Origin of the sequence: Pedococcus sp. 5OH_020, assembly GCF_027812955.1 — a bacterium.
Classification (GTDB): Bacteria; Actinomycetota; Actinomycetes; order Actinomycetales; family Dermatophilaceae; genus Pedococcus.
Window position 1 is genome coordinate 1 of the sequence record NZ_JAPYZV010000003.1, and the last position, 229,464, is coordinate 229,464.

General features: G+C 70.5%; 216 protein-coding genes, 2 tRNA genes and 1 pseudogene (1 of these 219 only partly in view). 157 read left to right on the forward strand and 62 right to left on the reverse strand.

Annotation, left to right across the window (positions count from 1 at the left end; translation table 11 throughout):
• Positions 1–273: 273 nt before the first annotated feature.
• The 4 genes and pseudogenes from PHA84_RS05640 to PHA84_RS20770 all read right to left on the reverse strand — a co-directional run.
• Complete coding sequence (locus PHA84_RS05640; RefSeq protein ID WP_270887126.1) at positions 274–1,011, reverse strand: FadR/GntR family transcriptional regulator; 738 nt, start codon at positions 1,009–1,011, stop codon at positions 274–276.
• A gap of 13 nt (positions 1,012–1,024) precedes the next feature.
• Positions 1,025–2,191 (reverse strand): glycerate kinase, encoded by a 1,167-nt coding sequence (locus tag PHA84_RS05645; protein ID WP_270887127.1) that lies wholly within the window; start codon positions 2,189–2,191, stop codon positions 1,025–1,027.
• A gap of 83 nt (positions 2,192–2,274) precedes the next feature.
• On the reverse strand, positions 2,275–3,102 hold the full coding sequence (locus tag PHA84_RS05650) for a LacI family DNA-binding transcriptional regulator (RefSeq protein ID WP_270887128.1): 828 nt from the start codon (positions 3,100–3,102) through the stop codon (positions 2,275–2,277).
• Positions 3,103–3,165: 63 nt separating this feature from the next.
• Positions 3,166–3,312, reverse strand: a pseudogene (locus PHA84_RS20770) (LacI family DNA-binding transcriptional regulator); the annotation flags it as partial.
• A gap of 51 nt (positions 3,313–3,363) precedes the next feature.
• Here PHA84_RS20770 and PHA84_RS05655 point away from each other — a divergent pair.
• The 14 genes from PHA84_RS05655 (at position 3,364) to PHA84_RS05720 (ending at position 17,631) form a co-directional block, all read left to right on the forward strand.
• The gene (locus PHA84_RS05655; RefSeq protein ID WP_270887129.1) at positions 3,364–4,377 is read left to right on the forward strand and encodes a nucleoside hydrolase; all 1,014 of its coding nucleotides are present in this window, start codon (positions 3,364–3,366) and stop codon (positions 4,375–4,377) included.
• Between the two features lie 230 nt (positions 4,378–4,607).
• Complete coding sequence (locus tag PHA84_RS05660) at positions 4,608–5,303, forward strand: FadR/GntR family transcriptional regulator (protein WP_270887130.1); 696 nt, start codon at positions 4,608–4,610, stop codon at positions 5,301–5,303.
• The gene (locus PHA84_RS05665) at positions 5,300–6,739 is read left to right on the forward strand and encodes an amidohydrolase family protein (RefSeq protein WP_270887131.1); all 1,440 of its coding nucleotides are present in this window, start codon (positions 5,300–5,302) and stop codon (positions 6,737–6,739) included. Before PHA84_RS05660 ends, PHA84_RS05665 begins: the two co-directional genes overlap by 4 nt.
• Positions 6,740–6,762: 23 nt before the next feature.
• On the forward strand, positions 6,763–7,746 hold the full coding sequence (locus tag PHA84_RS05670; RefSeq protein ID WP_270887132.1) for a nucleoside hydrolase: 984 nt from the start codon (positions 6,763–6,765) through the stop codon (positions 7,744–7,746).
• 57 nt (positions 7,747–7,803) lie between these two features.
• On the forward strand, positions 7,804–9,168 hold the full coding sequence (locus PHA84_RS05675; protein ID WP_270887133.1) for an extracellular solute-binding protein: 1,365 nt from the start codon (positions 7,804–7,806) through the stop codon (positions 9,166–9,168).
• A gap of 16 nt (positions 9,169–9,184) precedes the next feature.
• Positions 9,185–10,120, forward strand: coding sequence for a carbohydrate ABC transporter permease (locus tag PHA84_RS05680; RefSeq protein ID WP_270887134.1), 936 nt, complete (start codon positions 9,185–9,187; stop codon positions 10,118–10,120).
• 82 nt (positions 10,121–10,202) lie between these two features.
• Complete coding sequence (locus PHA84_RS05685; RefSeq protein WP_270887135.1) at positions 10,203–11,039, forward strand: carbohydrate ABC transporter permease; 837 nt, start codon at positions 10,203–10,205, stop codon at positions 11,037–11,039.
• A gap of 52 nt (positions 11,040–11,091) precedes the next feature.
• On the forward strand, positions 11,092–12,069 hold the full coding sequence (locus tag PHA84_RS05690; RefSeq protein ID WP_270887136.1) for a nucleoside hydrolase: 978 nt from the start codon (positions 11,092–11,094) through the stop codon (positions 12,067–12,069).
• Between the two features lie 45 nt (positions 12,070–12,114).
• Positions 12,115–12,900: an SDR family NAD(P)-dependent oxidoreductase gene (locus PHA84_RS05695; protein ID WP_270887137.1), complete on the forward strand. Its 786-nt coding sequence runs from the start codon at positions 12,115–12,117 to the stop codon at positions 12,898–12,900.
• Entirely contained in the window at positions 12,900–13,871 is a 972-nt protein-coding gene (locus tag PHA84_RS05700) for a polysaccharide deacetylase family protein (RefSeq protein ID WP_270887138.1), read from the forward strand. The genes PHA84_RS05695 and PHA84_RS05700 overlap by 1 nt, the downstream gene beginning before the upstream one ends.
• On the forward strand, positions 13,852–14,979 hold the full coding sequence (locus PHA84_RS05705; RefSeq protein WP_270887139.1) for a M24 family metallopeptidase: 1,128 nt from the start codon (positions 13,852–13,854) through the stop codon (positions 14,977–14,979). Before PHA84_RS05700 ends, PHA84_RS05705 begins: the two co-directional genes overlap by 20 nt.
• A gap of 24 nt (positions 14,980–15,003) precedes the next feature.
• Positions 15,004–15,771, forward strand: coding sequence for an SDR family NAD(P)-dependent oxidoreductase (locus PHA84_RS05710; RefSeq protein ID WP_333742225.1), 768 nt, complete (start codon positions 15,004–15,006; stop codon positions 15,769–15,771).
• Complete coding sequence (locus PHA84_RS05715; RefSeq protein ID WP_270887140.1) at positions 15,768–16,679, forward strand: ribokinase; 912 nt, start codon at positions 15,768–15,770, stop codon at positions 16,677–16,679. Before PHA84_RS05710 ends, PHA84_RS05715 begins: the two co-directional genes overlap by 4 nt.
• Positions 16,680–16,695: 16 nt before the next feature.
• Positions 16,696–17,631 carry a 2-hydroxyacid dehydrogenase gene (locus PHA84_RS05720; protein ID WP_270887141.1) on the forward strand — a complete coding sequence of 312 codons (936 nt, stop codon included), beginning with the start codon at positions 16,696–16,698 and terminating at the stop codon, positions 17,629–17,631.
• Positions 17,632–18,248: 617 nt separating this feature from the next.
• Here the strand turns inward: PHA84_RS05720 and PHA84_RS05725 are convergent.
• Positions 18,249–18,322: transfer RNA gene (locus PHA84_RS05725), tRNA-Pro, on the reverse strand.
• Between the two features lie 105 nt (positions 18,323–18,427).
• The gene (locus tag PHA84_RS05730; protein ID WP_270887142.1) at positions 18,428–19,351 is read right to left on the reverse strand and encodes a metallophosphoesterase; all 924 of its coding nucleotides are present in this window, start codon (positions 19,349–19,351) and stop codon (positions 18,428–18,430) included.
• 95 nt (positions 19,352–19,446) lie between these two features.
• On the opposite strand from PHA84_RS05730, the gene PHA84_RS05735 reads away from it, so the two are divergent.
• Positions 19,447–19,911, forward strand: coding sequence for a GatB/YqeY domain-containing protein (locus tag PHA84_RS05735; protein WP_270887143.1), 465 nt, complete (start codon positions 19,447–19,449; stop codon positions 19,909–19,911).
• 33 nt (positions 19,912–19,944) lie between these two features.
• On the opposite strand, the gene PHA84_RS05740 is transcribed toward PHA84_RS05735, so the two are convergent.
• Positions 19,945–22,341, reverse strand: coding sequence for a penicillin-binding protein (locus PHA84_RS05740; RefSeq protein ID WP_270887144.1), 2,397 nt, complete (start codon positions 22,339–22,341; stop codon positions 19,945–19,947).
• Between the two features lie 262 nt (positions 22,342–22,603).
• Here PHA84_RS05740 and PHA84_RS05745 point away from each other — a divergent pair, with 262 nt between their 5' ends.
• Positions 22,604–22,930 (forward strand): WhiB family transcriptional regulator, encoded by a 327-nt coding sequence (locus PHA84_RS05745; protein WP_270887145.1) that lies wholly within the window; start codon positions 22,604–22,606, stop codon positions 22,928–22,930.
• A gap of 71 nt (positions 22,931–23,001) precedes the next feature.
• On the opposite strand, the gene PHA84_RS05750 is transcribed toward PHA84_RS05745, so the two are convergent.
• From PHA84_RS05750 to PHA84_RS05760, 3 genes are read right to left on the reverse strand one after another with little or no spacing between them, the layout of a single operon-like run.
• Positions 23,002–24,186, reverse strand: coding sequence for an ArsA family ATPase (locus tag PHA84_RS05750; RefSeq protein ID WP_270887146.1), 1,185 nt, complete (start codon positions 24,184–24,186; stop codon positions 23,002–23,004).
• Positions 24,187–25,185 (reverse strand): ArsA-related P-loop ATPase, encoded by a 999-nt coding sequence (locus PHA84_RS05755; protein WP_270887147.1) that lies wholly within the window; start codon positions 25,183–25,185, stop codon positions 24,187–24,189.
• A 10-nt stretch (positions 25,186–25,195) separates the two neighbouring features.
• Complete coding sequence (locus PHA84_RS05760; RefSeq protein WP_270887148.1) at positions 25,196–25,957, reverse strand: alpha/beta hydrolase family protein; 762 nt, start codon at positions 25,955–25,957, stop codon at positions 25,196–25,198.
• 134 nt (positions 25,958–26,091) lie between these two features.
• Between PHA84_RS05760 and PHA84_RS05765 the strand changes: the two genes are divergently transcribed.
• From PHA84_RS05765 to PHA84_RS05780, 4 genes are read left to right on the forward strand one after another with little or no spacing between them, the layout of a single operon-like run.
• Entirely contained in the window at positions 26,092–26,247 is a 156-nt protein-coding gene (locus PHA84_RS05765; RefSeq protein ID WP_270887149.1) for a DUF4177 domain-containing protein, read from the forward strand.
• 2 nt (positions 26,248–26,249) lie between these two features.
• A complete protein-coding gene (locus PHA84_RS05770; protein WP_270887150.1) occupies positions 26,250–26,726 on the forward strand; it encodes a RidA family protein in 477 nt (158 codons plus the stop codon).
• Positions 26,723–27,652 carry an NUDIX hydrolase gene (locus PHA84_RS05775; RefSeq protein ID WP_270887151.1) on the forward strand — a complete coding sequence of 310 codons (930 nt, stop codon included), beginning with the start codon at positions 26,723–26,725 and terminating at the stop codon, positions 27,650–27,652. Before PHA84_RS05770 ends, PHA84_RS05775 begins: the two co-directional genes overlap by 4 nt.
• Positions 27,649–28,479 carry an MBL fold metallo-hydrolase gene (locus PHA84_RS05780; RefSeq protein WP_270887152.1) on the forward strand — a complete coding sequence of 277 codons (831 nt, stop codon included), beginning with the start codon at positions 27,649–27,651 and terminating at the stop codon, positions 28,477–28,479. The genes PHA84_RS05775 and PHA84_RS05780 overlap by 4 nt, the downstream gene beginning before the upstream one ends.
• A gap of 147 nt (positions 28,480–28,626) precedes the next feature.
• On the opposite strand, the gene PHA84_RS05785 is transcribed toward PHA84_RS05780, so the two are convergent.
• Complete coding sequence (locus tag PHA84_RS05785; RefSeq protein ID WP_270887153.1) at positions 28,627–29,304, reverse strand: Crp/Fnr family transcriptional regulator; 678 nt, start codon at positions 29,302–29,304, stop codon at positions 28,627–28,629.
• Between the two features lie 49 nt (positions 29,305–29,353).
• Here PHA84_RS05785 and nth point away from each other — a divergent pair, with 49 nt between their 5' ends.
• From nth to PHA84_RS05800, 3 genes are read left to right on the forward strand one after another with little or no spacing between them, the layout of a single operon-like run.
• Positions 29,354–30,136, forward strand: a complete 783-nt coding sequence (gene nth / locus PHA84_RS05790) for an endonuclease III (protein WP_270887154.1) — start codon at positions 29,354–29,356, stop codon at positions 30,134–30,136.
• Positions 30,133–30,825 carry an NUDIX hydrolase gene (locus tag PHA84_RS05795; protein ID WP_270887155.1) on the forward strand — a complete coding sequence of 231 codons (693 nt, stop codon included), beginning with the start codon at positions 30,133–30,135 and terminating at the stop codon, positions 30,823–30,825. The genes nth and PHA84_RS05795 overlap by 4 nt, the downstream gene beginning before the upstream one ends.
• Complete coding sequence (locus PHA84_RS05800) at positions 30,825–32,036, forward strand: MarP family serine protease (RefSeq protein ID WP_270887156.1); 1,212 nt, start codon at positions 30,825–30,827, stop codon at positions 32,034–32,036. Before PHA84_RS05795 ends, PHA84_RS05800 begins: the two co-directional genes overlap by 1 nt.
• Before the next feature lie 99 nt (positions 32,037–32,135).
• Here the strand turns inward: PHA84_RS05800 and PHA84_RS05805 are convergent, their stop codons facing one another.
• Together PHA84_RS05805 and PHA84_RS05810 are read right to left on the reverse strand one after the other, a co-directional pair.
• Complete coding sequence (locus tag PHA84_RS05805) at positions 32,136–33,056, reverse strand: alpha/beta fold hydrolase (protein ID WP_270887157.1); 921 nt, start codon at positions 33,054–33,056, stop codon at positions 32,136–32,138.
• A 63-nt stretch (positions 33,057–33,119) separates the two neighbouring features.
• Positions 33,120–33,527 (reverse strand): phage holin family protein, encoded by a 408-nt coding sequence (locus tag PHA84_RS05810; protein WP_270887158.1) that lies wholly within the window; start codon positions 33,525–33,527, stop codon positions 33,120–33,122.
• 575 nt (positions 33,528–34,102) lie between these two features.
• Here PHA84_RS05810 and PHA84_RS05815 point away from each other — a divergent pair.
• The 22 genes from PHA84_RS05815 (at position 34,103) to PHA84_RS05920 (ending at position 59,178) form a co-directional block, all read left to right on the forward strand.
• Positions 34,103–35,524 carry an NAD-dependent malic enzyme gene (locus PHA84_RS05815; RefSeq protein WP_270887159.1) on the forward strand — a complete coding sequence of 474 codons (1,422 nt, stop codon included), beginning with the start codon at positions 34,103–34,105 and terminating at the stop codon, positions 35,522–35,524.
• Positions 35,521–36,777: a DUF6986 family protein gene (locus tag PHA84_RS05820; RefSeq protein ID WP_270887160.1), complete on the forward strand. Its 1,257-nt coding sequence runs from the start codon at positions 35,521–35,523 to the stop codon at positions 36,775–36,777. The genes PHA84_RS05815 and PHA84_RS05820 overlap by 4 nt, the downstream gene beginning before the upstream one ends.
• 33 nt (positions 36,778–36,810) lie before the next feature.
• Positions 36,811–37,158, forward strand: a complete 348-nt coding sequence (locus PHA84_RS05825) for a thiamine-binding protein (protein ID WP_270887161.1) — start codon at positions 36,811–36,813, stop codon at positions 37,156–37,158.
• Positions 37,151–37,561, forward strand: a complete 411-nt coding sequence (locus PHA84_RS05830) for a helix-turn-helix domain-containing protein (protein WP_270887162.1) — start codon at positions 37,151–37,153, stop codon at positions 37,559–37,561. The genes PHA84_RS05825 and PHA84_RS05830 overlap by 8 nt, the downstream gene beginning before the upstream one ends.
• Before the next feature lie 250 nt (positions 37,562–37,811).
• On the forward strand, positions 37,812–38,720 hold the full coding sequence (gene pucL / locus PHA84_RS05835; protein WP_270887163.1) for a factor-independent urate hydroxylase: 909 nt from the start codon (positions 37,812–37,814) through the stop codon (positions 38,718–38,720).
• 17 nt (positions 38,721–38,737) lie between these two features.
• On the forward strand, positions 38,738–40,669 hold the full coding sequence (gene uraD, locus PHA84_RS05840; protein ID WP_270887164.1) for a 2-oxo-4-hydroxy-4-carboxy-5-ureidoimidazoline decarboxylase: 1,932 nt from the start codon (positions 38,738–38,740) through the stop codon (positions 40,667–40,669).
• A 1-nt stretch (position 40,670) separates the two neighbouring features.
• On the forward strand, positions 40,671–41,165 hold the full coding sequence (uraD, locus tag PHA84_RS05845; protein WP_270887165.1) for a 2-oxo-4-hydroxy-4-carboxy-5-ureidoimidazoline decarboxylase: 495 nt from the start codon (positions 40,671–40,673) through the stop codon (positions 41,163–41,165).
• Complete coding sequence (gene uraH / locus PHA84_RS05850) at positions 41,165–41,491, forward strand: hydroxyisourate hydrolase (protein ID WP_270887166.1); 327 nt, start codon at positions 41,165–41,167, stop codon at positions 41,489–41,491. Before uraD (PHA84_RS05845) ends, uraH begins: the two co-directional genes overlap by 1 nt.
• 182 nt (positions 41,492–41,673) lie before the next feature.
• Positions 41,674–42,486, forward strand: a complete 813-nt coding sequence (locus PHA84_RS05855; protein ID WP_270887524.1) for a hydroxypyruvate isomerase family protein — start codon at positions 41,674–41,676, stop codon at positions 42,484–42,486.
• Positions 42,392–43,402, forward strand: coding sequence for a 2-hydroxy-3-oxopropionate reductase (locus PHA84_RS05860; RefSeq protein WP_270887167.1), 1,011 nt, complete (start codon positions 42,392–42,394; stop codon positions 43,400–43,402). Before PHA84_RS05855 ends, PHA84_RS05860 begins: the two co-directional genes overlap by 95 nt.
• A 188-nt stretch (positions 43,403–43,590) precedes the next feature.
• Positions 43,591–45,360, forward strand: a complete 1,770-nt coding sequence (gene gcl / locus PHA84_RS05865; protein WP_442952850.1) for a glyoxylate carboligase — start codon at positions 43,591–43,593, stop codon at positions 45,358–45,360.
• Between the two features lie 9 nt (positions 45,361–45,369).
• Positions 45,370–46,500, forward strand: a complete 1,131-nt coding sequence (locus PHA84_RS05870; RefSeq protein ID WP_270887169.1) for a glycerate kinase — start codon at positions 45,370–45,372, stop codon at positions 46,498–46,500.
• Positions 46,497–47,423: a fumarylacetoacetate hydrolase family protein gene (locus PHA84_RS05875; RefSeq protein ID WP_270887170.1), complete on the forward strand. Its 927-nt coding sequence runs from the start codon at positions 46,497–46,499 to the stop codon at positions 47,421–47,423. The genes PHA84_RS05870 and PHA84_RS05875 overlap by 4 nt, the downstream gene beginning before the upstream one ends.
• A complete protein-coding gene (allB, locus tag PHA84_RS05880; RefSeq protein ID WP_270887171.1) occupies positions 47,420–48,757 on the forward strand; it encodes an allantoinase AllB in 1,338 nt (445 codons plus the stop codon). The genes PHA84_RS05875 and allB overlap by 4 nt, the downstream gene beginning before the upstream one ends.
• Positions 48,754–49,617 carry a bifunctional allantoicase/(S)-ureidoglycine aminohydrolase gene (locus tag PHA84_RS05885; protein WP_270887172.1) on the forward strand — a complete coding sequence of 288 codons (864 nt, stop codon included), beginning with the start codon at positions 48,754–48,756 and terminating at the stop codon, positions 49,615–49,617. Before allB ends, PHA84_RS05885 begins: the two co-directional genes overlap by 4 nt.
• 98 nt (positions 49,618–49,715) lie before the next feature.
• Positions 49,716–50,405 (forward strand): GntR family transcriptional regulator, encoded by a 690-nt coding sequence (locus PHA84_RS05890; RefSeq protein ID WP_270887173.1) that lies wholly within the window; start codon positions 49,716–49,718, stop codon positions 50,403–50,405.
• A 152-nt stretch (positions 50,406–50,557) separates the two neighbouring features.
• Positions 50,558–52,105: an NCS1 family nucleobase:cation symporter-1 gene (locus PHA84_RS05895; protein ID WP_270887174.1), complete on the forward strand. Its 1,548-nt coding sequence runs from the start codon at positions 50,558–50,560 to the stop codon at positions 52,103–52,105.
• Positions 52,102–52,833, forward strand: a complete 732-nt coding sequence (locus PHA84_RS05900; protein WP_270887175.1) for an aspartate/glutamate racemase family protein — start codon at positions 52,102–52,104, stop codon at positions 52,831–52,833. The genes PHA84_RS05895 and PHA84_RS05900 overlap by 4 nt, the downstream gene beginning before the upstream one ends.
• A gap of 238 nt (positions 52,834–53,071) precedes the next feature.
• Positions 53,072–54,613 carry a xanthine dehydrogenase small subunit gene (locus PHA84_RS05905; RefSeq protein ID WP_270887176.1) on the forward strand — a complete coding sequence of 514 codons (1,542 nt, stop codon included), beginning with the start codon at positions 53,072–53,074 and terminating at the stop codon, positions 54,611–54,613.
• Positions 54,610–57,057, forward strand: a complete 2,448-nt coding sequence (gene xdhB / locus PHA84_RS05910; RefSeq protein WP_270887177.1) for a xanthine dehydrogenase molybdopterin binding subunit — start codon at positions 54,610–54,612, stop codon at positions 57,055–57,057. The genes PHA84_RS05905 and xdhB overlap by 4 nt, the downstream gene beginning before the upstream one ends.
• A 1-nt stretch (position 57,058) precedes the next feature.
• Entirely contained in the window at positions 57,059–57,880 is an 822-nt protein-coding gene (gene xdhC, locus PHA84_RS05915) for a xanthine dehydrogenase accessory protein XdhC (protein ID WP_270887178.1), read from the forward strand.
• Complete coding sequence (locus tag PHA84_RS05920) at positions 57,877–59,178, forward strand: guanine deaminase (RefSeq protein ID WP_270887179.1); 1,302 nt, start codon at positions 57,877–57,879, stop codon at positions 59,176–59,178. The genes xdhC and PHA84_RS05920 overlap by 4 nt, the downstream gene beginning before the upstream one ends.
• Positions 59,179–59,330: 152 nt before the next feature.
• On the opposite strand, the gene aceB is transcribed toward PHA84_RS05920, so the two are convergent.
• Complete coding sequence (aceB, locus tag PHA84_RS05925) at positions 59,331–60,941, reverse strand: malate synthase A (protein ID WP_270887180.1); 1,611 nt, start codon at positions 60,939–60,941, stop codon at positions 59,331–59,333.
• A 115-nt stretch (positions 60,942–61,056) separates the two neighbouring features.
• Here aceB and PHA84_RS05930 point away from each other — a divergent pair, with 115 nt between their 5' ends.
• On the forward strand, positions 61,057–61,833 hold the full coding sequence (locus tag PHA84_RS05930) for an IclR family transcriptional regulator (RefSeq protein WP_270887181.1): 777 nt from the start codon (positions 61,057–61,059) through the stop codon (positions 61,831–61,833).
• 102 nt (positions 61,834–61,935) lie between these two features.
• Here PHA84_RS05930 and acs read toward each other — a convergent pair whose 3' ends face one another.
• Positions 61,936–63,984, reverse strand: coding sequence for an acetate--CoA ligase (gene acs / locus PHA84_RS05935; protein ID WP_442952837.1), 2,049 nt, complete (start codon positions 63,982–63,984; stop codon positions 61,936–61,938).
• 110 nt (positions 63,985–64,094) lie between these two features.
• Between acs and PHA84_RS05940 the strand changes: the two genes are divergently transcribed.
• Positions 64,095–64,955 (forward strand): hypothetical protein, encoded by an 861-nt coding sequence (locus PHA84_RS05940; RefSeq protein WP_270887182.1) that lies wholly within the window; start codon positions 64,095–64,097, stop codon positions 64,953–64,955.
• A gap of 3 nt (positions 64,956–64,958) precedes the next feature.
• On the opposite strand, the gene PHA84_RS05945 is transcribed toward PHA84_RS05940, so the two are convergent.
• The 7 genes from PHA84_RS05945 to PHA84_RS05975 all read right to left on the reverse strand — a co-directional run bounded on the left by PHA84_RS05945 (position 64,959) and on the right by PHA84_RS05975 (position 71,822).
• Positions 64,959–65,528 (reverse strand): AMIN-like domain-containing (lipo)protein, encoded by a 570-nt coding sequence (locus tag PHA84_RS05945; protein WP_270887183.1) that lies wholly within the window; start codon positions 65,526–65,528, stop codon positions 64,959–64,961.
• A 177-nt stretch (positions 65,529–65,705) separates the two neighbouring features.
• Positions 65,706–67,334: a solute symporter family protein gene (locus PHA84_RS05950; RefSeq protein WP_270887184.1), complete on the reverse strand. Its 1,629-nt coding sequence runs from the start codon at positions 67,332–67,334 to the stop codon at positions 65,706–65,708.
• Complete coding sequence (locus PHA84_RS05955; protein ID WP_270887185.1) at positions 67,331–67,663, reverse strand: DUF485 domain-containing protein; 333 nt, start codon at positions 67,661–67,663, stop codon at positions 67,331–67,333. Before PHA84_RS05955 ends, PHA84_RS05950 begins: the two co-directional genes overlap by 4 nt.
• Positions 67,664–67,843: 180 nt before the next feature.
• Complete coding sequence (locus tag PHA84_RS05960; protein WP_270887526.1) at positions 67,844–69,370, reverse strand: sodium/solute symporter; 1,527 nt, start codon at positions 69,368–69,370, stop codon at positions 67,844–67,846.
• A complete protein-coding gene (locus PHA84_RS05965) occupies positions 69,367–69,759 on the reverse strand; it encodes a hypothetical protein (protein ID WP_270887186.1) in 393 nt (130 codons plus the stop codon). Before PHA84_RS05965 ends, PHA84_RS05960 begins: the two co-directional genes overlap by 4 nt.
• Positions 69,756–70,610, reverse strand: a complete 855-nt coding sequence (locus PHA84_RS05970; RefSeq protein ID WP_270887187.1) for a LytR/AlgR family response regulator transcription factor — start codon at positions 70,608–70,610, stop codon at positions 69,756–69,758. The genes PHA84_RS05965 and PHA84_RS05970 overlap by 4 nt, the downstream gene beginning before the upstream one ends.
• 9 nt (positions 70,611–70,619) lie before the next feature.
• Positions 70,620–71,822, reverse strand: coding sequence for a histidine kinase (locus PHA84_RS05975; RefSeq protein ID WP_270887188.1), 1,203 nt, complete (start codon positions 71,820–71,822; stop codon positions 70,620–70,622).
• 23 nt (positions 71,823–71,845) lie between these two features.
• Between PHA84_RS05975 and PHA84_RS05980 the strand changes: the two genes are divergently transcribed.
• The 3 genes from PHA84_RS05980 (at position 71,846) to PHA84_RS05990 (ending at position 75,188) form a co-directional block, all read left to right on the forward strand.
• Positions 71,846–72,688 (forward strand): Fic family protein, encoded by an 843-nt coding sequence (locus PHA84_RS05980; protein WP_270887189.1) that lies wholly within the window; start codon positions 71,846–71,848, stop codon positions 72,686–72,688.
• Between the two features lie 581 nt (positions 72,689–73,269).
• The gene (locus tag PHA84_RS05985) at positions 73,270–73,986 is read left to right on the forward strand and encodes a hypothetical protein (protein ID WP_270887190.1); all 717 of its coding nucleotides are present in this window, start codon (positions 73,270–73,272) and stop codon (positions 73,984–73,986) included.
• Positions 73,983–75,188: a TadA family conjugal transfer-associated ATPase gene (locus tag PHA84_RS05990; protein WP_270887191.1), complete on the forward strand. Its 1,206-nt coding sequence runs from the start codon at positions 73,983–73,985 to the stop codon at positions 75,186–75,188. The genes PHA84_RS05985 and PHA84_RS05990 overlap by 4 nt, the downstream gene beginning before the upstream one ends.
• On the opposite strand, the gene PHA84_RS05995 is transcribed toward PHA84_RS05990, so the two are convergent.
• Positions 75,124–75,348 carry a hypothetical protein gene (locus tag PHA84_RS05995; protein ID WP_270887192.1) on the reverse strand — a complete coding sequence of 75 codons (225 nt, stop codon included), beginning with the start codon at positions 75,346–75,348 and terminating at the stop codon, positions 75,124–75,126. The genes PHA84_RS05990 and PHA84_RS05995 overlap by 65 nt on opposite strands.
• Positions 75,349–75,522: 174 nt before the next feature.
• Between PHA84_RS05995 and PHA84_RS06000 the strand changes: the two genes are divergently transcribed.
• The 4 genes from PHA84_RS06000 (at position 75,523) to PHA84_RS06015 (ending at position 77,385) form a co-directional block, all read left to right on the forward strand.
• Positions 75,523–76,047 carry a type II secretion system F family protein gene (locus PHA84_RS06000; RefSeq protein WP_270887193.1) on the forward strand — a complete coding sequence of 175 codons (525 nt, stop codon included), beginning with the start codon at positions 75,523–75,525 and terminating at the stop codon, positions 76,045–76,047.
• A complete protein-coding gene (locus PHA84_RS06005) occupies positions 76,044–76,682 on the forward strand; it encodes a type II secretion system F family protein (protein WP_270887194.1) in 639 nt (212 codons plus the stop codon). The genes PHA84_RS06000 and PHA84_RS06005 overlap by 4 nt, the downstream gene beginning before the upstream one ends.
• Before the next feature lie 161 nt (positions 76,683–76,843).
• Entirely contained in the window at positions 76,844–77,038 is a 195-nt protein-coding gene (locus PHA84_RS06010) for a DUF4244 domain-containing protein (protein ID WP_270887195.1), read from the forward strand.
• Between the two features lie 14 nt (positions 77,039–77,052).
• Positions 77,053–77,385: a TadE family type IV pilus minor pilin gene (locus PHA84_RS06015; protein ID WP_270887196.1), complete on the forward strand. Its 333-nt coding sequence runs from the start codon at positions 77,053–77,055 to the stop codon at positions 77,383–77,385.
• 377 nt (positions 77,386–77,762) lie between these two features.
• On the opposite strand, the gene PHA84_RS06020 is transcribed toward PHA84_RS06015, so the two are convergent.
• Both PHA84_RS06020 and PHA84_RS06025 read right to left on the reverse strand, forming a co-directional pair.
• Positions 77,763–78,668 carry a hypothetical protein gene (locus PHA84_RS06020; RefSeq protein ID WP_270887197.1) on the reverse strand — a complete coding sequence of 302 codons (906 nt, stop codon included), beginning with the start codon at positions 78,666–78,668 and terminating at the stop codon, positions 77,763–77,765.
• A 47-nt stretch (positions 78,669–78,715) separates the two neighbouring features.
• Positions 78,716–81,103 carry a DEAD/DEAH box helicase gene (locus PHA84_RS06025; protein ID WP_270887198.1) on the reverse strand — a complete coding sequence of 796 codons (2,388 nt, stop codon included), beginning with the start codon at positions 81,101–81,103 and terminating at the stop codon, positions 78,716–78,718.
• Positions 81,104–81,155: 52 nt separating this feature from the next.
• Here PHA84_RS06025 and PHA84_RS06030 point away from each other — a divergent pair, with 52 nt between their 5' ends.
• From PHA84_RS06030 to PHA84_RS06075, 10 genes are all read left to right on the forward strand, one after another.
• Positions 81,156–81,521 carry an anti-sigma factor antagonist gene (locus tag PHA84_RS06030; RefSeq protein ID WP_442952838.1) on the forward strand — a complete coding sequence of 122 codons (366 nt, stop codon included), beginning with the start codon at positions 81,156–81,158 and terminating at the stop codon, positions 81,519–81,521.
• Positions 81,522–81,709: 188 nt separating this feature from the next.
• Positions 81,710–84,178, forward strand: a complete 2,469-nt coding sequence (locus tag PHA84_RS06035; RefSeq protein ID WP_270887199.1) for a sodium-translocating pyrophosphatase — start codon at positions 81,710–81,712, stop codon at positions 84,176–84,178.
• A 103-nt stretch (positions 84,179–84,281) separates the two neighbouring features.
• Positions 84,282–84,995: an AIM24 family protein gene (locus tag PHA84_RS06040; protein WP_270887200.1), complete on the forward strand. Its 714-nt coding sequence runs from the start codon at positions 84,282–84,284 to the stop codon at positions 84,993–84,995.
• Positions 84,996–85,003: 8 nt separating this feature from the next.
• Positions 85,004–86,509 (forward strand): class I SAM-dependent methyltransferase, encoded by a 1,506-nt coding sequence (locus PHA84_RS06045; protein WP_270887201.1) that lies wholly within the window; start codon positions 85,004–85,006, stop codon positions 86,507–86,509.
• Between the two features lie 115 nt (positions 86,510–86,624).
• Positions 86,625–87,302 (forward strand): TetR/AcrR family transcriptional regulator, encoded by a 678-nt coding sequence (locus PHA84_RS06050; RefSeq protein WP_270887202.1) that lies wholly within the window; start codon positions 86,625–86,627, stop codon positions 87,300–87,302.
• Entirely contained in the window at positions 87,302–89,038 is a 1,737-nt protein-coding gene (locus PHA84_RS06055) for an ABC transporter ATP-binding protein (protein WP_270887203.1), read from the forward strand. Before PHA84_RS06050 ends, PHA84_RS06055 begins: the two co-directional genes overlap by 1 nt.
• A gap of 106 nt (positions 89,039–89,144) precedes the next feature.
• Positions 89,145–91,175 (forward strand): ABC transporter ATP-binding protein, encoded by a 2,031-nt coding sequence (locus PHA84_RS06060; RefSeq protein ID WP_270887204.1) that lies wholly within the window; start codon positions 89,145–89,147, stop codon positions 91,173–91,175.
• A 186-nt stretch (positions 91,176–91,361) separates the two neighbouring features.
• Complete coding sequence (locus tag PHA84_RS06065; RefSeq protein ID WP_270887205.1) at positions 91,362–93,122, forward strand: sodium:solute symporter family protein; 1,761 nt, start codon at positions 91,362–91,364, stop codon at positions 93,120–93,122.
• A 12-nt stretch (positions 93,123–93,134) separates the two neighbouring features.
• Positions 93,135–93,467: a hypothetical protein gene (locus tag PHA84_RS06070; RefSeq protein WP_270887206.1), complete on the forward strand. Its 333-nt coding sequence runs from the start codon at positions 93,135–93,137 to the stop codon at positions 93,465–93,467.
• 193 nt (positions 93,468–93,660) lie between these two features.
• Entirely contained in the window at positions 93,661–93,864 is a 204-nt protein-coding gene (locus PHA84_RS06075; protein WP_270887207.1) for an antitoxin, read from the forward strand.
• On the opposite strand, the gene PHA84_RS06080 is transcribed toward PHA84_RS06075, so the two are convergent.
• Together PHA84_RS06080 and PHA84_RS06085 are read right to left on the reverse strand one after the other, a co-directional pair.
• Positions 93,857–95,023, reverse strand: coding sequence for an MFS transporter (locus tag PHA84_RS06080; RefSeq protein WP_270887208.1), 1,167 nt, complete (start codon positions 95,021–95,023; stop codon positions 93,857–93,859). The genes PHA84_RS06075 and PHA84_RS06080 overlap by 8 nt on opposite strands.
• Before the next feature lie 54 nt (positions 95,024–95,077).
• Positions 95,078–95,881 carry a dioxygenase family protein gene (locus PHA84_RS06085; RefSeq protein WP_270887209.1) on the reverse strand — a complete coding sequence of 268 codons (804 nt, stop codon included), beginning with the start codon at positions 95,879–95,881 and terminating at the stop codon, positions 95,078–95,080.
• A 147-nt stretch (positions 95,882–96,028) separates the two neighbouring features.
• On the opposite strand from PHA84_RS06085, the gene topA reads away from it, so the two are divergent.
• The 13 genes from topA to PHA84_RS06150 all read left to right on the forward strand — a co-directional run bounded on the left by topA (position 96,029) and on the right by PHA84_RS06150 (position 112,393).
• Positions 96,029–98,929 carry a type I DNA topoisomerase gene (topA, locus tag PHA84_RS06090; protein WP_442952839.1) on the forward strand — a complete coding sequence of 967 codons (2,901 nt, stop codon included), beginning with the start codon at positions 96,029–96,031 and terminating at the stop codon, positions 98,927–98,929.
• Positions 98,930–98,933: 4 nt separating this feature from the next.
• Positions 98,934–100,298 carry a serine hydrolase domain-containing protein gene (locus PHA84_RS06095; RefSeq protein ID WP_270887211.1) on the forward strand — a complete coding sequence of 455 codons (1,365 nt, stop codon included), beginning with the start codon at positions 98,934–98,936 and terminating at the stop codon, positions 100,296–100,298.
• Positions 100,299–100,347: 49 nt separating this feature from the next.
• The gene (locus PHA84_RS06100; RefSeq protein ID WP_270887212.1) at positions 100,348–101,124 is read left to right on the forward strand and encodes a MerR family transcriptional regulator; all 777 of its coding nucleotides are present in this window, start codon (positions 100,348–100,350) and stop codon (positions 101,122–101,124) included.
• Positions 101,125–101,256: 132 nt separating this feature from the next.
• Positions 101,257–102,165, forward strand: a complete 909-nt coding sequence (locus PHA84_RS06105) for an LCP family protein (protein ID WP_270887213.1) — start codon at positions 101,257–101,259, stop codon at positions 102,163–102,165.
• Between the two features lie 98 nt (positions 102,166–102,263).
• Positions 102,264–103,115, forward strand: a complete 852-nt coding sequence (locus PHA84_RS06110; RefSeq protein WP_270887214.1) for an LPXTG cell wall anchor domain-containing protein — start codon at positions 102,264–102,266, stop codon at positions 103,113–103,115.
• Positions 103,116–103,222: 107 nt separating this feature from the next.
• Positions 103,223–103,837, forward strand: a complete 615-nt coding sequence (tmk, locus tag PHA84_RS06115) for a dTMP kinase (RefSeq protein ID WP_270887215.1) — start codon at positions 103,223–103,225, stop codon at positions 103,835–103,837.
• Between the two features lie 34 nt (positions 103,838–103,871).
• Entirely contained in the window at positions 103,872–105,011 is a 1,140-nt protein-coding gene (locus tag PHA84_RS06120) for a DNA polymerase III subunit delta' (protein ID WP_270887216.1), read from the forward strand.
• A 56-nt stretch (positions 105,012–105,067) separates the two neighbouring features.
• The gene (locus PHA84_RS06125) at positions 105,068–106,615 is read left to right on the forward strand and encodes an alpha/beta hydrolase (RefSeq protein ID WP_270887217.1); all 1,548 of its coding nucleotides are present in this window, start codon (positions 105,068–105,070) and stop codon (positions 106,613–106,615) included.
• A 97-nt stretch (positions 106,616–106,712) separates the two neighbouring features.
• A tRNA-Thr gene (locus PHA84_RS06130) sits at positions 106,713–106,786 on the forward strand.
• A gap of 412 nt (positions 106,787–107,198) precedes the next feature.
• Positions 107,199–111,047 (forward strand): ATP-binding protein, encoded by a 3,849-nt coding sequence (locus PHA84_RS06135; protein ID WP_270887218.1) that lies wholly within the window; start codon positions 107,199–107,201, stop codon positions 111,045–111,047.
• A complete protein-coding gene (locus tag PHA84_RS06140) occupies positions 111,034–111,453 on the forward strand; it encodes a roadblock/LC7 domain-containing protein (protein ID WP_270887219.1) in 420 nt (139 codons plus the stop codon). The genes PHA84_RS06135 and PHA84_RS06140 overlap by 14 nt, the downstream gene beginning before the upstream one ends.
• A 3-nt stretch (positions 111,454–111,456) precedes the next feature.
• Positions 111,457–111,828 (forward strand): DUF742 domain-containing protein, encoded by a 372-nt coding sequence (locus tag PHA84_RS06145; RefSeq protein WP_270887220.1) that lies wholly within the window; start codon positions 111,457–111,459, stop codon positions 111,826–111,828.
• The gene (locus PHA84_RS06150) at positions 111,809–112,393 is read left to right on the forward strand and encodes a GTP-binding protein (protein ID WP_270887221.1); all 585 of its coding nucleotides are present in this window, start codon (positions 111,809–111,811) and stop codon (positions 112,391–112,393) included. Before PHA84_RS06145 ends, PHA84_RS06150 begins: the two co-directional genes overlap by 20 nt.
• Before the next feature lie 83 nt (positions 112,394–112,476).
• Here the strand turns inward: PHA84_RS06150 and PHA84_RS06155 are convergent, their stop codons facing one another.
• Complete coding sequence (locus tag PHA84_RS06155; RefSeq protein WP_270887222.1) at positions 112,477–113,985, reverse strand: LLM class flavin-dependent oxidoreductase; 1,509 nt, start codon at positions 113,983–113,985, stop codon at positions 112,477–112,479.
• Positions 113,982–114,857, reverse strand: a complete 876-nt coding sequence (locus tag PHA84_RS06160; protein ID WP_270887223.1) for an alpha/beta fold hydrolase — start codon at positions 114,855–114,857, stop codon at positions 113,982–113,984. The genes PHA84_RS06155 and PHA84_RS06160 overlap by 4 nt, the downstream gene beginning before the upstream one ends.
• Before the next feature lie 61 nt (positions 114,858–114,918).
• Here PHA84_RS06160 and PHA84_RS06165 point away from each other — a divergent pair, with 61 nt between their 5' ends.
• The 3 genes from PHA84_RS06165 (at position 114,919) to PHA84_RS06175 (ending at position 118,626) form a co-directional block, all read left to right on the forward strand.
• A complete protein-coding gene (locus PHA84_RS06165) occupies positions 114,919–115,377 on the forward strand; it encodes an SRPBCC family protein (protein ID WP_270887224.1) in 459 nt (152 codons plus the stop codon).
• Between the two features lie 88 nt (positions 115,378–115,465).
• Positions 115,466–116,782, forward strand: coding sequence for an MFS transporter (locus PHA84_RS06170; RefSeq protein WP_270887225.1), 1,317 nt, complete (start codon positions 115,466–115,468; stop codon positions 116,780–116,782).
• Between the two features lie 380 nt (positions 116,783–117,162).
• Positions 117,163–118,626 (forward strand): C40 family peptidase, encoded by a 1,464-nt coding sequence (locus PHA84_RS06175; protein ID WP_270887226.1) that lies wholly within the window; start codon positions 117,163–117,165, stop codon positions 118,624–118,626.
• A gap of 33 nt (positions 118,627–118,659) precedes the next feature.
• Here PHA84_RS06175 and PHA84_RS06180 read toward each other — a convergent pair whose 3' ends face one another.
• A complete protein-coding gene (locus PHA84_RS06180) occupies positions 118,660–119,217 on the reverse strand; it encodes an inorganic diphosphatase (RefSeq protein ID WP_270887227.1) in 558 nt (185 codons plus the stop codon).
• 88 nt (positions 119,218–119,305) lie between these two features.
• On the opposite strand from PHA84_RS06180, the gene PHA84_RS06185 reads away from it, so the two are divergent.
• The 10 genes from PHA84_RS06185 to PHA84_RS06230 all read left to right on the forward strand — a co-directional run bounded on the left by PHA84_RS06185 (position 119,306) and on the right by PHA84_RS06230 (position 130,273).
• Positions 119,306–120,748 carry a D-alanyl-D-alanine carboxypeptidase/D-alanyl-D-alanine-endopeptidase gene (locus tag PHA84_RS06185; protein WP_270887228.1) on the forward strand — a complete coding sequence of 481 codons (1,443 nt, stop codon included), beginning with the start codon at positions 119,306–119,308 and terminating at the stop codon, positions 120,746–120,748.
• Positions 120,749–120,762: 14 nt separating this feature from the next.
• Positions 120,763–121,851, forward strand: a complete 1,089-nt coding sequence (locus PHA84_RS06190; RefSeq protein ID WP_270887229.1) for a zinc-dependent metalloprotease — start codon at positions 120,763–120,765, stop codon at positions 121,849–121,851.
• A gap of 26 nt (positions 121,852–121,877) precedes the next feature.
• On the forward strand, positions 121,878–122,858 hold the full coding sequence (gene tilS, locus PHA84_RS06195) for a tRNA lysidine(34) synthetase TilS (protein ID WP_270887230.1): 981 nt from the start codon (positions 121,878–121,880) through the stop codon (positions 122,856–122,858).
• A gap of 74 nt (positions 122,859–122,932) precedes the next feature.
• A complete protein-coding gene (gene hpt / locus PHA84_RS06200) occupies positions 122,933–123,484 on the forward strand; it encodes a hypoxanthine phosphoribosyltransferase (protein ID WP_270887231.1) in 552 nt (183 codons plus the stop codon).
• Between the two features lie 201 nt (positions 123,485–123,685).
• A complete protein-coding gene (ftsH, locus tag PHA84_RS06205) occupies positions 123,686–125,782 on the forward strand; it encodes an ATP-dependent zinc metalloprotease FtsH (protein WP_270887232.1) in 2,097 nt (698 codons plus the stop codon).
• A complete protein-coding gene (folE, locus tag PHA84_RS06210) occupies positions 125,772–126,362 on the forward strand; it encodes a GTP cyclohydrolase I FolE (RefSeq protein ID WP_270887233.1) in 591 nt (196 codons plus the stop codon). Before ftsH ends, folE begins: the two co-directional genes overlap by 11 nt.
• Positions 126,359–128,080 (forward strand): phosphatidylglycerol lysyltransferase domain-containing protein, encoded by a 1,722-nt coding sequence (locus tag PHA84_RS06215; RefSeq protein WP_270887234.1) that lies wholly within the window; start codon positions 126,359–126,361, stop codon positions 128,078–128,080. Before folE ends, PHA84_RS06215 begins: the two co-directional genes overlap by 4 nt.
• Positions 128,077–128,931 carry a dihydropteroate synthase gene (gene folP, locus PHA84_RS06220; RefSeq protein ID WP_270887235.1) on the forward strand — a complete coding sequence of 285 codons (855 nt, stop codon included), beginning with the start codon at positions 128,077–128,079 and terminating at the stop codon, positions 128,929–128,931. The genes PHA84_RS06215 and folP overlap by 4 nt, the downstream gene beginning before the upstream one ends.
• Positions 128,928–129,812: a 2-amino-4-hydroxy-6-hydroxymethyldihydropteridine diphosphokinase gene (gene folK / locus PHA84_RS06225; RefSeq protein WP_270887236.1), complete on the forward strand. Its 885-nt coding sequence runs from the start codon at positions 128,928–128,930 to the stop codon at positions 129,810–129,812. Before folP ends, folK begins: the two co-directional genes overlap by 4 nt.
• Positions 129,809–130,273: a DUF3180 domain-containing protein gene (locus PHA84_RS06230; RefSeq protein WP_270887237.1), complete on the forward strand. Its 465-nt coding sequence runs from the start codon at positions 129,809–129,811 to the stop codon at positions 130,271–130,273. The genes folK and PHA84_RS06230 overlap by 4 nt, the downstream gene beginning before the upstream one ends.
• An 82-nt stretch (positions 130,274–130,355) precedes the next feature.
• Here the strand turns inward: PHA84_RS06230 and PHA84_RS06235 are convergent, their stop codons facing one another.
• Together PHA84_RS06235 and PHA84_RS06240 are read right to left on the reverse strand one after the other, a co-directional pair.
• Entirely contained in the window at positions 130,356–131,489 is a 1,134-nt protein-coding gene (locus PHA84_RS06235) for an NADH-quinone oxidoreductase subunit D (protein WP_270887528.1), read from the reverse strand.
• 118 nt (positions 131,490–131,607) lie between these two features.
• Complete coding sequence (locus PHA84_RS06240; RefSeq protein ID WP_270887238.1) at positions 131,608–132,228, reverse strand: hypothetical protein; 621 nt, start codon at positions 132,226–132,228, stop codon at positions 131,608–131,610.
• Between the two features lie 94 nt (positions 132,229–132,322).
• Here PHA84_RS06240 and PHA84_RS06245 point away from each other — a divergent pair, with 94 nt between their 5' ends.
• Positions 132,323–133,600 carry a cytochrome P450 gene (locus PHA84_RS06245; RefSeq protein WP_270887239.1) on the forward strand — a complete coding sequence of 426 codons (1,278 nt, stop codon included), beginning with the start codon at positions 132,323–132,325 and terminating at the stop codon, positions 133,598–133,600.
• Here PHA84_RS06245 and PHA84_RS06250 read toward each other — a convergent pair.
• Positions 133,584–134,528 (reverse strand): SAM-dependent methyltransferase, encoded by a 945-nt coding sequence (locus PHA84_RS06250; protein WP_270887240.1) that lies wholly within the window; start codon positions 134,526–134,528, stop codon positions 133,584–133,586. The two genes, PHA84_RS06245 and PHA84_RS06250, sit on opposite strands and share 17 nt — an antisense overlap.
• A 36-nt stretch (positions 134,529–134,564) precedes the next feature.
• Between PHA84_RS06250 and PHA84_RS06255 the strand changes: the two genes are divergently transcribed.
• From PHA84_RS06255 to PHA84_RS06290, 8 genes are all read left to right on the forward strand, one after another.
• Positions 134,565–135,461, forward strand: coding sequence for a Rossmann-like and DUF2520 domain-containing protein (locus PHA84_RS06255; RefSeq protein WP_270887241.1), 897 nt, complete (start codon positions 134,565–134,567; stop codon positions 135,459–135,461).
• Complete coding sequence (gene panC, locus PHA84_RS06260; RefSeq protein WP_270887242.1) at positions 135,462–136,502, forward strand: pantoate--beta-alanine ligase; 1,041 nt, start codon at positions 135,462–135,464, stop codon at positions 136,500–136,502. It begins immediately after the preceding gene.
• Between the two features lie 32 nt (positions 136,503–136,534).
• Positions 136,535–136,960: an aspartate 1-decarboxylase gene (gene panD, locus PHA84_RS06265; protein WP_270887243.1), complete on the forward strand. Its 426-nt coding sequence runs from the start codon at positions 136,535–136,537 to the stop codon at positions 136,958–136,960.
• Positions 136,953–138,701: an L-aspartate oxidase gene (locus tag PHA84_RS06270; protein WP_270887244.1), complete on the forward strand. Its 1,749-nt coding sequence runs from the start codon at positions 136,953–136,955 to the stop codon at positions 138,699–138,701. The genes panD and PHA84_RS06270 overlap by 8 nt, the downstream gene beginning before the upstream one ends.
• 11 nt (positions 138,702–138,712) lie before the next feature.
• Complete coding sequence (nadC, locus tag PHA84_RS06275; RefSeq protein ID WP_270887245.1) at positions 138,713–139,684, forward strand: carboxylating nicotinate-nucleotide diphosphorylase; 972 nt, start codon at positions 138,713–138,715, stop codon at positions 139,682–139,684.
• A 7-nt stretch (positions 139,685–139,691) separates the two neighbouring features.
• A complete protein-coding gene (lysS, locus tag PHA84_RS06280; protein ID WP_442952840.1) occupies positions 139,692–141,215 on the forward strand; it encodes a lysine--tRNA ligase in 1,524 nt (507 codons plus the stop codon).
• Positions 141,216–141,485: 270 nt separating this feature from the next.
• On the forward strand, positions 141,486–141,815 hold the full coding sequence (locus PHA84_RS06285; protein WP_270887247.1) for a histone-like nucleoid-structuring protein Lsr2: 330 nt from the start codon (positions 141,486–141,488) through the stop codon (positions 141,813–141,815).
• A gap of 214 nt (positions 141,816–142,029) precedes the next feature.
• A complete protein-coding gene (locus PHA84_RS06290; RefSeq protein ID WP_270887248.1) occupies positions 142,030–142,479 on the forward strand; it encodes a (2Fe-2S)-binding protein in 450 nt (149 codons plus the stop codon).
• An 84-nt stretch (positions 142,480–142,563) separates the two neighbouring features.
• On the opposite strand, the gene ligD (PHA84_RS06295) is transcribed toward PHA84_RS06290, so the two are convergent.
• On the reverse strand, positions 142,564–143,439 hold the full coding sequence (gene ligD / locus PHA84_RS06295; protein WP_270887249.1) for a non-homologous end-joining DNA ligase: 876 nt from the start codon (positions 143,437–143,439) through the stop codon (positions 142,564–142,566).
• Positions 143,436–144,386, reverse strand: a complete 951-nt coding sequence (gene ligD, locus PHA84_RS06300; RefSeq protein WP_270887250.1) for a non-homologous end-joining DNA ligase — start codon at positions 144,384–144,386, stop codon at positions 143,436–143,438. Before ligD (PHA84_RS06300) ends, ligD (PHA84_RS06295) begins: the two co-directional genes overlap by 4 nt.
• A gap of 100 nt (positions 144,387–144,486) precedes the next feature.
• On the opposite strand from ligD (PHA84_RS06300), the gene ku reads away from it, so the two are divergent.
• Positions 144,487–145,389 carry a non-homologous end joining protein Ku gene (gene ku / locus PHA84_RS06305; RefSeq protein WP_270887251.1) on the forward strand — a complete coding sequence of 301 codons (903 nt, stop codon included), beginning with the start codon at positions 144,487–144,489 and terminating at the stop codon, positions 145,387–145,389.
• 71 nt (positions 145,390–145,460) lie between these two features.
• Here ku and PHA84_RS06310 read toward each other — a convergent pair whose 3' ends face one another.
• The 3 genes from PHA84_RS06310 to PHA84_RS06320 all read right to left on the reverse strand — a co-directional run bounded on the left by PHA84_RS06310 (position 145,461) and on the right by PHA84_RS06320 (position 148,001).
• A complete protein-coding gene (locus PHA84_RS06310) occupies positions 145,461–146,216 on the reverse strand; it encodes an ABC transporter permease (RefSeq protein WP_270887252.1) in 756 nt (251 codons plus the stop codon).
• Position 146,217: 1 nt separating this feature from the next.
• Complete coding sequence (locus PHA84_RS06315; RefSeq protein ID WP_270887253.1) at positions 146,218–147,231, reverse strand: ATP-binding cassette domain-containing protein; 1,014 nt, start codon at positions 147,229–147,231, stop codon at positions 146,218–146,220.
• Positions 147,232–147,356: 125 nt separating this feature from the next.
• Positions 147,357–148,001 carry a PadR family transcriptional regulator gene (locus tag PHA84_RS06320; protein WP_270887254.1) on the reverse strand — a complete coding sequence of 215 codons (645 nt, stop codon included), beginning with the start codon at positions 147,999–148,001 and terminating at the stop codon, positions 147,357–147,359.
• Between the two features lie 34 nt (positions 148,002–148,035).
• On the opposite strand from PHA84_RS06320, the gene PHA84_RS06325 reads away from it, so the two are divergent.
• Positions 148,036–148,863, forward strand: coding sequence for an Fpg/Nei family DNA glycosylase (locus PHA84_RS06325; protein WP_270887255.1), 828 nt, complete (start codon positions 148,036–148,038; stop codon positions 148,861–148,863).
• Between the two features lie 469 nt (positions 148,864–149,332).
• Positions 149,333–149,998 (forward strand): slipin family protein, encoded by a 666-nt coding sequence (locus tag PHA84_RS06330; RefSeq protein WP_270887256.1) that lies wholly within the window; start codon positions 149,333–149,335, stop codon positions 149,996–149,998.
• 78 nt (positions 149,999–150,076) lie between these two features.
• Here the strand turns inward: PHA84_RS06330 and PHA84_RS06335 are convergent, their stop codons facing one another.
• Genes PHA84_RS06335 through PHA84_RS06355 form a run of 5 tightly spaced genes read right to left on the reverse strand, consistent with a single transcriptional unit; the run spans position 150,077 to position 155,031 of the window.
• Complete coding sequence (locus PHA84_RS06335) at positions 150,077–151,177, reverse strand: vWA domain-containing protein (RefSeq protein ID WP_270887257.1); 1,101 nt, start codon at positions 151,175–151,177, stop codon at positions 150,077–150,079.
• A 2-nt stretch (positions 151,178–151,179) separates the two neighbouring features.
• A complete protein-coding gene (locus tag PHA84_RS06340) occupies positions 151,180–152,172 on the reverse strand; it encodes a vWA domain-containing protein (protein ID WP_270887258.1) in 993 nt (330 codons plus the stop codon).
• On the reverse strand, positions 152,169–153,083 hold the full coding sequence (locus PHA84_RS06345; protein ID WP_270887259.1) for a DUF58 domain-containing protein: 915 nt from the start codon (positions 153,081–153,083) through the stop codon (positions 152,169–152,171). The genes PHA84_RS06340 and PHA84_RS06345 overlap by 4 nt, the downstream gene beginning before the upstream one ends.
• Complete coding sequence (locus tag PHA84_RS06350; RefSeq protein WP_270887260.1) at positions 153,062–154,096, reverse strand: AAA family ATPase; 1,035 nt, start codon at positions 154,094–154,096, stop codon at positions 153,062–153,064. The genes PHA84_RS06345 and PHA84_RS06350 overlap by 22 nt, the downstream gene beginning before the upstream one ends.
• A gap of 41 nt (positions 154,097–154,137) precedes the next feature.
• Complete coding sequence (locus PHA84_RS06355; RefSeq protein ID WP_270887261.1) at positions 154,138–155,031, reverse strand: S1C family serine protease; 894 nt, start codon at positions 155,029–155,031, stop codon at positions 154,138–154,140.
• A gap of 101 nt (positions 155,032–155,132) precedes the next feature.
• Between PHA84_RS06355 and paaK the strand changes: the two genes are divergently transcribed.
• The 5 genes from paaK to PHA84_RS06380 all read left to right on the forward strand — a co-directional run bounded on the left by paaK (position 155,133) and on the right by PHA84_RS06380 (position 161,849).
• Positions 155,133–156,473 (forward strand): phenylacetate--CoA ligase PaaK, encoded by a 1,341-nt coding sequence (gene paaK / locus PHA84_RS06360; protein WP_270887262.1) that lies wholly within the window; start codon positions 155,133–155,135, stop codon positions 156,471–156,473.
• A gap of 78 nt (positions 156,474–156,551) precedes the next feature.
• Complete coding sequence (locus PHA84_RS06365; protein WP_270887263.1) at positions 156,552–157,064, forward strand: hypothetical protein; 513 nt, start codon at positions 156,552–156,554, stop codon at positions 157,062–157,064.
• 255 nt (positions 157,065–157,319) lie between these two features.
• Positions 157,320–159,833, forward strand: coding sequence for an ATP-dependent Clp protease ATP-binding subunit (locus PHA84_RS06370; protein WP_270887264.1), 2,514 nt, complete (start codon positions 157,320–157,322; stop codon positions 159,831–159,833).
• A 329-nt stretch (positions 159,834–160,162) separates the two neighbouring features.
• Positions 160,163–161,317: an LCP family protein gene (locus tag PHA84_RS06375; RefSeq protein ID WP_270887265.1), complete on the forward strand. Its 1,155-nt coding sequence runs from the start codon at positions 160,163–160,165 to the stop codon at positions 161,315–161,317.
• Positions 161,307–161,849: an amino-acid N-acetyltransferase gene (locus PHA84_RS06380; protein ID WP_270887266.1), complete on the forward strand. Its 543-nt coding sequence runs from the start codon at positions 161,307–161,309 to the stop codon at positions 161,847–161,849. Before PHA84_RS06375 ends, PHA84_RS06380 begins: the two co-directional genes overlap by 11 nt.
• On the opposite strand, the gene PHA84_RS06385 is transcribed toward PHA84_RS06380, so the two are convergent.
• The 7 genes from PHA84_RS06385 to PHA84_RS06415 form a co-directional block, all read right to left on the reverse strand.
• Positions 161,846–163,327 carry an MFS transporter gene (locus tag PHA84_RS06385; protein WP_270887267.1) on the reverse strand — a complete coding sequence of 494 codons (1,482 nt, stop codon included), beginning with the start codon at positions 163,325–163,327 and terminating at the stop codon, positions 161,846–161,848. The two genes, PHA84_RS06380 and PHA84_RS06385, sit on opposite strands and share 4 nt — an antisense overlap.
• Entirely contained in the window at positions 163,324–164,232 is a 909-nt protein-coding gene (locus PHA84_RS06390) for an A/G-specific adenine glycosylase (protein WP_270887268.1), read from the reverse strand. The genes PHA84_RS06385 and PHA84_RS06390 overlap by 4 nt, the downstream gene beginning before the upstream one ends.
• Positions 164,229–165,305, reverse strand: a complete 1,077-nt coding sequence (gene disA / locus PHA84_RS06395) for a DNA integrity scanning diadenylate cyclase DisA (RefSeq protein ID WP_270887269.1) — start codon at positions 165,303–165,305, stop codon at positions 164,229–164,231. Before disA ends, PHA84_RS06390 begins: the two co-directional genes overlap by 4 nt.
• Positions 165,306–165,349: 44 nt before the next feature.
• Positions 165,350–166,750, reverse strand: a complete 1,401-nt coding sequence (radA, locus tag PHA84_RS06400; RefSeq protein ID WP_270887270.1) for a DNA repair protein RadA — start codon at positions 166,748–166,750, stop codon at positions 165,350–165,352.
• Between the two features lie 101 nt (positions 166,751–166,851).
• On the reverse strand, positions 166,852–167,277 hold the full coding sequence (locus tag PHA84_RS06405) for an SRPBCC family protein (protein ID WP_270887271.1): 426 nt from the start codon (positions 167,275–167,277) through the stop codon (positions 166,852–166,854).
• An 82-nt stretch (positions 167,278–167,359) separates the two neighbouring features.
• Positions 167,360–168,049: a class I SAM-dependent methyltransferase gene (locus PHA84_RS06410; RefSeq protein ID WP_270887272.1), complete on the reverse strand. Its 690-nt coding sequence runs from the start codon at positions 168,047–168,049 to the stop codon at positions 167,360–167,362.
• Positions 168,046–168,855 (reverse strand): hypothetical protein, encoded by an 810-nt coding sequence (locus PHA84_RS06415; protein ID WP_270887273.1) that lies wholly within the window; start codon positions 168,853–168,855, stop codon positions 168,046–168,048. Before PHA84_RS06415 ends, PHA84_RS06410 begins: the two co-directional genes overlap by 4 nt.
• A 140-nt stretch (positions 168,856–168,995) precedes the next feature.
• On the opposite strand from PHA84_RS06415, the gene PHA84_RS06420 reads away from it, so the two are divergent.
• The 12 genes from PHA84_RS06420 (at position 168,996) to PHA84_RS06475 (ending at position 178,453) form a co-directional block, all read left to right on the forward strand.
• The gene (locus PHA84_RS06420; protein WP_270887274.1) at positions 168,996–169,922 is read left to right on the forward strand and encodes a Ppx/GppA phosphatase family protein; all 927 of its coding nucleotides are present in this window, start codon (positions 168,996–168,998) and stop codon (positions 169,920–169,922) included.
• A 42-nt stretch (positions 169,923–169,964) separates the two neighbouring features.
• Positions 169,965–170,783, forward strand: coding sequence for a sugar phosphate isomerase/epimerase family protein (locus PHA84_RS06425; protein ID WP_270887275.1), 819 nt, complete (start codon positions 169,965–169,967; stop codon positions 170,781–170,783).
• On the forward strand, positions 170,780–171,373 hold the full coding sequence (locus tag PHA84_RS06430) for a TetR/AcrR family transcriptional regulator (protein ID WP_270887276.1): 594 nt from the start codon (positions 170,780–170,782) through the stop codon (positions 171,371–171,373). The genes PHA84_RS06425 and PHA84_RS06430 overlap by 4 nt, the downstream gene beginning before the upstream one ends.
• A gap of 73 nt (positions 171,374–171,446) precedes the next feature.
• On the forward strand, positions 171,447–171,749 hold the full coding sequence (locus PHA84_RS06435) for an ArsR/SmtB family transcription factor (protein ID WP_270887277.1): 303 nt from the start codon (positions 171,447–171,449) through the stop codon (positions 171,747–171,749).
• A 128-nt stretch (positions 171,750–171,877) separates the two neighbouring features.
• Entirely contained in the window at positions 171,878–172,861 is a 984-nt protein-coding gene (locus PHA84_RS06440; protein ID WP_270887278.1) for a TIGR03086 family metal-binding protein, read from the forward strand.
• Between the two features lie 150 nt (positions 172,862–173,011).
• Complete coding sequence (locus PHA84_RS06445) at positions 173,012–173,800, forward strand: VOC family protein (RefSeq protein ID WP_270887279.1); 789 nt, start codon at positions 173,012–173,014, stop codon at positions 173,798–173,800.
• A gap of 122 nt (positions 173,801–173,922) precedes the next feature.
• The gene (locus tag PHA84_RS06450) at positions 173,923–174,648 is read left to right on the forward strand and encodes an ABC transporter ATP-binding protein (RefSeq protein WP_270887280.1); all 726 of its coding nucleotides are present in this window, start codon (positions 173,923–173,925) and stop codon (positions 174,646–174,648) included.
• Positions 174,645–175,379: an ABC transporter permease gene (locus tag PHA84_RS06455; RefSeq protein WP_270887281.1), complete on the forward strand. Its 735-nt coding sequence runs from the start codon at positions 174,645–174,647 to the stop codon at positions 175,377–175,379. Before PHA84_RS06450 ends, PHA84_RS06455 begins: the two co-directional genes overlap by 4 nt.
• Positions 175,380–175,552: 173 nt before the next feature.
• Positions 175,553–176,503 (forward strand): proline dehydrogenase family protein, encoded by a 951-nt coding sequence (locus PHA84_RS06460; protein WP_270887282.1) that lies wholly within the window; start codon positions 175,553–175,555, stop codon positions 176,501–176,503.
• 37 nt (positions 176,504–176,540) lie between these two features.
• Complete coding sequence (gene proC / locus PHA84_RS06465; RefSeq protein ID WP_270887283.1) at positions 176,541–177,344, forward strand: pyrroline-5-carboxylate reductase; 804 nt, start codon at positions 176,541–176,543, stop codon at positions 177,342–177,344.
• Positions 177,341–177,874 (forward strand): GNAT family N-acetyltransferase, encoded by a 534-nt coding sequence (locus PHA84_RS06470; protein ID WP_270887284.1) that lies wholly within the window; start codon positions 177,341–177,343, stop codon positions 177,872–177,874. Before proC ends, PHA84_RS06470 begins: the two co-directional genes overlap by 4 nt.
• 54 nt (positions 177,875–177,928) lie before the next feature.
• Positions 177,929–178,453: a GNAT family N-acetyltransferase gene (locus tag PHA84_RS06475; protein ID WP_270887285.1), complete on the forward strand. Its 525-nt coding sequence runs from the start codon at positions 177,929–177,931 to the stop codon at positions 178,451–178,453.
• Positions 178,454–178,520: 67 nt separating this feature from the next.
• Here the strand turns inward: PHA84_RS06475 and PHA84_RS06480 are convergent, their stop codons facing one another.
• Complete coding sequence (locus PHA84_RS06480) at positions 178,521–179,186, reverse strand: potassium channel family protein (protein ID WP_270887286.1); 666 nt, start codon at positions 179,184–179,186, stop codon at positions 178,521–178,523.
• Positions 179,187–179,291: 105 nt separating this feature from the next.
• Here PHA84_RS06480 and PHA84_RS06485 point away from each other — a divergent pair, with 105 nt between their 5' ends.
• The 5 genes from PHA84_RS06485 (at position 179,292) to PHA84_RS06505 (ending at position 183,977) form a co-directional block, all read left to right on the forward strand.
• Complete coding sequence (locus PHA84_RS06485; RefSeq protein WP_270887287.1) at positions 179,292–180,488, forward strand: acetoin utilization protein AcuC; 1,197 nt, start codon at positions 179,292–179,294, stop codon at positions 180,486–180,488.
• 196 nt (positions 180,489–180,684) lie between these two features.
• On the forward strand, positions 180,685–180,885 hold the full coding sequence (locus PHA84_RS06490; protein ID WP_154684594.1) for a helix-turn-helix domain-containing protein: 201 nt from the start codon (positions 180,685–180,687) through the stop codon (positions 180,883–180,885).
• 253 nt (positions 180,886–181,138) lie between these two features.
• Positions 181,139–181,237 (forward strand): 30S ribosomal protein bS22, encoded by a 99-nt coding sequence (locus PHA84_RS06495; RefSeq protein ID WP_003792170.1) that lies wholly within the window; start codon positions 181,139–181,141, stop codon positions 181,235–181,237.
• Between the two features lie 167 nt (positions 181,238–181,404).
• Complete coding sequence (locus tag PHA84_RS06500; protein WP_270887288.1) at positions 181,405–182,454, forward strand: NAD-dependent epimerase/dehydratase family protein; 1,050 nt, start codon at positions 181,405–181,407, stop codon at positions 182,452–182,454.
• Positions 182,454–183,977 (forward strand): 1-acyl-sn-glycerol-3-phosphate acyltransferase, encoded by a 1,524-nt coding sequence (locus tag PHA84_RS06505; RefSeq protein ID WP_270887289.1) that lies wholly within the window; start codon positions 182,454–182,456, stop codon positions 183,975–183,977. The genes PHA84_RS06500 and PHA84_RS06505 overlap by 1 nt, the downstream gene beginning before the upstream one ends.
• A 73-nt stretch (positions 183,978–184,050) precedes the next feature.
• On the opposite strand, the gene PHA84_RS06510 is transcribed toward PHA84_RS06505, so the two are convergent.
• Together PHA84_RS06510 and PHA84_RS06515 are read right to left on the reverse strand one after the other, a co-directional pair.
• Positions 184,051–185,286 (reverse strand): DUF5667 domain-containing protein, encoded by a 1,236-nt coding sequence (locus PHA84_RS06510; RefSeq protein ID WP_270887290.1) that lies wholly within the window; start codon positions 185,284–185,286, stop codon positions 184,051–184,053.
• 135 nt (positions 185,287–185,421) lie between these two features.
• Positions 185,422–186,240, reverse strand: coding sequence for a sigma-70 family RNA polymerase sigma factor (locus tag PHA84_RS06515; protein WP_270887291.1), 819 nt, complete (start codon positions 186,238–186,240; stop codon positions 185,422–185,424).
• Positions 186,241–186,380: 140 nt separating this feature from the next.
• Here PHA84_RS06515 and PHA84_RS06520 point away from each other — a divergent pair, with 140 nt between their 5' ends.
• From PHA84_RS06520 to hemB, 6 genes are all read left to right on the forward strand, one after another.
• Positions 186,381–186,638: a glutaredoxin family protein gene (locus PHA84_RS06520; protein WP_270887292.1), complete on the forward strand. Its 258-nt coding sequence runs from the start codon at positions 186,381–186,383 to the stop codon at positions 186,636–186,638.
• A gap of 236 nt (positions 186,639–186,874) precedes the next feature.
• A complete protein-coding gene (locus PHA84_RS06525) occupies positions 186,875–187,564 on the forward strand; it encodes a redox-sensing transcriptional repressor Rex (RefSeq protein WP_270887293.1) in 690 nt (229 codons plus the stop codon).
• On the forward strand, positions 187,561–188,871 hold the full coding sequence (locus PHA84_RS06530) for a glutamyl-tRNA reductase (protein WP_270887294.1): 1,311 nt from the start codon (positions 187,561–187,563) through the stop codon (positions 188,869–188,871). The genes PHA84_RS06525 and PHA84_RS06530 overlap by 4 nt, the downstream gene beginning before the upstream one ends.
• A complete protein-coding gene (gene hemC / locus PHA84_RS06535) occupies positions 188,868–189,974 on the forward strand; it encodes a hydroxymethylbilane synthase (RefSeq protein ID WP_270887295.1) in 1,107 nt (368 codons plus the stop codon). The genes PHA84_RS06530 and hemC overlap by 4 nt, the downstream gene beginning before the upstream one ends.
• The gene (locus PHA84_RS06540; RefSeq protein WP_270887296.1) at positions 189,971–191,608 is read left to right on the forward strand and encodes a bifunctional uroporphyrinogen-III C-methyltransferase/uroporphyrinogen-III synthase; all 1,638 of its coding nucleotides are present in this window, start codon (positions 189,971–189,973) and stop codon (positions 191,606–191,608) included. The genes hemC and PHA84_RS06540 overlap by 4 nt, the downstream gene beginning before the upstream one ends.
• Positions 191,609–191,610: 2 nt before the next feature.
• Positions 191,611–192,612 (forward strand): porphobilinogen synthase, encoded by a 1,002-nt coding sequence (hemB, locus tag PHA84_RS06545; protein WP_270887297.1) that lies wholly within the window; start codon positions 191,611–191,613, stop codon positions 192,610–192,612.
• 173 nt (positions 192,613–192,785) lie between these two features.
• Here the strand turns inward: hemB and PHA84_RS06550 are convergent, their stop codons facing one another.
• Positions 192,786–193,319, reverse strand: coding sequence for a YceI family protein (locus PHA84_RS06550; RefSeq protein ID WP_270887298.1), 534 nt, complete (start codon positions 193,317–193,319; stop codon positions 192,786–192,788).
• 119 nt (positions 193,320–193,438) lie between these two features.
• Here PHA84_RS06550 and PHA84_RS06555 point away from each other — a divergent pair, with 119 nt between their 5' ends.
• The 8 genes from PHA84_RS06555 (at position 193,439) to PHA84_RS06590 (ending at position 200,381) form a co-directional block, all read left to right on the forward strand.
• Positions 193,439–193,972: a MarR family winged helix-turn-helix transcriptional regulator gene (locus PHA84_RS06555; RefSeq protein ID WP_270887299.1), complete on the forward strand. Its 534-nt coding sequence runs from the start codon at positions 193,439–193,441 to the stop codon at positions 193,970–193,972.
• A gap of 87 nt (positions 193,973–194,059) precedes the next feature.
• Positions 194,060–195,394 (forward strand): glutamate-1-semialdehyde 2,1-aminomutase, encoded by a 1,335-nt coding sequence (hemL, locus tag PHA84_RS06560; RefSeq protein WP_270887300.1) that lies wholly within the window; start codon positions 194,060–194,062, stop codon positions 195,392–195,394.
• Positions 195,391–196,041 (forward strand): histidine phosphatase family protein, encoded by a 651-nt coding sequence (locus tag PHA84_RS06565; RefSeq protein ID WP_270887301.1) that lies wholly within the window; start codon positions 195,391–195,393, stop codon positions 196,039–196,041. Before hemL ends, PHA84_RS06565 begins: the two co-directional genes overlap by 4 nt.
• On the forward strand, positions 196,038–196,640 hold the full coding sequence (locus PHA84_RS06570; protein ID WP_270887302.1) for a TlpA family protein disulfide reductase: 603 nt from the start codon (positions 196,038–196,040) through the stop codon (positions 196,638–196,640). The genes PHA84_RS06565 and PHA84_RS06570 overlap by 4 nt, the downstream gene beginning before the upstream one ends.
• A 10-nt stretch (positions 196,641–196,650) precedes the next feature.
• Entirely contained in the window at positions 196,651–197,403 is a 753-nt protein-coding gene (locus tag PHA84_RS06575; RefSeq protein ID WP_270887303.1) for a cytochrome c biogenesis CcdA family protein, read from the forward strand.
• Entirely contained in the window at positions 197,404–199,026 is a 1,623-nt protein-coding gene (resB, locus tag PHA84_RS06580) for a cytochrome c biogenesis protein ResB (protein WP_270887304.1), read from the forward strand.
• Positions 199,023–199,994, forward strand: coding sequence for a c-type cytochrome biogenesis protein CcsB (gene ccsB / locus PHA84_RS06585; RefSeq protein ID WP_270887305.1), 972 nt, complete (start codon positions 199,023–199,025; stop codon positions 199,992–199,994). The genes resB and ccsB overlap by 4 nt, the downstream gene beginning before the upstream one ends.
• The gene (locus PHA84_RS06590) at positions 199,995–200,381 is read left to right on the forward strand and encodes a DUF4229 domain-containing protein (RefSeq protein ID WP_270887306.1); all 387 of its coding nucleotides are present in this window, start codon (positions 199,995–199,997) and stop codon (positions 200,379–200,381) included. It abuts the gene before it with no gap.
• 85 nt (positions 200,382–200,466) lie between these two features.
• Here the strand turns inward: PHA84_RS06590 and PHA84_RS06595 are convergent, their stop codons facing one another.
• The 3 genes from PHA84_RS06595 to menE form a co-directional block, all read right to left on the reverse strand.
• Positions 200,467–201,354 carry a 1,4-dihydroxy-2-naphthoate polyprenyltransferase gene (locus tag PHA84_RS06595; protein WP_270887307.1) on the reverse strand — a complete coding sequence of 296 codons (888 nt, stop codon included), beginning with the start codon at positions 201,352–201,354 and terminating at the stop codon, positions 200,467–200,469.
• Positions 201,355–201,422: 68 nt separating this feature from the next.
• The gene (locus PHA84_RS06600) at positions 201,423–201,686 is read right to left on the reverse strand and encodes a PLD nuclease N-terminal domain-containing protein (protein WP_270887308.1); all 264 of its coding nucleotides are present in this window, start codon (positions 201,684–201,686) and stop codon (positions 201,423–201,425) included.
• Between the two features lie 12 nt (positions 201,687–201,698).
• Complete coding sequence (menE, locus tag PHA84_RS06605; RefSeq protein ID WP_270887309.1) at positions 201,699–202,874, reverse strand: o-succinylbenzoate--CoA ligase; 1,176 nt, start codon at positions 202,872–202,874, stop codon at positions 201,699–201,701.
• Between the two features lie 79 nt (positions 202,875–202,953).
• Between menE and PHA84_RS06610 the strand changes: the two genes are divergently transcribed.
• Entirely contained in the window at positions 202,954–203,406 is a 453-nt protein-coding gene (locus tag PHA84_RS06610) for a hemerythrin domain-containing protein (RefSeq protein ID WP_270887310.1), read from the forward strand.
• 547 nt (positions 203,407–203,953) lie between these two features.
• Here the strand turns inward: PHA84_RS06610 and PHA84_RS06615 are convergent.
• Positions 203,954–204,196: a hypothetical protein gene (locus tag PHA84_RS06615; RefSeq protein ID WP_270887311.1), complete on the reverse strand. Its 243-nt coding sequence runs from the start codon at positions 204,194–204,196 to the stop codon at positions 203,954–203,956.
• On the opposite strand from PHA84_RS06615, the gene PHA84_RS06620 reads away from it, so the two are divergent.
• The 4 genes from PHA84_RS06620 to PHA84_RS06635 all read left to right on the forward strand — a co-directional run bounded on the left by PHA84_RS06620 (position 204,189) and on the right by PHA84_RS06635 (position 207,591).
• A complete protein-coding gene (locus PHA84_RS06620) occupies positions 204,189–204,842 on the forward strand; it encodes a serine hydrolase (protein ID WP_270887312.1) in 654 nt (217 codons plus the stop codon). The genes PHA84_RS06615 and PHA84_RS06620 overlap by 8 nt on opposite strands.
• A gap of 51 nt (positions 204,843–204,893) precedes the next feature.
• Positions 204,894–205,052, forward strand: coding sequence for a hypothetical protein (locus tag PHA84_RS06625; RefSeq protein WP_270887313.1), 159 nt, complete (start codon positions 204,894–204,896; stop codon positions 205,050–205,052).
• 15 nt (positions 205,053–205,067) lie between these two features.
• Positions 205,068–205,355: a hypothetical protein gene (locus tag PHA84_RS06630; protein WP_270887314.1), complete on the forward strand. Its 288-nt coding sequence runs from the start codon at positions 205,068–205,070 to the stop codon at positions 205,353–205,355.
• 160 nt (positions 205,356–205,515) lie between these two features.
• A complete protein-coding gene (locus PHA84_RS06635; protein WP_270887315.1) occupies positions 205,516–207,591 on the forward strand; it encodes a hypothetical protein in 2,076 nt (691 codons plus the stop codon).
• An 86-nt stretch (positions 207,592–207,677) separates the two neighbouring features.
• Here the strand turns inward: PHA84_RS06635 and PHA84_RS06640 are convergent, their stop codons facing one another.
• From PHA84_RS06640 to PHA84_RS06650, 3 genes are all read right to left on the reverse strand, one after another.
• Positions 207,678–209,846: a hypothetical protein gene (locus PHA84_RS06640; protein WP_270887316.1), complete on the reverse strand. Its 2,169-nt coding sequence runs from the start codon at positions 209,844–209,846 to the stop codon at positions 207,678–207,680.
• Positions 209,847–210,067: 221 nt separating this feature from the next.
• Positions 210,068–212,299 carry a glycoside hydrolase family 31 protein gene (locus PHA84_RS06645; protein WP_270887317.1) on the reverse strand — a complete coding sequence of 744 codons (2,232 nt, stop codon included), beginning with the start codon at positions 212,297–212,299 and terminating at the stop codon, positions 210,068–210,070.
• Between the two features lie 458 nt (positions 212,300–212,757).
• Positions 212,758–213,696 (reverse strand): 1,4-dihydroxy-2-naphthoyl-CoA synthase, encoded by a 939-nt coding sequence (locus tag PHA84_RS06650; RefSeq protein ID WP_270887318.1) that lies wholly within the window; start codon positions 213,694–213,696, stop codon positions 212,758–212,760.
• A gap of 171 nt (positions 213,697–213,867) precedes the next feature.
• On the opposite strand from PHA84_RS06650, the gene PHA84_RS06655 reads away from it, so the two are divergent.
• From PHA84_RS06655 to menD, 12 genes are all read left to right on the forward strand, one after another.
• On the forward strand, positions 213,868–214,740 hold the full coding sequence (locus PHA84_RS06655) for a hypothetical protein (protein ID WP_270887319.1): 873 nt from the start codon (positions 213,868–213,870) through the stop codon (positions 214,738–214,740).
• A gap of 123 nt (positions 214,741–214,863) precedes the next feature.
• Positions 214,864–215,268: a VOC family protein gene (locus tag PHA84_RS06660; protein ID WP_270887320.1), complete on the forward strand. Its 405-nt coding sequence runs from the start codon at positions 214,864–214,866 to the stop codon at positions 215,266–215,268.
• 47 nt (positions 215,269–215,315) lie between these two features.
• Positions 215,316–216,323, forward strand: coding sequence for an o-succinylbenzoate synthase (locus PHA84_RS06665; RefSeq protein ID WP_270887321.1), 1,008 nt, complete (start codon positions 215,316–215,318; stop codon positions 216,321–216,323).
• On the forward strand, positions 216,320–217,543 hold the full coding sequence (locus tag PHA84_RS06670; protein ID WP_270887322.1) for an ATP-grasp domain-containing protein: 1,224 nt from the start codon (positions 216,320–216,322) through the stop codon (positions 217,541–217,543). The genes PHA84_RS06665 and PHA84_RS06670 overlap by 4 nt, the downstream gene beginning before the upstream one ends.
• 15 nt (positions 217,544–217,558) lie before the next feature.
• Entirely contained in the window at positions 217,559–218,506 is a 948-nt protein-coding gene (locus PHA84_RS06675) for a hypothetical protein (protein WP_270887323.1), read from the forward strand.
• A complete protein-coding gene (locus PHA84_RS06680; protein WP_270887324.1) occupies positions 218,503–219,651 on the forward strand; it encodes an alpha/beta hydrolase-fold protein in 1,149 nt (382 codons plus the stop codon). The genes PHA84_RS06675 and PHA84_RS06680 overlap by 4 nt, the downstream gene beginning before the upstream one ends.
• Positions 219,652–219,678: 27 nt before the next feature.
• Complete coding sequence (locus PHA84_RS06685) at positions 219,679–220,404, forward strand: esterase family protein (RefSeq protein ID WP_270887325.1); 726 nt, start codon at positions 219,679–219,681, stop codon at positions 220,402–220,404.
• The gene (locus PHA84_RS06690; protein WP_270887326.1) at positions 220,401–221,771 is read left to right on the forward strand and encodes a dipeptidase; all 1,371 of its coding nucleotides are present in this window, start codon (positions 220,401–220,403) and stop codon (positions 221,769–221,771) included. Before PHA84_RS06685 ends, PHA84_RS06690 begins: the two co-directional genes overlap by 4 nt.
• On the forward strand, positions 221,768–222,556 hold the full coding sequence (locus PHA84_RS06695) for a VOC family protein (RefSeq protein WP_270887327.1): 789 nt from the start codon (positions 221,768–221,770) through the stop codon (positions 222,554–222,556). Before PHA84_RS06690 ends, PHA84_RS06695 begins: the two co-directional genes overlap by 4 nt.
• 99 nt (positions 222,557–222,655) lie before the next feature.
• Positions 222,656–223,012: a hypothetical protein gene (locus PHA84_RS06700; protein WP_270887328.1), complete on the forward strand. Its 357-nt coding sequence runs from the start codon at positions 222,656–222,658 to the stop codon at positions 223,010–223,012.
• Complete coding sequence (locus PHA84_RS06705; RefSeq protein ID WP_270887329.1) at positions 223,009–224,484, forward strand: PGAP1-like alpha/beta domain-containing protein; 1,476 nt, start codon at positions 223,009–223,011, stop codon at positions 224,482–224,484. The genes PHA84_RS06700 and PHA84_RS06705 overlap by 4 nt, the downstream gene beginning before the upstream one ends.
• A 16-nt stretch (positions 224,485–224,500) precedes the next feature.
• Complete coding sequence (menD, locus tag PHA84_RS06710) at positions 224,501–226,345, forward strand: 2-succinyl-5-enolpyruvyl-6-hydroxy-3-cyclohexene-1-carboxylic-acid synthase (RefSeq protein ID WP_270887330.1); 1,845 nt, start codon at positions 224,501–224,503, stop codon at positions 226,343–226,345.
• Between the two features lies 1 nt (position 226,346).
• Here menD and PHA84_RS06715 read toward each other — a convergent pair whose 3' ends face one another.
• Positions 226,347–227,642 carry an isochorismate synthase gene (locus PHA84_RS06715; RefSeq protein WP_270887331.1) on the reverse strand — a complete coding sequence of 432 codons (1,296 nt, stop codon included), beginning with the start codon at positions 227,640–227,642 and terminating at the stop codon, positions 226,347–226,349.
• A 74-nt stretch (positions 227,643–227,716) separates the two neighbouring features.
• Between PHA84_RS06715 and PHA84_RS06720 the strand changes: the two genes are divergently transcribed.
• Positions 227,717–228,412, forward strand: a complete 696-nt coding sequence (locus PHA84_RS06720) for a demethylmenaquinone methyltransferase (RefSeq protein ID WP_270887332.1) — start codon at positions 227,717–227,719, stop codon at positions 228,410–228,412.
• A 147-nt stretch (positions 228,413–228,559) separates the two neighbouring features.
• Positions 228,560–229,464: the 5' portion of a geranylgeranyl reductase family protein gene (locus PHA84_RS06725; RefSeq protein WP_270887333.1), read on the forward strand. The gene runs 427 nt beyond the window's last position; 905 of the gene's 1,332 nt are visible here — the first part of the coding sequence; the start codon lies at positions 228,560–228,562; its stop codon lies off the right edge, out of view.

A 229,464-nucleotide genomic window follows, 5' to 3' on the forward strand; every position in this document is an offset into this window, starting at 1 on the left:
GCCATCGCCGCCCTCCAAAGCGGCGAGTAGGCACCGAGGATCAGCCCTCAAAGCCCACCACCCCGCGGGGCACTGCCGGCGAGCATGTGACCCCGGGATCGGCATGCGGGTTGGAGGGCTGAGGACCCGCCAGGTCGTGGACCCGGAGAGCACGATGGGCCTGTGACCTCCGACAACCGTGCTGGCGGTCTGGCGGCTGCACGAGCCTGGAGTGATGCTCCGCGAGATTCTCCGTGAGGCCCACTACGCCGCGTTCGACGCCGGAAGAGTGCCTTACTGCGCTGGTGCGTGCGGGGTTGCTCCTTGGAAGATGCGCGCCTGGAGGGAGCCGAGGTGCTCTTCCATGAGCCGCTTGGCCAGCTCCGCCTCGCCGCGACCGATCGCCCGCAGGATGGACTTGTGCTCGTCGACCTGCCGCTGGCGGGACGCTTCGTCCGGAAGGGCATGCTGGTTCACAAGAGCCCACAGCGGGTGTCGGCCAACGTTTACAAGTTGGCTCACGATGTCCGCCAAGAGTGGATTGCCGCACGCGGGGGCGAGCTCGGCGTGGAACTCCAGCCCCAGAGCTACGAACCGAGCCACGTCCTTGGCCTCGTGAACCAAAGCCTGCTGCTCCTCCAGCAGCCTGGCCACTCCATCCAGGCGTTCACGGTCGAGGCGTTGCGCGGCCAACGCCGTGACCACCGGCTCGATACGGAGTCTTGTTTCAACCAGCTCGTGAGGCAGCGCGTCCAGAGCCGCGCCCGTGACACCGCCGACCCGGACCGCCGGCCCGCGAACGAAAGTCCCGTCACCATGGCGCACCTCGATGGCACCGATGACCTCCAGGGCAAGAAAGGCCTCTCGGGCGGTGGCCCTGGAGACGCCAGCCTGAGCCGCAACCTCACTGTGCGCCGGAAGCCGCGACCCTGGGGGGTATTCCCCTCCTGAGATCGCGGACAACAGGGTCTGTGCAACAGCCAAATAGCGCCTCTGACCACCAGCGGCCGGCTCCTCCTCGTGCGTGGTCACGTGCTGAGGCTACTCAAAAGGCCCGGTCACTGCGGACGGGGCCATGTTCGGATGCGCGTGCAAGGTCGCGGGCACAACCTTCGAGCCATACGGCTGGGTCCGCCATCGCCGCCTTGGTCGACCCCGCCGTCTCCGTCAGGGACACTACCCGGACACCGGGTGTCTCCGGTGCATCGAGAACGCTGCCAGCAACGACAACGGCCGGGATGTCCCTGGTCCGGGCCAGCTCGATGACGTGACCGACCACCTTGCCGCCCAGCGATTGGCTGTCGAAGCGGCCCTCGCCGGTGATGACCAGGTCGGCCCCCTCGAAGGCTTCACGAAGTCCGACCAGCTCCGCGATGGCTTGGGCGCCCGGCACCAACCGGGCACCCCACCCGGCCATCAGCCCATACGCTGAACCTCCCGCGGCGCCTGCACCCGAAGTGTTCGGCTCGCCGCCCAGGCAGGATGCCCAGTGGTGCATGGCGGCTTCCAAGGAGTGGATTTCGGTGGCCGAGGCGCCCTTCTGGGGTCCGAACTGGAACGCGGCTCCGGATGGGCCCAACAGTGGAGCGGTGACGTCGACCAGGCACTCGACTCCACCGGGGGGTGGCGGAGCGATGGCGCTGAGCTCCAGATGTGCCAGGTCTCGCAGGGCCGTGCCTCCGCGAGCTAGCTCGACACCGTTCCCATCGAGCAGCCGGGCTCCCAGCGCTTGCAGCGCCCCCGCGCCACAGTCGGTCGAGGCGCTGCCTCCTAGCCCGATCACGAGCTTTGTCACTGCTGGCGTGGACGCCACGTGCAAGAGGACCTGTCCCAACCCGTACGTCGAAGCCGTGCGAGCGCGCAGTCCGCGCAGTCGCTCGATACCACAAGCAGACGCGAGGTCAACGACAGCCGTGCCGTCGGGCAGCAGGGCCCAGCGGGCGAGCGTTGGAGATCCGATGGCATCCTCGACGGTCACTTCCATGTAGCGAGCGCCCGGCGACTGCGCGGCGACGATCCTCGATGTCCCTTCGCCGCCGTCGGCCAAGGGAACGCTGCGACAGGTGTCATGGGGTCGCACCGACCGCCAGCCGCGGGCCAGGGCGGAAGCGGCGTCCGTTGCGCTGAGAGTGCCCTTGAAGGAGTCCGGGGCTATGACGATCGTGGCCGGCGCAGGCGGCAAGCCGAACGCGAGGGGATCTCCATGTGTCACGGTGATGTCCTTACCCGAGGCGGACCCGAGGCGGACTGCGAGCCATCCGCAACATGCTCATCTAACGTCTGCATATGTAGAGGTTAGACCACTTCTGCAGCACCTGGCCCACGTCGCGTCGATTCCCCTAGGCGCAGGCTCGGGGTTAGCCGGTTCCTCCGGACCGGGCCGTCCTGGCCTTCGATGCGGGCCACCAAGAACGCGACTGCATCGGCTGCGATGGCTTCGACGGGCTGGACCACCGTGGTCAGCGTGGGCCAGACGACATTGGCCAGGTCGCTGCCATCAAAGCCGGTCACCACCACGTCGTTGGGAACCGCGACCCCACGCTGGCGCAGCTGCCTGAGAACCCCGAACGCAATTGAATCCGAGCCGGTCACAATCGCGTCCGGCAGAGTCTGATGATCCAGGAGTCTGTCGACAGCGGCGACCCCGGACTCCACGCTGAACTCGCTGCGAAAGTGGCCGGTCACCTCGATCCCAGCGCGAGTCGAGCTGCGTTGGACCGCGTCCCACCTTTCCACGCCGTTCGAGCTCGCGTCGTCAGATCCCGCGTAGCCGATCGATCGGACACCGATGTCCTTCAAGTGGTCGATGACAAGCCGCATGCCCGTCTCGTTGTCGACGCCGACGAAGTCGGCGACCGGACTATCGGTGGCTCTGTCGACCTCGACGATCGCCGTGCCACGGGCCACGCGCCTGAGTGCCTCAGCCGAACCAATGCGGTCTGACGGGATCACCAGAATCCCGTCAACGCGTCGATCACCGAACACCCTGAGGCGACGTACCTCTTCCTCGACGAACCCGTGCGAGTCCGCCAGGAGCAGTTCGAAACCGGCCCGATTGAGCTGGTCCTCGAGGGCCTCGACGAGCTGGGAGAAGAACGGGATGCCGATGACGGGGACGATCATGCCGACGAGACGGGTCGAACCCTGACGCAGGGCTCGGGCGATGGGATCGACTCGGTACCCGAGTTCTTGCGCAACCGATTGCACGCGAGCGATGGTCTCATTGGAGACCCTTGGCCTGCCAGCCAGAGCGCGCGAAGCGGTTGCCTTCGACACGCCTGCTCTGGCCGCAACATCACTGAGGGTAACGACCGGCTGACCGGACTCTCTCACGCGAACCCCTTCACTGGTCCCTGGGTGGGTTTACATCCTATGGACATCCCTATGGACTTCATCGCGCGGCCAGAGTACCTTGTGCGAGATCGATTCCGCACTCGTTGCGCAAGGAGAAACATGAGCATTCCGATCATCATCGACTGCGACCCAGGCCATGACGACGTCTTCGCCATCTGGCTGGCCGCTGGGAACCCGAACATCGATCTGCGAGCGATTACCACGGTGGCCGGGAACGGGCGCATCGAGCACACCACCCACAATGCGCTCGTGGCATGCACGGTCGCCGGCATCCGTGACGTCCCGGTCGCCCGCGGCGCAAGTGGGCCGCTGAAGGGAGAGCTACGGCCAGCGGAATGGATCCATGGCGCGAACGCACTTGGTGGCCCGGTCCTTCCCGCGCCGACCATCGAACTCGATGACCGGGACGCGGTCACCTTGATCGCCGACGTCCTCACAGCCTCCGAAGAGCCTGTCGTGTTGGTGCCCACCGGGCCGCTGACCAACATCGCGCACCTGGTGCAGCGCCATCCGGAGCTCGTGTCCAAGATCGAAGGCCTGATCTGGATGGGAGGCTCGACCGGCCGGGGAAACGTGTCCCCCTATGCGGAGTTCAACGCATGGGCGGACCCTGAGGCCGCGGACATTGTGCTCCGATCCGGCGTGGATTTCACGATGGTTGGGCTGAACATCTCGCACCAGGCACTCATCACCCGTGAGGTGCGGGCCCGCATCGCCGCGCTGGACAGCCCGCTCGCCGCCTTTGGCGTTGAACTTCTCGAGTACTTCTGTTCTACCTACGAGCAGTTCGAGGGAATGCCCGACGGTCCGCTGCATGACCCCATCACCGTCGCGATGCTGGCGGAGCCATCAGTCGCCACGAGCGTGCGCACGCGGATCGACGTCGAGTGCGAAGGCACGCAGACCCGGGGGGCGACCTGCGTCGACCTTCTCAACTTCCTCCAGCGGCCGGCCAATGCGACGGTGGCCCTGGATCTGGACGTCGAACGGTTCTGGTCCCTGATCGAGGATGCCGTGACTGCGCTGGGTCGCGTCTCGGCCTGAAGGCCCCAGAGGGCCGTGTGACCCGTTTGCCGAGTAGCCGCTCCCCTCGTAGCCGGCCAGGAGCGCGCGTCGGGGCAACCGGCGCTGCGCGCCCACCACAGACATCTGATGTCTCGGTGTCCACACGTTGAACATCTTCCGAAAGAGTCTTGACCGACGAGACCGCAGACATCTAACGTCTAAGAGTGCAGACGTCTGAAGAGTTAACGAAGCAGCGGAGGTACCTGGCAGTGGCACAGAACCTGCTTGCAGCCATCAACGATGGCGACTACCTGCCCGGAGCGCGGCTTCCGGCATACGCGGACGTCGCGGCCGAAGCCGGGGTCTCGAGGGCAACGGCACGGGAGGCGTTTCTCGCTCTTGAGCTCGTCGGTGCCCTCGAGGTGCGCCATGGCGATGGGACTTTTGTCCGGGGCTCGGACAGCACGACGATGATCGGGCGCGCGGCATCGCTCTTCGCGCCACCGCGAGATCTGGTCGAGGCCCGCCTGCACATCGAGCCCACCGTTGCTGCGCTCGCGGCGGAGCGCTCCGACGAGGACAGGATCGCCGCACTGCAGCGATACACCGACGAACAGGGAGAGCTGGTCGACCAGCCCGACCAGCTCACCCGCTTTGTCGCGCTGGGCTTGGAGTTCCACGCAGACCTCGCGCCCGGCTGCGGCAACGTGCTCCTGGCGGACATCGTGTGCCAGCTCGTGAACGTCGAGCGCCACCCGCTGTGGGCACTGGTGAACCAGTACGCAGCTCCTGACCTCGCGTCCCGCCAACGCCAAGTGGATGAGCACGGGGCCATCGTGAGAGCCCTGGGGCAGCGACGTCCCCAAGAGGTGTCGGCCCTCATGCAGCGGCACATCGGTTCACTGGCGCGGGCCGTGTTCGAAGGATCTGGGTTGCACCACACCATGGAAGGCGTCCGGCCATGAGCGTGCCTGGGCAGGCGGACCTCGTCGTCCATGGCGGAACGGTCGTCAATGCCACAGGCAGCCGGGCTGCGACTGTCCTCATCGCCGGTGGCCGCATCACCGCACTGCTGGATGCGAACAGCCCACTGCCGAGCCACGCAAGGGCCATCGACGCGACTGGCCAACTCGTGATCCCCGGGGGCGTCGACCCACACTGCCACGTCGGCCAGAGGCTCGGCGATGTGTCCATGCTCGATGACCACGAGCAGGCCAGCATCGCAGCCTTGTGGGGCGGCACCACGACGATCATCGACTTCGCCATCCCGGAGCCGGGTCAAACGCCTCTGGAGGCGGCCCATACGCGGCTTAAGCAGGCCGGCGCGGCACGGTGCGACACCGCCCTGCACGGCGGAGTCGTCGCTTGGGACCACAGCACGCGAGGCCAGCTTTTCGCCATGGCGGACCTGGGCGTCCGGACCACCAAGCTGTTCACCACCTACCGCGACGGCGTCATGGCGGACACCGAAACCATCCGTGCCGTCATGGCGACGACCGAAGAGCTCGGCGGCGTGACGTTGATCCATGCCGAGCAGAACCACATCATCGAGACGCATCAGAAGGACGCGGCAGCCGCAGGGCACCGGCACTCGCGCTTCATGGCCAGCATGCGGCCCGAACAGGCCGAGCTCGAGTCCGTCAAGCAGGTGCTGACCATAGCCGAGCAGGAGCAAGCCAGCGTCTACTTCGTCCACCAAACCACCGCCGACGTTGTCGACCTCGTCCGGCAGGCGCGCGCTCGTGGGGTGCGGGTCTACTCCGAAACCTGCCCGCACTATCTCGTACTGGACGACTCCCTGTACGAAAAGCAGCATCCAGAGCGTTACGTCTGCTGCCCGCCCTTGCGGTCGACTGCCACACGCGACGACCTGCGGGCCGTGGTTCTCCAGGGACACGTGGACACCATTGGCTCGGACCACTGCTGCTACTCCACAGTCCAGAAGAGCGCTCACGCCGACGACGCCGTGAACGTACCCAACGGCCTACCTGGCGTCGAGACCCGCCTGACCGTGACCTTCGACTCGTTGGTCTCCTCGCAACAGATGGCCGTCGAGGACTTCGTCGCCCTCACCTCAACCAATCCAGCGCGACTGAACGGCCTGCGGGGCAAGGGCTACATAGCCCCTGGCGCCGATGCGGACCTCGTGGTCTTCGACCCACACCAGCGGCGAGCCGTCACCACCAGCGACCTGCACATGGCCACGGATTACACCCCCTACGAGGGTCACTCCTTCACCGGGTGGCCGACCACTGTCATCGCCGGAGGACGGGTCGTGGTGGACCCCGACGGGTTCCATGACCCCGGCCCCATCGGCCGGCACCTGCGCGCACAGTCACAGCTCGATGGCCACCGTCATCTCATGACTTCCCTCGTGCGCGACGCCACGCAGCGCCCCTGACCGCCAAGCAAGGAGACACCTTCATGACCCGACAGCTGATCCTCGACGTCGACACCGGGACGGACGATGCCATTGCCATCATGATGGCCGGTCTCTCCAAGGACCTGGACCTCCTCGGCTGCACAACTGTGTGGGGCAACCACGCGGTTCCCGTGTGCACCGCAAACACGCTGGCCGTTCTGGACCTGATCGGCCGACAGGACGTTCCCGTCCACCAAGGACTCGGCAAGCCGTTCGCTCCGATCCCCTTCCTGTTCGCCGACCACGTCGACAGCGAGCGCGAAATCGTTCACCCGGCCAGCTTCCCCATTCAGCCGAGCACCCGTGAAATCGCCCGGCAGCCCGCGGTGGAGTGGCTCGTCGAGACCCTTCGATCGGCGACCGAGCAGATCACCCTGGTCCCGGTCGCGCCGCTGACGAACATTGCCGCCGCCGTTACGATCGACCCCAAGATCGTCGAGGCTGTCGACGAGGTCGTGATCATGGGCGGCAGCCACGCCCTCGGCAATGTCACCCCCTCGGCCGAGGCAAACATCTGGCACGACCCGGTGGCGGCCGACGTTGTGTTCCGGGCTGGTTTCGAGCGACTGGTCCTTGTCCCGCTGGACGCCACCCACCGTGCCAACGTCACGGCTGCGCAGAACGAGGCGCTACGCGGACTGGGCACACCAGCCGGGACCGCTGCAGCCGCGCTCATCGGGCAGCGCATCGAGGGCTACACCCAGACCCAGCCCCAGCAGATGCCAGACGTCGCCCCTGTGCACGACGCCCTGTGCGTTGCCTACCTACTCGACCCCTCAGTCATCCCCTTAAGGGCGTACCACGTGCAGATCGAGACGACCGGTTTCGCGTCCTTCGGACGCACGATCGTCGACACAGCGGCCCGCAGCGGGCAGACACCGAACGCCCTTGTGGCGCTCGACGCCGACGCCGACCTGTTCTACAAGCTTCTCAACACCACCCTCGCCGGGCCCGCACACATCCAGGACCCGCAATCACCGGCCTAGGCCACAAACCACTGCCGTCACAAGTACGGCGCAGTACAACCGAGCAAGGAGCCAGCAATGAGCAACATCGGAACAGTACGCGGCAAGTCGCGCACGCGACTTGTCATGGCGTCGGCGGTCGCGCTCAGCGCCGCCATGGCCGCCGCCGGGTGTAGCAGCAAGGAGGACGTGGGTGCCAAAACGGCCGACTGTCCCCAAGGCGTCACCACCCTCAAGGTGCTGCGCGCCGAGCACCAGGTGCCGAACGACCAGCAACTCGACGACTACTCCAAGTCGGTCAAGGGCTGCGTGAAGTTCAGCGTCCAGGACATCCCCTTCGGCCAGCTGGCCGACAAGATCAGCGTCCTGGCGCCCACCAACAACTCCCCGGACATCGTCGGATACGACAGCCCGAACACGGCCGACTACGCGTCGAAGGGTGTGCTCCTGCCACTGGACTCGTATCTGCCGAGCGGGTGGAAGCACGACGTCCTTCCCGCCACGCTGAAAGAGCAGTCATTCAAGGACAAGGTGTACTCCCTGGGCGTCCAGCAGGACGTCCTCACCATGTACTTCAACAAGACACTCACCGATGCGGCCGGGATCAGGGTGCCGACCAGCATCGACCAGGCGTGGACGTGGCAGCAGGCGCACGAGGCGATGCTCAAGTGTCAGAAGGGCACCCCGGGCAACCCCTCCATCTACGGGCTGGCTCCGACGCAGCTCGGTGACGGGACGCCAGGGACCGTGTATGGCGACCTGGTGATGATCCGCAGCGCCGGTGACCCCAAGGCTGACCCGAACTCCTCGGCCTACAAGACGTTCTACGCGATCTCGCCCGACGGAAAAAACGTGGACGGGTGGCTGAACACGCCAGAGGCGGTCCAGGCAGGCAAGTTCTACCAGTCCCTCTTCAACGGCAAGACCGCCGTATCGTCCAAGACCGGTCGACCCAACGCGTTCATCGACGGCAAGGCGTGCTTCGACATCTTCGTCGGCGAGCAGGCGCTGAACCTGAAGAAGGCCAACGTCTCGTTCAAGTGGGGCAACGCGCCCATGCCGTACATCAAGACCCCGATCGTCCAGACGGGCGCCTTGACGGTGGGGGTCATGGCCAAGACCAAGCACCGGGATGCTGCCGCCAAGTTCGTCGTGGGTATCTCCACCCCCCCGCAGGTCGCCAAGTACAACGAGTCCGCCATCCGGATGCCCACGCTGCAGTCGGTGTACGACTCGCTGCCGAGGTTCCATGAAGCCCCGTTCGACATGGAGTACGACGAGCTGCTCAAGTGGGGCCAGCCACGACCCCTCACGACCGCCTTCAGCCAGTACAGCAACATCGTCTCCAAGGCACTGAAGGACATCGCCTACGGCTCGGACCCGAAGTCTCGCCTGGACCAGGCCGTCAGCCAGCTCCAGCCCATCGTGACCAACGCGAAGTAGAGGCAAAGGACCGACGATGTCAACCAAAGCGGAACCCGTGCCGGGGCGGCGCGCCAAGCGCTTCGCCCCGGCGGGGGGAGGCCGCGCGCGACAGGATCTCCTGGCGGCGGCGGCCTTCCTCGGACCGTTCATCATCCTCGCCCTGATCTTCCAGTACGGCCCGCTGCTGCTCATGGTCAAGGACAGCTTCTACGACTACACCCTGATCACGCCGGACCTGAAGACGTTCGTGGGCTTCGACAACTTCGTTCGCATCTTCACCGACCAGGGAACCGTGAAGTCGCTGATCATCACGCTGCTGCTGTCGGTGGGTGTGGTCATCCTGACGATTCCGCTGGCCTTCCTCTTGGCCATGTTCCTGAACGGCAAGTTGCCAGCTCGCGGGTTCGTGCGGACCATGGTCTTCCTTCCCGTGATCACCTCCTCTGTGGTCGTCGCGACGCTGTGGACGTTCCTGCTCAACGCCAACGGGCTGATCAACTCCGCCTTGGGCTCCGTGGGCATCTCGCAGCAGCCGTTCCTCACCAGCGGCACGCAGGCGTTGCCAGCCATCATCGTGCTGACCGTGTGGCAACAGCTCGGGATGGCCACGGTGCTCTACCTCGGCGGCCTGCAGTCCCTGCCATCAGAGTTGATGGAGGCCGCCACCATCGACGGCGCCAGTCCTCGACAGCGGTTCCGCTACATCACCATCCCGCTGATGTCGCGAACCACCGTGCTGGTCGTCGTGGTCATCACGGTCTTCGCACTGCAGTCCTTCGCACCCGCCTACATCATGACCGGCGGCGCCCCCAACGGAACCACCAACACGTTGGTGTACCTGATCTACCAGACCGCCTTCACCCTCCAGCAGCCCGGATACGCATCGGCGATCTCCCTGCTGCTACTGGTCATCGCATTGGCCATCAGCTTGGTGCAGATGCGACTGCTCCGCACCCGATGGGACTACTGACATGACTGTCTCGACGGCACGACCCTCTTCGGCGCAGACCTCAACCGGTGCGCCCCTACCAGCCGGAGCGCCGCAACGGCGGGTGCGGCAAGTCGGACGCATCCTGACCACGCTGCTGATCCTCGCGGTCATCGTCGCTGCGTTCCTGGGACCGTACGTGTGGATGTTCGCATCCGGGCTCAAGACCCAGGCCAGCATCTTCACGGACGTGGTTCCCATCAGCTGGAGGACGTTCATCCCCGTCCACGCGACCATCGACAACGTCACGGAGCTCTTCGCAGACCGAGGGATAGGCCGTGCGCTGCTCAACTCCGCCCTCGTGGCCGTTGGCCAAGTGCTCGGCGCCCTCGCCGTGTGCTGCCCGGCGGCCTACGCGCTGACGCGAATCAAGTTCCCCGGCCGGAACGTGATCTTCGCCTTCATCCTGGCGACGTTCATGCTGCCGTCGGAGGCGTTGGCCGTGCCGCTGTTCCAGCTGGTCGGCACTCTGGGGCTTCAGGACACCCTTGTCGGCGTCGGCATCCCGTGGATCGCGAACGCCTTCGGGTTGTTCCTGCTCCGTCAGGCGTTCGAGGGTGTCCCGCATGAACTTGACGAGGCAGCCCGACTGGATGGGGCCGGCCACTTGCGCATCTTCTGGTCCGTCATCCTGCCCAACATCCGCGCTGACCTGGTCACGTTCGTCCTGACCATCTTCCTGTTCTCCTGGAACGGCTTCCTGTGGCCCCTGATCGCGATCCAGACACCGGAGAAGCAGCTCGTCCAGGTGGCCATCGCCCAGTCGGTGTCCCCGGGGGAGCTGCCCAACTGGGGGCTCAGCTTCGCGGGCGCATCGATCGCCACGATCCCGCTGCTCGTGCTGTTCGTCTTCCTGCAGCGACTGCTCATCCCGGGGCTCGCCCGGTCGGGCCTCAAGTAGCCGACCGCCATCACCGACAGCTCACCCAACACCACGAAGGAGCACCACCGACATGCCTCGCAAGATCATCCTCGACGTCGACCCGGGCCACGATGACGCCATCGCGATCGTCCTGGCCGAAGGCAACCCGGAGATCGACCTCGTCGCGATCACCAGCGTCGCCGGCAACCAGACCCTGCCCAAGGTGACCTACAACGCGATGCGTGTGGCCACTCTGGTGGGTTCGCAGGCCACCATCGCCCGCGGCGCCGAGTTCCCCTTGATGCGCAAGCAGCTGACCGACCACGACATCATCGCCGGAAGCGTGCACGGCGTCTCAGGACTGGACGGGCCCGTCCTGCCGGAGCCCAGCATGGAGCTGGATCCCCGGCACGCGGCCCAGCTGATCGTGGACGTCGTGATGGAACACGAGCCGCAGGAGATCACCCTCGTGCCGACCGGGCCACTGACCAACATCGCGTTGGCCATGCGGCTCGAGCCGAAGATCGTCGAGCGCGTTCGCGGGGTGGTGCTCATGGGCGGTGGTTACACACAAGGCAACGCCACGCCGGCCGCCGAGTTCAACATCCTCGCGGACCCGGAGGCTGCCGCGGCAGTGTTCGCTGCCGAGTGGCAGGTCACCATGGTGGGACTCGACCTGACGCACCAGGCGGTTGCCACGCCCGAGGTGAAGGAGCGCATCCGGGCCATCGGAACGCCCTTGTCGCAGACCGTGGCCGAGTGGCTTGACTTCTTCGGTGGCACCTACAGCTCGGTGTGGAAGATGCCGTACCCGCCGATCCACGACGCCTGCGCCGTTGCCCGGGTGATCAACCCCGACGTCGTCCACGTGGAGGAAGCGTTCGTCGTCGTGGAAACGCAGGGAAAGTGGACCTACGGGGAGACAGTCACCGACTTCCTCGGCGCCTTCGGCGAACCGTTCAACAACCTGGTGGCGACGAAGCTCCACTTCGAAGGCTTCTGGGACCTCATCGTCGACGCGATCACCCGGATCGGTGAGCGCCAGGCACAGCAGTCCACCAGCGCCTGATCAACCAGCCGTCGGCGGAGACGCCCACAACGAAAGGCCACCCACATGCGACTGACGGGCCGCACCGCCGTGGTTACCGGTGCAGCATCCGGAATCGGCCGCGCCATCGCCATACGGCTCGCCGCCGAGGGTGCATCCGTGGTGGTCAGTGATATCCGGACCGACCCCATCTGGGACGGGTTGAACACTGAACCCACGACCGACGTGATCGTCTCCGCTGGCGGCACCGCCATCTTCCACAAGGCCGACGTCTCCGTCACGGACGACGTGCACTCCCTCATCCAGCGGGTCGTCCAGGAGTACGGACGCCTCGACATCATGATCAACAACGCTGGGCTCGTCGGGTCACACAACATCCTGGAGACGACCGAGGGTGAGTGGGACCGTCTCATGTCGGTCAACCTTCGCGGCCAGTTCCTGTGCTGCAAGGCAGCCATCACGCAAATGGTCACACAGGAACCGGTAGTGGAGATCCGAGGTCGGGTCATCAACGTCTCCTCCCAACAAGGCTTCATCGGCCCGCCCGACTACTTCGCGTACGCCGTCAGCAAAGGCGGAGTCGTGCAGATGACCCGGCAGCTGTCCACCGACTACGCCCGGCACGGCATCCTGGTCAACGGCCTGGCGCCCGGCCGCATCATCACCGGAACCCATCCGGGCGAGATCGACATGACCGACCCGGTCCTGACGTACTCCCGAGCCCGGACCCCGTACCCCCGTCTGGGGCGTGCCGACGACGTCGCGGGGGCCGCCTTGTTCCTCTCGAGTGACGACTGCACCTTCATCTCCGGACACACCCTGCCGGTCGATGGCGGATGGCTGGCCTACTGATGTCGACATCGATCAACCGACCAGCTCAGGACGTGCTCCCTGGACCGGTCCGGGACCTGGTGGGCTACGGCTCCCTCGTGCCGCAGGTCACCTGGCCGCACCAGGCCAACGTGGCCGTCAACATCGTCGTCAACTACGAGGAGGGCTCGGAGTACTCGTACGCCATGGGTGACCGGGAGAACGACATCCTCGGCGACTCCGCCTACCGCTTTCCCCCCGAGGTGCGCGACCTGGCCCAGGAGTCCATGTACGAGTACGGAAGTCGAGTCGGTGTGTGGCGGCTGCTGAGGCTTTTCGACGAGTACGACATCCCCTGCACCTTCTTCGGTTGCGCAGTGGCGTTCGAGGCGAACCCTGTAGTGGCCCGCGTCGCCAGTGCTCGCGGCCACGACCTCGTGTCGCACGGGTGGAGATGGGAGGAGCACTGGCGCCTCAGTGAAGAGGAGGAGCGGCGGCACATCGCCTTGGCCGTGCAGTCCTTCGAACGCACTTGGGGCAAGCGACCGGTCGGCTGGTACTGTCGATATGGCCCGTCGGTCAACACCCGCCGCCTCGTGGTCGAGGAAGGTGGATTCCAGTTCGACTGCGACGCCTACAACGACGACCTGCCCTACTTCACCGCAGTGGGCGAAACGCAGCACCTGGTCGTTCCATACTCCCAGACCTACAACGACTCGCAGGGATCGAAGAACCCGACTGAGTTTCTCGACTACATCAAGCGGGCGTTCGACGAGCTGTGGCTCGAGGGAGAGCGGGGCACGCCGAAGATGATGTCGGTCGGCCTGCATCCGCGCCTCGTTGGTCAGGCAGCGCGCGTCTCGGCGTTGCGTGAGTTCCTCGAGCACGCGCAGTCCCGGGGGAAGGTCTGGTTCGCGCGTCGCGGAGACATCGCGCAGTGGTGGCTGGCTCATCATCAGGACTTTCCACTCGTCGACGGTTCGCGGTACGGACATGCCCACCTCGACGGCTGAGCCCTGCGGCGTCCAGGACCTGACTCAACGCTGGGAACGGCTCTGGACCGGCATGGAGCAGGCCGCTCTGGACGTCCTGCTGGTCCACGGGACAGGTGCCTTGGGTCAATACGGGAACCTCGTGTACGTCCTCGGCAGTCACCTACCGACCAAGGGGGCGTATGCGGTGCTGCGTCGTGGCGCGCCGCCGGTTCTCGTGGCATCGTCCGCAGTTGAGGGCCGTGCGCTGATGCGCGCGTTCTCCTGGGACGTGCAGGTGGTGGCCCCCGTCCACTCCGGCCGGGCACAGCAGCTCGCACAGGTGGCAGAGCTCTGCGGCGGCTATGGTGCAGCCGCCTTGGCAGGACCATCACACGTGCCGCACGGTGACGCCCTGATCCTGCACATGCTGCTGGAACACACGTTGCCCGTGGTGGACCTCGTCAGCGAGGCACGTCGGGCACTGGCGCAATGGGACCAGGACCTGATGCGGGCAGAAGCGACCACCATCGAGCAGACCTTCCAGTCGCTGCCCGCGCTCGTGCGTCCCAAGGACACCGAGCGTGACCTGGCCGCCGCCATCGAGAGCCAGCTCGTGCGTCGAGGCTCACGCGTTCGGATCGTGCACGTCAGCGCTGGTCACTTCCACGGCCAGCCACCTTCGGACTCCGTCCTCAGGGCCGGGGCCATGGTCACCATCTTCATCGAGAGCGCCGGCGCCACAGGCCACTGGGTGGAGCTGGGTGTGATCGCCCACGTCGGTACCCCCGGGCCCACGCAGCGCCACCAGACCGAGCTGCTTCAAGCCGCCCTGAGAACCTTTCCGCACCAGCTGATGCCCGGGCGTGACATCGCCGCCATCGTCACGGCTAGGACCCGCGTGGTGTCCGAACGCGATGCAGCAACCATCGGACTTGGCCACGGAACGGGCGTGGACGAACAACCGTGGCAGCTGGGCGGCGAGGTGGTCGGGTCGTTGCGCGCGGGGGAGGCCGTTGCCGTGCACCCCTCGCTGGAGTTCTCGGACGGCACCGCTGCTGCGGTGGCCAACACGTTCCTCGTCGGCCCGGCGCCGGCCGAACCGCTGTCCCAGTTGCCCTTCACAACCCTGACCCTGCCGCCCCTTTAGCCACTCAGTACCGAGGAAGCCATCGTGAACACACGACGTACCGCCGTTGTCACCGGTGCCGCCAGCGGCATCGGTGCACAGCTCGCCATCGCCTACGCCCAAAGCGGCGTCAACGTCGTCGTGGGCACGTACCCGGCCGACCCCCACGATCCAGAGGAGGTGCTCGACCAGGTGCGGCAGGCCGGAGGCGACGCGGTCGTTCACGAGGTCGACGTCCGCGACCCCAACCAGGTTGACCGGTTCGTCCAGCGGGCGGTCGACCAATGGGGTCGCCTCGACTTCGTCGTGGCCAACGCCGGCGTGGTTCGGCTGCATCCGCTGGCGGACCTGACGGACGACGCTTGGGACGACCTGATGTCGGTGGACCTCACCGGCGTGATGCGGGTGTTCCGCAGCGGTGTGATGCGCATCAGCGGGCACGGGGCGCTCGTTGCGGTGTCCTCCATCTCCGGCGGGGTCTACGGATGGCCGAACCACGCGCACTACACGGCGGCAAAGGCCGGTGTGCTCGGGCTGTGCAGAGCCCTGGCGGTCGAGTTGGCCCCGCGCGGCATTCGCGTCAACTCCGTCATCCCCGGAGTGATCGACACGGCGCAAACCCAGGACTCAGTGAACTCCTTCGGCCGGTCCGGCCTCGACCAGGCTGGAGCGAGGATTCCGCTCGGACGGGTCGGCCGACCCGAAGAGGTTGCCCGCACCATCCGCTTCCTCACCAGTGACGACGCGTCCTACATCACCGGCCAGCAGATCGTCGTCGACGGCGGCCTGACCGTCTTCATGCCCATCTCATGAGCAGCGTCATTGTCTTCGGGTCGATCAATGCGGACATGGTGGTCCGTGTGCCCGTGACCCCGCGCCCCGGGGAGACGTTGATGGGCCGCGACGTCAGCTACGTGTCAGGCGGCAAGGGCGCCAACCAGGCGGTCGCGGCCGCGCGCATGGGGGCAGCCGTCGCCATGATCGGCGCCGTTGGTAGCGACGACAACGGTCAGCGCCAAATCGACAACCTGGCGGCCAACGGCGTCGACGTCTCCATGGTGACCCAGGAATGCCCCTCCACGGGCCTCGCAGTGGTGACGGTCACCGACGTCGGCGAGAACTCGATCGTCGTCGTGCCCGGCGCCAACCACGCGGTAGGCACCAAGCATGTCTCCGCCATGGCCGAGAAGGTGCGACGAGGTGACCTGGTCGTGACCCAGCTCGAGCTGCCGCAGCCAGTCGTGGCCGACGCCCTGCGGGCGGCGCAGGCAAGGGGTGCCCGCACCGTCCTCAACGCAGCGCCCATGGGGGACCTGTCCGACCTTCTGGACGCGGTCGACGTCCTGGTTGTCAACGAGACCGAGGCGCAGTCTCTTGGCCACCAGAGGCAGCTGCGCCCAGACGAGCCAGCGTCCATGGCGGAGCAGCTGGCCCAGGAGCTCGCCGTGATCATCGTCATGACCCTCGGGGCCGAGGGCGCCGTCATCGCCCATCCTGGCGGGCGACGGTGGCGGGTGCCCGGGGACAACGTCGTGGCTGTCGACACAACGGGTGCCGGTGACACGTTCGTGGGGGCACTGTGCGCAGCGCTGGCCGCGGGCCGCGACGAGACCAGTGCTCTCGAGCAGGCCAACCATGCCGCCGCACTCGCGTGCACGGCTGCGGGCGCCCAGTCGGCCATGCCCCGCCTCGCAGACGTCACCCCACCCCACGCCCCCTAGACGGAAAGGCCGAACCGTGCCCACCGCGTGGCTCCCTTACAACGATCCCCAAGAAGCGCTGCGCCTAGTCGGACCACCCCCGCCGGGCATCACCATCGACCTCTACCACGGTGGCCCCTACCCGCAGTCCATCGACGTCGTCACGTTCTACGTCCTGCCGTACATGAGCGGCCCGGAGGTGCTCGCGCCCTGTGCAAACATGCCCAAGCTCGCGGCCGTGCAGACCCTCACCGCCGGGTACGAACAGTTCCTGCCCCACCTGCCGGCCGGCGTCACACTCTGCAACGCAGCCGGTGTGCACGACGCGAGCACAGCCGAGCTGGCTGTCGGCCTCATCCTGGCCCGCGGCCGCGAGCTGGACCACCACGCGAGGAACCAGTCAGCCAGAACTTGGAGCCCGGGTTTCGGAACCTCGTTGGCAGACCGAAGGGTGCTGATCATCGGGTACGGAAATGTCGGTCGCGCGATCGAGCAGCGGCTTCAAGGCTTCGAACCGGCCTCCATCACCAGGGTCGCCCGCACCGCACGGTCCGGGCCGCCGCACGTGCACGCCATCAGCGAGCTGCACGAGCTGCTCCCGACGGCCGACGTCGCCATCGTCATCGCGCCGCACACCCCCGAAACCGAGGGGCTCATCTCCTCACGCGAGCTCGCCCTGCTGCCCGACGGTGCCCTCTTGGTCAATGTTGCCCGCGGCAGGCTGGTTGACACGCAGGCGTTGGTCAGCGAGCTGGAGAAGGGACGGCTCAGCGCAGCGGTCGACGTCGTGGAGCCAGAACCGCTTCCTGAGGATCATCCGCTGTGGACAGCGCCGAACATCCTGATCACACCCCACGTCGGTGGGATGAGCTCGGCATTCGCCCCCCGCGCCGGCAGGCTGATCGCCCAGCAGCTGGAGCGCTTAAGCCAAGGCCGTCCGCTGGAGAACGTCGTGGTTGAGGCCACGTCATGACGAAGGTATGCCGGCACGCTCCGCCGGTTGGAGGCATGAGCACCGGTACGCGGGGCTCCTGATCGTGCGCGCTCAGCTTGCTGACCTGCGCAAAGTGGAGCCAGTGACGGGAATCCAACCCGCGTGTCCAACTTAGGAATCTCATGCGAGACGCACGCCAGGAGACTTCTTGCTCCCGTGCGGCGCCGCCAACGCCTCTTGTGCCCCCTCGCGAGCGCCTCGCATGGTCACCGGGTGGTCCGGGTGAGCGGGCGCTTGGTCCACACTCTTCGGCAAGGATGCTCGACCGTGCTGTTACGCCGCTCGGCGGGCAACTGACTAGGGCGCGTTTGCCCGGCTCCGCTGCCGTCGCGTGACCGAGCTTCCGATCTTCGGGCGGACGCGAACTCGCAGGCTAAGTGCCGTGACCACCATGGCGTGCGACATCTCGTGCAGCATGGCGCGGCCGCCTTTCGCAGTGAGCGAAGAGGTCTGGGCGCTCGGGGCCGGGTTCCAAGCGTGGCGATGGCCCGAAATCTATTCCGAGAACTGTCGGCTGCTGTACGCCTATTGCGGTACTTCCGGCTCGAACGAGCGCGACGAACTAGGCGCACAGGCCCCTGACCTGCGCGAATGTGTCGGGGTGACAGGATTTGAACCTGCGGCCTCTTCGTCCCGAACGAAGCGCGCTACCAAGCTGCGCCACACCCCGTGGCAGTCGCCGCCCGCATCCGTCCCGCTCGGGCAGCGACAAGGAAGGATAGCCCACCGCGAGCAAGGGCTCCCAATCGGTATGCCGCGACCTCGGCAGAGTGGCTCAGCCACGCTCCGTGAGGGTCAGCAGTGTCGCCTCCGGTCGGCACGCGAACCGCACGGGCGCATAGGGCGAGGTGCCCAGCCCGGCCGAGACGTGCAGCCAGGCGGCGTCGGCAGGAGCGTACGAGGACGGCTGGGAGCCGGCCCCCGGCCACCAGCGCGACAGGCCTTTGGCCCTGGAGGTCGGCAGGTCGCAGTTGGTCACCAACGCCCCGTAGAACGGCAGGGCGAGCTGTCCGCCGTGGGTGTGCCCCGCGATGATCAGGCGGGCGCCGTCGGCGGCCATCGGGTCGAGTACCCGACGGTACGGAGCGTGGGTGACTCCCACCGTGAGGGCTGCCTCGGTCGAGGGCCTGGCGGACACCACGGCATACCGGTCGCGGCCGATGTGGGCGTCATCGGTGCCGACCAGCTCCAGCGGCACCCCGCCCACCGTCATCGCCGTGCGGACGTTGTCCAGGTCGCGCCAACCGCCGGCGAGCATTCCGGCGCGAAGGTCCTCGACCGGCAGCCGCACCCGTCCCGGCGGTGCTTCGGCATGGCGCCGGGTGAGATAGCGCGCCGGGTTCTTGGGCGTCGGCCCGAAGTAGTCGTTGGAGCCCATGACGAAGACGCCGGGGCTCCCGAAGAGCGGCTCCATCGCCCGCAGGGCCGGGGCTACGGCGTCGACGGCGGCGAGGTTGTCCCCCGTGTTGACCACGAGGTCCGGAGACAGCTCGGCCAGGCTACGTACCCACTCGATCTTGCGCCGCTGGTTCGGGACGAGGTGCAGGTCGGAGATCTGGAGCACACGCAAGGTCCGGGACCCGCGGGGGAGGATCGGCACCGTGAAGCGCCGCAGCGCGTACCAGTTCCGCTCCACCAAGCCCGCATAGCCGACCCCGGCCGTCGCCAGACCTGTGAGCCACCTCAGCGTCGTGTTCATCGCGGACATCCTCGCAAAGTCCCCGAGCCGGGCCGACGTGCGGTCCGGCCGGAGGGGTTGGGGCGGTCCTTGCCGCGCCTGAGAGGATTCGCCCCATGACCGCACAGAGCCTCAAGGCCACCGTCCAGAGCGACCTCACCTCCGCCATCCGTCAGCGGGACCAGGTCCGCTCAGGCACGTTGCGCATGGTGCTTGCGGCCATCTCCAACGAGGAGGTCGCCGGCAAGCAGGCACGCGAGCTCACTGATGACGAGGTCCTCAAGGTGCTCGCCAAGGAGGCCAAGAAGCGCAAGGAGGCGTCCACCGCGTACGTCGGCGCGGGCCGACCGGAGCTCGCCGCGAAGGAGGACGCCGAGCTGGCTGTCCTCGAGGCCTACCTGCCAGCGCAGCTGTCCGACGAGGAGCTGGAGGGGATCGTCGCGACCGCCGTCGAGCAGACCGGCGCCACCGGCCTGCCCCAGCTCGGCCAGGTCATGAAGGTGGCGCAGGCGGCAGTGGCAGGCCGCGCGGACGGCGGCCGCGTGGCCGCCGCCGTCAAGTCCGCGCTCAGCGGGACCTGAACCACCTGCCCGGCCTCCGGGCCGCCGTCTGCGCTACTTGTGGCCCTTGGGCTTCTTGGTCTTCGACGGCGTCGGCTGGGAGGACTGCCGGGCTTGGTAGTTGCTCGCCACCCTCTGTCGCGGCGCCTGCTGGGCTGTCGGAACGTAGCCGGTCGAGGTGTAGAGGCTGATGGTCTCGCCCCGCATGGCCGTGCCGCTGGGGTCGGTGTAGACGACGACGCCTGGCGAGAGGTTGCTGTAGGTCTGGCCTGCGACCTGTGCGGAGAACCCGGCGTCCTGGAGCACGGCCTTCGCCTGGCTGACCGACATCCCGCTCACGTAGGGGATCGAGATCCTGTCGCCGTTGAGCAGCTTGTCGCTCGGGTCGTCGAAGCTGCGGATCGGCATGCCCTCCGAGGCTCCCTGCATGATCGCGTGCCAGATCGGCGCGGAGATCGTCCCACCGAAGACCTCGCCGTAGTACGTCCCGGCCAGGCGGACGTTCTTCATCCGGAACTGCTTGTACGGCGTACCCACCCAGACGGCCGTCGCCAGCTGGGGCGTGTACCCCACGAACCAGGACTGGTAGTGGTTGTCGGTGGTTCCCGTCTTGCCAGCCGCGGGGCGTGAGCCCAGGGAGGCGGCCCGCCCTGTTCCGCTCTTGATGACGTTGGTGAGCAGGTTGGTGGCGCCCTTGGCGATGTCGGCGTCGATGACCTGCTTGCAGGCGGCCGGCCGCAGCTTCACCTGCTTCTTGTTGTTCGTGGTGATCGACAGGATGGGGTTGGGGGCGCAGTACTTCCCGTTCGCCGCGAGAGTCGCGTACGAGGAGGCCAGCGTCAGGGGCGTGGTGGTGCTGGCGCCCAGGGTGACCGAGGCGGGACCACACGTGATCGGGGCCCCGCTACCCGTGTGAAGGCCCATCGTCGTCATGGTCTTCTGGACGTTCGGCACACCGAGATGCAGCACGAGCGACGCGAACGCAGTGTTCACGGACTTCGCCGTGGCCGTCTTGAACGGGATCGGGTGACCCCCGATGGCCTCGTCGTTGCGGACCTCCCAGTTCTTCAGGTCTCCGCAGCGACCCTGCTCCTTCGGGGTGTATACCGCCGGCTGCTTCGTCGTGGCGAACTTGGAGGGGATGCTGCCGTTGATCGGGATGCCCTTCTGCAGAGCTGTGACGATCGCATACATCTTGGCCGTGGACCCGAACTGGAAGCCGTTCTCGCCGCCGTACTGTCGGTCCACGTTCCAGTTGACCTGCGTCAGGCCCTTCTTCTCGCTGCCCTTGCCGGTGGTGTACGTCGTGTTCTGAGCCATCGCGAGCACGCGGCCCGTGCCCGGCTCCACGATGCTGACAGCCGCACCGATGCCCTCACTGTTGCCGATCGGCACGCGCTGCGTCAGCTGTCGCTTGGCGGTGTTCTGGATGTCGGGGTTGAGGGTGGTCTGGATCGTGAGGCCCCCCTGGGTGACGTTCTTGATCCGCTCCGGCACGCTCTTGCCGAGCTCGGGCATGGTCTTGAGGTAAGCCATCACGTAGTTGCAGAAGTACTGCTCCGAGGAGGCGGCGCAGTTGCTCAGCGGGTTCTTGACCTTCAGCATCTTCCGGACCGGGACCGCCTTGGCGGACTTGAGCTGCTTGGCCGTGATGATCCCGAGGTCGTACATGCGGTCGAGCACGACGTTCCGGCGGGCCTGGGCCTTCGTGGGGTTGTGCACCGGGTCGGTCTTGCTGGGGTTCTGGACGAGGCCGGCGAGCAGGGCTGCCTGCGTGAGGTTGAGCTTCTTGGCGCTGGTCGAGAAGTAGTGCTGGGAGGCGGCCTCGATGCCGTAGGCGAGGTCGCCGTAGTACGCCAGGTTGAGGTAGCCCTGCAGGATCTGGTCCTTGGTCATCTCCTTCTCCAGGGTGACCGCGTACTTGATCTCCTGGATCTTGCGGGAGGCGCTGACCGCCACCGCAGCGTCCGCGGCCTCCTTGTCGTTGTTCCGCAGGGCGTTCTCCTGCAAGGTCAGCTTCACGTACTGCTGGGTGAGCGTCGACGCGCCCTGCGTTCCCCCGCCCTGGGCGTTGGAGACGGCGGCCCGCAGGATGCCTCGGGGGTCCACGCCGCCGTGCTCGTAGAAGCGGCTGTCCTCGATGGCGATCTGCGCCTTCTGCATGATCGGCGCGACGTCCTTGAGGTTCACGATGATGCGGTTCTCCTCCTGGGGCGTCGCCAGGACCCGGCCCTTGGCGTCCACGATCCTCGACTGCTGGGACAGCGGGGAGGCGGTGAACTCACCGGGCAGGTCGTCGAACATCTTCACGCCAGACGTCGCTGCCGCGCCCGTTGCCCCGACCGCAGGGATCAGCAAACCGGCGGCCAGCAGCCCCATGACCATCGCCGTGGCGACGAAAGCCCCGAGCAGACTGACGACGTTACCGACGTTCGTGGCGCGTCCGTTCATGCCCCAAGGGTAACCGGCGGCGGTGTGGCACCCGGTCGCCGCGCGCGGGCGGGCCTCTGACCAGCGACTTCTTCCCGGCTGAGGTGACTAGTCACAAGGCACGGAAGGAGTGGCCCGTCGTGACTAGTCCGTTTGGTCATCGCAGAACTACACGAATGGGCCATGTCGTCCCAGTGCTTGCAGTTCCTATCGTTTCCAGACGTAGATACGGACATAAGACGCAAGCCGCGACGCTTCACCAGCAACATCTGGAGGCCACGAAATGACCATCGCGCCAGCTAGACCGACCGCCACGGCCGGTGCCGCATGGGTGGAGGACTGGGCTCCGCTCGGTGCGTGCTCCACCAGTGACCCAGATGCCCTGTTCGTCCAAGGGGCCGCTCAGCAGACCGCCAAGGTGGTGTGCCAACGGTGTCCGGTGATAGCCGAGTGCCTCGCCGACGCCCTGGACAACCGTACCGAGTTCGGCGTCTGGGGTGGGATGACCGAGCGCGAGCGTCGGGCGCTGCTCAAGCGTCGGCCCAACATCACGTCCTGGGCCTCGCTCTTCGCCCAGGCTCGGGCGCAGTCCTCGGTGGAGAGTGCCTGACACCTGCCGCTCGCAGCACCTCGTCCGACCACACATCCCCGACGACATCAGGTTCGACGAGCCGGCGTCCCTCACCTCCTGAGGGCAGCCGGCTCTCGCGTCGTCAGGGCTGACGCGACCTCCCTGAGACCGGCAAGATCGTGAATGTCCTGGGCGGAGGCCGGCACCTCCACCATCGGTATGCCGGGGTGGCCCGCCGCGAAGCCCGCCGTCAGCCGCTGCTGACGCACTGCGGTCTCGGCCAGGGTCGCGTGCAGACGCAGTAGCGCCTGCGTGGTCGCGCCCGACGCGGAGCCGTCGCGGTCGGCGAGCTCGTCCGCCGCCGCGACGGCTCGCGCCGCGCTGAGCGAAGGAGCGGCCACCCGCTGGATCCGGTTCACCACGAGGCCTGCCAGCGGCATCTCCTCCTCGTCGAGCCGGCCCGCGAAGTACGACGCCTCCCGAAGGGCGTCCCGCTCTGGCGCAGCCACCACGACGAAGGCGGTCTCGGAGTCCTTCAGCAGCGCGTACGTCTGGTCCGCGCGCTCCCGGAACCCCCCGAACATCGTGTCGAGGGCGGCGACGAACGTCTGGACGTCCTGCAGCAGCTGGCCCCCCAGGACCTTGGACAGCGTGCTGGTGACGACGCCCACGCCCACGTTGAGCACCTTGAGGCCGGCGCGGCCCCCTGCCTTGGCCGGCGCGGCGAGCAGCCGGATGAAGCGACCGTCGAGGAAGGACCCCAGCCGCTTCGGCGCGTCGAGGAAGTCCAGCGCCGACCGCGACGGGGGCGTGTCGACGACGATGAGGTCCCAGCGCCCGTCGCGGGCGGCCTCGGTCCGCAGCTGGCCCAGCTTCTCCATGGCCATGTACTCCTGCGTCCCGGCGAAGGAGCTGGACACTGCCTGGTAGAACGGGTTGGCCAGGATCTGGGCCGCCTTGTCCGGGGCCGCATGCTGCTCCACCACCTCGTCGAAGGTGCGCTTCATGTCGAGCATCATGGCGTCCAGCGAGCCGCCGGCCGTGGTGTCGATGCCCGCCACGGGCCGAGGGATGTTGTCGAGCTCCGTCAGTCCGAGCGACTGCGCCAGCCGGCGGGCGGGGTCGATGGTCAGCACCACTGCCCTGCGGCCGTGCTCGGCCGCCCACACGCCGAGTGCAGCAGCGGTCGTCGTCTTGCCCACCCCTCCCGCGCCGCAGCAGACGATGATGCGGGTCTGGGGATCCTCGAGCAGGCGGGCGAGGTCGAGGACCTGTGAGTCGGACGGGGGCGCCACTCAGACCAGCCCCTGCCCGGCCGCCGCGTCGGCGAGCAGGGAGATCCCGCCGCCCTCGGTACCCTCCGGCAACCAGGGCAGCCGCACGGTGAGCCGTCCCTGGGTGGCCAGGATGGCCTCCTGCTCTCGCTCGAGCTCGACGCGGTCCGCGTGCTGTGCGCCGTCGGCGATGAGCCCCGCCGCCACCTCCTCGGACCCCCGCACTCCCACGGCCGCGAGGTCGGCGGCAACCCGTTCGGCCAGCCTGGCGGTGCGGGCCGCCGTGACCGACCGCATCGCCTTGTCGGACAGCAGCGGCTCGCGGACCTGGTTCACGACGATGGCCCCCACGGGGAGTCCGGCGCGCCGCAGCTCACCGAGGGCGTCGACGGTCTCCTGCACCGGCATCTCCTCCAGCAGGGTCACCACGTGGACGGCGGTGGTGTGGCTGCGCAGCATCCGCGTGATGGAGTCCGCCTGGCTGCGGATCGGGCCCACCTTGGCCACGTCCGCGACCTCTGCGTTGACGTTGAGGAACCGGACGACCCGCCCCGTCGGTGGAGCGTCGAGGACCACCGCGTCGTACACGGCCTGGCCGTTCTTCGCCCGGCGCCCGACGGCCTCGTAGATCTTGCCGATGAGCAGCACGTCTCGCACGCCGGGGGCGATGGTGGTGGCGAAGTCCACCGCGCCGAACCTCTCGAGGATCGCCCGCGTCCGACCGGCCTTGTAGAACTTCTGGAGGTAGTCGAAGAGGGAGTCCTTGGCGTCGACGGACATGGCCCAGAGCTCGCCCCCCGCGCGGTGGTGCAGGATCCGCGTCTCGGTATGCCCCAGCGGAGCCACGTCGAAGGTCTGGGAGATTCCCTGTCGGCCCTCCACCTCGGCGAGCAGGACCCGGCGGCCCTGTCTGGCCAGAGCCGTGGCCGCCGCCGCGGCGGCTGTCGTCTTACCCGTGCCGCCCTTGCCCGTGACCACGTGCAGTCGGACCTTGGACAGGTCGGGGTGCGACTCCGGCATGGTCCCCAGCCTAGGAGGCGAGGAGGTCGACAGCCGCGAGCACCTGCGCGAAGGCCGGGTGCTCGGGGTCGATCAGCCCGTAGTGCCCACCACTGTCCACGGGTAGGAGGCGCACCGCGGGACCGTGGTGAGCTGCCGCGTACCGCTCGCTCAGCTCGAACGGCACCACGTCGTCGTCCGGCGCGTGCAGCGCCAGGACGGGGACGTTCGGGGCGACCGCCGCGGGGTCGGCCGCGGCATAGGCATCAGGCACCTCGGCCGGGCCCCCGCCCAGGAAGCCGGCAACCGCGTCATCACCCACCTGCAGGCGATGACCGTGCGCGAGGTCGAGGACCCCGGCCAGGCTCACGACGCCCCGCAGCCCGTGTGCCCAGGGCTGGGCCGCCGCCCAGGCGACGAGCTGGCCGCCGGCGGAGTGGCCGACCAGCACCGCAGGACGGGCCAGGTCGGGGTCACGCCTGACGGTGGCGACGGCAGCTTCGACGTCCTGCGCCGTTCCCGGCCAGCCTCCGCCGGACATGCCGCGACGGCGGTACTCCACCGACGCGGTGACGTAGCCCGCGTCCGCGAACGCCTGCGCCTGGCGGCTCGCGTGGCCACGGTCGTAGCCGGCCCGCCAGAAGCCGCCGTGGACGACGACGACCGCCACCTGCCTGGTCGGGCGCGCAGGCAGGCGGACGTCGTACACCTGCGCGGGGTCCTGGCCGTATGCCGTGGTGCGGGTGGGCGGCTCGGCCCGCTCGTCGAGGACGTCGATGGGGTCGCGGGCCATGGGCGCCATCCTTGCCGGTCGGGCGGCGCCGCGCTCGCCGTGCCGACGTCGCCGACCCTTCCTCGTCTGGTCCGCGGGAGGTCCGCATGCGGCCCGATACGGGAAGCGACCGCCGCGGGGCTAGGCTGCCGGGCATGCAGAAATGGGAGTACGCGACGGTGCCGCTCATCGTCCACGCCACCAAGCAGATCCTGGACCAGTGGGGCGAGGACGGCTGGGAGCTGGTGCAGGTCCTCACCGGGCCGGACGGCGGCGGACTGGTCGCCTACCTGAAGCGGGAGAGAGCCTGACCATGAGCGCCGTCGAAGACCGTCTCGCCGAGCTGGGGCTGAGCGTCCCCGAGGTCACCAAGCCCGTGGCCGCCTACGTGCCCGCCGTCCAGGACGGCCGCCGGATCTACACGTCGGGGCAGCTGCCCATGGTGTCGGGTGAGCTGGTGCAGACCGGCAAGGTGGGGGACGGCCACGGGCTGGTCCCCGCCGAGGACGCCAAGAAGCTCGCCGAGGTGTGCGCGCTCAACGCCATCGCTGCCGTCAAGTCCATCGTCGGTGACCTGGACCAGGTCGCGCAGGTCGTCAAGGTCGTCGGCTTCGTGGCGTCCGACCCGTCCTTCACCGGACAGCCCGGCGTCATCAACGGTGCCAGCGAGCTGCTGGGGAAGGTCTTCGGCGACGCGGGCATCCACGCGCGGTCCGCCGTCGGTGTCGCCGTGCTTCCTCTCGACGCACCGGTCGAGGTGGAGATCGTCGTCGCGCTCACGGAAGAGTGAGCCGGGCCGGGGGCGTGGTGAGCCGCGACTTCCCCCTCGCGGACTCGCCGTCGCTGCGGTCGCGCGCGGAGGCGTGGCTGGGTCGTCTCTCGGGTGAGGCCGGTGCGGCCACCGAGCAGGCGGCCGGTCAGGCGGCCGGTCAGGCGGCCGGTCAGGCGGCAGACCGGCGCCTTCCCGTGAGCCCGAAAGCGGCGGCCACAGTCATGTTCGTGCGTGACGGCGAGGCGGGGGTCGAGGTTTTCATGCTGCGCCGGGTGGCCTCCATGGCCTTTGCCCCCCGGATGATGGTGTTTCCCGGCGGAGGGGTCGACCCCCGGGACGCGGACCCGGCCGTGCCCTGGGCCGGACCGAGCCCGGCACACTGGGCGGCCGTGCTCGGCTCGCCGGAGCCAAGAGCCCGCGAGCTCGTCTCCGCCGCGGTCCGCGAGGTCTTCGAGGAGTGCGGCGTCCTGCTGGCCGGGCCGGACGACCACACTGTGATCGACGACGTGACAGGGCACCACTGGCATGAACAGCGCCGGCGGCTGCTGGCCCGTGAGGTGTCCCTGTGCCAGGTGCTCAAGGAGCACGACCTCGTGCTTCGTTCGGACCTGCTGGGCTACCGCGCCCACTGGGTGACCCCGGAGTTCGAGGCCAGGCGCTACGACACCCGTTTCTTCAGCGCCGCCGTGCCCGTCGGGCAGCAGGCCGACGACCGCACCACGGAGGCCGACCTCGCCGACTGGGTCAGGCCCGCCGAGCTGCTGGACGCCTGGCGCGCCGGCAGCGCCCTGATGCTGCCCCCGACCGTCGTGGCGGTGGAGGAGGTCGCCGCCGCCTCGAGCGCCGCGTCCTTCATCGCGGAGCAGCCGGTCGTCCGCAGGGTGCAGCCGGAGCTGGTCCAGACGGCAGAGGGCCTCTTCATGCGCGCGGAGCTGCCCCGATGACCAGCAGCGGCACTGAGCCGTCGCAGCCGCCGGAACCCTCCGCGGGCCTCGGCGAGTGGCACGGGGGACAGGTGACGCCCCGCGCACGGTGCGTCCTGTGCCCCAACCCGGGCCCGATGACGCTCGACGGGACCAACTCCTGGGTCCTGCTGGAGCCGGAGGCCGCAGAGGCCATCGTCATCGACCCGGGGCCGCTCGACGAGTCGCATCTGCAGGCCCTCCTGGGCAGCGTGACGCAGCGGGGCGCACGGGTCGCCCAGACGATCCTGACGCACGGCCACGCCGACCACGCCGAAGGGGCCGAGCGCTTCGCCGAGCTGACCGGGGCTCCGACCCGAGCGGTCGGGCGCGGACACGACGACCTGACGGATGGCGACGTCGTCACCGCCGCGGGTCTGGAGCTTCGCGTCGTCGGCACCCCCGGCCATACGAAGGACTCCCTCTCCTTCGCGCTCCCGGCCGACCACGCGCTCCTCACCGGGGACATGGTGCTCGGCCGCGGCACCACGGTCGTGGCCCACCCGGACGGCGAGCTCGCCGCATACCTGGAGTCCCTGGAACGGCTGGCCGACCTCACCGGGGATGGTGACGTGACGGCGATCCTGCCTGGGCACGGGCCGGTGGTGCCGGACGCCAGGGCCATGGTCGAGTTCTACCGGGTGCATCGCCGGGAGCGGCTGGAGCAGGTCCGTCAGGCGGTGGCGGACGGCGCGGAGTCGGTGCAGCAGGTGGTGGAGAGGGTGTATGCCGCGGTGCCGAGAGACGTCTGGCCCGCCGCCGCCCAGAGCGTGGCAGCACAGCTGGAGTACCTGCGGACGCACCCCTGAGCCGAAGCCGGCTTCCCCGACCGGACTCACGATTTTGTGAGTGTCGAGCTGCTGCAGCCCCCGACATTCACAAAAACGTGAGTTCAGTCGGAAGACGTGAGTCCAGTCGGGGGACGTGAGTCCAGTCGGACCAGGTATGGGGGTCGTTCAGCGGGCGCGACGCTTGAGGCGGTCGACGTCGAGCAGTAGGACCGCACGGGCTTCCAGCCGGAGCCAGCCGCGGGTCGCGAAGTCGGCGAGCGCCTTGTTGACGGTCTCGCGCGAGGCGCCCACGAGCTGGGCGAGCTCCTCCTGGGTGAGGTCGTGCGCGACCATGACGCCGTCCTCCACCGGACGCCCGAAACGGGCCGAGAGGTCCAGGAGGGCCTTGGCCACCCGGCCCGGCACGTCGGTGAACACCAGGTCGGCGAGGTTCTCGTTGGTGCGGCGCAGGCGTTGCGCCAGCGCGGCGAGAAGGACCTTCGCGACGCCGGGACGACCGTTCAGCAACCCGTTGAGGTCCTCGTTGCCGACTCCGAGCAGCTGCGTCTCCGCCACCGCCGTCGCCGTCATGGTGCGCGGGCCGGGGTCGAACAGGCTGAGCTCCCCGAACATCTCGCCGGGACCGAGGATGGCGACGAGGTTCTCCCGGCCGTCGTTGCTGCGCCGACCCAGCTTGATCTTGCCTTCGCGGATGACGTAGAGCCGGTCACCTTGGTCGCCCTCGTGGAACAGCACGTCACCGCGCTCGAGCCGCGTCTGCGTCATGGACTGCATGAGGGTGGCCGACGCCTCGTCGTCGAGGGCGGCGAACAGCGGGGCTCTTCTCACCACGTCGGGATCCACGGCGACAGTGTGCCACGTCGCCGTCAGGCCCGGCCCGTAGGCTGGTGGGATGTCCGCCACTGTCCGCGAGGAGTCCCCGGTCGCCCTGACGAGGCGGGCTCGACGGATGTACCGCGTCCTGCACGAGCACTACCCGTACGCCCACTGCGAGCTGGACTTCGAGAGCCCCCTGCAGCTTCTCGTGGCCACCGTGCTCTCGGCCCAGACCACCGACGTGATGGTCAACAAGGTGACTCCGGAGTTGTTCGCCCGCTACCCCGACGCTGCCGCGCTCGCGGCCGCGGACCGCGAGGAGCTCGAGGCCCTGCTCAAACCGACGGGCTTCTTCCGGGCCAAGACGAACGCGGTGATCAGCCTCGGCGCTGCGCTGGTGGAACGGTTCGACGGGGAGGTGCCCGGGCGCATGAAGGACCTCGTGACGTTGCCAGGGGTGGGTCGCAAGACGGCGAACGTCGTGCTCGGCAACGCCTTCGGCGTACCGGGTATCACCGTGGACACCCACTTCGGCCGCCTGGTGCGCCGGTTCGGGTGGACGGCTGAGGAGGACCCGGTCAAGGTCGAGGAGGTGGTGCGCCGCCTGATCCCCAGGAAGGACTGGACCATGCTGTCGCACGTCCTCATCTTCCACGGCCGTCGTACCTGTCACGCCAAGCGGCCGGCCTGCGGCGCCTGCCCCGTCGCTCGGTGGTGTCCGTCATATGGCGTGGGCGAGACGGATCCGGACAAAGCGGTCACACTTCTCAAGTACGAGCTGGCACCGGGCGCCGCGAACCCGTACGCCGCACCCGCCGGCATCACCGCCACCCCGACCTCCGGAGCCACTGCATCGTGACCGACTCCCGTCCCGCGTGGCTCGATCGCGCACGGGAGGAGATCCTCAGGGCAGAGGAGGGCTTCTTCGCCCAGTTCGCCCCGCCTGCGGGCGGCGGCCGGCGGTCGAGCGTGCTGATCCTGTTCGGTCCGGCCCCTGGTGGTGGCGAGGACGTCGTGCTGACCGAGCGCGCCCACAGCCTGCGCACGCAACCCGGTGACATCTCGTTCCCTGGAGGAAAGCGGGAGCCGGACGACCCGTCGGACGCCGCCGCGGCCCTGCGCGAGGCCCAGGAGGAGGTCGGCATCGACCCGGCCTCGGTGGAGGTTGTGGCCGAGCTGCCCGAGGTCCATCTGCGTCCGCGCCAGTTCCGAGTCACCCCGGTCCTCGCCTGGTGGCGCGAGCACGGCCACGTCGACTCCATCGACCCGGCGGAGGTCCACCGAGCGCTGCGAGTGCCCGTGTCGCGGCTGCTCGACCCCGCAGCGCGTTTCACGGTCACCCACCCCAGCGGGTATGTCGGCCCGGGCTTCGAGCTCGACGGATGGTTCATCTGGGGCTTCACCGCCGGGCTGCTGTCTGCCGTGCTCGACTCCGGCGGCCTCACCATCCCGTGGGACCGGAGCCGGGAGCGCCCGCTGCCCGCGCGGTACCGGCCGGGCGGTCCGCGAGACGCCTTCACCCAGACCGCCACGGAGGCGCAGCCCTGATGGTGCTTGGACTGACCTTCCTCGACTACCTGCTCATCCTGCTCTTTGTCAGCTACGCGGTGACCGGCTACCGCCAGGGCCTCGTGGTGAGCGTCCTGTCGCTGGCCGGGTTCCTGTCCGGCGGCGCGCTCGCGATGTGGCTGCTGCCTCTGGCCATCCAGCGGTGGACCGACCTGGAGGCCTCGCCGCTGCTGCGCACCGTAGTGCTCATCGCGGGGGTCTTCGTCGTGGCCTCCGCCGGTCAGGCGGCTGCCGTGGCGTTCGGTGCTCGGCTGCGCTCGCGGCTGCGGATCAAGCCGGCCCAGGCGTTCGACGCCGCCCTCGGTGCCGTGGCGGTCGTCGCCTCGGCGGCGGTACTGGTGTGGTTCATCGCGGGCGCCCTGCGCGGCGGCGCCCCTGCACCGGTCGCCAAGGCGATCGGCGAGAGCCGCGTGCTGGGCGCCATCGACCGCGTCGTGCCGCCGCAGACGTCGCGACTCTTCGCCGGGTTCCGGGAGGTGCTGGACCGGGAGGGCTTTCCTCGGGTCTTCGAGGGCATCCAGAGCGAGCGGATCGCGCCCGTGGCACCACCCGACGCGGGCGTCGCGCAGAGCGCGGGGGTGCGGGACGCGGCGGCGTCGGTCATCAAGATCACGGGAGTGGCGTCCTCGTGCAACCGTGGCCAGGAGGGCAGCGGCTGGGTCGTGGCGCCGGAGCGCGTCGTGACGAACGCCCACGTCGTGGCGGGGATGGAGCGGGCCACCTTGCGCGTCCACGGCACCGGCCGGTCGTACACCGGACAGGTCGTGCTCTTCGACCCCCGTCGAGACCTGGCCGTCCTCGCCGTTCCAGGGCTTCCCGCCGCTCCGCTGCGGCAGGGCAAGGACCTCAGCCGCGGCGACAGTGGTGTGGTCGCCGGGTTCCCCCTCGACGGTCCGTACCGGCTCGACGCGGCCCGCGTCCGCGAGATCGTGCAGGCCCGCGGTTCCGACATCTACGGTCGCCCGGGCACCAGCCGCCAGGTGTACTCGCTCTACGCGCAGGTGCGACCCGGCAATTCGGGGGGGCCGCTGCTCGCGACCGACGGCCGCGTCGTCGGGGTGATCTTCGCAAAGTCGCTCGACGACCCGAGCACCGGTTACGCGCTGACCATGCAGGAGGCGCGACCCGTCCTCGACGCGGCGACCAGCGCCTCCGCCGGAGTCGACACCGGAGCGTGCGTAGCGGGCTGACGACCGAGCCGGCTACCCAGCTGGCGGCCGAGCTGGCGACCGGGCTCACGACCCACTTGACGGCCCGGCTCACGACCCAGCCGACGATCGGGCATCAGGTCATGCCGGAGCGGGGAGGCGCGCCAGCCAGTCGACCAGGAGGGCGTTGACCTGCTCGGGGGCCTCTTCCGGCAGAAAATGGCCCGCGCCGGCGATGAGCCGCCGCTCGAAACGCCCCCGGCAGTATGCCGCTGAGCCGGCTGCCGTGGCGGGCAGCACCGCGCCGTCGTGCTCGCCGTGCAGCTGCAGGACAGGCACGTCGACCGGGGTGCGCAGGCGCGCGGCGAACCGCCAGCCGTCGGGACGGAGCTGGCTGCGGACGACCCAGCGGTGGTACTCGGCGGAGGAGTGCGCCACGAAGGGCAGGGCCATGGCGTCGGAGTAGATGCGGGCCTCCTGAGGTGACGGCCAGACGCCTTCCGACGAGGCCCACTCCCGCAGCAGCCGCTGGACGTACCCGCCGTCGAGGCGCATCTGGCGCTCGGGCACGAAGGGTCGCTGTAGTCCCCCCAGATAGGCGTTCGCCCGTACCTGCCCCAGGCGCGTGAACGACGCCCGCCGGAACGCCAGTGGATGGGGCATGGACAGGGACGCGACAGCGCGGGTGACGGCGGGCTGCAGGGTGGGCATGCTCCAGGCGATCCAGCCGCCCCATCCGTGGCCGACAACCACGGCGCTGGAGGCGCCGAGCGACCGGAGGACGCTCGCCACGTCGGCCGCCGACGTGTACGTGTCGTAACCGCGCGGTGGCTTGTCGGACGCGCCATACCCACGCAGGTCCATGGCCGCGGCGCGGTACCCGGCGTCGGCGAGCGCGCTCATCTGGTGACGCCAGGCCCACCAGAACTGGGGAAACCCGTGCAGCAGGAGGACGACGGGTCCTTCGCCCTGCTCGGCCACATGGAAGCGGGCACCGTTGGCAGCCACGAAGCGGTGCTGCCAGGGTCCCTCCAGCAGGACCATCGAGGCATCAAGGCTCATGAGTGGGGAAGTGCAGCTGCGGCGAAGGGCCGGTGAGGGCGTCGCGGACGCTCGCGCTCCGGCTCAGGAGCCGGACTTCAGCGTGGAGATGGTCTCCTGCGCGTTCTTGATCGTGCGCTCGGGCTTCCCCTTCATCTTCTGCATGCTCCTGCGGCCCACGAGGGCCAGGACCGCCGCGACGAGGAACAGCAGTGCTGTGGTGATCAAGTAGCCGGCCCACAGCGGGAGCCAGATCGCGATCACCTGGGCGATGGTGTGGAACAGGAAGATCAGCCCCAGCAGGCCCACGAAGCCGGCGGCGGCGAACATGGCGGCGCCCTTGCCGGCGGTCTTCGCCTCGGTGGTGATCTCCGCCTTGGCGAGGGCGATCTCGTTGCGCACGATCGTCGACACATCGTTGGTCGCGTCAGCTACCAGCTGTCCGAGGGTCCGCTCCGTGGACGGGTCTCTGGGCTGCCTGGTCGTGGACATGGCGTGTCACCTCCGTAGCGCGGGCCTTCCCGCCCCTCGACCCTATCGAGTCGACACAGTGCATCGCCCCTCGACCGCCCGTACGTCGCTGTTCTCCAGGCCGTCCAGTCCCTCCAGCTCCTCCACATGGGTCGTCCGCGTAGCCGCGCTCGCCGATGGGCAGCGACACGGTGAACCCGAATGCCGGCTGCCTGCAACGGTGACGTGGACTCCCGAGGCAGGGACCAGACCCACCCACGCCGCGAGGGCGAGCGCGGTACGAGGAGCCAGCCGCGGACGATGCGACGCTGCACGAGGCGCGCGAAGAGGGTGAGCGGCACGAGCGCCAGCGCCAGGGCGCGGGCGAACAGCCGGGGACGCCGAGGGTGCAAGCTCGTGGCGGCTCGTCGGTCGCGGCGGTCACGCGTCTGACGCTGCCGCAGGCCCGACGGACGTGCAGGCCTGGCCAGGCGGCCTTCGGCGCGACAGAGTGGCCTCGACGCGGCGTGGTCCGCTCGTCCACCCCCTGGAACCGGTTGACGGGTTCCGCTCAACAGAATCTAATATCCGGCATACGGAAGTCTAGGAGGCCCATGATGTCCGCTCCCAGCCCGGGATACTCGATCACCGTTCGTGCCGAGGCGCCTGCGGCGGTGGACACGACCGGAGCACTGGCCGCCGCCGTCGCCAGTGCCGGCGGGGCCCTGACGGCCCTGGACGTCGTGGAGTCGCGCGCGCAGAGCCTGGTGGTGGACGTCACCTGCAACGCGTCGGACGCCGACCATGCCGACGAGATCACCGCCAAGATCGCGGCGATCCCGGGCGTGCGGGTGCGCAAGGTGAGCGATCGGACCTTCCTGCTGCACCTCGGCGGGAAGCTGGAGGTGGTGCCGAAGGTTCCCCTGCGGCACCGCGACGACCTGTCCCGCGCGTACACGCCGGGCGTGGCGCGCGTCTGCCTCGCCATCGCGCAGAACCCCGACGACGCGCGTCGGCTGACCATCAAGCGCAACACCGTGGCCGTCGTGACTGACGGGTCCGCCGTACTGGGTCTGGGCAACATCGGTCCGGCCGCCGCGCTTCCGGTCATGGAGGGCAAGGCCGCCCTCTTCAAGCAGTTCGCCGGGGTCGACGCCTGGCCGGTCTGTCTCGACACCCAGGACACCGAGGAGATCATCTCCATCGTCAAGGCCCTCGCCCCCGTCTACGGCGGTGTCAACCTCGAGGACATCTCCGCGCCCCGCTGCTTCGAGATCGAGTCCCGCCTGCGGGCGGAGCTCGACATCCCCGTCTTCCATGACGACCAGCACGGGACGGCGATCGTCGTCATGGCCGCTCTCACCAACGCCCTACGGGTGGTAGGGAAGAGGTTCGAGGACGTCCGCATCGTCGTGTCCGGCGTCGGCGCGGCCGGTCATGCCATCATCCGGCTGCTCGACGCCCAGGGCGCGACGGACATCATCGGGTGCGACCGCTTCGGCGCCCTCGACCCGGACGCGGAGCATCGGGACGAGTTCCGCGGATGGATCGCCAGCCACACCAACCCTTCCCGTACTACCGGGACGCTCCAGGAGGTCCTCGGCGGTGCCGACGTGTTCGTCGGTGTGTCGGCTCCGGACCTCCTGACGGCCGAGGACATCGCCACCATGGCCGACGACGCCATCGTGTTCGCCCTGGCGAACCCCGACCCGGAGGTGGACCCGGTGGCGGCCAGCAGACACGCCGCGGTCGTGGCGACGGGGCGCTCGGACTACGCCAACCAGATCAACAACGTGCTCGCCTTCCCCGGGTTCTTCCGTGGCCTGCTGGACGCCGCGGTCAGTGACATCACGGACGAGATGATGATCGCCGCCGCCACGGCGATAGCGGACTGCGTCCACCCCGACGAGCTCAACGCCAGCTACATCGTGCCGAGCGTGTTCGACCCGGACGTGGCGCCGGCGGTGGCGGCCGCAGTCCGGGCAGCCGCCGGGGTCCCGGCGCACCACGGTGCCGGCGCCGTGGCGGGCCCCGCATGACTCTCGACCTGGGCGCGCTCACGACGGAGCTCGACGCCCGGCTGGCGGAGGCGGATGCGGACCTGTCCCACGGCTTCCCCGGGGAGGGCGCGGGCCGGCAGCCCGTGCATACCGTCTATGTGCCTGCGGACCGGTATGACGCTCAGCTGGTCCCACGCTGGGGGGACGAGGCTCTCGGCGCAGTCTCTGTGCTCGGCGGGAAGGACGTCGACCTCGCGGACGCCTTCGGGCTGCCGGTCGATCTCGTGGCGCAGGTCCACGACCGGATGCGCACCAAGCTTGCCGCCGAGCCCGTGGAGGACCTGCGGGTCGACTTCGAGGACGGGTATGGCACGAGGGACGACGCCGAGGAGGACGCCGCGGTCGACTCCGCGGCGGCCGCGCTCCTCGAGTCCGTCGACCACGGAAGCGGCACCCCGTTCAGCGGGATCAGGTTCAAGAGCTTCGAGGCGCCGACCCGCGCCCGGGGGATCCGCACCCTGGCACGCTTCGTCGAGGCAGTCACGCGGGACGGCCGGTTGCCGGCCGGCTTCGTCGTCACGCTGCCCAAGGTGACCTCCGTCGAGCAGGTAGAGGCCATGGGCGTCGCCTGCGACCGACTAGAGGAGGGGCTGGGACTCTCGCCGGGGGCGGTGAGGTTCGAGATCCAGGTGGAGACGCCTCAAGCCATCTGCGGACCCGACGGGACCGCCCTGGTCGCCCGGATGGTGCACGCGTCCCAGGGGCGGTGCACCGCCCTGCACTACGGGACGTACGACTACTCGGCGTCCTGCGGGATCGCCGCCGCCTACCAGTCCATGGAGCACCCGGCTGCCGACCATGCCAAGGCCGTCATGCAGGTGGCGGCGGCGGGCACGGGCGTCAGGCTCTCCGACGGCTCCACCAACATCCTCCCGGTCGGCTCGCGGGAGCAGGTCCAGGACGCCTGGCGCCTGCACGCGCGACTCGTCCGCCGGTCCCTGGAGCGGGGGTACTACCAGGGCTGGGACCTCCACCCCGCGCAGCTGCCGAGCCGGTACCTCGCCACGTACGCCTTCTACCGTGAAGGCCTGCCGTCCGCTGCCGAGCGGCTCAAGAACTACGTGACGCAGGTGGACTCCGGCGTGATGGACGAGCCCGCCACCGCGCGCGCCCTGTCCGACTTCGTGGTCCGCGGGCTCGAGTGCGGGGCCACGGACGAGGCCGAGGTGGAAGCCCTCACCGGGCTCGACCGGTCTGCTGTCGACCGTCTCGCGCGTCGTCCTGTGCACTAGCCTGCTGGCAGCCAAGGGCACGGAGGTGAGGCGGTGACGGGCGTTCGCGCGGAGTTCACGACGGAGCCGTTCCACGGCGAGGACGGGCAGCTGCCGGGACACGTAACCGCAGCCGCGGAAGCCCTGCGCGCGGCCGGGCTGGCGCCCGAGCTCGGGCCCCTCGGAACGTCCGTGACAGGGGACTCGGCTGACGTCGTGCCCGCCCTCGCGAACGCGTTGCGGGCAGCCTTGGACAACGGGGCGAGCCGAGTGACGCTCCAGCTCGAGCAGTCGGACCAGCTCGAGCAGTCTGACGGGGTGGACCAGTCTGACCGGGTGGAGCAGTCGGACAGGATGCGGCATTCCGCTGGCGCCGGGCAGTCCGCCGACTCGGATGGCTGAGCCGCCGAGCGAGGCCGACAGCGTCGAGCTGGCCCTCGCGCCGCTGCTGGCCCGGATCGGCGCCCTGGTCGTGCGGACGGACGCTGGCGCCGACGACATACCGGTTGAATGGCGGGGACGGACGCTGTTCCACGTGCGCCTGGCCACAGCTGCGGCACCGGTCCAGGAGGGCGCGGAAGGGACCGACCTGTCAGATGGTCTGGCTCGGCTCATCGCGGAGATCGAAGGCGAGCTCGGAGGTAGCCTCTCGACCCTCTCCCGAGCGGAGAAGCAGCACGCCGTCCGGCTCCTGGAGGAGCGGGGCGCCTTCGAGATGCGGCGGTCCGCGGAGACAGTGGGCGAGGCGCTGGGCCTGACGCGCTTCACGATCTACAACTACCTGAACCGGATCCGGGACAAGTAGCACGGGCGGTCGCAGATTTCTTCAACAAACCGTTGACGCGGATCGCGGCGCACCCTAGGCTTCCATCATCCGACACAGCAGTTCCACGTTGCGGAAATCCGCTCATCGTACTGGGAACACGGGCTTGCTGTCCCATGGCCGGCATCTCGGCCTGGAGCCGGCCTGCGCCCCTCCTCACCGCCCAGCGCGTGTCATCGCCCTCACTGCCCGCTCGTCGAGCCGGCGGGCCTCCCCCGAAAGAGCAGCCGTCATGAGCTTCGTCCTCGGTCCCAACCAGTACGGCAAGGCGGAGAACCGGGTCGTCCGGATCTACCGCGACACCCCCCGCCACGAGATCCGCGACCTCAACGTCTCAACCGCCCTGCGTGGAGACTTCCGAGCCGCGCACGAGAGCGGTGACCAGGCGAACGTCCTGCCCACCGACACCCAGAAGAACACGGCCTTCGCGTTCGCCAAGCAGCATGGGGTCTCCTCGCCCGAGGGCTACGCCCTGAGCCTGGGCGCGCGGTTCCTCGACGTCGCCCCCGCGGCCTCCGCCAGCCGCATCGAGGTCGAGGAGTATGCCTGGGACCGCATCGAGGTCGGGGGCGCGGGCCATGACCACGCTTTCGTGAAGCGGGGCGGTGAGGTGCGCACCACCGTGGTGACGCAGGACCGCAGCGGCGACGCTCCGCGGGCCTGGGTCGTCTCGGGGGTCAAGGACCTCGTCGTCCTGAAGTCCACCGGTTCGGAGTTCAAGGGCTTCCTGAAGGACGAGTACACGACCTTGCCCGAGGCCGACGACCGGATCCTCGCCACCTCTCTCGTCGCGCGCTGGCGCTACGAGACCGTCGACGGGGTCGACTGGAACAAGTCGTTCGACGACATCCGGCAGATCCTGCTCGAGACCTTCGCCACGACGTACAGCCGCGCCCTCCAGGAGAGCCTCTATGCCATGGGCTCGGCCGTGCTGTCCGCCCATCCCGACGTCGCCGAGATCAGGTTCTCCGCGCCGAACAAGCACCACTTCCTCGTCGACCTCTCGCCCTTCGGGGTCGAGAACGACGGCGAGGTCTTCGTTGCCGCCGACCGCCCGTACGGCCTCATCGAGGCCACCGTCCAGCGTGAGGACGGGTCAGATCCCGGCGACGCCTGGCTGACCGTTCCCGGATTCTGCTGAGCCACAAGGAGATTCGTATGTCCGTCCAGTCCGCGCCGGCGCCCGTCGCTCAGCGCACCTCGCGTCACCCTGTCGACGAGATCCTGCCGGCACCCAAGCTGGCGATCTACGGCTTCCAGCACGTTCTCGCCTTCTACGCCGGAGCGGTCATCGTTCCCATCCTCCTGGCCAACGCGATCGGCCTGACCACCGCCGAGCTCATCCACCTCATCAACGCGGACCTGTTCACCTGCGGCATCGCGTCCATCATCCAGTCCGTCGGGTTCTGGAAGGTCGGCGTGAAGCTGCCTCTCCTGCAAGGCGTGACGTTCACCGCAGTGTCGCCGATGATCGCGATCGGCACGGCCGCGGGAGGCGGGACCGACGGGCTGCTGGTGATCTACGGCGCGGTCATCGTCGGCGGCCTCTTCACCTTCCTCGTCGCCCCCTACTTCAGCCGCCTCATCCGCTACTTCCCGCCCGTGGTGACCGGTTCGGTCATCACGATCATCGGCTTGGCCCTTCTTCCCGTGGCTGCCGCCGACGCGGCTGGTGGGGCGGGCCCGACCCTGCACCCCGACAGTGGCCGGAACCTGGCGTACGCGCTGGGCACCCTGGCCCTGATCGTCGCGATCCAGCGCATCTTCAAGGGCTTCATGGCAACCGTCGCCGTGCTCCTCGGCCTGGTGCTCGGCACCCTGGTCGCCTGGGCGCTCGGCGACGCCCACTTCGACTCCGTCGGGGGCTCCGGCTGGGTCGGCGTCACGACGCCGTTCAACTTCGGCTGGCCCCGGTTCTCGGTGGCCGCCATCATCTCCATGATCGTGGTCATGCTCATCACTGCGGTCGAGACCACGGGCGACGTCTTCGCCACCGGCGAGATCGTGGAGAAGCGCATCGGGCGTGAGGACATCGCACGCGCCCTACGCGCCGACGGGCTGGCCACCACGATCGGCGGTGTCTTCAACTCGTTCCCCTACACCTGCTTCGCGGAGAACGTCGGGCTCGTGCGGTTGACCCGCGTCAAGAGCCGGTATGTCGTCGCCACGGCAGGGCTGATCATGATCGTCATCGGGCTCATCCCCAAGGCCGGCGCCATCGTCGCCGGGATCCCGCACCCCGTGCTGGGGGGTGCTGCCCTGGCGATGTTCGCGACGGTGGCCGTCGTGGGCTTCCAGACCCTGTCCCGGGTGGACTTCCACGACCACCGCAACGTCGTCATCGTCGCGACGAGCGTCGGGCTGGCGATGTACGTCACGGCCCAGCCTGACGTCGCGAAGGCCGTCCCCCACTGGGCGCAGATCATCCTGGGCTCGGGCATCACGCTCGGCTCGATCACGGCCATCGTGCTGAACTTCCTCTTCCACCATGTCGGGTCCGGCCGCGGTCCGGCAGTGGCCGGCGCGCCGGGCTCGCTGATCCGCCTCTCCGAGGTGAACGAGATGACGCGCGAGGACTTCGTCCAGACGTTCGGTGGACTCTTCCAGGGACCTCGGTGGGTGGTCGAGCGGGCGTTCGACTCCCGACCGTTCGCGGACACGACGGACCTGCGCCGTGCGTTCCAGGAGGCACTGTTCTCGGCGACCGCGGACGAGCAGCGTCAGCTCATCGACGCCTACCCGGACCTCGGGGCACAGAGCGTGGCCGACGGTGAGGCCGGCGCCGACTCACTCCATGACCAGTCTGTCCTCGGACTGACCCGGCTGGACGAGAAGTCCCATGGGGAGCTCTCGGAGCTGACGTCGCAGTACCGCGACCGGTTCGGCTTCCCGCTCGTGACGTGCGTCCGTGACCGCGACTCCTTCGACCAGGTGGTCAGGTCCGGGTGGCAGCGACTGGACAACTCGCCCGCGCAGGAGCATGCCGCGGCCCTGGTCGAGATCGCCAAGATCGCGGGTCACCGGTTCGACGACCTGGTTGCCGACGCCAACCCCATCCACTCGGCGCGAGCCAGGTTCGTGGAGGGCTGAGGTGGGGCTGCCCGAGTTCAACGACCTCGACGAGGACACAGCGCGGGAGCGGCTGGCCGCTTGCCTTCCGGTCCCGCGCTGGGTCCAGGAGGTGCTCGACGGCCGACCGTATGCAGGCTGGCCGGTGCTGGAGCAGCACGCCGCCGCGGCGGCGGCCGTGCTGTCCGACGACGAGCTGGACGCCGCCCTTGCCGGCCATCCGCGCATCGGCGAGCGTCCCTCGAGCCCCGAGCACGAGGCCGAGCTCAGCACCCGGGAGCAGTCCGGGGTGGACGTCGCCGACCCGGAGGTGGCAGCCGCGCTGGCCGATGGGAACGCCGCATACGAGTCGCGGTTCGACCGGGTCTTCATCATCCGCGCCGCGGGGCGGTCGGCGCCGGAGGTGTTGGAGGAGCTGCGCCGCAGACTGCGCAACGACGAGGCCACCGAGCGTCGGGAGACCGTACACGAGCTGCGCGACATCGCCCTGCTGCGCCTGCGAGAGGTAGCCACCTGATGGGGACGCTGAGCACCCACGTCCTGGATACGACGCTCGGTGGTCCTGCGGCCGGGATCCTGGTCCTGCTCGAGTCGCTCGACGGCACATCGCTCGCGGACGGGGTCACGGACGGCGACGGGCGAGTGGCCACCCTCGGACCGGAGCGGCTGGAGCCGGGGGACTACCGGCTGCGGTTCGCGACGGGTGGGTACTTCGCGGCTGCAGGACGGACCGGCTTCTACCCCGAGGTGGTGGTCGTGTTCACCGTCGCGGACGCAGCCGAGCACTATCACGTACCGGTGCTGCTGAGCCCGTTCGGCTACTCCACCTACCGCGGAAGCTGACGCACCGGGTAGCACCGACGACCGACCCGCCGACCCGGGCCCTGACAGGCCGGCTCCCGGATATATGCGCCGGGTTCGGGTCGTGCCCATTGACCAGGCGGCGCCCAGCGGCATACGCTGTACCAAATCGGAAAAGAACTTCCATGATACGGAATATGAGGACCGTGATGACCGACTATCGCCTGCGGTACGAGGTGAACTGCTCGATCCTGTTCACCGAGCTGCCCCTCCTCGAGCGCCCGGCCGCAGCCAAGGACGCCGGCTTCGACGCCATCGAGCTCTGGTGGCCGTGGCCGGACCAGCCGGTGCCCTCCGACGCGGAGGTCGACGCCCTCGTCGCAGCGGTCCAGGACGCCGGGGTCCAGCTCGTCGGACTGAACTTCTTCGCCGGAGACCTGGCAGGGCCGGACTGCGGCGTCCTTTCCATACCGGACCGCGTGCAGGAGTTCCGCGACAACATCGACGCCACCATCGGCATCGGGGAGCGTCTAGGGGTCGGTGCTTTCAACGCGTTGTTCGGCAACCGGGTCGACCAGGCACGTCCGGAGCAACAGGACGAGCTCGGGCGCGAGTCCCTGGCCCTCGCCGCCAAGGCCGCGGACCGTATCGGCGCGACCGTCCTCGTCGAGTCGGTGAGCGGTCCCAAGCCCTACCCGCTGCGCTCGGCGAAGGACGCGGTGACCGTGGTCGACGACGTGCGCGCGACCGGCGCCTCCAACGTCGCCTTCCTGCTGGACCTCTACCACCTCGCCGCGAACGGCGACGACCTCGAGGCGGCGATCTCCCGGTACGCCGACCGCACCGGGCACGTGCAGATCGCCGACGCGCCCGGTCGCGGCGAGCCGGGCAGCGGCGAGCTCGACCTCGACGGCCATCTCGCCCGCCTCGCCCAGCAGGGCTATGTCGGCTGGGTCGGTCTGGAGTACAAGCCGACCACCGCCACCACGCCCGAGAGCTTCGGATGGCTCCCTCGCGAGCGCCGCGCAGCCGGCTGACCCATCAGCGCAACGAAACCAGGAGAACCCTATGAGCACCATCGCCTTCATCGGTCTCGGCATCATGGGCAGCCCCATGGCGGTACACCTCCAGAACGCCGGCCACCGCGTCGTCGGCTTCAACCCTTCCCCGGACAAGACCGCCCCCTTGGTGCAGGCGGGGGGCTCGGCGGCCGGATCGGTAGCCGACGCGGTCCGGGACGCCGACGTGGTGGCCGTGATGGTCCCCGACAGCCCGGACGTCCGGGACGTCCTGACCGGCGAGGACGGCGTCTTCGCCAACGCGAAGGAGGGCACGCTGGTCATCGACTTCTCGAGTATCCGTCCGGACGTGACCGTCGAGCTGGCGAAGACCGCCAAGGCCAAAGGCTTCCGGCTGCTGGACGCGCCGGTCTCCGGCGGCGAGGCCGGCGCCAAGAACGCCGCACTGTCGATCATGGTCGGCGGAGAGGCGACGGACTTCGAGGCGGCACGAGAGGTCTTCGACGCGCTGGGTAGGACGGTCGTCCACGTCGGCGGCAACGGCGCCGGCCAGACCGTCAAGGCTGCGAACCAGCTCATCGTCGCCGCCAACATCCAGGCGCTCGCCGAGGCGGTCGTCTTCCTCGGGGCCTACGGGGTCGACCTGGAGGCAGCGCTCGACGTCCTCGGTGGTGGGCTGGCCGGGTCGAAGGTGCTGGAGCAGAAGAGGTCGGCCATGGCCAGCCACGACTTCACCCCCGGGTTCCGCATCGACCTGCACCACAAGGATCTCGGCATCGTCACCTCAGCGGCTCGAGAGGCTGGCGTGGTCGTACCCGTCGGAGGGCTGCTCGCCCAGCTCATGGCCTCGGCCCGGGCGAACGGCGACGGCGCACTCGACCACTCGGGGCTGCTCCGTGGCGTGGAGCGCCTCTCAGGCCGGCTCAGCGACTGAGCCCGACCACCCCGTACCCCGCCATCTCCCTCGGTTCCCCTCGACCGACGCCCCTCAACGGACCCCCGCCACTCACCCGCCACGCCGCCCCCACCATCCGACCTAGGAGCGCCGGTGTTGTCCGGTGTTCTCACCTCGATCCGCGGGGCCGACCGGCCAGACAGACCAGGAGCATCACCATGGCACGCATGACCGCGGCGCAAGCAGCCGTCGAGATCCTGAAGAAGGAGGGGGTGACCCACCTCTTCGGCCTGCCGGGAGCCGCGATCAACCCCTTCTACAAGGCGATGAAGACGAACGGCGGGCTGCAGCACACCCTCGCCCGCCACGTGGAAGGCGCCTCCCACATGGCAGAGGGCTACACCCGCGCCAAGGCCGGCAACATCGGCGTCTGTGTCGGCACCAGCGGTCCGGCCGGCACCGACATGATCACCGGCCTCTACTCGGCGAGCGCCGACTCCGTCCCGATCCTGTGCATCACCGGCCAGGCGCCGGTGGCGAAGCTTCACAAGGAGGACTTCCAGGCCGTCGACATCGCGGCGATCGCCAAGCCGCTGACCAAGATGGCTGTCACCGTGCTCGAGCCGGCGCAGGTGCCGGGGACGTTCCAGCAGGCGTTCCACCTGATGCGGTCCGGACGCCCGGGTCCGGTGCTCATCGACCTGCCGATCGACGTCCAGCTCGCGGAGATCGAGTTCGACGTCGAGACCTACGAGCCGCTCCCCGTCTACAAGCCGGTCGCAACCCGCCCCCAGGTCGCAAAGGCGCTGGACCTGTTGGAGGCCAGCGAGCGTCCGCTCATCGTTGCCGGTGGCGGCGTCATCAACGCCGACGCGGCGGAGCTGCTCGTCGAGCTGGCGGAGCTCACCGGGGTGCCGGTCGTCCCCACGCTGATGGGCTGGGGCTCCATCCCGGACGACCACGAGCTCAACGCAGGCATGGTGGGCCTCCAGACGAGCCACCGCTACGGCAATGCGACGATGCTCGAGGCGGACTTCGTCCTGGGCATCGGGAACCGCTGGGCCAACCGCCATACCGGTGACCTCGAGACGTACACCCAGGGACGGACGTTCGTCCACGTCGACGTGGAGCCGACGCAGATCGGGCGCGTCTTCGCCCCCGACTACGGCATCGTGTCCGACGCCAAAGCGGCGCTGGAGCTCTTCGTGACCGTGGCGCGGGAGCGGCAGGAGGCCGGACGCCTTCCTGACCGCCAGGGCTGGGCCCAGTCGTGTCAGGACCGCAAGCGCACCCTGTGGCGCAAGACCAACTTCGACGTCACGCCGATCAAGCCGCAGCGCGTCTACCAGGAGATGAACCGGGCGTTCGGCAAGGACGTCAGGTACGTCTCGACCATCGGTCTCTCCCAGATCCAGGCGGCCCAGCTGCTCCACGTCTACAAGGACCGGCACTGGATCAACGCCGGTCAGGCCGGACCGCTGGGCTGGACCGTGCCGGCCGCGCTGGGAGTCGCCACCGCCGATCCGGACTCCCTCGTCGTGGCGCTGTCCGGGGACTACGACTTCCAGTTCATGATGGAGGAGCTCGCCGTCGGTGCGCAGTTCGCCATCCCGTACGTGCACGTCCTGGTGAACAACGCCTACCTCGGCCTGATCCGTCAGTCCCAGCGAGGTTTCGACATGGACTACTGCGTCCAGCTGTCCTTCGACAACGTCAACTCGCCGGAGGTCAACGGCTACGGCGTGGACCACGTCAAGGTGGCCGAGGGCCTGGGGTGCAAGGCCATTCGAGTCACGGACCCCGAGGAGATCCTCCCCGCCCTGGAGAAGGCCAAGAGCCTTGCCCAGGAGTACCGGGTCCCCGTGGTGGTCGAGGTCATCCTCGAGCGCGTCACCAACGTCTCGATGGGGCTCTCGATCGCCGGTGTCACGGAGTTCGAGGCGCTCGCCGAGTCCGGTGCCGACGCGCCCACAGCGCTGTTCGCCAACCTGGACTGAAGACCACAGATGCCCCGGGTCGTCCTCGCTCCAGACAAGTTCAAGGGCACGCTGACCGCCGCCGAGGTCGCGTCGTACCTGCGTGCCGGGCTCTGCTCGGTGTGCCCGGACGCCGAGGTCGTCGTCATCCCGGTCGCCGATGGTGGCGACGGCACCCTGACAGCCGCGGAGGCTGCGGGTTTCGTCCGCGTGCCGGTGCGGACGCACGGCCCGACCGGTATGCCGCACACGTCCGCCTTCGCCAGGCGAGGGTCACAGGCCGTGGTGGAGCTCGCGGACGTCTCGGGGCTCGCCCAGCTGCCGCAGGGTCGCCCGGCGCCACTCACCGCGTCGAGCCACGGCACGGGCGAGGTCATCGCCGCAGCGCTGGACGCCGGGGCCGACCGCATCGTGGTCGGCATCGGAGGTAGCGCCTGCACTGACGGCGGCGCGGGGCTCCTGGAGGCGCTCGGCGCCCGGATCCTCACGGCGCAGGGGCGCCCGGTCGCACCGGGTGGTGGCGGGCTCGCGGACGCCTGCCACCTGGACCTCACGTCATTGCACCCTGCCCTCGCCGTCGCGCAGGTTGTCGTAGCCTCGGACGTCGACAACCCCCTCACGGGTGCCCGAGGGGCCGCTGCCGTGTACGGCCCTCAGAAGGGGGCCGGACCCCAGGATGTGGAGCGCCTCGACACGGCACTCACGCGATGGGCCGACCTCATGGCCGAGGCGACCGGGACAGACCTGCGGGACCACCCTGGCGCCGGGGCTGCCGGGGGCGTCGGCTTCGCCCTGCTCGCGGCCCTCGGAGCGACCCTGCGTGCGGGCGCCGAGCTGGTGTTCGAGCTCACCGGACTGGACGAGGCGCTGGTGAACGCCGACCTCGTCGTCACCGGCGAGGGCTCCCTCGACAGACAGACCTTGCATGGGAAGGCCCCCGCTGCGGTGGCACGAGTGGCGGCAGCCCTCGGCGTGCCCGTCGTCGCGGTGGCAGGACGGGTGACGCTCGACCCGGAGGACCTTGCGACGCTGGGCCTGCGCACCGCGTACTCGCTCGTGCAGGAGGCGGGCTCAGCGAACCTGGCGCTCGCCGCGCCTGGGCCGTTGCTGAAGACCGTCGGAGCACGGATCGCCCGCGAGCAGCTGGTGGATGTGTCGTGAGGCTGGGACGGGTGGGTGCGCCTGGTGCCGAGACCCCGGTCGCGGTCGGTTCGGACGGGGGCCTGTACGACCTGACCGGCGTCACTGCCGACGTCGACGGCTCGTTCCTCGCCACGGAGCTGCGCGCTCTGGTGCCGGACCTGCTGCCGCGGTTCACCGAGGACGTCGCCCGCCGGGGCGCGCCCATCGCCAGACCGGGAAAGATCATCGGTATCGGCCTGAACTACGCGGCTCATGCAGCCGAAGCCGGGATGCCGAGACCTCAGGAGCCGGTGGTGTTCCTCAAGGCGCCCACGTCGCTGTGCGGCCCGGACGACGACATCCGGCTCAGGCCGGGATCGACGACCACGGACTACGAGGTGGAGCTCGGAGTGGTGCTGGGCGGCACGCTGCGTGACGAGGTCGACGAGGCTCGTGCCGCGGAGGCGGTCGCCGGTTACGTCCTGGCGCAGGACGTCTCCGACCGGGCGCTCCAGCTGCAGCGGGGCGGGACCTGGACCAAGGGCAAGTCCGCCGACACCTTCTGCCCGGTCGGACCGTGGCTCGTGACGCCCGACGAGCTGGGAGACCCGGGCGAGGTCCGCCTGCGGCTGCGCGTCAACGGCCGCGTCCGGCAGGACGCCGTGACCAGCGACATGATCTTCACCGTCCCTGAGCTCCTCTGTTACGTCAGCAGCCTCATGACGCTCGAGGCTGGTGACCTGCTGCTCACCGGCACACCGGCCGGGGTCGCCATGGGCCACGCCGAACCCCGGCCCTACCTGCGGCACGAGGATCTGGTCACCGCAGACGGCGGCGTGCTCGGCAGCCATCGCAACAGGGTGCTCGACCCGGCGCTGTGCCGGCCCATAGGCGCGCGAGCCAGCGGCAGGATGAGCACACGGCATACGGTCGAGGCAGGACGAGGAGGTGGGCAGCGATGAAGGGAGACGTGGTCCTGCGGGCACGCCGGGCCGTTGTCGACGGCCTGGAACGCGGCGCCTGCGTCGTGGTCCGCGACGGTCGGGTGGCGGCCGTCGGGCCGTACGACGCGGTGCCTGAGGGCAGCCACGTCGTCGAGCTTGCCGACGACGAGGTGCTGCTGCCCGGGCTGGTCGACACGCACGTGCACGTCAACGAGCCAGGGCGCACGGACTGGGAGGGGTTCGCGAGCGCTACGCGAGCTGCAGCCGCCGGTGGCGTCACGACGATCATCGACATGCCACTCAACAGCATCCCGCCCACCGTCAGCGTGGCGGCACTGGAGGTGAAGCGGGCCGCCGCCCGCGACCAGTCCTTCGTGGACGTCGGCTTCTGGGGCGGTGCCATCCCGGGCAACCTGGCTGACCTTCACCCGCTGCACGACGCGGGCGTCTTCGGCTTCAAGTGCTTCCTCCTCCACTCCGGCGTGGAGGAGTTCCCCCACCTGGACGCGGAGGGCCTGCGCGCAGCCCTCACCGAGACGGCGGCCTTCGACGGCCTCGTCATCGTGCACGCCGAGGACGAGCACACCATCGAGACGTCGGTCCAGCCCGGCGGTCGTGCGTATGCCGCCTTCCTGGGGTCGCGTCCGAAGGTGGCCGAGGAGCGAGCGATCGCGCAGGTCGTCGAGGCCGTGCGGGTCACCGGTGGGCGGGCGCACATCCTGCACCTGTCGGACGCGGACGCCCTTCCGCTGCTGGCGCAGGCCCGTCGCGAAGGGCTCCGGCTCTCGGTCGAGTCGTGCCCGCACTACCTCACCCTCGAGGCGGAGGAGATTTCGGACGGCGCCACGCAGTTCAAGTGCTGTCCCCCCATCCGTGAGCACGACAACCGTGAGCGGCTCTGGGCCGGTCTCGAGGACGGGACCATCGCCACGGTCGTATCTGACCACTCGCCCTGCACCCCGGACCTCAAGCGGTTCGCGACGGGGGACTTCAGCGAGGCCTGGGGTGGCATCGCCTCCCTCCAGCTGGGGCTTTCCGCGGTATGGACCGAGGCGCGCCGCAGGGGGCACGGGCTGGCCGACGTGGTGCGGTGGATGGCGCAGGCGCCCGCCGACCAGGTGCGCCTGACCGACCGCGGACGGATCAGCGTGGGCGCGGTGGCCGACTTCGCCGTCTTCGCGCCGGACGACGCCTTCGTGGTCGACGTGGCTGCGCTGCATCACAAGAACCCCGTGTCGGCGTACGCCGGCCGCAAGCTCACCGGTACCGTCCGCCAGACCTGGCTGGACGGCAGCCCGCTCGACCTCGAGGCCGCGCCGCGCGGCCGTCTCCTGCAGAGAGGACAGTCATGACGCCCAGCGACTCCGCCACCCCGGTCGCGCGCACAGCGCGGTACTACGCGCCGGCCGGTGGGTTGCCGCCGCAGACGCAGCTCACCACGGACCGGGCCGTGTTCACCCAGGCGTACGCGGTGCTCCCGCGCGGCACCATGACCGACATCGTCACCAGCAGCCTGCCGTTCTGGGAGGGGACTCGCTTGTGGGTGGTCGCCAGGCCCCTGTCCGGGTTCGCCGAGACGTTCTCCCAGTACATCGTCGAGGTCCAACCGGGAGGCGGCAGCGACCGCCCGGAGCTCGACCCTGGCGCCGAAGGGGTGCTGTTCGTCGTCTCCGGGGAGCTCACGCTCACGCTGGGGGAGGAGCAGCACCTGCTGGCTGAGGGCGGTTACGCCTTCCTGCCGCCGGGACAGCAGTGGACGCTGCGCAACGCCGGCCAGCGAAGCGCCACCTTCCACTGGGTCCGCAAGGCGTACCAGCGCGTCGACGGCGTGGAGGCGCCCTCGGCCTTCGTGACGAACGAGGTGGACGTCGAAGGCGTCGAGATGCCGGACACCCAAGGAGCGTGGCGCACGCAGCGGTTCGTCGACCCGCTCGACGTGCGGCATGACATGCACGTCAACATCGTCAGCTTCGAGCCCGGTGGAGCGATCCCGTTCCCCGAGACCCATGTCATGGAGCACGGCCTGTACGTCCTCGAGGGCAAGGCGGTGTACCTGCTGAACAACGACTGGGTGGAGGTCCAGGAGGGCGACTTCATGTGGTTGCGCGCCTTCTGCCCGCAGGCCTGCTACGCCGGCGGACCCGGGCGGTTCCGCTACCTTCTCTACAAGGACGTCAACAGGCACGCGACGCTGAGCCGGCAGCTGGTCTAGCAGACGGCGCGGCAGTGCGCCGGGCATGATGGGGCGGGTTGGGCGCGGGTGGACCGGTCGGGTCGCCGGACATGGCGCAGGTGGAGGCAGGTGAGCCGATGACGCAGCCACGACGCCAGTCGGGGATCGTGAGCCTGCTCGTGCGCGAAGGGAGCTACGCGACGGGTCCTCAGGTGCTGTCCGAGCTCCGCCGGGTCATCGTCTCGGGACAGGTGCCGCCGGGCAGCCCGATCCCGCTCGACGACGTCGCCGCCTTCTTCGGGGTCAGCCTGATCCCGGTGCGCGAGGCGCTGAAAACCCTTCTCGGAGAAGGGCTTCTCGCTCATCAGCCGCGGCTGGGCTATACGGTCACGGCCTTGTCCTCGGCGGAGCTCGAAGAGCTCTACGTCGTGCGGGGCGCCCTGGAGGCGGCCGCCCTGGACGCTGCCGTCCGGCAGTCCACCGCTGCGGACCACGCCCGCGCCACCGCGATCCACGCGAAGCTCGTCGACGCCGTGGCGACGAGGGATGCGGCGGGCTTCCAGCACGCGAGCCGCGACTTCCACGAGGCGCTGCTGGCGCCCTGTCGTATGCCGCGCCTGCTGCACATGCTCGACATCGCGTGGAACCTCACCGAGCCGTTCCAGACGATGATGCAGCTCACGGAGGACGAGCGGGCCGAGCTGCGGGCGGACCACGAGGCCATGCTCGCCGCCTTCACCGCACGTGACGCCGAGCGGCTGAGGGCCGTCAGCGGTGAGCACCACGACCGCCTCGCCGCCTGCATCGCCAGGTTGTCGCCCAGGTAGGACGATACGTCCGGTTGTTACCGTTCCAGACCTCGTCGGTGACGTTCGTGTGTCGGGAGGGGCGGAGATATACCCAGATATACGGTTCCGGATACACCACGGAAACTGTTCTCTCCCTAGGGTTTACGCAATCCGAGACCCAGGAGGTCACCGTGACCGAGCTCCAGCAGCCCCTCACCGAAGAAGCCGCCCATGCGGCCGGATTCGCCACCCACACGGGTGAGCACGACCATGGCGCCGGCGTCGGGCTGATCAAGCCCGGCTACGACAAGCGCCTCACCAACGAGGACCTTGCACCGCTGAAGGAGCAGACCTGGTCCTGGTACAACATCTTCGCCTTCTGGATGTCGGACGTGCACAGCGTCGGCGGCTACCTCACCGCCGGAAGCCTGTTCGCCCTGGGCCTGACGAGCTGGCAGGTCTTCGTCTGCCTCATTACCGGCATCACCATCGTGCTGTTCTTCTGCAACCTCGTCGCGAAGCCCAGCCAGCGCACCGGCGTGCCGTACCCAGTCATCTGCCGCTCGGTCTTCGGGGTCCTGGGCGCCAACATCCCGGCCATCATCCGAGGGCTCATCGCCGTCGCCTGGTACGGGATCCAGACCTATCTCGCCTCGGCCTCGCTCGACATCCTGCTGGTCCGGATGTTCCCTGGCCTGGCCCCCTTCTCCGACGTCGGCCAGCACGGCCTCCTGGGGCTCAGCGCGCTCGGCTACGTCACGTTCGCCATCCTCTGGGTCGCCCAGGCAGCGGTGTTCTGGACCGGAATGAACACCATCAAGAGGTTCATCGACTTCGCCGGCCCGGCCGTCTATGTCGTCATGGTGGTCCTCTGCGTCTACCTGCTGGTCAAGTCCGGCTGGAGCATCAACCTCAACCTCTCCGACCACCAGCTGAGCGGCACCCAGGTCTTCACCACCATGCTCGCCGCGACTGCGCTCGTCGTGTCCTACTTCTCCGGACCGATGCTCAACTTCGGTGACTTCTCGAGGTACGGGCGCACGTTCGAGGACGTCAGGAAGGGCAACTTCTGGGGGCTGCCCGTCAACTTCCTCTTCTTCTCGCTGCTGACCGTCCTCACCGCCGCCGCGACCCTGCCGGTGTACGGCAAGCTCATCACCGACCCGGTGGAGACCGTCGGACACATCGACAACACCTTCGCGCTGGTCCTGGCCGCGCTGACCTTCACCACGGCCACCATCGGTATCAACATCGTGGCGAACTTCGTCTCGCCGGCGTTCGACTTCTCCAACGTGAGCCCCCAGAAGATCAGCTGGCGCATGGGCGGCATGATCGCCGCCGTCGGCTCGGTCCTGCTCACCCCCTGGAACCTCTACAACAGCCCGGAGACGATCCACTACACGCTTGACACGCTCGGCGCCTTCATCGGTCCGCTCTTCGGCGTCCTCATCGCGCACTACTACATCGTCCACAAGCAGCGGGTCTGCGTCGACGACCTCTTCACCCTCGACGAGAACGGTGCCTACCACTACACCCGGGGCTACAACGCCGCCGCGATCTACGCCACGGCGATCGCCGCCGCCTCGGCCCTCGCGGCGGTCTTCGTGCCCGGCGTCAACCGGTTCGACGACTACAGCTGGTTCATCGGGTGCGGAGTGGGACTCGCCGCCTACGCCCTCATCGCCCCGCGCCTCGGAGTGCACGAGCACACCCTGGACACCAAGGCGTGCGTGCGATGACCATCCGGCTCACAGTCGTGAACCCCAACACGACGCAGTCCATGACGGACCTCGTCGAGGCCCAGGCTCGTCTGGTGGCAGGCGCTGACACGGTCGTCACGGGACGGACCCCGACGATGGGCCCCGCGTCGATCGAGAGCCACTACGACGAGGCGCTGGCCGTGCCGGGTCTGCTCGAGGTCGTCCGTGCCGACCACGACGCCGACGCCTTCGTCCTGGCCTGTTTCGGAGACCCCGGTCTGGACGCTGCTCGTGAGGCGGCGTCCAGGCCGGTCATCGGGATCGCAGAAGCCGCCATGAAGACCGCGTCGCTGCTCGGCCGGTCCTTCAGCGTCGTCACCACGATGAGCCGGACGGTGGGGCGCGCCTGGGACCTGACCAGGACGTACGGTCTCGAGCGTCAGTGCGCTGGCGTCCATGCCTGCGACATCCCGGTGCTGGAGCTGGAGGAGGACCGGGCCCGGACGTACGCCGTGATCCTGTCCTTCGCGAAGAGCGCCCTGGCCCAGGACGGCAGCGACGCCATCGTCCTGGGCTGTGCGGGTATGGCCGGGCTCCCGGAGCTGCTCACTGACGAGCTGGGGGTCCCCGTCGTCGACGGCGTCGCGGCTGCCACGGTCCTGGCAGAGGGTCTCGTACGGATGGGTCTGCGCCCCAGCACGCACGGGGAGCTGGCGCCTCCACCACCCAAGACCTACATGGGGGTGCTGAGCCAGTTCGGACGGTGAGGGGCCGGAGATCAGCCGCCCCCCGGTGGTCGTCCAGGCCGTGTGCGAGCGGCTGCCCACCATGAGAGAACTCCACCCAAACCCTTGATTCAACAGAATGTTGAGAATAGCGTCGCTCCATCGCGCGACCGCTGTTCTGCATGGATAACCGGCGGATCGCAGGCCCGAAACCATGCACCCTGGCGATGCGCCGGGGTGGATGATGGAGCCCGGACACGGGGCGAACGGGAGCTGCGCCATGACTGCACCGAACGGTCACCAGACCACCGAGCCGCAGGCCACGCACGAGGTCACGGTGAACGGAAAGCCCTGTGGGCTCGCCGGGCTGGACCCGAACACCACTGCGCTCGACTGGCTCCGGGGTCTCGGGCTCACCGGCGCCAAGGAGGGATGCGCCGAGGGCGAGTGCGGGGCCTGCTCCGTCATGGTCGCGCGACCCGACGGTGACGACCGGACCCAGTGGACCCCGGTGAACGCGTGCCTGGTGCCGGCAGCCGCTCTGGTGGGCGGTGAGGTCGTCACCGCGGAGGGACTGGGCTCTCCTGAGATGTTGCATCCCGTCCAGCGTGAGGTCGCCGTGCGGGGCGGTTCGCAGTGCGGCTACTGCACCCCCGGCTTCGTCTGCAGCATGGCGGCCGAGTACTACCGGGCAGGCCGTCGACCGGTTCCTGCTGCCGGAGACCGTCGACCGGACCCCAGCCAGAACGGGCACGAACCGGTCGACTCGGTGCACCAGGCCCCGGACCACGAGCACGGGCCCAACGGCTTCGACCTCCATGCTCTGAGTGGCAACCTGTGTCGTTGTACCGGCTACCGGCCTCTGCGCGACGCCGCCTTCGCGCTGGGGGAGCCGGCGCAGAGCGACCCCTTCGCCGCACGACGCGCAGCACCGGCGCCCGTGGCGGCCGCCATCCGGGTGCACGGCGACACGGGCACGTACGCGAGGCCGGGCGACCTCGGCGAGGCTCTGGAGCTGCTCGCCGAACACCCCGAGGCCGTGCTCGTGGCCGGCTCGACGGACTGGGGGGTCGACGTCAACATCCGGGGGGCCCGGGCGCCCTTCGCCATCGGACTGGACCGGCTCGCCGAGCTCCGCCACCTCGACCTCTCCGACGACGTGATCGAGATCGGTGCGGCCCTTTCCCTCACCGAGGTCGAGCGTGGTCTGGCTGGACGGGTTCCGTTGCTGGACGCGCTGTTCCCGCAGTTCGCGTCCCGGCTGATCCGCAACGGCGCGACCATCGGGGGCAACCTCGGCACGGCCTCGCCCATCGGCGACACCCCGCCGGCGCTGCTGGCACTCGAGGCGTCGGTGGTGCTGACGTCCGTGGCCGGCGAGCGCGTGGTACCGCTCGCCGACTACTTCACCGGATATCGGCAGACCCTCAGGCGCCCCGACGAGCTCGTCCGTGCCGTCCGGGTTCCGATGCCCCTCAGCGGCGTCACGGCCTTCCACAAGGTCGCGAAGCGGCGCTTCGACGACATCTCGAGCGTCGCCGTCGGCTTCGCGCTGGACGTCCGCGACGGTGTGGTGGCCAAGGCCCGGATCGGCCTGGGTGGCGTGGCGGCGACACCCGTCCGCGCGTTGGCCACCGAAGCCGCCCTCGAGGGGCGGTCGTGGTCGGCGGAGGTCGCGCGCGCAGCCGCTGACGTCATGCGCGGCGAAGGGACACCACTGGACGACCACCGCGCCAGCGCGGCATACCGACGGTCGATGCTGGGCACCGCGCTGCTCAAGCTTCATGCGCAGACGGGCGAACGAGAGGAGGTCGGGGCATGAGCGCCTTGTCCGAACGCCCGGCGAACCCCCTTGTGGGACAGGACGTTCCGCACGAGTCCGCTGCGCTCCACGTTACGGGCGCCGCGCTGTACACCGACGACCTCGTCGTCCGTACCCACGGCTGTCTGCACGCCTACCCCGTGCAGGCACCGCACGCCCATGCGCGCGTCACCACCCTGCGGACCTCGCCGGCCCTCGAGGTCCCGGGCGTCGTCAGGGTCCTCACGGCCGACGACGTGCCAGGGGTCAACGACGCCGGCGTGAAGCACGACGAGCCGCTGTTCCCCTCGGAGGTCATGTTCTACGGGCACGCGGTGTGCTGGGTGCTCGGCGAGACGCTCGAGGCCGCGCGGCTGGGGTCGCTCGCCGTCGAGGTGGAGTACGAGGTGCTTCCCGCACTCGTGAGCGTCCGCGACGCGATCGAGGCGGGCAGCTTCCAAGGCGGTCAGCCGCGGATGGAACGCGGGGACATCGACGCGGCGTTCGGGTCCGCTTCGCACGTCTTCAGCGGCGAGCTGGAGTTCGCCGGGCAGGAGCACTTCTACCTCGAGACCCACGCCTCGCTCGCGACGGTCGACGAGAACGGGCAGATCTTCGTCCAGTGCAGCACGCAGCATCCCACCGAGACCCAGGACATCGTGGCGCACGTCCTCGGCCGGCCGAGCCACGCCGTCACGGTGCAGTGCCTGCGCATGGGTGGAGGCTTCGGCGGCAAGGAGATGCAACCCCACGGGTATGCCGCGATCGCGGCGCTCGGTGCGACCCTCACCGGCCGTCCGGTGCGCGTGCGGCTGAACCGCACCCAGGACCTCACGATGTCGGGCAAGCGGCACGGTTTCCATGCACAGTGGCGCGTCGCCTTCGACGACGACGGCCGGCTGCAGGCCCTCGACGCGACGCTGACGTCTGACGGCGGATGGAGCCTCGACCTGTCAGAGCCCGTGCTGGCGCGGGCGCTGTGCCACATCGACAACGCCTACTGGATCCCCAACGTGCGCGTGAACGGACGGATCGCCAAGTCCCACAAGACGTCGCAGACGGCGTTCCGAGGGTTCGGCGGACCGCAGGGGATGCTCGTCATCGAGGACATCCTCGGCCGTTGTGCGCCGCTGCTGGGTCTGGACGCCATGGACCTGCGCCGCCGCAACTTCTACACCGAGGGTCAGCAGACGCCGTACGGGCAGCCGGTCCGGCACCCCGAGCGCGCGGCCGTCTGCTGGGACCAGGTGCGCTCGAGCGCCGAGATCGACCGCCGCAAGGCGGAGGTCGAGCGGTTCAACGCGTCGCACCGCGACCTCAAGCGCGGCCTGGCGATGACTCCGGTGAAGTTCGGCATCTCGTTCAACTTCACGGCCTTCAACCAGGCCGGTGCACTGGTGCACGTCTACAAGGACGGCTCGGTGCTGATCTCCCACGGCGGCACGGAGATGGGCCAGGGGCTGCACACCAAGATGCTTCAGGTCGCGGCCACCACGCTGGGGGTCCCGCTGCACACAGTCCGGCTGGCCCCGACCAGGACGGACAAGGTGCCGAACACGTCGGCAACGGCTGCCAGCTCAGGCGCCGACCTCAACGGTGGTGCGGTCAAGGATGCCTGCGAGCAGATCCTCGACCGGCTCCGGGTGGTCGCCGCGGGCCGGCTCGGGATCGCCCCGGCCGATGTGCGGTTCGGCGGTGGAGAGGTCACCACGGTGGGCGGAGGCCGGTCCGTCCCGTGGGCGGAGGTCGTCAACCAGGCCTACTTCCAGCGCGTGCAGCTGTGGGCGGCCGGCTTCTACCGGACCGAGGGGCTGCACTGGGACTCCAGCGTCATGCACGGCTCGCCGTTCAAGTACTTCTCGTACGGCGTCGCCGCGACCGAGGTCGAGGTCGACGGGTTCACCGGGGCGTACCGCACGCGTCGGGTGGACATCGTGCACGACGTCGGAGACAGCCTGTCGCCGCTGGTCGACCTGGGCCAGGTGGAGGGCGCGTTCGTCCAGGGCGCCGGATGGCTGACCCTGGAGGACCTTCGCTGGGACGAGTCGGACCGGTCCACCCGCGGACGCCTCGCGACGCAGGCCGCGAGCACGTACAAGCTGCCCAGCTTCTCGGAGATGCCCGAGGTGTTCAACGTCGCCCTTCTCGAGCGAGCGCATGAGGACGGCGCCATCTACGGCTCCAAGGCCGTCGGCGAGCCGCCCCTGATGCTCGCCTTCAGCGTGCGCGAGGCCCTGCGCCAGGCGGCGGCAGCCTTCGGGCCACCCCGGGTCAGCGTCGACCTGGCTTCTCCAGCCACTCCCGAGGCCGTGTACTGGGCCCTGGAGCAGGCCCGGCGGCATACCGAGCACGGCCATGTCGTCGAAGGTGCCCCTGGCGCGGTGCCCGACCAGCCGGACGTGGACGCCCACCCGCTGCGGCCGCACTCCGAGCGGGCTGCCCAGCCGGCTCCGGTGAGGACCTGACGTGAGCTGGCTGGCGGCCGTCGAGCGGCTGCGGCACGAGAGACGAGCAGGTGTGCTGGTCACTCTCACCAGCGTCCGTGGCCACTCGCCCCGAGCCGCAGGCGCGAAGATGGTCGTAGCCGAGCGGGAGGCCTGGGGCAGCATCGGGGGCGGGAACCTGGAGGCGACCGCGGTGGATCGAGCGCGACGCATGCTCCAGGCAGGTGCCCGGTCGCCCGCGGAGCTGGAGCTGGCGCTCAACGACAAGGCCCCGGTCGAGCATGGACAGCAGTGCTGCGGCGGCGAGGTGAAGGTGCTGCTGGAACCCTTGGCCGTCGTGCCGTCCGTCGCGATCTTCGGCATGGGTCATGTCGGCCTGGAGCTGGCTCGCGTCCTGGCCAGGCACGACCTCGAGCTGCACCTGGTCGACTCGCGCGCCGACCAGCTGACCACCGGACGCCTCGAACCCCTGGCGGACGCGGTGGCCCACGTCCACCCGCACCACGCCCCCGTGCCTGAGCTGGTCCTCGGGCAGGTGCCGGCCGGGACACATGTCCTCGTGATGACCCACGACCATGCCGAGGACGCCGCGCTGTGCGATGCCGCTCTGCGCTGCGGCCACCTGGGGTCGATCGGCCTGATCGGCTCCACTGCGAAGTGGCGCAGGTTCGAGCGCCGCCTTGCGGCAGAAGGACATTCGGCCGGGGATCTCGCCCGGATCCGGACGCCCATCGGCCACCCCGACCTCACCGGCAAGGAGCCGGCGACGATCGCGTTGAGTGTCGCCGCGGACCTTGTCCGAACGTTCGAAGCGCAGCGATCGCCGCGCGGGGTCTCCCGGTGACCCTCTACCGGGCGACCGTCCTGGATACCCCGGCAGACCCCTTCATCGGCGGGCAGCTGCGCTGCGAGGAGGACGCTGGCGTCGTCGTCGAGGACGGTGTCATCACGGCACGCGGCCCTTACGCCGAGATCCGCCGGGCCCATCGCGATGAGCCGGTGGTCGCGCTTAGAGAGGGCATGCTGCTCCCCGGGCTGGTCGACACGCACGTGCATTTTCCGCAGGTCCGCGTCATCGGCGGGCTCGGGATGCCGCTGCTCGACTGGCTGGACCAGTGCGCCCTCCCGGAGGAGGCCCGGCTCGCCGATGCCACGTACGCACGCGGGGTGGCGGCGGACTTCGTGACCGGGCTCGTGGACGCCGGCACCACGACGGCCCTGGTCTTCGGCTCGCACTTCGCGTCAGCCGTCGATGTCATGTTCGAGGTCGCCCAGCGGGCGGGTCTGCGCGTGACGACAGGGCTCGTTGTCTCGGACCGCAGCCTGCGTCCGGAGCTGCTGTCCACCCCGGACCGGGCGTACGAGGAGGCGCGCGCGCTGGCCGAGCGCTGGCACGGCAACGGCCGACTGAGGTATGCCGTGACACCTCGCTTCTCCTTCTCGGCGAGCGACGCCATGCTCGAGTCCTGCGCCGCCACGTTCAAGGAGGTCTCGGGCAGCTGGTTCACCTCTCACGTGAACGAGAACCTTGCCGAGATCGATGCAGTGGCAACGCTTTTCGACGGGGCCCACTACGTCCAGACCTACGCCAGGCACGGGCTCGTGGACCGGAGCTCGGTGCTCGCTCACAACGTCCACCCGAGCGAGGAGGAGCTCACCCTGCTCGCCGCGCTGGGCGCCTCGGTGGCGCACTGCCCGACCAGCAATTCTGCGCTGGGCAGTGGCCTCTTCCCGCTGCGACGGCATCTGGATCACGGCGTGCGAGTCGCCCTCGGCTCCGACGTCGGAGCCGGCACCGGGTTCTGTCTGTTCAAGGAAGGTTTGCAGGCGTACTTCATGCAGCAGCTGCTGGGCCGTGACGGCGTCGCCTTGACGTCGGCACACCTGCTGTGGCTGGCGACCGCGGCGGGAGCCGACGCGCTGGGCCTGGCCGAGGAGGTCGGCGACCTGTCCGTCGGCAAGCAGTTCGACGCGATCTGGGTCCTGCCGGAGACTGGCGACCCGTTGGCGGTGGGGCTCGGCAACGCCAAGTCGCCGCTGGACGCCCTCGCAAAGGTGTTCGCGCTGGGAGCCACGTCGGACATCGCCGGGGTATGGGTCGGTGGCGAGCAGGTGGCAGCAGGCCGGTTCCGCCGGCCGTAGGCTCCTCCGACTCCTCCCGCTCCTCCGAAGTCTGGGACTTCGGGCCTCAGCCCGGCGTGTCGCGCCGAAGTCCCAGACTTCAGGAAGCCACGGGGTGCGGGGGCCGCCTCGGGAGAGGCGCCGGTATGGCGCGTGCGCCGGGGGGCGCCCCGTCAGGCCTGTTCGCGGCGCAGCACCTCGGCGTAGGCAGGCAACGTCAGGAAGTCCGGGAAGTCGGGGTCGATCGCGCACTCGACGAACAGGCGCCGCGCCGCCTCCCAGGCTCCCTCGGCGAAGGCCTCCTCGCCCACCGAGCCACGCAGCGCGGCATACTCCTCCTCCACCACCCGGTCGACCAGCTCGCGGGTCACCGTCTCGCCGGAGGACAGCGACGCGCCGGAGTAGAGCCACTGCCAGATCTGCGAGCGCGAGATCTCCGCGGTGGCCGCGTCCTCCATGAGGTTGTGGATCCCCACGGCGCCGTTGCCCTGCAACCAGGACTGGAGGTACGCGATCCCCACCGAGACGTTGCCGCGCAGACCCTCCTCGGTCCGCTCTCCAGGAGTCGAGGCAGCGTCGAGCAGGTCGTCGGCGGATACCGACACGTCGTGCCGCTGGACGTCGAGCTGGTTGGAACGTTCACCGAGCACTCCGCTGAAGACCTCCGTGCACAGCTCCACCATCCCGGGGTGGGCCACCCATGAGCCGTCGAAGCCCGCGTTCGCCTCGCGCGTCTTGTCCTCCCGGACCTTGGCGAAGGCGCGCTCGTTGACCTCGGGGTCCTTCTTGCTCGGGATGAAGGCCGCCATCCCTCCGATCGCGAAGGCCCCACGCCGGTGGCAGGTCTTCACCAGCAGGTCGCTGTACGCCTTCATCATCGGTGCGTTCATCGTGACGGCGTTGCGGTCGGGCAGGGTGAAGGACGGGCCACTGTCCCGGAAGTACTTGATGATCGAGAACAGGTAGTCCCACCTACCCGCGTTGAGCCCGGCGGCATGGTCCCTGAGCTCGTAGAGGATCTCCTCCATCTCGAAAGCCGCGGGGATGGTCTCGATGAGCACCGTCGCGCGGATGGTGCCGTGCGGGATGCCCAGGCGTTCCTGGCTGAAGGTGAACACGTCGTTCCATAGCCGGGCCTCGAGATGCGACTCCATCTTCGGCAGGTAGAAGTAGGGCCCGCTGCCGCGCTCGATGAGCTCGTGGGCGTTGTGGAAGAAGTAGAGTCCGAAGTCGACCAGTGCGCCTACCAGCGGCTCCTCGTCCAGATGCAGGTGCTCCTCGTCCAGATGCCAGCCGCGGGGCCGGGGGAGGATGACCGGGATGGCCCCGGGGTCCTTGAGCGCATACTCCTTACCCTCCGGTGAGGTGAACGAGATGGATCGGCGTATGGCGTCGCGCAGGGTCACCTGCCCTCCGACGACGTTGACCCAGTGGGGCGTGTTCGCATCCTCGAGGTCGGCCAGCCATACCCTGGCGCCCGAGTTGAGGGCGTTGATGGCCATCTTGCGCTCGGTGGGGCCGGTGATCTCAACACGACGGTCCCGCAGGTCCGCGGGCGCCGGGGCGACCTGCCAGTCGCCCTCACGGACCTCACGCGTCTCCTCCAGGAAGTCGAGCCGCCCCGTCTTCGAGACCTCGGCGCGACGCGCCTGCCGGGCCTGAAGCAGCTCGGCACGCCGGCGGGCGAACCGCGTGTGGAGCTCGGCGAGGAACTCCAGCGCCTCGGGCGTCAGGATCTCGTCGCTGCGCTCGATCGGGCCGCCGGTCACGGTGATGTCGGGCATGGTGGCTGGTCCTCACAGAGTGGGTGGCTGGCGCGCCCGATCACGGGCGCAGGCACTAGGATAGTTCCATGATACGAAATCTTCTTCTCATTCAGAATGGCGTGAGGAGAGATATATGAGTGCCGACGCCACCGCGGCAGCGAAGTCAGGCGGTGTCCAGTCCCTCGAGCGGGGGTTCGCCATCTTGGAGACCATGGCCGACGCCGGCGGTGTCATCAGCCTGTCCCAGCTGGCGAGCGACGCCGACCTGCCGCTGCCGACCATCCACCGCCTCGTTCGCACTCTGGTCAGCCTCGGGTACGTGCGCCAGGAGGCGTCGCGCCAGTACTCCCTCGGGCCGCGGCTCATCAGGCTCGGCGAGACGACCTCCCGGATGCTCGGCCGCTGGGCACGCCCCCATATGGAACAGCTGGCCCATGAGCTCGGAGAGTCCGTCAACCTCGCCATGCTCGACGGTGACCAGGTGGTCTACGTCGGCCAGGTGATGGCGTCGCAGAACTCGATGCGGATGTTCACCGAAGTGGGACGCCGCGTACTACCGCACTCCACCGGCGTGGGGAAGGCCATCATGGCTGGGCTCGACCCCGACGACGTACGAGCCCTTGTCGGCCGGACCGGGATGCCCGCGCGCACCCAGCACACGATCACCACGCCCGATGGGCTCCTGGAGGAGCTGCAGCGCACGCGTGAGCGGGGGTACGCCTTGGACGAAGGGGAGCAGGAGGTCGGGGTCCGGTGTGTCGCCGTGGCGGTGCCGGGTGTCCCGCAGCTTCTCGCTCTCTCCGTCTCGGGGCCGCTGCCCCGGATGACCGACGAGTTCGTCGAGCGGGCGACCGGTCCACTGCATGCCGCGGCCAGGGCAATCGCGGCGCAGATGCTGGGCGACGCCTGACGGGCGCCGTGTCGCTCGGAAGTCCCAGACTTCGGCTCCGAGGGCGGCGTGTCGCTCCGAAGTCCCAGACTTCGGGAAGCGCGGGCGGGCCGGGGCAGGGGATCAGTCCTCGGTGGAGCCTGACATCCCCGCCTTGATGAGGTTCATCACCGAGGAGTCCGCCAGGGTCGTGACGTCGCCCACCTCGCGGTTCTCCGCGACGTCGCGCAGCAGCCGGCGCATGATCTTCCCGGACCGGGTCTTCGGCAGCTCGGGCACCACCATGATCTGGCGCGGCTTGGCGATGGGCCCGATCTCCTTCGCGACGTGGTTGCGCAGCTCCTGGACCGTGTCGTCCCCGTGGTCCTCGACGCCACCGCGGAGGATGACGAACGCGCAGACCGCCTGGCCTGTGGTGTCGTCGGTCGCGCCGACAACGGCAGCCTCCGCCACCGACGGATGCGAGACGAGGGCCGACTCGATCTCGGCCGTGGAGAGCCGGTGTCCGGACACGTTCATGACGTCGTCCACGCGCCCGAGCAGCCAGATGTTGCCCTTCGCGTCGTACTTGGCTCCGTCTCCGGCGAAGTAGTACTTCTCGCCGAACCGCGACCAGTACGTCTCCCGGTAGCGCTCCGGGTCTCCCCAGATCCCGCGCAGCATCGCGGGCCACGGCTTGGTGAGCACGAGGTATCCGACGGCCTCAGGATCGTGCAGCGGCTGACCCTCGTCGTCCAGGATCTCAGCGCTGATGCCGGGGATCGGTCGCTGTGCCGAGCCGGGCTCGAGCTCCGTGACGCCGGGCAGCGGGCTGATCATGATCGCGCCCGTCTCGGTCTGCCACCAGGTGTCGACGATCGGCGTGCGGTCACCGCCGATGTGCTTGCGGTACCAGAGCCACGCCTCCGGGTTGATCGGCTCGCCGACCGAGCCCAGCAGCCGCAGCGACGAGAGGTCGTACTTCGCCGGGATGTCGTCACCCCACTTCATGAACGTGCGGATCGCCGTCGGCGCGGTGTAGAGGATCGAGACCTTGTACTTCTCGATGATCTCCCACCAGCGGCCCTGGTGCGGCGTGTCGGGGGTGCCTTCGTAGATGACCTGCGTGGCGCCGTTCGCCAGGGGCCCGTAGACGATGTACGAGTGCCCGGTCACCCAGCCGATGTCCGCTGTGCACCAGTAGACGTCGGTCTCCGGGTGGAGGTCGTGGACGATCGCACTCGTGTACGCCGTCTGGGTCAGGTAGCCGCCAGTGGTGTGGAAGATCCCCTTCGGCTTTCCGGTCGTACCGGAGGTGTAGAGGATGAAGAGAGGGTGCTCGCTGTCGTGGGGAACCGCCTCGTGCTCGTCCGCAGCTGCGTCGACGACCTCGTGCCACCACAGGTCGCGCTGCTCGTCCCAGGCCACGTCGCCCTCGGTGCGCCTGACGACCAGCACCTTCTCGACGGTCGTGTCCCCGCTCACGGCATCGTCGACCGCAGGCTTCAGCGGGGCGGCCTTCCCGCGCCGGAACTGCCCGTCGGCGGTGATGACGAGCTTGGCCTGTGCGTCCGCGATGCGGGTACGCAGAGCGTCGGCCGAGAAGCCGCCGAACACCACTGAATGCGGTGCGCCGAGCCGGGCACAGGCCAGCATCGCGATGACGGCCTCCGGGATCATCGGCAGGTAGATCGCGACCCGGTCGCCCTTGGCGACCCCCAGGCTCTCCAGCGCGTTGGCGGCCTTCGCGACCTCGCGCTGCAGCTCGGCATACGTGAGGGTGCGGGTGTCGCCGCCCTCCCCCTCGAAGTGGATGGCGACCCGGTCGCCGTTCCCGGCTTCGACGTGGCGGTCCACGCAGTTGTATGCCGCGTTCAGCTCACCGCCCACGTACCACTCGGCGAAGGGCGCCCCGGTCCAGTCGAGCGTCTGCGCAAAGTCGGTGGTCCAGCTGAGCCGCTCACGGGCCTGTCGCGCCCAGAACGCCTCGTGGTCGGCCGTCGCCTCCTCGTAGAGGTCCGCCGTGCCGTTGGCCTGGGCGGCGAACTGCGGGTCGGGTGACAGGTCAGGCGCGTTGCCCCCACTCTGGCTCGCGCTGTCGCTCGCGGACTGGCTCGCGGACTGGCTCGCAGACGTCTCGGACACTGTTCCTCCTGGCGGCGATGCAGGCGGCCCACCGGAGGGTGGGCGCATGACGATGATCCTTCCCCAAGCCAACCCGGATCGGGCGTCCGCATCAAGGCCAGCGGTGGCAGGTCTCGGCCGACGGACGGACGGCACGACAAGCGGCTAGCCTCACCACCGTGAGCACGACGAGACGTCCGGACGTGGCGGAGCTGACCGACGAGACTCAGCGGCCCCCGGGGATATGGGTCCGGACGGCGCCGGTCCGCCGCCGCGTCTGGCCCCTCCTCTCGGTGCTTCTCGGCGCACTGCTGTGGTGGCCGGCCGGCTTCTGGGGGAGGCAGCCGTGGCTGCATCTGCCGCTGCAGGGCATGAAGGGTGACCTCTTGCTCCTCGGGACGATCGCGGCCGCCGCCTCGGTGTCGCTCGTGGCGCGCTCTCCGTGGCCGCGGTTCGTCATCGTCCTCGTCTTCAGCGGCCTGGGGTGGCTCATCGGCCCAGTCGAGGCTCGGTACCCCGACGAACGAGAGATCCTCGTCATCATCCTTGCGGTGGGGGCGTTCCTCGGCGTGGTCCTGGGGGCCAGGGGCTCCAAGGGACCCCTTGCCGCTGCGACGGTGCTGGCGGTCGTCGCCGGGGTGTCTCCCGCGAGCTGGCCCCATGGGGCCCCGTTGGCAGTGGCCCTCGCCCTGCCCTTCACGGTGGCCACGTGGCAGCGCGTGGCTCCGACCGTGCTCAGCGTCGCCCGGATCCTCCTGACGTGGCTGGTCTTCGGTGTGCTGGCCATGGCCGTTCGCTCCGGCTGGGGGGTCCTGCACCCGAAGCTCGGGGCAGGGTCCAAGCGTGGCGCCATCCGGCTGGTCGCTGCCGCGATGGCGGACTTCCTGCGGACGCACTGGTGGGGGGCGGCCGAGGGACTGTTGCGTGGGGTTGCGGGCTGGTTCTGGGTGGCCCTCGCCATTGCCGTGGTCATCGGCACGGAGCGAGCGCTGACCGCGGCTCTCAGCCGCCGCTCAGCGCCCGCTCCTGGCCGGAGCTGACCGTCACCAGTGGTGGGCGACGTCGATCACGAGCCGGCTGGTGGTGGCGTCCTGGATGGTGAAGGCCCGGAAGGGGAGCCTGGCGCGCACGCCGACCCCGATGGTGCTCTGGCCCTCGAAGCTTCCCGCCCAGGCAACCTGGCGGAAGGTGGTGAAGCCGCTGACGTTCACGGCCTCGCGGCGGTTGGCCGGTTGGTACGTGACGGTTCCGGTCGGGCTGACGACGCCCGCCTTCACGACGACCTGGAGCTTGGCGCCCCCGCGTAGCGGGACGAGATCGCCCTTGCCCTCGGTGTACACGTTGGTGACGTACCCGACGCGGTAGCCGACAGGCTTGCCCTTCAGGTCGACGACGAGGCGGTCGAAGCACGTGTGCCGCCCGGCCCGGATGTTGGTGAGCGGCCCGACATTCATGGTGCTGGCGCTCTTGGTGAGCGAACCCCAGGTGATGCCGCAGTATGGCGCGGCCTGGGCGGAGGTGCTGGAGACGGCGAGGGGCAGTACCCCTGCCGCCAGAGCGAGGACGAGTGACCGGATGGCCACTGGCTTGCGCACGATCTTCGTGATGTTCATGGTGTCCTCCTTCGGAACACCCCAATGACGCGCGCCACGGCTGCCTGGTTGACGCCTGTGAGCTCCCTTCCTGCACGAGCCCTTCCGCGGCACGGTGCGCGGCACGGTGCCGCGCCCCCTTGTCGGGGACGCGGCACCGTCGCTAGGAAGGGTCCGCGGAGAGTCGCGGACCGGCCGTCAGTGGGAAACGGCCTTCTCCGCGCCGTGGCCGGTCAGCGCGCGCACCTCCATCTCGGCGAACTTTGCTGCGTTGTACTCCTTGCTCGTCACGGTGCCGAGCCAGCCGAGCAGGAAGCCGACCGGGATCGAGATGATGCCGGGGTTGTCCAGCGGGAACCAGTGGAAGTCGGCGTTCTGCAGCATCGACGCCGACTTGCCTTCGATCTTCGGCTTCCCCGAGACCACCGGGCTGAAGACGATCAGGGTCACGGCGGTGACCAGCCCCCCGTAGATCGACCACAGCGCGCCACGCGTGTTGAACCTCTTCCAGAAGAGCGAGTAGAGGATCGTCGGCAGGTTGGCAGAAGCCGCGATGGCGAACGCCAGCGCGACGAGGAACGCGATGTTCTGTCCGTTGGCCAGGATGCCGCCGAGAATGGCGAGGATCCCGATGACGACGGCCGTCATCCGGGCCACCCGGACCTCGTCCTCCGCGGAGGCCCGGCCCTCCTTGATCACCGAGTTGTAGATGTCGTGGGACAGGCTGGCGCTCGCCGTGATGGTCAGTCCTGCCACCACGGCGAGGATCGTTGCGAAGGCCACTGCAGAGATGAGACCGAGGAGCACCTCACCCCCCAGCTCGAACGCGAGCAGGGGAGCGGCCGAGTTGGCCTTGCCCGGCGCGGCGGCGATCGCCTTCGGCCCGACGAGCGACGCTGCGCCGTACCCGAGCACGAGGGTGAACAGGTAGAAGATGCCGATCAGCCAGATGGCCCAGACCACGGACCTGCGGGCCTCCCTGGACGACGGCACGGTGTAGAACCGCATGAGCACGTGGGGAAGCCCCGCGGTGCCGAGGACCAGGGCCAGTGACAGCGAGATGAAGTCGAGCTTCGTCGCGCCGGACTTGCCGTACTGCAGCCCGGGGTCGAGCACCGGCTTGCCGCCCGACTTCTGCACCGCGTCGCCCAGCAGGTGCGACAGGTTGAGCCCGAACTTGCCGAGGACCCACACCGTCATGACGCCGGCGCCCAGGATGAGCAGGACCGCCTTGATGATCTGTACCCAGGTCGTCCCCTTCATCCCCCCGATGAGGACGTAGGCGATCATGATGACGCCCACGACGCCGATGACCAGTGACTGGCCCGCCTTGTCCTCGACGCCGAGCAGGAGGGCAACCAGCCCGCCGGCGCCCGCCATCTGGGCCAGCAGGTAGAAGAAGCACACCGCCAGCGTCGAGATCGCCGCAGCCATCCGTACCGGGCGCTGCCGCAGCCGGAACGACAGGACGTCGGCCATGGTGTACTTCCCGGCGTTGCGCAGGAGCTCTGCGACGAGCAGCAGCGCCACCAGCCAGGCGACCAGAAAGCCGATCGAGTAAAGGAAGCCGTCGTAGCCGTTGAGCGCGATGGCGCCGGCGATGCCCAGGAAGCTCGCCGCGGAGAGGTAGTCCCCAGAGATCGCGATGCCGTTCTGCCGTCCCGTGAAGGCCCTGCCCCCCGCGTAGAAGTCGGCTGCCGTGCGGTTGTTCGTCGACGCCCGCACGACGATGGCCAGGGTGATGAGGACGAACACTCCGAAGATGGTGATGTTGAGCGTCGGACTGCCGACGTCGGTGGCCGCGGGGACCAGGGTGGGGACCCTCATCGGTGTGCCTCCTCGACGCGGGCGTGCAGAGCGGCGGCGCGTGGGTCGAACTCGCGGTCGGCCCATCGCGCGTAGAGCATCGTGATGACGAACGTCGAGACGAACTGTCCCAGCCCGAGGACGAGTCCGACGTTGACGTTGCCGAGCACCTTGTGGCCCATGAAGCCGGGCGCGTAGGTGGAGAGCAGGACGTAGAGGAAGTACCACGCCAGGAACAGCGCGGTCAGGGGGAAGACGAACCGGCGGAACCTGGTCCGCAGCTCGGCGAACTCCTCGGACTGTTGCAGCCCGAGGTACACGTCGTCGTCCGTGCGAGCGTCGTTGCTCACGAGGGCACCTCCAGTGGTATGACGGATGGCCGCGGGAGCGGCATACGGTCACTGTCACCCCGTGGGCCCCGGGGCGGGGGGTATGCCGCGCGACAGGGCGCCATACGGAGGCTGTTGTCGCCGGATGGACCGGCGGCCTGCGCCGAACGGTTCCGACGCGCGGCGAACGGTCGCGTCCTCTCAGCCGCGCTCCAGCACCAGGTCCTCGGGCGTATGCAGCCTGACCATGGTGCGGGCGGTATGGCGGGGGATCCGCCCGGGGGTGGCCAGGGACACGATGACGGAGACGGCGAAGGCGAGCGGGATGCTCCACGCCGCCGGCTGCCCCAGCAGTGCACCAGGCCACCCGGGGACGGGGCCGGCCAGGACCGTGATGCCCACGGCTGCCGTGGCAAGGGTCCCACCGACCACGAGCCCGGCCGCCGCGCCGGAAGTGCTCAGGCCACGCCACCACGACCCCAGTACGAGCAGTGGACAGAACGTGGACGCCGCGACGGCGAACGCGAGGCTCACCATGGTCGCCAGGCCGACCGGCTCGACGACGCGGGACGCGACATACGGCACCACGACTGCGAGCACGGTAGCGAGCCGGAACCCTTGTGCCGCACTGAAGTCCTCGCCCGTCAACCGCCCGAGACGCCGCCGGAGCAGGTCCTGGTCGATCACTCCGGCCACCGACATGGTGAGTCCTGACGCCGTGGAGAGGAAGGCCGCGAATGCTCCGCCGGCAAGGACTGCGGCGAGCACCTGCCCCAGGCCGTCGGAGACCATGGCCATCGGGAGCCGCAGGACCAGGGTGTCGGCAGCGACGCCGTCCGGCAGCTGGGGCAGGTACACCCGGCCCAGCAGCCCGTACAGCGGCGGGAAGAGGTAGAAGGTGCCGAGCAGCGCGACCACGGTCAGCGTGGTGCGGCGAGCCGCCCGGCCGTCCGGGTTGGTGTAGAAGCGGACCAGGACGTGGGGCAGCCCCATGGTTCCCAGGGCCAGGGCCAGCAGCAGGCTGTAGGTCGCGTAGACGGGGTGCCCTTGTCCCGCAAGGCCGTTCAGCGGTTCCTCCCACCGGGTGTCGCGCGCGATCGCCGGTCCGGGCGCGCCATCGGAGAACCAGGCGCCCAGGAGCACGAAGGCCGGCACGGCGATGGCCGTGAGCTTGACCCAGTACTGGAGGGCTTGCACCAGGGTGATGGAGCGCATGCCTCCGGCCGCGACGTTGGCGACGACGACCACGGCGACCACGAGGCCACCGAGCCAGCCGGGCGCTCCCGTGACGGCCTCCAGTGCCAGGCTGGCGCCCTGCAGCTGCGGCAGGAGGTAGAGCCATCCGATACCCACCACGAGGATGGTGCTCAGCCTGCGGATCGCGAGGCTCTCCAGCCTTGCCTCGGCGAAGTCCGGCAGCGTGTACGCCCCTGAACGGCGCAGCGGTGCGGCGACGAGGACCAGGAGCACGACATACCCCACCGTGTAGCCGACGGGGAACCACAACATGTCCAGGCCGTTGGTGTAGACCAGGCCCGCGATGCCCAGAAAGCTTGCGGCGGAGAGATACTCGCCGCCGATGGCACTGGCGTTGCGGTACGGCGTGACCGTCCGCCCCGCCACGTAGAAGTCGCTCGTCGTGCGCGAGAGACGCAGCCCGAAGGAGCCGACTGCCAGGGTCACCAGGCACACGAGCGCGATGGCCACGACGCCGTACGCGGTGTTCAGCCGCCCCACCGCCGGCCGACCACGTCGGAGAACTCTGCCTCGATCCGCTCCGACTGCCGGACGTAGTAGCGGGCGACGACCACGGCCACCGGGTAGACGACGAACGCCAGGACGAGCCAGGGCAGCGGCACGGCTCGGAACTCGAGCGTGCGCGTGGCCGGCACCATGACGAACAGCAGCGGCAGGCCGCCAAGCCCAGCGGCTCCGAAGGCGAGGACCATGAGCGCCAGGCGCAGCTGAGCCTGCATCAGGCCGGCCATGTAGACCTCGCCGAGGTTGCTCTGTTCGTCGATGTCGCGGGTGAGCGGCTGCGCCACGCTGCGCGTCGTCGCCTCGCGGCGGGTGCTGGTGACCCTGACCCGTCGCGGCGGCGCGCCGGGGTCGCTCATCGCGCCGACCGAGCCACCGGACGGAGCAGGCGGTCGCGCAGGTGACGCGTGTGCCGCCGGCTCACCTGAAGCTCCACTCCGTCGAGCACCACGCTGCAGTGCCCATGCTCCATCCGGATCTCAGTGACGTGCGCGAGCGATACCAGCGTGCTCCGGTGGATCCGGACAAAGCCCGCTGTGGCCCAGCGTTCCTCAAGCACCGTGAGCGGGATCCTGACCAGATGCGACCCGGTCGCTGTGTGAAGGCGGGCGTAGTCGCCCTGCGCCTGCGCGTAGCGGATCTCGCTTCGGGCGATGAAGCGGATGACGCCGCCGAGCTCGACCGGGATGGTCTCGTCATCGTCCGGCTGTGGACCAGGGGGGTCCTGCCCGTGGGTGCCCGCGGCGGCGCCGCTGCCCACGGTCGCCATGCCGGCCTCGCCCGACGCGACGACGCGCCGGACGGCCTCCGCGAGACGGTCCGGGCGCACCGGCTTCATCACGTAGTCGACCGCGTCGATGGCGAACGCGTCGACGGCGTGCTCGTCATGCGCGGTCACGAAGACGACGCGAGGTCGCCGTGCGAACCGGGCGATGACGCGAGCCAGGTCCATGCCGTCGAGCCCCGGCATGGAGATGTCGGAGAACACCACGTCGAAGTCCTCGCCGTCCAGCGCCCGCAGCGCCGCGGCCCCGTCACCGGCGGTGCTCACCTTGGCCACACGTCGGTCCTGCCTCAGGAGGTAGGCCAGCTCCTCCAGGGCCGGCGCCTCGTCGTCCACGACCAGCGCACGCAGCGCGGGGCCCGCGGCGCCGACGGTGGCGTCCAGCGGGCGGCGATGCTCGGGGTCGCCGAAAGGAGCGCCGGCCATGGGCAGAGCCTACGGTGTGGCATGAACGCCGGGAGCGTACTTCGGCACGCGAAACGTCACCTTCGTCCCGGCTCCGGGCGCCGTCTCGACCACCAGGCCGTAGTCGTCACCGTAGACCTGCCGCAGACGGGCATCCACGTTGCCGAGGCCGATGCTGTCCCCGTCGGTGCGCTGGTCGAGCACCTCGCGGATCGCCTCCGGGTCGGAGCCGACGCCGTCGTCCTCGACGGTGATCTCCGCTGCTGACCCCTCGTCGGTGGCCACGATCCGGATCCGGCCGCCGCCGGGTTTGCCCGCGAGCCCGTGGCGTACGGCGTTCTCGACCAGCGGCTGCACCGAAAGGTACGGCAGCGTCACGGGAAGGACCTCGGGGGCCACCATGAGCGAGACCCGCAAGCGGTCCCCGAACCGCGCCTGCTCCAGCACCAGGTAACGCTCGACGTTGCGCAGCTCCTCGGCCAGCGTGGTGAACGCTCCGCCCCGCCGAAGGGCGTACCGGGTGAAGTCGGCGAACTCGAGCAGCAGCTCGCGGGCGCGGTCGGGGTCGGTCCGTACGAAGGAGGCGATGGCCGCAAGTGAGTTGTAGATGAAGTGGGGGCTGATCTGCGCCCGCAGGGCCCGCAGCTCGGCTTCCATGGCCCGGCTTCGCTGATGCCCCAGGTCGGCCAGCTCGACCTGGGTCGCCACCCACCGGGCCACCTCCTCGGTGGCGCGCGCCAGGCCGGCAGAGGTGTGCGGACCGTACGCGGCGACGGCAGCCATGACGCGGTCCTCCGCCACGACAGGGGCGATGACGGCTGACCGCACCGGGCAGTCTGGGTCCGAGCACGCCACCTCGGCGGCCCCCAGCACGATCGTCCTTCCCGTGCGCATCACCTCCGCCGCGTGCCCGTGGGCCCGGTTCCGGTGGTGCTCCGCAGGCCCGTCCCAGGCCAGGATGCCGGCGGCGTCGGTCAGCGCGACGACCGGGCACCCGAGCAGACCCCGCAGGTGCTTGGCGGCCCTCGCAGACCCCTCTGGCGTGAGGCCGTCCTGGAGGTGTCGTGCGGCCAGGGAAGCGGTATGCAGGGTGGCGTGGGTGGCCTGGTCCACCTCGGAGACGAACCCGCGTGAGGCCGCCCGGCCGTGCGACACGAGTCTGGACAGTGCATAGAGCAGCAGCATCCCGCCGGCCACGAAGATCGCCGTGGGGAGGTGGACGCTGCCGGGCACAGGCCGAACTCTAGGCTCGGCCTGTGTCCGACGTCCTCGCCTCACTGACCACCCTTGCCCAGCTGCCGGGTGTCGCCGAGCAGGTCACGGCGGCGAGGGAGGCGTGCGAGAGGCTCCGATGGCATGAGGCACTCCGGCGGCGGGTTCCGGAGGCGTCCGCTGAGTCACGGATCCGCGGGGCGCAGGCGAGCGCCGCGCTGGAGGGCGCCACGGTGCCCGTGGACCTGGTGCGGGACGTCATGCGAGGGGCCGCGCAGTGGCCGCTGCGGCCCGACCCCGTGGAGCAGGTCGCCCGTGGTGCCGTCCAGGCGACGGCGGAGAGTGAGCACCTTCGCGCCTTGGTGACGCGCGCGCCGTTGCAGGCGCTCGCCCGTTTGCACGTCGCGGCCGCCACGGGCCTGCTCGCACCGGACCAGCTCGGTCGACCGCGGACCGGGGCAGAGGACAGTGCGGAGCTCCTGGACCTCGGACCGGCCGCGCCCCCCGCCGCGCTCGGCGAACGTCTGGAGCAGCTCGTGAGCCTCCTTACCGGTGAGTCCGGGGCTCCAGCGCTGCTCGTGGCGGCGCTGGTCCACGCAGAGATTGCGACGATGCGACCGTTCGTGCGGGGCAACGGCGTGGTGGCCCGCGCCATGGAGCGCGCCGTCGTGCAGGCCACGGGCTTGGATCCCACCGGGGTCGTGGTGACGGAGGCTGGGCATGCCGCCCAAGGCGGGCCGGCCTACCTGGGTGCTCTTGCGGCATACGGGACCGGCACGCGACAAGGAGTGACGTTGTGGCTGGGGCACTGTGCCGCTGCGGTCATCGCGGGAGCCGCCGCGGGGGAGCAGATCTGCGACGCGGTCAGGGCCGGAAGGCTCAGCTAGCACGGCGACGCCGTCCGTGGCGACGCGCGCGGACCCGTGGTGGCCCGAAATGTCAAGGGTTCACTTTGCTGGCGCACGGGCGTAGACATGGGGGAAGTCGACGCACGAGAGTTCGACGACCACCGTGACTCCATCGGGCACCCACGCGCGGGCAGTCCACTGGTGGACCGATCGTGGCGGGCTCGACCCGCTGCGACAACTTCAAGATGCACGCATGGTCACCCGGGTCGAATCACGGTCGATGGCACCCCCTTCGTGGGGTGCCATCCTCGTTACCGACGCAGCCGTTCACAGATCCGGCCGCCGAAGTTGCCATTGAACGCCGTTTGGTCCAAGATTGGCGGGTCCGCTCCCCTTCGGGGTCGAGTGGATCGGCGCACCGGCTCCTCCCCCCGGAGCTTGGCGCGTCGACGGCCCCGGTTGTCCCCCCGACCGGGGCCGTCCCCTTTCTCCCTCCGGGTTCGCCACGGTTGCCCGCGCCATCCGTACCCGTCGTCCACAGCCAGGGGCCCCCGGGCTCATGGTCCACAGTCGCGCTGGGTCGTTGTCCGCCTGAGCGGCCGAGCCGAGACCCTGGACCGATGGAGCACGTGGTGCTGGGAGTGATGGGTGCCTCGGGGGGTCTGGGGGTCTCGACCGTCGCGGTGGCCCTGGCCGTGCGAGCCGCACGTTTCGTGGGGGCCACCGTGTGCGTGGACCGGCCCTACGGCGGCGGTCTGGACGTGACGGCGTGCCTGGAGCACCTGCCGGGCTTGCGCTGGGGCGACCTGGCTAGGTCGAGAGGTGAGGTCGACGGTGCCGGCGTCCTGACCGCGCTGCCCGCCCACCGCTCCACGAGGGTGCTCGCGGCCCGGGGGCAGCGTCCCCCGGACGAGGTCGTCGAGGCGACCCTCACCGCGTTGACGCAGGTGTGCGGCCTGACCGTCCTGGACCTGGGCACAGAGGTTGCGCTTCCGGCCCGGTGCACAGACGTGGTGTTGCTGTCCGGCGTCTCCGCCCGCCAGCTCGCGGACGCCAGCTCGGTGACGGAGGTTCTGCAGGCCGCCGGGTTCCCGTCCGGGGTCCGCCTCGTGCTGCGGATGGCCCGACGTGATGGCCTCAGCCCTGAGCAGGTCGCCGCTCACCTCGACCTTCCCCTGGCAGCCACGTTGCGCGACGACGCCCAGACGCTGAGCGATGCAGACCACGGGCGCACCCCGGGGACCCGGTCAGCCGGAGCGATGGCATCGGTCGTCGACCGGCTGCTCTTGGCGTGCGGGGTCGGGGGCCCGGGCTTGGCCTCGGCAGAAGCGCCGTGACCCAGGACGCCCAGATCGCCGCACGGATCCGGCAGGGGAGGGGCCCCGATGCGCGCCTGGTCGAGGCAGTCGCCGCCGCTGACGGCGTGCGGCTGGGTCGTCAGGGGATCCAGGCCGCCCGCGCCGCGCTGGCGTCCGAGGTCCTCGGGCTGGGGCCGCTCCAGCACTGGCTGGACGACCTCGCCGTCACCGATGTCCTTGTCAACGGGGACGGCAGTGTCTGGGTCGACAGAGGGGCAGGGGTGGAGAGAGCGGCTGCGGAGCAGCTGGACGACCGGACGGCGCGGCGGCTTGCCGTCCGTCTCGCCGGGCTCGCGGGACGGCGGCTCGACGAGAGCCAGCCGTGGGTCGACGGCCTGCTCCCCGGCGGCATCCGCCTGCACGCCATCCTTCCGCCGCTGGTCGAGGGTGGAGTGCACCTGAGCCTGCGGGTCCCGCGCGCTCGAGCGGACGGCCTGGCCGCGTTGCGGAGGCTGGGAATGTTCGGCGCCGTGACGGAGCAGCTGCTGCGGCAGCTGGTGAGAGGTCGCACGTCCTTCGTCGTCACCGGAGGGACGGGATCAGGCAAGACGACGTTGCTTGCTGCGCTGCTCTCCGAGGTCCCCGCTACGCAGCGCATCGTCGTCGTCGAGGACGTACGCGAGCTGGCTGTCGACCATCCCCACGTGGTGCGGCTGCAGGGCCGGGGTGCCAACGTGGAGGGCCAGGGAGCGGTCGACCTCGTGGACCTCGTCCGTCAGGCCCTTCGGATGCGACCCGACCGACTGGTCGTGGGCGAGGTCCGTGGTGCCGAGGTTCGGGAGATGCTCGCCGCCCTCAACACCGGTCACGACGGCGGCTGCGGCACGCTCCACGCCAACTCCGCCAGGGATGTGCCAGCAAGGTTCGAGGCGCTCGGTGCCCTAGCCGGGATGAGCAGACATGCGGTGCTGTCGCAGCTGAGCAGTGCCGTCCAGGTGGTGGTGCATCTCCAGCGGACTGCGGGCGATGCCGGGGAGGATGCCAGGGGAGGCGGCGGCGTGGCCGGTGGGCGACGTGTGTCCTCCCTGTCCGTCCTGCGCCGGGTCGAGCAGGAAGTGCACGCCTGCCTTGCCTTTGACGCAGCGCGCGCGTGTCCTGGGCAGGCCTGGGACGACTTCATCGACCTGGTCGGCGGCGCAGCAGGGTCGCTGGAGGCGCCGGGATGCTCGCAGCCAGGATGAGCGCCGTCGGGATGCTCCCAGGCACGATGACGGCAGCCACGATGACGGCAGCCACGATGACGGCAGCCACGATGACGGCTCCCACGATGACGGCAGCCACGATGACGGCAGCCACGATGATGGCAGCCACGATGATGGCAGCCACGATGACGGCAGCCACGACTGGGCCCCGGCTTTGAGAGCGTCGTCGGTCGTCGCAGCTCTCGTCCTGGCTGCCGTTGCCGGATGGCCAGGGCGGCCTGGACGCGCCGCCGTCGCCACGCGCGCACGACCGCGAGCCCTGAGGGGTCGGCGACCACCGCGGCGACGTGCGGGGCCTGGCCTGGAGAGGTCGTTGAGCGCCCTGGTCGCCGTGCTGGAGGCTCCACTGCGCTCGGGTGTTCCTCCTGTTGTGGCGTTGGCCGCGGCGGACGCCGCCTTCACCGGGCACCCGGTGCTCGGCCCGCTGGTCCAGGACCTTGCGTTCGAAGCCGCACAGGGCGGCTCCGTGGCGATGGTCTGGCGCCGTCACGCGGTCACCATGGGCAGCGAGGACCTGCGCTTCGTCGCACAGGCGTGGGAGCTCACCGAGCGGACCGGAGCTCCGCTGGCTGACGCCTTGGCGTCCGCGTCCGAGGTGCTTCGCGCTCACGCGCGTCGTCGCGAGCGGCTTGCCAGTGCCACTGCGGGGCCGCGCGCCTCGATGGTCGTCCTGTGCCTGCTGCCGTTGACCGGTCCAGCGGTGGGCGTTGCCTGCGGCATCACCCCCCGGGAGCTGTACCTCTCGACCAGGGCCGGCACGGCAAGCCTGGCCGCGGGACTCGTCCTGGCGGGGGCGGCGTGGTGGTGGAGCCGCCGCATCCTGGCGCGGGCGGAGTGAGCGCCGCGGTGGTAGCCCTCCTGCTGGTGGCCGCGACCGGGGCCTGGCCCCGCCGGCACGGTGCGGGCGGTCCGCACGCGACCCGCCCGAAGGCGACCCGCGCGAGCGCGGCTACTGCTCCACCAGCGGGCGGCTTCAGAGCGACCCCTCCCGGCCGGTCAGTGCGGCGGCTCGTCGTGCGCCGAGGTGACCGGCAGGAAAGCGCCAGCGCGGAGGTGGCCGACGCCCTGGTGCTGCTCGCCTTGGCTCTGCGAGCAGGCATCGCCTTGACCGACGCCATCGAACAGGTCCAACACTGCTCTGAAGGCTCGGTACGCCAAGAGCTGGCAGCCACCGCGGCGGCGCTGCGCTGGGGACGCCCGGCAGCGCAGGCCTGGCTCTTCGCCGGGTCCCGTTGGGAGGTGGCCGCGCTCGCCTGGCGCATGGCGGAAGACACTGGTGCCTCCCCCGCGACCATGGTGTGGCAGGCGGCGGCACGTCTGCGGGAGGAGCAGGAGCGCGGCGGCGAGCGTCGGGCGGCTAGGGCCGGCGTCCTGCTCGTCCTGCCCTTGGGCCTCGGCTTCCTGCCTGCTTTCGCGTGCACGGCCGTAGTGCCCATCGTGATCGTGCTCGCGGGCAGGGTCTTCCAGCGCTGACACCCCGTCCGCGCCGCGGAGTCTCCTACCCCGGTCCACAGCCGCTGTGACTGGACCTGCGGCATCCACAACGGATCTGCGGTCGATGGCGCCGAGGCGCCGACCCCCGATGGACTGTTCTGCAAGGGGCCAGCGGCCCAGGTCAACCCAAGGAGTGCAGCGTGAGATGCAGACTGGCACGACGGCTTTCGGCCATCCGGCGGCAGCTGGAGTCAGGCATGACCACGGCGGAGTACGCAGTGGGGACGCTGGCGGCATGCGCTTTCGCAGCGGTCCTGCTCGCTGTCGTGCGTTCCGGGACCGTGCGTGCCGCTCTGGCCTCCGTGATCACGTCCGCACTGGGCACCGGCGGCTAGCCGGTGACGACGGGATGGTCACCGCCGAGCTTGCAGTCGCCATCCCAGCGGTCACGCTCGTGCTCGTGCTCGCCGTATCAGCGCTGTCGACGGTGATGGACCAGGTTCGCTGCGTCGATGCAGCCAGCGCCACGGCGCGCGCCCTTGCTCGAGGCGACTCCGCTGAGTCCGCCCTTGCACGAGGTCGCGGTCTGGCGCCCAAGCGGGCGGCATTCACGACGGCCGTCTCGTCGACGACAGTCAGGGTGACCGTACGCGCGGCGCCGGTCCCGGGACTTGCTTGGCTGGGCGCCACAGCTGAGCCGCACGGCGAAGCCGTCGCCGCCCTGGAGGGGGTGGAGCCGTGAGCTCGACCTGCCAGGGCGAGGCGGGTCACGGCACGGTCGTCGCGCTCGGCATGGTGGGCGTCCTCGTCGCCCTGATGCTCGGAGGCCTTGCCCTGGGCAGTGCTGTCATCGGCTCGCATCGCGCGAGGGCGGCCGCGGACCTCGGCGCTCTGGCGGCCGCGGTGGCCGTGCAGCGCGGACGGAGCCCCGCCGAGGCCGTGCGAGACCGCGCGCGGCGTGGTGGGAGCGAACGGGGCCCGGCCCGGCCGTTGTCAGGTCACGGCCGACGGAGTCGCCGAGGTCTCTGTGACGGTCCCGGTCCCCTGGTCGGTTCCCGCTTCGCCACACGGAACAGCCCGGGCCGGTGCGCGTGCCGGCCCGGGCTGAACGCTCGGACGTCAGGAGCGTCCGGAGTCGCCGCTAGGGCCGCGTCCCATGATCTTGTCCGCGACGGTCCGCAAGCCCGTTCGTGGCTCGTCGTGGTCAACACGGTCGTTCCCGGGGTCGAGGGCCCGATCGTTCGTCGACTCGTCAGCCGGGTCGTCAGCGGCATCGGTCGTGCCGTCGTCGAGCCGCTCCTCGGCGCGGTCGTGCGCCGGGTCGTGAGCATGATCATCCTTCGCCTGGGCGTCGAGACCGTGCTCAGCGCGGCTCTCACTGCCCTCGTCGAGGCGCTCGCCGGGCACGTTCACGGCGTCGCCGCTTTGCTGGGCGACCGGGTCAAGGTGCTCCTCGGAGCCCTCGACCGGCTCGCCGGCCTGGCTCTGGCCAGCACCACGCACGTCCGCCGCGGGCCCGACGCCGCTCGAGGTCGCCCCTGGCAGGGCCGCCCCGCGCAGCTCCTGCTGGGCTTTGGCGCGCTCGTCCGCGCGAATCCGCTCCTCGTCGTGCCGTCGCTGCGCGTCGAGCTCCTGCGTGCGTACCCGTTCGCGCTCCTCGAGCTTCGTTCTGAACTCCTCCTCACGCACCCGGTCACGGTCCGCCATGGCGCTCTGGTGGTTCTCCTCCGCCCGGGCTCGCTCGTCGGCCCGGATGTTCTCCTCGAGCTCCGCGCGGCGTTGAGCCTCCTTGGCCTCGCGGTGCGGGCGACGCCTGCGCCTGAGGCTTCCGCGGATGGCTGCGAGCCCCAGCACCAGCAGCAGCATGGCGAGCGCCCCGGCTATCAGCAGTGCCAAGGGAGTCATGCTGACGTGCTGCCCGCCCACCTCGAGGTCGACCGCGGTGGAAATGGGCTGCGTGCCGAGGAAGAGGAGTACTCCTGCTCCCAGGGCGACCAGGATCATCAGTAGTCCGATCAGAACCACGACGGTACCTCCACATCTGGCGCACTCTGCGCCTTCGACCTTCGACCCTAGCCCGTGGCCTGGGGATATGTCGGGTTCGTCCCCGGTCCCTGGTCGCTTCGGAGGGCGGCGGCTGCCTCCTCGCGCAGGACAGCGCTCAGCAGGCGCACCGCACCCTCCTTGTCCAGGGGCTCGTTGCCATTGCCGCACTTCGGTGACTGGACGCACGAGGGACAGCCGGTCTCACAGCGACAGGAGTGGACAGTGTCGCGAGTCGCCCGGACCCAGGTGCCGAACGCGTCGAAGGCGCGCTCAGCGAAGCCCGCCCCACCCGGATGTCCGTCGTACACCATGATCGTCGGCAGGCCGGTGTCCGGATGGAGCGCGGTCGAGACGCCTCCGATATCCCATCGGTCGGAGGTGGCTACGAGGGGCAGCATGCCGATTCCGGCGTGCTCCGCCGCATGGGCCGCTCCAGGAACCGCGTCGGGTGTCACACCTGCTGCCTCCAACCATTCGGGCGGCATGGTCCACCAGACCGCTTTGGTGGTCAGGGTCCTCGGCGGCAGGTCCAGTGGATGCGTGCCGATCACCTCTCCGCTCGGCAGGCGTCGAAGGAAGGACGTCACCTGCGTGTGGACCCGTACCGTGCCGAAGGAGATCTCGAGCGGCCCCCAGGTCCTGGCCCGTGTCGGTTCCACGATGTCGAAGGCGCTGACGGACTGGGCGAAGGTGCTCCACCCCGGATCTCCTTGCGCCACCGTCGCGGTCCCGCCGTCGAGGTCGAGATCCGTCACGACATACGTCTGGCCCTGGTGCACGTGTACCGCCCCCGTGTGCACCTGCGAGTGGGCCGAGGACTCGTCGATGGTCCCGAGCACCCGGCCGGTCCGCTGCTCCACGATGCCGACCACCTCGCCGGCCCCTCGCAGCGACACGTGGTCCGAGGCCCGGTCGGTCCTCGCCCAGAACCACCCCGTAGGCCGTCGGCGCAGGATCCCCTTTGCCACGAGAACGTCCAGGAGCGACCTCGTCGAGGACCCGAACAGGTCCAGGTCGTCCTCGCGCAGCGGGAGCTCGGCCGCCGCAGCGGCAAGGTGCGGCGCGAGCACGTGGGGGTTGTCCGGGTCGAGGACCGTCGCCTCGACCGGCTGCCCGAAGACCACCTCGGGGTGGTTCACGACGTAGGTGTCGAGGGGGTCGTCGGCCGCGACGAGGATGGCCAGCGACCTCGTCCCGGCGCGTCCCGCCCGACCGGCCTGCTGCCACAGAGATGCTCGCGTGCCAGGCCAGCCGGCCAGCAGGACGGCGTCCAGCCCGCTGATGTCGATCCCCAGCTCGAGGGCGTTGGTGGCCGCCAGGCCTACGAGCCGCCCGTCGCGAAGCGCGCGTTCGAGCTCACGCCGTTCTTCCGGCAGGTACCCCCCGCGGTAGGCCGCGACGGCGTGGGCCAGTGACGGGTCGAGGTCGAGCAGGGTCCGGCGTGCACTGGCGGCCAGCCCTTCCACGCCGGCTCGGGACCGCGCGAACGCCACCGTCTGCACGCGTCGGCTCACCAGGGCGGCGAGGAGGTCGGCCGCCTCGGACGTCGCACTCCGGCGCGTCGCGCCGTCGCCGGCCTCCCCCGGCTCCCACAGGGCGAAGGTCAGGGCCTCCCGGGGCGAGCCGTCGTCCGTGACGGGGGTGACCGGCATCCCGACGAGGCGCGACGCATGCAGCCCGGGGTCCCGCACGGTGGCCGAGGCGAGCACGAACGTCGGGTACGACCCGTACCGGGCACACACCCGCCGCAGCCGGCGCACCAGCGCGGCCAGGTGGGAGCCGAAGACACCCCGGTACACATGGCACTCGTCGATGACGACGAAGCGCAACGCGCGCAGGAACGGCGCCCACCGCTGGTGCAGGGGGAGTAGCGAGTGATGCACCAGGTCGGGGTTGGTCAGGACGAGCTGGGCGTGGTCACGGATCCAGCGTCGCTCCTCAGTGGGAGTGTCGCCGTCGTACGTGGCGGCCCGCACGGAGGGCACCGCCAGCGACTGGAGCCGGGCCAGCTGGTCCGCTGCGAGCGCCTTGGTCGGAGAGAGGTACAGCGCGGTGTGACCACGACCCGTCGGGGAGGACGCCCCCTCGACGAGGGAGCTCAGCACCGGCAGCAAGTACCCCAGGCTCTTGCCCGAGGCCGTCCCGGTCGCCATGACCACATGGGTTCCGGACCGTGCAAGGTCGGCGGCCACCCGCTGGTGAGCCCACAGCGAGGTCACTCCGGATCCCGCCAGCGCGGCGTACACCGACGGCTCCACCCACTCCGGCCAGGGCGCCCGCGATGCCGCCCGAGCCGGGACCTCGTGCACGTGCCGCAGGCGCTGCGAGGCGGATCCCGTGGCGAGCGCAGCCAGCACGGCGTCCGGGTCGAACCCGACGCGTCGGGCGGGTGCGGTGCGGCCTGAGGTGGACATTGCCGCTACCGTAATCCGCAGGGCAGACGGTCAAGCCGCCTGCCCGTCATCGATGCCTAGCGAAAGGGCGGCCGTGGACCTGTCGGTCTCCAGCAGCGAACAAGGTGCAGTGACGATCGTCCACGTGGAGGGCGAGATCGACGTGTACACCGCACCGCTGCTGCGTGAAGTCCTGGACAAGCAGGTGGCGGCGGGCCGTCTGGACCTCGTCGTCGACCTCGAGAAGGTCGGCTTCATGGACTCCACGGGCCTCGGGGTGCTGGTCGGGCGGCTGAAGCTGGTCCGGGGCCAGAACGGCACGTTGCGCATCGTCAGCGCGCAGGAGCGGATCCTGAAGGTCTTCAAGATCACCGGCCTGGACAAGGTGTTCCACATCTACCCCACCGTCGACGAGGCAGTGGCCGCCTCCAACGCCTGACGAGGGGTCGTCCCTGCCGGCACCTCTGTCGCCGTCGCGTACGCACGACCAATTCTGTGTGACCTGACTCATCCCCGGGCACAAACCCATGTGACGTGGGTTACCCTCCCTGCAACGTCCCCACGCCGGTGTCACACCTGTCGCGCCCGTGGGCGAACACTCGAATGTTCCCCATCGAGGAGGATGGAATGTCGCGCCTTGCCCCCGCCGCCGCTGCTGGACTGCAGCTGGACGGCACCAATCTCACCCTGGTGATCGCGGTGGCGGTCATCGCCGTCGTCGCGCTTGCCATGGGTGTCTTCTTCCGTCGGCAGGTGCTGTCGGCCGACCCGGGCACCGAGAAGATGCAGGAGATCGGTGCAGCCGTGGAAGAGGGCGCGCAGGCGTACCTCGCCCGTCAGTTCAAGACCCTCAGCGTCTTCGTCGTGCTCGTCTTCGGCCTTCTGCTGCTGCTGCCGGCCGACACCGCCGGCGTTCGCTGGGGCCGGTCCGGCTTCTTCGTGGTGGGCGCGCTGTTCTCCGCCCTCATCGGCTACCTCGGCATGAGCCTGGCGGTCCGTGCGAACGTCCGGGTGGCCTCGGCCGCGCGCGACGGGGACCGCGACTCCGGTATGCGGATCGCCTTCCGGACCGGCGGCACGGTCGGCATGGCCACCGTCGGGCTCGGCCTGCTCGGCGCCTCGGTCGTCGTCCTGCTCTACAGGGGTGACGCGCCGAAGGTCCTCGAGGGCTTCGGCTTCGGCGCGGCCCTCCTGGCCATGTTCATGCGTGTCGGCGGCGGAATCTTCACCAAGGCGGCCGACGTGGGCGCCGACCTGGTCGGCAAGGTCGAGGCAGGCATCCCGGAGGACGACCCGCGGAATGCCGCCACCATCGCGGACAACGTGGGTGACAACGTCGGCGACTGCGCGGGGATGGCCGCCGACCTCTTCGAGTCGTATGCCGTGATGCTGGTGGCGGCGCTGATCCTCGGCTCGGCGGCGTTCGGCACCTACGGCCTGGTCTTCCCCTTGCTCGTGCCGGCCATCGGTGCGGTGACTGCTCTCGTGGGCGTGTTCATCACCCGCGTCCGCCCGGGGGAGAACGCCCTCCGCGCGATCAACCGCGGCTTCTACATCTCCGCCGCCATCGCGGCCGTGCTCTCGGGAGTGGCCGCGTTCGTGTACCTGCCGGACACGTTCAAGGCCCTCGGCTCCACGGACCAGAGCGTCGCCGTGCTGACCGGTGACCCGCGCCGCACGGCGCTCCTGGCGGTGGTCATCGGCATCGTGCTGGCCGCGATCATCCTGTGGCTGACCGGGTACTTCACCGGTACGGACAAGCGACCCACGAAGGATGTCGCGCGGACCTCCCTGACCGGCGCGGCCACCGTGGTGCTCTCCGGCATCGGTGTCGGCCTGGAGTCCGCGGTCTACACCGCCGTCATCATCGGTGGCGCGGTCTACCTCGCCTTCCTGCTCGGCGGGGGTTCCGTCGTCCTGTCGCTGTTCCTCATCGCCCTCGCAGGCTGTGGGCTGCTGACGACCGTCGGGGTCATCGTGGCGATGGACACCTTCGGCCCGGTCTCCGACAACGCCCAGGGCATCGCCGAGATGTCAGGCGACGTCGACGGTGAGGGCGCCCAGATCCTCACCGACCTCGACGCTGTCGGGAACACGACCAAGGCGATCACCAAGGGCATCGCCATCGCGACCGCCGTCCTGGCGGCCACCGCACTGTTCGGCTCGTACTCCGACGCCTGGCAGTCGGTCTACCGGCCGATCCTGCAGGGCCTCGAGCAGCAGGCGCAGTCCGGTGCGCTGAGCAACGTGCAGATCAAGGAGATCCAGCGGCAGCTCACGTCCTTCGACCTCCAGATCGTCACCCCGAGCGTCCTCGTGGGGCTGCTGCTGGGCGCGTCGGTGGTCTTCCTGTTCTCCGGCCTGGCCATCAACGCGGTGACGCGCGCGGCCGGCGCGATCGTCTTCGAGGTCCGTCGTCAGTTCCGCGACATCCCGGGGATCATGGAGGGCACCACCAAGCCGGAGTACGGCAAGGTCGTGGACATCTGCACCAAGGACTCGCTGCGTGAGCTCGCGACTCCGGGGCTTCTGGCGGCACTGACCCCCGTCGCGGTCGGCTTCGGGTTGGGGATCGGCCCGCTCGCCGGCTTCCTCGCCGGCGCGATCGGCACCGGCGCCCTCATGGCGGTCTTCCTCGCCAACTCCGGCGGCGCATGGGACAACGCGAAGAAGATCGTCGAGGACGGCCACCACGGCGGCAAGGGCAGCGACGCGCACGCTGCGACGGTCATCGGCGACACCGTGGGCGACCCCTTCAAGGACACCGCCGGTCCGGCGATCAACCCCCTGATCAAGGTGATGAACCTGGTCTCGGTGCTCATCGCGCCGGCCATCGTCACGCTCTCGATCGGCAACGACAGGAACAGCGCCGTCCGGTACGGGATCGCGGCAGCCGCCCTCGTCATCGTCATCGCGGCCGTGGCGGTCTCCAAGGCGCGTGACCTGGCCATCGGCGGTGACGAGGACGGCGAGGCTGTGCGTCGCCCCGGCCTCGAGGCGCCTGACGCCGGCCGCGTCGGGACGACTGCCGAGGATGCGCCGACGGCGGCGCAGGACCACGCTGCCACCACGGTGGACGAGCCGGCCAACCGCTAGAGGCGCTGACCTCGTCGCTTCGCGACCGCGTCACCTCCGCTCATCTCGACGACCGGCGCCATCCTCTGGTTGGCGCCGGTCGCCTCGTCCTAGGCTGTGCCGCATGCAGAGCCCCCTTTTCGAGCAGGCGAACCTCGAGGTCCAGAGCGAGCGGCGGTTCGCACTGCAGAACCCCCAGATGCTGCGCGTCCACCTCGGCGGCGACGTCCTCGCCGTCAAGGGCGCCATGGTCTCGTACCAGGGCCGCATCAGGTTCGACCACGAGAAGGCCGGAAGCGTTGGCAAGCTGTTGAAGAAGGTCGTCACCGGCGAGGACGTCTCGCTGATGCGCGTGTCGGGTGAGGGCGACGTCTTCTTCGCCTCCGAGGCGGGCTTCGTGTTCCTCATCGACCTGGCGGGGGACGCGCTGTCGGTCAACGCGCGCAACCTGCTTGCGTTCGACTCCACCATCGAGTGGGACATCAGACGCGTGCAGGGCGCCGGCATGCTCAGTGGCGGGCTGTTCAACACCACCCTGCAAGGCACCGGCACGGTCGCGATCCACACCGTGGGGCAGCCCGTCATCCTCGACTGCACGGTCCAGCCGACCTATGTCGACGTCCAGGCCTGCGTGGGCTGGTCCGCCAACCTGGTGCCACAGGTGGTCTCCAGCATGAACGTCCGGTCGATGCTGCGGGGAGGGTCCGGCGAGGCGTTCCAGTACGCGTTCCACGGCCCCGGGTTCGTCGTGGTGCAGCCGAGCGAGTGGACTCCTCCGGTCGCCCAGGGCGGTGGGGGAGGCGGCGGGTTCAACCTCGGTGGGCTCCTCGACGGCTGAGTGCCGCCGTGAGCCTCAGCCCGCCTCCTCCCAGGGTCGACCACGAGCTCCTGGGCCGCCTGCGAGCGGACCTCGAGCGGTCGGCATACACCGTCGAGAGCGTCTCGGCGCTGCTGGGCCCTCTGGCGGTCCGGGCCCTGGCCCGCGAGCAGGTGCTCCCGGCCCAGCGGGTCACCGCGCAGGCCGGCACCCCGGTCGCGACGCTGGTCCGCCTCTTCGCCCTGGGTGACGCGGTCGACGCCGAGGACGCGTCCAGCGCCCTTCCCACGCTCGGACTCGACGGAGCGACGCGCCTCGGGCTCGTGCGGGGGCAGGGCCCGGGGGTGGTGGCCAGCTGCGACCTGCGGCCGTACGGCGAGGAAGGAGCGGCCTGGTGGGTCGCCTCGGACCTGTCGGAGATCGCCACCCGGGCACCGCTGCACGAGGACCACGTGCTCGGCATCGGCGGTGCCTCGACGACCTTGGCGTCGTGGACGCCGCGACCCGAGGTGGACCGGGCCCTGGACGTGGGGACCGGCAGCGGCGTGCAGGCGCTGCACCTCGGCGCCCACGCCGCGCAGGTGACGGTCACGGACATCTCCGGACGTGCGCTGGCCTTCGCACGGTTCAACGCAGCCCTCAACGGCTGCAACTGGGACGTCAGGCAGGGCTCGATGCTCGCACCGCTCGCAGGAGAACGCTTCCAGCTGATCGTGAGCAACCCGCCCTTCGTGATCACCCCGCGAACTCCAGAGATGCCGCTGTTCGAGTATCGCGACGGTGGCGCTGCCGGAGACGCTGTCGTGGCGGACCTCGTCCGCTCGATCGGTGAGCATCTGCAGCCCGGTGGCATCGCCCAGTTCCTGGGGAACTGGGAGATCGTGGGCGGCGCGGACTGGCGCGAGCGCGTCCGCGGCTGGGTCGCCGGCACCGGGCTGGACGCCTGGGTCGTCCAGCGGGAGGTCCAGGACCCTGCGGAGTATGCCGAGACGTGGGCCCGCGACGGCGGGCACCACAGCGCCACGACCGAGTTCGCCACGATGTATGCCGCCTGGCTGGACGACTTCGCATCGCGTGGCGTGACGGCGGTCGGGTTCGGCGTCATCACTCTGCAGCGTCCCGCCGCGCCACGCGAGCCGTTCCTGGACCTGGACGAGGCGAGCGGCCCGGTGGCGGCTCCCATGGGGCCTCACATCCTGGCCGGCCTGCGGGCCCGGACGTGGCTCGCCGAGCACAGCGACGAGGACCTGCTCGGGGTGGCGTGGCGCTGTGCCGACGACGTGACAGAGGAGCGCCACGGGCGTCCCGGGCAGGAGCACCCCGCCGTGATCCTGCTGCGGCAGGGCGGTGGCCTGCGCAGGGCGGTGCGCCTGGACACCGCAGGGGCGGCCCTGGTGAGCGTGTGCGACGGGACCCTGCCGGCGGGCGTGGCCGTGGATGCCATCGCCGAGCTCCTCGAGACGGACTCCGACGTGCTCCGCGCCCAGCTCCCACCGATGCTGCGCGGGCTGGTGGCCGACGGACTGCTCGTCTGACGTCGTCGCGGCCTCGTCCGAGTGAGCGGCTGACGGGTCGCGGACCACCCTCCGCGAGTCGTCGCAGGTCAGAAACGCACTTGTGAGTGAGTGCTCACTCACCTACGCTGGACCCATGGCTCCCCGCGCCCCGGCGATGGCTCCCGACGACCGCCGGGCAGCCATCGTCGCGGTGACCATCCCGTTGTTGAGGGACAAGGGCCGTGCTGTCAGCACGCGGGAGATCGCCGAGGCGGCCGGCATCGCGGAGGGCACGATCTTCCGGGTGTTCGACGGTAAGGACCAGCTGATCCAGGCGTGCATCGGGAAGGCGTTCGACACCAGCGGCCTGCATGAGCAGCTCAGCCGGATCGACTGCCGGCTGGAGCTGCGTGCCCGGCTCGCAGCCGGCGTCCGGGTCATGCAGCAGCACCTCACCGGGATCTTCACGCTGATGACCGTGCTGAGCTCCACGGGCCAGCCCATGGGCCGACCGAGCGCCCGTGAGCACCTGCACGACCGTGAGCGCGCCACGGCCGAGATCGACGGTGACTTCGAGAGGCTGATCGGCGAGGACGCTACGCGGCTGCGCCTGCCTGCCGCCAGCGTCGTCGGATACCTGCGGATGATGACGATGTCCAGCGTGCATCCGATGCTCGCGAGCCGAGGAAGCAGCGCCGAGGAGATCGTCGACGTCATCCTGCACGGGGTACTGACTCGTCCGGGGGAAGCCATCAGCACTCGCCCCGGACAGAACACCAGCACTTGTCCGGGGCAGGACAGCGAAGCCAAGACCAGCAGGGGGAAGAAGTAGTGCTCATCCGCATCATCCGCCAGTACCTGAGGCCGTACCGCGGCCTCGTCGTCGTCCTCGTGGCGCTGCAGCTCGTGGGGACGATCGCCTCGCTGTACCTGCCGAGCCTCAACGGCAAGATCATCGACGAGGGCGTCGCGAAGGGGGACACCGGTTTCATCGTGCGCACGGGTGGGTGGATGCTCGCCGTGTCCCTCGTGCAGATCGTCGCCACCGTCGCGGCGACCTACCTCGGAGCCCGATCCGCCGCGGGGCTCGGACGCGACCTGCGTGCGGGCATCTTCGCCAAGGTGGGCGACTTCTCCGCCCAGGAGGTGTCACGTTTCGGCGCTCCCACGCTGATCTCGCGGAACACCAACGACGTGACCCAGGTCCAGACGGTCGTGTTCATGGGCGCGGCGATGATGGTCTCGGCGCCGATCATGATGGTGGGGGGCATCGTCATGGCGCTTCGTGAGGACGTCGGGCTCTCGTGGCTCGTCGCCGTCGCCGTGCCGCTCCTGGCGCTGTCGGTTGCTCTGGTGATCCGCAAGATGATCCCGAGCTTCCGGATGATGCAGGAGTCGGTCGACTGGGTGAACCGGGTGCTCAGGGAGCAGATCACCGGGATCCGCGTGGTGCGGGCCTTCGTGCGCGAGGACCACGAGCGGGCGCGGTTCGCGGACGCGAACACTCAGTACACGGCCACCGCGCTGGCAGTGGGGCGGCTGATGGCCATGATCTTCCCGATCGTGATGCTGATCTTCAACGCCTCCACCGTGGCCGTCCTGTGGTTCGGAGCCAAGCGGGTGGACAGCGGCCAGATGCAGGTGGGCGAGCTCACCGCGTTCATGAGCTACCTGATGCAGATCCTCATGTCGGTGATGATGGCGACCTTCATGTCGATGATGATCCCTCGCGCCACGGTCTCGGCCGGCCGGGTCGCCGAGGTGCTGGACACGGGAGCGACGGTGGTCGAGCCGCCCACGCCTACGCCGCTGCCCGTCACCGGCGTGACGCTCGAGCTGCGGGAGGTCGAGTTCCGCTATCCGGGCGCGGATGTCCCTGTGCTCCAGGGGGTCTCGCTGGTCGCCGAACCGGGACGGACGACCGCGGTCATCGGCAGCACGGGTGCCGGCAAGTCCACGTTGCTGTCCCTGGTGCCCCGGCTGTACGACGTCACCGGCGGCGCCGTCCTGCTCGGCGGCGTCGACGTCAGGGAGGCCGCCCTGGAGGACGTGTGGTCCAGGATCGGGCTGGTACCCCAGAAGCCATACCTGTTCACGGGCACCGTGGCGTCGAACCTGCGGTACGGCGATGCGGAGGCGACCGACGAGGAGCTGTGGGAGGCGCTGCGGATCGCGCAGGCGGACGACTTCGTCCGCGCCATGCCGGCCGGCCTGGACTCCCCGATCGCCCAAGGCGGCACGAACGTGTCCGGCGGCCAGCGGCAGCGGCTCGCCATCGCGCGTGCGCTCGTGGCCAAACCCGAGGTGTTCCTCTTCGACGACAGCTTCTCGGCCCTCGACCTGTCGACCGACGCGAGGCTTCGGTCGGCGCTGAGGCCGGTCACGCGTGACGCTGCTGTCGTCGTGGTGGCGCAGCGGGTCTCGACCATCATCGACGCCGACCACATCGTCGTCCTCGAGGACGGCACCGTCGTCGGCAGTGGGACGCACGACGAGCTGCTGGACAGCTGCGCGACGTACCGCGAGATCGTCGAGTCACAGCGTTCGGCGCAGGGGGCGGCGGCATGACTCGGCGGCACAGGCGGGACACGGGAGTCCGCACACCGGCTAACGATCGAGGCGCAGAGCGGGCGGGGGAGCGAGCAGTCGTGAGCGAGTGGGGAGGCGAGCAGTCATGAGCGAAGGTGTGAAGACGGCCGAGGAGAAGGCCGCGGAGGCCCGCCGAGGACCAGGCGCACGCGCCGGCCAGCGGCACGGACCCATGATGGGTGCCGGAGTGCCGGCCGAGAAGTCCCAGAACTTCGGGCCCTCGGCGCGGCGCCTCCTGGGCCTGCTCCGTCCCGAACGCACCTCCCTGTACGCCGTGCTCGGCCTGGCCGTCGCCAGTGTGGCGCTGAACGCGGTCGGGCCCAAGATCCTCGGTCGCGCCACGGACCTCATCTTCGCCGGCGTCGTCGGCCGACAGCTGCCCGCGACGGCTACCCGCGACGAAGTCGTCCAGGGCCTGCGCGCTCGTGGAGACGACACGTTCGCCGACATGGTCGCCCGGATGCACGACCTCGTTCCGGGGTCCGGGATCGACTTCGGCGCCGTGGGCCGAGTGCTCCTGCTGGTGCTGGCCATCTACGTGACCGCCGGCCTGCTGTCCTGGGCGATGGGGTGGATCCTCACCGGCGCCGTGAACCGGACCGTCTTCGGGCTGCGTCGCGACGTCGAGGACAAGCTCAACCGGCTTCCCCTGCCCTACTTCGACGGACAGCCGCGAGGAGAGCTCCTCAGCCGGGTCACCAACGACATCGACAACGTCGCTCAGAGCCTCCAGCAGACGCTCAGCCAGCTGCTCACGTCCCTGCTGACGGTCGTGGCGATGGTTGCCATGATGCTGTACATCTCCCCGCTCCTGGCCGTGATCGCCCTCGTGACCATCCCCGTGTCGATGCTGGTCACCACGGCGATCGGGAAGCGCTCGCAGCGGCACTTCGTCCAGCAGTGGAAGAGCACCGGGGAGCTCAACGGCATTGTGGAGGAAGCCTTCACCGGCCATCAGCTCGTCAAGGTCTTCGGTCGTCAGCACGAGGTGCGCGAGGCCTTCCGGGCCAAGAACGACGACCTCTTCGCCGCCGGCTTCGGGGCGCAGTTCATCAGCGGCATCATCATGCCGACCATGATGTTCATCGGAAACCTGAACTACGTCGTCATCGCGGTGGTCGGTGGGCTGCGGGTGGCGAGCGGCTCGATGAGCCTGGGCGACGTGCAGGCCTTCATCCAGTACTCGCGGCAGTTCACCCAGCCGCTGACGCAGGTGGCGTCGATGGCCAACCTGCTGCAGTCCGGAGTGGCCTCTGCCGAAAGGGTTTTCGAGGTCCTCGACGCCTCGGAGCAGCGTCCTGACCCCGGCTCTCCCGCCATCCTGGAGGGAACGCGCGGGCGGGTGGCCTTCGAGGACGTGTCCTTCTCGTACGACCCTTCGCACCCGCTGATCGAGCACCTCGACCTCACGGTCGAGCCGGGCCAGACCGTGGCCATCGTCGGGCCGACCGGGGCAGGGAAGACGACTCTCGTGAACCTCGTCATGAGGTTCTACGAGCTCGACGCCGGCCGTATCACCCTGGACGGCACGGATATCACGGCGCTGTCGCGTCACACCCTGCGCTCCCAGATCGGCATGGTTCTGCAGGACACGTGGCTCTTCGGCGGCACGATCAGGGACAACATCGCCTACGGCCGCCCCGGCGCCTCCGAGGAGGAGGTGCTGGCAGCGGCGCGCGCCACCTACGTGGACCGGTTCGTGCACTCGCTCCCAGGCGGCTACGACACGGTGCTCGACGCGGAGGGCGGCAACATCAGCGCCGGTGAGAAGCAGCTCATCACCATCGCTCGCGCATTCCTGGCCGACCCCGCCCTCCTCATCCTCGACGAGGCGACGAGCTCCGTCGACACACGCACCGAGCTGCTCGTGCAGCAGGCCATGTCGGCGCTGCGCCACGACCGGACGAGCTTCGTCATCGCCCACCGCCTCTCCACCATCCGTGACGCCGACGTCATCCTCGTCATGCACGACGGAAGCATCGTGGAGAAGGGTTCGCACGCCGACCTGCTGGCTCACGACGGTGCGTACGCCGAGCTGTACGCCGCGCAGTTCAGCGGGGCCGCCGTGGACGTCGACACGGGTGACTCCCCGGCGCCCGCCCTGGCCGGTCACTGACGCTGCCGGCTCACGCCTGCCACTGACCCTGCCGGGTGACACGCCGGCTGACACCTGCCACGGATCGCTGCGGAGCAGGCACTGACGGCAGCTGACCCCTCTGGGCGGGGGGCGCTCGAAGGTGCCGACCCACGGCATACGCCCTAGGTTGGGACGGTCAGCCGCCGCACTGCCCAGGAGCCGCCGATGTCTCGCCTCGCACCTCTTGTCCCGGCGGTCCAGCCCCTCATCGACGCGAACTGGCTCGACTACCTCCTCGTAGGGCTGTACTTCGCGTTCGTGCTCGGCATCGGCTTCCTGGCCCGGCGATCGGTCTCGGACTCGATCGACTTCTTCCTCTCGGGCCGGTCACTGCCTGCCTGGGTGACGGGGCTCGCGTTCATCTCGGCGAACCTGGGGGCCGTGGAGATCATGGGGATGTCGGCCAACGGCGCGGAGATCGGCCTGCCGACCGTGCACTACTTCTGGGTCGGGGCGATCCCGGCCATGCTGTTCCTCGGCGTGGTGATGATGCCCTTCTACTACGGCTCGAAGGTGCGGTCGGTCCCCGAGTTCATGTTCCGGCGGTTCGGGACCGGCGCGCACCTCGTCAACGCCATCAGCTTCGCCCTGGCGCAGCTGCTCATCGCGGGCGTCAACCTCTACCTGCTGAGCTCCATCGTCCACGCGCTGCTCGGGTGGCCGCTGTGGGTCGCCCTGCTGGTGGCGGCCGCGATCGTGCTGTCCTACATCACCCTGGGCGGGCTGTCGGCCGCGATCTACAACGAGGTCCTGCAGTTCTTCGTCATCGTCGCCTCGCTGCTGCCCCTCACTCTCATCGGGCTGCACCGCGTGGGTGGGTACGGCGGCCTGAAGGAGAAGATCACCTCGTTCGCCGGCTCCGCTCCAGGCGGCGCGAAGGTGGCCCCCGCGGGCCAACAGCTCGAGTCGTGGCCTGGCCAGGCCCTGTCGGGGTTCGGTTCGGGGTTCCTCTCCGTGGTCGGCATCGTGTTCGGCCTGGGGTTCGTGCTGTCCTTCGGGTACTGGACGACGAACTTCGTCGAGGTGCAGCGCGCGATGGCGTCCAAGTCAATCTCCGCCGCACGCAAGACACCGATCATCGGCGCCTTCCCGAAGATGTTCGTGCCCTTCATCGTCATCCTCCCCGGCATGGTCTCCGCTGTGCTCGTCAAGGAGATGGTCGACCTCAAGGGAGGCGGGCACCCGGCCGGCGGTGCGTCGGGACAGGGCGTGAAGTACAACGACGCGCTGTTGCTGCTCATGCGGGACGTGCTGCCGAACGGGTTGCTGGGGCTGGCGATCGCGGGCCTCCTCGCCGCCTTCATGGCCGGGATGGCAGCCAACATCTCCGCGTTCAACACCGTCTTCAGCTACGACCTGTGGCAGCGCTACATCCGCAAGGACCACAGCGACGACTACTACCTGCGGATCGGCCGGTTGGCGACGGTCGCGGCGACCGTCATCGCGATCTTCACGGCGTCGATCGCGAGCAGCTTCTCCAACGTCATGGACTACCTGCAGACCTTGTTCGGCTTCTTCAACGCGCCCCTGTTCGCGACGTTCATCCTGGGCATGTTCTGGAAGCGCATGACCCCGACGGCCGGATGGGTCGGGCTCGCGAGCGGCACCTTGTCCGCAGTGGCGGTCGCCTTCCTCAGCGAGGACGCGTTCGGCTCTGCCAGCCGAGGCGTCATCCCGCTCTCCGGCCAAGGGGCCAGCTTCGTGGCCGCCTCCACAGCGTTCGTCGTCGACATCGTGGTCTCGTATGCCGTGTCACTGGCGACCGCGCCGAAGCCGGCCGCCGAGCTCAAGGGTCTGGTGTACTCCGAGACTCCGCGTGAGGACCTGGTCGACCCAGAGGAGGCGGCCCTGCCCTGGTTCCAGCGCACCCTTCCCCTGGCCGGCATAGCGCTGGTCATGGTCCTCGTCCTCAACTTCGCATTCTGACGGAGGAAGCACATGTCCGACCCGACCACGAACGCCCCGGCCGACACGGCTGACTCGACCGCGTCGCAGCACACCGCCGGTGCCTTCGACATCCGCAACATCATCGGTGCGCTCCTCGGCCTGTACGGCGTCATCCTCACCCTGGCTGGACTTCTCGGCGCGCACGAGCCGGAGAAGACCGGGGGCGTCAACGCCAACCTCTGGACCGGTCTGGTCCTGGCCGCCGCAGCCGCGGTGTTCCTGGTCTGGGCTCGGCTGAAGCCGATCGTGGTACCGGCCCACGTGGAGCCCGCGCAGGAGGACGCCACCCGGCCGGGACCCCGCCGCCATCCCGGCGGCCACTGAGCACGCGACTGAGGGCGCGACCGACGACGCGACCTGAGGACGCTACTGACGAAGCGACTGAGGACGCCGATGGGCGACCGCCGGTGACCGTCGCCGTCACACGGGGCGGCTGCCGCACTCCTTCAAGATGCACCGCGACGCGGTGACAGACCGGTCCCGACATGCGGGACCCGTGCGACAGTGAGGAGCTCTGATGGGCGGTTTCGACAGCATCAAAGACAAGGTGACCGAGCTGGTGGACGGTCAGGGCCAGGCGGTCGGCGAGGGCGTCGACAAGGCCGGCGACCTCGTCGACGACAGGACGGGGGGCCAGTACGCCGACAAGGTGGACCTCGGTCAGGGGAAGGCGAAGGACGCCTTCGACGCGCTCGACGGCCAGGACGACGACATCAGCTGAATGAACCGGCACGCCGGTGAGCCGTGCGTCCCCTCACCCGCAGTCCCGCGGCGGCGGTCAGCGCGAGCAGGCCCCCGGCCACCCACATGAGTCGGGAGTCGACCTGGAACAAGGCGCCGGCCAGCGGTGCTGCCAGCACGGTGCCACCGATCGACGCGGCACCGTAGAGGCTCTGGTACCGGCCGTGCATCCCCTCAGGTGCACGGTCGGCGGCGTGCGCGGTGGCCGTCGGCTTGTAGAGCATCTCCCCGGCGGTCACCACGGCGACCGCCACTAGCACGGTGGCGGTCCGCGGTGACGGCGCGACGATCAGCCAGCCGATCCCCACCAAGGCGAAGCCGAGACCGATGAGCACCTCCGGCGAGCGCCCCCGCAGGCGGTGGGCGAGCCATGGCTCGAACAGCACGATGAGAGCACAGTTGAGCGAGATGGTGACTCCGTAGACCCACGGCGCCGCGCCGAGCGCCCGGAGCTGCCACGGGACGGCCGAGTAGGCGAAGCGGTACGCCGTGTCGGCCACGACCACGGTGAGAAGGACCCTCACGAACAGCGGGTCCCGGCGCAGGGCGTCGAGCAGGCGCTTCGGCGCCTGCGCCCCGAGCGCGACCGTCGCAGCCGCCGGCACCACTGCGAGCACGACCGCGAGCATCAGCAGGCTTGCCGCTGCGTCCATGACGAAGACCCAGCCGAAGTGGTGAGCCGCGAGGAGCCCGCCGAGTGGCGGTCCCAGGACGGTCCCGGCGTTGTTCACGGCGCGCATCCAGGCAGTTGCCTGGCGACGGTGTTGGGAGGGCATGGCGCTGGTGACCAGGGCGAAGGAGACCGGACGCCCGACGCCTTCGAGGGCGCCCATGAAGGCGAGCAGCGCGGCAAGGCCGGACGTCGGTGTGACGGGCACGAGAAGGCACCCCACTGCGGACGCGAAGGAGGCGACCGCGAGGGTACGCCGCAGCCCGAGGCGGTCACCGACGGCTCCGCCGAGGAGGTTCCCGACGACCAGTCCCAGTCCCCAGACGGCAGCCACGGCACCAGCAGCGGAGGCACTCAGCCGGCGGTCGGAGACGAGGTAGAGGGGAACGAAGACCCAGGCCATCAACCCCAGCGCGGACGCGAAGCGCCCGACCAGCAGCCAACGGACCCAGCCGGGGAGCTCCTTCACGCCCGGCATCGTCTCAGGCCAGGGCGACCGCCGCAGGCGGCCGTGGCCTCGATGTCAGGCGAACTGCCAGGAGCGCTTGCTCAGACCGAACCAGAAGCCGTCGATGACGCTCTCGTTGTCGAGGCTCCCCGACTCGTAGGCGGCGCCGAGGCTGACGTAGAGCGGGGCCCAGTGCTCGGTCCGCGGGTGCGCCTCGCGCGCGGCTGGGGCCTTGTGCATGAAGTCGAGGATGGCGTCCACGTCCTGGCGCTCCAGCGCCTCCGCCGCCCAGCTGTCGAACTCCGTGGAGGGCGTGGGCGGCTCGGCGTCCGGACCGGCGCTGGGGTCGAACCAGCGCAGGTTGTGCGTGGTGAAGCCCGAGCCGACGATGAGGGTGCCGGCGTCGCGCAGCGGTGCAAGCTTGCGGCCCAGGTCGAACAGCGCCCGCGGGTCGAGCGTGGGCATCGACATCTGCAGCACCGGGACGTCTGCCTCGGGGTACATCTCGACGAGCGGCACATAGGCACCGTGGTCCAGGCCGCGAGTCTCGTCCCGGTGCACCGGAGTGGTCGTAGAGTGCACGAGCTTGGCGACGTCGGCCGCAAGCTGCGGGGCGCCAGGCGCGGCGTAGGTCACCTCGTAGTACTTGCGCGGGAAGCCCCAGAAGTCGTAGAGGAGGGGCACGTCGCCGGAGGTGGCGCTCAGGGAGAGCGGGGCCTCCTCCCAGTGGGCGGACACCATGAGGATGTTGGCGGGCTTGCCGAAGTCCCTCGACCAGCGGGACAGCTGACGCGTCCAGACCTGGTCGTCAGCCAGCGGAGGCGCACCGTGGCTCAGGTAGAGCACGGGCTGGCGGCTAGGGGCGGTCGTCTCGCTCATATGGTGATCCTAGCAGGTTATTGAAGTTTCAACCAGGCTGTTCGCGCCCCGCCTGGGGACGGAACGTCCTCCCCCTACCGAGCGCCGTCGACGACGAGACCCCCGACCACGGACTTGACCGCCTCGGCTACCGTCGTCGGCGTTGCCATGTCCACGCTGCGACGAATCCGCAGCACATGGAAGCAGGACAGAGGAAGAAGGATCGTGAGTACTGGGCGAAAGCTCGTCATCGTAGAGTCGCCGGCGAAGGCCAAGACGATCGGCGGCTACCTCGGCAAGGACTGGGACGTCGAGGCGTCCGTGGGGCACATCCGCGACATCCCCACCCCTTCGGAGATGCCCGCGGACATCAAGAAGGGGCCGTTCGGCAAGTTCGGCGTGGACGTCGACCATGGGTTCGAGGCCTACTACGTCGTCGACTCGGACAAGAAGAAGAAGGTCTCCGAGCTCAAGCGGCTGCTGAAGAACGCCGACGAGCTCTACCTCGCGACAGACGAGGACCGAGAGGGCGAGGCCATCGCCTGGCACCTGCTGGAGGTGCTCCAGCCGAAGGTGCCGGTCAAGCGGATGGTCTTCCACGAGATCACCAAAGAGGCCATCCAGCGGGCGGCCTCGAGCACACGGGACCTCGACGTGGCGCTGGTGGACGCCCAGGAGACCCGTCGCATCCTCGACCGCCTGTACGGCTACGAGGTGAGCCCTGTGCTGTGGCGGAAGGTCAAGGCGGGGCTCTCCGCAGGGCGCGTGCAGTCCGTGGCGACGCGCATCGTCGTGGAGCGCGAACGCGAGCGTATGGCGTTCGTGCGGGCCTCCTACTGGGACGTGGAGGGTGACTTCACGCCCGACGGTCCGGCGAACCAGTTCACTGCCCGGTTGAGCAGCGTCGACGGCAACCGCGTCGCCGTGGGGCGGGACTTCAACGACGACGGGACGCTGAAGGCCCCCTCGGTGGTGCACCTCGACGAGGCGACCGCGACCTCCATCGCCAGGCAGGTGCTCACCGCCCAGGTCCAGGTCACGGGGGTCCAGGAGAAGCCTTACACCCGCCGACCCTCCGCGCCGTTCACCACCAGCACCCTCCAGCAGGAGGCGTCGCGCAAGCTCCGGCTGTCGTCGAAGAACGCCATGCGTGTGGCCCAGCGACTGTACGAGAACGGGTACATCACCTACATGCGCACCGACAGCACCACGCTGTCGGAGGCCGCGCTGACGGCCGCTCGCCAGCAGGCCCGCGACCTGTACGGCGCCGACTACGTCCCCGACAGCCCTCGCCTCTACGAGAAGAAGGTCAAGAACGCGCAGGAGGCGCACGAGGCCATCCGCCCTGCAGGTGACCGCTTCCGCACCCCCGCCCAGGTCGCCGGCGAGCTGCGGGGTGACGAGTTCGCCCTCTACGAGCTGATCTGGAAGCGCACGGTGGCTTCCCAGATGGCTGACGCCAGGGGCTCCACCGCGACCGTGAAGCTCGGCGGCACGCTGCAGGACGGCCGGGTCGTCGAGTTCAGCGCGTCCGGCACCGTCATCACCTTCCGCGGCTTCCTCGCCGCGTACGAGGAGGGACGGGACGAGGAGCGGGCGTCCAAGGCCGCCGAGGCCGAGGAGGAGCGACGGCTGCCCAAGCTGAGTGAGGGCGTCCGCCTCACCGTGGTCCGGGCGGACCCCGACGGCCACGAGACGACGCCCCCACCGCGCTACACCGAGGCGACGCTGGTCAAGGCCATGGAGGAGAAGGGGATCGGCCGCCCGTCGACGTACGCCTCGACGGTCGGCACCATCCAGGACCGGGGCTACGTCACCACGCGAGGTTCGGCGCTCGTCCCCACCTGGCTCGCCTTCGCCGTCACCCGGCTGCTGGAGGAGCACTTCACCGAGCTCGTGGACTACGACTTCACCGCGTCGATGGAGGAGGACCTGGACCGCATCGCTGGGGGTGACGAGCGGCGGGCCGAGTGGCTCGAGCGGTTCTACTTCGGCGACGGCCTGCCGGACGCGCGGCCGGATGGTGCCGCCTCGCGCGCCGGCCACGGGCTCAAGCAGCTCGTCGACGACCTCGGCGACATCGACGCCAGGGAGATCTCGACGATCCCCATCGGTGAGGGCATCGTCGTCCGCGTCGGCCGCTACGGGCCGTACGTCGAGGAGACGGTCCCGCAGGGCGTCGACCCGCAGACGGGCGAGATGACGAGCGGCGCCAGCGAGGCCCCCCGGCGCGCGACCATCACCGACGACATCGCCCCGGACGAGATGACGCCGGCCAGGGCTCGCGAGCTGCTGGAGCAGTCCGCCGACGACGGGCGGGTCCTTGGGCAGGACCCGGCCACCGGACGCGACATCGTCGCGAGGGCCGGACGGTACGGCCCGTACGTCACCGAGGTCCTGGACGAGGAGTCCGCGGCGCTCAAGGGCAAGAACAAGTTGAAGCCGCGGACTGCCAGCCTCTTCAAGGACATGGATCTCGCCACGGTGGACCTCGGCACCGCGCTCAAGCTGCTGAGCCTGCCGCGCGTCGTCGGCACCGACCCGGAGGGCGTGGAGATCACGGCCCAGAACGGTCGCTACGGGCCCTACCTGAAGAAGGGGACGGACTCTCGCTCCCTAGCGTCCGAGCAGCAGCTGTTCGACGTCACCCTCGAGGAGGCGCTGGCGATCTATGCCCAGCCGAAGCAACGCGGGCGTGCCGCTGCCGCCCGGCTGAAGGAGCTCGGCGACGACCCGGTGTCGGGCCGCCCCATGCTGGTCAAGGACGGCCGCTTCGGCGCCTACGTCACCGACGGCGAGACCAACGCGACGCTGCGCAAGGACGACGACCCGGAGTCGATCACCCCCGAGCGTGGTGCCGAGCTCTTGGCCGAGAAGCGGGCGAAGGGTCCGGTCACGCGCAAGCGCACCACGAAGAAGGCCGCGACGAAGTCGACCACCAAGGCGACCACGAGGTCGACGACGAAGTCCGCTGCGACCAAGGGTGCTGCGAAGGCTGCCACCACGAAGGGCGCCGCCCAGGCGCCGACGAAGAAGGCGGTCAGCGCGGCGACAGCCCGGAAGGCGTGACCCGGTGGCGCTCGACCCCGGCACGGTGAGGCAGCTCGGCCTGCGCCTGGCCACGGAGCAGTCCCAGCAGCGCCTGCCGTCCGTGGTCGCCGGGCTCGTCCGCGGCGGCCGGCTGGTCTGGGCGGACGGCGCGGGGATGGTGGACGGCCGGGCAGGCGGGGCGCCACCGACCTCCGACACCCAGTACCGGATCGGCTCCATCACGAAGACGTTCGTCGGCGTCCTGGTCATGCGGTTGCGCGACGAGGGTTTGGTGGAGCTCAACCACGTGGTGGCGACGCACCTGCCGGAGACCGCCGACACCGCCTTCGGCCAGGTCAGGCTTGCCGAGCTGCTGTCCCACACCTCCGGCCTGCAGGCGGAGACCGCCGGACCCTGGTGGGAGCGCACCGCCGGGGCGGGCTGGTCCGACCTGCTGGCGAGTGCACCGCAGCTGCGCTTCCGTCCGGGGGCACGCTTCCACTACTCCAACATCGGGTACGCGGTGCTGGGCGAGCTGGTCTGCCGGCTACGCGGCCAGCCGTGGGAAGCGGTCCTTCAGGCGGAGCTCCTGGAGCCGTTGGGCATGTCGCGGACGACGCCGCGACCGGTCCCGCCTGCCGCGTCCGGGTGGGGCGTCCATCCTCTTGCCGACCTGCTGCACGTCGAGCCGGAGCATGACGCGGGCGCCATGGCGCCGGCCGGACAGCTGTGGTCGACGGTCGAGGACCTGAGCCGCTGGGCTGCCTTCCTCGCCGGTGACACCAGTGGCCTGCTCGACGGAGCCACGCTCGAGGAGATGTGCCTTCCGGTGGCGGTCAACGACAACCCCGGGCTGCCTTGGGCGGCGGCTCATGGCCTGGGGTGGCAGGTGTGGAACCTGGAGGGAGCGAGGTGGGCGGGGCACGGCGGTTCGATGCCGGGGTTCCTCGCCACGCTCCGCGTCAACCGGGACAGCGGGGACGGCTGCGTGCTGTTCGCCAACGCCACTTCCGGCATGTCCACGACCGTCACGAAGGACCTGCTCGACATCCTCGCCGACCGTGAGCCGGTGCTGCCCACGCCGTGGACGGCCGACGAGGCCCAGGTCAGCGCTCTGGAGCTGGTGGGCGACTGGTACTGGGGGACCACTGCGTACACGCTGCGGCTGGCTGGTGAGGGGCACGTGGTGCTCGGTGAGCCGGGAGTCCGCCGCGGGTCCCGGTTCCGGCCCACGGGGTCCGGCTGGGTCGGGCTCGACGGTTATCACGAGGGGGAGCCGTTGGTGGTGGTTCGTGACGCTCGCGGAGCCGTCAGCCACCTCGACCTCGGCTCCTTCCGGTTCAGCCGCCTCCCGTACGACCCGACCGCCGACATCCCCGGTGGGGTGCACGACGACCGCTGGCACTGAGCCGGAAGGGGCTTGACCCTCACGCCACGTCAGGCGTCACAGTGGTGACATGACCCGGAGGACCGACGTCAGGATGCTCACGGTGGGCCAGGTCGCCGAGCAGCTCGGCATCACGGTCCGCACGCTCCACCACTACGACGAGATCGGCCTCCTGCGGCCCAGCGAGCGGTCTGCCTCCGGCTACCGGCTCTACACCGACGCGGACGTCACCCGCCTGCAGCACGTCGTCGTCTATCGCCGGCTCGGCTTCACCCTCGAGGACGTCGCGCTGCTGCTGCAGGACCCCCAGAGCGTGGTCGAGCACCTACGGCGGCAGCGGGCGGTAGTGGCCCACCGGCTGGAGGAGCTGCAGGACCTCGTCACCGCCATCGACCGAGCACTGGAGAGAGAGATGGACAACCAGCCGGCCACCCCGGAGGAGCTCAAGGAGCTCTTCGGCGAGGGGTTCAACGACAGCCAGGCGGAGGCCGAGGACCGCTGGGGCGACACGGATGCCTGGAAGCAGTCCCGCCAGCGCACCGCGGGGTTCACCAAGCAGGACTGGGAACGCGTCAAGGAGGAGTCCGACTCCATCCATGCGGCGTTCTTCGCCGCCATCGATGCCGGGGAGCCCCCGACGAGCCGCGCCGCGATGGACGCCGCGGAGCTCCATCGACGACACATCGACGAGCGGTTCTACGACTGCCCGCCGGAGGTCCACCGGGGTCTCGGTGACCTCTACGTGAGCGACCCACGCTTCACCGCCACGTACGACGAGCTGCGCCCCGGCATGGCGTACTACGTCCGCGACGCGATCCACGCGAACGCCGACCGCCAGGACTCCTGACCCCCGACAGACCTCGGTGGTCCACACTGGGTCGCTGTGCCCTCCTCCCCACCGCCCGGTCGGAGCCCAACCGTCGGTGCGGGCGGCGGCGTCGGACCGGCGCCCCGATCGGCGCGGTGGGTCGCTCGCTGGGTGGGCACCGTGCTGCTCGTGGCGCTCACCGCCGTGTCGGCCGTCGTCGGTGACGGACTGCTGCTGGTCCATCGGATGCCCGCCATCTCGGTGGACGTACCGGGCTCCGGTGACGGCGCCACCTACCTGCTGCTCGCGTCAGACTCGCGGGAACGGCTCGACGGGCCGGACAGCCGTCTGTACCGCGACAGCGCGCAGGCGACCGGTGAGCGCGCCGACCTCGTCCTGGTCCTGCGTGTGCCGAAGCGGGGGCGACCGCGCCTCCTCTCCATCCCCAGAGATCTGTACGTAGGGGCGGACCGTCAGAAGGCTCACCGTCTCGGCCTGGCCCTGCATGACGGCCCGCAGGCCATCGTGGACAGCATGTGCCAGGATCTCGGGATCGGCGTCGACCACGTCGTCATCGCCGACTTCCGCGCTCTCATCGACGCAGTGGACCGCACCGGGGGGGTGGACGTGCACACGGACGCCCCCATGCGCGACCGGCAGGCGCGGCTGGCCCTGCCGACGGCTGGGCGCCATCGGTTGGACGGACGCGGAGCCCTCGCCTGGGTGCGCTCACGCCACCCGGAGGTCCAGCTCAACGGGCGATGGGTCCCGGACCCGGCGTCGGACCCAACGCGCACCGACCACGCCGCTCAGGTGCTCAGTCAGCTGAGGCAGCGGCTGGTCAGCCCGGCGAGCGCCCAGCAGGCGGCGTGGACCGTGGCGCCCAGGCTGCGACGGGACGAGGGGCTCGGCCTGACGGAGGTCCTCACCCTGGCGACTGCCCTGCGGACGGCCACTGTCGCGGGCTCGGTCACCACGGTGCCGGTCCGGTTCACCCACACCGAGGTGCCCTTCGCCTTTCCCACGGCCGCGTCGCAGCAGGCCCTGGCCCCCTTGCGCACCGCCCGCTGTGCCCCTTGAGCGACGGTTCTCCGGATTTCGCCCGCTCCGGTCGCTGGCCCCCGATACGCTCGCGCCGGAAGGGGTCCCACCTACTTTTTTCTCTGCGAGGTCAATCCATGCTGTCCGCCCGTATCCGCACCTCTGCCGGCGCCGCGGCGCTCGCTTTCACCGGCGCGCTGATCTTCGCCGGTCCTGCGCAGGCCGCGGAGACCACGATCACGCTCTCGCCTCAGGACGTCGCCTTCGTCGACGAGCCGCTGCGGGCATCGGGAACCTGCACCGACGGCAGCCGCACTGCCGTGGTGACGGTCACCCAGACCGGTGACGTCCTCGACCAGGTCGCCGTAGACCTCGACGCCACGCTGGCCTACTCGGTCAGCCTCGACCTGTCCGACGGCAGCACCGACCTGGCCACCGCACGCGTCGAGTGCTTCCGCTACGCGGACGCTGCGCCGATCGGCACGAAGGACGCCCAGTTCTTCCTTGCCGCCGACGACTCGTTCGACATGATCCACGTGACGGTGAACCCCACATCGGTCCACGTCGGCGGCACGCTGACCATCTCGGGCAAGTGCCCCGCCGGGACGTTGGTCGCAGAGGTGCTGGCTGGCGACGGCGAGCTGGACCAGCCGTTCCTCGACGAGACCGTCATCCCTGCCGCCGATGGGACCGTGTCGCTCACCACCACCGTGCGCCCCGGTGAGTTCGTTCGCGTCGGCGACGCGCTGGCCGTTATCGCGTGCGGCGACGCGGAGAACCCGACCGCCGTGGGCTTCGCAGACTTCCGGGTCCTTGCGGCGGTGGCGGCGCCGGCGCCCTCGCCGGCGGCTCCCGTCCCTCCCGCGAGCGCCGTCCCGCAGCTCGCGGCAACCGGCTCGGAGAACGGGCCGCTCACGGCGGTCGGTCTTGGACTCGTCCTCGCCGGGGCCGGGCTCTACCGGCTCCGCCGGATGCACGGTCTCGCCTGACGCCCGCGCACGTCGGCACCACCTCGACCGGGATGCCGCGTGGGCTCGTGGCGCACGCGGCATACCGGTGAGTCGGTGCTGTCCGACCGCTGGCCTAGGCTCGCACCGTGACCGACGGACTCCTCATCGCCTTCGAGGGCGGCGACGGTGCGGGGAAGTCCACCCAGGTGGCGCTGCTGCGCGAGGCGCTGGAGGCCAGGGGGAGGGACGTCACCGTCACGCGACAGCCCGGAGGCACCTCGCTGGGTCGGCAGATTCGGGACCTCGTACTGCATGGTGAACACGTGACTCCGCGGGCGGAGGCACTGCTCTACGCAGCAGACAAGGCACAGCACGCCGACCTCGTGCTGCGCCCTGCCCTGGCCGCGGGCCATGTCGTCCTCACCGACCGCTACACCGACTCGGCGGTCGCCTACCAGGGCGCCGGCCGTGACCTGGGCGCGCCGGAGATCCACGACCTCAACATGTGGGCGGTCGACCACCTGGTGCCCGACCTGACGGTCGTCATCGACGTCTCCGCGCAGGAGGGTCGACGCCGTCGCGGTGAGGTGCACGACCGGCTGGAGTCCGAGGCGGACACCTTCCACGAGGCCGTGAGGGCCCACTATCTGGCCATGGCCCAAGGGAACCGCCAGCGGTACCTCGTCGTCGACGGCACGCTCTCGGCGGAGCAGATCCATGCCCAGGTCCTGGACCGCCTCAGCTCGCTCGGGGTGCTGTGATGGTGCTGGCGGTGCTGATGCTGGTGGTGCGGTGATGACCGTCTGGCGCGACGTCATCGGCCAGGAGGCGGCGGTCGCCACCCTCCAGCGGGCCGCGGCTGACCCGACGGCGATGACTCATGCATGGCTGCTGACCGGACCTCCTGGCTCGGGCCGCTCCGTGGCGGCTCGGGCTTTCGCCGCCGCCCTGGAGTGCCCGACCCACGGGTGCGGTGAGTGCCGGGAGTGCCGCACCGCGATGGACGGCACCCACGCCGACGTCGACCTCGTCGCCACCGAAGGGCTGTCGATCAAGGTGGAGCAGGCCCGTGAGCTTGCGGCGATGTCAGCCTTGCGGCCGTCGGTCGGCCCCTGGCGGGTGATCATCGTCGAGGACGCCGACCGGTTGACCGAGCGCGCGGCGGACGCGCTCCTCAAAGCGATCGAGGAGCCGGTGCCCCGGACGGTATGGGTGCTCTGCGCGCCCTCCGTCGAGGACGTCGTCATCACGCTGCGCTCGCGGTCGCGGCATGTGCGGCTGCGTACCCCCCCTGCACGGGCCGTGGCCGACCTCCTGCACCGCCGGGACGGCATCGACCTGCCCATGGCGATGTATGCCGCCCGGGCCGCACAGAGCCACGTCGGGCTCGCCCGAAGGCTTGCGCGCGACGAGGGCGCCCGGATCCGACGTAGGGACGTGGTCGCACTCGCGGGACGGATCCAGGGGGTCGGGGAGGCAGTGGCCGCCGCGGCCGACCTGGCGTCGATCGCCGAGGAGGAGTCCAGCGCTGCTGCCGACGAGCGTGACGCGGCCGAGCGGCTGCGGCTCCTGGAGCTGCTCGGCGCCGACCCGTCGGCGCGGACCCAGCCGCCGCATGTCCGCAGCCAGCTCACCAGCCTGGAGAAGGAGCAGAAGGCGCGCGCCACGCGCCATGCCCGAGACGTCCTGGACCGGTCGCTGGTCGACCTGCTCTCCGTCTACCGTGACGCCCTGGTGCTGCACACCGGAGCCGGACTGGACCTGGTGAACCAGGACAGCTTCGCCTCCGTGCAGGCCGTCGCGCGTTCGATGAGCCCGGAGCAGATCCTCATGGCCATGGACGCGATCGGGACGGCCCGAGAGAGGATCGGGCTGAACGTCGCGCCGCTGCTGGCGCTCGAGGCCATGGCGCTCTCGTTGCGAGTGGCTCGTTAGATGCGCGCTGCATGGCGCGGTCGGCGCCTTTCGGGCGCGCCGGATACGGTCGAACCATGACGACTCGCGCACTCGCGCTCGCGGCCGGTGCCCTGGTAGTGGTGACCGCACTGTCGGGATGCTCGACCTTGACGCGGGACGCGGACCAGGCCCCGACCACCTCGGTGCCCACCGCTGTCCGGACCCCGCCGCCAGGTGAGCAGTCGCTGGAGACCTTCTACCAGCAGGAGCTCGGCTGGAGCCGGTGCGGTCCGGCCCAGTGCGCCGAGCTGAAGGTGCCGCTCGACTACGCGGCGCCGGGGAAGGGCTCCATCGAGGTCGCGGTGCTCCGCATGCGGGCGACCAAAGCCAGGCAACGGATCGGCTCCCTCGTGGTCAACCCCGGCGGCCCCGGAGCCTCCGGGGTGGACTACGCGCGGGCAGCGGACTTCATCGTGGGCAAGCCGGTGCGTCAGCGGTTCGACATCGTCGGGTTCGACCCTCGGGGCGTCCAGCGGTCGGCCCCGGTCGACTGCCTCCCGGATCCGGAGATGGACACCTTCCTGGGCCAGGACCCGACCCCGGACGACCCCGCCGAGGAGCAGGCCTTCGCCGCCTCCGCCCAGGCGTTGGCGCAGGGGTGCGAGCACCGAAGCGGCGCGCTGGTGGCGCACATCTCCACGGTCGACACAGCCAAGGACCTGGACATCCTCCGGGCCGCCCTCGGGGAGGACAGGCTCAGCTACCTCGGCAAGTCCTACGGCACGTTCCTCGGAGCGACGTATGCCGGGCTCTTCCCCAAGCGTGTCGGCCGGTTCGTCCTCGACGGGGTGCTGCCCCCCGACGCCACGTCGGCCGAGGTCGCAGCCGGACAGGCAGAGGGCTTCGAGCGGGCCACCCGGGCGTGGGCGGCTGACTGCGTAGACGCAGGCGACTGCCCACTCGGCGGCTCCGTGGATGAGGTCATGGCCGGCATGCGCTCCTTGCTGAAACGGCTGGACTCGCGTCCCGTGCCGATCACCCAGGGCAACGTACGCGAGCTCACCGAGGGCTGGGCCGCCACCGGCATCGCCGAGGCGATGTACGACCAGGGTTCCTGGGGCACCCTGACCGAGGCCTTGCGTGACGTGGTGCAGAAGGACGACGGCACGGCGCTGATGAGCCTGGCTGACCAGTACGCCAGGCGGAACCCCGACGGGCGGTACACCGCCAACCTCCTCGAGGCCTTCTACGCCGTCTCGTGTCTGGACAACCCGGACACTGCCGACCTCAAGGCCTACGAGCAGCGAGCCAAGGATGCGTCCGTCAAAGCACCGACGTGGGGTCCGTTGCTGGCATGGGGGACGCTGCCCTGCGGCGAGTGGCCGGTGCGGTCGGGGGCCAAGCCGCACAAGATCTCAGCGCAGGGCAGTGCGCCGATCGTCGTGATCGGGACGACCCGCGACCCGGCCACTCCGTACGAGTGGTCCGTGCGGCTGCGCGACCAGCTGGCGAACGCACGCCTGCTGACCTTCGAGGGAGACGGCCACACCGCGTACGCGCGGTCCCACAGCTCCTGCCTGGATGGCGCGGTCAACGACTACTACACCAAGGGAAAGGTCCCCCCGGACAAGCTGAGGTGCTGAGTCGCCCATCGGTCCAGGCGACGCCAGGCGACGTCGGAGCCCGTTTCGGCAATCGTCCGCCTGATCCGTATACTCGTCCTCCGTGCCGCTGGCACATGCCGCCTTAGCTCAGTCGGCCAGAGCGATTCACTCGTAATGAATAGGTCATCGGTTCGATTCCGATAGGCGGCTCGGCGAACGCCCCCGACTCCGGTCGGGGGCGTTCCGGTCCTGCTCACCGAGCAATGCGACAAGGGCGCCCAGTGGCCATTCAGCCGCTTCCGGGTCATCGCGCCCAGGGTGCACTGACGGGCGCCGGCCGTGCGGTCCTGGGGCTGCTCACCCGCCAGCTGCCTTGCGCTGACCCTGTCGGCACACTGACCCTGTCGGCACACCGGTCCCGTCAGCGCAAGCAGCCGACGGGGGAGCCGTCATACCCGGATGTGTGCGCCTATGCTCGCCGACCCGCCGTCACGGCCTAGTCCCTTCGGTCAGCAGTGCGGAGGCCAAACGTGCAAACCCGCCCTCGGTGTCTAGCCGAGGCATGTGTAGCCAGCCGTATGTTGCCGTTCGCCCGAGTTTTCGTCGTGAGGAAGGTGACTCCGTGTCCAGACTGCAGTCGGCGCCTGGCCGTGTCCCCCGTCGCTGGTACTTCAGCCAGTGGCCGCTACGCCGAAAGCTGGCTGCTGCGGTCGTCCTCCCGGTCATGCTGGCCTTCGTCTTCGGCGGGTTGCGCGTCAAGAGCGACTTCCAGAGCGCACAGCAGCTGTCCCGAGCAGCCGATACGGTCCTGGTCATCAGGCCCGTCGTCGAGTACAACCTGGCGGTCCAGCGGCTGGCGGCCGCCGAGAGCGTGGGGGGCGGCGGCGTCATCCAGGCCATCACGCGGTACGAGTCGGCGGCAGCGGACCTCCGCATCGCCATGAAGGCGCCGAGCGTCCCGCAGTCCGTGAAGGCGAGCGCGCAGTCAGCCCTCGGGCTGGGCCAGGCCGTGCGCTCAGGCAAGACCCGTGACGGGTTCTCGGACGTGGTCATCGACAAGTCCGGCAACATCGCGACCCTCATGTCGAGCGCGGTTGCGGACCTCGGCCTGAGCGACGACTCGGCCTCGGCGAAGATCGTCGTGGCGCTGCAGGACACCATCGCCGCGCAGCGGGCGCTGACCGGTCAGCAGCTCCACCTCGCCAACACCAACGACTCCGCCGCCACGCTGCGAGCCATCGGCCAGGTCGGAGCCGAGACGGCGGCGCTGTCCCGGCTGCAGTCAGCCGGCGTTGTCGACACCACGCAGGTTCGGCAGCTCCTGAACGACAACGGCCGCCGCGGGGCGACGCTTCAGCAGGAGAACGTCGACAAGGCGCAGATCCAGGATCTGGGAGCCGGCGTCGAGACGAGCAACAAGGCGTACAGCGACCTCACAGACACCGAGCTGACCTGGCTCGAGCAGAACCTGCGTGCGCGTGCGGCGGCCCACCGCACCGACGCGTTCCTGAACGCCATCGTGATCGTCGCGGCCCTGGTGGCAGCCCTGGCCCTGGTCTTCGCGCTCATGCGATCCCTCCTCGGCCCCATCCGCGTCGTGCGCCAGGGTGCGCTCGAGGTGGCGAACAAGCGCCTTCCCGAGGCCGTCGCCGCCATGCGCGACGGCGAGGACCCCCCGGAGTTCGTCGCCATCCCGGTGTACACCACGGAGGAGATGGGCCAGCTCGCTCGCGCGGTGGACGACCTACACACCCAGGCGCTCTCGCTCGCCGGGGACCAGGCCCGCCTGCGGGTCCAGGTCGGGCACATGTTCGAGACCCTGTCGCGGCGCAGCACCTCGCTCATCGACCAGCAGCTCAGCCTCATCGAGCGTCTGGAGAGCGACGAGGAGGACCCCAAGCGGCTGCAGAGCCTGTTCCGCCTGGACCACCTGGCCGCCCGGATGCGTCGAAACAGCGACTCGCTGCTCGTTCTGGCCGGCACGTCGACCCGCCGGGGCGCCTCCGGATCGGTGTCTGTGTCCGATGCGGTCCGCGCCGCTGTCTCCGAGGTGGAGAACTACGAGCGCATCGACATCGGCGACACCTCGGACGACCAGGTGCTTGGATCGGTCGGCTCCGACCTCATCCACCTCATCGCGGAGGTGGTCGACAACGCGCTGGCATACTCTCCGCCCACCACGCGCGTGACCATCCGCGGTGCTCGCACGCCCGAAGGCGGGCTCCTCATCGAGGTCGCAGACCGCGGGCTGGGTATGCCGCCACGTGACCTTGCCGCCCTCAACGACCGGCTCGCCCACGGAGGAGACATCACGGCGGACACCGCTCGCCGCATGGGCCTCTTCGTCGTCGGCAGCCTCGCCAAGCGTCACGGCATCGCGGTGCGCCTGCGCCGCAACGGGGACGAGACGCAGGGCATCACGGTGTCGGTGCACCTGCCCGCGACCCTGCTGGCCGACTCCGCGGTCGCCCCGCAGCGACAGATCCGCGCCGCGGCAGCAGCGGCCACCGAAGCTGAGGCGGTCGCACCCGCTGCCACGCCGGTCTCCGCGGTCGGTGGGACGACCAAGGCGGGTCTGCCGGCGCGCGTCAGGGGTGCCAGCGGGGCCACCCCGAGCCCCCTGCCCGGCGCAGCCAAGAAGGTGCTCCCCACCCGCACGCCCGGCGCTCACGGCCCGGGGACCAACGGCATACCGCCGGCGGTCAAGCCCGTCATCGCAGCCGCAGACCCTGGCGACCCGGCCCGTCCCGCCGTGAACGGCCACGACGCCGCCGGCGCCGTGGTGAACGCCAGTGACGCACCGGCCACGCCCCGTACGAACGGCAGCGAGGCTCACGCCCCCGGGACGAACGGCACGGAGGCTCACGCAGCGGAGCGGAACGGCAAGGAGACCAGCGCGACCGGGCACCACGAGGACGCCGGCGTTGCTGCCGACAGCGACCTCCCGGCCGCCCCGGCTCCGACCTCGTCCTCCGTCCTCGACCCCGAGCCGGTCGGTGCAGCCGACACGGTGGACTCCTCCGAAGGCGCCGACTCACCGGCCGCAGTCGTCGGGGACGAGGCGGCAACGGGCCCAGAGTCCACCGGTACGCCGCAGACCCGCTCAGCCGCCGGGCTACCCGTGCGCAAGCCCCGCGCGACCGGAATCACCGAGTACCGGGAGTTCGCCGACGCACCTTCCGCCGGCCAGGACGAGGTCACGCAGGAGCAGCCCTCGGGCAAGGGCTCGGGCTCCGGCAAGGGCGGCCGTCTCTCCGGCTGGCTTCCCGGGCGTGGGAAGGCTCAGGCCGAGGCCGCACGGGCACAGGCGGAGGCGGAGTCCTACCGCATGCCATCCAACCTCTCCGCCTGGCTCGACCACCGCGCCAAGCTGGCCGAGGTCGCCAAGCCCAGCGAGGCCTCCACGTCCGACCTGTCGGCCGGCACGGACAGGGCTGGCGACGCCCAGGACGCGCAGCCGCAGGCTCTCGTCGAGGAGTCCGAGCTCGACGCCCGCAGCACCGAGGCCGGGGCCCTGCACGTGCCGGACGAGTGGCTCAGCGAGGCGACCAGCGACGCGCCCGCACAAGACACCGTGCAGATCGACCCAGACTCTGCCGCGACCCCGGAGCGCTCGCACTCGGCGCCACAGTCCGTCGCGGTGGACCCGGCTACGGTGACCGTCCTCGGGGTGGAGTCGACCGTCCTGCCCACCCGTGTGCCAGGAGCCACCGCCAGCCCGGACGCTCAGAGCGTCCTGGGCGAGCCGGTGCCGTCGGTCCGGCCGGCGATGAGGGCCCACAACACGTCCTTCTTCGGGGCCCGCAGGGCCCGCGGCACAGCCGCACCTGAGCCGCAGTCCATGCAGCCCCTCAGCCCTGAGGGCGGCATCCAGCGCGACGCTCAGGTCCAGGAGGTCCCGGACGAGCAGCCGACGCAGGTGATGCCGGAGCCTGCCGGGCAAGCCGAGGCCGTGACGGACGAGCCTGGGCACGAGCAGGCCGCGCAGCCCGAGCCTGTGCAGGAGCGGGCCGATGAGCCAGAGCGGGTGCAGGAGCAGGCCGCTCAGCCCGAGCCTGTGCAGCAGCAGGCTGTGCAGGCCGAGCGCACGCCGGGGCGGACTCCCCGCAGCGACGACACCCCCATCTTCCGCGCCATGATGTCCTCCTGGCTGACCGAGCCTGTCGGCTCGCAGAGCTCAGGGGGGTCGTGGTCGACCTCGGAGGCCGACCGGGCATGGTCCGCCGCCGCCCGTATCGAGGAGACCGTGCCCGTGCAGGAGTCACCCGCAGGCCTTCCCCAGCGTCGACCAGGCAGCCTGCTGGTACCCGGCGCCGTGGAGGAGCCCTCCACCAACGCCGCACCTGCGGCGTCGCGACGCGATCCCGAGACGATCCGGCGCAACCTCAACCGCCACCAACGAGGTGTGAGCACCGCGCGCACCGAGAACCAAGACGGAACACACCGAGAGGAAGCCGATGTTCACCACTGACGCCATGACCCAGCCGAAGGGCGAGTACGACTGGCTCGTGGCCAGGTTCGCCAACGACACCCCCGGTGTCTCGCACGCCATCCTCGTGTCGGCCGACGGGCTGCCGATGGCCGCCAGCGAGCAGCTTCCCGTGGACCGCGCCGAGCAGATGGCTGCTGTCGCCTCGGGCATGGCCAGCCTCGCCTCCGGTGCCGCCCGACTGTTCCAGGGCGGTTCGGTGCTCCAGTCCGTCATCGAGATGGAGCTCGGCTACCTGCTGCTGATGAGTGTGGGAGACGGCTCGCACCTGGCGGCGCTCACGAGCACGGACTCCGACATCGGCCAGGTCGGCTACGAGATGGCCGTCCTGGTCGACCGCGTCGGCAAGATGATCGACGCGTCTGCCCGGACGCCGATGACGGGGTAGTCGATGGCGACCGACGCACCGCAGGAGTCAGCAGGGCCACGGCTCGTCCGGCCCTATGCGCTGACGTCAGGACGCACCGAGTCCGTGGTGGACCTGCCGATCGAGGCCACCCTCGAGGTGCTTCCCTCAGCCCGGACGGCGACCTGGCCCGAGGGCGACCTCTCGGCAAAGATCATCGAGCTCCTGGCCTCCTCGCAGTCGGTGGCCGAGGTCTCCGCCAAGCTACACATCCCGCTCGGCGTCGCCCGGGTCCTGCTCGGGGACCTGGTCTCCGCCGGGCATGTCAGGACCCGCGCCACCATCTCCGAGAACACCACGACCGACGAACGACGTGAACTCATCGAAAGGACACTCAGTGGACTACGCGCCCTCTAACCGCAGTAGCGCCTCGACGAAGATTGTCGTGGCCGGCGGCTTCGGCGTCGGGAAGACCACCTTCGTTGGTGCCGTCTCCGAGATCGACCCGCTGCGCACCGAAGCCCTGGTCACGAACGAGTCCCAGGGCCAGGACGACATCTCGAAGGTCCAGCAGAAGCACACCACCACGGTGGCGATGGACTTCGGACGCATCACGCTGGCAGAGAACCTGGTGCTCTACCTGTTCGGCACCCCCGGTCAGCGCCGGTTCTGGTTCATGTGGGACGACCTGGTCAAGGGAGCCATCGGCGCGGTCGTCCTCGTGGACACCCGCCGCCTCGACGACAGCTTCGCCGCCGTCGACTACTTCGAGGCCAAGGGCCTGCCCTTCATCGTGGCGCTCAACCAGTTCGACGACGCCCAGCAGTTCGGAGCTGACGACATACGCGAAGCACTGGCCATCCCCTCGCACATCCCCGTCATCACGGTGGACGCCCGCGAGCGGGAGTCCGCCAAGCGGGCCCTCGTCCGGATCACCGAGTTCGCACTCACCCAGCTCGCGGCAGTTCCTGCCCCGGCCTGAGCTGAACCGACCAGAGCCGGACCGGAGCCCGACGTCGCGCGACGGCGTCGGGCTCCGGCCGCCCTCCCGGCCGACCATCCGCGTCAGCGAGGCTGCAGGACGTCGCCGAGCCGTTCCACGTCCGCTGCGGTGTCGAGGTCGGGAAGCGACACGAACACCGTCCGGACGCCGCGGTCCGCCAGCACCTTGTAGCGGTCGCGGTGGCTGTCGGCCGGCCCCGCGTGGTGGCGAGCCGCGAAGGCAGCCGCGGAGGTGCGGCCTCGCAACCGCTCCACGCGGTTCCAGGCGTCGTCCCGGTCTCGGCCCACGACCGGCACGTCCAGGACGGTGATGGCCACCTCGCCCGCCTCACGGCCCACCGCCGCGCAGTGCCGGCGCAGGACGGCGATCTTCCGGTCGAGCGTCTCGAGGTCGCTCGGAACGTTGCAGGCGTCGCCCTGCGCGGCCGCGATGCGCAGCGTACGAGCCTCACCGCCGCCTCCCACGATGATCTGGGGCTGCCCCAGGGGGCGCGGGTACGCCGTGGTTTCAGGGAGGGTCACCCGGCTGCCCGTGTAGGGCTTGGTGCCGGCGCCCCAGAGGGCGCGGATCGTCTCGATCGACCTCTCGAGCAGGTCCAGGCGCTCGTGCGCCGGCGGGAACGGCAGCCCGAAGGCCAGGTGCTCGCGCTCCCACCACCCGGCGCCGAGGCCGAGGAAGGCGCGCCCCCTGGAGAGCACGTCGAGGGTGGCGACGGTCTTGGCCACCAGCCCGGGCGCCCGGAACGTCACCGGAGAGACCAGGGTGCCCAGGCGTAGGTCGGTCTCCAGGCCCGCGAGCAGCCCCAGCGTCACCCAGGGCTCGGGGATCGGTTCCCAGGCGCGGTCCACCTGCGGGATCTGGATCAGGTGGTCCATGAGCGCCAGACCGCTGAACCCGCACTGGTCGGCAGCGAGGCAGACCGAGCTCAGCCAGGCGGCCGGCTCCTGGGCCCAGGGGAACCGCGAGACCTGCAGGACGAGCTCGACGCCGAGGGACGACTGTCGCGGCGTGAGGGCCCCGGCGCGCGTGTCTGGTGCGTCGGCCGGGTCGGTGGTGCGGCCCCCCCTCGGGCCGTCGTCGCGTTGCTCGTCCGAGCCGGGTGCGGCCGTCACGACGTGCCACCCCTCGGCGTGCAGCTCGGTGGCCACTGCGGGCAGCCGCGCCAACTGTCGCCCCAGAACCGCTGCGGGGACCGGTCGCCCACGGGCCGAGTTCCGTTCCCGGACTAGACGCGGCGGAGTGTCGAAGAGCACTGCCACACAAGGCAGCCCGGCTGCGCGTCCCAAGGCCAGCCACTCCTGCCGACGCCGGGTGTCGAGCCCCAGCGTGTCCACCACCACGGTGAGCTTGCGACGCAGCCGTGCGGCAACGATCCGGTCCAGGACGGCGAAGGCGTCGGCGGAGGCGTCCAGGTCGTGCTCGCCGCTGCCGACAACGGCGCGTAGCGCATCCGAGGACACGATCTCGGCCGTCCGGTAGCGGGCGGCCGCCCAGGTCGACTTCCCGGCGCCCGCGGCGCCGACCAGCACGACGAGCGCCGGGTCGGGGACGCCGTGCGCACCTGCGCTCATGGTCCGGGCGTGGCGCCCGCACGCCGCAGTACGGCCGACGCGACCTCGTGTGGCCGAGTCTCGGGCAGCCAGTGTCCCGCCTCCAGCTCGACGAACTCGTAGGGTGCCGCGACCTCCCGCGCCGTACGCTCCGCGGCCGCCCGACCGAGCGAGGGGTCGTGGCGGCCCCACAGGTACGTCGTGGGCACCTCGATCCGAACCTGCGTGCCGGCGGTGTCGGGCTCCCGATGGCGAGTCACGTTCCAGGCGGTCCCGAGCGCTTGGGAGGTCAGGGGGAGCGCTCGGTACCAGGCAAGGCTGCCGGCTGCGAAACCGGGGTCCCGGAACCGGGCCGCATACCTGGCTGCCTTGGCCGCGGGCAGGCCGGACCGGGTGAGCAGCCGAGGAAGGATGCGGCTGAGCACCCACTCAGGCACGAGCGGCACCTGGAACGCCGCGATGTACCCACTTCGCAGCAGCTGGTCGCTGTGGCGCGTCGCCCACGCCAACGCCTGGTGGTGCGGAGTGGACAGGACGACCAGGGAGCTCAGGCGCTCGGGGTGCCGCTCGGCGAAGAGCCAGGCGACCGCGCCGCCCCAGTCGTGGCCGACGAGATGGACGCGGTTCACCCCGAGAGCGTCGACCAGCGCCCTGACGTCCCCGACCAGCTCGCACGTGCGGTAGGCCGACCGTCCGGGGGGCCTGGCCCGAGGGGAGTAGCCACGCTGGTCCAGCGAGACGACTCGCAGACCCCCTGCCAGGAGCAGGGGCGTGACCTCGTCCCAGGCGGTGCGGTCCTGCGGCCACCCGTGCAGCAGGACCACCACCTCGCCGGTGCGCGGTCCGGAGTCGGTGACGTCGAAGACGAGCCCGTCGCGCGTGAACTCCTGCATTCGCCGAACCTACCCGGCCTCGATGCAGCGCCGCAGGACGGCGAGGCGCGAGGATGCCAAGGTGAGGACCTTCCACTTCCAACACGAATGGCATCTCGACGCGCCCGTGGCCGAGGTCTTCGCCGCCCTGGCGGACGTGGAGCGGTACGCGGTGTGGTGGCCCCAGGTACGCCATGCGGAGCGTCTCGACGACGACTCCGGCAGGACGGCGATCCGAAGCTTCCTGCCGTACACGCTCGACCTGGTCCTACGCCGCGAGGTCGAGGACGAGGCCACCGGACTGCTGCGCGTGGCCGTCACCGGCGACCTCGAGGGCTGGTGCCAGTGGCGGTTGGCGGCGCAAGGGGTGGACGAGGACGCGTGCCGTGCCGTCTTCGACCAGGAAGCCACGGTGACGCCCCGCCTGTTGGCGCGCAGCGCACCCCTCACCGGACCTCTGCTGCGCGCCAACCACGCGTGGATGATGCGGTGCGGCGCTGCCGGCCTGTCGGCGTACCTGGCAAGCGCACGCCACCCCTGAGGCGAGCGCGAGCGGGCCGCGTACTGGCTGTCTCGGCGCTCTGGCACCCGCCCGGGCCCCGCACGCGATGGTGCGGGAGACTGACCCGGTGACGTCGGGCGCGGAGTTCTCCCTCGGCGGGCGCCGGGCCTGGACTGTCTACGGCGCCTGCGTGTCGATCTACATCCTGGCCGTGTTCCATCGCAGCTCTCTCGGGGTGGCCGGGCTCATCGCCACGGAGCGGTTCCATATCGCCGCGGCGCAGCTCTCCGCGTTCACGATGGTCCAGCTGCTGGTCTACGCCGCCATGCAGGTCCCCGTCGGCGCCCTGCTGGACCGGTTCGGCCCACGTCGGCTGCTGTTGGCCGGCGTGAGCCTCATGACCCTGGCACAGCTGGGTTTCGCGTTCGCGGACTCCTTCCCGGCCGGGATCGTCGCGAGGGTCGTGCTGGGAGTGGGGGACTCGATGGTCTTCGTGCCGCTGCTGCGCATCGTCGCCCTGTGGTTCCCCCCGATCCGCATCGCGATGGTCTCCCAGGTGACTGGACTGTTGGGACAGCTCGGCGCCCTGGTGGCCGCCACGCCCCTGGTGTACGCCCTGCACCGCTGGGGATGGACGCCGTCCTACGCGAGTGCTGCCTGCGTCGGCGTCGTGCTGGCCGTGCTGGTGCTCGTCGTCGTCCGCGACTCGCCCAACCCTGACCACGAGCTCGACGACATCAAGGTGCGCGCGCTCGCCAGGGCCGTGCGGTCCGCGTGGCGGACGCCGGGGACCAGGCTGGGGCTCTGGTCGCACTTCTCGGCGCAGTTCGGCGCCAACGTGTTCGCGCTCCTGTGGGGCTACCCCTTCCTGGTGGCTGGGCAAGGGCTGTCGCCTGGGACGGCCGGGACCCTCCTCATGCTCATGACCGTCACGACCGTCGTGAGCAGCCCCATGATCGGCGGCTTCATCACGAAGTACCCGTTCTCCCGGTCCACGCTGATCCTGGGGATCGTCACCGCCATCATGACGGTCTGGGCGGTGGTGCTGCTCTGGCCAGGGCGCGCGCCGCTGCCCGTGCTCGTGGTCCTGGTCGTCGTCACGGCGGTCGGCGGTCCGGGCTCTCTCGTCGGCTTCGACGTCGCGCGGACGTTCAACCCGCCTACGCGTCTGGGCAGCGCTACGGGAATCGTCAACGTCGGTGGCTTCCTTGCCTCCCTGTCGACGGTGACGCTGATCGGTGTGGTCCTGGACAGGGTGGCGCCAGGCGGCCCGGCGACGTACGACGTCCATGCGTTCAAGCTTGCGATGTCCATGCAGTACCTGGTCTGGGGCCTTGGACTCGCCCAGATCCTGCGCTACCGGCGGAAGGTCCGTCGCGAGCTCAAGGAGTCCGACCCGGCGGCCTACGCCGCACTTCGCGCAGGCGAGGCCATAAACCCCTAGGTCCGAAGCCCCCCGGCTCTCCGAAGTCTGGGACTTCGGAGGGACACGCCGGCCTTTTCGCCGAAGTCCCAGACTTCGGAGGGACACGCCGGGCTGGGACCCGAAGTCCCGGACTTCGGAACAGCGCTGGGGAGGTCTGAAGAGGCCTTGACCAGCGGAGACGGCCAATTTCGTTACCAACCTGTGACCATCTCTGGACACGTGATCGAACCGAGCGGACGGGCTGCGGAAAGACATTCGTGTAACTCGGTGAATCACATCACTGTCATTTTCCGGAAGGCACCGAAATGGTGGGAATGATGTGACGAGAGTGCTTTAAGTGAAAATGCGGCTCTACTCTCAACCGGCTGAACCAGTCCGATCGAGAGAGGCATTTCCCCGTGCCCCGTACCGCCATTGTCTGCCGCGCGCTCCGCGCCGGTTCCGCGCTGTCGCTGGCCGGCGCGCTGGCCTTCTCGACCACCCTGACAGCGACGGCGGACCCCGGGCCCGTCTACCCCTCCAAGTCACAGGTGGACCACGCGAAGGCGGCCGTCACCGGCACTGCGGGGAAGATCTCGCTCCTCGACGGCCAGTACGCCGCGGCGAGCGCGCAGCTCGCCGACGTGGAGGACCGTGCGGCGGCTGCCGGGGAGGCGTACAACGGGGCGCGCTACGAGCTCGACCAGCGCACCGCCGAGACGGCGGCGGCCCGAAAGCGTGCGGCGGCGGCCCAGAAGGTGGCCGACGCGGCGAGCCTGGAGGTGCGCCGGTATGCCGCGAACGTCTACCAGCAGGGTGGCACCTTCGGCGAGCTACAGGCGTACCTCGACAGCAACGGTCCGCAGGACCTGATGGACCGAGCGACGGCGCTGGAGGCCGTGGGGGACGCGCGCGCCCGTTCCCTCCAGAAGGCGGAGGCGACCTCGGTCGTCGCGGCCACGCTGAAGCGCCAGGCGGATGACGCTCAAGCCGCGCAGGCGAAGGCCGCCGAGCAGGCGCAGCGCGCCCGCGACACGGCGCAGAGCCAGGCCGACCAGGCGCAGGTGGCTGCGACCCGGATCCAGCACGAACAGGCGGCGCTCGTCACGCAGCTGGCGACCCTCCGGAAGACCTCCGTGGACCTCGAGCGTCAGCGCCAGGACGGCCTCGCCGCAGCGGCGGCCGCACGGGCCGCCGCCGCCGAGGCGGCCCGGCAGGCACGCCTGGCCGCAGAGCGGGCAAGAGCCGCCAAGGACGCCGCTGCCCGGAAGACGGCCGAGCAGGCAGCGGCTCGCGCCGCCGCCGAGGCGCAGCGTCAGCGGGCGGCGGCTGTCGCGGCAGAGAAGGCGGCCGAGCGGGCGGCCAAGCTCGTTGCGAAGCCCGCGGCCAAGAGCCCGGTCCGGCCCAGGAAGTCCCCCGCAGCTCCCAGGACGCGCCCCCGACCGGCACCGAGACCGGCCCCCAGGCCCGCACCGAGCGAGCCGGCTCCGGTACGCCCGGACCCGGTCACGCCGCCGCCCTCCTCCGGAGGCGTGTCAGCCGTCATCGGCTACGCGCAGCAGCAGCTGGGCAAGCCCTACGGCTGGGGGGCTGCAGGTCCCGATGCGTTCGACTGCTCGGGCCTGACCATGCGGGCGTGGGCTCAGGCGGGTGTCTACCTCTCGCACTACACCGGTGCGCAGTGGGGTGAGACCGCCCGAGTGCCGATCAGCGACCTGCGCCCCGGAGACCTCGTCTTCTACGGCACGTCCGGTCCCGAGAGCCATCACGTCGGGCTCTACGTGGGCGGCGGTCAGATGATCGAGGCGCCCCACGCCGGCGCGAACGTCCGCTACGCCTCGATCTATCGGTCGGACCTTCTGCCGTACGCCGGGCGACCCTGACCACGGGCGCCCGAGGGGTGACCTGGCCCGGGATCACTCGGTAGGCGGCCTCGCGTCGGACATCGGCTCGGCGTGCACGTCGGGCATCCGCCAGCGCGCAGTCGTCATGCCGGCGGCCTTCGCCCGGTCGATGGCCTCGTGGACGACCTGCTCCGCCTCTACGCGGCCGCCCCAGTGCGCGCCCTCCACGGACTTGCCGGGCTCGAGGTCCTTGTAGGTCTCGAAGAAGTGCTGGATCTCCAGACGGTCGAACTCGCTGACCTGGTCCAGCTCGCTGAGGTGCGCCTGCCGCGGGTCGCCCGCCGGCACGCACAGGATCTTGTCGTCGCCGCCGGCCTCGTCCCGCATGTGGAACATCCCGATCGGCCGTGCCCGGACCAGGCAGCCGGGGAACGTCGGCTCCTCCAGGAGCACCAGCGCGTCGAGAGGGTCGCCGTCCTCGCCGAGGCTGTCCTCGACGTACCCGTAGTCGGCCGGGTACCGGGTCGAGGTGAAGAGCAGGCGGTCGAGCCGGATGCGCCCGGTCTCGTGGTCCACCTCGTACTTGTTCCGGTGCCCCTTGGGGATCTCGATGGTGACGTCGAACTCCACGACAGTGCCTTCCGTTGTCCGCGCACCTATGTCCTAGGCTCGCCGCCAAGTGTCCCGTATGACGCAAGTCCAGGCCGGAGGGGGTCGCGTGCGTCGCTCCCACGCCGTCGCCGGCATCCTCGCGGCCCTCCTGCTCGGGTATGGCGCGCTCGACGTCTACGACGTCGTACCGGGCGTCCTGACGCGGGACCAGCCGGTGCCCGCCCCGACGCAGGCCGCCCCGACGGCGGGCCGGACGGCGGGACCGTCGGTGACCGTTCCCACGGTCGACGCGGCCGCCGCGCCGCTACGGCCGGCCTCGGCGTCCGCCCCCATCCCGGACCCGGCCGCAGTGGCGGCGCACCTGCGCGCCGTGCTCCGGGACCCTGGTCTGGGGCCGGCGCCCGGCGTCGTGGTCCGCGACGCCTTCACAGGCCAGGTCCTGCTGGAGCGCGGTGAGGACCGCCCCCGGGTGCCCGCCTCGACGGCCAAGCTGCTCACGGCGTTGGCGGTCGGCACCACCCTCGACCCCCATGCCGCGTTCCCCACCACGGTCGTGCGAGGGGCCGGGGCGAGTGACATCGTCCTCGTCGCCGGCGGGGACACCATGCTGGCCGGAGGGAAGGGGGACCCCACGGCAGTGGAGGGCCACGCGGGGCTGGGTGACCTGGCCGGCCAGGTGGCGCAGGCCCTGCTTCCCACCGGCACGTCGACGGTCCGCCTGCGCCTCGACACGAGCTACGCGCGCGGCGCGCGCTGGGCGCCGGGATGGGCCGAGGCCGACATCGCGGCCGGCTACACCGGCGGAGTGTCCATGCTCGGGCTCGCCGGCCAGCGCGCCGTGCCGGGCAAGCCCGCGCCACGGGACCCGGAGGCGGCCACAGCCGCCGCGTTCGTCGCCGCGCTCGCCCAGCTGGGGATCACTGCGAAGCTGATGCCGCAGGGCACGTGGTCCACACCGGCCCCGGCCGGTGCTGCCGTGCTCGGCCGGGTCGAGTCCGCGCCGGTCGGCGACGTCCTCGCGCTCTCGCTGGACGACAGCGACAACGCGCTCACCGAGGGCCTGGCCCGGCAGGCGGCCGTCAAGGCCGGAGACGCGCCCACCTTCGCCGCCGCCGTCGCCTTCGTCAGGCGTGCCGTTGCGGGCAAGGGGGTCGACCTGACCGGGACCACCTTGAAGGACACGAGCGGACTCACCCCTGGCCAGGCCATCCCGCCGCGCGTGCTGTCCGACGTGCTCCAGCTCGGGACGGACGGCTCCCTGCCGTCCCTTCAGGACACGGTGGCCCGGCTCCCTGTCGCGGGTCTCAGCGGCACCCTTCACGACCGCTTCCTGGCGAGGAACACCCATGCGGTGGCCGGGATCGCGCGGGCCAAGACGGGCACGCTGACCGGGGCCAGCGCGATGGCCGGCACAGTGATCGACGCCGACGGCAGGATCCTGTCCTACGTGGTCCTGGCCGACCGCCTTCCCGCTGGGGTCGGAACCCTGACGGCGAGGGCGGCGTTGGACCGGTTCGTGGCGGCGCTCGCGACGTGTGGATGCGGCTGACCTACGGTGAGGGGATGACCATGCCGGAGACCCACCAGCCGTCCAGCGACCAGTCCTCGACCGGCGGCTACGTCGACTGGCAGTTCGCCAAGGCCGCAGGAGCCAAGCTGGTCGCGCCGGGTCCCAAGGTGACCGCCGCGGAGGCCGAGCAGGTGGTCACCGAGGTTCGTCAGGCCGCGCTGCGCGCCCAGCAGCCGGTCGCCGACACCGCTCGGCTGCATGCCCCCGGTGACGCGCCGGGACCCATCGTGGTGGACCGTGCGACCTGGATCGCCCTCAACGCCGACTCGATGGCGGCGCTCATGAACCCGGTCCTGGGCAAGCTCGCGGACCGGCAGAAGGCTGCGCCGAGCGAGGCGGTCAAGGCCATCGGTGGCAAGGTCACCGGTGGTGAGGCCGGCGCCCTCCTGGCCTTCATGGCGAGCAAGGTGCTGGGACAGTACGACCTCGCGCCCGAGGGCACCCCGCGGCTGATGCTGGTGGCACCCAACCTCGTGCAGGTCGAGCGTGAGCTGGATCTCGACCCGTCCGACTTCAGGCTGTGGGTCTGCATGCACGAGGAGACGCACCGCGTGCAGTTCACCGCCGTTCCGTGGCTTCGCGACCACATGGTGGAGCGGATCCGGACGCTGGCCACCGACCTCGTCCCCGACCCCACGACGCTTCAGGACACCCTCGCCAGGCTCGGTAGGCAGCTGCCCGACGCCCTGCGAAGCGGTGGAGCCGGGCTCACCGACCTCATCACCTCCCCGGAGCAGCGGGCCCAGCTGGCCGAGGTGACCGCGGTGATGTCGCTGCTCGAGGGCCACGCCGACGTCGTGATGGACGCCGTCGGCCCCGCGGTGATCCCCTCGGTGGCGCAGATCCGGCGGAGGTTCGACGAGCGCCGCAAGGGCGTCGGGGCCTTCGACAGGATGTTGCGGCGCCTGCTGGGGCTGGAGGCGAAGATGCGCCAGTACCGCGACGGTGCGGTCTTCGTCCGTGCCGTCGTGGACGCCGTCGGCACCGATGGGCTGAACCGGGTCTGGGAGTCGCCGGAGACGCTGCCCAAGCCGTCGGAGATCGAGACGCCCTCCGCGTGGGTCGCCAGAGTCCACGGCTGAGCGGGTGAGTCGCAGGTGAGGTACCGGTGAGCGGTCCGGACCCCACCACGGCGGCCGTCCGGTCCGCTGTGCGAGTCGTGCTGGCCGAGTGCGACCCGGGCGACCTGGTACTGGTGGCGTGCAGTGGAGGGGCGGACTCCCTGGCTCTGGCGGCGGCCACGGCGTTCGAGGCGCCCCGCCTTGCCATGCGGTACGGGGCCGTCGTGGTCGACCACGCGCTGCAGAGGGAGTCTGCGACCGTCGCGGCGGACGCCGCCGAGACCTGTCGGGCGCTGGGCTTCGAGCCGGTGGACGTCGCCCGCGTCGAGGTGCCGGGGACCGCTCAGGGCCTGGAGGCAGCGGCGCGGTCCGCGCGCTACGAGGCCCTGGAAGCCGCCGCCGAGCTGCACGGTGCCCGCCTGTTGCTGCTAGGACACACTCTCGACGACCAGGCCGAGCAGGTGCTCCTGGGGCTCACGAGGGGTGCCGGCGCACGCTCTCTGGCCGGGATGCCGCGCGCCCGCGGGCGCCTTCGGCGGCCGTTGCTCGGTATCCCTCGGTCGGCGACCCGGAGGTCGGTCGAGTCGGCGGGCCTGGCCTGGTGGGACGACCCGATGAACGAGGACCCTTCGTTCACCAGGGTGAGGGCGCGCCGGGCCCTGGCCGATCTGGAGCGTGACCTCGGACCTGGCGTGACGGCGGCCCTGGCGCGCAGTGCGGACCTGCTTCGCGACGACGCGGACGAGCTCGACCACCTGGCCGAGGAGGCGGTCACGGCCCTGGGTCCCGGTCCCTGGGACGTCGCGGCGCTCGCCGAGCTGCCGCGCGCCACCCGCACGCGGGTCTGGCGGCGCCTGGCCCTGGCGGCCGGCGCACCCGCCGGGCAGCTGAGCACGCGGCATACCGAGGCCTGCGACGCGCTGCTCACGCGCTGGCACGGGCAGGGGCCGGTCAGCCTGCCCGGTCCGCTGCACGCGGTGCGCTCGGGCGGCCGGGTATCGCTGGCCCCGCCGGCTCCGGTTGAATAGGCGCCCGGAGGCCGCCCGACCGACGGCCTGCACGTTCGTCGTCCGATGTCACCGATGCCACCAGGAGCTGAGCCGTGGACGCTGCCCACATGGGAGCCGACCTCCAGAAGGTCCTCATCACCGAGGAGCAGATCCACTCCCGGCTGGAGGAGCTGGCCGGGCAGATCTGGACGGAGTACGAGGGCAAGGACCTGCTCCTCGTCGGAGTCCTCAAGGGTGCGGTCATGGTGATGGCAGACCTCTCCCGTGCCCTTCCGGGGACGGCTCCGGTCGACTGGATGGCGGTGTCGTCGTATGGCTCGGGCACCAAGTCCTCGGGCGTCGTGCGCATCCTGAAGGACCTCGACACGGACATCTCCGGCAAGCACGTCCTCATCGTGGAGGACATCGTCGACTCCGGTCTGACCCTCTCCTGGATCCGCGCCAACCTCGAGTCCCGCTCGCCCGCGTCGGTCGAGATCTGCACATTGCTGCGCAAGCCTGAAGCGGCCAAGGTGGAGATCGACGTCAAGTGGGTGGGGTTCGACATCCCCAACGAGTTCGTCGTGGGGTACGGGCTCGACTACGCGGAGCAGTACCGGAACCTGCGGGTCGTCGGCACGCTGGCGCCACACGTCTACGCCTGAGGCAGTCCACGGGCCGCCTGACGGTGTCCACGGGCCGAACGGCCGCGGCGCCGACGGAACACCGGGCCGGTCCGGGTCGTTGTCCAGCACGAACCGCGGCAGACCCGCCGTAGTACCGTCGTCGTAGAGCCTCCTCCAGGCCGGGGGCGGCACAGAGCCTGATCGAGCAGGAGGCACGGGGCTGCCAGCCCCGCTACACACATGGACTTCAAGCGCATCCTTCGGGCCCCGCTGTTCTGGGTCGTGGCCATCATCGCGATCACGCTGATGGTCTTCACCATCGGCGAGGGCAGCGGCTACACCCGCATCGACACCTCTGCGGCCCAGCAGCTGATCACGCAGAAGAAGGTCGAGCGCGCCGTCGTCACGAACAACGAGGTCGTCGACCTGGACCTCAAGAAGGGCGAGACGTACTCGGACGGCAAGAACATCAAGGACGCCACCAAGGTCCGGACGCAGTACGTCGAGGCGGCCGGCCCCGCGATGATCCAGCTGCTCCAGGACAACCCGCCGCCCGGGGGCACGAACCAGGCCATCAAGGACACGAACCCGATCGTCTCGCTGCTCGGGTCCCTCCTGCCGATCATCATCCTGCTGGCACTGTTCTGGTTCCTGATGAACCAGATGCAGGGCGGCGGCTCGCGGGTCATGCAGTTCGGCAAGTCGCGGGCCAAGCTCGCCACGAAGGACACCCCGAAGGTCACGTTCTCCGACGTGGCGGGTGCCGACGAGGCGGTGGAGGAGCTCCACGAGATCAAGGAGTTCCTCTCCGAGCCCGCGAAGTTCCTGGCCGTCGGGGCGAAGATCCCCAAGGGAGTCCTGCTCTACGGTCCTCCCGGCACCGGTAAGACCCTGCTGGCGCGGGCAGTGGCGGGGGAGGCCGGAGTCCCGTTCTACTCCATCTCCGGTTCCGACTTCGTCGAGATGTTCGTCGGCGTCGGCGCCTCCCGCGTCCGCGACCTGTTCGAGCAGGCCAAGGCCAACGCGCCTGCCATCGTCTTCGTCGACGAGATCGACGCCGTGGGCCGACACCGCGGCGCCGGGCTCGGCGGGGGCCACGACGAGCGCGAGCAGACGCTGAACCAGCTGCTCGTCGAGATGGACGGCTTCGACGTCAAGACCAACGTCATCCTCATCGCCGCGACCAACCGCCCGGACATCCTCGACCCGGCGCTGCTGCGCCCAGGGCGGTTCGACCGCCAGATCGCGGTGGAGGCGCCGGACATGATCGGCCGGCACCGCATCCTCGAGGTCCACGGGCAGGGCAAGCCCATGGCGTCCGGCGTCGACCTCCTGGCCGTCGCCCGGCGTACCCCGGGCTTCACCGGTGCCGACCTCGCGAACGTGCTCAACGAGGCGGCGCTGCTCACCGCGCGCAGCGACAAGAAGCTCATCGACGACGCCGCGCTCGACGAGGCCATCGACCGGGTCATCGCCGGACCCCAGAAGCGCACCCGGATCATGTCCGCCAAGGAGCGCAAGATCACGGCATACCACGAGGGTGGCCACGCGCTGGTCGCGGCGTCGCTGAACCACACCGACCCCGTCACCAAGGTGACGATCCTGCCGCGCGGTCGCGCCCTGGGGTACACGATGGTGATGCCCACGGACGACAAGTACTCGACCACGCGCAACGAGATCCTCGACCAGCTGGCCTACGCGATGGGTGGACGCGTCGCGGAGGAGGTCGTCTTCCACGACCCCACGACCGGCGCGGCCAACGACATCGAGAAGGCCACCAGCTTGGCCCGCAAGATGGTCACCGAGTACGGCATGAGCGAGCGCGTAGGGGCCATCAAGCTGGGCCAGAGCCAGGGCGAGGTCTTCCTCGGCCGCGACATGGGCCACCAGCGCGACTACAGCGAGGACGTCGCCGGCGTCGTCGACGAAGAGGTGCGCAAGCTCATCGACAACGCGCACGACGAGGCCTGGCACGTCATCAACGACAACCGGGACATCCTCGACAGGCTCGTCCTGGACCTGCTCGAGCAAGAGACGCTCAACGCCAAGGAGCTCGCCGCCCTGTTCGCCCCGGTGCGCAAGCGGCCCCTGCGGCCCACCTGGCTGTCCAGCGAGACCCGGTTCCTTTCGGACCAGCCGCCCGTACTCACCCCCGCCGAGCGCGCAGCGCAGAACGGCAACGGGACCTCGTCCCTCCAGTCCGCCGGCTCGGACCGTCAGACGGCCGAGGCCATCGAGAAGGCGGCCGAGGCCGGTGCCGTGAAGCAGGACGAGCACCCGCCGACCCAGGTGATCGAGGTGCCCGAGGGTGGCCAGGTCGACCCCGATGGGCACTGACGCCGCTCACGTGATCGACCACGCGCGGGCCGAGGCGGCCGTGCGTGAGCTGCTGCTCGCCGTGGGGGAGGACCCCGACCGCGACGGCCTGGTGGAGACACCCGCGCGAGTGGCGCGCGCCTACGGGGAGTTCTTCGCGGGGCTCCGGATGGACCCCGCGGCGGTGCTGTCCAAGACGTTCGAGATCGACCACGACGAGATGATCCTCGTGCGCGACATCGAGGTCTACAGCATGTGCGAGCACCACCTGGTGCCGTTCCATGGCGTCGCCCACGTCGGCTACATCCCCGGGGCCGACGGCAAGGTCACCGGGCTCTCGAAGATCGCCCGGCTCGTGGAGATGTATGCCCGTCGCCCGCAGGTCCAGGAGCGTCTGACCACCCAGGTGGCCGACGCCCTGTGCGAGCACCTCGGCACCCAGGGGGTGATCGTGGTCGTGGAGTGCGAGCACCTGTGCATGTCGATGCGCGGCATCCGCAAACCGGGGTCCCGCACCATCACGTCCGCGGTGCGCGGGCAGCTGCGCAACCCGGCCACGCGCGCGGAGGCGATGTCCCTGCTCCTGGGGGGCAAGCGGTGACCCGACGCGAACTGACGCGTCCGACGAGCACCGCCACCCCCGGCATCCTGAGCCCCGACAGGGCGCCGCGACTCCTCGGCAACCTGACGTACCTCATCGGCTTTCTCGACCTGCTGACCGGCCTGCTGCACACCTGGCGCGTGCGGCTGCACCTGGTCACCGAGGTCGTGCCCGGCGCCCTGACCGACGCCGCCGCCGCCGCGACGGTGGTGTCCGGCATCTTCCTCATCGTGCTCGGTCACTCGCTCAAGCGCCGTAAGCGCAGAGCATGGCGGGCCGCGGTGGCGCTCCTGGCACTCTCGGTGGCCCTGCACGCGGTCAAGACCGAGCCGGTCTCGGCGGTCATCTCCGTGCTGGGCCTCGCCTTGCTGGTCCGCCAGCGTCGCGGCTTCTACGCGCTCGGGGACCCCTCGACGCGCTGGCGTGCGGTCCGCGCCTTCGCCGTGTTGCTCGTCGTCTCGATAGGGATCGGGACCGCCGTCATCTGGCTCAACCGCCGAGACATCGCCGGCGGGATGCCGGCACCCACCGCGCTGGCGGGCGAGCTGGTGCTGGGGGCCGTCGGCTCCGACGGCCCGCTGCGGTTCACCGCCGACCGGTCCGCGGACATCGTCGGCTCCCTGCTCCTCGGCCTGGGCCTGATGACCCTGGTCACGCCGGTGTACCTCGCCCTTCGAGCACCGGAGCCACGCCCGGAGCTGACCGCCGAGGACGAGGCCCGGCTGCGGAGTCTCATGACGAGGCACGACGACTCCCTCGCCTACTTCAACACCCGTCGCGACAAGAGCATCACCTGGTCGCCGAGCGGCAAGTCGGCGATCGCCTACCGGGTCGTCTCCGGAGTGATGCTCGCCAGCGGTGACCCCATCGGCGACCCCGAGGCGTGGCCCGGCGCGATCCGGTCGTTCCTGGACGCCGCGGTGGCCCACGCGTGGACGCCCGCGGTGCTCGGCTGCTCAGAGCGCGCCGGCACCGTGTGGGTGCGCGAGACCGGCTTCACCGCCTTGGAGCTCGGGGACGAGGCAGTGGTCGACGCCACGACGTTCGGCCTCCAGGGCCGGCCGATGCGCAACGTACGCCAGATGGTGGGCCGCATCGCCAAGGCCGGGTATGTGGTGGAGATCAGCCGCGTCCGTGACCTGCCGGCAGGCATGCGCGCGCAGGCCATGGAGGACGCGGCCGCCTGGCGCTCCACCGACACCGAACGCGGCTTCTCCATGGCGCTGGGACGCCTGCTCGACCCCTGCGACCCCGACTGCATACTCGTGGCCGCACGACAGGACGGAGTCGTGCGCGCGTTCCTCCAGTTCGTGCCCTGGGGGACGGACGGGATGTCTCTGGACGTGATGCGCCGCGACTCCTCCGCCGAGGCCGGCGTCAACGAGCTCATGATCGCGGAGGCGCTGCGGCTGGCCCCCTCGCTGGGCATCAAACGCGTATCACTCAACTTCGCGGCCTTCCGCTCGAGCCTCGAGCGCGGCGAGCGACTGGGGGCCGGCCCGGTGCTGAGGCTGTGGCGACGCCTGCTGCTGTTCGCCTCCCGCTGGCTCCAGATCGAGAGCCTGTACCGGTTCAACGCCAAGTTCCACCCGACCTGGCAGCCGCGGTTCCTCGTCTACCCCACCGCGGCCGACCTGCCACGCGTCGCGCTGGCGGCCCTGCAGGCCGAGGCCTTCCTGGTGTGGCCGAAGCTGGGCCGGCTCGGCTGGCCACGATGAGCGGCACAACGCTGCGCTGGCCGCTGCGGCGCGCGGACGGCCTGCCCGTGGTCATGGGGGTGGTGAACGTGACCCCAGACTCGTTCAGCGACGGCGGTGAGTGGTTCGAGACGTCGGCCGCCATCCAGCACGGTCGTGAGCTCGTGGCGCAGGGGGCGGACATCTTGGACGTGGGAGGCGAGTCGACCAGGCCAGGCGCCGCGCGGCCCTCCACGGCCGAGGAGCTGCGCCGCGTACTGCCGGTGGTGGAGTCCCTCGCCGGCGACGGCGCGATGGTTTCTGTCGACACCATGCGCGCGGAGGTCGCACAGGCGGCGCTCGAGGCGGGCGCGGCCATCGTCAACGACGTCAGCTCAGGGCTCGCCGATCCCGCGATGGTGCCGCTGGTGGTCCGCTGCGACGTGCCGTTCGTGGCGATGCACTGGCGGGGCCACAGCGCCGACATGCAGTCGCGGGCCGTCTACGACAACGTCGTCGCGGAGGTCTGTGACGAGCTGTCGAAGCGCGCCGCCGCCCTCGTGTCCCAGGGGATGTCGCGGGACCGGCTCGTGCTCGACCCTGGCTTCGGCTTCGCCAAGCTGGCCGCCCACAACTGGACCTTGCTGCGCCACCTCGACAGGGTGCTCGGCCTCGGCTACCCGGTGCTCGTGGGCACCTCGCGCAAGGCGTTCCTCGGCAGGCTCGGGGTCCCGGCCGGTCACCCGCCGCGACCTGCGCACGAGCGGGACAGCGCGACGGCCGCCACCTCCATCCACGCCGCCCGCCTGGGCGCGTGGGGCGTCAGAGTTCACCATGTCCGGTCCACGCTCGACGCCCTTCGCACCGCGCGCGCCATCCAGGAGGCCCCATGACAGACCAGATCGTCCTGAAGGGCATCTGCGCGCGCGGCCGACACGGCGTGCTGGACTTCGAGAAGCGCGACGGCCAGACCTTCGTCGTCGACGTCACGATGTACCTCGACCTCGCCCCGGCCGGGTCCAGCGACGACCTGGCCGACACGGTGAACTACGCTGAGGTGGCCGGGGATGTCGTGGCCCTCGTCGAGGGAGAGCCGCTCGACCTCATCGAGGCTCTGGCCGCGCGGATCGCGGACCGCGTGCTGTCCCGGCCCCTGGTGGAGGCCGTCGAGGTGGTGGTCCACAAGCCCGAGGCGCCGGTCGGCCATCCGTTCACCGACGTGCAGGTCCGGGTGGCCCGGGAACGTCAGGCGCCGGTGGTGATCGCCCTGGGTTCCAACCTCGGGGAGTCGGTGGAGAACCTGCACGACGCCACCATCGCGCTCTACGGGCTGATCGACATCGTGGAGGTCTCACCGGTGGTGGAGACGGACCCAGTCGGCGGCCCGGACCAGCCGCCATACCTCAACGCGGTCGTGACCGGGACGACCCACCTGGCCCCGTCCTCCCTGCTCAGCGGGCTGCATGACATCGAGCGGGCTCAGGGACGGACGCGCGAGGTGCGCTGGGGACCGCGCACGCTGGACCTCGACCTCATCCAGTACGGCGACCCGGTCTTCGACACGGACGTCCGGATGGACACCGCGAACCTGACGCTTCCGCACCCCCGCGCCCACCAGCGCGCCTTCGTCCTGGTGCCATGGCTCCAGGCCGAGCCGGAGGCCGCTCTGCGCGTCGACGGGCAGGTGCGGCGAGTCGCCGACCTGGTCAGCGGCCTGGACACCTCCGGGGTGCGTCCCGGGCCCGACGTGGACCTGCTGGAGGGACCGTGGTGAACGAAGGACGGGGCCTTCGCTGGTCGCAGCTCGCCGCCATCACGGTCGTCGTGGGCGTGATCGCCTGGATGGGCTGGCGGCTGTACCTCAACCGCGGTCACCTGCTCGGTCCCGCGTCGTGGGTGTCGTCGGTGCTCATCGTCGTCATGGCGATCCTCGTGGTGGCCGCCGGGCTGCCGGTCCGCCGGTTCCTGCGTGGCGAGGCGCGCCGGCCGCTCAGCCCGATCAGGGCGGCGCGCACGCTCGTGCTCGCGCAGGCCGCCGCGCTCACCGGCGCGGCGGTGCTGGGCTGGTACGCCGCGCAGGCGGCTCACGCCATCTCGGACCTGGACCTGCCGGGGTACCGGGACCTCCTGTGGCGGCTGCTGGCGCTGTGCGTCGCCGCTCTGGTGCTCACCGCAGCGGGCATGCTGACGCAGCGGATGTGCCGCGTGGAACCTCCCGAGGACGACACCGACTGAGCCCACTCGCGACTTTGTATGCGAAAGACCGGTCCCGGGGCCCGAACCGCCGCGCGAACGCGGCTCACCGCATACAAAGTCGCTACTTGTCGATGTCTCCGACGACGAAGAAGGTCGAGCCGAGGATCGCGACCATGTCCGCCAGGAGGTTTCCCGGGAGCACCTCAGCCAGCACCGCCACGTTGTTGAAGCTGGCGGACCGCAGCTTCAGCCGCCACGGCGTCTTCTCCCCGCGCGACACGAGGTAGTAGCCGTTGAAGCCGAGCGGGTTCTCCGTCGCGGTGTACAGCTCCCCCTCGGGCACCTTCAGCACCTTCGGAAGCTTCACGTTGACGGGTCCCTGCGGAAGCGTCCTGAGCCGCTCCACGCAGGCATCCGACAGGTCCAGGCTGACGTGCACCTGCTCGAGCAGCACCTCCAGGCGCGAGAGGCAGTCGCCGGCCGTCCGCGTCACCACGCGGCCCGGACCACCGTCGACGAACAGCTCCCCGTACGCCAGGTACGGCTCGTCCCGTCGCAGGTCGACGTCCAGCCCCGAGGCGCGCGCGATCGGCCCGGACACGCCGTACGCCTCGATGGTCTCCCGAGTGAGCACGCCGACTCCTCGCGTCCTCGCCTCGAGGATCTCGTTGCCGACGATGAGCGACTCCAGGTCGGGAAGCCGGCGGCGCACGGCCGTGACGGCCTGGGACGCGCGGTCCAGCCAGCCCGCCGGCAGGTCCTCCTTGAGACCGCCGACGCGGTTGAACATGTAGTGGATCCGCCCGCCGGAGGCCTCCTCCATGACGGCCTGGAGCTCCTCGCGCTCGCGGAACGCGTAGAAGATCGGCGTGATGGCGCCGAGCTCCAGGGGGTAGGACCCGAGGAACATGAGGTGGTTCAGCACCCGGTTCAGCTCAGCCAGCAGGGTTCGGGCCCACACGGCGCGCTCGGGTACCTCCATGCCCAGCATGCGTTCGACGCCGATCACCACGCCGAGCTCGTTCGAGAAGGCGGAGAGCCAGTCGTGCCGGTTGGCGAGCACCACGATCTGTCGGTAGTCGCGCACCTCGAAGAGCTTCTCCGCCCCTCGGTGCATGTACCCGATGATCGGCTCTGCGCTGACGATCCGCTCACCGTCGACGACGATCCGGAGCCGGAGCACGCCGTGGGTGGCAGGGTGCTGAGGACCGATGTTGAGCACCATGTCGGCCGTGGCCAGGCCGCCCGCGCCCATGCCGACCGTGAGCTGGCGCGGGCCTTGCGTGGTGGTCACCCGGTCAGTCTGCCGTATGCCGTCGGGCCGAGGCAGACCGCCGCGACCGGAGGGCGGGCCCGGCGACGCGCCGGCTGGCTCAGGAGGGGCAGCCTGGGATGTTGTCGGCGGCCACGACTCGGCCCTGGTCGTCGAGTTTGACCAGGACGGTGTTCTCGCCGTCGGCCAGGCCGGTCAGCTGTCCGGGGTCGACGGACTTCGTCTGCAGGGGCTCGTCGGCCGCCACGCAGTGGTGGTAGAGGACTCGCGCCCCGTCCGCCACCGGGAGCGTGTAGGTCAGCCGGGCGTTCTGGTTCTCGTACGGCTCCGCCCCCTTGAAGGGACCCAGGGGAACTCCCTGCGCCGCAAGCTTGGTGTCCGCAAGGCCCTTCCACGTCCATCGGTCGAGCTCCAGCACACTCGTGCCTGCGACGTCGCTGACCTTCCTGACCACGCCGAAGTCGTAGGCGCGGCCCTTGTCGTCACTCGTGGGTGGGGCGGCACCGTCCGCGGAGCCGTTCGAGCCTACGGCTCCGGTGCCGCTGGCGGTGACGGTCGGGGTCACGGTGACGGTCACATCGCCGCCCCGGGGCGGCGCTCCACCGCAGGCCGTGACCACCACCGCCGTGAGGGCGGCCGCGGCCATGGGGCGGCAGAGACGACCGGCCACGGGAAGGTGGCCCTGCGCGACGAGAGGGCCGAGCCGGTGCTGGTGCTTCATGGGGACAGAGGTCCTTTCAGAGGGACAGCAACCATCCAGTGTGCCGGTGCCGGACCCCCTGACAAAACCAGTGACGCTGCGGCAGGCTGCCCTCGTGCCGAGCCGACGGACCGTGGATGCCGCTGACCTGCTGGACCTGCGCGACCCGAGGGTCGTCGACGACCCGTACCCGCACCTGGCCCGGCTGCGCTCCGCTGCGCCGCTGGCCTGGCACAGCGACCTCCAGGTCTGGGTGGCCACGGGACACGCCGAGGTGGCAGCGGTGCTGCGGGACCGCCGGCTCGGGAGGGTCTTCGCGGACCGTCGTCCAGAGTCCGACTGGGGGACGTTCAACTGGCTGCACGCGGACTCCATCCTGGACAGCGAGCCGCCCAAGCACACCCGGCTGCGTCGCCTGGTGGCCGGCGCCTTCGGGCGTGGGCACGTGCAGCGTCTGGCCCCTCGGATCCAGGCGCTGGCCGTCGAGCTGCTCGGCCGCCTCCCGGACGGCCCGTTCGACGCCATCGCGGACTACGCCGAGCCGCTGCCGGTGCTCGTCATCGCCGAGCTGCTCGGCTTCCCCGAGGCCGACCGGCACCTTCTGCGGCCGTGGAGCCAGGCCATCGTGAGGATGTACGAGGTGGACCGCACCGCGGAGCAGGAGGCGCACGCCCGCGCGGCCAGCGCGGAGTTCGCGGCGTATGTCGAGGATCTGGCGACCCACCGTGCCGCTCGCCCAGGGGAGGATCTGCTCACCGACCTGGTCCAGGCACGGGACGGCTCAGACCGGCTCTCGACCCACGAGCTGGTCGCGACCGCGGTGCTCCTGCTCAACGCCGGGCACGAGGCGAGCGTCAACGGGTTCGGCAACGGGCTGCACTCATGGCTGCGGGCCCAAGCCGACCAGGCGGCCGGGACCGGCACCTCGGAGGCCGGAGCCGGGCCAGGGACCGGGAGTCCCCAGGGCGTGAGGCGCCCACAGGAAGTCGACCTGGACGAGCCTGGTGCCGCATCACGGCTGGTCGAGGAGTTCCTCCGTCACGACTCGCCGCTGCACCTCTTCGAGCGGACGGCCAAGGAGCCGGCCGAGGTGGCGGGCATACGGCTCGCGCCCGGAGACAAGGTCGCAGCCCTGCTGGGTGCCGCGAACCGCGACCCGGCGGTGTTCACCGAGCCCGACCGTTTCGACCCCCACCGCGACCCCAACCCGCATCTGGCGTTCGGGGCGGGGATCCATTTCTGCCTCGGTGCACCGCTGGCCCGGCTGGAGCTGGAGATCTCGCTGCGGACCCTGCTCGAGCGGTACCCGCGGCTGGAGGTCGTCGAGGCGGTCCGCCGACCCACCTTCGTCCTGCGCGGGTTCGAGCGGCTGGTGGTCAGCCCACTCGTTTGACCGCCCAGAGGAAGTCGCCGAAACCGCCGGGGCGGGTCAGGGCTGCGGCTGCCGAGGATCGCTCGAGGGCCCGAAGGTAGGCCGCGGGCTCCGTCCTGGCCAGCTCACGAGGTGGCCGGCCGGCGACGACCCCCAGCCCACGCAGCGCGGTCCGCTGGTCGAGCAGCTCATCGTGGTCCAGCGTGTCCATGGCCACGTGGGCGGTCAGGTCACAGGTCCCGTCCGGCACCGGGGTGACCTGACGTCCCGCCCGGTACGCGGTCAGCGTGCCGAAGGCGGGGCGCTCCCCTCCCCGGTGGCCGTAGTCGACGGCCAGCGCCACGCCGGTCTCGATCCGTGCCAGGAGGCCGGACCACGAGCGGTCACGCGCCAGCCCGATCTCCACGCGCTGGCCGGGAGTCGACGCCGGCCAGTGGGCCACGGCCCACCGGAGGTCCTCGCCGTGCACCGGCGGCCCCCAGGACTCCGTGCCGGTGGACGGCTCGACCCACCGGTGGCGCAGTACGCCCTTCTCGTCCACCTCGGCGATGGGGCAGGGCACCACGTCCAGCCATTCGTGTGCCACGACGAGGGCGTCTCGAAGGGCCCGGAGCCCGTCCGGAAGTGCTGCTCCACCCGGGGAGACCAGCCACGTCACCTCCGGGGGAAGCTCCTCGGGCCTGGGCACCACCTCGACGCCGGTCAGGCGCAGGGTAGGTCCCGCAGCGTGCAGATGCCCGAGCAGCTCGCCACGTCCCGCGCCGACGTCCACGACGTGGGTCAGCCCATGCTCGCGAGCCAGGTGGACGAGAGCGCCCGCCAGCGCGGCGCCGGGTGTGCCGTGCGTGGCAGTGAGGAAGTGTCCCTGGGGGCCGGCCGGCTGCCGGTAGAGGCCATGGTCGCCGTACAGCGCCTCCTGCCACGCTCGTCGCCAGGACACCGAACCCATCCGCGCAGCCTATTGAGCCGCCGGTAGGTTGGCGTCGTGACCACGGTCGACGAGCGTCCCGCCAGGCTTGACGTCGGAGTGGTCGGCGCGGGGCGGGTCGGCGCCGTCCTGGGTGCCGCGCTCCAGCGTGCGGGCCACCGGGTGGTGGCCGTCTCGGCCGTGAGCCAGGCGTCGCAGGCGCGAGCCGCCGAGCTCCTTCCCGGCGTGCCGGTACTGGCTCCGGACGAGGTGGTGCGCGGGGCTGAGCTGGTGGTCCTCGCCGTCCCGGACGACGCGTTGGCCGACCTGGTCTCGGGACTCGCGTCGACGCACACGTGGCAGGCCGGCCAGCTCGTGGCGCACACCTCGGGCCGGCACGGGCTGGACGTGTACGCCCCGGCGCTCGCGCAGCACGTCCTCGGCCTGGCGCTGCACCCCGTGATGACGTTCACCGGCACCACGGTGGACCTCGACCGTCTGGTGGACTGCTGCTTCGGCGTCACCTCGCCGGAACCGCTGCGGCCGGTGGCCGAGGCGCTGGTCCTGGAGCTGGGCGCCGAGCCGGTCTGGGTGGAGGACGCCTCGCGACCGCTGTACCACGCAGCGCTCGCGCACGGCGCGAACCACCTGGTGACGCTCGTGGCCCAGTCACTGCAGGCCCTGCGCGCCGCGGGCGTCGAGTCGCCCTCTCGGCTCCTGGAGCCACTGGTCGCCGCTGCCCTCGACAACTCGCTCCGCGCAGGTGACGCTGCCCTCACCGGCCCGGTGGCGCGCGGAGATGCCGGTACGGTGGCCGAGCACCTGCGACAGCTCCAGAGCCTCACTCCGGACATCCGTGCCACATATGTGGCCCTGGCACGGGCCACGGCGGAGCGAGCCCTGGCCAGTGGCCGCCTCAAGCCCCACGTCGCGGAGCCCCTGCTGGACATCCTCGCGAGCGATCAGGAGCGATAAGTGAGCAGCCAGACCGGTATGCCACCCGCGCACGACCCGTACGTCGTCGCCGACCCTGTCACGGGGGCTGTCGCCCACCCAGCCGGAGGCCTAGCCGGAGGACCAGCCGCCCCGCCGGCCAGGGCTGCCGGCGCAGCCGAGGTCGGTGGTCCCGTGGTGGCGCGCACGCGGGCCCAGCTCAGCGCCGCCCGGGGGAGCCTGACGGGCGGGGACGTCGCCGTCGTCATGACGATGGGAGCGCTGCACGAGGGTCATGCCGCGCTGATCCAGACGGCGCGCAAGCGCGCGGCCCACGTGGTGGTCACCATCTTCCTGAACCCGCTGCAGTTCGGCCCCCGCGAGGACCTCTCCCGCTACCCCAGGACCTTCGACTCCGACATGGAGATCTGCCGCGGCGCGGGGGTGGACCTGGTCTTCGCGCCCACGCCCGACGTCATCTACCAGGACGGCGACCCCGGGGTGCGGATCTCCGCCGGACCGCTGGGCACTGTGCTCGAAGGCCAGGCCCGGCCCGGTCACTTCGACGGGATGCTGACCGTCGTGGCGAAGCTGCTGCACCTGACCCGCGCGGACAGCGCGTACTACGGCCAGAAGGACGCTCAACAGCTGCTGCTGATCCGGCGGATGGTCCGCGACCTCGACTTCCCCGTGGACGTCGTCTCGGTGCCGACGGTCCGGGAACCGGACGGTCTCGCCATGAGCAGTCGCAACACCTACCTCACCGAGTCGGATCGGGAGGTCGCGCTGTGCCTGTCCCGCGCTTTGCAGGCCGGGGCCGCTGCCGCCTCGGAAGGACCGTCGGCGATCCGGCGCGCAGCCCGCGCGGTCCTCGTACGTGAGCCGCTCGCACTCGTCGACTACCTCGTCCTGGTCCACCCCTCGACGCTCGAGGACGTGCCGGAGTGGTACCGCGGCGAGGCGCTCCTCGCCGTGGCGGGCCGGGTGGGCACCACCCGCCTCATCGACAACCTCCCCATCGACGTCGGGCCCGGGGGCGGTGCGCTCGAGGTCTTCTCGGACGTCTCCTCGGCCACCGGCTGAGCCTCTCGCGGACTGGAAGCAAGGACCACGACATGCAGCGCTTCATGCTCTACGCCAAGATCCACCGCGCGACGGTCACCCAGGCCGACCTCCACTACGTCGGATCGCTGACGATCGACCGTGACCTCATGGACGCTGCCGGGCTGCTCCCCGGAGAGCAGGTGGACGTCGTCGACGTCGACAACGGCACGCGCTTGACGACGTACGCCATCGAGGGTGAGCGCGGTTCAGGCATCCTGTGTGTCAACGGCGCCGCCGCACGTCTGATCTCCCCGGGCGACACGGTGATCGTCATCGCGTATGCGGCGATGAGCGACGAGGAGGCACGCACGTTCGAGCCGCAGGTCGTCTTCGTGGACCGAGCCAACCGGATCATCGAGGTCGGTCATGACGGCGGGGACGTCCCCGAGGGGTTCGGGCTGAGGACTTCCGCGGTGACGCAGCGGGCCCATGGCTGACGCCCACCCGCGCATCCCGCGGCGGCTCGTCGCCGCGGTCCCGGGGTGGACGACGTCCGCCGACGTCGTGGTGGTCGGCTCGGGGATCGCCGGCCTCACGACGGCGCTGCGGTTGCGCCAGCGGGTCGACCGGGTCCTGCTGGTGACGAAGACGGTGCTGAACGAAGGCTCGACGCAGTGGGCCCAGGGCGGCATCGCTGCGGCCTTGGACCCGGGAGACTCGCCTGCGGAACACCTGCACGACACGCTCGTCGCCGGCTGCGGCCTCTGCGACGTCGGCGCCGTGACGGCCCTCGTCCACGAAGGCCCGGAGCGGGTGCGGGAGCTGGTCGCCCTCGGCGCGGAGTTCGACCTCGACGCGGAGGGCGAGCTCAAGCTCACCCGGGAGGGCGGTCACCGCCGGGACCGCATCGCGCACGCCGGCGGCGACGCCACGGGCAGGGAGATCTCACGGGCACTCATCGCGGCGCTGCACCGGGTGAAGGACGACCCGGGGATCGAGGTGATCGAGCACGCGCTGGTGGTGGACCTGCTGCAGGACGACCGTTCGCGGGTGTGCGGGGTGACCCTGCACGTCATCGGCGAAGGGCAGATGGATGGTGTGGGGGCCGCCCTGTCCCGCGCCGTCGTCCTGGCCACCGGCGGCCTCGGACAGGTCTACTCCGCGACGACGAACCCGCCGGTGGCGACCGGCGACGGGATGGCTGCCGCCCTCCGCGCGGGCGCCGTGCTGGCCGATGTGGAGTTCGTGCAGTTCCATCCGACCGTGCTGTGGCTCGGTGCCGGCTCCAGCGGCCAGCAGCCGCTCATCTCGGAGGCCGTACGCGGCGAGGGGGCCTTCCTGGTCGACCGGGACGGGGTGCGCTTCATGAAGGGGCTCCATCCCCTGGCGGACCTCGCGCCCCGGGACGTGGTGTCGCGAGCGATCGTGGACCGGATGCGGGAGCTGGGAGAGGACCACGTCTTCCTCGACGCCCGGCACCTCGGGCGCGCATTCCTGGAGGAGCGGTTCCCGTCCATCGTCGCGAGGTGTCGTGAGCTCGGTTTCGACCCGGCCACCGACCTGCTGCCCGTGGCGCCGGCCCAGCACTATGCCAGCGGTGGGGTGCGCACAGACCTGCACGGCCGCTCCTGCCTGGACGGCCTGTACGCGTGCGGAGAGGTGTCCTGCACGGGGGTCCACGGGGCGAACCGGCTGGCGTCCAACTCGCTGCTGGAGGGCCTGGTCTTCGCTCACCGGATCGCGGACGACATCAGCGCTCGCCTGGCCGCCGGCGAGCTGCCGCAGGGGACCCCGGTCGCGACGGAGCAGACTCTGCCCTCGGCCGTCGCGGAGCTCGTACCCCTCGACGAGGGTGGCGTGGACCGGGCCGGTGACGGCGTGGCTCTGCTGGACGGCTCGGCGAGGGTCCAGGTCCAGGCCGCGATGACCCGAGGTTCCGGCGCAGTGCGCTCCGCGGAGTCCCTGGCCGCGGCAGCGGAGTCGCTCACCGCGCTGGCGGCAGCCGCCACCTCCACCGAGCCCAGCCCCGACTCCTGGGAGACCACGAACCTCCTGCACGTCGGGCAGGTGCTGACGCTGGCCGCAGCCCTCCGGGAGGAGACCCGAGGCGGGCACGTCCGCACGGACTACCCCGAGCAGGTCGACCCTCGGTGGCGCGTGCGTACCATCCTGGGACGACGGCCCGACGGGACCGTCGGCCATACCTTCGAACCCGTTGCCGCACAGGACCTCCTATGACGGAACCACCCATGACCGGAACCACTATGACCGGAACCTCCATCAACGGACCGTCCATCACCGAACCTTCCATCACGGAGCTGCGCTTCCCCGAGGCCGATGCTCGGCGGGTCCTCGCGGCTGCGCTGGACGAGGACCTGGGCGGGCCGGACGGTGTCGACGTGACCACCGTGGCCACCGTTCCCGCCCGCCAGGTGAGCACCGCGCACGTCGTCGCCCGGGCCGACGGCGTGGTCGCCGGTCTCCCCGTGCTGGAGCTGGCCTTCGGCGAGGTGGCGCGCCGGTCGGGGGCCGAGCCGCTGCGCGTGGAGCTTCGTCAGCGGGACGGCGCGCAGGTGGCCGCCGGGGAGGTCCTCGCCACCGTGACGGGGTCCACCCAGGTGACCCTCGTGGGCGAGCGGACCATGCTGAACCTCGTGTCGAGGCTCTCCGGCATCGCCACCCATACGCGGCAGTGGGCCCGCCGGCTGGAGGGGACCGGCGCGACGGTGCTCGACACCCGCAAGACGACGCCGGGACTGCGGGCGCTGGAGAAGTACGCGGTGCGTGCGGGCGGCGGGACGAACAAGCGGATGGGCCTGTACGACGTAGCGATGATCAAGGACAACCACAAGCTGGCCGCGGGATCGTTGAGCAAGGCGTATGCCGCCGTGCAAGAGCGGTTCCCCGACGTCCCCGTCCAGGTGGAGGTCACCACGACGCAGGAGGCCTTGGAGTCCGTGGCCGTCGGGGCCCGCTTCCTGCTCTGCGACAACATGTCCGTCGACGAGCTGCGGGCGACCGTCGAGGCGGTGCGGGCGACAGGGCAGCGGGTGGAGCTCGAGGCCACCGGCGGGCTGACGCTGGAGGTCGCGCGCGACTACGCCCTCACCGGCGTCGACTACCTCAGCGTCGGTGGCCTGACGCATTCCTCGCCGATCCTCGACATCGCCCTGGACCTTCTGGCGGACCCGTCCGGCGTCCAGGGCGCACCCACGCGGTAGGTACCCTTTGCGGGTGAGTGAGACCCCCGGCGCGACCGCGACCGCTGTGCCCGACGTCGACCTTCCCGAGCAGCTCAAGGTCCGTCGCGAGAAGCGGGACCGGCTCCTCGCCGAGGGCCGCGAGCCGCACCCCGTCGCCGTTCCGCGGACCCATACGCTGGCGGAGGTCCGCGAGCAGTGGTCCCACCTGGAGACCGGCGAGGAGACGCACGACGTGGTCGGGGTAGCCGGCCGGGTCATCTTCATCCGCAACACGGGCAAGCTCGCCTTCGCCACCCTCCAGGAGGGACCCGGGACCCGGCTCCAGGTGATGCTCAGCCTGGCCGAGGTGGGTCCCGAGGCGCTGGCGGCGTGGAAGTCCGAGGTCGACCTGGGGGACCACGTCTTCGTAGAGGGTCGGGTGATCTCTTCGCGCCGCGGTGAGCTGTCGGTGATGGCGAGCCGCTGGGAGATGGCGTCGAAGGCACTGCGCCCGCTGCCGGTGCTGCACAAGGACCTCTCCGAGGAGTCCAGGGTCCGCCAGCGCTACGCCGACCTCATCGTCCGCCAGGAGGCGCGGGACATGGTGCGGACGAAGGCGCGGGCGCTCGCTGCGATCCGCGCCGTGCTGGACGCCCAGGGTTATCTCGAGGTCGAGACCCCGGTGCTGCAGCTCGTGCACGGAGGCGCGGCGGCTCGTCCGTTCACCACCCACCTGAACGCCTTCGACCAGGACATGACCCTGCGGATCGCCCTAGAGCTCAACCTGAAGAAGGCCGTCGTCGGGGGCGTCGACCGGGTCTACGAGATGGGCCGGATCTTCCGCAACGAAGGCGTGGACGCCACCCACAGCCCCGAGTTCACCATGCTGGAGGCATACCAGGCCTACGGTGACCAGACCAGCATCGCTGCGCTGATGCGCGACCTGTACCTCGGTGTTGCGGACGCTCTCGGCTCGCGCACGGTCCAGACCGACGCCGGGACGGTGGACCTCGACGGTGAGTGGCGCTGGCTGCCGGTGTACGACGCGGTCTCGGAGAGGGTTGGCGAGAGGGTGACCCTGGACACCGACCTGGAGACGCTGCGCGGGTATGCCGCGCGGCACGGGGTCCCGGTGGACCCCGCCTGGGACAAGGACAAGGTGTTCCTCGAGCTGCTCGGTGAGCTCGTGGAGCGGACCCTGCTGCAGCCGACCTTCCTGTGCGACTACCCCGCAGTCGCACAGCCCCTGGCGCGCCCCCACCGCAGCAAGCCGGGGCTGATCGAGGCCTGGGACCTGGTCATCGCAGGCGTCGAGCGCGGCACCGGCTTCTCGGAGCTGGTCGACCCCGTGATCCAGCGTCAGGTGCTCACGGCACAGTCGGTCCGGGCGGCCGGGGGCGACCCGGAGGCGATGCAGCTCGATGAGGACTTCCTGCGGGCGCTGGAGTACGGCGCCCCGCCGATGGGTGGGCTGGGGCTGGGCATCGACCGCCTCGTCATGTTCTTCACCGGCGCCAACATCCGCGAGACGATTCTCTTTCCGCACCTCAAGCCGGAGGACAGGCGATGAATGCGTTCTGGCCCTATGTCGCCGCACTGATTCCCTCAGCCGGTGTCGGATTCCTCTTCTGGCTCGTTATCAAGAACCTCGTGGAGGGGGACCGCAAAGAGCGTCTCGCGCATTCACAGTGGGAGGCGAGCCAGGACCGTCTGCATCGCGAGGAGCGAAATTCAACTTCTCCTCCGGAAAGTGAACAGAAGGGTTAGTGAATCTCTTTTGCGAATAGCCGGTGGCCCGCTAGTTTGGGGCCGCCCCATTCGCTATCGGAGAGGAACCCGCATGGCTCAGCGCGTAAGTATCGTTCTCGAGGACGACCTGGACGGAAGTCCCGCCGAGGAGACGGTGACCTTCGCACTCGACGGTGTGAGCTACGAGATCGACCTCAGCTCTGCGAATGCAGAAAACTTGCGCGACGCCCTCGCTCCTTATGTCGGCCATGCTCGTCGCGCGTCCGGAAGGCGTTCTCCGGGCCGGTCGGGTGGGGGTCGCCAGTCCGGAAAGCGCGACCTTGTCGACGTTCGCGAGTGGGCGCGAAAGAATGGGCACAAGGTGAGCGACCGCGGACGTATTTCTGCCGAGGTGCAAGCGGCGTACGACAAGGCCCACTGACTCGGCTCCCTACGCGTTCTCGCTGGCCCGCCTCCTTGCGCTCGAGGTCCCGTGGTGGCGCGTCGCCGCGGCGACCGATGCGGAGCCGGACCTCGCGTGGTCGTGGGCCGGCATCGTCACCGGTCAGCGTGCCGGGGCAGACCCCACGGAGCCATGGCGCGCGCGGCTGAGCGACGGCACCGCTCGGCAGTACGGCCGCAGGCCGCCGCCTGCCATGCCTGCCGCCTTCGTGCTGCAGTGGTGCCTGGAGGTTCCGGCCACGGTCGGGGCGTATGCCGCCCTCCACGGCGCTTGGTTCGTCGACCCCGCGACGTGCGGCCTCAGCTTCCGGACCGACCCGGCCGGGCACTACCCGGCCCAGGTCCAGCTCCGGTCGGTCGAGCCGGGTGCGCCCTCGTCCGTCCAGCGCCTCGAGGAGAACCGAGCGGCCTACCTGGAGGCGGCCCGGGAGCTGGCGCTCGGCTACCGGCCCGGGGTCGCGCTGGGACGGCGTACACGGTCTGCCATGGTCGAGGACATGTGGGACGGCGCGGTGGCCCGCGCCACGGGTGCCGGGCCACCGCCGCGCGGATCGTGCTGCTTCATCTACACGCTCCCCGGTGCCCACGAGTGCGCCGGCTGCCCCCGTGGAGGTGGGCCGAAAGGGAGCTCAGGCGGCAGGTAGCTCAGGCGGCAGGTAGCTCAGGCGGCAGGTAGCTCAGGCGGCAGGGGCCGGCGCAGCCGGGAGCCGGCTCGGTGAGGGTCCGCCTCACTCGCGAGACAGCAGACCCGCCACCAGGTCACCGTCTCTCTCAAGCCGGTCGAGCACCTCGTCGAACATGAGCTGCTCGAGCGCCTGGCCCTCGGCGCCCGCCTCCACCTCGTCCCAGGAACGCGGGGCCGCCACAGTGGGGGTCGTCCGGCCCCTCAGCGAGTACGGGCAGATGGTGGTCTTCGCGGCCACGTTCTGGCTCCAGTCGAGGAAGATCTTGCCGGGGCGCAGCGACTTCGTCATCTTCCACAGGATGAGGTCGGGGTGCTTCTTGGTGAGCTCCTGTGCGAGCTGCTGGGCAAGGTCGCGAGTCTGGTCCGAGGTGAGGTCACCGGGGAGCCCCGCGTACAGCTGCATGCCCTTGCTCCCGCTGGTGACGGGGAAGGTCTCCAGCCCCAGCTCGGCGAGGCGGTCCCTGACCATGACGGCCACCTGCGCGCACTCGCGCAGGCCCGCGCCGGTCCCGGGGTCCAGGTCGATGACGAGACGGTCCGGGCGGCCGCGGCCGCCCTCCGGCGAGACGGTCCACTGGGGGATGTGCAGCTCGATGGAGTTGAGGTTCACCAGGTAGGTCAGCTGGGCGAGGTCCTCGACCATCGGGTAGGTGACATCGTCGATCCGCACCCGCGGCAGCCAGCTCGGCGCGCCGGAGGGGATGTTCTTCTCGAAGAAGCTCTGGTCCCCGACCCCGTGCGGCCACCGCACCCGGGTCAGCGCGCGTCCCGCTAGGTGCGGGAGGATGACGTCCGCCACCTCGGCGTAGTAGCTGAGCACCTCCCCCTTGGTGGTCTCCGTCGCCGGGTACAGCAGCTTGTCCAGGCTGGTGAGCTTGAGCTTGCGGCCCTCGACGAGGACCGAGGCGTTCTCCGTCACCGTGCCTCCTCTCGGGGACCCTGCGCCCGGAGGTCCTGTGTCGTCAGGTCGGTCCGGATCCCGAGGTATGCCGGCTGGCGAAGCCGGCCCTCCTTGGTGACCTCGAGCGTCCTGGCCTCCACGACGACGAGGGGCTCGACCCAGAAGGCGCCCTGGGCATCGACCGTCGGCACCACGGTGGCGAACGGAGAGCTGTCCCGGCGCAGTGGGGCCAGAGCAGCAGCGAGCTCCCGCTGGGCCCTCCCGGCGATCCCGGACCCCACGCGTCCGGCGTACTGCCATCCTCCGGGACCGGCCACGCCGACCAGGACGGCACCGAGCCGCTCCAGGGTGCCGACCTCCGGCCGCCAGCCGCCGACCACGGCGGAGACCGTCGTCCGGTGCGGTGACTTCAGCCAGTCGGTGGACCGCCGCCCCGGGAGGTACGGCGACGAGAGGCGTTTGCTCACCACCCCCTCCAGCCCCTGCTCGAGGGTAGCGCTGAAGAGCTGGTGCCCATCCTCGTAGACCGGAGGCACCTGCCAGTGCGGGCCGGAGAGCGCCAGCCGTTCGAGAAGGTCGCGACGCGTGGCAAGTGGCTGGGAGGTGACGTCCGAGCCGTAGAGGCGCAACAGGTCGAACACCATCAACGTCACCGGGCGCACGGCCGCGAGGCCGACCGCCTTGCGGCCGTCGCGGACGTGCATGCGCTCGGCAAGCGCGCCGAACGACGGACGACCGGCGTCGAGCGCCACCACCTCGCCGTCCAGCAGCATGTCGTCGAAGAGGCCCCCGAGGGGCGCCAGCTCGGGAAAGCTGACGGTCACGTCGTTGCCGGTCCTCGAGGTCAGCGAGAGCATCCCGTCGCGTACGTCCGCGAGCACGCGCATGCCGTCCCACTTCACCTCGTGGACCCAGCCGCTGCCGGCCGGGATGGCGGTGGTGGGGCTGGCCAGCATGGGGCGCATAGGGTCATCCTGACGCATAGGCTGGTGTGCACGACGCGTCCGGCGGCCTGGTGCCCACGACGCGTGCCGCGGAACAGCAGGGCGAGACGGGAGCGGTGGCATGCGAGCAATCTGGAAGGGCGCGGTGTCGTTCGGCTTGGTCAACGTACCGATCCGGCTGTACTCCGCCACGGAGAACCACGACGTGCAGTTCCGCCAGGTGCATCGCGAGGACGGCGGTCGGATCAAGTACCAGCGGGTGTGCAGCATCGACGGCCAGCAGGTCTCGTACGACGACATCGCCAAGGGGTACGAGACCGAGGACGGCGAGATGGTCGTCCTCACCGACGAGGACTTCAAGCAGCTGCCGAGCCGCAGCTCCAAGGAGATCGCGGTCGAGAAGTTCGTCCCGGCGGACCAGATCGACCCGATGCTGCTCGACAAGTCGTACTACCTGGAGCCTGACAAGGCGTCGACCAAGCCGTACATCCTCCTTCGCGACTCGCTCGAGAAGGAGAACCGCATGGCGGTGGTCTCCGTCTCGATCCGCACGCGCATGACGATGGCCGTACTGCGCGTCCGCGACGGGGTCATCGTGATGCAGACCATGCTGTGGCCCGACGAGATCCGCAAGCCGGACTTCGCGACCCTCGACGACGACACCACGGCGACGAAGCAGGAGCTGGCCATGGCGGACCTGTTGATCGAGCAGCTCGCCGGTGACTACGAGCCGGATGACTACGAGGACGACTACGCCACCGCGCTGGAGACCCTCGTCAAGGCGAAGGTCGAGGGCGGCGAGGTGAAGACGGCGCCGGCGTCCAAGGACGAGTCCGGCGAGGTGGTGGACCTCCTGGCTGCCCTCAAGAAGTCCGTCGACAAGGCGAAGGCCTCCCGTGGGGAGCCGACCGAGACGCAGCCTGCTGCGGAGAAGGGCACCGCGAAGAAGAGCGCTGCCAAGAAGACCGCTGCGAAGAAGACCGACAGGACGACGACGAAGAAGGCGGCGCAGAAGGCGAGCTAGCCGGCATGGCAGGAGAAGCCGGCCGGGCAGCTCACTGGGAGCGGCCCGGCCGGCTGGGCGCCGGAGGGGTGCTAGGCGTTCTCTCTGCGGAACGTCGCCGTCCCCCACCAGACTGCGGCGGCGAAGAGGACCGCCGCCCACAGCGTCCCCCACAGCATGGGGGAGCCGGCGAAGTCGCCGGAGAACGCGGTGCGGACCGCGTCCACCACCCATCGGAACGGCATCCAGTCGCTGACCCTGAGCAGCCACTTCGGCCCGATGGTCATCGGCAGCAAGATGCCTGACAGGAGCAGCACGGGCATCATGACCATGTTGATGACCGGGGCCATCACGTCCTCGCTCTTGGTGGTCAGCGCCAAGGCGTTCGAGGCCGCCGCGCATGCACCGCCGACAAGGAGCGTCAGCAGGATGCCGTAGGTGATGCCCAGGGCGGAGCCGCGCATTCCCATGAGGTATCCCAGTAACACCAGGATCAGAGCCTGGACGAGCAGCTGGAGCACGTCGCGCACCAGCCGCCCCACGAGCAGGGCCGTCCGGCTGGCCGGAGTGACGCGCTCCGCCTCGATCACGCCTTCACGCCACTCGCCGATCAGGCTGAACCCGGCGAAGAACGCTCCGAAGATCCCGAGCTGCACGAGCATGCCCGGGACGAAGAACGTGTACGCGTTGGTGGCGCCGAACTGCTTGATCAGAGGTTTGAGCAGGGGCCCGAACAGCAGCAGGTAGAGCACGGGCTGGACCATCCCGATGATCACCCAGGCGGGGTTGCGCAGGTTCATCCGCAGCTGCCTGCGGAAGACGATCGAGGACTCTCTGACGAACCGCATGTCAGCTCTCCTTCGCGGTCGTGGTGTCGGTGGTCTCCGCCGCGTCGCGCAGCGAGCGCCCGGTCAGGGTCAGGAACACGTCGTCGAGGGTCGGTCGGTGCACCTCGATCGACTCCAGCGAGATGTCAGCGTCGTGCAGGTCACGCAGTAGCCCCGGGACGGCCTTGCCGGCGCGCTGGACCCGTCCGCGGACGTGGTTGCCTTCGCTCTCCACTCCCTGCATCCCGTGCCGGGCGGTCTCCGAGATCGCCTCCAGCCGACCTGCCGCCTGGGTGACGAGATCGGGGTCGGAGACCTCCAGGTCCACCAGGTCCCCGGACACCTGCGCCTTCAGGTTGTCCGAGGTGTCGGCGGCCACGATCCTGCTGTGGTCGATGATGAGGATCCGGTCGCTGAGCGCGTCAGCCTCGTCGAGGTAGTGCGTCGTGAGGAACACCGTCGCCCCACGCCGTCGCCGAAGGTCGGCGATGTGCTCCCAGAGGTTGGCCCGCGCCTGGGGGTCGAGCCCGGTGGTGGGCTCGTCCAGGAACACCAGCCTGGGCTCGTGGATGAGCCCCATGACGATGTCGAGCCGGCGGCGCTGCCCGCCCGACATGTTCTTGGGCATCCTCGTCCAGAGGCCGTCCAGGTCGAGCTGCGCGAACAGCTCCTGGCCCCGGGCGGCCGCGTCCGCCTGGCGCATCCCGTAGAGCATCCCGTGGTCCACGACCTCGTCGCCGGCCCGGGCACCGCTGAAGGCGCCACCCGCCTGGGAGACGTACCCGATGCTGCGGCGCACGTTCTCCGACTCTGTCACCACGTCGTAGCCGGCCACCGTCGCGCTCCCCTCGGTCGGGCGCAGCAGCGTGGTCAGCATGCGCAGCGTCGTGGTCTTGCCCGCGCCGTTGGGGCCGAGGAACCCCACGACCTCGCCCTCCGCGACGTCCAGGTCGACTCCGTCGACGGCCCGCACCTGGGCCTTCTTCCTGCCGTCCCGTGTCTGGAACGTCTGCACCAGACCCCGTGCGTGGATCATTCCCGTCTCCCTCGGCTCAGCGGTGTTCAAGCTTGAACAGCCAAGTGTTCAACATTGAACACCAAGTCGTCAAACCATCTCCAGGTGGTTCACCCGAGAAGGTAGACCCGAGCACCGACAGAACCTCATCGGTGGCGGGCGATCAGCTCCGCGTAGCGCTGTCGCTCGCCGGCCATCTGCCAGCCCGGGTCCTGCGCCGGGGGCTGCCACGTCATCGGCTCGCCGCGCAGCTCGAAGGCACCCGCGGCGACGCGGCCAAGGAGGTCCACCAGCCACTCGCGCTCCGTGGACCCCAAGCCCATCCACAGGTCGGCCATCGCGCGAACGTGCGGTGGCACGGTCTCCAGCTGTGACTCCTGCGCCAGCTGCTCGCGGATCCTGACGTCGATGCGGGCCAGCCGGCTGCGCAGCCCCTGCACGACGTCGGCTCGCGCCATGAGCGGCATGAGGGCCAACGCCGTGTGGAAGGGCAGCGGGGAGAGCAGGTCCACTGACTCCACTGCCGCCCGCCACAGCCGCTCGAACTCACGGCGGCCGCTGGCGGTACTGGTGTAGACGGCCACCTCCCGGCTGCCGTCGACCAGGTCATGGCGTTCGAGGTTGCCCTGCCTGGCAAGGGTGCTGAGACCGGAGTAGATGGAGCCGGGGTTGACGTGCGCCCAGTCCTCCACCTGCCACGAGAGCAGCTCACGGCGCAGCTGGTATCCGTTGACGGGCTCGAAGAGCATGACGGTGCCGAGGAGAAGCAGTCGCGTCTCGGTGGCCGCCATGTCGTGCAGTGTAGGTCTGACCCATGATGGGGCCATGCCCGAAGGCCATACCCTCTTCGCGCTCGCCCGCGACCTGGACGCGGCGTTCCGCGACACCACGCCGGTCGCCACCAGCCCGCAGGGCCGGTTCGAGGCCGGCGCGGCGCTGATCTCGGAGCGCACGTTCCTGCACGCGACCTCCTGGGGCAAGCACCTCTTCGCCGAGTTCGAGGGTGACGCCTGGCTGCATGTGCACCTCGGCCTCATCGGCACCTTCACCATCGACGACCGGCCGTATGTGGGGGAGCTCCCGGTGGTGGGGCAGGTCCGTCTTCGACTGGCCACCGCTGAGCATGTGGCGGATCTGAGGGGCCCCAACCTGTGCGCGGTCATCTCGCCCGAGCAGGTCGAGTCGGTGCGCTCCCGCCTCGGCCCCGACCCGCTGCGGCCGGACCCCGACCCCGAGCTCGGGTGGCGGAAGATCTCGCGCAGCGCGAAGTCCATTGCCGAGCTCCTCATGGACCAGGCGGTCCTGGCCGGGGTGGGCAACGTGTACCGCAGTGAGGTGCTGTTCCGGCAGCGGGTGGACCCCTTCCGGCCGGGCCGCGAGCTCCGGCGCACCACCTGGGACGCCATCTGGCTGGACCTCGTCGAGCTTCTACCACTGGGGGTGGCGACAGGCAGGATCGTCACGGTGGCAGAGCAGGTCGAGCAGGTGCGCCGTGACCTGCGCCGCGGTCAGGTCGACCGGCTCGAAGAGCGAACCTCCTACGTGTACAAGAGACAGGGCGAGCCCTGTCGGGTCTGCGGCTCACGGATCCGCACGCAGGTGGTGGCAGGCCGCAACCTCTTCTGGTGCGGACGGTGCCAGCGGCGGCGCTGACGGCGTCCCGGGACCACTGAGCCGGAACCCCTGACCCGGGAGCCAGGGCGCCCGACCCCGCACCCCGGGCCCCGGACCCCGGACCCCCGACCCCGGACCAGCGTTCGAGCGATCCCTCCCGCGACCACGGCGCCCGAAAATCGCTTGAGGAGACGTGTCGGCTGAGGCACAGTGGACGGCGGACACGGTGGGGCGAGCAGCAGACGTGGCGTGCCACGTCGGTCCTGCGGGTCGGCCTCGTCGAAGGATCCATCTGCCTGTCAAGCAGATCCGGCATCACGGTGTCTCACGACACCTACGAGGTTCAACTCCTCGAGACGGTGTCGTCGGCCAGGGTCTCGGCGTCAGCCCTGCGGTCCCGACCCTCGGGACCCCGCTGGCGCCGTTGCCTGGCCGACGGCATCCCGTGCAAAGCCGCGCCCGACCGTCCGCCAGATGTCCGACCGATGCAGCCGAAGGAGGTTGCCCCATGGCCCTGTTCACCCTGACCGTCGACGCCCGCCAGTGCGTGCTGCGCTACCGTGACGGGCGCCTGCACGACGTGCTGGCCTCGGGCCGCCACCGCAGGATGCTGCGTTCGCGCCACGTCCGGGTCGACCTGCGTGAGGCAGTCCTGTCGCTGCCGACGCAGGAGCTGCCCACTGTGGACGCGGTGACCGTGAAGGTCACCGCGGCAGTCCGGTGGTCGGTACTGGACCCCGTCGCCTTCGTGGAGCGGTCCGCCGACCCACTGGCGATCGTGTACCTCGCGGCGCAGCTGGCGCTGCGTGAGGCGGTGTCGGTCCTGACGATCGAGCAGCTGCACGGTCGTGCGAGCCTGGCCCGCGAGCAGCTGACCGACGCGGTGGCCACTGCCGCGCAGAGCGTGGGGATCGGTGTCGCGGAGGTCGTCGTCAAGGACGTCATCCTGCCCGCCGACATCCGGCATGCCGCGGCGGAGCTCGTCACCGCAAGGCATCGAGGGGCGGCGCTGCTCGAGCAGGCCCGCGCAGAGACGGCCGCCCTTCGGTCCCTCGCGAACGGGGCGAAGCTGCTCGACGACCACCCGGCGCTGGCGCAGCTCCGTCTGGTCCAGGCCGCGCCCGCGGGCGCGCAGGTCGTCCTGCGGGTGGAGGCTCAGGACCCCACCGCCTGAGCGGTATGCCGCGTGGCCCAGCCACGCGGCATACCGCACCGCGTGGTGGCTGACCCCGGACCCAGGGCCCAGGGCCCGCTACAGCGGATGGGCCGTGAACCTGCGCGCGAGACCCACACTGCCCAGCAGCAGGAGCGCGCCCAGCGCGGCGAACGCGACGCTGATCTCGACCTCCCGGTCCTGGACGTCCACATGCTTGGGCAGGTCGGCGAGGACCCCCTGAAGCTGGTCGGCGTCGCTGGCCTTGAAGTACTCCCCACCGGTCGTCTCGGCCACGGTCTTCAGGGCAGCTTCGTCCACCACGAGGAAGTTGCGGCCTCCCGGCCCGAGCCCGCCCGCGAAGCCGCCGGGCGGCCCGTCGAACAGGCCGCCGCCGAGCTGGTCCCTGGTGCACACCATCTGCGTCGGCTCCGTCGTGCCGAAGCCGATGGGGTACACCCGGACCCCACGGGCAGCGGCCTGCCGAGCGGCATCCTCAGGTGAGATGCCGCGCGTGTTCGCGCCGTCGGTGAGCAGCACGACGATCTCCGGCGCGACCTTGCCGGGCTGGGGCGCCGGCCCACCGGGGGCGCTTCCACCGGGCGGCGTGGTGGGGGTGTCCGGCGTGGTGGCGCTCGAGTCTGCCGGTGCGACGTCCGGGTTGATCTCGGCGATGGCGTCGATGGACTTGAGGATGGCTGCGCCGATCGTGGTGCCGCGCCCCGTGGTGAGGCCGTCGACGGCACGTCGGAGCTCGTCGTGGTCCGTCGTGGGGGCGACCGCCACCTGCGCGAAGCCGGAGAACACCACGAGTCCGATCCGGGTCCGGCCGTCCTGGCCGTCGATGAACCGGCGGACCGCCTCCTGAGCAGCCGCCAGCCGGTTGGGGCTGACGTCCGTCGAGCACATGGACCCGGAGACGTCCACGGCGAGGATGACCGCCGAGCTGGCGACCGGGACCTGCGCCCGGACCTGCGGCCGGGCACTCCCGAGGCTGAGCAGGGCCAGGCTGGCGACGAGCAGGGCCAGCGGCACATGCCGCCGCCAAGCTGGTTGGCGAGGCAGTGCCAGCCGGATCAGGGAGACGCTGGAGAAGACCACCGCCTGCCGTCGCCGGCGCCGCAGCTGCCAGAGGTAGGCCCCGACCAGAAGGGGGACCGCCAGCAGGCCCAGCAGCGCGTAGGGCAGGGCGAACGACACGGCTACACCACCCGACCCGAGCGGGTGACGGACCACCCTGCAGCGAGCAGCACCAGCAGCGCGGCCGCGGCAGCGAACCAGGAGGTGATCTCGCGCCTCTGCGTCCTCGTGGTCCAGGCCAGGTGGATGGAGCCGTACACCTTCGCGAGCGCGCCCGCGTCAGCGGCGGCGTGGTAGGAGCCCTCTGTCGTGGCCGCGATCTGCTTGAGCGCTGCCTCGTCCAGAGCGGTGGAGATCTGGAAGCCGTCCACCTGCAGCACTGTTCCGGCCGCGCTGCCGAGCCCGATGGGGTAGACGCGGACGCCGGCGGCTGACGCGAGCTGGGCGACCTCCTGCGGGTCGGGGTCCGTGGTGTTCTCGCCGTCCGACAGCAGGACGATGACCGAGGAGCCGTAGTAGCCGATCTGGGGGCCTTCGCTGTCCGGCTGCCCGGAACCGCCCTCAAGCGTGAGGGGCTTCCCCGCGATGGCGCTGAGCGCCGTGACGAGGCCGCGGCCGAGCGCCGTTCCGCCCTGGGGGGCCAGCCGGTCGATGGCGGCCAGCACCGGTCCCCGCTCCGTCGTCGGCTGCTGTGCTACCACGGCACTGTCCCCGAAGGCGACGACGCCGAGGCGGATCGAGCTCGGCTGTCGCAGGACGAAGGCCCGGGCCGCCTTCTTCGCCGCCTCGAGCCGGGTGGGCGCGAGGTCCTTGGCGGCCATGCTCGTCGAGACGTCGAACGCGAGGATGACGGTTCCCTCCCGTCGCGGTTCGGCGACCGACGCGGAGGGCCGGCCCAGGGCCACCAGGAGCACTGTCAGCGCCGCAAGCAGCAGGAGCGGTCCTGCGTGGGAGAGCCGGCCGGCTGCCGCAGGTCGGACGGACGCGGGGACCAGGCCCAGGGCCGCGAGCTCGGCACGACGCCGGGCGCGCCGACGTAGGTCCCTGCGGTAGGCGAGGACCAGGAGCGGCACTGCAGCAAGGGTGACGAGCATCCACGGCCAGGCGAAGGTCATCGGCGCCTCCGACGCCGAAGCTCGGAGATGCGGGCGAGCGCACGGACCAGGTCGTCGTCCGTGGACACCGTGTGGACCTCAGTGCCGGACCTGCGGCACGCCTGGACCAGCTGGTTCTGTCGCTCCTGCGCGGCCTCCTTGAGTCTGCGACGGAAGACGGCGTCGTCGCTGTCGACGAAGATCTGCTCGCCGGTCTCGGCGTCCTCGACATAGATCATTCCGACGGCCGGGAGCTCGGACTCCCGCGGGTCGAGGACCTGGATCGCCACGACGTCGTGGCGGCGGGTCAGCAGGGCGAGCGGTCTCTCCCAGCCCGGCACGGTGATGAAGTCGGAGACGATGACGACGAGGCAGCGTCGCCTGGCCACTCCCAGCGCGGCCCTCAGGAGCACGCCGAGGTCCGTGGTGGTGCGTCGGGCGTCCTTGGCCGGCGGCCGCAGCAGCGCCTGCGCGATCCGGAGCACGTGCCTGCGTCCCTGTCCGGGCGGGATGGTCTGGACCGAGCCGTCGAAGAGCACCGCACCCACGCGGTTGCCGCCCCGGACGAGGATGTGCGCGAGCGTCGTCGCGACCTCCGCGAGGACCCAGGACTTCTGCCGGTCCACCGGCCCGAACCCCATCGAGGCGGAGCGGTCCAGGAGCAGCCAGGCCGTCACCTCCCGGTCCTCGACGTACTCGCGCACGTACGCCGTGTCCATCCGGGCGGTCACGTTCCAGTCGATGTGCCGCAGGTCGTCGCCGGGCTCGTACTCGCGCAGGTCGGTGAAGTCGACGCCGGCGCCTCGGAAGAGCGTCCGGTAGTCGCCTTGGAGCAGTCCGTCCAGGCGTCGCACGACCCGCCACTCGAGCCGTCGCAGGAGGCTCTCCGGGGTCAGCGTGGGGTGCTGGCTCAGCGTGGGCTGCTGGTCCACGGGGCCTCGCTCTGCTGGGCCCGACGCTCGCGCAGCGGTACGTCGGGCATCGTCACGGCTTCCACGACCGGACCGAGCACGCCGTCGGCGTCGACGCCCTCCGCGAGCGCCTCGTAGGACAGGACCAGCCTGTGCCGCATCACATCGAGCGCCAGGTCGCGGATGTCCTGCGGACGGGCGAAGTCGCGGCCGCGCAGGAACGCCAGGGCCTTCCCCGCGAGGACGAGGTTGATCGAGGCTCTGGGGCTCGCGCCGAAGGTGACGAAGCGCGCGAGGTCGGGCAGCCCGGCCGAGCCCGGCTGGCGCGTGGCGCCTGCCAGCCGGACGGCGTACTCGATCACCGCGGGGTCGACGTAGACCCCGTCCGCCTTCCTCTGCAGCTGCACCAGCTGCTCCGGGTCGAGCACCCGCTGGGTGGCCTCGAGGGGCGTCGTCATGCGTTCCACGACGACGTACTCCTCCGAGGGCGTCGGATACCCGACCAGCGTCTTGAGCATGAAGCGGTCCACCTGCGCCTCCGGCAGCGCGTAGGTGCCCTCAGACTCGATGGGGTTCTGCGTGGCCATCACGAGGAACGGCTCGGGGGCGCGGAACGTCTCGCGTCCGATGGTGACCTGTCGCTCCTGCATGACCTCGAGCAGGGCGCTCTGCACCTTGGCGGGAGCCCGGTTGATCTCGTCCGCCAGCACGAGGTTCGCGAAGACGGGGCCCAGCGACACCTGGAACTCGCCGTCCCGCTGGTTGTAGATCCTCGTGCCGATCACGTCGGCCGGCACGAGGTCCGGCGTGAACTGGATCCGCTGGAACTGGCCACCGATGGCCTGCGCCAGCGTCTTGACCGCCATGGTCTTGGCCAGCCCCGGCACTCCTTCCACGAGCAGGTGGCCGCGCGCGAGCAGGGCGACGAGCATCCGCTCGAGCAGCACGTCCTGGCCGACGATCGTCTTCTTGACCTCGTAGAGTGCCTGTTCCAAGGGGTGCTGGCGGCCCGGCTCGGGACGGTGCGGCTCCATGGGCTCTCCTTCGCGTACGACGGCTGGATGGGGACGCGCGGCTACTGCGGCGGGCTGCCGGCGACGCCACCGGCGGTGGCGATGGGGACGGCAAAACCGATGCCGACGAAGAAGGACTGCTCGGAGGGGTTGGCCAGGCCGGTGACGATGCCGATGACCTGGCCGTCCCGGTTCAGCAGGGGGCCACCGGAGCTGCCCGGGTTCACCGCCGCGTCGAACTGGATGAGGCCCTTGAGGGTCCGGCCGGCTTCGACCCGTACGGACCGGTCGAGAGCCGAGACGACACCCGCGGTGAGTGACTGGGCCAGCCCTAGCGGGTGGCCGAGGGCGAAGACCGGATCGCCGACCCGCGCTCCACCGCCCAGTACGGCCGGCACCACCACCTGCGGAAGGGTGGCGGGCGTCAGGACTGCGATGTCGCTGTCGCGCTCCTGCTTTGCGACGGTGGCGGAGGACTCGGTGCCGTCGGCGAAGGTCACGCGAATGGTGCTCGCGCCGTCGACGACGTGCAGCGCCGTAAGCACGTCGCCCTTGGCGCTGACGACCACCCCGGCCCCCGTGCCACGCTGGTCACCGGCACTGCTGGTGCGCTGCGTCACCACGGTCACCAGCGACGGCTGTGCGGTCTTGAAGGCCACCGCCGCGTCAGGAGGTGCCTGCCTGGCGTCCTTCTTCGCTTGGTCGAGCCCCTGCTGGACCGAGCGGTTGACGTCGGCGGCGGTCACCGGCGGCGTGCCCGGAGCGCGGGTCAGCACCACGGCCGCGAGCGCGAGTGCCAGCAGAGCCCCCACCGCTGGGACCAGCCATCGTGCGGGGGGCCGGCGTCGAGGTCGTGCGGGGGGCCGGCGTCGAGGTGCGGGCGACGCATCGCCGAGGTCCGCGTCGTCCGCCCCCGGCGGTGCGTCGACGACCGTACGAGCGGCCAGGCGGTCCACCTTTGCGAGCGTACGTCCGATCGGCAGACAGCGAAACGCGAGATCCGCATTCACCGAGAACTCCCAGGAACCCGCCCGGCACCGGTCGTAGATTGACGGCCATGCACAACACGGACGCCGGTGTGGAAGGGAACGACGTCGCGGCGGCGGGCCAGGTCTTCGCAGCGGACAGGGTCGTCGCAACCGTCGAGGAGCTACGGACGCTCCAGCTGGACCGGATGCGCTGGAGTCTCGGGCACGCGTACGACAATGTGCCGCACTATCGAACGGCTTTCGACTCCGCGGGTGTCCGGGTGGAGGACCTGCGCGAGCTCGCGGACCTCGCCCGGTTCCCTTTCACCACCAAGGCGGACCTGCGGGAGAGCTACCCCTTCGGGATGTTCGCCGTGCCACGCGAGGAGGTCGTCCGCATCCACGCCTCGAGCGGGACGACGGGAAAGCCCACGGTCGTGGGATACACCCGCGATGACATCGACATGTGGGCGACCGTCATGGCGCGCTCCATCCACGCGGCCGGGGGGCGCCGCGGCGACCTGCTGCACGTGGTCTACGGCTATGGCCTGTTCACCGGCGGCCTCGGCGCGCACTACGGCGCCGAGCGCCTCGGCTGCACTGTGGTACCTGTGAGCGGAGGGATGACGGCGCGCCAGGTCCAGCTCATCCAGGACTTCCGGCCGCGGGTCATCATGGTGACGCCGTCCTACTTCCTGGCCATCCTCGACGAGATGGAGGCGCAGGGCGTCGACCCCAAGGAGACCCCCCTCGAGATCGGCATCTTCGGGGCCGAGCCCTGGACCGAGCCGATGAGGCAGGAGGTGCAGCGCCGCAGCAACATCCGGGCCGTCGACATCTACGGGCTGTCCGAGGTGATCGGGCCCGGGGTGTCCCAGGAGTCCGGGGACACCCAGGACGGGCTGCACCTATGGGAGGACCACTTCTACCCCGAGGTCGTCGACCCGATCACCGGCGAGGTGCTCCCCGACGGCCAGGAGGGCGAGCTCGTGCTCACGTCCCTCACCAAGCAGGCCCTGCCGGTCGTGCGGTACCGGACGAGGGACCTCACGACCCTGCAGCCTGGGACGGCGTACCCGCAGTTCCGCCGGATGGCGAAGATCACCGGCCGCAGCGACGACATGATGATCGTCCGGGGCGTCAACGTGTTTCCATCACAGATCGAGGAGCACCTGCTCGCCGTCGAGGGGCTGGCCCCGCACTACCTCTGCGTGCTCACCCGCCCGGGCCGGATGGACGAGCTGACGGTGCAGGTCGAGGCGGCTTCGGCCCACGCCGGCGAGGCCGAGCGCGCGGCGATGGCCATGAAGCTGCGTGGGCGGGTCAAGGAGAGGGTCGGGGTGACGATCGAGGTGGAGGTCGTTGCTCCGCACAGCCTCGAGCGCTCACTCGGCAAGGCCAAGCGGATCAGCGACCAGCGGCCCCGCTGAAGGGCTCCGCCTCCCTTGTTCGCTGTCAGCGGACGCCTGGGCCTTCCGCCGGACTTGCAAGCGAGTAATCATCATTACATGACTACACGGACAACAGCGGAGGCGTGGCTGGCCGGTCGCCTCCCCACTGACTGGTTCACCGGCCCCGTCGAGGTCACCCGTGACCGCGACGAGCTGCTCATCATGGGCACTCTCGCCGAGCCGGAGCTGGAGGGGGACGCCGACGACACCGAGCGCACGATCGCGGCGCGCGGTCGCGCGAAGTCCTTCCGCGAGGAGACCCGGGAGCGGCGGATCGAGATCGCCAGGGAGCTGGAGCACCTCAGCGGCAAGAAGGTGAGCTGGGGCGTGCGCGTGGGTCCGACGGAGGTCCTCTTCACCCATCTCGCCGCTCCGGTCATGACCCGCCTGCGCCAGCCGGAGCGCCGGGTGCTGGACACCCTCGTCGAGGCCGGCGTGGCCAAGTCCCGCTCCGAAGCGCTCGCCTGGTGTGTCCGCCTGGTCGGGGAGAAGTCGGACAGCTGGCTCGCGGAGCTGCGGCAGGCGATGGAGCAGGTGGACGAGGTCCGCAAGAAGGGGCCGGGCGCCTGAGGCCGACCGGAGGCGCGTGACGCCACCGCGACGTGGGTATGCCTGGGGTGAGGGCGCTCCTGTCCGCTCAGGGCGAACATGAGCGCACTCGGCTCAGGGCGGGGAACAGGGCGCGCACCCCCCGCGTTCCTTCCCACGAGTCGTGTAACGGGTCCGGATAGCGTCCCGATCGGGTATCGGTCGGCGGAAGGCGTACTCCGGCGTCGTACAGCACGGATAGCATCGAGATGATCTCGATTAGGCAGGAGCAGAGAGATGTTTGAACGGTTCACCGACCGAGCCCGTCGGGTGGTCGTGCTTGCGCAGGAGGAAGCGCGCATGCTCAACCACAACTACATCGGCACGGAGCACATCCTGCTCGGCCTCATCCACGAGGGTGAAGGCGTCGCCTCCAAGGCTCTGGAGAGCCTCGGGATCTCGCTGGAGTCAGTCCGCGAGCAGGTTCAGGAGATCATCGGCCAGGGCCAGCAGGCGCCCAGCGGCCACATTCCCTTCACGCCCCGGGCGAAGAAGGTCCTCGAGCTCAGCCTGCGCGAAGCGCTGCAGCTGGGCCACAACTACATCGGCACCGAGCACATCCTGCTCGGCCTGATCCGCGAGGGGGAGGGCGTCGCAGCCCAGGTCCTCGTGAAGCTCGGGGCCGACCTCAACCGCGTGCGCCAGCAGGTGATCCAGCTGATCTCCGGCTACCAGGGCAAGGAGGGCCAGTCCTCCGGTGTCGGCGCCGGGACGCAGCAGGAGGGCACCCCGGCCGGGTCGCTCGTCCTGGACCAGTTCGGCCGGAACCTGACGATGGCGGCCCGCGAGGGCAAGCTCGACCCCGTCATCGGCAGGGAGAAGGAGATCGAGCGGGTCATGCAGGTGCTGTCCCGCCGCACGAAGAACAACCCCGTGCTGATCGGTGAGCCCGGCGTGGGTAAGACGGCCGTGGTCGAGGGCCTCGCACAGGACATCGTCAAGGGCGAGGTCCCGGAGACGCTGAAGGACAAGCAGCTCTACACCCTCGACCTCGGCGCGCTCGTGGCCGGGAGCCGCTACCGCGGCGACTTCGAGGAGCGGCTGAAGAAGGTGCTCAAGGAGATCCGCACACGTGGCGACATCATCCTGTTCATCGACGAGATCCACACGCTCGTCGGTGCCGGGGCGGCCGAGGGTGCCATCGACGCCGCGAGCATTCTGAAGCCCATGCTGGCCCGTGGTGAGCTTCAGACCATCGGTGCCACCACGCTCGACGAGTACCGCAAGCACATCGAGAAGGACTCCGCCCTCGAGCGGCGCTTCCAGCCCATCCAGGTGGCAGAGCCGACGCTCAGCCACGCCATCGAGATCCTCAAGGGCCTGCGCGACCGGTACGAGGCGCACCACCGCGTCTCGATCACCGACGCTGCGCTGGTGAGCGCGGCGAACCTCGCCGACCGGTACATCAACGACCGCTTCCTGCCAGACAAGGCCATCGACCTCATCGACGAGGCCGGCGCACGCTTGCGCATCCGCCGGATGACGGCGCCGCCGGACCTGCGCGAGTTCGACGACAAGATCGCGGCCGTGCGGCTTGAGAAGGAGTCGGCCATCGACGGCCAGGACTTCGAGAAGGCCGCTCACCTGCGCGACGACGAGAAGAAGCTGCTCGCCCGCAAGGCCGAGCGGGAGTCGCAGTGGAAGTCCGGCGACATGGACGTCGTGGCCGAGGTGGACGAGGAGCTGATCGCCGAGGTGCTCGCCGCCTCGACGGGCATCCCGGTGTTCAAGCTGACCGAGGAGGAGTCCAGCAGACTGCTCCACATGGAGGACGAGCTGCACAAGCGGATCGTCGGCATGGACGACGCCATCAAGGCGCTGTCGCAGGCGATCCGGCGTACCCGCGCCGGCCTGAAGGACCCGCGCCGTCCGGGTGGCTCCTTCATCTTCGCCGGTCCGACCGGTGTCGGTAAGACCGAGCTGGCCAAGACGCTGGCCGAGTTCCTCTTCGGTGACGAGGACAGCCTGATCCAGCTGGACATGTCCGAGTTCTCCGAGAAGCACACCGTGTCGCGGCTGTTCGGTTCGCCCCCCGGCTACGTCGGGTACGAGGAGGGTGGCCAGCTCACCGAGAAGGTGCGCCGCAAGCCGTTCTCGGTGGTGTTGTTCGACGAGGTGGAGAAGGCGCACCCCGACATCTTCAACACACTGCTGCAGGTGCTCGAGGACGGCCGTCTCACCGACTCGCAGGGTCGGATGGTCGACTTCAAGAACACCGTGATCATCATGACGACCAACCTCGGAACGCGGGACATCTCCAGGGGCTCGCTCGGCTTCTCGGCCGGCGCGGACACCCGCAGCGACTATGAGCGGATGAAGAACAAGGTGACGGACGAGCTCAAGCAGCACTTCCGGCCCGAGTTCCTCAACCGTGTCGACGACACGATCGTCTTCCCCCAGCTCACGCAGGAGGAGATCGTGGCCATCGTCGACCTGGAGATCGCCAAGCTGGACAAGCGGCTCAAGGACAAGGACATGGGCATCGAGCTCACCATCGAGGCCAAGAACGCCCTGGCCAAGAAGGGCTACGACCCGGTCCTCGGCGCTCGTCCGCTGCGCCGGACGATCCAGCGCGAGATCGAGGACGTCCTGTCCGAGAAGATCCTGTACGGCGAGCTGAAGGCCGGCGAGCTCGTGCTCGTCAACTCCGACGGCGAGGGCAAGTCGTCGACGTTCACGTTCACCGGCACCCCTCACCCGGGCAGCATCGAGCTTCCCGTCGTGGAGACGGTGGGCGACTCGGCAGAGTGACCGGCGGGCTGGGCCGCGCCTGACCTCGCGGTCCACCTCGTCCCAGGATCGAAGGGAGGCACCCCATCCGGTGCCTCCCTTCGTCGTCTCGCGGGCGGCACCGTGACGGGCCGCACCGTGACGGGCCGCACCGTGACGAGGGGCACCGTGACGAGGGGCACCGTGACGAGGGGCACCGTGACGAGGGGCACCGTGACGGGCGGGCAGCGTGACTGGGGGACCGGTCACGAGCGCACCGTGGCAGGGGAGCGGGGCTGTGGGGCGAACGGGGCACACCGGGACCACGTGGCGCCACGGCCAGGGGCGTGCGGCGCCGTACCCTTGGGGCCGTGCGCCCCCCCTTCCTGCACCGCCGTTCCGTGCTCCTCGGGATGTTCGCCGCACCCTTCGGGCTCGCGGCCTGCTCGACGGACAAGCCCCGTCCCGGAGTCTCGGGCACCGCGACGAAGGGCGGCCCGGCCCCGGCCCGGGTCCAGGGGCCGGGACTGCCGGCCGACCTCCTCGACGTCATGACGACCCTCTACCGGGGTGGCACGGTGCCGGCAGAGCGCGGTGTGAAGGCCGCACTGTCCGCCCGGAAGACGGTGCGCGGTCCCGTGAGACTGACTGGCACGACCGGGACCTGGAAGTCGTCGAGGATCGCCACGGTGGTCCATGACAAGGACGTCACGCTGCTCGTGAAGGACAAGAGGTGGACTGTCGTCGGGGGGTGGTGGCCCTCCTTGAAGGTCGCCCGTCCAGCGTTCAGGACGATGCGGGTGCTCGCCATCGGCTCGGATGCGCGCAACCCGCAGCCGGTCGAGAAGTGCCGCGGGGACGCCCTGCACATCGTCGGGGTCGATGCGAAGGGTGTAGGAGGGATCGTCGGCATCCCGCGGGACTCGTGGGTCGCCATGCCGGGCGGTAGCACGGCGAAGATCAACGCCGCGCTGGTCCTCGGCGGTGCTCGGGGTCAGGTCGCCGCCGTGTCGCAGGCGAGCGGGGTGCCGATCGACGGCTACGTCATCACCGGTTTCAAGGGCTTCCGCGCCATGGTGAGCAGCCTGGGTGGGATCGTCTTCGTCGCGAACCGCGCCATTCGCAGCGTCGAGGGGTTCCAGATCGTCAAGCCGGGTACCAACAGGCTGGACGCCAAGCACGCTCTGGCCTTGGCGCGCGAGCGCAAGCACCTCTCGAACGGGGACTTCGGGCGGTCGGCCAACCAGGGGGCCATCATCAAGGCGGGGATGGTCATGGCCCAGAAGCTGGGACCGGCCAGGCTCGCGAGTCTGCTGACGCGGATGAGCCCGTACCTGGCCACCGACCTGACTGTCGCCGAGGTCCTGAACCTCTGCGCCAGCCTCTACCTCAGCGATGCGGCGCGCGTTCGGAACACCGTGGTTCCCGGCTCACTCGCCACCCGCGACCGCCAGTCCGTGGTGCTGCTCGGCGCCGCGGCGCGCTCGACCTTCCGCGACATCCGGGACGGCCGGCTTGGCACCTGACGGCTCGGCAGCACAGGCGCCCTCGGGGCCGCAGCAGCGGCTCACCGTCCGAGGTGCCCGGACCAGGGACATCCGCACGATCCGGGAGATCGTCCGCCCCCTCGCAGACTCGGGGGTGCTCGTCTCCAAGGACGCCGTCACCTACTACGAGGCGCTGCAGCAGTTCAGGGTCGCAGCTCTGGACGGGGTCGTCGTGGGCTGCGGTGCGCTACACGTCATGTGGGAGGACCTCGCCGAGATCCGGACCCTTGCTGTCCGCCCCGAGGCCAAGGGCCACGGGGTGGGCTCGCTTCTCCTTCGCACACTGGTCGACGACGCGCGCGAGCTTGGCGTCGGGCGGCTGTTCTGTCTCACCTTCGAGGTGGACTTCTTCGCGCGGCACGGCTTCTCGGTGATCGAGGGTCAGGCGGTGTCCCCGGAGGTGTATGTCGAGCTGGTGCGCTCCTACGACGAGGGCGTGGCGGAGTTCCTGGACCTTGAGCGGGTCAAGCCGAACACGCTCGGCAACACCAGGATGCTGCGAACCCTCTAGAGCGACGTGCGGGCTGTCCGGCCCGAGACCCGGATCCGCACGGTGGCGGCCAGGACCAGGACGAGCACCGCCGAGATCACCCCGAAGCCCAACCGCGGCTCGAGGGGCAGCGCGATGCCGATACCGCCCCCGACGACCCACGCGACCTGAAGGACCGTCTCGGACCAGGCGAACACCCGGGTGCGCACCACCTCGTCGATGTCGCGCTGGACCACTGCGTCGCTGCCGAGCTTGACGAGCTGGGCGGCCAGGCCGGCCAGGAGGCCCAGCACGAGCAGCGTCGTGAGGGAGTAGAGGAGAGCGGCCAGCAAGGCGGCCACCACGTCGGCGATCAGAGCCGCAGCGATGATGAGGTCGGGGCGCAGCCGTCGCAGGGCGTTGCCGATGACCGTTCCCAACGCGTTTCCGGTTCCCGCGGCTCCGACGACGAGCGCGAGGACGAGAGTCCCGCTGTGTCCCGGGAGTGGGTTCTCGCGCATCAGGAAGGCCATGAAGAGGGTCAGGAACCCGGTCAGGAGGCGCGCGCCCATGGCACTGCAGAGGGCGGTCAGCACAGGCACCGGCAGGGCCGCCACTGCGGCCCGCAGCCTTGCCAACGGGGTGCGTGAGTCCGCGGTCCGCGCAGGGGTCGAGGACGAGCCCGTCACGCCGAGGCCCCGCTCACCGGCGTTCGAGTCCACCCTGGCCGGGAGCCGGATGGCCAGCACGGTGGCGACGACGTAGACGAGGAAGGCGAGCCTCAAGGACCACTGCGGCCCGATGCGCGCGACGGCACCGGCCAGACCACCGCCGACGGCCATGCCGGCCACACCGGCCAGCGCGTTGCGCGAGTTGGCGTTGACGAGGCTGAACTCCGGTGGCAGCAGCCGTGGGACCGCCGAGGCTCGGGTCACCCCGTAGGCCTTGGAGGCCACCAGGCAGCCCAGGGCGGCCGGGAACAGCCACGGTGAGCCGGTCGCCACCGCTCCCGCCAGCACCCAGCAGAGGAAGGCTCGCAGGGCCAGCGTTGTCCCGATCGCCCATCGACGGCCGTGCCGGAACCTGTCGAGCAGTGGTCCGATGAACGGCGCGAGCAGCGCGAAGGGTGCCATGGTGAGCAGGAGGAACTGCGCCACCTGACCGCGCGCCTCGTCCGTCGGGATGGCGAAGATGGTGCCGGCGAGACTCACCGTGAGAGCGGCGTCCCCCATGAGGGCGACGAAGTGCAGCTCGACGATCCGTGCAAGGCCGCTCGCGCCCGCGCCCGCGGAGTGCGTGTAGGCCCGAGCACGCCGGGCCCCCGCCCGGCTTCCCCTCCCCGCCAGCCGGGCACTGAGGACGGTCCCATGGCCGATCACCCGTCCGGTCCGGGCCGCGCCGCGGCGAAGCGCACGGGCGGCTGCTCGTCTGCGGCTCCCGGACTCGATCCCCGAGGCATCGGCGCCACCGGCACCACCGGAAGGGCTCGCGCTGCCTGGCGTACGCCCGGGGGTCTTCATCGCCAGCCTGCCGCCCCCGCGCCCGGGAGGCCGAACCGGTCACCCGGCAGCGGTTCCACGAGGCCGTCCGAGACCAGCGAGTCCAGGCAACGCTCACGCTGCAGGTCGTTGGGGGACAGAGCCTCGAGGTCCGCCCGCGGCACGGGGTCCGTGCTGTCGCGCAGAAGCTGGAGCAGCGCTCCCCGCAGCTGCCGGTCGGTGCCGTGCCAGGCCTGGCCCCGGCGAGCCGGGCCCGCGTACGGTGGACGCCCGGCGAGGCGCCACGCACACTCACCGCGGATGGGGCAGTCGTCGCAGCGGGGGGCTCTAGCCGTGCACACCAGCGCGCCGAGCTCCATCGTCGCCACACTCCACGTACGAGCCCGGTCCGGCTCCTCGGGAACCAGGGAGGACGCCAGGGCCAGCTCGACACGCGTGGGGGAGGGGGGAGCGTGCTCTTCGCCGCCCACCGCCCGGGCGAGGACCCGCCGCACGTTCGTGTCGACGACGGTCGTCCGGTGACCGTAGGCGAAAGTGGCTACGGCTGCCGCGGTGTAGGCGCCCACCCCTGCGAGGGAGAGCAGGTCCTCCTCGTTCGAGGGAACCTGGCCGTCGTGCTCAGCGGCGATAGTGATGGCCGCGGCGTGCAGCCGGAGCGCTCGCCGCGGATAGCCGAGCCGCCCCCACGCCCGAACCGCCTCCCCCGGCGGTTCCTTCGCGAGGTCGACCGGCGTGGGCCACCGGCCCAGCCACTCGAGCCACACCGGCAGCACGCGCGCGACAGGCGTCTGCTGGAGCATCACCTCGGAGACGAGGATGCCCCATGGCGAGGCTTCGGGGCTACGCCAGGGAAGGTCGCGGGCGGCATGGGAGTACCACTCCAGCACGCGCGCGTGCAGGCGCTCGGGACCGGCGCCGACGCTCACACGTAACGTTCGAGGATGCTGGACTCGGCCAGGCGGGACAGGCCTTCGCGGACGGCGCGGGCGCGGCCCTCGCCGACCCCGTCGACATCCATGAGCTCCTCGAGGTTGGCCGCGAGCAGCTTCTGGAGGCTGCCGAAGTGTTCGACGAGGCGGTCGACGATGGCGCCCGGGAGGCGAGGCACCTTGCTCAGCAGGCGGTACCCGCATGGGCTGACCGCGGAGTCGAGCGCGTCTCCCCCGATCGCGAAGCCGACGGCTTTGGCGCCGGCCGAGAGGTCGAGGAGCTCGGTGGAGGTGAGCTCCTCCAGCGAGGCCATCGCGTGGTCAAGGGTGTAGGCCGCCTTGGTCAGCGGCAGGTAGTCGCGGATCACCAGCTCCCGGTCGTTCCCCAGGCCACCGGTCAGCTCCTCGAGCTGCAGCGTGAGCAGGCGACCGTCGACACCGAGCTCGACGACGTAGCCCGAGATCTCGTCGCGGATCCGCCGCACCATCTCCAGGCGCTGAAGCACGCTGGCGACGTCGCGCACGGTGACGAGGTCCTCGATCTCGAGCGCCGAGAGGGTGCCCGTGACCTCGTCGAGGCGGGCCTTGTAGCGCTCGAGGGTCTGCAGCGCCTGGTTGGCTCGCGAGAGGATGGCGCTGGAGTCCTCCAGGACATGCCGGCGCCCGTCGACGTACAGCGCGACGATGCGCATCGACTGGCTCACCGAGATCACCGGGTAGCCGGTCTGCTTCGCCACGCGCTCAGCGGTGCGGTGCCTGGTGCCCGACTCGCTGGTCTCGATGGACGGGTCGGGGACGAGCTGGGTCGCCGCGCGCAGGATGCGGGACGCCTCACGGTCGAGCACGATCCCGCCGTCCATCTTGGCCAGCTCACGCAGCCTCGTGGCCGAGAACTCCACGTCGAGTGGGAAGCCGCCGGTCGAAAGGCTCTCGACGGTGCGGTCGTGACCGAGCACGATGAGGGCACCGGTCCGCCCGCGAAGGATCCGCTCCAGGCCGTCGCGCAGCTCGGTGCCCGGGGCCACCGCTGCGAGGGTGGCGCGCAGCGCGTCGTCCTCGCGAAGTTCCACTGCTCAAACCCCTTGCTGCCCCGGCCTCGTTGGTTGGCGCGAGTCTAACCGCGGCCAGGGTGCAAAGCGGCTTCGACCGCGCTGCGGACATCGGGACATTCCACGACGTTCATTCCCTCGGGCGTCGGACCGCTTCCCAGTACACCGGCCGGGACGTACGCGGTGCGAAAACCCAGCCTGGCGGCCTCTCCCAACCGGCGTGGGATCCCGGTGACCGGTCGCAGCTCTCCGGCCAGACCGAGCTCGCCGAAGGCGACCGCGTGCTCGACTACCGGGCGGTCCGTGACGGCGCTGGCGATGGCCAGCGCCACTGCCAGGTCGGAGGCGGGCTCTGTCAGACGCACCCCTCCTACGGTGGACAGGTAGACGTCCGAGCTGCCGATGGGCGCACCCGCACGGCGCGCGAGGACGGCGATGATCATGGCGACCCGCGAGCTGTCCAGGCCGCTGGTCGCCCGCCGTGGCGTCGGGATCTCGCTCTTGGCCACCAGGGCCTGGACCTCCGTCATCAGCGGGCGGCGGCCCTCGAGGGTGACGGTGACGCACGTGCCCGGAACCGTCAGCGTCCCTCTGGACAGGAAGAGGCCGCTGGGGTCCGGAAGGCCGACGATTCCCACGTCGGAGAGGTCGAAGCAGCCGACCTCGTCCGTGGGGCCGTAGCGGTTCTTCACCGCCCGCACCAGCCTCAGCCGCGAGTGCCGGTCGCCCTCGAACTGGACGACCACGTCCACGAGGTGCTCGAGGACCCGAGGCCCGGCTATCGAGCCGTCCTTGGTCACATGCCCCACCAGCAGGACGGCGATGCCTCGCGACTTGGCGACCTGGATCAGCGAGGCGGCCACCTCGCGCACCTGGCTCACGTTTCCGGCAGCACCCTCGACCTCACCACTGGAAATGGTCTGGACGGAGTCGACCACGACGAGGTCTGGCTGGACCGCGTCGACCTGGCCGAGAACGGTGGCGAGGTCGGTCTCCGATGCCAGGAAGAGGGAGCTGGCCATCGCCTCGATCCGCTCGGCGCGCAGCCGCACCTGTGCCGCCGACTCCTCCCCGGTGACGTACAGCACCGTGCTGCCCTCGCCCGTGCTGCCCTCGCCCGTGCGGGCGGCGCGCGCGGCGACGTCGAGCAGCAGGGTGGACTTGCCGATGCCTGGCTCCCCCGCCACGAGTACGACGGCACCCGGGACCAGCCCGCCGCCGAGGACCCGGTCGAACTCGCCGACCCCTGTGCTGCGCGCCTCCGCGCGGCGGGCGTCCACCTGACCGATCGGGATGGCGGGCCGCTCGGCGCGGGCCGCAGCGGTCGTCCGGACGGTGACCGCCCCTACCTCGCTGACGCTGCCCCAGACCTGGCACTCCCCACAGCGACCCACCCACTTCGCCGTGGTCCAGCCGCACTCCGCGCAGCGGTACCCGGTCGTCTTGGTCGAGGTCTTCGCTGCCATGGCGGACAACCTACGTCGACCGACCGACAGCCCCCTGGTCGCCATGCGGCAGCTTCTGCGCAGGTCCGTCCTGTCAGGGCCTGGCGCGATGTGGTCTGAGCCTAGGCCTCCGCAACCTTCTTGAGCCCGTCGAGCATTCCCTGCCAGTTCTGCGAGAACTGGCGGGCCTGGGCCTCGTCGGCGCAGCCGTCCTGCGTGAGCCGCACCGTCGTCCCAGTACCGGAGGGCTCCAGCTCGTACCGCACTGTGTGGTAGTTCTCCGGAATGTCGTCCTGGCCCGTCAACGGGCTGTAGTGGGTGACCTCCAACAGCCGCCCGGGCTCCGCCTGCAGCACCTGGCCCTTGTCCTGGTACTCCCGTCCCTGCCACTCACCGCTCCAGGTGATGGTGCTGCCGGGACGCCAGTCGCTCTCCACCCTGCTGCCCATCATGTAGCTCGCCACCTGGTCCGGGTCGGTCAGGGCCTGCCAGACGCGGTCGGGGACCGCCTCGACCTGCGTCGTTGCGGTGGCTACGTGGCCCGTCATCGTCCTCACCTCCGGTGCCGTGCGGTCGCGAGGCCTCTGCGGCCCCTCCCTCACCCTGTCCCCCGGGCGCTGGAGTGTCCAGTCAGAACCGGCGCCACCACAGGTTGACCCCGTAGTCGACCCCGGTGCCCTCGTGCTCGGCCAGGATGCCTTCCGCGACGGTCTCCGGGAACTCGATCCGGACCACCTGTTCGAAGTCGTCGCGGCTGTCGAAGTCCCAGCGGATGGTGAGCGGCTCACGAGACCATCCCTGGCGGTGCCAGAACCGTTCCACGGCCAGCGCGTCGTACGTCGGGTTCGCCCTGGTGAACCAGCGACCGAAGAGCGAGCGCGTCGCGTCGTTGTCGACGACGAACGCCGTGCCACCCGGCCGCAGCACGCGCTCCAGCTCGGCCAGGCCCGGCTCGCTGCCTGCGCCGAAGAAGTATGCCCACCGGGCATGGACGATATCCGCGCAGTGGTCCCTCAGCGGCAGGGACTGCGCCATCGCCTCGTGGACGACGACCTGAGGCAGGTCGCGGACCCGGTCGCGCGCCAGGGAGACCAGCGGCGGGTGCGGCTCGACCCCCACGACGGACCGGCAACCCAGTTCCACGAAGCGCGGGAGATGGAAGCCCGTCCCGCAGCCGACGTCGACAAGGTCGGCACCCTCGAACGGGTGCAGCGTCTCCATCGCCGCCTCGACGACGTTCGCCCGGTCGACGCCCCGGTTCTCCACCTCGTACACATCCGGGGTGTCCCAGATGTTCGGGGAGGGCGTGGCCCCGCTCACAGGCGCTTGCGCGGGGCCTGCGCAGGTTGCGCAGCGAGCGTCGCGGGATGGACCAGCAAGGGAAGCAGCTTGCGGGAGTAGGCGTTCCGTGCCGCCTTGACGCTGGCTAGGTGGGCCTCGCAGCGCAGCTCCAGCTCCGCGTACGCGGCATCGCCCATCAGCTCCACCAGCTCGGCCCGGTTGCTGCGGTAGACGGGCTCGCGCCCCACATGCGCCTCCGGGTTGGACGAGCAGTACCAGTCGAGGTCGTGCCCACCCGGACCCCAGCCGCGACGGTCGTACTCCGTGATGGTCACCTCCTGCCACGACGACCCGTCCGGCATCTCGACCGTGCGGTACGTGCGCCGGATCGGCAGCTGCCAGCACACGTCCGGCTTCACCGTATGGGGTGCCTTGCCGGTGAGAATCGCGTGCTGGTGCAGGGCGCAGCCCGCGCCGGCGGGGAACCCCGGGCGGTTGAGGAAGATGCAGGCCCCGTCGACGACCCTCGTCTTGAGGGCGTCGTCCTCCGCCTCCGTCCAGGCGGACTTCTTGGTGGAGCCGGGGTGGTGCTGCCACTCGTCCTCGCCGAGGTCCAGGACGACGCGTGCGATGCGGTCGATGTCGTCCTGGTCGGTGAAGTGGGCTCCCAGTGTGCAGCAGCCGTCGTCCGGCCGGTCGGCGTAGATGCCCTGGCAGCCGTTGCCGAAGATGCACGTCCAGCTCGAGGTCAGCCAGGTGAGGTCCACGCGGAACCGCTGCCCCGGGTCGTCGGGGTCGGTGAACTCCACCCACAGCCGGGCCGTGTCGAGCGGGGTCTCAACCACGGACAAGACCTTACGTCCTGCTCTGGCAGACCCTGCAGAGACCCGCGTGCGCAAGACCCGCCACGGGTCATGGCGGCCGCGTGCCCCGGTCCGGTCCCACACCGGCCGGTCTGGTGCCCGGCAGCCGATACGGTCTCCCCATGCGCCTAGGGGTGGTCGACGTCGGCTCCAACACGGTGCACCTGCTCGTGGTCGACGCCCACTCCGGCGCACAGCCGCTGCCGGCCAGCTCGCACAAGATGGAGCTTCGCCTCTCCGAGCACGTCAGCGACGCCGGTGACATCGCACGGTCAGGGCAGGACGCGCTCAGCTGCTTCGTCACTGAGTGCCTCGGCGTGGCGGAGGACCAGGGCGTCGAGGAGCTGATGGCGTTCGCCACCAGCGCGATCCGCGAAGCGCCCAACGGTGAGGAGGTTCTCACCCGGGTCCGGCAGGACACCGGCGTCGCCCTCGAGGTCCTCTCCGGTGAGGAGGAGGCACGCCTGACCTTTCTGGCCGCGAGGCGCTGGTTCGGCTGGTCCAGCGGCACCCTGCTCGTGGTGGACATCGGCGGTGGCTCGCTCGAGCTGGCCGCCGGGATGGACGAGGACCCGGACGCGGCGGTGAGCCTGCCGCTGGGGGCCGGGCGGCTGACTCGCGACCTGCTGCACGGCGACCCGCCGGACCCCGAGGCGGTTCGGGCCGCACGCCGCGACATCAGGATGCGTCTGGCGGGAGCGGTACGACCCCTTGCCAAGGCCGGCGCGCCGGACCGCGCAGTGGGCACCTCCAAGACGATGCGATCGCTGGCCCGCGTCACCGGCGCAGCGCCGAGCAGTGACGGGCCGTACGCCGCGCGACGCCTGGAGCGGGCCGCGCTCGCCGACGTCGTGCGCCGGCTGGGCTCCATGTCCGTCAGCCGTCGTCGCACGCTCCCCGGGGTCTCCGCCGGTCGGGCGCCGCAGCTGCTGGCGGGGGCCCTCGTCGCAGAGGCCGCGATGGACCTACTGGAGGTGGACTCTCTGGATATCTGCCCGTGGGCGCTGCGCGAGGGGGTCATCCTGCGCCGGCTCGACACCCTGCGCTGACACCCGCCATACCTCGCCGGGCCGCCTGGGTAGGCTCGGAGCATGCCTTCGGCGGTCACGGTCCCCGGTGCCACCGTCGCGCTGTCCACCGCCTCGGTCTATCCGGAGAGCTGCGCCTCGGCCTTCGCGACCGCCGCCCGGCTGGGCTACGACGCCGTCGAGGTGATGGTCTGGACGGACCCGGTCTCACAGGAGGCCGGCGCCCTCGCGGCGCTCTCGGAGCTGCACGGCATCCCGATCGTGTCCGTGCACGCCCCGACCCTCCTGCTGACGCAGCGGATCTGGGGTCCCGACCCGTGGACCAAGGTGGACCGCTCGATCGGACTGGCGGAGGAGGTCGGCGCCTCGACAGTCGTCCTGCACCCGCCCTTTCGCTGGCAGCGGGACTACGCCAGGGACTTCGCCGAAGGCGTCGCCCTGCGCGAGCACGAGACGGGCGTGGCGCTCGCCGTGGAGAACATGTTCCCGTGGCGGGCGAGGCAGCGGGAGTTCGAGGCCTATCTGCCGCACTGGGACCCGGTCCCGCAGCCGTACGACAACGTGACGCTGGACCTGTCCCACACCGCGACGGCGGGCTCGGACGCGATGGAGATGGCCAGGGCCCTGGGGGCACGGCTGGCCCACGTGCACCTCGCCGACGGGCTCGGGTCCCTCAAGGACGAGCATCTCGTCCCCGGACGAGGAGCGCAGCCGTGCGGCGAGTTCCTCGAGCTGCTGGCCACGAACGGCTTCTCCGGGTCCGTGGTGGTGGAGGTGGGGACGCGCAAGCTGACTCCCCAGCTGCGTGAGCTGGACCTCGCCGAGTCACTGGCGTTCGCCCGGCTTCACCTTGCCGCCGTTTCGCCGCAGGGCGTCTCATGACGCCCAGGGGGAGGCGGCCGGGGGGCGTCGACACCAAGAAGGCGATCATCGAGGCGGCCAGGGCGGACTTCGCGGGCCAGGGGTACGACGCCACGTCGCTGCGTGGGATCGCCCGTCGCGCCGAGGTGGACCCCGCGCTCGTCCACCACTACTTCGGCGGCAAGGCCGAGCTCTTCGCTGCCGTCATGGACATCCCCGCGAACCCGGCCGAGCTCATCGCCGCCGTCGTGGCCGCTCCGCGTGACCAGGTCGGGGAGAACCTCGTCCTGGCGTTCCTGGCCGTCTGGGACTCCGCGGACGGGAAGCAGCGGTTCCAGGCGCTCATCCGGTCCGCGGTGACCCACGAGGAGGCCACCCGCATGCTGCGGGAGTTCCTCACCAGGGAGATCTTCGGGCGGGTGCTGCGGGCGCTGGCCGAGCCCGGGGAGCGGCCGGCGCACCTCGAGCTGCGCGCCGGCCTGGCCGCCTCGCAGATGGTCGGGCTCGCAGTGATGCGCTACATCGTCGAGTTCCCCGCCGTGGTGGACGCCAGCCATGAGGATCTGGCGACGCTGGTGGGTCCGACCATCCAGCGCTACCTCGCCCCCTGACCCGGTCTCCTGACGCAGGTTCCCACGCCGTCGCTGTTGACCAAATGCGTTAGCAGCGACTAACGTATCTCAGGTGACGGACGCCCTCAGCGCAGCTGCGGAGCCGAACCGGCGACGGATCCTGCAGCTGCTGGCCTCCGGACCTCGGTCGGTAACGGAGCTCGCTGAGGAGTTCCCTGTCACACGGTCGGCCATCTCCCAGCACCTGCTGGTGCTCTCAGAGGCCGGGCTCGTGGCCGCCCGCAAGGACGGGCGACAGCGCTTCTACAGCATCGTCCCGGGGGGAGTCGTCCGGCTCCGCGCCGAGATCGACCGCTTCTGGACCGACGAGCTGGACCTGCTCGTCGCCGACGCAGCGCGGCTCGCCCGTCGCTGACCCTCCACTGGTCCAACGCGTACCGCTCCAAGACCTACCGCTCCAACGCAGACCCGCTCAAGCGAGCACCCCTCCACCTCCATCCGACGCCACACCACCTCCATACGACCCCACCTCCGGAGAGCTCAATGACCACAGCAACCGTCACCGCGGAGAAGACCGCCTTCCTGCCCGTGTCACCCGACGAGGCCTTCGCGCTGGTGACCGAGCCTGAGAGGCTGCGCCGGTGGAAGGCCATCGCCTCGCGGGTCGACCTGCGTGCGGGCGGCGAGTACCGCTTCACGGTCGTGCCCGGACATGTGGCGCGCGGGACCTACCGCGAGGTCGTCCCCGGTGAGCGGATCGTCTTCGGCTGGGGATGGGAGGGGTCGCAGGACCTTGCACCCGACGCCTCGACGGTGACTGTCACGTTGGAGCCAGTCGAGGGCGGCACTCTGGTGCGGCTCGTCCACGAGGGGCTCACGCAAGAGCAGGCCGCCAGCCACCTCGAGGGCTGGAACCACTTCTTCGAGCGCTTGGAGCGAGCCGCCGCCGACGGGGACGCAGGGCCCGACGAGTGGTCCTGGGTTCCGCAGGGCCTGGACGAGCTCTCCAGCGCGGACGCAGCGCTGGCCGTCCTGCAGCGGGTGCTGACCGGCGTCACGGATGCCGACCGGGACAAACCCACCCCCTGCCGGGACTTCACCGTCCACCAGCTGGCCGAGCACCTCTTCGGGACCCTGGCCTTCGTCGGCGCGCTGGCGGGCGTCGAGGTGAGGCGGACGGCGCAGCCGTCACTGGAGTCGGCGGTCGCCGAGGTGGCCCAGCAGGTCAACGAGGCGTGGGCCGTTCGCGGTCTGCAGGGGATGGTGACTGCGGGGGAGACCGAGATGCCGGCGACCATGGCGGTGGGCATCCTCAACCTCGAGTACCTGCTCCACGGCTGGGACTTCGCCCGAGCCACCGGCCAAGAGCTGCGCGTCTCGGAAGAGGTCGCCCAGTACATCCACGACCTCGGGGAGCGGATCATCCCCGGAGCCAGGGCCGGGGGCTCGTTCGGTCCTGCGGTGGACATCGCGGACCGGGCGCCCGCCCTCGACCGCCTCGTCGCGCTGTCGGGCCGCACCACCTGAGAGGACAGGTCGAAGCCCTGGCCGGACCTCGGTCCCCACCGGCGGTCGCACCGCGTTCGTCCCACGCCGACACCGCGTTCGTCCCACGCCGACAGTCGCGTCCCCACCGATCCACCTTTGCAGCACACCGCTCTCACGAAAGGCACGACGATGACAACGAAGACCTCGTACGAGCAGGGAACCCCCTGCTGGATCGACCTGCAGACCTCCGACCAGGACGGGGCGCGCGCCTTCTACTCCCAAGTGTTCGGCTGGGAGTACGTCGAGCAGCCGATGCCCCAGGGCCCGGTGTACGTCATGGCCCAGGTCGGCGGACGGAACGTCGCCGCGATCGCTCCCCAGAACCCCGAGCAGGCGGCGACCGGCGTACCGCCGATGTGGAACACCTACCTCGCAGTGGACGATGTGGACGCCGCGACCGCCCGGGTGGCGGAGGCTGGCGGCACCGTGGCGGTCGAGCCCTTCGACGTCATGGACGCCGGGAGGATGTCGTTCGTGGCGGACCCGTCGGGCGCCTTCGTCGGCCTGTGGCAGGCCAAAGAGCACATCGGCGCGGAGGTGGTCAACGAGCCGGGCGCGCTGAACTGGAACGAGCTCGTCACCGACGACCCCGATGCCGCTCTGCCGTTCTACGAGGCTGTCGTCGGACTCAAGGCGGTCCCCGTCTCGATGGGTCCGGGGTACGAGTACACCATGCTTCACATCGGCGACCAGCGCGTCGGCGGCTCCACGAGTCCTCAGATGGCAGGCGTGCCGAACCACTGGAACGTCTGGTTCACCGTGGCCTCCGCCGACGAGGCCGCGGCCCGCATCGGTCAGCTCGGCGGCTCTCTGCTCGTCGAGCCGATCGACATGCCGGTGGGCCGGATGGCAGTCGCCCGTGACCCGCAGGGCGCGGTCTTCAACCTCATGCAGCCGGCCGCCCAGCCGCAGTCCTGAGGGTCGCCGCCCTCACGGTGTGCCGCAGCCTCCCGTGCCGCGGCACACCGTTCTTGTTCTGGCACGCCGCTTTCTCGTCATGAGGTCTTGTCGTGAAGGTCGGGGAGGCGTATTTTCATCACATGATGAAAAACGCGGTCGAGATCGACCATCTCCGGGTGGTGCGCGGCGGTCGGGTGGTCCTGCCCGACCTCTCGGTAAGAGTGCCGGCGGGACAGGTCGTCGGCCTGCTCGGTCCCAGCGGTAGCGGCAAGTCGACGTTGATCCGCGCGGTGGTCGGGGTCCAGGTCATCCAGGCCGGGGACGTGCGCGTCCTCGGCGAGCCAGCCGGTTCGGTGTCGCTGCGGCACCGCGTCGGCTACGTCACCCAGAGCCCGAGCGTCTACGAGGACCTCACGGTCCGGGCCAACGTGCGCTACTTCGCCGCCATCCTCGGTGCGTCGCCGTCCTCGGCAGAGGAGGCGATAGACGCCGTGGACCTCGGGAGCCACGCCGACACTCTCGTGGGGCGGCTGTCCGGCGGCCAACGCTCAAGGGTCTCCCTCGCCGCGGCCCTGGTCGGGGACCCCGAGCTGCTCGTCCTCGACGAACCCACCGTCGGGCTGGACCCGGTGCTGCGACGGGACCTGTGGAACCTCTTCAACCGCCTTGCGGCACAAGGCCGTTCGCTACTCGTGTCGAGCCATGTGATGGACGAGGCGGCGCGTTGCGACCGCCTTCTGCTGCTGCGCGAGGGCCAGGTCCTCGCTGACGCGACGCTGCCGGAGCTGCTCGACCGCACCGGGGCGCTTGACGCCGAGGGCGCGTTCCTGAACCTGATCGACCGCGCCGAGGAGGCAGCCCGATGAACGCCCGCCGAACCCTCGTGACCGCCGCTCGAGTGCTGACCCAGCTGCGCTCGGACCGCCGGACCATCGGTCTCATGCTGGTGGTCCCGTGCGTCCTCATCGGGCTCTTCGCCTGGATCTTCGACGCCACGCCGGCCTTCGACGCGCTCGGCGCCTCCCTGCTGGGCGTCTTCCCGTTCGTGGTGATGTTCATCGTCACCAGCGTTGCGACGCTGCGCGAGCGGACCAGCGGGACCCTGGAGCGGCTGTTGACGACACCGATGGGCAAGGGCGACTTCATGATGGGCTACGCGCTGGCCTTCGCAGCGATGGCTGTGCTCCAGGCCGTGGTGGCCACCGCCTTCGCGGTCTACGTATGCGGACTCGACGTCGCCGGGCCGCTGTGGCAGCTCGTGGCCGTTGCGGTCCTGGACGCCGTGCTCGGATCTGCGTTGGGCCTCCTGGCCAGCGGCTTCGCGCGCACCGAGTTCCAGGCGGTCCAGTTCATGCCCGCTTTCGTGCTGCCGCAGTTCCTGCTCTGCGGGCTAATCGTCAGCCGCGACCGGCTGCCCGACGTGCTCGGACGGGTCTCCGACGTCCTACCGCTGTCGTACGCGGTGGACGCGATGAAGTCCGTCACCCTCGACCGCTCGCCGGGCAGTGACGTCGCGGGAAGCGCGGGCATCATCGCGCTGTGGGTCGTCGCCTCCCTGGTCCTGGGCAGCCTGACCCTGCGTCGCCGCACCGCCTGACGGGGACGACAGGGCCCTGCCACGACCCGAGGGCGTATGCCGCCTCGCTCAGCCGCGCGGCATACGCCCTGCTCAGGACGGGTGTGCGCCCGGTGCGGTACCGCGGCCACGCGCTTCGGAGGCTAGCCTTGCTCACGGCTTCGAGGTCCGGAGCCGTCGTCGGAAGGATCGTCGTGGACGCCAGTGACCTGCTGCGCAACTCCCTGCTCCAGCTCTCCAAGAGCAGCACGGTGCGACAGGCGGTCGAGAAGGCTCCGGTGAGCCGAGGGGTGGTGCGGCGCTTCGTGCCGGGTGAGCGCACGCAGGACGCCGTTGCCGCGGCGGCGGAGCTGCGCGCGACCAACCGGCTGGCCACCATCGACTATCTCGGCGAGGACACCACCGACCTCACCCAGGCGATCCGCACGAGGGACCACTACCTCGAGCTGCTGAAGGCGCTGGCGGAGGCGGACCTCAGCCAGCACGGCATGGGCGAGGTGAGCCTCAAGCTCTCGGCGCTCGGGCAGTACCTTCCCGGCGACGGGGACAAGATCGCGCTGGAGCACGCGCGTGAGATCTGCCAGGCTGCCGCCAACGCCGGGACGACCGTGACTCTCGACATGGAGGACCACACGACCACGGACGCCACGCTGGAGTCGCTGCGTGAGCTCCGTCAGGACTTCCCGTGGGTGGGTGCCGTCATCCAGTCGTACCTGCGGCGCAGCGAGGCCGACTGCCGTGACCTGGCGTACGAGGGGAGCCGGGTGCGGCTGTGCAAGGGGGCCTACAAAGAACCTGAGTCGGTGGCGTACCAGAGCTCGACCGAGGTGGACCGCAGCTACGTCCGCTGCCTCAAGGTGCTGATGTCAGGCCCCGGGTATCCGATGGTGGCCAGCCATGACCCGCGGCTGGTCGAGATCGCCGGTGCCCTCGCAGCGCATCACGAACGTGAGGCCGACACGTACGAGTACCAGATGCTCTACGGCATCCGGCCCGAGGAGCAGAAGCGGATCGCCGACCGGGGCAACCAGATGCGCGTGTACATCCCGTATGGCGAGCAGTGGTACGGCTACCTGATGCGCCGCCTGGCAGAGCGCCCCGCGAACACCGTGTTCTTCCTGCGCGGTCTCGTCAGCAAGAAGTAGCAGGCGCCGCCGCGCCCGCGCCTGGGAGACTGCCTCCATGGGAACAGTTGCGATCCTCGGTGCCGGTGTCATGGGCGAGACCCTGCTCTCCGGCCTCCTGCGGTCCGGACGGCAGGCGGGGGACCTGCTCGTCACTGCCAGGCGCCCGGAGCGGGCGCGGGACCTCGCCGAGCGGTATGGCGTACGGGCCGTGTCCAACGTCGAGGCTGCGGACACTGCCGACACCCTGGTCCTCGGAGTGAAGCCGCAGGACATGGCCGCGCTCGTCCAGGAGATCGGCGACCACGTCTCGCCGGGCAACCTCGTGGTGAGCCTGGCGGCGGGCATCCCGACGGCCTTCCTGGAGAGCCGCCTCCCTCAGGGAGTGGCCGTCGTGCGCGTCATGCCCAACACCCCGGCGCTCGTCGACCAGGGGATGTCCGCCCTCAGCCCCGGCCGCAGCGCCGACGCGGCCCATCTGGAGGAGGCGGCCGACCTGCTGCGCTCGTGCGGTCGGGTGGTCCAGGTGGCCGAGAAGCACCAGGACGCCGTCACGGCGATCAGCGGCAGCGGGCCGGCGTACATCTTCTACGTCGTGGAAGCCATGATCGAGGCAGGCGTCGTCCTCGGCCTCCCGCGGCCAACGGCCACCGAGCTCGTGGTGCAGACGCTCTTCGGCGCGGCGACGATGATGCGGGAGACCGGGCAGCACCCCACGATCCTGCGCGAGCAGGTGACCTCACCGGGCGGTACCACCGCGGCAGCGCTGCGCCAGCTCGACGACCACAAGGTGCGCGCCGCGTTCATCTCCGCGATGGAGGCTGCGGCCGTCCGTTCGCACGACCTCGCGTCCGGCGCATGACCCGCACGGTGGCCGCCTCCGCGGACGTGAGGGTCCGCCAGGTCGAGCCGCAGCTGTGGCGCGAGTACCGGGCGGTGCGGCTCGCGATGCTGCTTGACCTGCCGGCGGCGTACGACAGCACCTTCGCCCGGGAGGTCGCCTTCACCGACGAACAATGGCTCGAGCGGCTCGAGGGAGCCACGAGCTGGCTCGCCGTCGACGGTCAGCAGCCGCTCGGTGCGGTGACCCTCTTCCAGGCGCCCGGCCAGGCGTCGGACGAGGCGTACCTCGTCGCGATGTGGGTGGCCGCCCACGCGCGCGGGCACGGCGTCGCCGATGCCCTTGTCGCGGCGCTGACGCAGCATGCCGGCACGGTAGGCATCCGGCGGGTGGTTCTCGACGTTGCCGACGCCAACAGCCGTGCAGTCCGCTTCTACGAACGGGCCGGCTTCGTCCGCACCGGACGCACGGGCGTCCTGACGCACGCACCGGACATCACAGAGTTCGAGATGGCGCTGCTGGTCGGCACTGTCACAGCCCACTCACGGTGAACTCACGGAAACCTCTCTCACCGAACGGCCGGGCTTCATGCGAGAGTGGGCGGCATGAGCGACATCAGCGTCCGGGTGCTGGCAGAGGACGAGTGGGAGCAGTACCGGGCTGTGCGGCTCAGCGCGCTCGAGGAGTCACCGGAGGCCTTCGCCGCTACCGTGGAGGAGGAGCAGGCGTACGAGGAGGACTTCTGGCGCATGCGGATGCGCCGGTCGCTGAGGCTGGTGGCCGAGGTCGACGGCAGACTCGTGGGGGTGGCGAGTGTCGGCCAGGGTCCGCAGGACAACGAGCGGGTGGCGGAGCTGTTCGGGCTGTGGGTCGCTCCGTCCGCTCGCGGCACAGGCGTGGCCACGGAGCTCGTGCGCGCTGGTGCTGACGCCGCGCGTGGCCGCGGGCGGAGCCACCTGGCGTACTGGGTGGGTACCGACAACGGGAGGGCGGTCGCTTTCGCGAGCGGGTTCGGTTTCCGTCCGACCGACACCCGTAGACCCATGCGTGTCAGGCGGGAGGACGACGCGGAGGACGAGATCGCCATGGTGCTGCCGCTGGGGGACGACCGGGGGATGCCCTCGCTGTGACGCCGGGCCGCCGCGCCGCTGAGCCGACTGCGCCCACTGAGCCTCTTGTCGACGGGCGAGCCACCGGTCACGGCCGCGAGGCCAGCCGCTCCAGCAGCTCGGTGGGTCCACTGACGATCAGAGTGTGATGCGCTGTCACCTTGGTCTCGGGCACTGCGTAGGTGAAGTCCTGTCCGGGCGCCTTGACGCCCACCACCGTGACGCCGTACTTGCTCCGGATCGCGCTCTGCGCCAGCGTGAAGCCGATCGCCTCCTGGGGCGGCTTCATCTTGACGATGGCGAAGCCGTCGTCGAACTCGATGTAGTCCATGAGCTTCCCGTTGAGGAGGTGGGCCACCCGTCGCCCGGTGTCCGCCTCCGGCGAGATCACGTGGTTGACGCCGATGCGCTCCAGAATGCGGCCGTGCTCGGGCGAGATCGCCTTGGCCCAGATGGTGGGGATGCCCGCGTCGACGAGGTTCATGGCGCACAGGACCGACGCCTGGACGGAGGACCCGATCCCGACAACGGCGATCTTGAAGCTCCGAGCCTTCAGATTGGCCACCGCCTGGGGCAGGCTGGCGTCAGCCTGGACGGTCCGGGTGACCCGGCCCAGGTACCGCTCGGCCAGCTGTGCGTCCCGCTCGACCGCCACGACGTGGTGGCCCAGGCGTTGCAGCTCGACAGCCACGGCCCCCCCGAACCGTCCCAGACCGATCACCAGGACGTCGTCCTCGTACAGCTTCTTCGCCACAGCGCGGACCTCCGCGGCATCGGGGATGGGAGACCAGCACGCTACCGCGTCGTGGTGGTCCCGGCCCGGCTGTCCACCCTGTCCGGTGCCGGGTAGCGTTCCGGCATGCCCTCACAGGTGCGGGTGGTCTGGGACCCCGGCTTCACCGCCTACGACTTCGGCCCTGGCCATCCCATGAGCCCGGCCCGCCTGGAGCTCACCGCCCTGCTCTGCGAGTCGCTCGGCGTGCTAGAGACCCCCGAGGTCGAGGTCTTCTCTCCCGGCGTGGCCGACGACGAGGTCCTGGCGACAGTGCACGACCCCGAGTACATCGCCGCCGTCCGCGCCGCCTCGCAGGACCCCGCGGCCGCGGACCTCCGCCGTGGGCTGGGGACCGAGGACGACCCCGCCTTCCCTGGGATGCACGAGGCGAGCGCGCGCATCGCGGAGGGCACCCGGCAGCTGTGCGAGGACGTCTGGGAGGGCCGGACGGAGCACGGTGTGAACTTCTGCGGGGGCCTGCACCACGCCATGGAAGGGTCAGCGTCGGGGTTCTGCATCTACAACGACGTCGCGGTCGGCATCCGATGGCTGCTCGACCACGGCGCACGGCGGGTCGCGTACGTGGACATCGACGTGCACCACGGCGACGGCGTGGAGCGCATCTTCTGGGACGACCCCGGGGTGATGACCATCTCGCTCCACGAGTCCGGGCGGATCCTGTTCCCCGGCACCGGCTACGCCTCGGACATCGGTGGCCCGGACGCCAAGGGCGGCGCGGTGAACGTCGCGTTGCCCCCCGGCACCGGGGACTCCGCCTGGCTCCGGGCTCTGCACTCGACCGCGGTACCGCTGGTGCGCGCCTTCAGGCCGGACGTCCTCGTCACCCAGCACGGCTGCGACACGCATGCCCAGGACCCGTTGGCGCATCTGGCGCTTTCCGTGGACGCCCAGCGGGCAGCCGCGGAGGCACTGCACCGGTTGGCCCACGACGTCTGCGAAGGACGCTGGGTAGCCCTCGGAGGAGGGGGGTACGAGGTGGTGCAGGTGGTGCCGCGCACGTGGACCCATCTGACGGCGATCGCGGCGCATCGACCGGTGGCGCTCACGGAGGCGGTTCCAGAGGACTGGCTGGACCACGTACGGCAGCTCCTCGGCCGGGAGGGACCGCGACGGATGGGCGACCTCGACCCTCAGGAGGGACCGGTCTGGCACCAGCCCTGGGACGCCGGCTACAACCCGCACAGCGAGGTGGACCGGGCCATCATGGCGACCCGGCAGGCGGTCTTCCCGTTGCATGGTCTGGACCCCTGGTTCGACTGACAGGCTTGACTGGCGTCCAGTGACGCCGCTGTAACTCAGCAGGTCACAGCGGCGTGTCGGCTGGACAAAGGCCGGGAAGTTTTCACAATGCCTTCCCCACGAGTCACATGTGCCCCTACAGTTCCCCTTGCACACGCGTAGTGGTCCGCCGGAGGGGAAGCCGGCGATGCGCGCGTGTAGAAGATCGAGGTAAGTCATGTCCAACGAGCGACAGCTCGCCGAGGTGCGGTTCCTGACCGTCGCCGAGGTGGCCTCGATCATGCGCGTGTCGAAGATGACGGTGTACCGCATGGTGCACGCAGGAGAGCTTCCCGCAATCCGCGTCGGACGGTCCTTCCGGGTCCCGGAGGACGCTGTGCACAAGTACCTGCACACGTCGTACGTCGACACCGCATGATGGTGTGCTGACCGCACGGCGAAGGGCGGACCGGGACCTCAGCGTCCTGGTCCGCCCTTCGTTGTCCGCCCCTCGTTACGCGCAAGAGGCCGACCAGCCGGCGAGATAGCCGGCACCCTGAGGTGCGCCGGCTTCCGCCATGGGCCGGGTTTGGGGTGGGGGGCGCCGGACGGCTAGAGTGACCATCACTGTTCGGCGTGGTGCGTTGGTTCGTTGCCCCGTCCGGCAACACGACCACGACCAAGAGGACACTATGGGCTCTGTCATCAAGAAGCGCCGCAAGCGCATGGCGAAGAAGAAGCACCGCAAGCTTCTTCGCAAGACGCGCCACCAGCGTCGCAACAAGAAGTGACCTGAGGCCCCCGCTCGGCGGGGGCCTTTCGTCTGCGCGGTGGACGATCGGCGAGTGTGACGAGCGCCGCGTGACCGGCCCCCGGACGGCCTTCGGAGGCGACGCGCTGCTCGGTAGGGTTGTGACGGTCGCGGTCGTCGCGATGCCTGCGAAGGTTGGGAGCTGACGTGGCTGATGTCGTCCTCGTGACGGGCGTCTCCCGCTATCTCGGCGGGCAGTTCGCTCGACAGCTCACCCAGGACCCATCGGTGAAGCGCGTCATCGGGGTCGACGTGATCCCGCCGCCGCACGACATCGGCAGGGCGGAGTTCGTCCGTGCCGACATCCGCAACCCCATGATCGGCAAGATCATCGCGCAGTCCGAGGTGGACACGGTCGTCCACCTCAACGTCATCGCCACCCCGACGCAAGGCGGAGGCCGGACCTCCCAGAAGGAGATCAACGTCATCGGCACCATGCAGCTGCTCGCTGCATGCCAGAAGGCGTCGACGGTGCGGCGGCTGGTGGTCAAGTCCTCCGCCGCCGTATACGGCTCCAGCCCTCGCGACCCCGCCATGTTCACCGAGGACATGGGGCCGAAGTCCATGCCACGCACCGGTTTCGGCAAGGACTCGGTGGAGGTGGAGGGGTATGTCCGCGGGTTCTCCCGGCGGCGTCCGGACGTCGAGATCTCCATGCTGCGCTTCGCGAACATCATCGGACCGACCATCCGGACGTCCCTGACCGACTACTTCGCCCTTCCGGTCGTCCCCGTGCCGTTCGGGTACGACGCGAGGCTGCAGTTCGTCCACGAGAGGGATGCGGTGGGCTCCCTGCTCCTCGCCACGACGGGGCCCAGCGCTGGGATCACCAACATCGCGGGCGACGGCGTCATCACCCTCTCCCAGGCGGCAGGTATGGCCCGCCGGCCGGTGGTTCCCGTGCCGAGCATGGCGGCCGGGCTCCTGGGCGGGGCGGTGAAGAGGTCGGGGCTCGCCGACTTCAGCCGTGACCAGCTCCAGTTCCTTGCCTACGGCCGCGGCCTCGATACGACGCGCATGCGCGAGGTCCTCGGCTTCGAGCCGGTCTACACCACAAGGGCGGCCTTCGCGGACTACGTGCGCGGGCTCGGCGCCGCCGTTCCGGGTGGTGCAGTCCTGGGCAGTGCCGTGTCCGGTGTCGCAGGAACCGCCGCCAGTGCGATCAGCCAGGTCTGGGCTGCAGGAAGGAACGACTGATGGCTGCCACCCCCGGTAGGGCAGATAGCACAGGTAGCGCCAGGACGGCGCATACCGCCAAGGCCAGCACGGCGCATACCGCCAAGGCCAGCACGGCGCATACCGCCAAGGCGACGGACGGGTCGGGCAGGAAGGTAGCTGCGAAGAGGTCCTCTGCCTCGAAGGCGGCTTCGCGTCGCTCTGTCGGCAAGGCCGCCGACGGACGCCGGACCGGCACACTGGCGGCTGGAGCAGCACGTGCTTCGGGTGAACGCGCCAAGCGCCGGAGCACCCCGCTGATCGCCTCCACGACACCGCCGGCGGCCGCCGACCCTTCTCCGGTGGAACAGCCCGTGGCTGCCAAGCACCGTCCGCGCCCAGTGGCAAAGGCTGTTCCGACCGGCAGGGCGGCGGCGCGCTCCGGCGCCAGGTCGCCCAGGGCTTCGCAGGCGCCGCGCGCCAGCCGAGCGGCCGGAGCCATCCGGCGTGCGAGCGCGGCGTCGAGCCCTGCTGAGCGGTCCGGGCGCCCGCGTCCGGTCCGTGCTCTCAAAGCGGTCAGCGACGACGCGCTCGTGGAGGGTGCCGACGAGGCGCGTCCCGCGCCGGAGACCTCGGCACGTAGCCTCGCCCCCGGCGTCGAAGAGCTGCTGACAGCGGGGATCGGCGCCGTACGCGTCGCCGCGGACGCCGCGGGGCTGTCCGCGGAGGACATCGAGCGTCACCTGGCCTCGATGCTCTCCTTCGTCCGCCGGCGGATCACGGGCGACTACACGGTCGACGAGTTCGGGTTCGACGAGGACTTCACGCGTCACTTCTACCTGCCAGTACTGCGCCCGCTCTACCGGTCCTGGTTCCGGGTCGAGGTCCGCGGGATCGAGAACATCCCGGCGCAGGGTGGCGGCCTGGTGGTGGCGAACCACTCCGGCACCATCGCGATGGACTCCCTGATGACCCAGGTGGCTGTACACGATGAGCACCCGGCGCATCGACACCTCAGGATGCTCGGCGCTGACCTGGTGTTCCAGACGCCGGTCGTGGGGCAGCTCGCGCGCAAGTCCGGCTCCACGCTTGCCGCCAACCCGGATGCGGAGCGGCTGTTGTCGGGCGGGGAGCTGTGCGGCGTGTGGCCCGAGGGTTTCAAGGGCGTGGGCAAGCCCTTCAGCGAGCGGTACAAGCTGCAGCGTTTCGGGCGCGGCGGGTTCGTCTCGGCGGCGCTGCGGACGGGCGTGCCGATCATCCCGTGCTCCATCGTGGGAGCGGAGGAGATCTATCCCATCATCGGCAACATGAAGACGGTCGCCCGGCTCCTGGGCGCGCCCTACGCGCCGATCACGCCGACGTGGCCTCTGCTGGGCCCCCTGGGGCTGATCCCGCTGCCCAGCAAGTGGATCATCGAGTTCGGATCCCCTGTGTCGACAGCGGACCTCGGGCCCAACGCTGCGGACGACCCGATGCTCGTCTTCGACCTCACCGACCAGGTGCGGGAGACGATCCAGCAGACGCTGTACTCGCTGCTGATGCAGCGCCGCTCGGTCTTCTTCTGACGTCCCGGTCGTCCGGCGGACCGGTTCCCCTCTGGTCGGCGCCGTACGACGTCACACCGCAGCCGATGGACCCTTACGGCAGAGTGACGGTCACGCCCGGGAGGGTGATCGGACCGAGGGTGGCGCTGGGGACTGTCGCCGTGACGCCGCCTGTGCCGACCGTCGCCGAGGGGAGCGGGACGGCGACCGAGGATGACGACGCGGTCGAGGGCACGGGCAGCGGCACGCCGATAGTGGGCAGGTTGACCGTCGCGCCGCCCGTCGACAACGTCGCACCGCCGGAGGTGCCGCCCACCGCCACGCCACCCTGCCCGGCGCTCACGACGGGAGCCGACACCACTCCACCAGAGCTCGAGGGGGACACCGCGGTGACCGCTGGCGCGGACGTTCGAGTGGCTGACGGCCGGGCGCCTACGGAGGAGCCCGCAGGAGGCGCAGGCAGCACCTGCCGGACCGGCGCGGCAGGGTCCGCCGGCGCGAAGGACCCGGGCAGTGAGGCCGGCCCCGACGTCGAGGAGAGGTCGGCACAGCGGCTGCCGCACGCCGCGATGCGCCGAACGGTGGCCTGCTGGGCGTCCACCAGCATCGCCTCGAGGCGCGCCACGAGTGGCAGGGACTCGACCGGTGCCTCGGTGCGCAGGGCGTCCACCTGCGGCAGCGCCCGCGCGGTGAAGTCCCGCATCGCCACGAGGGCGCGGGGGTCTGCGGTCCGGGTGTATGACGCGTCGAGGGCACGCTGACCGTTCCGGACGGAGTCGATCGCGGCCTGCAGCGCGACGTCCACGTCGTCATGGTCAGCACGGTCGCGACTCGAGAGCTCTCGAGCGTCGGAGATGTGCTCCTGGGCCTGGGCGAGGAACGTCTGACCCCGGTCGAAGTCGTCGTCGGCGAGGCGGACCGCCACCCCGTCGATCCAGCCCTTGACGGGGTAGAGCGCGTCGCCCGGCAGAGCGCTGCGGGAGGCGACGCCCACGACACCGCCCACGAGGACCGCCGACGCGACGGCACCGGCGACCAGGCGGGGCACCCCTCGACCGACGAGGACCACCACGGGGGCGCTGCGCGCGGAGGCGCGCCCAGCTGCGGCGCGTCGGGCGGCTGCAGCGCTGGGCGCCGGCATCGCGGCGGCCTCGCTCATCAGCCGCTCGTGCAGTCGGGCCACGAAGGCCTGGTCGGGGGTGGGCGCCGTGTGCCTGAGGTCGACCAGCTGGCGACTGGTCCGGAGGAGCTCGGTGAGCTGGGCATCGGTCACCCGCTCACCCTCGAGAGCTCGCTGGAAGCGGTCTGCGGCGCGGTTCAGCACGGGCATGCCGACACCTCCCTCCCCAGCTCGGTTCCGGTCGTGTTCTGTGGTCGTGCAGCGTGGTTCATGGCGTTTCGTCCTGAGAACGAGCCGCTGGCCGAGAAGTCACGCGTCCACGCCGTACCAGATCGCCCGGCCCCCTCACAGGTCCACCTCGCCGAGCTCACGGTGCAGCGCCCGAACGGCGCGAAGCTGGAGCTGCTTCACAGCGCCCTCCGACTTGCCCAGCACCTTCGCCGTCTCGGCCAGGGTGAGGCCTTGGAGGAACCGCAGGACCACGCACTCCGCCTGCTCGGGTTTGAGGTTCTTGACGGCCGAGAGCAGCCGCTCGTCGCGCAGCCGGTCCAGGACCTCCTGGTCCGGGGCGTCGACCCGGCGGTCGGCGTCGAGCATGTCGGCCGTGGTGACCTCCATGCGGAACCGCGCGGACTTCGCGTTGTCCGTGATGAGGTTGCGGGCGATGGTGATGAACCACGCCGCGATGTCGCGGCCCTGCCACGAGAAGGTGTCCATGCGGCGCAGGGCCCGCAGGAACGTCTCGGACGTGAGGTCCTCCGCCAGCTGCTGGCCGCCGACGCGCACATAGACGTAGCGGTAGACGACGTCCACATACCGCTCGTACAGCAGGCCGAAAGCCTCTGCGTCGCCCCGTTGCGCCAGCTCGACGAGAGCCGACACCCGCTCGAAGTCCTGGGGCGCCTCCCCCGGGGCGAACCCCGCCTGCGAGGCAAGGGTCCGGTCCGTACCGTCCGCGCCCTCCGCACCGCCGCCGGAGAGCGTCCCCGCATCCCCTGCGATGCTGAGCAGCACGCGCAGGCCGGAGAGGAAGTCCGCGGTCGCCGTCGCCAGGCCGTGGGCACCGGGACGCCCGGACCCGTACGACGCCGGCCACGGCGCGACGGACGGGCCCGCGGCGTACCCCCACCTGACGGCCGGGGCGAGGCGGGCATGGCAAGGCACCGCGAGCAGGCTCGGGGCATGACGACGACGGCGCATCCGGATGGGGACCTCCTGGCGGCCCAGTTTCCCCGATAACGCAGGGTTTGTCAGGAGACCTGCGACACATCACCCCATCCGGATCGCCGCTTAGGCTGGGCCACATGCTGCCGACCCCACCCCTGACCGCGCGCATCACGCTGGTCGGCAAGCCGGGATGCCACCTGTGCGACGAGGCCCGCGCAGTGATCGCGAGGGTCGCCGAAGACCTCGGCGTCGGCTGGCAGGAGTGGTCCATCACGGACGACCCTGCGCTGGCGGAGCAGTACTGGGAGCAGATCCCCGTGACGCTCGTCGACGGGCGGCAGCACGACTACTGGCGCGTCGACGAGGCGCGCCTGCGAGCCGCCCTGGGGGCCTGAGCCGAGCGGGACCACATCCCTGAGTCACATCCCTGAGTCCCGTCCCTGGCGCGGCCTGAGCCGCTCTCAGGTGTGCACGAGCCGAGCCCTGTCAGGGCCGCACCGTGAGCAACCTCACCCGCCTGGTGGGACGGACGCTTGTGACTTTGTGCATCCGTTCACAAAAGCGTAATCTGCTGGCGCAGCCCGCGTCAGCCAGGTGTGGAGCCGCTGATCAGAAGGAGCCGGAGAACATCTTGTCCGCCGACCCGAGCGCTCGTCGGGGCATTCCCGACGCCACGGTGGCACGGCTACCGGAGTACTTGCGCGCTCTCACCGGCCTCGCTGAACGAGGCATCACGTCGGTCTCCTCCGAGGAGCTGGCCGCGGCCGCCGGGGTGCGCAGCGCCAAGCTCCGCAAGGACCTCTCCCACCTGGGCTCGTACGGTGTGCGGGGCGTGGGGTACGAGGTGGACCACCTGGCCTACCAGATCTCCCGCGAGCTCGGGCTGACGCAGGACTGGCCCGTGGCCATCGTGGGGATGGGCAACCTCGGCCACGCGCTCGCCGCGTACAGCGGCTTCGCCACCCGCGGCTTTCGGGTGGTGGCGCTGCTCGACCAGGACCCCGCCCTGCTCGGCCAGGCCATCGCCGGCCTCACCGTCCAGCCCATGGAGGAGCTGGCGACGGTGGTGGCACAACGGGGGTTGGCCATCGGGGTCATCGCGACCCCGGCTGCCTCCGCGCAGGGCGTCTGCGACCAGCTGGTCGCTGCCGGCGTGCGCTCCATCCTGAACTTCGCGCCGTGCGTGCTCGTGGTGCCGGACGGTGTCGACGTCCGCAAGGTCGACCTCTCGACCGAGCTGCAGATCCTCGCCTTCCATGAGCAGCGCAAGGCCCTGGCCGCCGAGGGGCTGGACCGGCTCGCCAAAGTCGTGCTGCGATGAGCCTCGTCATCCTGGGCCTGTCCCACCACACCGCGCCACTGCCGCTGCTGGAGGCGATGTCGCTCGACGCGTCGGCCCGCTCCGCTCTGGCCGCCGGGCTCACCGGCCGGGAGAACCTCGCCGAGGCCATCGTCGTCTCGACCTGCAACCGCACCGAGGTGTACGCGGAGTCGCTCACGTTCCACGGTGCCGTCACCGACATCACCGACGCGCTGGTCGAGGCCACCGGGGTGAGCCGTGAGGAGCTGCGGGAGCACCTCTACGTGCACTACGAGGACCGCGCCATCGCCCACGCCTTCACTGTCGCCTGCGGGCTGGACTCGATGGCCGTCGGCGAGGCCCAGATCCTCGGCCAGATGCGGACCGCCCTGCGCGAGGCCCAGAAGACCGGCCACGCCGGTCCAGCGCTCAACACCCTCTTCCAGCAGGCGCTGCGAGTGGGCAAGCGCGCTCACACCGAGACCGAGATCGACGCGGTGAGCGTCTCCCTGGTGGAGGCCGGTGTGGCCCGGGCCGAACGCGAGCTGGGGCCCACCTCCGGCCTCCAGGTCCTGGTCGTGGGCGCGGGAGGGATGAGCTCGCTGGCCGCGACGACGGTCGCCCGGCGCGGCTCCGCGGAGCTGACCATCGTCAACCGGACCCTGCCCAAGGCCGCGAGGCTTGCCGAGCGGGTCGGCGGGGCCGCGCGGCCGCTGCACGACCTTCCGAGCGCTCTGGCCTCCGCAGACCTCGTGATCTCCTGCACGGGGTCCACAGGGTTGGTCGTGGACCTCGCGACTGCCGGGGACGCGCAGGTGTCCAGAGGCGGGCGCCGGCAGGTCTACGTCGACCTCGCCCTGCCGCACGACGTGGCCCCGGAGGTCGACTCGCTCAGCGGCGTCAGCGTCGTCGGCCTGAGCGCGCTCGGCCAGGAGCTGTCGGCTGGGGACACCTCCGCCCAGGTGCAGCAGGTGGCTGACCTCGTGATCGGTGAGGTGGCCGCCTACCTGACCTCCCGGGCCGCCGAGACGGTCGCGCCGACGGTGGCGGCGCTGCGCTCGCATGCCGCCGATGTCGTCGCGGCGGAGCTCGACCGGCTGGACCAACGGCTGCCCTCACTCGACGAGGACTCCCGCGCCGAGGTCCAGCTGGCAGTGCACCGCATCGTCGAGAAGCTCCTGCACACGCCCACCGTCAGGGTGAAGGAGCTGGCCGTCGGCGGTCAGGGTGACGACTACGCCCAGGCGCTGCGCGAGCTGTTCGACCTGCGGCCCGGGGAGGCGGCGACCGCCTCCGTACCGCCGCCGTCGTCGGGGGGAATGCCATGAGCCTCACTGCCGGGCTGCCTTCGGCGGCACCGCTCAGGCTGCGGCTGGGGACCAGGCGCAGCACGCTGGCCACCACGCAGTCGGGCTGGGTTGCGGACCTGCTCCGGGCCCAGGGCCATACCGTGGAGCTGGTCGAGATCGTGACCGAGGGCGACACGTCGACCGCCTCCCTGTCCTCCCTCGGCGGCACCGGGGTGTTCGCGGCGGCCTTGCGCCGGGCACTGCTCGCCGGTGAGGTGGACCTGGCGGTGCACTCGCTCAAGGACCTGCCCACCACGCCCGAACCGGGTCTGGACATCGCTGCGGTCCCTCGCCGCGAGGACCCACGCGACGTGCTCGTCGCATCGGGCGACCGCACGCTTGCGGAGCTGGGGGAGGGGTGCGTCATCGGCACCGGGGCGCCCAGGCGTCTCGCGCAGCTCGCCGCGCTGGGCCTCGGCCTGTCGTTCAAGGACATCCGCGGCAACGTGGACACTCGCATAGGTATGGTGCGCGACGGTGCGCTCGACGCCGTGGTTCTCGCTCGCGCCGGCCTGGCCCGGCTGGACAGGCTCAGCGAGGTGTCCGAGGTCCTCGACCCGCTGCAGGTCCTCCCCGCACCGGGCCAGGGCGCCCTCGCGGTGGAGTGCCGGTCCGACGATGCGGACACCATCGCCGCGCTGGCGACCCTCGACGACACGGAGACCAGGTCCTGCGTCGCCGCCGAACGCGCCGTCCTCGCCGCCCTTGAGGCCGGTTGCTCCGCGCCGGTGGGAGCCCTCGCCGAGGTGGTCGAGGGCGAGGACGGGCTCGAGCTGTCGCTGCGTGCCTTCGTCGGCACTGTGGACGGGTCCTTCGACCTGCGCCGCTCCGTGGTCGGCTCGCTCGACGAGCCCGAGGCGCTGGGCAGGCGACTCGCCGCGGTGCTGCTCGAGGACGGCGCCGCGGCGCTGGGGCAGCCCACCCATCGCCAGCCGCAGGGAGCGGGCACCCCGCCGTCGACACCAGAGTCCAGCGAGGCCGCTGCGGCCTTCCCACCCGACCCAGCCGGGGCGACCGGAGACGATCCGCTCGCCGCCCCCGACCGCCCTTCCGAACACGACAGCACGGAGCGTGCACTGTGAGCCCCACGCGCTCGAACCAGACCACCCACTCTTCCACGCAGCCCTCGCGCACACCCGGTCGCGTCGCCTTCGTCGGCGCGGGACCGGGCGACGCCGGTCTCATGACGGTCCGCGCGGTGGAGCTTCTCGCCGCTGCCGACGTGGTCGTCATCGACCAGGTGGCCCGCGACTCGGTGGTGCAGCGGTACTGCCGCCCCGACGTCGAGATCGTCGATGCCGGCCATGGTGACCACGGCCAGCCGCTGACCCACGCCTCGCGGGCCAAGCTCGTCGTCAAGGCCGCCAAGGCCGCCCAGGGCGGACTCGTCGTGCGACTGATGGACGGCGACCCCGCGACGTTCAACGGCCTGGCCGAAGAGGCGCTGGCCTGTCGGAAGGCGGGCATCGGCTTCGACATCGTGCCGGGAGTGAGCGCCGTCTCGGCGGTCCCGGCCTACGCCGGCATCCCACTGACCTCCAGCGGCTCGCCCGCCGTGCACGTGATCTCCGCCAACGACCGCTCGGTGGACTGGGCCGCCTCGGCGGCGGAGTCGGTCACGGTGGTCCTACTGGGCGCTCCGGAGGACCTCGGTGTCGCGCTGGCGAAGCTGCTCGCCGCGGGGCGGTCGGCCGACACGCCGGTGGCTCTGACCGAGCGTGGGACGACCGTCCGGCAGTCGACCCGGGTGACCACCCTGGGGGAGGTCGCGAAGGTCATGAAGACGGTCGAGTTCCCCGCGCTGGCCGTGGTCGGCTCGACGGTAGGGCTGCGCGAGCAGCTCTCCTGGTTCGAGACCAAGCCGCTGTTCGGCTGGAACGTGCTGGTGCCCCGGACGAAGGAGCAGTCCGGGTCGACCATCGCACGGCTCGCGTCCTATGGTGCGACCGCCGAGGTGGTGCCGACGATCTCCGTGGAGCCGCCTCGCACTCCGCAGCAGATGGAGCGCGCGGTCAAGGGTCTGGTCACCGGACGCTACGAGTGGATCGGGTTCACCTCCGTGAACGCCGTCAAGGCGGTCCGGGAGAAGTTCGAGGAGTTCGGGCTCGACGCCCGCGCCTTCGCCGGGCTGCGGATCGCGGCCGTCGGGGGGGTCACCGCCGAGGCGCTGCGCGAGTGGGGCATCGTCCCCGACCTCGTGCCCTCCGGTGAGCATTCCGCGGTCGGGCTGCTGGAGGACTGGCCACCGTTCGACGAGGTGCTCGACCCGATCAACCGCGTCTTCCTGCCGCGTGCCGACATCGCGACGGACACGCTGGTCGCGGGCCTGCAGAAGATGGGCTGGGAGGTCGACGACGTCACGGCGTACCGCACGGTCCGGGCCGCGCCCCCGGCGGCCCACATCCGTGAGGCCATCAAGGGCGGCCAGTTCGACGCCGCGGTGTTCACGTCGTCCTCGACGGTCCGCAACCTGGTCGGCATCGCCGGCAAGCCGCACCCGTCCACCGTGATCGCCTGCATCGGACCGGCCACGGCCAAGACGGCCGAGGAGCACGGGCTCCGCGTCGACGTACTTGCTCCTGAGGCGTCCTCGGACTCCCTGGTCGACGCGCTCGCTGACTACGGCCTCGGCCTGGCCGTGGCTGCCAGCGAGGCCGGCGAGACGGTCCTTCGTCCCAGCGCCCGCAAGACGTCCGCGCGGCGCCGGGCCCACTAGCCGTGCCTGGGGTCGCCAAGGCAGGGTGGCAGCCGAGCGGCCCGGTGATCCGGCCCCGGCGGCTGCGCCAGTCCGCGCCGATACGCCGGCTGGTGGCTGAGACCAGGCTGCACCCGGCCGAGCTCGTGCTGCCCGTCTTCGTGCGCGAGGGGATCACCGCACCGGTTCCCATCGCCGCCATGCCGGGGGTCGTCCAGCACACCCTCGAATCCCTGGTGGAGGAGGCCGTCCGTGCGGCGGACGCCGGGCTCGGGGGCCTCATGCTGTTCGGCGTGCCGGCGTCCAAGGACGCGACGGGGTCGGGCGCCGACGACCCGGCAGGCATCCTCAACGTGGCCCTGCGGGCCGTGGCGGACGCGGTGGGCGACCGGCTCGTGGTGATGGCGGACCTGTGCCTCGACGAGTTCACCGATCATGGGCATTGCGGGGTCCTCGACGCGGCGGGCCGGGTGGACAACGACGCCACGCTCGAGCGGTACGCCGAGATGGGGCTGGCTCAGGCGCGCTCCGGAGCCCACGTCCTGGGCCTGTCCGGGATGATGGACGGGCAGGTGGGCTTCCTGCGTGGAGCCCTCGACGCGCACGGGTTCACCGACACGGTGATCCTGGCGTACTCGGCCAAGTACAGCTCCGGCCTCTACGGGCCGTTCCGCGAGGCGGTGCAGTCGTCGCTGGTGGGTGACCGCGCGACCTACCAGCAGGACCCTGCCAACGCGACGGAGTCCCTGCGGGAGCTGGAGCTGGACATCGCCGAGGGCGCCGACATCGTCATGGTGAAGCCCGCGACGCCCCATCTGGACATCGTCGCCGCAGCGGCGGTCATGTCGGACGTCCCGGTGGCTGCGTACCAGATCTCCGGGGAGTACTCCCAGATCGAGGCGGCGGCGGCCCAGGGATGGATCGACCGTGAGCGCGTCATGATGGAGTCGCTGGTGAACATCCGACGGGCCGGGGCCCACATCATCCTGACGTACTACGCGCTGGAAGCCGCCGCCCTCCTCTGACCCCCGCGACTTTGTATCCGCAACGCCGCGCCAGGCCCTCGCTTCTCGATCCTGAGCCAGCTTGCCGCATACGAAGTCGGGGGACGGGAAAGGGGCCGGTTCCGTGTGGAACCGGCCCCCTTGCGGTGCCTCTGTGTGCTCGGTGCCCGGTATGCCGGGCGGCTGGGTGGGGCTCAGGCGGTCTTGGTGAGCTGGATGTCCAGGTTGAGCTTGATCTTCTCGGAGACGAGCACGCCGCCGCCTTCGAGGGCGACATTCCACTCCAGGCCCCAGTCCTTGCGGTTGATCTCGGTGGTGGCCTCGAAGCCTGCCTTCTGGTTGCCCCACGGGTCCGTGGCCAGACCGGTGAACTCCAGGTCGAAGGTCACCGGCTTCGTGATGCCCTTGATCGTCAGGTTGCCCGTGAGCGAGTCCTCGGTGACCTCGGTGGAGACGAAGCTCATCGTGGGGTTGTTCTCCGCGTCGAAGAAGTCGGCGGACTTGAGGTGCGCGTCCCGGTCGGCCGAGCCGGTCTCGATGGAGGCGATCTGGGCGGTGGCGGTGACCTGGGAGTCCGCGATGGCGTCGCCCACCTTGACCGTGCCCTCGAACTCCTTGAAGGAGCCGCGGACCTTGGTCACCATGAGGTGGCGGGCCACGAAGCCGAGCTCGCTGTGCGCGGCGTCGATGCTCCAGGTGCCGGCGGGGATGTCGTTGATGCTGGTCATGTGCTGTCTCCTGTGGTTCGGGGTTCCGCTGCGGGACTTTCCCGCGGTGTCACTGTGTTCAACATAGCAGAACTGGTTTATATTTCAACCAAGCCTGGGGAGTGGAATACTTGAGCACCATGAGCACCACGACGACGCCTGCCGCTGGCGACACCGCCTCGCAGGGGTCAGCCGCAACGCCGCGCTGGCTGTCCGAGCAGGAGCAGGGCGTATGGCGCGCGTACCTGCGTGGGAGCCGACTCCTCGAGGCCGCCCTCGACCGCGACCTGCAGTCCCACGGCGTGCAGCTGTCGGAGTACGAGATCATCTCCATGCTGTCCGAGGCGCCCGGCCGCAGGCTGCGGATGTCGGCGTTGGCGGACCTCGTGGTCCAGTCCCGAAGCCGCCTGACGCACACCGCGGCGCGACTCGAGAAGCGTGGCTGGGTACGCCGCGAGTCCTGCCTGGAGGACCGCCGAGGGGTCGAGCTGGTCCTGACCGAGGCTGGCCTGGGCTCGGTCCGCGACATGGCACTGGTGCACGTCGAGAGCGTCCGTCGGCACATCGTCGACACCATGGCGCCCGAGCAGTTCCAGACGCTCGGCGTCGCGATGGAGGCCGTCCGTGACGCCATCCTCGGCTCGGGCGACCTGCCGTCCTGCGACGAGGCCTGAGCGACCGGGACCCGGCCAGTGACCGACCAGGCCTGAGCGACGGGACCCGTCCAGGCACCACTCAGGACCGGCTGGGACACTGGTGGCATGACGGCATACCCCTTCGACGCTCCCGCCTCGCAGGACCTCCTCGACCGCGCCCTCGCCGTGACGCCGGGCGGGGTGAACTCGCCGGTCCGCGCGTTCCGCGCCGTCGGAGGAACGCCCCGGTTCATGGTGTCCGGTGAAGGTCCGTACCTCAAGGACGCGGACGGCCGCGAGTACGTGGACCTCGTCTGCTCCTGGGGGCCGATGATCCTGGGACACGGTCACCCCGCCGTGGTCGACGCCGTGCGTGAGGCCGTCTCCCGCGGGTTCTCGTTCGGCACCCCGTCCGAGAACGAGGTGGCGCTGGCGGAGGAGATCGTCGCTCGCGTGGACCCGGTCGAGCAGGTGCGCCTGGTGTCCAGCGGCACCGAGGCCACGATGAGCGCCATCCGGCTGGCCCGCGGCTTCACCGGCCGTTCCCTCGTGGTGAAGTTCGCCGGCTGCTACCACGGTCACGTGGACTCGCTGCTCGCCCAGGCGGGCTCGGGCGTGGCGACGTTCGCGCTGCCCGACTCGGCGGGAGTGCCGAAGGAGATGGCGGCCGAGACGATCGTCCTGCCGTACAACGACCTCGGCGCGGTGGAGGCCGCGTTCGCGGAGCGCGGCGCCGAGATCGCGGCCGTGATCACCGAGGCCTCGCCGGGCAACATGGGGGTCGTGCCACCCGCCCCGGGGTTCACCGAGGGGCTGCGACGGGTCACGGCTGCGTACGGTGCCTTGCTGATCTCCGACGAGGTCATGACGGGTTTCCGGTGCAGTGAGGCGGGATGGTTCGGGCTCGAGGGTCCCTACACCGCTGGTGCACCCGACCTGGTCACCTTCGGCAAGGTGATGGGTGGCGGCTTCCCGGCAGCGGCCTTCGGGGGCCGTGCGGACGTCATGGCCCTGCTCGCACCGTTGGGCCCGGTGTACCAGGCTGGGACGCTGTCCGGAAACCCCGTGGCGACGGCTGCCGGCGTGACCACCCTGCGGCACTGTACCCCCGACCTCTATACGCGTCTGGGCGAGGTGGCGGACGCCATCACGGCGACCGTCGACCAGGAGCTCTCGAGGGCGGGGGTGCCGCACGTCGTGCAGCGGGCCGGGAGCATGTTCAGCGTCTTCTTCCGCGACCAGCCCGTGACGAGCTACCACGAGGCCAAAGCGCAGCACGTGCCCGCCTTCTCGGCGTTCTTCCACTCCATGCTGAGCCAGGGCGTGTACCTCCCGCCGAGCGCCTTCGAGTCGTGGTTCGTCAGCGGCGCCCACGACGACGCGGCCGTGGACCGAGTGCTCGCCGCCCTACCGGCCGCGGCGTCCGCGGCGGCCGGAGCGTTTGCGACAATCGACGTATGACCGGCCCTGCGGAGCGGACCGTGGTGCACCTGCTGCGCCACGGCGAGGTGCACAACCCCGAGGGCGTGCTGTACGGCCGGCTGGACGGGTACCACCTGTCGACGTTGGGGGCGCAGATGGCGCGAGCGGTCGCCCAGCACCTGGAGGACCACGACGTCACCCACGTCGTGGCGTCGTCGCTGCTGCGCGCCCAGGAGACGGCCGCGCCCGTCGCCGCGTCGCACGGGGTGCCGGTCACGACGGACGACCGGGTGATCGAGGCCGGAAACCTCTTCGAAGGGGCGAGAGTCGCAGGCATGCGGCCCTCGGCCTTCGCCCACCCGCGACACTGGTCGAAGCTCACCAACCCCCTGCGACCCTCGTGGGGTGAGGCCTACGACCTCATCGGCGCCAGGATGGTCGAGGCCATCGCGGACGCACGGAACGCGGCCCGTGGCCACGAGGCCGTGATCGTCTCCCACCAGCTTCCGATCTGGACCGCCCGCAACCTGCTCATGAACCGCCGGCTGTGGCACGACCCCCGCAAGCGTGAGTGCCGGCTGGCCTCCCTGACGACGCTGACCTACCACGACGACGAGCTTGCCTCGGTGACGTACTGCGAGCCTGCCGCCGCGCTGCTGGCGGCCAGCCACGGGGGCACCGGGTGAGCCCACGGCCCGCGCCTCGGGCCGTGGGCGTGCTGCTGGCGTGCCTGCTCGCAGTCGGCGCCGCGGCCTGCGGCCATGACCCCAACAGCATCGCGGCGCAGGCCCAGGACGGAAGCCGCAAGGGCTACGTCTCCGGGGATGGCAGCATCGAGACCATCGCGGCCAGCAAGCGCGGCACGCCGGTGCAGCTCTCGGGAAGGACGCTCGAAGGCTCGTCCTGGGCGGTGTCCCAGGCCGCGGGGAAGGTCGTCGTGCTCAACGTCTGGGCCTCCTGGTGCCCGCCGTGCGAGGCCGAGGCACCCGAGCTGAAGAAGGCGGCCGACGCGCTCCGGTCGACTGGTAAGCCGGTGGCCTTCATGGGAGTCGACACCCGCGACAACCCAGCGTCGGGTGCCGCCACGGCGAAGCGCCACGGGCTGCCCTACCCGTCGCTCGACGACCAGTCGGGGACCATGATCCTCGCGCTCCAGGGCAAGGCCCTGTACCCGCCCACGACCCTCGTCCTCGACCGGAACGGCCGCATCGCCTCGCGTGTGGCCGGCCAGGTGACGGCCGCCACGCTGACCGGCCTCGTCGACGACGTCCTGGCCGAGAAGTAGACCCGGGACGATGACCGCCGACCTGACGGACACGGTGACGTCCGGAGCCCTTCCGGTCGCGCTCGCGGTGGCCCTGGTAGCGGGGATGGTCTCCTTCGCGTCTCCCTGCGTACTGCCGCTGGTGCCTGGCTTCCTCGGGTACGTCACCGGCCTCTCCGACGAGTCGCTGGAAGAGCGCAGCAGGCACCGGATGGTGCTCGGCGCGCTGCTGTTCGTGCTCGGCTTCACCGTCGTCTTCATCGCGACCACCGCCTTCATCGCGGGCGTGGGGGCCAGCCTGGTGCGCCACCACGGGGTCCTCATGAGAGTGGGCGGGGTCCTGGTCATCGCCATGGCGCTGGTGTTCCTCGGCGCCGGCACGCAGCGCGAGCTGAAGCTGCACCGCCGGCCCGCTTCAGGACTTGCTGGGGCGCCACTCCTCGGGGCGGTCTTCGGGCTGGGGTGGGCGCCGTGCACGGGACCGACCCTCGGTGCGGTGACCGTCCTGGCGACGCTCACGGACGACCAGTGGGCGGTGAGCAGGGGGATCGTGCTGGCTGTGGCGTACTCCCTGGGGCTCGGTGTCCCGTTCCTGCTGATCGCCGCGGGCTACGAGCGCTTCGGCGCGGTCTCGGCCTGGCTCCGCCGGCGCCAACGTGGCATCCAGCTGCTGGGCGGCACGTTGCTGCTCACGATCGGCGTGCTCCTGGTGAGCGGCGTCTGGGAGTCCTTCACCCGCTACCTCCAGGCGAGCCTGGTCAGCGGCTTCCGGACGGTGATCTGAGTGGTGGAGCAGGTCACCCAACCACAGCTCAGGGCTGCCGGCTGGCTGCGCTGGATGTGGCGGCAGCTGACCAGCATGCGCACCGCCCTCTTCCTCCTGCTGCTGCTGGCCGTCGCTGCGCTGCCCGGGTCGATCTGGCCGCAGCGCAGCATCGACGCAGCCCGGACGGCCGACTACATCGCCAGCCACCCCACGGCCGGACCGTGGCTCGACAGGCTGGGCTTCTTCGAGGTCTACGCGTCGCCGTGGTTCGCCGCGATCTACCTGCTGCTCTTCATCTCCCTGGTCGGCTGCGTGCTGCCGCGCAGCCGGATGCACTGGCGGGCGATGCGCGCGACCCCACCCCGGGCTCCGGCCCGGCTGGAGCGGCTCTCCGCCCACCGCGTCGCCGAGGTCGCAGTCGAGCCGGGTGCCGTCCTGGAGGCGGCCCGAGAGGTGCTGGCCCGCAAGAGGTTCCGCACGCACGCCCACGACCTGGACTCGCTCAGCGCGGAGAAGGGCTTCCTCAAGGAGACCGGCAACCTCGTCTTCCACGTCGCCCTGATCTTCGTGATCGTGGGTGTCGCGATCGGCCACCTCTTCGGCTGGAAGGGTGACGTCATCGTGCCGGTGGGCCAGACGTTCGCCAACACGCTGCTGCGCTATGACACCTTCGCGCCCGGCCCGTGGGTCGACCCGCAGACGCTGGCTCCCTTCACGCTCAGGGTCGACCGCCTCGACGCGACCTTCGAGGAGAACGTCACTGGCCGGGGGCAGTTCGGCCAGCCCCGCGACTTCACCGCGCATGTCACCACCACCGCGACGCCGGGGGCTGCCTCACAGCGGTCCACCATCAAGGTGAACCATCCCTTGGAGATGCAGGGGGCCGGCGTCTTCCTCCTGGGCAACGGCTACGCCCCGGTGGTCACGGTGCGCGATGCCAGGGGCAACGAGGTCTACAGCGGTCCGACGCCGTTCCTGGCCCGGGACAACAACTACACCTCTGTGGGCGCGATCAAGGTGCCCGGTGCCGCCGGCAAGCAGCTCGGGTTCTCCGGGCTCTTCCTGCCGACGGCGCTCGTCGACAGGGAACAGGGACCCATCTCGGTCTTCCCGGACGCGAAGAAGCCTGCGCTCGCGCTGACCCTCTTCGAGGGGCAGCTGTTCCCCGGCGGCCGCCCGCAGTCGGTGTACGTGCTCGACACGGCCGAGATGACGCAGGTGAAGAACGACAAGGGTGAGCCCCTGAGGCTGTGGCTCGAGCCGGGGAAGACCATCACCCTGCCCGGCGACCGGGGCAGCATCACGTTCGACGGGGTGGACCGGTTCGCCGGGCTGTCCATTCGCCACGACCCGGGCAAGCTGGTCACCCTTGCAGCGGCCCTGCTCGCTCTGGCCGGGCTCGTCGCGTCGCTGGTCGTGCGACGGCGGCGCGTCTTCCTGCGCGTTTCGCCGGCCGGTCCGGCGGGCCGTACCGTGGTGACCGTCGCGGGCATGGCCAAGGGCGACGACGAAGGGCTGGACCGGGTCGTCCAGGACGTCCTCACCGCCGTCCAAGACCGGATGCCGCGCCCACCCGAAACCGATCCCGACCCGGCGCCCAGTCGACTGGGTGCGGGCAGCAGATGGAGTGACCGAGGATGACCAACGAGACACTCGCCGAGTACGCGAACCTGAGCCTCTACTCCGCGATGGCGGTCTTCACCCTCGCGATGCTCTGCCACGCCGCGTACCTCGCCGGTCTGCTCCCGGCGCGCGACCGGACCGCGCCCGACCGCGAGCTGGTGGCGGCCGGGGCGTCGACCAGCACGACCCGGGCCGCGTCCGGCGAGCGGGGGGCCGGCGCCACAGACGACGACGTACCGCTGCGGGCGCGCAAGGCGGCGGGTGTGGCGTCCACGACGACGTGGCTCGGTGGCCTGCTCCTGCTCGCCTGCGTCGTCCTGCGTGGCCTATCGGTACACCGCTGGCCGCTGGGCAACATGTTCGAGTTCGCGGTCATGGGGTCCATGTTCACCGTGCTGGCCTACTCCCTGTGGTCGACCAGGCGGGACCTGCGCTGGCTGGGGCTGTTCGTCACGGCCCCGGTCCTGCTGGTGCTCGGGATGGCGCTGCGCGTCTGGTACACCGAGGCCGCCCAGGTCATGCCGTCGCTGCAGTCCTACTGGCTCGTCATCCACGTCACCGTGGCGGTGCTCGCCACGGCGGTGTTCACCATCGGCGCGGCCGCCACCGGCATCTACCTCGTCAAGGACGCCGTCCAGCGGGCCGGACGGACCAGCGTGCTGGACCGCTTCCCGGAGACGGGCGCGATCGAGCGCACCGCGTACGGGCTGCACATCGTCGCCTTCCCGCTCTGGACGTTCACTCTCATCGCGGGGGCGATCTGGGCGCGACAGGCGTGGGCGTCGTACTGGAACTGGGACCCGAAAGAGGTCTGGACCTTCGTCATCTGGGTGGTCTACGCCGCCTACCTGCACTCGCGGGCGACGAGCGGGATCAGCCGCCAGACGGCCAGCTACATCGCACTGGCCGGTTACGCGTGCGTCATCGTCAACTTCGCCGTCGTGAACGTGTTCTTCGTCGGCCAGCACTCCTACTCGGGACTCTAGATGCTCCGCTACTCCGTTCTGCGCCTGCTGATGTTCTTCGGGGTGCTCTCACTGCTCTGGCTGCTCGGGCTCCGCGGGGCGGACCAGCAGTGGATGCTGCTGGTGCTCAGTGCCCTGATCTCCATGGTGCTGTCGTACTTCGTCCTCGCCCGGTTCCGCCAGGAGAGTGCCGAGCAGCTCGCCGAACGGGTACGCCGCCGTGCCGAGAACCGGCAGCGCGGCCCGGGAGCGGTCCAGGGGGCCGACGAGAACGCCGAGGATGCGCAGGACAGTGGGTCCTCTGGGCCGACGGCCGACCCGGACGGTCGCCAGCCGACGTCCGGCCTCCCCAGCCCGGGGCGTGGGGCCGAGGTACGGCCGAGGCGGCAGGACGAGGAGTACCGCTAGCTCGGGACGGGAGCCACCGCGTGCTTGTGATGTGCCAGGGCTACCCCTTGCTATGCACGGAGCAGCCGGCCCGCCGAAGATGCTGCTAACCCCGCGCGGCGTGGCTGGTCGCGATCCCGACCGCGAGCAGCACGGCGTACCCGACCTCGAACAGCCCGGTCATGGCCAGCACGGGCACGAGCGCCTGGCCTGTCGCGCCACCGGTGACAGCCCGGAGCGGCTTCCACAGCAGACCGAAGGCGGCGACGCCGAGCCAGGCCCAGGGGAACTCCAGTGCGACCAGGACCAGCATCGCCAGCGACACCGCCACGAGCGCGACGTAGAGCACCCGGGTGCCCCGGTCGCCCAGGCGCACGGCGAGCGTCACCTTCCCGCTCTCGCGGTCGCTGGCGATGTCACGCAGGTTGTTCGCCACCAGGATTGCGGAGGCGATGCAGCCGACCCCGACGGCGGCAGCGACACCGAGCCAGGTGAGGCGGTGCGCCTGGGTGTAGAGGGTGCCCAGCGTGGCCATCAGGCCGAAGAACAGGAAGACGTAGACCTCACCCAGACCGCGGTAGCCGTAGGGGTTGTCGCCGCCCGTGTACTTCCACGCGGCGACCACCGCGAGGGCGCCGAGCGGGATCATCACCCAGGCCTGGCTGAGCGCCACCAGCGCCAGGCCGACCAGCGCGGAGGCGCCGAAGAAGGCGAAGGCCATGAGCTTGACGTTCTCCGGGTCGGCCTTGTGCTGCCCCACCAGCCGGACCGGACCCACTCGGTCGCTGTCCGTGCCCCGGATCCCGTCGGAGTAGTCGTTGGCATAGTTGACCCCCACCTGCAGGCCAAGGGACACCAGCACAGCCAGGAGCCCGAGACCCACGCTGGCGTGGCCAAGGGGAGCGGCGGCTGCTGTGCCGGCGACGACGGGGGCGATGGCTGCGGGGAGCGTGCGCGGGCGCGCGCCGGCGATCCACTGCGACAGGGTTGCCATTCGGGGGGTTCTCGCTTGCCGGTGGTATGGGCGGAAGGTGCGGGGAGGTGGTGCGCCGCGGGTACTGCTCAGAGCCTACGGAGGAAGTCCGGGTCGTCGTCGGGGCCACGCGGGGGCGGAGGCCGGTGAATTGGCCCCCGCCCGCTCTGGGGCCGCTGCGGGCGCCCCGCGAGGAACCAGGCGATGGACCCCACCAGCGGGAAGACCAGGATCAGCAGGACCCACACCAGCTTGGGCAGGTTCCGGACCCTTGAGTCGTCAGTCTGGATGCAGTCCACGACGGCGTAGATCGTCAGGGCCAGCGTGAGCAGCCAGGGGAGCACCCGAAGCATGGCTCCATCGTGTCATGCCGGGTGGGCGGACTTCGACCGGGTGAACAACAGCGCCACGGCGGACCGGTCGGGCTTGCCAGGGCCACGGTGTGGCAGGTCCTCGACCACGAGCAGACGACGGGGGAGCGCGTGCTCCGGCAGCCGCCCCCGCAGCAGGTCCCTGAGCTCCGGGAGGCTGAGGGTCCGGGCCCCCGGGCGCAACCGCACCGCGGCACTCACCGCCTGGCCCCACCGCTCGTCGGCGGTCGCCACGACGACGGCCTCGGCGACCTGCGCCAAACCGGTCAGGGCGTCCTCGACCACCCTCGGCGCGACCTTCAGGCCGCCCGTCACGATGACGTCGTCGACCCGTCCGTCGACGAGCCACCGGCCGGTCGAGGGGTCCAGGTGTCCGAGGTCGTCGGTGCGGAACCAGAGGCCCCCCTCGGCGTCGGGCCGGAAGGCCTCGGCGGTGAGGTCCGGGCGGCCCAGGTAGCCGGTGGCAAGCGTCCGGCCACCCAGCTCGATGCGGCCATCGGCGCCCTGGCGGACCCGGCTGCACGACAGGGGGACCCCGTCGTACACGCACCCTCCCGACGTCTCGCTCATCCCGTAGGTGGTGACGACCGGGACGCCGGCCGCGCGCGCCCGCTGCCGCAGCGCCGGCGGAGTCGCGGCTCCGCCGACCAGCACGGCGGCGAACGTCGCGAGAACGGACGTGGCCTCGGGGTCGTCGAGCAGTCGGACCAGCTGCGTGGGCACCAGCGCTGTGTAGCGACGGTCGCCAGCCAGCCTGGCAGCTGCCTGCGTGAAGGCTCGGGCCTTGAAACCGTGCGACAGGTCGACGAAGCCCGGTTGCGTGCCGGCCGCCAGACACCGGAGCAGCACCTGCACCCCGGCGATGTGGTGCGGCGGCATCGCGAGCAGCCACGAGCCAGGGCCGCCGAGCCGCTCGTGGGTCGCCGCGGCGCTGGCGAGCAGGGCGCCAGCCGGCAGCATGGCGAGCTTCGGCGTCCCGGTGGACCCGGACGTCCCGACCACCAGGGCGGTGGCAGGGTCCGGACCGGCACCCTGGGGCACCTCGGGCGTACGGCCTCCGGCGGCATACGGCAGGACCGCGAGCTCGCCGTCCAGGGCCCGGCGCAGCACGGGGAGGGCCTCGCCCGCGGCGGCACCGGGAGCGATGGCCAACGGCACCAGCGCGGTCACGAGCACAGGCTAGTGCTGGCTGGTGTCAGGTCTCTGGACGCCTGGGCCGGGCCGCGGGACTATGAGCCGGGAGGTGCCGATGGACGCGGACTTCGCGACCTATCTCGACCGGGTCAGGAACCACCGGGCCGAGCTTCGCGACTCCGTGGCTGCCGTGGACGAGGCCCTCGCCTCGCCGATCGCGCGCGGCGGGGCCTGGCGCGAGCGGGTGCGTGCCGCGCTGGCCGAGCTCGCGCACGACTTCCGCGACCATATCGACCTCACCGAGGGGCCCGGCGGTCTCTACGACAGCGTGCGGCGCGGAGATCCCCGCCTGGAGGGCCAGGTCCGGCGGCTCACCAGGGAGCACGACCGGTACCGGGAGGACATCGACGCGTACCTCGCGGTTCTCGAGCACGGCGGGACGACGGCGGACCTGCCAGCCTTCCGCGAGGAGGTCACGACCTTGATGGGCCTGCTCGTGCGCCACCGCCAGAAGGGCGCCGACCTGGTGTACGAGGCGTACGACGTGGACCTCGGCGGGTCGGGCTAGCCGTCCGGCTGCCAGCCGAGCCCCGGCGGCCCACGTCACCGCTGCTGGAGGTTGCTCACCTTGGCCACGTCGCTCACGGTGCGCCCTGGGCAAGTCGCGCCACAGGGGCAACTTTTCGGGGTCGAGAGCCGTCCCCCACACCACCTCGTAGACATGTCGTCCGGGGGAAGACGGCATGAGTGCCGCGGGTCCGTCACCAACTTCGCCAGCCGCCGCCCGGTCTCCTGGCCGGCCGTCTTCGACGTCACCTTCGCCGGGGATTGGGCAGGACGGCCCGGCAGCACGCTGCCACACGGATGGCGGTGGGGCTTCGAAGATGGCTCCTTAGGGCCATGGCGGGGCCTGGTCAGCGCGGGGAGCATCAAGGTGATGGGTGTGGTGTCTGACTGGCTATCTCCCGACGTGGACTCTAGGGGGGCGGAGAGATGCGGGTTCCTAGAAGGTCGCGGCACGGGCTGCCACTCGTCACGGCGACCACCGTGCTGCTGGGTTCGTCGATTTCCGCTGCCGCGCCCGCCGTCGCCACGGCGGGTCCGTCGCTGACCGGTCAGCACGCGACCAGTTCCGGCGTGGCCACGCCGGCCGCGAGTGGGTCAGCTGACACCGCGGTCGCTTGCACGTCCGCGTCGCACCCGGCCTTGGCTGCCGCGCTGGCCCGCGACATCCGGACAGCACGGAGCGGCCGCTCGTCCACGGTGGCCGTGTGGGTCGAGGACCCGGGCGCGGGGCTCACCTGCTCTCTGAGCGGATCTTCGCACTTCGACTCGGCCAGCATCGTGAAGGTGATCATCCTGGGTGCGATGCTGCGAAAGGCGCTGGATCAGCACAGGTACCTGACCAGCACGGAGGCGAGCCAGCTCCGTGCCATGATCACACAGTCCGACAACAACGCTGCTTCCGCGCTGTGGGCAAAGCTTGAGCACCCCTACATCCAGCATTTCCTCAACCTCGCTGGGATGACGCAGACCGTTCTCGGGCCCGGCCGCTACTGGGGTCTCACACAGGCGACCGCGCACGACGAGATGCTCCTGCTGCGGATACTGCTGCGCGGTAACACGATCCTTTCCAGCAACTCGCGCACCTATGCGCTGGGTCTCATGGCGCAGGTGATCTCTTCTCAGCGGTGGGGCGTGCCCGCCGGTGCGCCGCGAAGCGTCACCGTCCACGTCAAGGACGGGTGGCTGCCCCGCACGACTCACGGCTGGCGCATCAACAGCATCGGGGCCTTCACGTGGCCCCAGCATTGGTACACCATCGTGGTGCTCTCCATGGACAACCCGACCATGTCCTACGGAGTCACCACCGTTGAGTCCATCGCCCGCGTCATTCACTCCGACCTCAACCCAACCGTCACAGCTGTGATCCCGCGGTCGGCGCCTGACCCGGGGTGGGGCAAGCCTGACGAAACCATCCCTACACTGCCCGCGGTTCCATAGGGTCACGTCCGCTGCGTCGGGTCTGCCCCGGCAGGGCAGATCAACCCACTCGTGGCCGAGGTCCTAGGCGAAGGCGGCGACGCGCCCACACCGCCTACGGATGGCCTTGCGGCCGAACCCGGGATGATGGCCCCGGGCGTCTGGAACGGGACGACCTCGTCGGTGCTCGCCCCGACCGACCTCTACGCCGTCCTGGGGCTGAGCCCGTAAGCGATCCAGGAACAGATGCGGCGCGCCTACCATGCTCTGCTGCGTCAGCACCACCCCGGCACCCGGCGCCCGGTCGCGCCGGTCGACGTCACGGCCGGTGCCTGGAACACCAGGCTCCAACAGGTCATAGCCGCGTACGCCATCCTCGGGGACCCGGTCCGCCGAACCGAACGACGACCATCGCAGCGCGGCCAAGGCGCCACCATCACCCCGACCGCCTCGCCACCGTGGTGCGCGCACCAGCAGCACCAGCCGCCCATCATGGTCACCGCTGTCCGGTGGCACCCCATCGACGCCAGGTGAGGTGCTCGGGTGGCGGACGCCGGTGGTGTCTTGTTGGTCTTCGTGGTCCGAACTGCGTAGGAGCCTTCATCCCGGCCCCGTAAGCCGTCGGCCGGTTCAGGACGGTCGACCCCCGGCTGTACGGTGGGCCGTTGGCACGCGAGACCGGATGAGGTGAGCCATGACTGCTCAACGCCGCCGACTACTCATCAGCTGCTTCGTCGTCGCCGGGCTGCTTCTCGGCGCTGGACCGGCGGCGGCCAGGATCACCCAAGCCCTACCTGGCACCGGCGTCTCGCGGGAAGCCGTCGGCACCCACGCCGACGCACAGGAGATGAGTCCGGCATCGAGCCCGCGGCAGCGAGACAGCGCCACGCCGCAGACGTCCGCCGGCGGCGTAGGTAGCACTCCTGTCGGAGCGTCTCGCTTCGTGCCCGGTGCCCCGACCCGGGCGATGGACACACGCACGGGGTTCCGGACAACCCAGGGCGCGATCGGCTCGGGCCAGACCCGGGTGCTCCAGGTGACGGGGTTCGCAGGGGTCCCGGCCGGCGCCCGAGCCGTAGTCATGAACCTCACGGCGACGCAGGCCAGCGCCGCGGGGTACCTCACCGTGTGGCCAGCGGGCACTGCCCGGCCTGGGGTGTCGAACCTCAACATCCAGCGGGCCGGGCAGACCATCCCCAACGCTGCGACCGTGCAGCTTCCTGCCTCGGGCGAGGTGGCCATCTACGCCCAGCATCGCACGCACGTGGTGATCGACATCCTGGGCTACTACCAGGCGGCCACGAACGTCGCCTCAGGTCGGTTCCGCACGGTATGGCCCGCCAGGCTCCTCGACACTCGAACAGGTGGCGCGGCCCAGGTGCCTGCCGGCGGCACCGTGGAGATCCGGGTGCTCGGGCGCGGTGGAGTTCCCAGCGCACACGTCGGCAGCGTCGTCCTCAACGTCACCTACACGCAGGCGCTGGCCGCCGGCTTCGTGACCGCGTATGCCGCCGGCACGCCTCGGCCCGGGACCTCGAACCTCAACGTCCCGGGCGCGGGGTCCACGGCGGCCAACTTCGTCGTCGCAGCGCTGGGGGCCAACGGTGCGGTCACCCTGTACACCTCGGCCCCCACGCACCTCCTCGTCGACGTCGGCGGCTACTACACCAATGACACCGCGACGCCTGGCGGCGACGGCTTGTTCGTCCCGGTCAGACCGGCGCGGGCGATCGACAGCCGGGCGTGCTGCCTGCCCCTGGACCCCGGGGAGCAGTGGATCCGCCAGGTCTCCGGCAAGGCGGGCGTCCCCGCGACCGGCGCGTTCGCCGTGCTCTTGAACCTCACCGGCACCCAGGCCGTCGCACCGGGGTACCTGCGAGTCTTTCCGCTCACGACCACGGGCCCCCCACCGGCAACATCCACCCTCAACCTCGAGCACGCCGGGGACACCCGGGCCAACCTCGCCGTCGCACAGCTGGGACAGACGACCTTCCAAGGCGCGCAGACCGGATGGCTCACTTTTCAGAGCCAGCGCGGAGCCCACGTCATCGCCGACGTCGCGGGTTGGTTCACCGTGGCAGGCCCCTGCACGACGGCCACGACGGCGACGCCCAGCGGCCTCCCGGCAGGCTCCTCGCAGGTACGCCTCATCCACGTGAGGCTGTCCGGCCAGACGCGCTCGGCCGCGGTGACGGCGGGGATCTGCGCAGAGTGGCCGTTCGTGCAGCGGTGGTTCGAGGGACAGGCGGGAGGGCTCTCCCCGCGGGTCAAGCGTGTCGGCGGGCAGCCGGAGGTCACCCTTGCGGACCTGCCGGTGACGGCGGCACAGCTGATGTCGGGAGACGACGGACAGAACCTGCGAGACCAGCTCACGGCCTTCGGCTTCCGAGATCCAGCTGAGGTGCTCGTGGCGTTCGTGGACGTGGACTCCGGGTACGCCTGTGGTGCCACCTGGCGCTCGCTCAACCTCGTTGCTCTCTACATGGCAACGTGCACGATCTATCCCGCGGCGTCAACGATGGAGTTCCCCTATGGCGGGACGTATGTCGTCGCGCACGAGACGACCCATGCGCTGGGGGCCGCCCCGCCCTGCGCCCCGCACGCGGACAGCGGTGGACACGTCTCGGACAGTAATGCCGACATCATCTACAACGGTCCGAGCGCCCGGAACTGGGACCACCTCGTCCTCGACTACAGACACGACGACTACTACCACGCGGGGATCGCCGGCTGCCCGGACATCGCATCGCACCCCGCATGGTCCCCGTGACGTCGCGCTGCAGCCCGTGCTCAGCGCAAGGGCGGCTAGCGGCCGACCCCAGGGCAGCCGGCCGACCCTAGGGCAGCCGGACGACCCTAGGGCAGCCGGACGTCGATGCCCTCGCGCCGTTCGCCGGGGGCCACCGTCACCGGCGCGGTCTCCTCGACCGTGGCACCGTCCGGCCAGCACGTCTCGGGCTGCCCCGGCGCCGGGTAGCCGCACACCTTCACGGCGCCGGGTCGGACCGGGTAGGACCACGGTCGCGTCGCCGTGGACGCCGGCGTTAGCCCCACGACCTTCGACCCGTTGCCCCGGTGCAGGACGATCTGGGCGGTGCTAGGGAGCGGCGTGGTGCCGTCGGCGGAGCCGAACGTGCCGGCGAGCAGCGACGCCTTCTCGGCGACGAGGGCGAGGGGCGTGGTGGCCCCTGCGGTCACCGCGAGGGCGGTCGCGCCGGCCGCCCCGATCGTGGCGGCGCTCGTCTGAGGTCCGACCTGGACGTCGGGGTACCACTCGCTGGCCAGCCCGTAGGGTGCCGCGGTCGGCGAGCTCGGGCCGGTCAGCTCGACGTAATAGCTGCCCACGGCCACGGCGGGGATGCTCCACAGCCCGTTGGACACCGAGGTCGCGTAGGGCCGGCTGTCGCCGGTGCGCCACACCCGGACCGTCCCGCCGGTCAACGCGGCACCTTCGCTGTCCGTGGCGGTGCCACCGAGGGCGCCGGCGTGCTCGAGCACGATGTCGGCCCCCACCAGCCGCTCGCCGAAGCCGATCGGCAGGCTCGGCGGGTTCGTGGCCGAGGGGTGGCAGCCCCGCGCGTAGGACCGGTCGACGAAGCCGTTCTTGAGCGCCACTGCACACGGGATGACGCTCGTGGTGGAGGCCGGCAGCGTCGAGGCGTACCCGCCGTCCGGGGCGCTTCGACCGAAGGAGGGGGAAAGCGAGGTCCCGTGGCCCACGCTGGCTCCCGCGACGCCTGCGCCTTCGCTGTCCACGACGCGACCGGCCACGGCGCGCTCGGGGTTGGGCCAGCCCACCACGTCGACGACCACGTCGACAGCGGTCGACCGTGAGCCGTTGAGGACCTGGAGCTGGGTCCCGGTGCGGGTGAGGACGAGGTTGGTCGTGGCCCTGCCCGGCGTGTAGTTGACGACCGAGGTGCCGAAGCCCGCGTCGACCGACAGGAAGCCTGCGGCGCCGGCGTTGGTGGCCGTCACGGCCACGAGCAGGCCGGGCGCGTTCGCGGGGGCTCCGCTCGGCACCTCGATGCCGCGCCCGTCACGGGGACCGACCTTCGAGCCCGTGTTCCGCGTGTCCAGGACGCGGCGGGGGAGCACCGACGTCGTGCCGGCCAGCGTCGTGGACGCATCGCCCCCCTTGACCCAGGCGAAGGCGTCGACGACGAGGTGGGCCGGCTTGGCGGAGCCGTTGTAGACGGTGACCCGGCCGTTGGTGCCGATCTTGGCGAGGGTGAGCGCGGCGCGCGTTTCGGCACCGGCGAAGTTGACGCTCGAGGTGGTCGGCCGCGGGTCGGTGCCCGCGGGGTAGGCCGCGAGGAAGCCGGGTGCTGCGTTGCCGGTGACCGTGAGGTTGAGCCAGGCGGCGCCGACGGAGGTCCCGGGGATCCCGCCCCGCCCGGCGACCTGTACGTCGATCGAGCCCTTGGCGGGGATCGCGACCCGCGTGGTACGGGTGTCGAGCAACCGCGACGCGTAGATGGTCTGGGTGCCGCCTGGTGCGCTGGCGGGCCCCGCTGTGAGGTAGCCCTGCACGTCGACGACGACCTGGGTGCTGCCGGAGGAGCTGTTGCGCAGAGTCATGCACCCGACGGTGCCGAGCCGCACGAGGGCGAGGTTGGAGGTCACCGTGCCGGCGGTGAAGTTGAGGTTGGAGACCGGGGGCGGTGCGTCGTTCCCGGACGGCCACGCGGTGAGGAACCCTGCCGCAGTGGGCGACACGGCGGTCAGGTTGACCACGAGCGACGTGCCGGCGTCGTCGGGCACGCTCAGCAGCGTGTCGCAGACCGTCCTCTCCTCGCCCGGTGCCAACGCCTTGGTGGTCCTCGAGTCGTAGAGCCGCTGGGACGTCACCGTCCCGACCAGGCCGTCCGCCGCGGTCTGTCGGGTTGCCGGAGGAATGGCGGCCGTTGCGGCATAGGGTGCCGCCCCGGGTGCCGCCTGAGCCGCTCCAGAGAGACCGGTCGTGCCCAGCGCCAGGCACGCGGCACCGACCACCAGGGCATGGGTCGTCCATCGTCGAGTCACAGAGCCCTACCTCTCTCCCACGCCCACGGGGGACGAGCACCGCACGGCGCCGGGTGAGCATACGTGAGCCCAACGGCGCGGGGCCTCATTCGGCGCAGCGACGACCGCCCGGCCGCAGATAGATCCTTACACCCTGCTATCCCGTTGCCTGTCCAGCGTTGCGGCCCGAACTGCGCGACCGTCAGGCATGCGCCGTCAGTGGGCGCCGTCAGTGGGCGCCGTCAGTGGGCGAGCAGAAGCTCCGCCACGGCGCCGAGCAGGTTCGGTGCCACGTCGAGGGCCTGCAGGGCCATCACCGCGTCTGCGGCCGAGGCACTGTTCCGAACCACCTCGAACGCCTCACCCTTCAGCTCGAACCCCATCTGTGCTCGGTCCAGGATCCGGAATACGTCAGCCTGCACGTCGTGCCCACCATCGCCACCGCCCCCGACGAGCACGGTCTCGTACGTGCGGTCGTCAGGCACGGTCGAGGCCTCGCCCTGCACCTCATGGACCGTCACCTGACCCGAGCTGTCGTCATACGTGATCGGAGTGCGCGCCCAGCGCTGGTCGTCGTGGTCCTCGACGAGCGTGAACTCGCCGTCGCTGCCGGCGAAGACGCGCAGCTCGATCCGGCTCGTGGGGTTCGTTCCGCCACCGATCTCGTCGGCCGGAACCATCGGCACGATCGCACCTGCGCGGGCCAGCACCGGGATGGAGTCCAGATCGCGGTGCAGATACAGCGTGCGGCCCCCTCGGTACCGCGTCCCGGTGAACACGTCCACCCACATGCCCTGGGGGAGCCACGCCTTCACCCGCCCCAGCCCGGTCTCCCGATCGGCCGGCGAGGTGATTGGGGCAACAAGGAGCTCCGTGCCGAACATGAACTGGTTGGGCACGGTGTACGCGGCCGGCTCGTCGGGGTGCTCGTAGTACATCGGCTCGACGATCGGGCTTCCCTCGTGCGCGCGGACGTTCATGGTGGCGAGGTAGGGCAACAGCTGGTGGCGCATCCGCAGGAACTCGGTCATGACCCGCTGCGCGTGTGGCCCGAACCGCCAAGGCTCCTTGGTGTTGAACGGGTTGAGGCCGGAGTGCAGCCGGTTGACCGGTGAGAAGACACCGAGCTGCACCCACCGGGTCGCCAGCTCGTCGTCCTTGTAGCCCTTGAAGTGTCCGCCGATGTCGTGGCTCCACCAGCCGTAGCCGGCGTTCGATGCCGTCGCGGTGAAGTACGGCTGGAAGTCCAGCGACTCCCAGGTGATGCACGTGTCGCCGGAGAAGCCGATCGGGTAACGGTGGCTCCCGATCCCGGCGTAGCGGGAGAACGTCAGCGGACGCCTACCGGCGCGCCCGGAGTCGAGGAAGTGGAAGTGGTTGAGCAGCCACAGCGGGTCCAGTCCCGGCACCCGGGTGACACCACCCTGCTGCCAGTCGAGCCACCAGAAGTCGACCCCCTGCTCTTCCAGCGGGTGGTGCAGCTCCTCGAAGTAGGCCTCGAGGAACTCAGGGTCGGTGGGGTCGAACGGCACCGGTGCGCCGGAGTCCGGCTCGATCGCCATTCGCTTCGCGAGGGCAGGGTATGCCGCCTCGTGGGCGTGAACGCCCTCGGCCGGGTGGACGTTCAGCGAGGTCGCGAGGCCGCGGTCGTGGAGCTCCCGGAGAAAGCCGGCAGGGTCGGGGAAGAGCTCGGTGTTCCAGGTGTACCCGGTCCAGCCGCTGCCGTACCTGGGGTCGATGTCGACCAGGTGCCAGTCCATGTCGATGACCGCGACGGAGAACGGGATGCCGTTGTCACGGAAGCGGTCCATGAGCGAGAGGTACTCGTCGGCTGAGTAGGGGTGGTAGCGGCTCCACCAGTTGCCCAGCGCGTATCGCGGGAGCAGCGGCGTGGGTCCGGTGAGCGTGTAGAGCACCTCGAGGGCGCGCCGGAAGTCGTGGCCGTAAGCGAACACGTAGAGGTCGAGAGTCCCAGGCCGCCGCGGCGCGATCCAGCCGTCGTCGGTCAGCAGGACCGAGGACGAGTCGTCGACCATCGCGATCCCGTCGAACGCCATCACGCCGCCCTCCAGGGGGATCGCGCCGTCGACGTCGTCGAGCGTGCGCGCGGTGCCTCCGAGGTTGGGCAGGCCCATGCCGAACCGCCACACGCTGTCGCGAGAGTGGAAGCCCCCCTTGGCCTGGACGGACAGTCCCTGCGTCGTGAAGTCGCCCCCGTCATAGGTGAGATGCAACCGCTCCGTGCTGATCTCGATCACCCCGTCGGGGCCGCCGCCCTCCTTCAGCGTGAAGGCGCACGGAGGGAACGCGCGGTTGACGACCATCTGCGAGGCCCTGTCCTCGAACTCACCGGTCTCGCTGTACTCGAGCCGGACCAGCCCCGCATCCAGAACGGTGATCCGGTAGCAGTCGCCTTGGACGACGTTCGCCGCGGCAGCGACCGGGTGAGTGTCGAGCCGGAAGTGGGCTTTCACGGATCTCCCCCGTCGGAATGCCGAACATGGACCGTCATACTCTCGGAGTGCCGGGGACCTCGGGCAAGCCCGCGCCACATACCGGACCGCTTGACACACCCAGACGCTCCTGCGGTCGCCTGGCCGCGCTCAAGTGGTTGTGATCGGACCAAGCCTTGGCTCCATCGTGGAGGGCGGGCTTCCAGTCTTCGTACGCGTCTCGAAGTCCCCAGACGCCTTGCTGCTCAAGAAGGCGAGCGGCCGCCTCTCCATGGCGGTGGCGTGCGACCCGCAAAGTGGCCGGACTGTCATGGACTCGGCTTCACGATCTCCGGCACTTCTACGCCAGCAGGGCTGATTGCAGACGGGTGCAGCGTTATGACGGTGCAGCGCGCACGCGGGCACACGATGGGAGTACCTGCGGACTCCCTGCGGACTGCGGGGATGTAAACCCGGATGACCTGGGGTCGTGCGACATCTCAGAAGTACCAGGGAAAGGGGGACCAGTCCGGCTCGCGCTTCTCCAGGAACTGGTCCCGGCCCTCGATGGCCTCGTCGGTCATGTACGCCAGCCGCGTGGCCTCGCCCGCGAACACCTGCTGCCCCATCAGCCCGTCGTCCACCAGGTTGAACGCGAACTTGAGCATCCGCTGCGCCTGTGGGCTCTTGCCCATGATCTCTCGGGCCACCTGCAGCGCGTCAGACTCGAGGTCGGCGTGCGCCGAGACGAGGTTGACGGCCCCCATCCGGTGCATGTCCTCGGCGGAGTAGGTCCGACCCAGGAAGAAGATCTCGCGGGCGAACTTCTGACCCACCATCCTGGCCAGGTAGGCGCTGCCGTAGCCACCGTCGAACGAGCCGACGTCGGCATCCGTCTGCTTGAACCTCGCCTGCTCCCGGGAGGCGATCGTCAGGTCGCACACGACGTGGAGAGAGTGTCCGCCACCGGCGGCCCACCCGTTGACGACCGCGATGACGACCTTGGGCATGGTGCGGATCAGCCGCTGGACCTCCAGGATGTGCAGCCGCCCACCCTGCGCCATGACCCTGCGCTGGTCGACCGAGTCGGCGGTGTCGCCGCTGGCGTACTGGTACCCCGAACGGCCACGGATCCGCTGGTCGCCGCCGGAACAGAAGCCCCACTGGCCCTCGCTGCCCGTGCCCGAAGGCCCGGGGCCGTTGCCGGTCAGCAGGACGACGCCGACATCGGGCGTGCGCCGGGCGTGGTCCAGGGCCTGGTACAGCTCGTCGACCGTATGGGGCCGGAAGGCGTTGAGGACCGCCGGGCGGTCGAAGGCGATCCGCACCGCGCCGACCTCACGGGCCCGGTGGTACGTGATGTCCGTGAGCTCAAGACCCTCGACCGCGTCCCAGGCGGCGGGGTCGAAGGTCTCACTCACGAAGGGATGCGCGCTCACCCAGGGGAGCCTAGTAGCGAGGCCCGACGGGCCCTCCGCGGCGGGTGAGCCGGTGGTGCTGCCCGCCCAGCTCGTCCCTTGGGCCCTGTGGACGAGGGGACATCGGCTCCGGGCCCTGCTGCCAGAGTGGGTGCCGGCCGCCGTCGCGGCAGCCGACAGGGAGGGGGCACGATGGTGAACGGGTGGGACGCGGCCAGGGAGCTGGACGTGGGCTTCGACGACGACGACATGCCGTACGAGGACTGGCTCGGTGTTCAGGCCGCCTCCGGTGCGGGCGACCTCGGCGAGCTCACGATGGTCGTGGTCCTCGAGGACCGGGTGGTGGACACGCTGCGCAGACCGGTCCGGGGAAGCGGCTACGAGAGCGCAGCACGCGAGCTGGGTCGGGGCGCGCCACCGCTGCCGCGGTACCTCCCGCCGCTGCCCGCCCCGCCGCGGTACGAGCTGGAGCTGAGCTGGCTACGCCGCGTCGTGGGTGGCGTCAGGGCACTCGACGAGCTGCGCACCGACCCGCTGCCGGACGAGCCGCCCACTCTCGCCGACGTCACGCCAGAGCTTCGAGCCCGCGTGGACGGCATCCGGGAGCAGGCGGACGACGTCGCCGAACGGCTGTTCGGGGTGGAGCTGCGCACCGTCGCCCGTCGCCTGCTGGCGACGGTGTCGGCCATCCCGTCCTTGTTCCTGCATGCCGACCGTGACGAGCAGGCCGCCGCGGCACTCGTCTGGGCCGCGGCCAAGGGCAACGACCTCATCGGCCCGGGCAGGCTGATGCCGGCTTCGGCCATCCAAGCGCTGTGCGGGCTCAAGGTCTCACCGGCGGACCGCGGGCGCACCTTCGCCAGGGTCGTCGCCGGGCTCCCGGGTACCGGCTTCGAACCGCGCCAGACCCGAGTGCCGGACCTGTTGCTCCTCGGCGACGTGAGGTATCTGACCGGCGAGCTTCGGCTCCAGCTGCTGCGGCTGCGCGACCTTGCCCTGGAGGAGCAGGCGGCCGCGCCCTCGTCGCGGCCAGCCGCCGCGCCCGAGCCGCAGGTCCCGTTCTAGGACCTGGACGTGCGGCTCCCGGGCCTCGACGTGGAGCCCCACGCCCCTGGACGCAGACCGCCGGCTGGGCGAGAGGCCCGCTTGTCAGTGTCAGCGTCGGTGGTCCCCGATAGCGTCGCTGCCATGGCACTGCGCTGGTACACCGTCGTCATCGACTCCCACGACATCGCCGCCCTCTCCCGGTGGTGGGCCGAGACCCTGGACTTCCGGATCATCTACGAGGACGAGCATGAGGTGGCCGTCATCCCACGGCACGCCTCCGTCGACCACATCGAGGAGGCGGACGCGTGGGCGCGCCAGCCGCAGGGACTGGTCTTCGTGCCGGTGCCGGAGGGCAAGACGGTCAAGAACCGACTGCACATCGACCTGGCTCCGCACACCAGCCAGGACCGGGACGCCGAGATCGCCAGTCTCCTGCAGCGGGGAGCCACGCTGGCGGACGTCGGTCAGGACCCGGACGTCACCTGGACGGTCCTGCGCGACCCCGAGGGAAACGAGTTCTGCGTCCTCTCCGCGCGCGACCGCTGACCCGGAGGGCCTCCCGACTGCTCGGTGCCCCGCCCTACGGTGAGGGGGTGGCCACGATCCCCGACCTCGGCGACCTGCTCGACTCGATGCACGTCGTCTCCATCCCCATGAGGGTGCGCTTCCGGGGCGTGGACAGACGAGAGGCTGTCCTGTTGGAAGGGCCGGCGGGGTGGGGCGAGTTCTCGCCGTTCCTCGAGTACGGCCCCGGGGAGGCGTCCCGGTGGCTGGCGGCCGCCGTCGAAGCGGCGTGGACCGGGTGGCCGGCGCCGCTGCGCTCCCGGGTGCCGGTCAACGCCACCGTCCCGGCCATCGGCCCAGAGCGGGTCCGGGAGGTCCTGGCCCGGTTCGAGGGTGCCGTTACGGCGAAGGTCAAGGTGGCCGAGCCGGGGCAGTCGCTCAGCGACGACCTCAACCGGGTCGCCGCGGTGCGTGATGTCCTCGGCCCGCAGGGGCGCATCCGGGTGGATGCGAACGGCGCGTGGTCCGTGCGCGAGGCGAGCGACGCGCTGAGCAGGCTCGCGTCGTACGGCCTGGAGTACGCCGAGCAGCCGTGCGCCGCGGTCGGCGACCTGCGCGAGCTCCGGCTGCGGCTGGCCCGGGCGGGGCTCGACGTCCTGGTGGCCGCCGACGAGTCGATCCGTAAGGCGGAGGACCCGCTGCGCGTGGCGCGGGAGGAGGCTGCCGACATCGTCGTCGTCAAGGTGGCTCCCCTGGGAGGCGTCCGGCATGCCTCGCAGCTGGTGGCCGCCTGCGGCCTGCCGGCCGTGGTCAGCTCAGCGCTCGACACCTCCGTCGGGATCGCGGCCGGGGTCGCCCTGGCCGCCGCGCTGCCGGAGCTGCCCTACGCCTGCGGGCTGGGCACCGTCGCGCTGCTCGAGGGAGACGTGGCGCGACAGTCTCTCGTCCCGCGAGCCGGCGAGGTACCCACCATCCGCGTGGCGGCCGACCCTCAGCTGCTCGCACGATGGGCCGTGACGGCCGACCGACTGGCGTGGTGGCGGCGTCGCGTTACGGAATGCCATCCGCTGCTGTCCGGCAATACAGTCGACCCGTGAACATCGTCTTCGTCGAGCCCGGGTTCCCCGCCAACCAGCGCCGGTTCGTCCTCGCACTCGCCTCGGTCGGCGCCAACGTCATCGGCATCGGCGAGTCGGACGAGTACACCCTGGACGACGAGCTGCGCGACGCGATGAGCGGCTACTACAAGGTCGGCTCTGTCACGAGCGTGCACGAGATGACGGAGGCAGTGCGGTTCGTCCAGAGCAAGGTGTGGGTGGACCGGCTCGAGGCGACGGTGGAGGCGCACACCATGCCGGCGGCGCAGGTCCGCGAAGCCGCCGGCATCCCGGGGACGTCTGTCCGGACCACCTGGCTGTGCCGGGACAAGCCCTCCATGAAGCAGGCGCTGCGCGAGGCTGGTGTCCCCACCGCGGCCTCCACCGCTGCCGACCACGCACACGAGGTGTGGGCGTTCGCGGAGTCGGTGGGCTACCCGCTCATCCTCAAGCCTCGTGACGGCGCAGGGGCGAAGGACACCGTCCGGGTGGACGGCGACAGCGAGCTCTCCCATGCGCTCACGGACTTCGGCTCCCACGGGTCGACCTCCATCGCCGTGGAGGAGTTCGTCGAGGGACACGAGGGGTTCTACGACACCATCACGCGCAACGGGCGGGTCGTGCACGACTGGACCACGCACTACTACCCGAACGTCCTGGAGGCGATGCGCACGCGGTGGATCTCGCCGCAGTTCGTCACGACGAACCGGATGGCGGACTCGGACTTCTACCGGGAGGTGGCCGAGCTCGGACAGCGGGTGATCGAGGCGCTGGGCATCGAGACCTCGGCGACGCACATGGAGTGGTTCTACGGGCCGAAGGGACTCCGGTTCTCCGAGATCGGCTGCCGTCCGCCCGGCGTCGGCTGCTGGGACCTGTACTCGGCGAGCAACGACGTCGACGTCTACCGCGAGTGGGCGCACATCATCACGTACGGGATGCCGGAGCACCAGATGCGGCGCCCCTACGCGGCAGGGATCGTGGCGCTGCGTCCTACGGCCAACGGCACCATCCAGGGGTACAGCGGGATCGACGAGATCCAGGGCCGGTACGGCGAGTGGATCCTGGACGGCCACTTCCCACCACAGGGACACCACACCCAGCCGGTGGAGGCGGGGTACATGGCCAACGCGTACGTCCGGATGCGCCACCCCGACTACGACACCCTCCGCGGCATGCTGGACGACGTCGGGCAGACCATCACCGTCCACGCCGGCTAGGCGCGACTCTCCTCCATGCGCACGATCCTGCTCGGACCGCAACGCTTCATGACCACTGCCGGCACTGCCCTGCGCTCGCTCGGCGTCGACGGCGCCGTGGCGACGATCAATGCCGGATGGGAGGAGCGCGAGGACGCCGTCGAGGAGCTGGACACCGTTCTCGGCGGCGACACCCGGCATCTACGCCTCTACCACCGGATGTTCGACGTCATCGACAAGGACGAGCACTTCGCCTCCGCCGCGATGACCTTCCGCGACAGCCACGACGCGCTCCTCTCGCTGTACCGGCTTCGCCTGCACAACGCGCTGGATGGCGTGTACGCGGTGCAGCGGCGTTCGCGTGAGGCACAGGAGCGTGGCCGCGACGACCACGGGGCCTTCGGTGCCCTGGACGACGCGGTCGAGACCGTGCGTCACGTCGACGCCTGGTACGCAGCGCAGCTCAAGGTGCTCTACGCGGAGCTGGACGAGCGCGCACCGTTGGACGACAGCGGCGTGATCGGCTGGCATCGAGGGGAGATCGCGGCGATGCTGGCCGACTGTGCCGCCCTGGTGATGCCCGGCGGACACGTCGGGTCACTGCTTCGAGCCTTGCGGTTGTTCGCGGTTCGCGTCCCTGCGCAGCTTCCGGTGGTCGCCTGGTCCGCAGGAGCCATGGCGCTGACCGAGCGCGTCGTGCTGTTCCACGACCACGGGCCGGAAGGCGCCAGGGAGGCCGAGGTGTTCGACCGGGGCCTCGGGCGGGTCGAGGGTGTGGTGGCGCTGCCGCACGCACGCCGCCGGCTGCGGCTGGACGACCGCGACAGGTGTGCCGTGCTGGCACGCCGGTTCGGCGAGCAGCACTGCGTCCTGCTCGACGACGGGACGGCCCTCGAGCTGGCACCCGACGGCTCGCTGCCCGCAGGTGCCCGCATCCTCGGTCTGGACGGCGCCATCCACGAGCTCGAGGCGGCCCACGCATGACCGAGCGACGACTCGCGGTCAACAGGCTGCGCGACCGCCTTCCGGTGCCTCCTGCCTCCATCGACCGGTTCCTGGCCAGACACGGATCTCCGATCATCGAGGGCGAGCGTGCCACCTTCGTCTTCCGGGGCGAGGCGGACGAGGTGCGGGTGCGTCATCGGGTGGTGGGGCTGGCCGACCCGATGCCCATGCGCAGGCTTCCCGGCACCGACCTGTGGGCCGTCACCATCGACCTGCCCACCGGATCCCGGGTGGAGTACCAGCTCGAGACCCGTCGTGGGGAGCACTACGAGACGTTCAACGACCCGCTCAACCCCCGGCTCGCGCACTCGCCGATGGGGTCGAGCTCGGTGTGTGCGGCGGAGGGGTACGAGGTGCCCGACTGGGTGCACCACGACCCGGAGGCGCGCCCGGGCGAGCTCGTCGAGGACGTACTGCGGTCCAAGGCGCTACGCCGGGAGCAGCCGGTCCGGCTGTACCTGCCGGCGCGGTACTCGCCCGCGCTGCGGTACCCGCTGCTCGTCGTCCACGACGGCACCGACTATCTCGAGTACGCCGCGATGAAGACGGTGCTCGACAACCTCGTCCACCGGCTGGACGTCGCCCCGGTCGTCGTGGCGTTCGTGCCTCCCCGGGACCGGCTCAAGGAGTACCCGAACCACGCGCCGCACGCACGGTTCGTCGCCCGCGAGCTGCTGCCCACGCTGGCCGAGCGCCTGTCCTTGGTGGACCACCCCGAGGGCCGGTGCCTGATGGGGTCCAGCTTCGGCGGGGTCGCGTCGCTGTCGACGGCGGTCCGTTATCCAGGGGTCTTCGGCTCGCTGCTGCTGCAGTCGGCGTCCTTGGTGTTCACCGACATCGGGAAGGACCACGGAGGGGGGCCGGCCTTCGACCCGGTGGTGAAGTTCGTGAACCGCTACCGGGCCAAGCCGAGCCGTCCCGTGGAGCGGATCTTCATGAGCTGCGGGACCTACGAACCGCTCATCACGCCGAACCGGTCCATGGTGCCCGTCTTCCGTGCGGCGGGCATGACGGTCAAGTACGTCGAGGCGCGGGACGGCCACAACTGGGAGGACTGGCGGGACAGGTTGCGGGACGGGCTCTCGTGGATCTTCCCCGGCCCGCAGAAGTTCGTGTACGAGTAGCAGACCCCCGAGTACGAGGAGGCAGTAGTGAAGGTCACCGAGCGCTGGCGCTCCGAGCGGATGGGGCAGGACATCACGCTGGTGCGATGGGGCCACTACGGCACGCCCGTCCTGCTGTTCCCCACGGCCGGGGGCGACGCGGAGGAGGTGGAGCGGCAGGGCCTCATAGGGCATGTCGCGCCGCTGGTGCAGGCGGGACGCATCAAGGTCTACTCGTGCGACAGCGCCGCCGGCCAGGCCATGACGGCCAAAGCAGGCTCGCCCGAGCACCGCCTATGGCTGTTCAACCGGTACCACCAGGCGGTCGCCGAGGAGGTCGTGCCGGCGATCCACGCAGACAGCGCGGGACCGCACCCCATCGTCGTCGCAGGCGCCTCGATCGGTGCGTTCAACTCCGTGGCGATGATCTGCCGCTACCCGCACCTGTTCTCCGCGGCGGTGGGGATGAGCGGGACGTACTCCGTGGAGCAGTTCATCGGCGGCCCGTTCACGGACGACCTCTACTTCTCCTCGCCGCTGCACTTCCTGCCCGGCCTCGAGGGGCCGGCGCTGGACATGCTGCGACACCGCTTCGTGCTGCTCGCCTCGGGCAGCGGAGCCTACGAGGACGTGGCGGAGTCCTGGGCGCTCGCCAAGGTCCTGGGAGACAAGGGCGTCCCAAACCGGGTGGACGACTGGGGACACGAGTACGACCACGACTGGCCCACCTGGTGGGAGATGCTGCCGCTCTACCTCGACGACCTGGTCCCGTGACGGTTCCCCTCGAGGTCCGGCTCGCGGACGCCGTGGCCGCCGGTATGCCGCGTGCGCGGACGGACCTCGCCCGGCTGGTGGCGCTGCGGTCCGTGGCCAACCCGGAGGTGGAGCCGGCCAGCGAGTGCCATGCGGCAGCGGATGCCGTGGCCGAGCTTCTGCGCGAGGTGGGGCTCGACGGCGTACAGGCGGTGCCGGCCCCCGACGGGTCCCGAGCGGTCGTCGGACGCACCGCAGGCCCGGCCGGCTCGCCGTCCGTAGTGCTCTACTCCCACCACGACGTGGTCCCCGCCGGTGACCCTGCCCGATGGGGCACGCCGCCGTGGGAGCTGACCGAGGTGGCCGGGCGCTGGTTCGGTCGGGGCGCCGCCGACTGCAAGGGGAACCTGGTGGCCGGCCTGGTGGCCCTGCGCGCCGTGGCGGAGGTCCTCGGTGCCTGGCCGGTCGAGGTGGCAGTCCTGTGCGAAGGGTCGGAGGAGCAGTCCAGCGGTGGTATGGAGGCGCTCGCCCGGAGCCGCCCCGAGCTGGTCGAGTGTGACGCCTTCGTGCTCGCCGACACCGGGAACGTGGAGCTCGGGCTGCCCACCCTGACCACCTCCCTGCGGGGAACCGGAAGTGTCCTTATGACGGTGCGGACGATGGCACACCCAGCACACTCAGGGATGTATGGCGGCCCCGCTCCTGACGCCCTGCAGGCCCTCCTGACATCCCTGGCGTCGCTGCGGGACGACAGCGGCGAGACGACCGTTGACGGGCTCGACCACTCAGGCGTGTGGGACGGTGCACCGATCGACGCGGACCGCTTCCGCCAGGACGTGGCCGTGCTCGAGGGCGTCGACCCGCTGACGGGCGACGGCACCCTGGCCGACCTGCTGTGGGCCCGGCCCGCAGCGACGGTCCTCGCCATCGACTGCCCCCCGGTGTCCCAGGTGACGGCAGCGGTGCAGGGCGAGGCGCGCGCCGTGGTGAACCTCCGGGTCCCCCCCGGGGTCGACGCACGGCACGCCCAGGACTGCCTGATGGCGCACCTGCGAAGCCACACTCCCTTCGGCGCCCATGTCGACGTCAGGCCGGTGTCGCTGGGGCAGGGCTTCCGCGCGCGGGTCGACGGGCCTGCCTACGCCGCCATGCAGCGAGCGATGCGCACGGCGTTCGGCCACGACGTCGTGACGACGGGACAGGGTGGGTCCATCCCGTTGGCGACCGTCCTTGCCGAGCTGGTCCCCGAGGCGGAGATCATGCTCCTGGGCGTGGAGGAGCCGGCGTCGAGGATCCATGGACCCGACGAGAGCGTCCATCCCGAGGAGCTGCGCCGCACGGCACTGGCGCTTGCGCTCTTCCTCTGCGACCTGGGAGGCGCACGGTGAGCCCGTCCGTTGAGGGCCCGCTCAGGGTCCGGTGGGTGTGGGCGTTCGTCGACGTACCGCCGCAGGCGGGGCAGGCGTCGGTCGACTTCTGGGTCGCGGTCACCGGTTGCCGGCTGTCACCGTGGCGAGGCAGCCAGGGCGAGTTCGCCACCTTCCTGCCTGAGGAGGGCGATGCATGGCTCAAGCTCCAGCGGGTGGGGCAGGGAGGTGGCGTGCACGTCGACCTCGATGTCGACGGGCCGTTGGAGGAGGCGCGCTCGCAGGCCGAGGGGTGCGGCGCCACCGTCCTGCACGAGACTGCGGGGGAGGACGGCCTGCTCGCCGTGGTGGTGTGCCGGTCCCCGGGCGGCTTCGTCTTCTGTCTCACCCGCTGGTCGCGGGGCCAGACCCTCGGCAACCAGGTGCGTCACGGTCGTGACAGCCTCGTCGACCAGGTCTGCCTCGACATCCCCGCAGACCGGTACGCCGAGGAGGTGGCGTTCTGGTCCGCCCTCACGGGGTGGGCCGTCCAGGACCAGACCTCTGCGGAGTTCCAGCGCCTGGAGTGGCCGCGGCACCTGCCCGTGAGGTTCCTGCTCCAGCGGCTGGAGGAGCCCTCGGGCACCGTCCGGGCGCACCTCGACCTGGCGTGTCGCGACCTGCGGACCGAGGTCGACCGGCACGTGCGCCTCGGTGCCACCGAGCTCCGTCCCGGGGACGGCTGGATCGTCCTGCGCGACCCCGCCGGCATGGAGTACTGCTGCACCGGAAGGGACCCGTTGAGCGGGGACCGCAGCACCACCTGAGACCTCGACCGTCCACAGGAGGACGGCGCGGACGGGGGAGGTCCACACCGAGGTGCGGTCGGGGCTGGGGTTCTCGGGCTCCTACGCAACGGTGGACCCATGATGGGGGATCCGGGACAGATCAGGGCGTCCGCCGGCCGGGTGCGGCATGGGGCGGCCGCCGTTCGTCAGGTGGCCGTGCAGGTCGCCGCAACCCGTGAGGTGCGATGGCAGTCGAGCACGGCTGCCGCCTTCCGACATCAGGTCTCAGAGGCGCAGCGGCGGCTGTACGAGAGCGCTCGGCTACTGGACTCGGCGGCGGACCACCTGGAGGCGCACGCCGTCGCCGTGCAGGCGATGCTGGACGGTCTCACGGGCGTCGCGCGGTTCGGGGAGTGCGTCGCCCACGCCGTCAGGGTTGGCGAGAGTGTCGTCCACGCCGCCGAGGCCGCGGTCGACGCAGGTCTGCGACGGTGACAGGCGACGACAGGGCGGGCCTCAGGGTCATCGGTGGCACAGCAGGGACCACGATGTACCTGGCCGACCTCGACCTCGCGGCTTTGCACCTGCTCGCGGCGGCACGTACCGCCGTGGAGGTGCTGGCCGGGGTCACGTTCGTCGCGCTGGATCCCCGCCTGGCCCTCGAGGCCCCGCTGAGCCCGGTCACCGGCCTCACGGCCGCCGCCAGCCTGGCGCGGGCGGTGGGGCCGCTCGGGCTGTCCGGCGACCCACCCATGCTGACCGGCCTGGCGCTCGCCACCCTGGCAGCCACGGCGGCGTATCGACGGGCTGAGGAGGATGCCGCCCGCACGATGTCCCTGATCCAGAACGGCGTGATGGCAGGCGTGGGTAGCCAGGCACCGCGGGTCGCCGTGGGGGTCCTTGTCCTGGGTGCGTTCGGCGTCGACATCCGGGGCGTCCTGGACCGGGCCGTCTACCGTTTCCCCGCGCTCGCCGACCTGGCAGGTGGGAGCAAGGGCCTGGTCGTGGGCTTGGAGTCGGGCGCCCTGACAGGGCCGTTCATGGCTGTCGCCGAGGGTCTCGGCCCGCGCCCGGCCGGTGCAGCAGCGGCCCAAGGACCCGCTCGCGGTGAGGAGGTCGGGGCATACGAGGACGGCGTCCGGACACTGACGGAGGTGGCTCACGCCTGGGGTGTGCTGGCCGAGGGAGGCGGGGCCAAGGTGACCCGGGAGGCCTCACCGCGTGCAGGCGCGAAGGCCGCTCGCACCCTGGAGGACCTGGCACGGCAGCAGGCCAACCTCAGCGACGGTGAGGACTACCCGGGCCACGTCAGGGTGACGCAGGTGCCCCAGGCGCACGGGTCGGCCTGGATCGTGGAGATCAGCGGCACGCAGGGGTGGGACGTGCGCTCGGGAGCAAACCCGTTCGACGTCACGACGGACGTCCGGTCCATGGCTCGTCAGTCGACGGTCCTGGCAGACGGCGTGGCACAGGCCCTGGACGAGGCTCAGCTGGAGGCCGGCCGCTCCGGGGCGGATGACCCGGTGATGGTCACCGGGCACAGTCTCGGCGGGATCGTCGCGACCGGCCTTGCGGCATCCCCCGAGTTCATGGCCCGTCATCGCGTGACGCATGTCGTGACCATGGGGTCGCCCGTGGCGCGCATGCCAGTCCCCCGCGGGGTGGAGGTGCTTTCCCTCGAACATGAGCAGGACGCCGTTCCTCGGCTCGACGGGGCGGTGAACCCCGACCGGAAGGACTGGGTGACCGTCACTCGGGACCTCGAGCGCGATCCCAGCGGCGTGCGGACGGCCGGCGGTGCCCACTCCGTCGACGAGTACGCAGAGACGGCTGCCGCCGTGGACTCCTCCTCGGCCCCCTCGGTGGTGACCTGGCGCGAGGGTAGCCGGCCGTTCTTCGAACCTGTCCGCGGACATCAGCCGGTGGTCCGGGACTACCGCATCGAGCGCAGCGGGCCGGGAGGCTGATGGCAGAATCCGACCCGTGAACCCGTCGACCGCGCTCGCCACCGTGCTCGTCGACGAGCTGGTCCGCCATGGCGTCCGGCACGCGGTGCTCTGTCCCGGCTCCCGGTCCGCACCCCTGGCGTACGCACTGCAGCAGGCTGACCGCGCCGGCCTTCTCACCCTGCACGTGCGCGTCGACGAGCGGTCGGCGGGTTTCCTCGCCCTCGGCCTGGGCAAGCTGACGCGCGTGCCGGCCGTCGTGGTGACCACGTCGGGAACAGCCGTGGCGAACCTGCATCCGGCCGTGCTCGAGGCTCATCACGGCATCGTGCCGTTGGTCGTCCTCAGTGCGGACCGGCCGCCGGAGCTCAGGGGGACCGGGGCCAACCAGACCACCGTCCAGCCGGGGTTGTTCGGCCAGGCGCTTCGCTGGTCGCACGAGCTGGCAGTGCCCGAGCGTCGGGTGGGGCAGCAGGCCGGATGGCGCAGCCAGGTGTCACGGGCCGTGGCCGCCGCGACCGGTGCAACGGGCGGTGACCCGGGGCCGGTGCACCTGAACGTCCCGCTGCGCGAACCGCTGGTGCCCACCGACGAACCCGAGTGGCCCGAGCCCCTCTGCGGACGTCCGGACGGCCTTCCGTGGACAGCGCCGGGCGCACCGACCCCCCACGCTTCTGCCCACTCGTCTTGGCAACCATGGCCGTCCCCGGGGACCGACGAGCGACTCCGGAGCCGGTCGCCGTCTGGCACCGCAGGCGCTGGCCTCGAGGACGCCACGCTGGTGCTGCTCGGCGACCTTCCGGAGAGTGAGACCGGCCGAGCCGCGCTGCGCTGGGCGTCGGCGCATGGCTGGCCGGTCGTGGCCGAGCCTTTCGGGGCGCATCCGCGTCCGGAGGTCGTGCCGCACGGCGCTCTGGTGCTCGCCGCTGGGGAGTGGGTGCGCGAGCACGCTCCCAGTCGGGTGGTCGTCGTGGGAAGGCTCACGCTCTCCCGGGACGTTACCGCCCTGCTTCGCCGCGAGGGCCTGAGCGTGGAGGCGGTGGCATCCGGTGCGCAGTGGAGCGACCCCTCGGGGGTCGTCTCTGTGGTCCATCCCCGGTCGGTCCTGCTGGACGTCCCCGCAGCCGAGCCGGAACGGCTCGCAGGCCCCGGGTGGGCGGCCGCGTGGTACGAGGCTGGCAGGACGGTCGCCAAGGCACTCGCGAACGAGCCGCCGGCCTGGCCCAGTGGTCCCGCGGTCGCCAGCGCGCTCGCCGCAGGTCTTCCCACGGGGGCCACCCTGTTCCTAGGCTCGTCCAACTCGGTGCGAGATTTCGACCTGGCCGCCACCCCGACGGCAGACCTCACGGTCGTGGCGAACCGAGGGCTGGCCGGGATCGACGGATGCGTCTCGACCGCCTCCGGTCTGGCGCTCGCCGGCGACTCTGGCGTCTATGCGCTCATGGGCGACCTCACCTTCCTCCACGACGCGAACGGGCTGCTGATCGGCCCCGACGAGCCGGTGCCCGACCTGACTGTCGTGGTGACGAACGACGACGGCGGCGGCATCTTCACCCTGCTCGAGCCGGGCGAACCCCAGCGGTCCGCCGACTTCGAGCGCATCTTCGGCACCCCGACCGGCGCGGACCTGGCCGCCATCTGCCGGGCGCACGGCGTGGCCCACGAGCGCCTTGAGTCGGCCCAGCACGTGCGCGAGGCAGTGGCCGCGCCACCGAGCGGGCTCCGAGTGATCGAAGTGCCCGTGGACCGTTCCTCCCACCGGACGACCCGGGCCGCGCTGCGCCGCCTCGCCGAGCGAGTGCTGACGCCGGGGGCGTCAGAAGGACTCTCGCGCTCTAGCAGGAGCCGGCTTGAGGCGGATCCTGGGGCAGACCCAGCGTGAGTCAGGATCCTGCCGTCAGCGCGTCCCGCATGGGCACGAGCTTGGCGTCGGACTCCGCCAGCTCGGACTCCGGATCGGAGCCCGCCACGATCCCGCATCCTGCGAACAGCCGCATCCGGCGTGGGTCCTCGGCCTCGAAGGCGCCGCAGCGCAAGGCGATTCCCCACTCCCCGTCGCCGGCGGCGTCCATCCAGCCCACAGGCCCGGCATACCGGCCGCGGTCCATGTGCTCGAGCTCGCTGATGAGGCCGTCCGCTGCCTCCGACGGCGTTCCGCACACTGCTGCCGACGGATGCAGCGACGCGGCGAGGTCGAGCGAGGTCGCGTCGTCGGCCAGGACTCCCGCCACGTCGGTGGCCAGATGCATGACGTTCGACAGGTGAAGCACGAACGGGGACTCCGGCACGTTCACGGAGGAGCAGTGCGGTCGAAGCGCGTCCGCGACCGAGCGGACGGCGTACTCGTGCTCCTCCAGGTCCTTGCTCGAGCGCGCCAGCGACCCGGCCAGCGCGAGGTCGTGCTCGTCGTCGCCGGTACGCCGGATGGTGCCGGCGAGCACGCGGGAGGTGACCAGGCCCTTCTCCAGCCGCACGAGCATCTCGGGGGTCGCGCCGACCAGGCCGTCGACGGCGAACACCCACGTCGCGTCGTACCGCTCCGCCAGCCGCTGGAGCACCCACCGTGGGTCGATCGGGGCCTCGGCGTCGACGTGCAGGTCACGCGCGAGCACCACCTTGTCCAGTCCCCCGGAAGTGATGCGCTCCACTGCTCGCTGCACCGCGGCCGCCCACTCGACGGGCGGAAGCGCACCGTCGGAGAAGGCCACGCCCCGCGGCTCCCTCGTGTCCGACCGGCGGGGCACCAGAGTCGAGGGGAGCACTCCCTCCGTCCCGGTCGTGGTGACCCACCACCGGCCCTCGCGGGCTCCCACCACCACCTCCGGAACCACCAGCGTGGCGCCGGAGGGGGAGCTCGCGGCATACGAGACGGAGCCGAAGGCGACAGGGCCGGTACCCGGCAGGCGCACCTCGTCGCGCACCACCGCGGAGCGCACCACCTCCCGCCACCAGGCCTGGGCTTCGGCGAAACGGTCCCGCCCCTCGGTGGTGACCTCCAGCGCGCGCCCCCACCCGACCAGCCCCTCGCCTCGGCGCACCCAGCTCGAGATCGACGTCGGGTCGTCGAGGGCCGGGAGCAGCGAGAGCAGCGGGCCAGGATCGGCCAGCGCCACGGTCCGCGCGACGACGGGGGTGCCGTGGGGCAGGGCAGCGCTCGAGGGCGCGGGCAGCGTGCTCATGTCCGGGTCAGCCTACGACCGACCCGGACGTCCACCGGCGGGAGGCCACGCACCCGGGTGGAAGGATGGCGCCCATGACGCGAGCAAGCCTGGACAAGGACCCACGCGACGTGGCGGCGATGTTCGACGACGTGGCGGGCAGGTACGACCTCACGAACGACGTGCTCTCCCTGGGACAGGACCGCCTGTGGCGGCGTGCGGTGCTCAAGGCCCTCGACGCCCAACCTGGGGAGACCGTGCTCGACATCGCTGCCGGCACGGGCACCAGCAGCGAGCCTTTCGCGGACGGCGGCGTCCACGTGGTGCCGGCGGACTTCTCCCTGGGGATGCTGCGGGTCGGGAACCGGCGCCGTCCCGACCTGGGGTTCACCGCAGCGGACGCGATGCGGCTTCCGTTCGCCGACGCGAGCTTCGACGCGGTGACGATGTCGTTCGGGCTGCGCAACGTCTCCTCGGTGGACGGGGCGCTCGCCGAGTTCCTGCGTGTTACCAAGCCTGGGGGACGGCTGGTCGTGTGCGAGTTCAGCCAGCCGGTCAACGCGCTGTTCCGCAAGGTGTACACCGAGTACCTCATGCGCTCGCTGCCGCCCATCGCCCGACGGGTGAGCAGCAATCCGGAGTCGTACGTGTACCTCGCCGAGTCGATCCAGGCCTGGCCGGCCCAACGAGAGCTTGCGCTGAAGCTGCAGGAGGGCGGGTGGCGGCAGGTCGAGTGGCGCAACCTGACCGGCGGGATCGTGGCGCTGCACCGAGCGCAGAAGTCCCCGTGACCCACCCCTCTGGGTGCCTGGCCACATGACGGGCGGGTCGGGGCCGATGGGGCGGCCGGGTGGGGGCCTCGTTACGACAGGGCGCGACCTCGGGAATAGACTCGCCTGTCGGAGTTAGTGAAGTGGTTCACAAGCAGTGAGGCAGCCGTGACAGAGACCATCAGCGAGGGTGGACCTGGGGTCCTCTCGTCGGCGGCGACGGAGACCGCCGATGTCGTCGTCGTCGGCGCCGGCCCAGCCGGCTCGGCCACCGCGGCCTACCTGGCCATGGCCGGGCTCGACGTGCTGCTGCTCGAGAAGACGACCTTCCCGCGGGAGAAGGTCTGCGGGGACGGCCTGACCCCTCGCGCGGTGAAGGAGCTGATCAGCCTCGGCATCCCCACGCCCGAGGAGGACGGCTGGATCCGCAACCACGGCCTGCGGATCATCGGTGGCGGGATGCGTCTCTCGCTGCCCTGGCCCGATCTGGCCAGCTTCCCGCCATACGGGCTGGTCCGGACTCGCCAGGACTTCGACGACATCCTCGCCCGGCATGCGGTGAAGCACGGGGCGCGACTGCGGGAGGCCACCAACGTCACAGGCGCTGTGCTGGACTACGCGGGGTCGATCGTGGGGGTCACGGCTAAGGCCGTGGACGAGAAGGGCCGTTCGGTCGGCCCGGAGCTCCGGTATGCCGCGCCGCTGGTCGTGGCGGCCGACGGGAACTCCTCGCGGCTGTCCCTGGCGATGGGGAGGGAGAAGCGTGCGGACCGCCCGATGGGCGTGGCCGTGCGCACCTACTACACGAGCCCGCGGCACGACGACGACTACCTGGAGTCCTGGCTCGAGCTGTGGTCGACCGACGACAGCGGCAAGAAGGTGCTGCTCCCCGGCTACGGCTGGATCTTCGGTGTGGGCGACGGCACGTCCAACGTGGGTCTGGGCATCCTGAACACCTCCAGCGCGTTCGGCAAGACGGACTACAAGGACGTCATGCGACGCTGGGTCGCGACCATGCCGGACGAGTGGACGTACAACGACGACACCATGGTGGGCCCGATCCGCGGCGCCGC

Bases quoted from the DNA above. Each gene is read 5' to 3' on its own strand.
- PHA84_RS05650 (WP_270887128.1), bottom strand. From the start codon at position 3,102: ATGATCGTCCCCGTCATCGGCATCCCGTTCTTCTCCCAGCTCGTCGAG.
- PHA84_RS05655 (WP_270887129.1), top strand. From the start codon at position 3,364: ATGGACTTCATCGCGCGGCCAGAGTACCTTGTGCGAGATCGATTCCGC.
- PHA84_RS05665 (WP_270887131.1), top strand. From the start codon at position 5,300: ATGAGCGTGCCTGGGCAGGCGGACCTCGTCGTCCATGGCGGAACGGTC.
- PHA84_RS05670 (WP_270887132.1), top strand. From the start codon at position 6,763: ATGACCCGACAGCTGATCCTCGACGTCGACACCGGGACGGACGATGCC.
- PHA84_RS05675 (WP_270887133.1), top strand. From the start codon at position 7,804: ATGAGCAACATCGGAACAGTACGCGGCAAGTCGCGCACGCGACTTGTC.
- PHA84_RS05680 (WP_270887134.1), top strand. From the start codon at position 9,185: ATGTCAACCAAAGCGGAACCCGTGCCGGGGCGGCGCGCCAAGCGCTTC.
- PHA84_RS05690 (WP_270887136.1), top strand. From the start codon at position 11,092: ATGCCTCGCAAGATCATCCTCGACGTCGACCCGGGCCACGATGACGCC.
- PHA84_RS05695 (WP_270887137.1), top strand. From the start codon at position 12,115: ATGCGACTGACGGGCCGCACCGCCGTGGTTACCGGTGCAGCATCCGGA.
- PHA84_RS05700 (WP_270887138.1), top strand. From the start codon at position 12,900: ATGTCGACATCGATCAACCGACCAGCTCAGGACGTGCTCCCTGGACCG.
- PHA84_RS05705 (WP_270887139.1), top strand. From the start codon at position 13,852: ATGCCCACCTCGACGGCTGAGCCCTGCGGCGTCCAGGACCTGACTCAA.
- PHA84_RS05715 (WP_270887140.1), top strand. From the start codon at position 15,768: ATGAGCAGCGTCATTGTCTTCGGGTCGATCAATGCGGACATGGTGGTC.
- PHA84_RS05730 (WP_270887142.1), bottom strand. From the start codon at position 19,351: ATGAACACGACGCTGAGGTGGCTCACAGGTCTGGCGACGGCCGGGGTC.
- PHA84_RS05735 (WP_270887143.1), top strand. From the start codon at position 19,447: ATGACCGCACAGAGCCTCAAGGCCACCGTCCAGAGCGACCTCACCTCC.
- PHA84_RS05740 (WP_270887144.1), bottom strand. From the start codon at position 22,341: ATGAACGGACGCGCCACGAACGTCGGTAACGTCGTCAGTCTGCTCGGG.
- PHA84_RS05745 (WP_270887145.1), top strand. From the start codon at position 22,604: ATGACCATCGCGCCAGCTAGACCGACCGCCACGGCCGGTGCCGCATGG.
- PHA84_RS05755 (WP_270887147.1), bottom strand. From the start codon at position 25,185: ATGCCGGAGTCGCACCCCGACCTGTCCAAGGTCCGACTGCACGTGGTC.
- PHA84_RS05760 (WP_270887148.1), bottom strand. From the start codon at position 25,957: ATGGCCCGCGACCCCATCGACGTCCTCGACGAGCGGGCCGAGCCGCCC.
- PHA84_RS05765 (WP_270887149.1), top strand. From the start codon at position 26,092: ATGCAGAAATGGGAGTACGCGACGGTGCCGCTCATCGTCCACGCCACC.
- PHA84_RS05770 (WP_270887150.1), top strand. From the start codon at position 26,250: ATGAGCGCCGTCGAAGACCGTCTCGCCGAGCTGGGGCTGAGCGTCCCC.
- PHA84_RS05780 (WP_270887152.1), top strand. From the start codon at position 27,649: ATGACCAGCAGCGGCACTGAGCCGTCGCAGCCGCCGGAACCCTCCGCG.
- nth (WP_270887154.1), top strand. From the start codon at position 29,354: ATGTCCGCCACTGTCCGCGAGGAGTCCCCGGTCGCCCTGACGAGGCGG.
- PHA84_RS05800 (WP_270887156.1), top strand. From the start codon at position 30,825: ATGGTGCTTGGACTGACCTTCCTCGACTACCTGCTCATCCTGCTCTTT.
- PHA84_RS05805 (WP_270887157.1), bottom strand. From the start codon at position 33,056: ATGAGCCTTGATGCCTCGATGGTCCTGCTGGAGGGACCCTGGCAGCAC.
- PHA84_RS05810 (WP_270887158.1), bottom strand. From the start codon at position 33,527: ATGTCCACGACCAGGCAGCCCAGAGACCCGTCCACGGAGCGGACCCTC.
- PHA84_RS05815 (WP_270887159.1), top strand. From the start codon at position 34,103: ATGTCCGCTCCCAGCCCGGGATACTCGATCACCGTTCGTGCCGAGGCG.
- PHA84_RS05820 (WP_270887160.1), top strand. From the start codon at position 35,521: ATGACTCTCGACCTGGGCGCGCTCACGACGGAGCTCGACGCCCGGCTG.
- PHA84_RS05830 (WP_270887162.1), top strand. From the start codon at position 37,151: ATGGCTGAGCCGCCGAGCGAGGCCGACAGCGTCGAGCTGGCCCTCGCG.
- pucL (WP_270887163.1), top strand. From the start codon at position 37,812: ATGAGCTTCGTCCTCGGTCCCAACCAGTACGGCAAGGCGGAGAACCGG.
- uraD (WP_270887164.1), top strand. From the start codon at position 38,738: ATGTCCGTCCAGTCCGCGCCGGCGCCCGTCGCTCAGCGCACCTCGCGT.
- uraH (WP_270887166.1), top strand. From the start codon at position 41,165: ATGGGGACGCTGAGCACCCACGTCCTGGATACGACGCTCGGTGGTCCT.
- PHA84_RS05860 (WP_270887167.1), top strand. From the start codon at position 42,392: ATGTCGGCTGGGTCGGTCTGGAGTACAAGCCGACCACCGCCACCACGC.
- gcl (WP_442952850.1), top strand. From the start codon at position 43,591: ATGACCGCGGCGCAAGCAGCCGTCGAGATCCTGAAGAAGGAGGGGGTG.
- PHA84_RS05870 (WP_270887169.1), top strand. From the start codon at position 45,370: ATGCCCCGGGTCGTCCTCGCTCCAGACAAGTTCAAGGGCACGCTGACC.
- allB (WP_270887171.1), top strand. From the start codon at position 47,420: ATGAAGGGAGACGTGGTCCTGCGGGCACGCCGGGCCGTTGTCGACGGC.
- PHA84_RS05885 (WP_270887172.1), top strand. From the start codon at position 48,754: ATGACGCCCAGCGACTCCGCCACCCCGGTCGCGCGCACAGCGCGGTAC.
- PHA84_RS05890 (WP_270887173.1), top strand. From the start codon at position 49,716: ATGACGCAGCCACGACGCCAGTCGGGGATCGTGAGCCTGCTCGTGCGC.
- PHA84_RS05900 (WP_270887175.1), top strand. From the start codon at position 52,102: ATGACCATCCGGCTCACAGTCGTGAACCCCAACACGACGCAGTCCATG.
- PHA84_RS05905 (WP_270887176.1), top strand. From the start codon at position 53,072: ATGACTGCACCGAACGGTCACCAGACCACCGAGCCGCAGGCCACGCAC.
- xdhB (WP_270887177.1), top strand. From the start codon at position 54,610: ATGAGCGCCTTGTCCGAACGCCCGGCGAACCCCCTTGTGGGACAGGAC.
- aceB (WP_270887180.1), bottom strand. From the start codon at position 60,941: ATGCCCGACATCACCGTGACCGGCGGCCCGATCGAGCGCAGCGACGAG.
- PHA84_RS05930 (WP_270887181.1), top strand. From the start codon at position 61,057: ATGAGTGCCGACGCCACCGCGGCAGCGAAGTCAGGCGGTGTCCAGTCC.
- acs (WP_442952837.1), bottom strand. From the start codon at position 63,984: ATGCGCCCACCCTCCGGTGGGCCGCCTGCATCGCCGCCAGGAGGAACA.
- PHA84_RS05945 (WP_270887183.1), bottom strand. From the start codon at position 65,528: ATGAACATCACGAAGATCGTGCGCAAGCCAGTGGCCATCCGGTCACTC.
- PHA84_RS05950 (WP_270887184.1), bottom strand. From the start codon at position 67,334: ATGAGGGTCCCCACCCTGGTCCCCGCGGCCACCGACGTCGGCAGTCCG.
- PHA84_RS05965 (WP_270887186.1), bottom strand. From the start codon at position 69,759: ATGAGCGACCCCGGCGCGCCGCCGCGACGGGTCAGGGTCACCAGCACC.
- PHA84_RS05970 (WP_270887187.1), bottom strand. From the start codon at position 70,610: ATGGCCGGCGCTCCTTTCGGCGACCCCGAGCATCGCCGCCCGCTGGAC.
- PHA84_RS05985 (WP_270887190.1), top strand. From the start codon at position 73,270: ATGGAGCACGTGGTGCTGGGAGTGATGGGTGCCTCGGGGGGTCTGGGG.
- PHA84_RS06015 (WP_270887196.1), top strand. From the start codon at position 77,053: ATGGTCACCGCCGAGCTTGCAGTCGCCATCCCAGCGGTCACGCTCGTG.
- PHA84_RS06025 (WP_270887198.1), bottom strand. From the start codon at position 81,103: ATGTCCACCTCAGGCCGCACCGCACCCGCCCGACGCGTCGGGTTCGAC.
- PHA84_RS06030 (WP_442952838.1), top strand. From the start codon at position 81,156: ATGCCTAGCGAAAGGGCGGCCGTGGACCTGTCGGTCTCCAGCAGCGAA.
- PHA84_RS06035 (WP_270887199.1), top strand. From the start codon at position 81,710: ATGTCGCGCCTTGCCCCCGCCGCCGCTGCTGGACTGCAGCTGGACGGC.
- PHA84_RS06040 (WP_270887200.1), top strand. From the start codon at position 84,282: ATGCAGAGCCCCCTTTTCGAGCAGGCGAACCTCGAGGTCCAGAGCGAG.
- PHA84_RS06050 (WP_270887202.1), top strand. From the start codon at position 86,625: ATGGCTCCCCGCGCCCCGGCGATGGCTCCCGACGACCGCCGGGCAGCC.
- PHA84_RS06060 (WP_270887204.1), top strand. From the start codon at position 89,145: ATGAGCGAAGGTGTGAAGACGGCCGAGGAGAAGGCCGCGGAGGCCCGC.
- PHA84_RS06065 (WP_270887205.1), top strand. From the start codon at position 91,362: ATGTCTCGCCTCGCACCTCTTGTCCCGGCGGTCCAGCCCCTCATCGAC.
- PHA84_RS06070 (WP_270887206.1), top strand. From the start codon at position 93,135: ATGTCCGACCCGACCACGAACGCCCCGGCCGACACGGCTGACTCGACC.
- PHA84_RS06075 (WP_270887207.1), top strand. From the start codon at position 93,661: ATGGGCGGTTTCGACAGCATCAAAGACAAGGTGACCGAGCTGGTGGAC.
- PHA84_RS06085 (WP_270887209.1), bottom strand. From the start codon at position 95,881: ATGAGCGAGACGACCGCCCCTAGCCGCCAGCCCGTGCTCTACCTGAGC.
- topA (WP_442952839.1), top strand. From the start codon at position 96,029: ATGTCCACGCTGCGACGAATCCGCAGCACATGGAAGCAGGACAGAGGA.
- PHA84_RS06100 (WP_270887212.1), top strand. From the start codon at position 100,348: ATGACCCGGAGGACCGACGTCAGGATGCTCACGGTGGGCCAGGTCGCC.
- PHA84_RS06110 (WP_270887214.1), top strand. From the start codon at position 102,264: ATGCTGTCCGCCCGTATCCGCACCTCTGCCGGCGCCGCGGCGCTCGCT.
- PHA84_RS06120 (WP_270887216.1), top strand. From the start codon at position 103,872: ATGACCGTCTGGCGCGACGTCATCGGCCAGGAGGCGGCGGTCGCCACC.
- PHA84_RS06125 (WP_270887217.1), top strand. From the start codon at position 105,068: ATGACGACTCGCGCACTCGCGCTCGCGGCCGGTGCCCTGGTAGTGGTG.
- PHA84_RS06140 (WP_270887219.1), top strand. From the start codon at position 111,034: ATGTTCACCACTGACGCCATGACCCAGCCGAAGGGCGAGTACGACTGG.
- PHA84_RS06145 (WP_270887220.1), top strand. From the start codon at position 111,457: ATGGCGACCGACGCACCGCAGGAGTCAGCAGGGCCACGGCTCGTCCGG.
- PHA84_RS06155 (WP_270887222.1), bottom strand. From the start codon at position 113,985: ATGAGCGCAGGTGCGCACGGCGTCCCCGACCCGGCGCTCGTCGTGCTG.
- PHA84_RS06160 (WP_270887223.1), bottom strand. From the start codon at position 114,857: ATGCAGGAGTTCACGCGCGACGGGCTCGTCTTCGACGTCACCGACTCC.
- PHA84_RS06190 (WP_270887229.1), top strand. From the start codon at position 120,763: ATGACCATGCCGGAGACCCACCAGCCGTCCAGCGACCAGTCCTCGACC.
- ftsH (WP_270887232.1), top strand. From the start codon at position 123,686: ATGGACTTCAAGCGCATCCTTCGGGCCCCGCTGTTCTGGGTCGTGGCC.
- folE (WP_270887233.1), top strand. From the start codon at position 125,772: ATGGGCACTGACGCCGCTCACGTGATCGACCACGCGCGGGCCGAGGCG.
- folP (WP_270887235.1), top strand. From the start codon at position 128,077: ATGAGCGGCACAACGCTGCGCTGGCCGCTGCGGCGCGCGGACGGCCTG.
- folK (WP_270887236.1), top strand. From the start codon at position 128,928: ATGACAGACCAGATCGTCCTGAAGGGCATCTGCGCGCGCGGCCGACAC.
- PHA84_RS06235 (WP_270887528.1), bottom strand. From the start codon at position 131,489: ATGGGCGCGGGCGGCCTGGCCACGGCCGACATGGTGCTCAACATCGGT.
- PHA84_RS06240 (WP_270887238.1), bottom strand. From the start codon at position 132,228: ATGAAGCACCAGCACCGGCTCGGCCCTCTCGTCGCGCAGGGCCACCTT.
- PHA84_RS06250 (WP_270887240.1), bottom strand. From the start codon at position 134,528: ATGGGTTCGGTGTCCTGGCGACGAGCGTGGCAGGAGGCGCTGTACGGC.
- panD (WP_270887243.1), top strand. From the start codon at position 136,535: ATGCAGCGCTTCATGCTCTACGCCAAGATCCACCGCGCGACGGTCACC.
- PHA84_RS06270 (WP_270887244.1), top strand. From the start codon at position 136,953: ATGGCTGACGCCCACCCGCGCATCCCGCGGCGGCTCGTCGCCGCGGTC.
- nadC (WP_270887245.1), top strand. From the start codon at position 138,713: ATGACCGGAACCACTATGACCGGAACCTCCATCAACGGACCGTCCATC.
- PHA84_RS06285 (WP_270887247.1), top strand. From the start codon at position 141,486: ATGGCTCAGCGCGTAAGTATCGTTCTCGAGGACGACCTGGACGGAAGT.
- PHA84_RS06290 (WP_270887248.1), top strand. From the start codon at position 142,030: ATGCCTGCCGCCTTCGTGCTGCAGTGGTGCCTGGAGGTTCCGGCCACG.
- ligD (WP_270887250.1), bottom strand. From the start codon at position 144,386: ATGCGCCCCATGCTGGCCAGCCCCACCACCGCCATCCCGGCCGGCAGC.
- ku (WP_270887251.1), top strand. From the start codon at position 144,487: ATGCGAGCAATCTGGAAGGGCGCGGTGTCGTTCGGCTTGGTCAACGTA.
- PHA84_RS06310 (WP_270887252.1), bottom strand. From the start codon at position 146,216: ATGCGGTTCGTCAGAGAGTCCTCGATCGTCTTCCGCAGGCAGCTGCGG.
- PHA84_RS06315 (WP_270887253.1), bottom strand. From the start codon at position 147,231: ATGATCCACGCACGGGGTCTGGTGCAGACGTTCCAGACACGGGACGGC.
- PHA84_RS06320 (WP_270887254.1), bottom strand. From the start codon at position 148,001: ATGGCGGCCACCGAGACGCGACTGCTTCTCCTCGGCACCGTCATGCTC.
- PHA84_RS06325 (WP_270887255.1), top strand. From the start codon at position 148,036: ATGCCCGAAGGCCATACCCTCTTCGCGCTCGCCCGCGACCTGGACGCG.
- PHA84_RS06330 (WP_270887256.1), top strand. From the start codon at position 149,333: ATGGCCCTGTTCACCCTGACCGTCGACGCCCGCCAGTGCGTGCTGCGC.
- PHA84_RS06340 (WP_270887258.1), bottom strand. From the start codon at position 152,172: ATGACCTTCGCCTGGCCGTGGATGCTCGTCACCCTTGCTGCAGTGCCG.
- PHA84_RS06350 (WP_270887260.1), bottom strand. From the start codon at position 154,096: ATGGAGCCGCACCGTCCCGAGCCGGGCCGCCAGCACCCCTTGGAACAG.
- paaK (WP_270887262.1), top strand. From the start codon at position 155,133: ATGCACAACACGGACGCCGGTGTGGAAGGGAACGACGTCGCGGCGGCG.
- PHA84_RS06365 (WP_270887263.1), top strand. From the start codon at position 156,552: ATGACTACACGGACAACAGCGGAGGCGTGGCTGGCCGGTCGCCTCCCC.
- PHA84_RS06370 (WP_270887264.1), top strand. From the start codon at position 157,320: ATGTTTGAACGGTTCACCGACCGAGCCCGTCGGGTGGTCGTGCTTGCG.
- PHA84_RS06385 (WP_270887267.1), bottom strand. From the start codon at position 163,327: ATGAAGACCCCCGGGCGTACGCCAGGCAGCGCGAGCCCTTCCGGTGGT.
- radA (WP_270887270.1), bottom strand. From the start codon at position 166,750: ATGGCAGCGAAGACCTCGACCAAGACGACCGGGTACCGCTGCGCGGAG.
- PHA84_RS06405 (WP_270887271.1), bottom strand. From the start codon at position 167,277: ATGACGGGCCACGTAGCCACCGCAACGACGCAGGTCGAGGCGGTCCCC.
- PHA84_RS06420 (WP_270887274.1), top strand. From the start codon at position 168,996: ATGCGCCTAGGGGTGGTCGACGTCGGCTCCAACACGGTGCACCTGCTC.
- PHA84_RS06425 (WP_270887275.1), top strand. From the start codon at position 169,965: ATGCCTTCGGCGGTCACGGTCCCCGGTGCCACCGTCGCGCTGTCCACC.
- PHA84_RS06430 (WP_270887276.1), top strand. From the start codon at position 170,780: ATGACGCCCAGGGGGAGGCGGCCGGGGGGCGTCGACACCAAGAAGGCG.
- PHA84_RS06440 (WP_270887278.1), top strand. From the start codon at position 171,878: ATGACCACAGCAACCGTCACCGCGGAGAAGACCGCCTTCCTGCCCGTG.
- PHA84_RS06445 (WP_270887279.1), top strand. From the start codon at position 173,012: ATGACAACGAAGACCTCGTACGAGCAGGGAACCCCCTGCTGGATCGAC.
- PHA84_RS06450 (WP_270887280.1), top strand. From the start codon at position 173,923: ATGATGAAAAACGCGGTCGAGATCGACCATCTCCGGGTGGTGCGCGGC.
- PHA84_RS06455 (WP_270887281.1), top strand. From the start codon at position 174,645: ATGAACGCCCGCCGAACCCTCGTGACCGCCGCTCGAGTGCTGACCCAG.
- proC (WP_270887283.1), top strand. From the start codon at position 176,541: ATGGGAACAGTTGCGATCCTCGGTGCCGGTGTCATGGGCGAGACCCTG.
- PHA84_RS06470 (WP_270887284.1), top strand. From the start codon at position 177,341: ATGACCCGCACGGTGGCCGCCTCCGCGGACGTGAGGGTCCGCCAGGTC.
- PHA84_RS06475 (WP_270887285.1), top strand. From the start codon at position 177,929: ATGAGCGACATCAGCGTCCGGGTGCTGGCAGAGGACGAGTGGGAGCAG.
- PHA84_RS06485 (WP_270887287.1), top strand. From the start codon at position 179,292: ATGCCCTCACAGGTGCGGGTGGTCTGGGACCCCGGCTTCACCGCCTAC.
- PHA84_RS06490 (WP_154684594.1), top strand. From the start codon at position 180,685: ATGTCCAACGAGCGACAGCTCGCCGAGGTGCGGTTCCTGACCGTCGCC.
- PHA84_RS06495 (WP_003792170.1), top strand. From the start codon at position 181,139: ATGGGCTCTGTCATCAAGAAGCGCCGCAAGCGCATGGCGAAGAAGAAG.
- PHA84_RS06505 (WP_270887289.1), top strand. From the start codon at position 182,454: ATGGCTGCCACCCCCGGTAGGGCAGATAGCACAGGTAGCGCCAGGACG.
- PHA84_RS06510 (WP_270887290.1), bottom strand. From the start codon at position 185,286: ATGCCCGTGCTGAACCGCGCCGCAGACCGCTTCCAGCGAGCTCTCGAG.
- PHA84_RS06520 (WP_270887292.1), top strand. From the start codon at position 186,381: ATGCTGCCGACCCCACCCCTGACCGCGCGCATCACGCTGGTCGGCAAG.
- PHA84_RS06530 (WP_270887294.1), top strand. From the start codon at position 187,561: ATGAGCCTCGTCATCCTGGGCCTGTCCCACCACACCGCGCCACTGCCG.
- hemC (WP_270887295.1), top strand. From the start codon at position 188,868: ATGAGCCTCACTGCCGGGCTGCCTTCGGCGGCACCGCTCAGGCTGCGG.
- PHA84_RS06550 (WP_270887298.1), bottom strand. From the start codon at position 193,319: ATGACCAGCATCAACGACATCCCCGCCGGCACCTGGAGCATCGACGCC.
- PHA84_RS06555 (WP_270887299.1), top strand. From the start codon at position 193,439: ATGAGCACCACGACGACGCCTGCCGCTGGCGACACCGCCTCGCAGGGG.
- hemL (WP_270887300.1), top strand. From the start codon at position 194,060: ATGACGGCATACCCCTTCGACGCTCCCGCCTCGCAGGACCTCCTCGAC.
- PHA84_RS06565 (WP_270887301.1), top strand. From the start codon at position 195,391: ATGACCGGCCCTGCGGAGCGGACCGTGGTGCACCTGCTGCGCCACGGC.
- PHA84_RS06575 (WP_270887303.1), top strand. From the start codon at position 196,651: ATGACCGCCGACCTGACGGACACGGTGACGTCCGGAGCCCTTCCGGTC.
- ccsB (WP_270887305.1), top strand. From the start codon at position 199,023: ATGACCAACGAGACACTCGCCGAGTACGCGAACCTGAGCCTCTACTCC.
- PHA84_RS06590 (WP_270887306.1), top strand. From the start codon at position 199,995: ATGCTCCGCTACTCCGTTCTGCGCCTGCTGATGTTCTTCGGGGTGCTC.
- PHA84_RS06595 (WP_270887307.1), bottom strand. From the start codon at position 201,354: ATGGCAACCCTGTCGCAGTGGATCGCCGGCGCGCGCCCGCGCACGCTC.
- PHA84_RS06600 (WP_270887308.1), bottom strand. From the start codon at position 201,686: ATGCTTCGGGTGCTCCCCTGGCTGCTCACGCTGGCCCTGACGATCTAC.
- PHA84_RS06610 (WP_270887310.1), top strand. From the start codon at position 202,954: ATGGACGCGGACTTCGCGACCTATCTCGACCGGGTCAGGAACCACCGG.
- PHA84_RS06615 (WP_270887311.1), bottom strand. From the start codon at position 204,196: ATGATCACCTTCACGATGCTGGCCGAGTCGAAGTGCGAAGATCCGCTC.
- PHA84_RS06630 (WP_270887314.1), top strand. From the start codon at position 205,068: ATGCGGCGCGCCTACCATGCTCTGCTGCGTCAGCACCACCCCGGCACC.
- PHA84_RS06635 (WP_270887315.1), top strand. From the start codon at position 205,516: ATGACTGCTCAACGCCGCCGACTACTCATCAGCTGCTTCGTCGTCGCC.
- PHA84_RS06655 (WP_270887319.1), top strand. From the start codon at position 213,868: ATGGTGAACGGGTGGGACGCGGCCAGGGAGCTGGACGTGGGCTTCGAC.
- PHA84_RS06660 (WP_270887320.1), top strand. From the start codon at position 214,864: ATGGCACTGCGCTGGTACACCGTCGTCATCGACTCCCACGACATCGCC.
- PHA84_RS06675 (WP_270887323.1), top strand. From the start codon at position 217,559: ATGCGCACGATCCTGCTCGGACCGCAACGCTTCATGACCACTGCCGGC.
- PHA84_RS06680 (WP_270887324.1), top strand. From the start codon at position 218,503: ATGACCGAGCGACGACTCGCGGTCAACAGGCTGCGCGACCGCCTTCCG.
- PHA84_RS06700 (WP_270887328.1), top strand. From the start codon at position 222,656: ATGATGGGGGATCCGGGACAGATCAGGGCGTCCGCCGGCCGGGTGCGG.
- PHA84_RS06715 (WP_270887331.1), bottom strand. From the start codon at position 227,642: ATGAGCACGCTGCCCGCGCCCTCGAGCGCTGCCCTGCCCCACGGCACC.
- PHA84_RS06720 (WP_270887332.1), top strand. From the start codon at position 227,717: ATGACGCGAGCAAGCCTGGACAAGGACCCACGCGACGTGGCGGCGATG.